General features: G+C 69.4%; 211 protein-coding genes, 1 tRNA gene and 2 pseudogenes (1 of these 214 running past the window's edge). 90 read left to right on the top strand and 124 right to left on the bottom strand.

The features are described from left to right. Positions 1–563, top strand: partial view of an AzlC family ABC transporter permease gene (locus IG75_RS0126585; RefSeq protein ID WP_307687598.1) — the 3' portion only. Its footprint begins 130 nt before the window's first position; the window shows 563 of its 693 coding nt (coding positions 131–693); the start codon falls outside the window, past its left edge; the stop codon is at positions 561–563. Beyond that, positions 560–883, top strand: coding sequence for an AzlD domain-containing protein (locus tag IG75_RS0126580; protein WP_030523682.1), 324 nt, complete (start codon positions 560–562; stop codon positions 881–883). The genes IG75_RS0126585 and IG75_RS0126580 overlap by 4 nt, the downstream gene beginning before the upstream one ends. A gap of 33 nt (positions 884–916) precedes the next feature. On the opposite strand, the gene IG75_RS0126575 is transcribed toward IG75_RS0126580, so the two are convergent. The 7 genes from IG75_RS0126575 to IG75_RS0126545 form a co-directional block, all read right to left on the bottom strand. Continuing rightward, positions 917–1,408 carry a pyridoxamine 5'-phosphate oxidase family protein gene (locus IG75_RS0126575; protein WP_030523683.1) on the bottom strand — a complete coding sequence of 164 codons (492 nt, stop codon included), beginning with the start codon at positions 1,406–1,408 and terminating at the stop codon, positions 917–919. 101 nt (positions 1,409–1,509) lie between these two features. Continuing rightward, positions 1,510–4,311 (bottom strand): phosphoenolpyruvate carboxylase, encoded by a 2,802-nt coding sequence (gene ppc, locus IG75_RS0126570; protein ID WP_030523684.1) that lies wholly within the window; start codon positions 4,309–4,311, stop codon positions 1,510–1,512. 120 nt (positions 4,312–4,431) lie between these two features. Then, the gene (locus IG75_RS0126565) at positions 4,432–4,851 is read right to left on the bottom strand and encodes a VOC family protein (protein WP_030523685.1); all 420 of its coding nucleotides are present in this window, start codon (positions 4,849–4,851) and stop codon (positions 4,432–4,434) included. Positions 4,852–4,972: 121 nt separating this feature from the next. Continuing rightward, the gene (locus tag IG75_RS0126560; protein ID WP_030523686.1) at positions 4,973–5,644 is read right to left on the bottom strand and encodes a hypothetical protein; all 672 of its coding nucleotides are present in this window, start codon (positions 5,642–5,644) and stop codon (positions 4,973–4,975) included. A 180-nt stretch (positions 5,645–5,824) separates the two neighbouring features. Continuing rightward, positions 5,825–6,394, bottom strand: a complete 570-nt coding sequence (locus IG75_RS0126555) for a GNAT family N-acetyltransferase (protein ID WP_051714929.1) — start codon at positions 6,392–6,394, stop codon at positions 5,825–5,827. Positions 6,395–6,593: 199 nt separating this feature from the next. Beyond that, on the bottom strand, positions 6,594–7,754 hold the full coding sequence (locus IG75_RS0126550) for a Cmx/CmrA family chloramphenicol efflux MFS transporter (protein WP_030523688.1): 1,161 nt from the start codon (positions 7,752–7,754) through the stop codon (positions 6,594–6,596). Between the two features lie 264 nt (positions 7,755–8,018). Continuing rightward, positions 8,019–8,375: a PNPOx family protein gene (locus tag IG75_RS0126545; protein ID WP_030523689.1), complete on the bottom strand. Its 357-nt coding sequence runs from the start codon at positions 8,373–8,375 to the stop codon at positions 8,019–8,021. Positions 8,376–8,636: 261 nt separating this feature from the next. On the opposite strand from IG75_RS0126545, the gene mscL reads away from it, so the two are divergent. The 4 genes from mscL (at position 8,637) to IG75_RS0126525 (ending at position 11,754) form a co-directional block, all read left to right on the top strand. Then, entirely contained in the window at positions 8,637–9,071 is a 435-nt protein-coding gene (gene mscL / locus IG75_RS0126540) for a large conductance mechanosensitive channel protein MscL (protein ID WP_030523690.1), read from the top strand. 127 nt (positions 9,072–9,198) lie between these two features. After that, on the top strand, positions 9,199–9,963 hold the full coding sequence (locus tag IG75_RS0126535) for an ABC transporter ATP-binding protein (RefSeq protein ID WP_156059174.1): 765 nt from the start codon (positions 9,199–9,201) through the stop codon (positions 9,961–9,963). A gap of 13 nt (positions 9,964–9,976) precedes the next feature. Then, positions 9,977–10,951, top strand: a complete 975-nt coding sequence (locus tag IG75_RS0126530; RefSeq protein ID WP_030523692.1) for an aliphatic sulfonate ABC transporter substrate-binding protein — start codon at positions 9,977–9,979, stop codon at positions 10,949–10,951. Beyond that, a complete protein-coding gene (locus tag IG75_RS0126525) occupies positions 10,948–11,754 on the top strand; it encodes an ABC transporter permease (protein ID WP_081877108.1) in 807 nt (268 codons plus the stop codon). The genes IG75_RS0126530 and IG75_RS0126525 overlap by 4 nt, the downstream gene beginning before the upstream one ends. Positions 11,755–11,790: 36 nt before the next feature. Here IG75_RS0126525 and IG75_RS0126520 read toward each other — a convergent pair whose 3' ends face one another. From IG75_RS0126520 to pheS, 4 genes are all read right to left on the bottom strand, one after another. Continuing rightward, the gene (locus tag IG75_RS0126520; RefSeq protein WP_030523694.1) at positions 11,791–12,828 is read right to left on the bottom strand and encodes a hypothetical protein; all 1,038 of its coding nucleotides are present in this window, start codon (positions 12,826–12,828) and stop codon (positions 11,791–11,793) included. 100 nt (positions 12,829–12,928) lie between these two features. Then, positions 12,929–13,432, bottom strand: a complete 504-nt coding sequence (locus tag IG75_RS0126515) for a hypothetical protein (protein ID WP_030523695.1) — start codon at positions 13,430–13,432, stop codon at positions 12,929–12,931. A gap of 68 nt (positions 13,433–13,500) precedes the next feature. Further along, entirely contained in the window at positions 13,501–16,002 is a 2,502-nt protein-coding gene (pheT, locus tag IG75_RS0126510) for a phenylalanine--tRNA ligase subunit beta (protein WP_030523696.1), read from the bottom strand. Between the two features lie 30 nt (positions 16,003–16,032). Further along, positions 16,033–17,106 (bottom strand): phenylalanine--tRNA ligase subunit alpha, encoded by a 1,074-nt coding sequence (gene pheS / locus IG75_RS0126505; protein ID WP_030523697.1) that lies wholly within the window; start codon positions 17,104–17,106, stop codon positions 16,033–16,035. A 168-nt stretch (positions 17,107–17,274) separates the two neighbouring features. Here pheS and IG75_RS0126500 point away from each other — a divergent pair, with 168 nt between their 5' ends. Continuing rightward, entirely contained in the window at positions 17,275–18,561 is a 1,287-nt protein-coding gene (locus IG75_RS0126500) for a glycosyltransferase 87 family protein (protein ID WP_051714927.1), read from the top strand. A 76-nt stretch (positions 18,562–18,637) separates the two neighbouring features. Here IG75_RS0126500 and IG75_RS0126495 read toward each other — a convergent pair whose 3' ends face one another. Then, on the bottom strand, positions 18,638–20,089 hold the full coding sequence (locus IG75_RS0126495; RefSeq protein WP_030523699.1) for an MFS transporter: 1,452 nt from the start codon (positions 20,087–20,089) through the stop codon (positions 18,638–18,640). A 98-nt stretch (positions 20,090–20,187) separates the two neighbouring features. On the opposite strand from IG75_RS0126495, the gene IG75_RS0126490 reads away from it, so the two are divergent. After that, positions 20,188–20,757 (top strand): TetR/AcrR family transcriptional regulator, encoded by a 570-nt coding sequence (locus IG75_RS0126490; protein ID WP_030526021.1) that lies wholly within the window; start codon positions 20,188–20,190, stop codon positions 20,755–20,757. Positions 20,758–20,801: 44 nt separating this feature from the next. On the opposite strand, the gene IG75_RS0126485 is transcribed toward IG75_RS0126490, so the two are convergent. Next, positions 20,802–21,629, bottom strand: coding sequence for a TrmH family RNA methyltransferase (locus IG75_RS0126485; protein WP_030523701.1), 828 nt, complete (start codon positions 21,627–21,629; stop codon positions 20,802–20,804). 190 nt (positions 21,630–21,819) lie between these two features. Between IG75_RS0126485 and IG75_RS0126480 the strand changes: the two genes are divergently transcribed. Both IG75_RS0126480 and IG75_RS0126475 read left to right on the top strand, forming a co-directional pair. Next, a complete protein-coding gene (locus IG75_RS0126480; RefSeq protein WP_156059132.1) occupies positions 21,820–22,113 on the top strand; it encodes a hypothetical protein in 294 nt (97 codons plus the stop codon). Positions 22,114–22,124: 11 nt separating this feature from the next. After that, on the top strand, positions 22,125–22,481 hold the full coding sequence (locus tag IG75_RS0126475; protein WP_246872180.1) for a winged helix-turn-helix transcriptional regulator: 357 nt from the start codon (positions 22,125–22,127) through the stop codon (positions 22,479–22,481). Here IG75_RS0126475 and IG75_RS39325 read toward each other — a convergent pair. The 4 genes from IG75_RS39325 to IG75_RS0126455 form a co-directional block, all read right to left on the bottom strand. Next, a complete protein-coding gene (locus IG75_RS39325; protein WP_156059134.1) occupies positions 22,478–22,645 on the bottom strand; it encodes a hypothetical protein in 168 nt (55 codons plus the stop codon). The genes IG75_RS0126475 and IG75_RS39325 overlap by 4 nt on opposite strands. A gap of 199 nt (positions 22,646–22,844) precedes the next feature. Beyond that, positions 22,845–23,471, bottom strand: a complete 627-nt coding sequence (locus tag IG75_RS0126465; RefSeq protein ID WP_030523704.1) for a dihydrofolate reductase family protein — start codon at positions 23,469–23,471, stop codon at positions 22,845–22,847. Continuing rightward, entirely contained in the window at positions 23,468–23,941 is a 474-nt protein-coding gene (locus IG75_RS0126460; RefSeq protein ID WP_030523705.1) for an SRPBCC domain-containing protein, read from the bottom strand. The genes IG75_RS0126465 and IG75_RS0126460 overlap by 4 nt, the downstream gene beginning before the upstream one ends. Further along, positions 23,931–24,275 (bottom strand): ArsR/SmtB family transcription factor, encoded by a 345-nt coding sequence (locus tag IG75_RS0126455; protein WP_030523706.1) that lies wholly within the window; start codon positions 24,273–24,275, stop codon positions 23,931–23,933. The genes IG75_RS0126460 and IG75_RS0126455 overlap by 11 nt, the downstream gene beginning before the upstream one ends. Positions 24,276–24,364: 89 nt before the next feature. Between IG75_RS0126455 and IG75_RS0126450 the strand changes: the two genes are divergently transcribed. Continuing rightward, on the top strand, positions 24,365–24,817 hold the full coding sequence (locus tag IG75_RS0126450; protein ID WP_051714926.1) for a MarR family winged helix-turn-helix transcriptional regulator: 453 nt from the start codon (positions 24,365–24,367) through the stop codon (positions 24,815–24,817). Positions 24,818–24,955: 138 nt separating this feature from the next. Here the strand turns inward: IG75_RS0126450 and rplT are convergent, their stop codons facing one another. From rplT to infC, 3 genes are all read right to left on the bottom strand, one after another. Further along, the gene (rplT, locus tag IG75_RS0126445) at positions 24,956–25,336 is read right to left on the bottom strand and encodes a 50S ribosomal protein L20 (RefSeq protein WP_030523708.1); all 381 of its coding nucleotides are present in this window, start codon (positions 25,334–25,336) and stop codon (positions 24,956–24,958) included. A gap of 113 nt (positions 25,337–25,449) precedes the next feature. Next, entirely contained in the window at positions 25,450–25,644 is a 195-nt protein-coding gene (gene rpmI / locus IG75_RS0126440) for a 50S ribosomal protein L35 (RefSeq protein WP_030523709.1), read from the bottom strand. Positions 25,645–25,787: 143 nt separating this feature from the next. Next, complete coding sequence (gene infC / locus IG75_RS0126435) at positions 25,788–26,432, bottom strand: translation initiation factor IF-3 (RefSeq protein WP_030523710.1); 645 nt, start codon at positions 26,430–26,432, stop codon at positions 25,788–25,790. 337 nt (positions 26,433–26,769) lie between these two features. On the opposite strand from infC, the gene IG75_RS0126430 reads away from it, so the two are divergent. Both IG75_RS0126430 and IG75_RS0126425 read left to right on the top strand, forming a co-directional pair. After that, a complete protein-coding gene (locus IG75_RS0126430) occupies positions 26,770–27,297 on the top strand; it encodes a DinB family protein (protein WP_030523711.1) in 528 nt (175 codons plus the stop codon). A 30-nt stretch (positions 27,298–27,327) separates the two neighbouring features. Then, entirely contained in the window at positions 27,328–27,669 is a 342-nt protein-coding gene (locus IG75_RS0126425; RefSeq protein WP_030523712.1) for a DUF1844 domain-containing protein, read from the top strand. A gap of 475 nt (positions 27,670–28,144) precedes the next feature. On the opposite strand, the gene uvrA is transcribed toward IG75_RS0126425, so the two are convergent. Then, entirely contained in the window at positions 28,145–31,177 is a 3,033-nt protein-coding gene (uvrA, locus tag IG75_RS0126420) for an excinuclease ABC subunit UvrA (protein ID WP_030523713.1), read from the bottom strand. A 381-nt stretch (positions 31,178–31,558) separates the two neighbouring features. After that, a complete protein-coding gene (locus IG75_RS0126415; protein WP_245713199.1) occupies positions 31,559–32,731 on the bottom strand; it encodes a beta-ketoacyl synthase N-terminal-like domain-containing protein in 1,173 nt (390 codons plus the stop codon). 155 nt (positions 32,732–32,886) lie between these two features. Between IG75_RS0126415 and IG75_RS0126410 the strand changes: the two genes are divergently transcribed. Then, entirely contained in the window at positions 32,887–34,218 is a 1,332-nt protein-coding gene (locus tag IG75_RS0126410; protein WP_030523715.1) for a diguanylate cyclase domain-containing protein, read from the top strand. A 174-nt stretch (positions 34,219–34,392) separates the two neighbouring features. Further along, entirely contained in the window at positions 34,393–36,675 is a 2,283-nt protein-coding gene (locus IG75_RS0126405) for a HelD family protein (RefSeq protein WP_030523716.1), read from the top strand. Between the two features lie 71 nt (positions 36,676–36,746). Here the strand turns inward: IG75_RS0126405 and IG75_RS0126400 are convergent, their stop codons facing one another. The 3 genes from IG75_RS0126400 to IG75_RS0126390 all read right to left on the bottom strand — a co-directional run bounded on the left by IG75_RS0126400 (position 36,747) and on the right by IG75_RS0126390 (position 38,879). Then, complete coding sequence (locus tag IG75_RS0126400; RefSeq protein ID WP_030523717.1) at positions 36,747–37,199, bottom strand: universal stress protein; 453 nt, start codon at positions 37,197–37,199, stop codon at positions 36,747–36,749. Between the two features lie 332 nt (positions 37,200–37,531). Continuing rightward, complete coding sequence (locus tag IG75_RS0126395; protein ID WP_030523718.1) at positions 37,532–37,945, bottom strand: DoxX family protein; 414 nt, start codon at positions 37,943–37,945, stop codon at positions 37,532–37,534. 55 nt (positions 37,946–38,000) lie between these two features. Next, on the bottom strand, positions 38,001–38,879 hold the full coding sequence (locus IG75_RS0126390; protein ID WP_245713200.1) for a helix-turn-helix domain-containing protein: 879 nt from the start codon (positions 38,877–38,879) through the stop codon (positions 38,001–38,003). Between the two features lie 406 nt (positions 38,880–39,285). Between IG75_RS0126390 and IG75_RS0126385 the strand changes: the two genes are divergently transcribed. Next, positions 39,286–39,756, top strand: a complete 471-nt coding sequence (locus tag IG75_RS0126385; RefSeq protein ID WP_030523720.1) for a VOC family protein — start codon at positions 39,286–39,288, stop codon at positions 39,754–39,756. A gap of 29 nt (positions 39,757–39,785) precedes the next feature. On the opposite strand, the gene uvrB is transcribed toward IG75_RS0126385, so the two are convergent. Next, the gene (gene uvrB, locus IG75_RS0126380; protein ID WP_276087049.1) at positions 39,786–41,978 is read right to left on the bottom strand and encodes an excinuclease ABC subunit UvrB; all 2,193 of its coding nucleotides are present in this window, start codon (positions 41,976–41,978) and stop codon (positions 39,786–39,788) included. Positions 41,979–42,115: 137 nt separating this feature from the next. On the opposite strand from uvrB, the gene IG75_RS0126375 reads away from it, so the two are divergent. After that, positions 42,116–42,640, top strand: a complete 525-nt coding sequence (locus IG75_RS0126375; RefSeq protein ID WP_030523722.1) for a ribonuclease FAU-1 family protein — start codon at positions 42,116–42,118, stop codon at positions 42,638–42,640. A 72-nt stretch (positions 42,641–42,712) separates the two neighbouring features. Here the strand turns inward: IG75_RS0126375 and coaE are convergent, their stop codons facing one another. Beyond that, positions 42,713–43,915, bottom strand: coding sequence for a dephospho-CoA kinase (gene coaE / locus IG75_RS0126370; RefSeq protein ID WP_030523723.1), 1,203 nt, complete (start codon positions 43,913–43,915; stop codon positions 42,713–42,715). A gap of 182 nt (positions 43,916–44,097) precedes the next feature. Between coaE and IG75_RS38515 the strand changes: the two genes are divergently transcribed. Beyond that, the gene (locus tag IG75_RS38515) at positions 44,098–44,310 is read left to right on the top strand and encodes a hypothetical protein (RefSeq protein ID WP_081877111.1); all 213 of its coding nucleotides are present in this window, start codon (positions 44,098–44,100) and stop codon (positions 44,308–44,310) included. 58 nt (positions 44,311–44,368) lie between these two features. Here IG75_RS38515 and IG75_RS0126365 read toward each other — a convergent pair whose 3' ends face one another. Then, the gene (locus IG75_RS0126365) at positions 44,369–45,070 is read right to left on the bottom strand and encodes a TetR/AcrR family transcriptional regulator (protein ID WP_210436845.1); all 702 of its coding nucleotides are present in this window, start codon (positions 45,068–45,070) and stop codon (positions 44,369–44,371) included. 86 nt (positions 45,071–45,156) lie between these two features. Between IG75_RS0126365 and IG75_RS0126360 the strand changes: the two genes are divergently transcribed. Then, positions 45,157–45,834 (top strand): NAD(P)-dependent oxidoreductase, encoded by a 678-nt coding sequence (locus IG75_RS0126360; RefSeq protein ID WP_030523725.1) that lies wholly within the window; start codon positions 45,157–45,159, stop codon positions 45,832–45,834. 66 nt (positions 45,835–45,900) lie between these two features. On the opposite strand, the gene rpsA is transcribed toward IG75_RS0126360, so the two are convergent. Next, the gene (gene rpsA, locus IG75_RS0126355) at positions 45,901–47,367 is read right to left on the bottom strand and encodes a 30S ribosomal protein S1 (protein ID WP_030523726.1); all 1,467 of its coding nucleotides are present in this window, start codon (positions 47,365–47,367) and stop codon (positions 45,901–45,903) included. Between the two features lie 167 nt (positions 47,368–47,534). Here rpsA and IG75_RS0126350 point away from each other — a divergent pair, with 167 nt between their 5' ends. Further along, positions 47,535–48,401, top strand: a complete 867-nt coding sequence (locus IG75_RS0126350; protein WP_030523727.1) for a class I SAM-dependent methyltransferase — start codon at positions 47,535–47,537, stop codon at positions 48,399–48,401. Between the two features lie 140 nt (positions 48,402–48,541). Here IG75_RS0126350 and IG75_RS39745 read toward each other — a convergent pair whose 3' ends face one another. After that, complete coding sequence (locus IG75_RS39745; RefSeq protein WP_168165643.1) at positions 48,542–48,715, bottom strand: type II toxin-antitoxin system antitoxin; 174 nt, start codon at positions 48,713–48,715, stop codon at positions 48,542–48,544. Continuing rightward, positions 48,715–49,599 carry an SPFH domain-containing protein gene (locus IG75_RS0126340; protein ID WP_030523728.1) on the bottom strand — a complete coding sequence of 295 codons (885 nt, stop codon included), beginning with the start codon at positions 49,597–49,599 and terminating at the stop codon, positions 48,715–48,717. Before IG75_RS0126340 ends, IG75_RS39745 begins: the two co-directional genes overlap by 1 nt. A 131-nt stretch (positions 49,600–49,730) precedes the next feature. On the opposite strand from IG75_RS0126340, the gene IG75_RS0126335 reads away from it, so the two are divergent. Then, positions 49,731–50,816 (top strand): isocitrate/isopropylmalate dehydrogenase family protein, encoded by a 1,086-nt coding sequence (locus IG75_RS0126335; protein WP_030523729.1) that lies wholly within the window; start codon positions 49,731–49,733, stop codon positions 50,814–50,816. A gap of 13 nt (positions 50,817–50,829) precedes the next feature. Here IG75_RS0126335 and IG75_RS0126330 read toward each other — a convergent pair whose 3' ends face one another. The 3 genes from IG75_RS0126330 to IG75_RS0126320 are packed head-to-tail and all read right to left on the bottom strand — an operon-like array spanning position 50,830 to position 53,398. Next, a complete protein-coding gene (locus IG75_RS0126330; RefSeq protein ID WP_168165646.1) occupies positions 50,830–51,582 on the bottom strand; it encodes an amino acid ABC transporter ATP-binding protein in 753 nt (250 codons plus the stop codon). A gap of 14 nt (positions 51,583–51,596) precedes the next feature. Continuing rightward, a complete protein-coding gene (locus tag IG75_RS0126325) occupies positions 51,597–52,529 on the bottom strand; it encodes an amino acid ABC transporter permease (RefSeq protein ID WP_030523731.1) in 933 nt (310 codons plus the stop codon). Beyond that, positions 52,526–53,398 (bottom strand): ABC transporter substrate-binding protein, encoded by an 873-nt coding sequence (locus IG75_RS0126320; RefSeq protein ID WP_081877151.1) that lies wholly within the window; start codon positions 53,396–53,398, stop codon positions 52,526–52,528. Before IG75_RS0126320 ends, IG75_RS0126325 begins: the two co-directional genes overlap by 4 nt. Before the next feature lie 214 nt (positions 53,399–53,612). On the opposite strand from IG75_RS0126320, the gene IG75_RS0126315 reads away from it, so the two are divergent. Continuing rightward, positions 53,613–54,146 carry a 2'-5' RNA ligase family protein gene (locus IG75_RS0126315; RefSeq protein WP_030523733.1) on the top strand — a complete coding sequence of 178 codons (534 nt, stop codon included), beginning with the start codon at positions 53,613–53,615 and terminating at the stop codon, positions 54,144–54,146. A 122-nt stretch (positions 54,147–54,268) separates the two neighbouring features. Next, positions 54,269–54,652 (top strand): thioredoxin, encoded by a 384-nt coding sequence (trxA, locus tag IG75_RS0126310; protein ID WP_030523734.1) that lies wholly within the window; start codon positions 54,269–54,271, stop codon positions 54,650–54,652. A gap of 155 nt (positions 54,653–54,807) precedes the next feature. On the opposite strand, the gene IG75_RS0126305 is transcribed toward trxA, so the two are convergent. The 9 genes from IG75_RS0126305 to IG75_RS0126260 all read right to left on the bottom strand — a co-directional run bounded on the left by IG75_RS0126305 (position 54,808) and on the right by IG75_RS0126260 (position 66,560). Further along, positions 54,808–55,248, bottom strand: a complete 441-nt coding sequence (locus IG75_RS0126305) for a 2-isopropylmalate synthase (protein WP_030526018.1) — start codon at positions 55,246–55,248, stop codon at positions 54,808–54,810. Positions 55,249–55,969: 721 nt separating this feature from the next. Beyond that, positions 55,970–56,761 carry an MspA family porin gene (locus tag IG75_RS0126300; RefSeq protein ID WP_030523736.1) on the bottom strand — a complete coding sequence of 264 codons (792 nt, stop codon included), beginning with the start codon at positions 56,759–56,761 and terminating at the stop codon, positions 55,970–55,972. Positions 56,762–57,164: 403 nt separating this feature from the next. Next, positions 57,165–59,903, bottom strand: coding sequence for a DNA polymerase I (polA, locus tag IG75_RS0126290; protein ID WP_030523737.1), 2,739 nt, complete (start codon positions 59,901–59,903; stop codon positions 57,165–57,167). A gap of 304 nt (positions 59,904–60,207) precedes the next feature. Next, positions 60,208–60,969 (bottom strand): ABC transporter ATP-binding protein, encoded by a 762-nt coding sequence (locus IG75_RS0126285; protein WP_030523738.1) that lies wholly within the window; start codon positions 60,967–60,969, stop codon positions 60,208–60,210. Further along, a complete protein-coding gene (locus IG75_RS0126280) occupies positions 60,966–62,012 on the bottom strand; it encodes an ABC transporter ATP-binding protein (RefSeq protein ID WP_081877112.1) in 1,047 nt (348 codons plus the stop codon). Before IG75_RS0126280 ends, IG75_RS0126285 begins: the two co-directional genes overlap by 4 nt. After that, complete coding sequence (locus IG75_RS0126275; protein WP_030523740.1) at positions 62,009–63,403, bottom strand: branched-chain amino acid ABC transporter permease; 1,395 nt, start codon at positions 63,401–63,403, stop codon at positions 62,009–62,011. Before IG75_RS0126275 ends, IG75_RS0126280 begins: the two co-directional genes overlap by 4 nt. Beyond that, positions 63,400–64,437, bottom strand: coding sequence for a branched-chain amino acid ABC transporter permease (locus IG75_RS0126270; protein ID WP_030523741.1), 1,038 nt, complete (start codon positions 64,435–64,437; stop codon positions 63,400–63,402). The genes IG75_RS0126275 and IG75_RS0126270 overlap by 4 nt, the downstream gene beginning before the upstream one ends. A 93-nt stretch (positions 64,438–64,530) precedes the next feature. Beyond that, positions 64,531–65,721: a branched-chain amino acid ABC transporter substrate-binding protein gene (locus tag IG75_RS0126265; RefSeq protein ID WP_030523742.1), complete on the bottom strand. Its 1,191-nt coding sequence runs from the start codon at positions 65,719–65,721 to the stop codon at positions 64,531–64,533. Positions 65,722–65,963: 242 nt separating this feature from the next. Further along, a complete protein-coding gene (locus IG75_RS0126260; RefSeq protein WP_030523743.1) occupies positions 65,964–66,560 on the bottom strand; it encodes an ANTAR domain-containing response regulator in 597 nt (198 codons plus the stop codon). A gap of 221 nt (positions 66,561–66,781) precedes the next feature. Here IG75_RS0126260 and IG75_RS0126255 point away from each other — a divergent pair. After that, positions 66,782–66,868 (top strand) — tRNA-Leu (locus IG75_RS0126255). A 480-nt stretch (positions 66,869–67,348) separates the two neighbouring features. On the opposite strand, the gene IG75_RS0126245 is transcribed toward IG75_RS0126255, so the two are convergent. Continuing rightward, positions 67,349–68,716, bottom strand: coding sequence for a DUF1214 domain-containing protein (locus IG75_RS0126245; RefSeq protein ID WP_030526016.1), 1,368 nt, complete (start codon positions 68,714–68,716; stop codon positions 67,349–67,351). Between the two features lie 379 nt (positions 68,717–69,095). Here IG75_RS0126245 and IG75_RS0126240 point away from each other — a divergent pair, with 379 nt between their 5' ends. Both IG75_RS0126240 and IG75_RS0126235 read left to right on the top strand, forming a co-directional pair. After that, a complete protein-coding gene (locus IG75_RS0126240; protein WP_030523747.1) occupies positions 69,096–69,725 on the top strand; it encodes an arsenate reductase/protein-tyrosine-phosphatase family protein in 630 nt (209 codons plus the stop codon). Positions 69,726–69,972: 247 nt separating this feature from the next. After that, positions 69,973–70,380, top strand: a complete 408-nt coding sequence (locus IG75_RS0126235; protein WP_030523748.1) for a type 1 periplasmic-binding domain-containing protein — start codon at positions 69,973–69,975, stop codon at positions 70,378–70,380. Between the two features lie 19 nt (positions 70,381–70,399). On the opposite strand, the gene IG75_RS0126230 is transcribed toward IG75_RS0126235, so the two are convergent. The 9 genes and pseudogenes from IG75_RS0126230 to IG75_RS0126190 form a co-directional block, all read right to left on the bottom strand. Continuing rightward, a complete protein-coding gene (locus IG75_RS0126230) occupies positions 70,400–71,293 on the bottom strand; it encodes an acyl-CoA thioesterase (RefSeq protein ID WP_036515158.1) in 894 nt (297 codons plus the stop codon). 25 nt (positions 71,294–71,318) lie between these two features. Continuing rightward, positions 71,319–72,737 carry a pyruvate kinase gene (gene pyk / locus IG75_RS0126225; RefSeq protein WP_030523750.1) on the bottom strand — a complete coding sequence of 473 codons (1,419 nt, stop codon included), beginning with the start codon at positions 72,735–72,737 and terminating at the stop codon, positions 71,319–71,321. A 289-nt stretch (positions 72,738–73,026) separates the two neighbouring features. Then, positions 73,027–73,530: a TM2 domain-containing protein gene (locus IG75_RS0126220; protein ID WP_030523751.1), complete on the bottom strand. Its 504-nt coding sequence runs from the start codon at positions 73,528–73,530 to the stop codon at positions 73,027–73,029. A 343-nt stretch (positions 73,531–73,873) separates the two neighbouring features. Next, positions 73,874–74,917 (bottom strand): annotated as a pseudogene (gene lgt, locus IG75_RS36635) (prolipoprotein diacylglyceryl transferase); the annotation flags it as partial. A 150-nt stretch (positions 74,918–75,067) separates the two neighbouring features. Beyond that, entirely contained in the window at positions 75,068–75,868 is an 801-nt protein-coding gene (trpA, locus tag IG75_RS0126210) for a tryptophan synthase subunit alpha (RefSeq protein ID WP_030523753.1), read from the bottom strand. Further along, the gene (gene trpB, locus IG75_RS0126205; RefSeq protein ID WP_156059136.1) at positions 75,865–77,160 is read right to left on the bottom strand and encodes a tryptophan synthase subunit beta; all 1,296 of its coding nucleotides are present in this window, start codon (positions 77,158–77,160) and stop codon (positions 75,865–75,867) included. Before trpB ends, trpA begins: the two co-directional genes overlap by 4 nt. Then, positions 77,157–77,981, bottom strand: coding sequence for an indole-3-glycerol phosphate synthase TrpC (gene trpC / locus IG75_RS0126200; protein WP_030526014.1), 825 nt, complete (start codon positions 77,979–77,981; stop codon positions 77,157–77,159). Before trpC ends, trpB begins: the two co-directional genes overlap by 4 nt. Positions 77,982–78,124: 143 nt before the next feature. Then, a complete protein-coding gene (locus IG75_RS0126195; RefSeq protein WP_081877114.1) occupies positions 78,125–79,036 on the bottom strand; it encodes a TIGR02234 family membrane protein in 912 nt (303 codons plus the stop codon). Next, complete coding sequence (locus IG75_RS0126190) at positions 79,033–80,631, bottom strand: anthranilate synthase component I (RefSeq protein ID WP_036515160.1); 1,599 nt, start codon at positions 80,629–80,631, stop codon at positions 79,033–79,035. Before IG75_RS0126190 ends, IG75_RS0126195 begins: the two co-directional genes overlap by 4 nt. Before the next feature lie 78 nt (positions 80,632–80,709). Between IG75_RS0126190 and IG75_RS0126185 the strand changes: the two genes are divergently transcribed. Further along, positions 80,710–81,174: a peroxiredoxin gene (locus IG75_RS0126185; protein ID WP_030523758.1), complete on the top strand. Its 465-nt coding sequence runs from the start codon at positions 80,710–80,712 to the stop codon at positions 81,172–81,174. A 143-nt stretch (positions 81,175–81,317) separates the two neighbouring features. Next, complete coding sequence (locus tag IG75_RS0126180; protein WP_030523759.1) at positions 81,318–81,806, top strand: MarR family winged helix-turn-helix transcriptional regulator; 489 nt, start codon at positions 81,318–81,320, stop codon at positions 81,804–81,806. A gap of 9 nt (positions 81,807–81,815) precedes the next feature. Here IG75_RS0126180 and hisI read toward each other — a convergent pair whose 3' ends face one another. From hisI to priA, 4 genes are read right to left on the bottom strand one after another with little or no spacing between them, the layout of a single operon-like run. Continuing rightward, entirely contained in the window at positions 81,816–82,166 is a 351-nt protein-coding gene (gene hisI / locus IG75_RS0126175) for a phosphoribosyl-AMP cyclohydrolase (protein ID WP_030523760.1), read from the bottom strand. Continuing rightward, entirely contained in the window at positions 82,166–82,936 is a 771-nt protein-coding gene (hisF, locus tag IG75_RS0126170) for an imidazole glycerol phosphate synthase subunit HisF (RefSeq protein WP_030523761.1), read from the bottom strand. Before hisF ends, hisI begins: the two co-directional genes overlap by 1 nt. A 7-nt stretch (positions 82,937–82,943) precedes the next feature. Beyond that, on the bottom strand, positions 82,944–83,810 hold the full coding sequence (locus IG75_RS0126165; protein ID WP_051714925.1) for an inositol monophosphatase family protein: 867 nt from the start codon (positions 83,808–83,810) through the stop codon (positions 82,944–82,946). Positions 83,811–83,835: 25 nt separating this feature from the next. Then, complete coding sequence (gene priA, locus IG75_RS0126160) at positions 83,836–84,567, bottom strand: bifunctional 1-(5-phosphoribosyl)-5-((5-phosphoribosylamino)methylideneamino)imidazole-4-carboxamide isomerase/phosphoribosylanthranilate isomerase PriA (protein WP_030523763.1); 732 nt, start codon at positions 84,565–84,567, stop codon at positions 83,836–83,838. Positions 84,568–84,858: 291 nt separating this feature from the next. Between priA and IG75_RS0126155 the strand changes: the two genes are divergently transcribed. From IG75_RS0126155 to hisH, 7 genes are all read left to right on the top strand, one after another. Then, a complete protein-coding gene (locus IG75_RS0126155; RefSeq protein WP_030523764.1) occupies positions 84,859–86,433 on the top strand; it encodes a serine/threonine-protein kinase in 1,575 nt (524 codons plus the stop codon). A gap of 51 nt (positions 86,434–86,484) precedes the next feature. Then, complete coding sequence (locus IG75_RS0126150) at positions 86,485–87,087, top strand: maleylpyruvate isomerase family mycothiol-dependent enzyme (protein ID WP_030523765.1); 603 nt, start codon at positions 86,485–86,487, stop codon at positions 87,085–87,087. Positions 87,088–87,123: 36 nt separating this feature from the next. Continuing rightward, a complete protein-coding gene (locus tag IG75_RS0126145; protein ID WP_030523766.1) occupies positions 87,124–87,555 on the top strand; it encodes a hypothetical protein in 432 nt (143 codons plus the stop codon). 97 nt (positions 87,556–87,652) lie between these two features. Next, complete coding sequence (hisD, locus tag IG75_RS0126140; protein ID WP_030523767.1) at positions 87,653–88,990, top strand: histidinol dehydrogenase; 1,338 nt, start codon at positions 87,653–87,655, stop codon at positions 88,988–88,990. Next, positions 88,987–90,144: a histidinol-phosphate transaminase gene (locus IG75_RS0126135; RefSeq protein WP_036515163.1), complete on the top strand. Its 1,158-nt coding sequence runs from the start codon at positions 88,987–88,989 to the stop codon at positions 90,142–90,144. The genes hisD and IG75_RS0126135 overlap by 4 nt, the downstream gene beginning before the upstream one ends. A 20-nt stretch (positions 90,145–90,164) precedes the next feature. Next, positions 90,165–90,797 carry an imidazoleglycerol-phosphate dehydratase HisB gene (gene hisB, locus IG75_RS0126130; RefSeq protein ID WP_030523769.1) on the top strand — a complete coding sequence of 211 codons (633 nt, stop codon included), beginning with the start codon at positions 90,165–90,167 and terminating at the stop codon, positions 90,795–90,797. Between the two features lie 64 nt (positions 90,798–90,861). Further along, a complete protein-coding gene (hisH, locus tag IG75_RS0126125; RefSeq protein WP_030523770.1) occupies positions 90,862–91,494 on the top strand; it encodes an imidazole glycerol phosphate synthase subunit HisH in 633 nt (210 codons plus the stop codon). A 14-nt stretch (positions 91,495–91,508) separates the two neighbouring features. Here hisH and IG75_RS0126120 read toward each other — a convergent pair whose 3' ends face one another. Continuing rightward, a complete protein-coding gene (locus IG75_RS0126120; RefSeq protein ID WP_245713201.1) occupies positions 91,509–92,483 on the bottom strand; it encodes an alpha/beta hydrolase family protein in 975 nt (324 codons plus the stop codon). 89 nt (positions 92,484–92,572) lie between these two features. Between IG75_RS0126120 and IG75_RS0126115 the strand changes: the two genes are divergently transcribed. After that, positions 92,573–93,751, top strand: a complete 1,179-nt coding sequence (locus tag IG75_RS0126115) for a winged helix DNA-binding domain-containing protein (protein WP_030523772.1) — start codon at positions 92,573–92,575, stop codon at positions 93,749–93,751. 186 nt (positions 93,752–93,937) lie between these two features. Here IG75_RS0126115 and IG75_RS0126110 read toward each other — a convergent pair whose 3' ends face one another. After that, positions 93,938–96,841 (bottom strand): helix-turn-helix transcriptional regulator, encoded by a 2,904-nt coding sequence (locus IG75_RS0126110; protein WP_030523773.1) that lies wholly within the window; start codon positions 96,839–96,841, stop codon positions 93,938–93,940. 314 nt (positions 96,842–97,155) lie between these two features. Here IG75_RS0126110 and IG75_RS0126105 point away from each other — a divergent pair, with 314 nt between their 5' ends. From IG75_RS0126105 to IG75_RS0126095, 3 genes are read left to right on the top strand one after another with little or no spacing between them, the layout of a single operon-like run. Further along, positions 97,156–98,283: a beta-ketoacyl-[acyl-carrier-protein] synthase family protein gene (locus IG75_RS0126105; protein WP_030523774.1), complete on the top strand. Its 1,128-nt coding sequence runs from the start codon at positions 97,156–97,158 to the stop codon at positions 98,281–98,283. Positions 98,284–98,317: 34 nt separating this feature from the next. Beyond that, positions 98,318–99,406 carry an amidohydrolase family protein gene (locus IG75_RS36630; protein WP_051714924.1) on the top strand — a complete coding sequence of 363 codons (1,089 nt, stop codon included), beginning with the start codon at positions 98,318–98,320 and terminating at the stop codon, positions 99,404–99,406. Further along, complete coding sequence (locus tag IG75_RS0126095) at positions 99,403–100,650, top strand: MFS transporter (protein ID WP_030523776.1); 1,248 nt, start codon at positions 99,403–99,405, stop codon at positions 100,648–100,650. The genes IG75_RS36630 and IG75_RS0126095 overlap by 4 nt, the downstream gene beginning before the upstream one ends. Before the next feature lie 53 nt (positions 100,651–100,703). Here the strand turns inward: IG75_RS0126095 and IG75_RS0126090 are convergent, their stop codons facing one another. The 6 genes from IG75_RS0126090 to nadA form a co-directional block, all read right to left on the bottom strand. Further along, positions 100,704–101,174, bottom strand: coding sequence for a MarR family winged helix-turn-helix transcriptional regulator (locus tag IG75_RS0126090; protein WP_030523777.1), 471 nt, complete (start codon positions 101,172–101,174; stop codon positions 100,704–100,706). Positions 101,175–101,256: 82 nt separating this feature from the next. Continuing rightward, positions 101,257–102,120, bottom strand: coding sequence for an arylamine N-acetyltransferase family protein (locus IG75_RS0126085; protein WP_030523778.1), 864 nt, complete (start codon positions 102,118–102,120; stop codon positions 101,257–101,259). 150 nt (positions 102,121–102,270) lie between these two features. After that, complete coding sequence (locus IG75_RS0126080) at positions 102,271–102,645, bottom strand: hypothetical protein (RefSeq protein WP_156059138.1); 375 nt, start codon at positions 102,643–102,645, stop codon at positions 102,271–102,273. A 195-nt stretch (positions 102,646–102,840) separates the two neighbouring features. Further along, positions 102,841–103,701, bottom strand: coding sequence for a carboxylating nicotinate-nucleotide diphosphorylase (nadC, locus tag IG75_RS0126075; RefSeq protein ID WP_030523780.1), 861 nt, complete (start codon positions 103,699–103,701; stop codon positions 102,841–102,843). A 118-nt stretch (positions 103,702–103,819) separates the two neighbouring features. Then, positions 103,820–105,439: an L-aspartate oxidase gene (locus tag IG75_RS0126070; RefSeq protein WP_036515232.1), complete on the bottom strand. Its 1,620-nt coding sequence runs from the start codon at positions 105,437–105,439 to the stop codon at positions 103,820–103,822. 45 nt (positions 105,440–105,484) lie between these two features. Then, positions 105,485–106,540 (bottom strand): quinolinate synthase NadA, encoded by a 1,056-nt coding sequence (nadA, locus tag IG75_RS0126065; protein ID WP_036515165.1) that lies wholly within the window; start codon positions 106,538–106,540, stop codon positions 105,485–105,487. A gap of 64 nt (positions 106,541–106,604) precedes the next feature. On the opposite strand from nadA, the gene IG75_RS0126060 reads away from it, so the two are divergent. Continuing rightward, a complete protein-coding gene (locus tag IG75_RS0126060) occupies positions 106,605–107,363 on the top strand; it encodes an NUDIX hydrolase (protein ID WP_030523783.1) in 759 nt (252 codons plus the stop codon). A gap of 293 nt (positions 107,364–107,656) precedes the next feature. Here the strand turns inward: IG75_RS0126060 and IG75_RS0126055 are convergent, their stop codons facing one another. The 4 genes from IG75_RS0126055 to bioB all read right to left on the bottom strand — a co-directional run bounded on the left by IG75_RS0126055 (position 107,657) and on the right by bioB (position 110,500). Next, positions 107,657–108,187, bottom strand: a complete 531-nt coding sequence (locus tag IG75_RS0126055) for a DUF1353 domain-containing protein (protein ID WP_036515167.1) — start codon at positions 108,185–108,187, stop codon at positions 107,657–107,659. 311 nt (positions 108,188–108,498) lie between these two features. Next, a complete protein-coding gene (locus IG75_RS0126050; protein ID WP_063834191.1) occupies positions 108,499–109,200 on the bottom strand; it encodes a DUF2567 domain-containing protein in 702 nt (233 codons plus the stop codon). 2 nt (positions 109,201–109,202) lie between these two features. Next, on the bottom strand, positions 109,203–109,412 hold the full coding sequence (gene bsaP, locus IG75_RS0126045) for a biotin synthase auxiliary protein BsaP (RefSeq protein ID WP_030523786.1): 210 nt from the start codon (positions 109,410–109,412) through the stop codon (positions 109,203–109,205). 50 nt (positions 109,413–109,462) lie between these two features. Further along, positions 109,463–110,500, bottom strand: coding sequence for a biotin synthase BioB (bioB, locus tag IG75_RS0126040; protein ID WP_030523787.1), 1,038 nt, complete (start codon positions 110,498–110,500; stop codon positions 109,463–109,465). 155 nt (positions 110,501–110,655) lie between these two features. Between bioB and IG75_RS0126035 the strand changes: the two genes are divergently transcribed. The 6 genes from IG75_RS0126035 (at position 110,656) to IG75_RS0126010 (ending at position 117,508) form a co-directional block, all read left to right on the top strand. Next, a complete protein-coding gene (locus tag IG75_RS0126035; protein WP_030523788.1) occupies positions 110,656–111,240 on the top strand; it encodes a TetR/AcrR family transcriptional regulator C-terminal domain-containing protein in 585 nt (194 codons plus the stop codon). A gap of 64 nt (positions 111,241–111,304) precedes the next feature. Beyond that, a complete protein-coding gene (locus IG75_RS0126030) occupies positions 111,305–112,468 on the top strand; it encodes an 8-amino-7-oxononanoate synthase (protein WP_030523789.1) in 1,164 nt (387 codons plus the stop codon). Then, entirely contained in the window at positions 112,465–113,196 is a 732-nt protein-coding gene (gene bioD, locus IG75_RS0126025) for a dethiobiotin synthase (protein WP_051714922.1), read from the top strand. The genes IG75_RS0126030 and bioD overlap by 4 nt, the downstream gene beginning before the upstream one ends. A gap of 168 nt (positions 113,197–113,364) precedes the next feature. Further along, positions 113,365–114,537, top strand: coding sequence for a MacS family sensor histidine kinase (gene macS, locus IG75_RS0126020; RefSeq protein ID WP_030523791.1), 1,173 nt, complete (start codon positions 113,365–113,367; stop codon positions 114,535–114,537). 116 nt (positions 114,538–114,653) lie between these two features. Continuing rightward, the gene (locus IG75_RS0126015; protein ID WP_051714921.1) at positions 114,654–115,289 is read left to right on the top strand and encodes a response regulator; all 636 of its coding nucleotides are present in this window, start codon (positions 114,654–114,656) and stop codon (positions 115,287–115,289) included. Between the two features lie 95 nt (positions 115,290–115,384). Then, positions 115,385–117,508: a DUF2339 domain-containing protein gene (locus tag IG75_RS0126010; RefSeq protein ID WP_030523793.1), complete on the top strand. Its 2,124-nt coding sequence runs from the start codon at positions 115,385–115,387 to the stop codon at positions 117,506–117,508. A 67-nt stretch (positions 117,509–117,575) separates the two neighbouring features. Here IG75_RS0126010 and IG75_RS0126005 read toward each other — a convergent pair whose 3' ends face one another. Both IG75_RS0126005 and IG75_RS0126000 read right to left on the bottom strand, forming a co-directional pair. Beyond that, on the bottom strand, positions 117,576–118,865 hold the full coding sequence (locus IG75_RS0126005; protein ID WP_030523794.1) for an adenosylmethionine--8-amino-7-oxononanoate transaminase: 1,290 nt from the start codon (positions 118,863–118,865) through the stop codon (positions 117,576–117,578). Between the two features lie 250 nt (positions 118,866–119,115). Then, positions 119,116–119,550 carry a MarR family winged helix-turn-helix transcriptional regulator gene (locus tag IG75_RS0126000; protein WP_030523795.1) on the bottom strand — a complete coding sequence of 145 codons (435 nt, stop codon included), beginning with the start codon at positions 119,548–119,550 and terminating at the stop codon, positions 119,116–119,118. Between the two features lie 29 nt (positions 119,551–119,579). Here IG75_RS0126000 and IG75_RS0125995 point away from each other — a divergent pair, with 29 nt between their 5' ends. Together IG75_RS0125995 and treY are read left to right on the top strand one after the other, a co-directional pair. After that, positions 119,580–120,122 carry a cupin domain-containing protein gene (locus IG75_RS0125995; RefSeq protein ID WP_030523796.1) on the top strand — a complete coding sequence of 181 codons (543 nt, stop codon included), beginning with the start codon at positions 119,580–119,582 and terminating at the stop codon, positions 120,120–120,122. 239 nt (positions 120,123–120,361) lie between these two features. After that, positions 120,362–122,764 carry a malto-oligosyltrehalose synthase gene (treY, locus tag IG75_RS0125985; protein ID WP_051714920.1) on the top strand — a complete coding sequence of 801 codons (2,403 nt, stop codon included), beginning with the start codon at positions 120,362–120,364 and terminating at the stop codon, positions 122,762–122,764. 11 nt (positions 122,765–122,775) lie between these two features. On the opposite strand, the gene IG75_RS0125980 is transcribed toward treY, so the two are convergent. Beyond that, positions 122,776–124,188, bottom strand: coding sequence for an amidase (locus tag IG75_RS0125980; protein WP_030523798.1), 1,413 nt, complete (start codon positions 124,186–124,188; stop codon positions 122,776–122,778). Between the two features lie 138 nt (positions 124,189–124,326). Next, a complete protein-coding gene (locus IG75_RS0125975; protein WP_030523799.1) occupies positions 124,327–124,545 on the bottom strand; it encodes a hypothetical protein in 219 nt (72 codons plus the stop codon). A 190-nt stretch (positions 124,546–124,735) separates the two neighbouring features. Here IG75_RS0125975 and IG75_RS0125970 point away from each other — a divergent pair, with 190 nt between their 5' ends. Both IG75_RS0125970 and ilvA read left to right on the top strand, forming a co-directional pair. After that, on the top strand, positions 124,736–125,170 hold the full coding sequence (locus IG75_RS0125970) for a nitroreductase family deazaflavin-dependent oxidoreductase (protein ID WP_030523800.1): 435 nt from the start codon (positions 124,736–124,738) through the stop codon (positions 125,168–125,170). A 109-nt stretch (positions 125,171–125,279) separates the two neighbouring features. Beyond that, positions 125,280–126,635 carry a threonine ammonia-lyase IlvA gene (gene ilvA, locus IG75_RS0125965; protein ID WP_030523801.1) on the top strand — a complete coding sequence of 452 codons (1,356 nt, stop codon included), beginning with the start codon at positions 125,280–125,282 and terminating at the stop codon, positions 126,633–126,635. A gap of 4 nt (positions 126,636–126,639) precedes the next feature. On the opposite strand, the gene IG75_RS0125960 is transcribed toward ilvA, so the two are convergent. After that, the gene (locus IG75_RS0125960) at positions 126,640–127,863 is read right to left on the bottom strand and encodes a serine hydrolase domain-containing protein (RefSeq protein ID WP_051714919.1); all 1,224 of its coding nucleotides are present in this window, start codon (positions 127,861–127,863) and stop codon (positions 126,640–126,642) included. Positions 127,864–128,370: 507 nt separating this feature from the next. Between IG75_RS0125960 and IG75_RS0125950 the strand changes: the two genes are divergently transcribed. After that, positions 128,371–129,231, top strand: coding sequence for a helix-turn-helix domain-containing GNAT family N-acetyltransferase (locus IG75_RS0125950; protein WP_030523804.1), 861 nt, complete (start codon positions 128,371–128,373; stop codon positions 129,229–129,231). Between the two features lie 33 nt (positions 129,232–129,264). Here IG75_RS0125950 and IG75_RS0125945 read toward each other — a convergent pair whose 3' ends face one another. Further along, positions 129,265–129,816: a hypothetical protein gene (locus tag IG75_RS0125945; protein WP_030523805.1), complete on the bottom strand. Its 552-nt coding sequence runs from the start codon at positions 129,814–129,816 to the stop codon at positions 129,265–129,267. Positions 129,817–130,010: 194 nt separating this feature from the next. Here IG75_RS0125945 and IG75_RS0125940 point away from each other — a divergent pair, with 194 nt between their 5' ends. From IG75_RS0125940 to IG75_RS0125900, 9 genes are all read left to right on the top strand, one after another. Continuing rightward, positions 130,011–131,294 (top strand): PucR family transcriptional regulator, encoded by a 1,284-nt coding sequence (locus IG75_RS0125940; RefSeq protein WP_051714918.1) that lies wholly within the window; start codon positions 130,011–130,013, stop codon positions 131,292–131,294. Positions 131,295–131,601: 307 nt separating this feature from the next. Then, a complete protein-coding gene (locus IG75_RS0125935) occupies positions 131,602–132,585 on the top strand; it encodes a phosphotriesterase family protein (protein ID WP_030523807.1) in 984 nt (327 codons plus the stop codon). A 78-nt stretch (positions 132,586–132,663) separates the two neighbouring features. Beyond that, positions 132,664–134,457 (top strand): ABC transporter substrate-binding protein/permease, encoded by a 1,794-nt coding sequence (locus tag IG75_RS0125930; RefSeq protein WP_030523808.1) that lies wholly within the window; start codon positions 132,664–132,666, stop codon positions 134,455–134,457. A gap of 3 nt (positions 134,458–134,460) precedes the next feature. Continuing rightward, positions 134,461–135,186 carry an amino acid ABC transporter ATP-binding protein gene (locus IG75_RS0125925; protein ID WP_030523809.1) on the top strand — a complete coding sequence of 242 codons (726 nt, stop codon included), beginning with the start codon at positions 134,461–134,463 and terminating at the stop codon, positions 135,184–135,186. 18 nt (positions 135,187–135,204) lie between these two features. Beyond that, positions 135,205–135,711, top strand: coding sequence for a PNPOx family protein (locus IG75_RS0125920; protein ID WP_210436846.1), 507 nt, complete (start codon positions 135,205–135,207; stop codon positions 135,709–135,711). A 278-nt stretch (positions 135,712–135,989) separates the two neighbouring features. Next, positions 135,990–136,793, top strand: coding sequence for a hypothetical protein (locus IG75_RS0125915; RefSeq protein ID WP_030523811.1), 804 nt, complete (start codon positions 135,990–135,992; stop codon positions 136,791–136,793). A gap of 3 nt (positions 136,794–136,796) precedes the next feature. Continuing rightward, positions 136,797–137,111 (top strand): type VII secretion target, encoded by a 315-nt coding sequence (locus IG75_RS36625; protein ID WP_081877119.1) that lies wholly within the window; start codon positions 136,797–136,799, stop codon positions 137,109–137,111. 12 nt (positions 137,112–137,123) lie between these two features. After that, a complete protein-coding gene (locus IG75_RS0125905) occupies positions 137,124–137,990 on the top strand; it encodes a hypothetical protein (protein WP_156059142.1) in 867 nt (288 codons plus the stop codon). After that, positions 137,987–138,544 carry a hypothetical protein gene (locus IG75_RS0125900; protein ID WP_156059144.1) on the top strand — a complete coding sequence of 186 codons (558 nt, stop codon included), beginning with the start codon at positions 137,987–137,989 and terminating at the stop codon, positions 138,542–138,544. Before IG75_RS0125905 ends, IG75_RS0125900 begins: the two co-directional genes overlap by 4 nt. 551 nt (positions 138,545–139,095) lie before the next feature. Here the strand turns inward: IG75_RS0125900 and IG75_RS38510 are convergent. Further along, entirely contained in the window at positions 139,096–139,263 is a 168-nt protein-coding gene (locus IG75_RS38510; RefSeq protein ID WP_081877120.1) for a DUF4236 domain-containing protein, read from the bottom strand. Between the two features lie 176 nt (positions 139,264–139,439). Then, positions 139,440–142,991, bottom strand: coding sequence for a DNA polymerase III subunit alpha (dnaE, locus tag IG75_RS0125890; protein WP_030523815.1), 3,552 nt, complete (start codon positions 142,989–142,991; stop codon positions 139,440–139,442). A gap of 252 nt (positions 142,992–143,243) precedes the next feature. On the opposite strand from dnaE, the gene IG75_RS0125885 reads away from it, so the two are divergent. Both IG75_RS0125885 and IG75_RS0125880 read left to right on the top strand, forming a co-directional pair. Then, positions 143,244–143,690, top strand: a complete 447-nt coding sequence (locus IG75_RS0125885) for a hypothetical protein (RefSeq protein ID WP_030523816.1) — start codon at positions 143,244–143,246, stop codon at positions 143,688–143,690. Between the two features lie 470 nt (positions 143,691–144,160). Then, the gene (locus IG75_RS0125880) at positions 144,161–145,330 is read left to right on the top strand and encodes a sensor histidine kinase (protein ID WP_030523817.1); all 1,170 of its coding nucleotides are present in this window, start codon (positions 144,161–144,163) and stop codon (positions 145,328–145,330) included. 105 nt (positions 145,331–145,435) lie between these two features. On the opposite strand, the gene IG75_RS0125875 is transcribed toward IG75_RS0125880, so the two are convergent. The 7 genes from IG75_RS0125875 to IG75_RS0125845 form a co-directional block, all read right to left on the bottom strand. Further along, complete coding sequence (locus tag IG75_RS0125875; RefSeq protein WP_030523818.1) at positions 145,436–147,070, bottom strand: solute symporter family protein; 1,635 nt, start codon at positions 147,068–147,070, stop codon at positions 145,436–145,438. Continuing rightward, on the bottom strand, positions 147,067–147,420 hold the full coding sequence (locus IG75_RS0125870) for a DUF485 domain-containing protein (RefSeq protein ID WP_030523819.1): 354 nt from the start codon (positions 147,418–147,420) through the stop codon (positions 147,067–147,069). The genes IG75_RS0125875 and IG75_RS0125870 overlap by 4 nt, the downstream gene beginning before the upstream one ends. 162 nt (positions 147,421–147,582) lie before the next feature. Further along, positions 147,583–149,340, bottom strand: a complete 1,758-nt coding sequence (locus tag IG75_RS0125865; protein ID WP_030523820.1) for a sodium/solute symporter — start codon at positions 149,338–149,340, stop codon at positions 147,583–147,585. A gap of 45 nt (positions 149,341–149,385) precedes the next feature. Then, positions 149,386–149,754: a hypothetical protein gene (locus IG75_RS0125860; RefSeq protein WP_030523821.1), complete on the bottom strand. Its 369-nt coding sequence runs from the start codon at positions 149,752–149,754 to the stop codon at positions 149,386–149,388. Continuing rightward, positions 149,751–150,503, bottom strand: a complete 753-nt coding sequence (locus IG75_RS0125855) for a LytR/AlgR family response regulator transcription factor (protein WP_030523822.1) — start codon at positions 150,501–150,503, stop codon at positions 149,751–149,753. The genes IG75_RS0125860 and IG75_RS0125855 overlap by 4 nt, the downstream gene beginning before the upstream one ends. A gap of 85 nt (positions 150,504–150,588) precedes the next feature. Continuing rightward, positions 150,589–151,050: a VOC family protein gene (locus IG75_RS0125850; RefSeq protein ID WP_030523823.1), complete on the bottom strand. Its 462-nt coding sequence runs from the start codon at positions 151,048–151,050 to the stop codon at positions 150,589–150,591. 92 nt (positions 151,051–151,142) lie between these two features. Next, on the bottom strand, positions 151,143–152,033 hold the full coding sequence (locus IG75_RS0125845) for a hypothetical protein (RefSeq protein ID WP_051714946.1): 891 nt from the start codon (positions 152,031–152,033) through the stop codon (positions 151,143–151,145). A 215-nt stretch (positions 152,034–152,248) separates the two neighbouring features. Here IG75_RS0125845 and lspA point away from each other — a divergent pair, with 215 nt between their 5' ends. Genes lspA through IG75_RS0125830 form a run of 3 tightly spaced genes read left to right on the top strand, consistent with a single transcriptional unit; the run spans position 152,249 to position 154,623 of the window. Further along, the gene (gene lspA / locus IG75_RS36620) at positions 152,249–152,995 is read left to right on the top strand and encodes a signal peptidase II (protein WP_081877121.1); all 747 of its coding nucleotides are present in this window, start codon (positions 152,249–152,251) and stop codon (positions 152,993–152,995) included. Next, positions 152,992–153,918 carry an RluA family pseudouridine synthase gene (locus IG75_RS0125835; RefSeq protein ID WP_030523826.1) on the top strand — a complete coding sequence of 309 codons (927 nt, stop codon included), beginning with the start codon at positions 152,992–152,994 and terminating at the stop codon, positions 153,916–153,918. The genes lspA and IG75_RS0125835 overlap by 4 nt, the downstream gene beginning before the upstream one ends. Positions 153,919–153,924: 6 nt before the next feature. Beyond that, on the top strand, positions 153,925–154,623 hold the full coding sequence (locus IG75_RS0125830) for a hypothetical protein (RefSeq protein WP_245713202.1): 699 nt from the start codon (positions 153,925–153,927) through the stop codon (positions 154,621–154,623). Here IG75_RS0125830 and IG75_RS0125825 read toward each other — a convergent pair whose 3' ends face one another. The 5 genes from IG75_RS0125825 to IG75_RS0125805 form a co-directional block, all read right to left on the bottom strand. Further along, positions 154,624–155,442 carry a PhzF family phenazine biosynthesis protein gene (locus IG75_RS0125825; RefSeq protein ID WP_030523828.1) on the bottom strand — a complete coding sequence of 273 codons (819 nt, stop codon included), beginning with the start codon at positions 155,440–155,442 and terminating at the stop codon, positions 154,624–154,626. A 325-nt stretch (positions 155,443–155,767) separates the two neighbouring features. Then, a complete protein-coding gene (locus tag IG75_RS0125820) occupies positions 155,768–158,194 on the bottom strand; it encodes an HAD-IC family P-type ATPase (RefSeq protein ID WP_030523829.1) in 2,427 nt (808 codons plus the stop codon). A gap of 34 nt (positions 158,195–158,228) precedes the next feature. Beyond that, the gene (locus IG75_RS0125815; protein WP_030523830.1) at positions 158,229–161,453 is read right to left on the bottom strand and encodes an arabinosyltransferase domain-containing protein; all 3,225 of its coding nucleotides are present in this window, start codon (positions 161,451–161,453) and stop codon (positions 158,229–158,231) included. 122 nt (positions 161,454–161,575) lie between these two features. Beyond that, the gene (locus IG75_RS0125810) at positions 161,576–162,082 is read right to left on the bottom strand and encodes a WKL family lipoprotein (RefSeq protein ID WP_030523831.1); all 507 of its coding nucleotides are present in this window, start codon (positions 162,080–162,082) and stop codon (positions 161,576–161,578) included. A 96-nt stretch (positions 162,083–162,178) separates the two neighbouring features. Further along, positions 162,179–163,642 (bottom strand): DNA polymerase IV, encoded by a 1,464-nt coding sequence (locus IG75_RS0125805; protein WP_063045294.1) that lies wholly within the window; start codon positions 163,640–163,642, stop codon positions 162,179–162,181. Between the two features lie 381 nt (positions 163,643–164,023). Between IG75_RS0125805 and IG75_RS0125800 the strand changes: the two genes are divergently transcribed. Continuing rightward, positions 164,024–164,899, top strand: a complete 876-nt coding sequence (locus IG75_RS0125800; protein WP_030523833.1) for a UTP--glucose-1-phosphate uridylyltransferase — start codon at positions 164,024–164,026, stop codon at positions 164,897–164,899. Positions 164,900–164,932: 33 nt separating this feature from the next. Here IG75_RS0125800 and IG75_RS0125795 read toward each other — a convergent pair whose 3' ends face one another. The 24 genes from IG75_RS0125795 to IG75_RS0125680 all read right to left on the bottom strand — a co-directional run bounded on the left by IG75_RS0125795 (position 164,933) and on the right by IG75_RS0125680 (position 193,302). After that, positions 164,933–165,412: an NlpC/P60 family protein gene (locus tag IG75_RS0125795; protein ID WP_030523834.1), complete on the bottom strand. Its 480-nt coding sequence runs from the start codon at positions 165,410–165,412 to the stop codon at positions 164,933–164,935. Positions 165,413–165,728: 316 nt separating this feature from the next. Further along, positions 165,729–166,670 (bottom strand): hypothetical protein, encoded by a 942-nt coding sequence (locus IG75_RS0125790; RefSeq protein WP_030523835.1) that lies wholly within the window; start codon positions 166,668–166,670, stop codon positions 165,729–165,731. A gap of 111 nt (positions 166,671–166,781) precedes the next feature. After that, the gene (ileS, locus tag IG75_RS0125785) at positions 166,782–169,919 is read right to left on the bottom strand and encodes an isoleucine--tRNA ligase (RefSeq protein ID WP_030523836.1); all 3,138 of its coding nucleotides are present in this window, start codon (positions 169,917–169,919) and stop codon (positions 166,782–166,784) included. 361 nt (positions 169,920–170,280) lie between these two features. Continuing rightward, complete coding sequence (locus IG75_RS0125780) at positions 170,281–170,478, bottom strand: hypothetical protein (protein ID WP_030523837.1); 198 nt, start codon at positions 170,476–170,478, stop codon at positions 170,281–170,283. A gap of 56 nt (positions 170,479–170,534) precedes the next feature. Further along, on the bottom strand, positions 170,535–171,380 hold the full coding sequence (gene wag31, locus IG75_RS0125775; RefSeq protein ID WP_030523838.1) for a DivIVA-like cell division protein Wag31: 846 nt from the start codon (positions 171,378–171,380) through the stop codon (positions 170,535–170,537). A 63-nt stretch (positions 171,381–171,443) separates the two neighbouring features. After that, on the bottom strand, positions 171,444–171,746 hold the full coding sequence (locus tag IG75_RS0125770; RefSeq protein WP_030523839.1) for a YggT family protein: 303 nt from the start codon (positions 171,744–171,746) through the stop codon (positions 171,444–171,446). Positions 171,747–171,836: 90 nt separating this feature from the next. Then, positions 171,837–172,613, bottom strand: coding sequence for a cell division protein SepF (locus IG75_RS0125765; RefSeq protein WP_030523840.1), 777 nt, complete (start codon positions 172,611–172,613; stop codon positions 171,837–171,839). A 268-nt stretch (positions 172,614–172,881) separates the two neighbouring features. Continuing rightward, positions 172,882–173,571 carry a YggS family pyridoxal phosphate-dependent enzyme gene (locus IG75_RS0125760; RefSeq protein ID WP_245713206.1) on the bottom strand — a complete coding sequence of 230 codons (690 nt, stop codon included), beginning with the start codon at positions 173,569–173,571 and terminating at the stop codon, positions 172,882–172,884. Between the two features lie 300 nt (positions 173,572–173,871). Beyond that, a complete protein-coding gene (gene pgeF, locus IG75_RS0125755) occupies positions 173,872–174,603 on the bottom strand; it encodes a peptidoglycan editing factor PgeF (protein WP_030523842.1) in 732 nt (243 codons plus the stop codon). 125 nt (positions 174,604–174,728) lie between these two features. Next, the gene (gene ftsZ / locus IG75_RS0125750) at positions 174,729–176,021 is read right to left on the bottom strand and encodes a cell division protein FtsZ (protein WP_030523843.1); all 1,293 of its coding nucleotides are present in this window, start codon (positions 176,019–176,021) and stop codon (positions 174,729–174,731) included. A 385-nt stretch (positions 176,022–176,406) separates the two neighbouring features. Then, a complete protein-coding gene (locus tag IG75_RS0125745) occupies positions 176,407–177,099 on the bottom strand; it encodes a cell division protein FtsQ/DivIB (protein WP_081877123.1) in 693 nt (230 codons plus the stop codon). 6 nt (positions 177,100–177,105) lie between these two features. Then, positions 177,106–178,602, bottom strand: a complete 1,497-nt coding sequence (murC, locus tag IG75_RS0125740; RefSeq protein WP_030523845.1) for a UDP-N-acetylmuramate--L-alanine ligase — start codon at positions 178,600–178,602, stop codon at positions 177,106–177,108. Positions 178,603–178,613: 11 nt separating this feature from the next. Further along, entirely contained in the window at positions 178,614–179,759 is a 1,146-nt protein-coding gene (murG, locus tag IG75_RS0125735; RefSeq protein WP_036515175.1) for an undecaprenyldiphospho-muramoylpentapeptide beta-N-acetylglucosaminyltransferase, read from the bottom strand. Then, complete coding sequence (gene ftsW / locus IG75_RS0125730; RefSeq protein ID WP_036515177.1) at positions 179,756–181,195, bottom strand: putative lipid II flippase FtsW; 1,440 nt, start codon at positions 181,193–181,195, stop codon at positions 179,756–179,758. The genes murG and ftsW overlap by 4 nt, the downstream gene beginning before the upstream one ends. Next, on the bottom strand, positions 181,192–182,658 hold the full coding sequence (gene murD, locus IG75_RS0125725; RefSeq protein ID WP_030523848.1) for a UDP-N-acetylmuramoyl-L-alanine--D-glutamate ligase: 1,467 nt from the start codon (positions 182,656–182,658) through the stop codon (positions 181,192–181,194). The genes ftsW and murD overlap by 4 nt, the downstream gene beginning before the upstream one ends. 49 nt (positions 182,659–182,707) lie before the next feature. Further along, on the bottom strand, positions 182,708–183,784 hold the full coding sequence (gene mraY / locus IG75_RS0125720; RefSeq protein WP_030523849.1) for a phospho-N-acetylmuramoyl-pentapeptide-transferase: 1,077 nt from the start codon (positions 183,782–183,784) through the stop codon (positions 182,708–182,710). After that, the gene (locus tag IG75_RS0125715) at positions 183,781–185,334 is read right to left on the bottom strand and encodes a UDP-N-acetylmuramoyl-tripeptide--D-alanyl-D-alanine ligase (protein WP_030523850.1); all 1,554 of its coding nucleotides are present in this window, start codon (positions 185,332–185,334) and stop codon (positions 183,781–183,783) included. Before IG75_RS0125715 ends, mraY begins: the two co-directional genes overlap by 4 nt. Continuing rightward, positions 185,331–186,947 carry a UDP-N-acetylmuramoyl-L-alanyl-D-glutamate--2,6-diaminopimelate ligase gene (locus IG75_RS0125710; protein ID WP_030523851.1) on the bottom strand — a complete coding sequence of 539 codons (1,617 nt, stop codon included), beginning with the start codon at positions 186,945–186,947 and terminating at the stop codon, positions 185,331–185,333. The genes IG75_RS0125715 and IG75_RS0125710 overlap by 4 nt, the downstream gene beginning before the upstream one ends. Before the next feature lie 89 nt (positions 186,948–187,036). Next, positions 187,037–189,004 carry a peptidoglycan D,D-transpeptidase FtsI family protein gene (locus tag IG75_RS0125705; RefSeq protein ID WP_081877124.1) on the bottom strand — a complete coding sequence of 656 codons (1,968 nt, stop codon included), beginning with the start codon at positions 189,002–189,004 and terminating at the stop codon, positions 187,037–187,039. Then, on the bottom strand, positions 189,001–189,882 hold the full coding sequence (gene ftsL, locus IG75_RS39935) for a cell division protein FtsL (protein WP_051714917.1): 882 nt from the start codon (positions 189,880–189,882) through the stop codon (positions 189,001–189,003). Before ftsL ends, IG75_RS0125705 begins: the two co-directional genes overlap by 4 nt. Before the next feature lie 229 nt (positions 189,883–190,111). Next, entirely contained in the window at positions 190,112–191,089 is a 978-nt protein-coding gene (gene rsmH, locus IG75_RS0125695) for a 16S rRNA (cytosine(1402)-N(4))-methyltransferase RsmH (RefSeq protein ID WP_030523854.1), read from the bottom strand. A gap of 279 nt (positions 191,090–191,368) precedes the next feature. Beyond that, a complete protein-coding gene (gene mraZ, locus IG75_RS0125690) occupies positions 191,369–191,800 on the bottom strand; it encodes a division/cell wall cluster transcriptional repressor MraZ (RefSeq protein WP_030523855.1) in 432 nt (143 codons plus the stop codon). Positions 191,801–192,283: 483 nt separating this feature from the next. Continuing rightward, entirely contained in the window at positions 192,284–192,715 is a 432-nt protein-coding gene (locus IG75_RS0125685; RefSeq protein WP_030523856.1) for a DUF3040 domain-containing protein, read from the bottom strand. Positions 192,716–192,909: 194 nt separating this feature from the next. Beyond that, positions 192,910–193,302, bottom strand: coding sequence for an SAV_6107 family HEPN domain-containing protein (locus IG75_RS0125680; protein ID WP_030523857.1), 393 nt, complete (start codon positions 193,300–193,302; stop codon positions 192,910–192,912). 235 nt (positions 193,303–193,537) lie between these two features. On the opposite strand from IG75_RS0125680, the gene IG75_RS0125675 reads away from it, so the two are divergent. The 6 genes from IG75_RS0125675 (at position 193,538) to IG75_RS0125650 (ending at position 198,979) form a co-directional block, all read left to right on the top strand. Then, positions 193,538–194,155, top strand: a complete 618-nt coding sequence (locus IG75_RS0125675) for a GNAT family N-acetyltransferase (RefSeq protein ID WP_030523858.1) — start codon at positions 193,538–193,540, stop codon at positions 194,153–194,155. After that, positions 194,152–195,717 carry a phytoene desaturase family protein gene (locus IG75_RS0125670; protein WP_030523859.1) on the top strand — a complete coding sequence of 522 codons (1,566 nt, stop codon included), beginning with the start codon at positions 194,152–194,154 and terminating at the stop codon, positions 195,715–195,717. The genes IG75_RS0125675 and IG75_RS0125670 overlap by 4 nt, the downstream gene beginning before the upstream one ends. Then, positions 195,702–196,544: a carotenoid biosynthesis protein gene (locus IG75_RS0125665; RefSeq protein ID WP_357773247.1), complete on the top strand. Its 843-nt coding sequence runs from the start codon at positions 195,702–195,704 to the stop codon at positions 196,542–196,544. Before IG75_RS0125670 ends, IG75_RS0125665 begins: the two co-directional genes overlap by 16 nt. Positions 196,545–196,560: 16 nt before the next feature. Next, a complete protein-coding gene (locus tag IG75_RS0125660) occupies positions 196,561–197,340 on the top strand; it encodes an LppM family (lipo)protein (RefSeq protein ID WP_030523861.1) in 780 nt (259 codons plus the stop codon). After that, positions 197,337–198,518 carry a glycosyltransferase family 2 protein gene (locus IG75_RS0125655; protein WP_051714916.1) on the top strand — a complete coding sequence of 394 codons (1,182 nt, stop codon included), beginning with the start codon at positions 197,337–197,339 and terminating at the stop codon, positions 198,516–198,518. Before IG75_RS0125660 ends, IG75_RS0125655 begins: the two co-directional genes overlap by 4 nt. A 101-nt stretch (positions 198,519–198,619) precedes the next feature. Further along, complete coding sequence (locus IG75_RS0125650) at positions 198,620–198,979, top strand: hypothetical protein (protein WP_051714915.1); 360 nt, start codon at positions 198,620–198,622, stop codon at positions 198,977–198,979. Positions 198,980–199,007: 28 nt separating this feature from the next. Here IG75_RS0125650 and IG75_RS0125645 read toward each other — a convergent pair whose 3' ends face one another. Beyond that, positions 199,008–200,009 carry a methylenetetrahydrofolate reductase gene (locus tag IG75_RS0125645; protein WP_081877125.1) on the bottom strand — a complete coding sequence of 334 codons (1,002 nt, stop codon included), beginning with the start codon at positions 200,007–200,009 and terminating at the stop codon, positions 199,008–199,010. Between the two features lie 215 nt (positions 200,010–200,224). Between IG75_RS0125645 and IG75_RS0125640 the strand changes: the two genes are divergently transcribed. The 4 genes and pseudogenes from IG75_RS0125640 to IG75_RS0125625 all read left to right on the top strand — a co-directional run bounded on the left by IG75_RS0125640 (position 200,225) and on the right by IG75_RS0125625 (position 205,716). Continuing rightward, positions 200,225–201,331, top strand: coding sequence for a polyprenyl synthetase family protein (locus IG75_RS0125640; protein ID WP_245713211.1), 1,107 nt, complete (start codon positions 200,225–200,227; stop codon positions 201,329–201,331). 34 nt (positions 201,332–201,365) lie between these two features. Next, positions 201,366–202,997, top strand: a pseudogene (gene crtI, locus IG75_RS0125635) (phytoene desaturase family protein); the annotation flags it as partial. A 59-nt stretch (positions 202,998–203,056) separates the two neighbouring features. Next, positions 203,057–204,736, top strand: a complete 1,680-nt coding sequence (locus tag IG75_RS0125630) for an alpha-(1->6)-mannopyranosyltransferase A (protein ID WP_168165642.1) — start codon at positions 203,057–203,059, stop codon at positions 204,734–204,736. Beyond that, the gene (locus IG75_RS0125625; RefSeq protein ID WP_081877126.1) at positions 204,733–205,716 is read left to right on the top strand and encodes a phytoene/squalene synthase family protein; all 984 of its coding nucleotides are present in this window, start codon (positions 204,733–204,735) and stop codon (positions 205,714–205,716) included. Before IG75_RS0125630 ends, IG75_RS0125625 begins: the two co-directional genes overlap by 4 nt. A gap of 15 nt (positions 205,717–205,731) precedes the next feature. On the opposite strand, the gene IG75_RS0125620 is transcribed toward IG75_RS0125625, so the two are convergent. Beyond that, positions 205,732–206,100 (bottom strand): Rv2175c family DNA-binding protein, encoded by a 369-nt coding sequence (locus IG75_RS0125620; protein WP_030523869.1) that lies wholly within the window; start codon positions 206,098–206,100, stop codon positions 205,732–205,734. Between the two features lie 127 nt (positions 206,101–206,227). Between IG75_RS0125620 and pknB the strand changes: the two genes are divergently transcribed. Further along, the gene (pknB, locus tag IG75_RS0125615) at positions 206,228–208,159 is read left to right on the top strand and encodes a Stk1 family PASTA domain-containing Ser/Thr kinase (protein WP_030523870.1); all 1,932 of its coding nucleotides are present in this window, start codon (positions 206,228–206,230) and stop codon (positions 208,157–208,159) included. A 244-nt stretch (positions 208,160–208,403) separates the two neighbouring features. Here pknB and IG75_RS0125610 read toward each other — a convergent pair whose 3' ends face one another. Next, positions 208,404–209,789, bottom strand: coding sequence for a class II 3-deoxy-7-phosphoheptulonate synthase (locus IG75_RS0125610; protein WP_030523871.1), 1,386 nt, complete (start codon positions 209,787–209,789; stop codon positions 208,404–208,406). Positions 209,790–209,966: 177 nt separating this feature from the next. On the opposite strand from IG75_RS0125610, the gene IG75_RS0125605 reads away from it, so the two are divergent. After that, positions 209,967–210,461 carry a polyadenylate-specific 3'-exoribonuclease AS gene (locus IG75_RS0125605; protein ID WP_030523872.1) on the top strand — a complete coding sequence of 165 codons (495 nt, stop codon included), beginning with the start codon at positions 209,967–209,969 and terminating at the stop codon, positions 210,459–210,461. Positions 210,462–210,540: 79 nt separating this feature from the next. On the opposite strand, the gene qcrB is transcribed toward IG75_RS0125605, so the two are convergent. From qcrB to ctaE, 4 genes are all read right to left on the bottom strand, one after another. Continuing rightward, a complete protein-coding gene (gene qcrB, locus IG75_RS0125600) occupies positions 210,541–212,190 on the bottom strand; it encodes a cytochrome bc1 complex cytochrome b subunit (RefSeq protein WP_030523873.1) in 1,650 nt (549 codons plus the stop codon). Then, positions 212,187–213,335: a cytochrome bc1 complex Rieske iron-sulfur subunit gene (gene qcrA, locus IG75_RS0125595; protein ID WP_030523874.1), complete on the bottom strand. Its 1,149-nt coding sequence runs from the start codon at positions 213,333–213,335 to the stop codon at positions 212,187–212,189. Before qcrA ends, qcrB begins: the two co-directional genes overlap by 4 nt. Positions 213,336–213,365: 30 nt before the next feature. Then, positions 213,366–214,229 (bottom strand): cytochrome bc1 complex diheme cytochrome c subunit, encoded by an 864-nt coding sequence (gene qcrC, locus IG75_RS0125590; RefSeq protein ID WP_081877127.1) that lies wholly within the window; start codon positions 214,227–214,229, stop codon positions 213,366–213,368. A 118-nt stretch (positions 214,230–214,347) separates the two neighbouring features. Then, positions 214,348–214,956 carry an aa3-type cytochrome oxidase subunit III gene (gene ctaE / locus IG75_RS0125585; RefSeq protein ID WP_081877128.1) on the bottom strand — a complete coding sequence of 203 codons (609 nt, stop codon included), beginning with the start codon at positions 214,954–214,956 and terminating at the stop codon, positions 214,348–214,350. Between the two features lie 238 nt (positions 214,957–215,194). Between ctaE and trpD the strand changes: the two genes are divergently transcribed. Continuing rightward, positions 215,195–216,253, top strand: coding sequence for an anthranilate phosphoribosyltransferase (trpD, locus tag IG75_RS0125580; protein ID WP_030523877.1), 1,059 nt, complete (start codon positions 215,195–215,197; stop codon positions 216,251–216,253). A gap of 10 nt (positions 216,254–216,263) precedes the next feature. Here trpD and IG75_RS0125575 read toward each other — a convergent pair whose 3' ends face one another. Further along, complete coding sequence (locus IG75_RS0125575) at positions 216,264–216,539, bottom strand: Lrp/AsnC family transcriptional regulator (protein WP_030523878.1); 276 nt, start codon at positions 216,537–216,539, stop codon at positions 216,264–216,266. 29 nt (positions 216,540–216,568) lie between these two features. Further along, a complete protein-coding gene (locus tag IG75_RS0125570) occupies positions 216,569–218,365 on the bottom strand; it encodes a DEDD exonuclease domain-containing protein (RefSeq protein ID WP_081877129.1) in 1,797 nt (598 codons plus the stop codon). A gap of 544 nt (positions 218,366–218,909) precedes the next feature. On the opposite strand from IG75_RS0125570, the gene IG75_RS0125565 reads away from it, so the two are divergent. From IG75_RS0125565 to IG75_RS0125520, 10 genes are all read left to right on the top strand, one after another. After that, positions 218,910–219,485 (top strand): C40 family peptidase, encoded by a 576-nt coding sequence (locus IG75_RS0125565; RefSeq protein WP_030523880.1) that lies wholly within the window; start codon positions 218,910–218,912, stop codon positions 219,483–219,485. Positions 219,486–219,755: 270 nt separating this feature from the next. Then, on the top strand, positions 219,756–220,754 hold the full coding sequence (locus IG75_RS0125560; RefSeq protein ID WP_036515181.1) for an NlpC/P60 family protein: 999 nt from the start codon (positions 219,756–219,758) through the stop codon (positions 220,752–220,754). A gap of 45 nt (positions 220,755–220,799) precedes the next feature. Next, positions 220,800–221,924, top strand: a complete 1,125-nt coding sequence (locus IG75_RS0125555) for a glycosyltransferase family 4 protein (protein ID WP_030523882.1) — start codon at positions 220,800–220,802, stop codon at positions 221,922–221,924. Between the two features lie 78 nt (positions 221,925–222,002). Next, positions 222,003–222,383: a hypothetical protein gene (locus IG75_RS0125550; protein WP_030523883.1), complete on the top strand. Its 381-nt coding sequence runs from the start codon at positions 222,003–222,005 to the stop codon at positions 222,381–222,383. Between the two features lie 42 nt (positions 222,384–222,425). Then, the gene (locus IG75_RS0125545) at positions 222,426–222,863 is read left to right on the top strand and encodes an SRPBCC family protein (protein ID WP_030523884.1); all 438 of its coding nucleotides are present in this window, start codon (positions 222,426–222,428) and stop codon (positions 222,861–222,863) included. Between the two features lie 80 nt (positions 222,864–222,943). Next, a complete protein-coding gene (locus IG75_RS0125540; RefSeq protein ID WP_030523885.1) occupies positions 222,944–224,236 on the top strand; it encodes an ArsA family ATPase in 1,293 nt (430 codons plus the stop codon). Continuing rightward, on the top strand, positions 224,233–224,727 hold the full coding sequence (locus tag IG75_RS40420; RefSeq protein WP_245713208.1) for a hypothetical protein: 495 nt from the start codon (positions 224,233–224,235) through the stop codon (positions 224,725–224,727). Before IG75_RS0125540 ends, IG75_RS40420 begins: the two co-directional genes overlap by 4 nt. Continuing rightward, positions 224,724–225,761, top strand: a complete 1,038-nt coding sequence (locus tag IG75_RS0125530) for an ROK family protein (RefSeq protein ID WP_081877130.1) — start codon at positions 224,724–224,726, stop codon at positions 225,759–225,761. Before IG75_RS40420 ends, IG75_RS0125530 begins: the two co-directional genes overlap by 4 nt. Positions 225,762–225,902: 141 nt before the next feature. Continuing rightward, positions 225,903–226,628, top strand: a complete 726-nt coding sequence (locus IG75_RS0125525) for a lysophospholipid acyltransferase family protein (protein WP_030523888.1) — start codon at positions 225,903–225,905, stop codon at positions 226,626–226,628. Between the two features lie 23 nt (positions 226,629–226,651). Beyond that, positions 226,652–227,377, top strand: a complete 726-nt coding sequence (locus IG75_RS0125520) for a phosphoribosylanthranilate isomerase (RefSeq protein ID WP_051714913.1) — start codon at positions 226,652–226,654, stop codon at positions 227,375–227,377. On the opposite strand, the gene IG75_RS0125515 is transcribed toward IG75_RS0125520, so the two are convergent. Together IG75_RS0125515 and IG75_RS0125510 are read right to left on the bottom strand one after the other, a co-directional pair. Next, positions 227,286–228,170, bottom strand: a complete 885-nt coding sequence (locus IG75_RS0125515; RefSeq protein WP_030523890.1) for a DMT family transporter — start codon at positions 228,168–228,170, stop codon at positions 227,286–227,288. The genes IG75_RS0125520 and IG75_RS0125515 overlap by 92 nt on opposite strands. Continuing rightward, a complete protein-coding gene (locus tag IG75_RS0125510) occupies positions 228,167–229,480 on the bottom strand; it encodes a hypothetical protein (protein WP_156059148.1) in 1,314 nt (437 codons plus the stop codon). Before IG75_RS0125510 ends, IG75_RS0125515 begins: the two co-directional genes overlap by 4 nt. Positions 229,481–229,639: 159 nt before the next feature. Between IG75_RS0125510 and IG75_RS0125505 the strand changes: the two genes are divergently transcribed. Continuing rightward, positions 229,640–230,401, top strand: coding sequence for a sporulation protein (locus IG75_RS0125505; protein WP_030523892.1), 762 nt, complete (start codon positions 229,640–229,642; stop codon positions 230,399–230,401). The last annotated feature ends 285 nt before the right edge of the window (positions 230,402–230,686 follow it).

The raw sequence follows: 230,686 nt of genomic DNA, 5'->3' as shown, positions 1-230,686 counted from the left end.
GTTTCCCCCTGTGGTTCCCGGTCGTGCTCGGTGTGCTCGTCCTGGCCGCCGGATCGGAATTCCTGTTCGTCGGGATCGTCGCCGCCGGCGGCAGCCCGCTCGCCGCCCTGTGCGCCGGCCTGCTGATCAACGCACGCCATATCGGCTACGGCCTCGCGGTCCCCGAGGTCCTCGGCACCGGGTGGCGCGGCCTCCGCGGCGCGCACCTGCTCAACGACGAGACCGTGGCGGTGGCGCTTGCCCAGCGCACCACCGGCCACGGCCGGGCCGCCTACCTGGCCTGCGGCGCCGGCATCCTGGCGGTCTGGCCCGGCGGGACACTGCTGGGCGGCCTGCTCGGCACCGCGGTGCCCGACCCCGGTGTCTTCGGGGTGGATGCCGTGTTCCCGGCGGTATTGCTGGGGCTGATCATGCCCGCGCTACGCGAACCCACGGTCCGGCGCGGTGCCCTCGCCGGGTCCGCCCTCGCCCTGCTCACGACTCCGCTGCTGCCCGCCGGCCTGCCGATTCTGCTCGCCGCCGTGGCCGCCGCCCGCACGATTCCACGGCCGTGGGCGCGATGAACGGCCTCGGATACCTGGTGGGCGCCGCCCTCGCACTGGCGGCCGGAACATTCGCCTTCCGCCTCGCCGGGCCGGTACTGGGGCCCCGGATCACTGTCTCCGCCCGGACCACCGCGCTTCTGGAGAACGCGTCCGTCGTCGTCCTCGCCGCCCTCGTATGCACCACCGCCCTGACCGAGGACGGCACCGCGGCCGGGATCGCGCGCCCGGCCGGAGTCCTGACCGCCGGTGTGCTCTACCGGTTCCGGGCGCCGCTGCCCGCGGCCCTGGTGGCCGCGGCCGCGACCACGGCCGCGCTGCGGCTGGCGGGCGTACCGTGACCTCGCGGCGACCCGGGAACCCGCGCCCCGGGTCTAACGCTTCTCCACCACACGCTCGCCCTCACCCGGTTTCCAGATGGTGACCCGCAACAGATCGTCGCCGACCTCGACCGACGACGCCGAGGTCAGGTCGGCCACGAAGAAGTGCTCGAACGGCTGGTTCCGCAGATCCAGCCCGCTGTCCTCGTACAGGTACTCGGCGAAACGCGCGTGCAACGCGGTATCCGGATCATCGATCACCAGACCGAACAGTTTCGCGTCCCCGTCGGACACCATCGTGTCCTCGGTCGCGGTGTGCAGGCAGAAGCGCGGATCGCGCGCGAGATCCCGGAATTTGGTGGTGCCCGGCATCCCGACGATCACCAATTTCTCCTCGAAGATGAGCGGCTCCACCGGACTGATCCGGGGGAATCCGTCCGAACGCAGAGTGGCGAGCATGCACAGATTGCTGGTCGCGGTGTGGCGACGACGGAAGATCTCGCTGATCCGCGGCGCCTCGGCGGTGAATTCACTCCAGGTCGTCATACAGCCGACGGTACGACGGCCGGCGCCGCCGCGGGTGACACCGAGCCCGATCCGAGACGAACAGCGCCCGCACCGGTACCCGTACCGCCGGCCGGCGCGGGTCAGCCCGAGTTGCGCAGCGCCGTGGCCAAACCGTTCATCGTCAGCAGGATGCCGCGTTTCACCAGTTCGGAATCGTCCCCGGCACGCAACCGGCGCAACAGTTCGACCTGCATCTGGTTCAGCGGTTCCAGATACGGGAACCGGTTGCGGATGGATTCCGCCAGCGACGGATTGTCGGCCAGCAGATGGTCGTTGCCGGTGATGGCGGCATGGACGGCGACGGTCCGGGCGTGCTCGCGCTCGATCATCCCGAAGATGCGTTTGCGCAGATCGATATCGTCGACCAGTTCGGCGTAACGGGCGGCGATATCGAGGTCGCTCTTCGCCATCACCTGCGCGAGATTCGACAGTACGGTCCGGAAGAACGGCCACCGGCGGTACAGATCCGAGAGCCGCGCGAGCCGGTCCGGATCGCCGTCGATCCACTCCTCGAGCGCGGTCCCGGTGCCGTACCAGCCGGGCAGCATCACCCGGGCCTGGCTCCAGGACATCACCCACGGAATGGCCCGCAGATCCGAGACCGAGTTGGTGGGTTTACGAGAGGCGGGACGGCTGCCGATATTGAGGTCGCCCACCTCGGCGACCGGAGTCGACTGCCGGAAGTACTCCACAAAGCCGGGGGTTTCGTGCACCAGCCGCGCATAGGCGGCGCGGGCCCGGTCCGCGAGTTCGTCCATGAGCGCGTAGGAGGGTTCGGCATCGGCGCCCAGCCCCTCGACATCCAGCAGCGTCGATTCGAGGGTGCCCGCGATGAGCGATTCGAGATTGCGGTGCGCGGCGCCGCGTTCGGCGTATTTCGCCGCGATGACCTCACCCTGTTCGGTCAGCCGCAGGGAACCCCGCACGGCGCCGGCGGGCTGCGCGAGGATCGCGTCGTAGCTGCGGCCCCCGCCGCGCCCGACGGTGCCGCCGCGACCGTGGAACAGCCGCAGCCGGATCCCGTATTCGCGCGCCAACTCCACCAGGTCCAGTTCCGCCCGGTACAGCGCCCAGTTCGCGGCCAGGTATCCGCCGTCCTTGTTCGAATCGGAGTAGCCGAGCATCACCTCCTGGCGCATTCCGCGTGCCACCACCAGCTCCCGGTACTCCGGCACCTGCAGTGCCGCGGCCAGCGTCGACGCACCGGCCGCCAGATCCTCGATGGTTTCGAACAGCGGCACGATCCCGGCCGGGCAGGAGGGGCCGCTGTCCGCGTCTCCAGGATCCAGCAGGCCGCCCTCCTTGAGCAGCAGGGCGGCCTCGAGCAGATCACTGACCGAGGTACACATCGAGATGATGTAGTTGGGGACCGCGTCCGGGCCCAGCGCGGCCACCACGGCGGCGCCCGCACGGATGATTCCCAGCTCTTTGGCCGCCTGCTCGCCGATCCGCGCCCGCGGTCCCAGCAGCGGGCGGCGGGTACGCAGTTCCCGGGTGAGCAGGTCCACCCGCTCGGACTCGGGCAGGCTCGGATAATCCGGATGCACGCCCGCCCAGGCCAGCAGTTCGGCCACGACCTGCTCATGGGTTTCGGAATTCTGACGCATATCCAGGCCCTGCAGATGGAACCCGAAAGTCTCCACCGCACAGCGCAACGCCGCGAGGTGGTCGTCGGCGAGCAGTGCGTCTCCGCCGGCGCGCAGCGAGGCATCGACGGCGTCGAGATCGTCGAGCAACTCCTGGGGCGTGCCGTAGGGAGCGCCGGCGGCGCCCTCGCCGGCGGCGGACGATTCGAACTCCCAGGGGCCCGCCGCCTCGGGGTCCAGCGCGGCGACAGCGCGCCGCGCGGTCGCGGTGAGCCGGACCCGGATGCCGTACAGCGCCCGCCGATACGGTTCGTCGGCGTAGGTCTTCGGGTCCGGATAGCCGCCGTCGGCGAGCGCGCGCAGTCCCGCGGTCACCGGGACCAGCCGCGCCGACAGCGCCAGTGTCTTCTCCAACTGCACCAGTTCGCGCAGGTAACGCGCGAACGCCACCCCCGCGGCCTGCGCGGCCGCCGTGCGCACCACCTCCGCCGTCACATACGGGTTACCGTCCCGGTCCCCGCCGATCCACGAACCGGGCCGCAGCATGGGTTTCGACAGCAACCGCTGCTCGGGCCAGCGCGACCCCAGCGCCGTGCGCACGCTCGCGTTGATGGCGGGGATGACATCGAACAAGGTGAGTTCGTAGTACCGCAGCCCGACCGCGATCTCGTCCTGGATACGCAGCCGCGACAACCTGATCAGCGCCGTACGCCAGAGAGTGAGTACCTGCCGCCGGATCTCGAGCTCGAGCTGTTCCCGTTCGGATTCGGGGGCCCGCTGCCGCCGGCGCATCAATTCGGTGACGCGGGTCTGGGTGTCGAACACCGTACGGCGCCGGGTCTCGGTGGGATGTGCGGTGATCACCGGGGACACCAGCGCGTCGGCCAGCAGTTCGGCGACCCGCTCCCCCGGCACCGCGGCCGCGTCCAGTTTCCGGTAGGTGGCGGCCAGGGAGGAGTCCTGCGGGGCTTCGCCCGCTGCCTCGTGCGCGGCGCGGCGGCGGTCACGCTGGATGTCCTCGGCGAGATTGGCCAGCAGGACGAAATAACTGAAGGCCCGGATCAGCGGCAGTGCCACCGCGATTTCCACCCCGGCCAGCATTTCGCCGACCGCGCTGCGCTCCACCTCCTCCCGCCGGACTCGGAACGCCTCCACCCGCACCCGCTCCACGAGGTCGAAGACCTCGGGGCCCTCGTGATCGCGAATGGTGTCGCCGAGCACGCCGCCGAGGAACCGGATGTCCTCGCGCAGCGGCAGGGTCGCGTCGTTTCCTTCAGCGGTCTGCGCATCGCCCATGATCAGAAGTATGGACGGCCACCGTGCCGGTAGCTGTGACGACGCACACGGCCGGGGCCGGCCGGGTGCGCCGGACGCCGCGGAACCCCACTATCGGCACAGGTGACGCCCCTCCTGCCCTCAGCCCAGTGGCTGGGAGAAACGCAGGAAGTTTCCCCAGGGATCGGCGAAACCACAGTCGCGCACGCCATAGGGTTGATCGGCGGGTTCCTGGGTGACCCGGACCCCGGCGTCGCGCAGCCGCGCGAAGGTCTCGTCCACCGCTTCCGTGACGAAGATCAGCGTGCCGTGCGCCCCCGCGGCCAGCCGGCGCCGCGCCTCGGCGCGCTGCTCGGGATCGGGCACCATGGACGGGGTCTCCAGGATGAACTCGATACCGGGCTGTCCGGCCGGCCCCACGGTGACCCAGCGCAGCGGGCCCAGCGGCAGATCCGCGCGGACCTCGAGGCCGATCACATCCCGGTAGAACTCGAGGGCCTCCTGCTGATCGCCGACCAGCACACCGATATGCGACAGTGCGAGGTCTTTGCCGTGGGTCATTCGATTCTCCTTCGCCGCGGGCACGCCCGTACCTGGTCCGGCCGGGTATTCCGCCGGCCGGTATGTACATCACACACGACGTGTCCCGGTCGCGGAATTCATCGCCCGGCCCGAAAATCGGTCAGCGCACCGCGACACCGGCAGCCCGGGACTGCTTCGCCAGCCATATCGCGGTCGCGACGACACCTCCGGTGAACACCAGTTCGGCGCAGTTGGTGAGCAGCATGGGTGGCATGGCCGCCGAGACCACCGTCATGATCACGGTGGTCACGGTCCAGAGCCGGTAACCCCGCGCCCGCCACACCGCCACCGCCGCCACCAGCACGACCACCACCGTCACCACCGGCGGCAGCAGTCCGGCCACCGACGCGTGCGCGGTGGTGTAGCGCACGGTGCCCGCCCACTCCCGCGGTTCCAGCGTGAGCGGGGTCAGCTCGCTGGCCACCCCCACCACGATGACCGCCGCCGTCAGCGCCGCGACCGCGGCCGGTACCCACCGAGTCCGCGCCCACCCGACCCCGGCCCGGGCCGCGGCGGCGCACGCCCACGGCATCAATAGCGGGGTGAGCACGATATGGGCGACGAAACGGGGCGCCGACCAGCTCTCCAGCGTCGCACCGGCACCGATCCAGCGCCCCGCCGCGAGTACCGCGTTGTCGTAGGCCAGGGCCGCGCACACCACGGCGGGTACGAGGAGCAGCCGGTCACCGGTCACCCGGAACCGGAGCGCGCACCGGCCGGCGAGCGCCAGCTGACCGGCGGCGAGCACGGCGAAGAGTACGGACGCGAGCACGAAAATCCTTTCCGGCCGCGGTGGGCCGGGACCGGCCGCCAGGATACTGCCACCGCGGCCACCCGACCGCCCTCGCGACCCGGCCGCGATCCTCCGGAGTCACTGCCGCCGCGGCCACCGGATCGCCCTGCGGCCGGTCCGCGACGCTCCATCGTCGCTGCGTCGCGCCGACTGCCCGGCTCACCCGCGCCGGCGACCCCGGACGCGGATTCGCGCCGCGGCACCCGGCGTTGTCGTGCCGAGCTGCCGCGCTCCGGCACCGAGGGCTTTCGCGAACCGGAAGAGGCGGGCGGCACCAGGACCCACCTCCGCGTATCCGGCCGCCCGATAGAGCGCACGTGCCTCGGGCTGCCGGTCGCCGGCCGTGACAAGGGCCTCCCGGTAGCCCAGCCGGACCATCTCGGCTTCCAGTTCCGCGAGCACCCGGGTCGCGAGTCCGCCACGCCGGTACTCGCGCGCGGTCCAGACACGTTGGACCTCGGCGGTCGTCGGATCGAACCGGCGGAATCCGCCGCCCGCGACCGGGCCGCCGTGGTCCACCAGCACCAGCAGATCACCGTCGGGGGCGGAGTAATCGGCGGCCGGGCAGTCCCGGAGCCGCCGGTGGATCGCACCGGCCGTACCGCCGTAGCGGATGCTGTGGTCGATGGCGAGTTCCGCGAGCAGCGCCACGGCCAGCGGATGATCCTGGTGGACGTGATACAGACGCGGACCGCGGGCCCGCGTATCGATCGCCGACGGTGCACCCACGCTCGACCTCCATCACCCCTGGCCGTTGCGCCACACCACTCGGCCGATCCGGATGGTGAGGGTGAGATTAACGAACGGCAGGGGGTCGGCACACCGATTCCGGTCGCGTGTTGTCGAACTCTGGACACTGTTACGTTCCGTTTACACCACCCGCTGTTCACCGGCCGATAAACCGCGCACGCACAGCGGCTCTGTCGTCCTACCGGGTCGCCGCCCCGGTGAATATCGCGCGGAAGCGCAGTGCCGGCAGCAGCGCCACTCCCACCAGGACACCGCTCACCCACATCGGCCCCCGGTCACCCCAACCGGTCCCCAGGGCCAGCCCCGCCAGCGCGGGCCCCGCCGCGGCACCGACGTTCAACGCCGCCGTCGCATAGGAGCCCGCCATGGTCGGCGCGCCCGCGGCCTCGTAGAGCACGCGTGCGATCAGCGGGCTCCCCACCCCGAACGACAGCGCCCCCAGCACGCACACCAGGACGAGCAGGGCGACGGGACGGTCGGCGGTCAACGCGAGCGCGAACCAGCCGCCGCACAGCAGCGGGCCCCCGACCGCGATCACCACCGCGGCGTACTCGTCGGACAATCGCCCGGCGACTGTCACACCGGCGAAGGAACCCACGCCGAACAGCACCAGCACTACCGGCACCCAGAAGGCGCCGAACCCACCCGTCCCGGTGACCAACGGCGCGAGGAAGGTGAAGCTGCCGAAAGTCGCCGCGTTGACGAGCGCCCCCAGCAGCATGACCACGAGCAACCGCGGACGTCGCAACTGCGCGAGTTCGCGACGGAGGTAGGGGGCGGCGGTCTGCCCCGAGTGGCCGGGCATTCCGGCCACGACGACACCGGCCGCGGCCGGCAGGCACAGCAGCGCGAGCGCCCAGAAGGTGGCCCGCCAGCCGAGCATCGCCCCGAGTAGTGCGCCACCCGGCACCCCCGCCACCGTGGCGAGGGCGGTACCACCCAGCAGGATCGCCAGCGCCCGGCCCTGCCGTCCGGCGGGGACCAGCGCCGCGGCCGCGGTCAGCGCGACCGCGAGGAACCCGGCGTTCGCGACGGCGGCCACCACCCTGGTGGCGACCAGGACGGAGAAACTGCCGGTCACCGCTCCGGCGATATGCGCGGCCAGGAACAACAGCAGAAAACCCAGCAGGCTCGAGCGGATCGGCCAGTTCCGGGCGAGACCCGCCATCAGCGGTGCGCCCACAACCATTCCGATGGCGAACGCCGAGGTCAGCAGGCCGGTGGCGCCGAGGTCCACACCGAGATCGGCCGCGATATCCGGGACGAGACCGGCGAGCATGAATTCCGAGGTGCCCATGGCGAAGACCGCCAGGGCGAGCAGGTAGAGAGTGAAAGGCATGAAGGGCTCCGAGGTGGAAGAGACAGGAATCGTCTCGTCACCCCGGTCAGCGCCCGGGAATCACCGGATGACCGTGCGGCCGGAAGGCGGCACGGTGAACGGGTAGCGAAAGGTCAGGGGCTGACGGGGATGACCGGCAGCCCTGCTCTGGATGCCTCCGGGCTCGACACGGCAGGAAGACTACCGGCTCACCCGGCCTACCGCACAGCTGTTTTCGCGCCCCGCGACAACGACCCGCCCGTACTCTCGATGCCCGCGCCGAACTCAGCCGGGCTCGTCGAACCGGACTCGCACGCCGACACGGCCCTTCTCGTCGCGCCGGGCGGTCGCGTGCCCGCGCCGATCGCCGTCGCGGAAGTGCAGCACGAGGGGCGCGCCCGCGCCGAGGAAATTGCGCCACCAGGTCTTCTTATCGGGCATGGCGACACCGATGAGCAGGCCGCCGTCCTTCTTCAGATAGTTCACCGGGGTCCGGAACGTCCGGCCCGATCGCCGCCCCACGTACTCGATCTCCACGAAACCCTTACCCAGCAGGGGGCCCAGCACCGGTGCGTCGAGCAGGGCGACCACCCCCGTGTTGAAGCCCCGGACCGCCCGGCCCAGCAGTGTCGTCGATGCCACGGTTCCTCCTGATAGCTGTTCCCCCGGCGATGCCTCGACCCTAGCGCGGTGCGGCGCGGGCCGCCGGTCCGGCGACGCCACCCGGGGCGCGCGGATTCCGGCGGGCCGGGCGCGCACCCGATCGCTGCCGGTTTGCGCGGCGCAACCCCGGCTGCCACTATCACCTGCGGTGTAGCGCCGGGACCTCGCTCGCAGCGGTACCGCTCAGCGGCCGAGACCGGGACCGGCGGTGAACAGCAGCGTTCGATACGGAGTGGATTGATGCTCAAAGGTTTCAAAGACTTCCTCATGCGCGGGAACGTCATCGATCTGGCCGTCGCCGTCGTGATGGGCACCGCGTTCACCGCGGTGGTGAGTTCGGTGACCAAGGGCGTGGTGGAGCCGTTGCTGGCCGTCCTCGGCGGCAGCGGCCAGTTCGGTTTCGGTGTCACACTGCTCGCGGGCAAACCCGCGACCTTCATCGCGCTCGGCCCGATCATCAGCGCCGCCATCGATTTCGTCATGGTCGCGGCAGTGCTGTACTTCGCGCTCATCCTGCCGATGAAGACCATGCAGAAACGCTTCTACGCCCGCAACAAGGTGGACGCCGAACCGTCGACCCCGGCCGATATCGCCCTGCTGACCGAGATCCGCGATCTGCTCGCCGAACGTGCCGAACTGGACAAGAAAGACACCGCGCAGGTGCGCTCCTCCTAGACCGCGGACGTTCGCGGCCGGCGGTGACCGGCCGATCGTTCGAATCACGCCTCGTATAAACCTGTTCACCGGCCGGCGAAGCGCATACCTTCCCCCGGTGAGCTCGACCGTCCTGCATCCCGCGACCCTGACGCTGCGCGGGGTCCGCCGCAGTTTCGGACCCACCACCGTGCTGCGCGATATCGAGCTCGATATCGCACCCGGGCAGATCATCGCGCTCGTCGGCGCGTCCGGGTCGGGGAAATCGACCCTGTTGCGGCTCATCGCCGGCCTCGATCGGCCCTCGGCCGGTTCGGTGACCATCGACGATCGGCCCATCACCGGGGTCGACCCGCGCTGCGCGGTCGTCTTCCAGGAGCCGCGCCTGCTGCCGTGGCGGAATGTGGCCGGCAATGTCGCGCTCGGGTTGCCCGCCGGAACGGGCCGCGCCGCCGGCGCCGCCGCCGTGCGGACCTGGCTGGACATCGTGGGGCTCACCGGTTTCGCGGAGTACCGGCCGCGCCGGATCTCCGGCGGGATGGCCCAGCGGGCGGCCCTGGCGCGGGCCCTGGTGCGGCGGCCCGGAGTGCTGCTGCTGGACGAACCCTTCGCCGCCCTGGACGCGCTGAACCGGCTGAAAATGCAGAACCTGCTGCTCGAGGTGCACGGTGAGGTGGCCACCACGGTGGTGCTGGTCACCCACGATATCGACGAAGCGCTGGTACTGGCCGATCGGATCGTGCTGCTGGAACCGGAGCCCGGTCGCGGCTCCGGTATCGGGTCGATCTTCGAGGTGCCCGGTCCGCGGCCCCGGGAACGCACCGACGGCCGGCTCACCGCATTGCGCGCCACCCTGCTCGACCGGCTCGGAGTCCCGAGCCCGGCGCGGCCCCGGCCGCCGAGGTTCTCGTGAAGGAGACCGTCCGATGAAATTCCGTGCCGCCCTGGCGATCCTGACCGCGGCGGTGGCCGCGCTGACCGCCGGCTGTGTCCAGGGTGAGGGGTCCGGTGACGCGGGCGGCGCCGATATCGCACTGGACTACGCCTACTACAACCCGCTCAGCCTGGTCGTGCGGGACCAGAGGCTTTTGGAGAGCGCCGGTTACGACGTGACCTGGGTGCTGTCGGCCGGCAGTAACAAGGCCAACGAGAATCTGCGCGCCGAAGCCATCGATGTGGGATCGACCGCCGGATCGGCGGCGCTGTTGGCGCGGGCCAACAACACTCCGATCAAAGTCGTCTCGCTGTACAGCAAACCGGAATGGACGGCACTGGCCGTGGCGCCCGGCTCCCCGATCGGTACGGTCGCGGACCTGCGCGGCCGCAAGATCGCGGCCACCAAGGGCACCGACCCCTACTTCTTCCTGTTGCAGGCGCTCGCCACCGCCGGGCTCACCGGCAAGGATGTCGATATCGTCAACCTCCAGCACTCGGACGGAAAGGTCGCGCTGGAACGCGGTGCGGTAGCGGCCTGGGCCGCACTGGACCCGTATATGGCGCAGAGCCGTCAGGAGGGCAAATCGCAACTGCTCTACCGGAACCCGGATTTCGCCACCTACGGCACCCTCAACGCCCGGGAGGATTTCCTCGCCGAACATCCGGACCGGGCACAGGCGGTCGTGGACGCGTACCGGACCGCACGTGAGTGGGCGCTCGCGCATCCCGCGGAACTGACCGCGCTGCTGGCGCGGGAGGCGAGCGTCACCCCCGAGGTCGCCGCGGAGGAACTGGACCGGACCGTGCTCGACAACGACCCGGTACCCGGCCCGGAGCTGCGCACTGTGCTGGAGCGGGTGGTGCCCATCATCGTCGGTGACGGCAGCGTGCGATCGGCGGAAGCCGCGACCGGCGCGCTGGAAAGCCTGTTCGCACCGGAATTCGCGGCGCGGGCCGCTGCATGAGCACCACAGCGCAGGTCGCCGATACCGCCGCGGACACTCCGCGGCCCGTCGGCCCACCGCGGTGGGCCCGGGTCGGACTCGGCCTGATCGTGCCGCTCACGCTGCTCGCCCTGTGGCAGCTCGTCACCGTGGCCGGCCTGTATTCGCCGTCCCAGCTGCCGCCGCCGGCCGATGTGCTCTCCGCCGCCATCGACCTGCTCGGTGACGGCGCGCTGTGGCACCACCTCGCCATCAGTGTGCAGCGCGAGCTCATCGGCTACCTGGCCGGCGCGGCGGCCGCGCTGGCCCTGGGCGCGCTGATCGGGCTGTCCGACCTCGCCCGGCGCCTGCTCGCGCCGACGGTCGAGATCCTGCGCACCGTACCGTCCCTGGCCTGGGTGCCGCTGCTGCTGTTGTGGCTGGGGATCGGCGAACAACCCAAGGTGGTGCTGGTCGCCATCGGCGCGTTCTTCCCGATCTACACCACCACCGCTTCGGCGCTGTCCCAGGTGGATCCGCAGCTGATCGAGGTCGGCCGCGCCTACGGCCTGCGCGGCGCGGCCCTGCTCACCCGGATCATGCTGCCCGCCGCGGCGCCCTCGATCCTGAACGGGCTGCGGCTGGGCCTGGTGAACGGCTGGCTGTTCCTGGTCGCCGCCGAACTCATCGCGTCCTCGAAAGGCCTGGGGTTCCTGCTGATCGACAGTCAGAACACCGGCCGCACCGACATCATGCTGCTGGCCATCGTGCTGCTGGCCGGCCTCGGCAAAATCAGTGATATCGCCTTCGGCGCGGTGGAACGGGCGGTCGTGGCCCGGCGGTGAGTGATCCGCCCGATCGACGCTGCGGTGCCGCCTCCACTACTCGGCCGGTGTGAGGATCGCCAAGATCTCGTCGGAGTAGTAGAAGGGTTCCAGTCGTTCCCGGATCAACCGGGCCAGCACCCCGTCCCGCTCGGCGGCCGCCACCACCGCCGGACCGTAGCGCAGGATCTCGGTGACGATGTCCTCGCCGGTGAGGCCCAGCTCCGCGAGCAACTCGGCGAGCGTATGGTCCCGGTACTTCTCGTGGAGAACCTGCACGCATTCGGCCACCAGCAGGCCGAAGTACTCCTTCTCGCGGGTGGTCACCGCGATGCGGTAGCAGAGCCCGACGAGTTCGTGGAGGTCCTGTTTCGTCAGGTACTCCCGCAGGCCGCTGATCGGTTCGTCGGCGTGCAGATCCCAGAACTCCATGGTGGCGTCGTGCACGGGGGCGTCGCGCAGCATTTCGCGGATGGCGTTGTTGGTGCGTTTGAGGGCGTACAGGGCGCCCTTGCCCGCGATATCACCGAGGATGCTGTTGGATTCGGCGGCCTTGCGGGCGCGGTCGGCGGCCGACTGCCCGATCGACATGAGTGTGCCCATACCGGGGATCTTCTCCGCGCGCTGCCGGTTGGCCTCCACGAAGTCGCCGACCAGTTTGTCGACGAACTTGGAGGCGACGGTGGCCACCAGGGGACTGTCGGTCAGTCGTTCCAGAACCCGTTCCTGGGTCCGGTGCATATCCACGATCTTCTGCAGCAGCGCCTCGACCGGTTCGCGTTCGACCAGTTCGCCCAGGGTGTGGTCTTCGTTGGCGGCGATACTGTCGTAGATCGCGTCGGCGAACAGACCGGCGGTATCCGCCAGGACCGCGCTGCCGCCCACCTTGTCGACCAGGGTGGCCACGGTCTGCTCGAGTTGTTCGACCTCGACGACCTCGCCCGCGCGCACCGTGCCCGCGACCTCGAGCGCGGCCGCCACATCCCGGGCGACGACTTCGGCGAACCGGTCCCCGCTCACTTCGTTCAGCAGCCACTGCACCTGGGCGTCGAGCAGCCGGCCGGCGAGTACCCGTGCGGTATCGACCTCGGTCACAGATTCTCCTTCTGAGCGGCTTCATACGGTCGGCGCAGGCCACAGCGAAGGCCGAGGTATCGCCCCCGCCCCCTGTCGCTCCGGCGCGGGCCGGGCGGGATCAGGCCCCTTCGCCCTCGTGCAAGGAGGTGCGAATCTGTGCCAGACGTTCCCGCGCGGCCTGTTCACGCGCTTCCCACTGTTCGTCGGCGCCGCGGCCGGCCGGGCTCTGCCTACCGAGTGCCCGCGCACCGAACGCGGTGCCGAAACGCCGCTCGACCTTATCGCGAACCGAACCGAACGTCGGCACACCGGAAGCGCTGTAACCACCGGCCGCTCCCCCGCTCGGCCCGGCTGCCGCGCCGGCACCCCCACCCACCTGCGACGACGAACCGAGGTCCGAGGCGGCCCCATAGCCGGGGGGCTGCGGGGTGCCGGGAATCACACCGGGCGCCACCGCGCTCTGCCCGGTTTCCGACAGCAGCCGGGTGGCGGCCTCGTACAGCGGGGCCAGCGTGTCGCGGCCCGCCGCGGCCACCACCAGGACGGCCAGCAACTGCTCGTCGGGCAGGGCCGCCAACCGAGCGGCGAGCGCGCCCGGATCGCCTGTGCTGGGTTCAGTCATGCGACCACCCTACGATGTCCGGTCCGCCCGTTCGGACGGACCGACCACGTTGCCGGAGAACGGCTCTCCTAGGACCGGATCACCGCGCCCACCGCGTCCGCCGCGGCGGCCACGGCGGCATCGCGCGCCGCACTGGCCTCGTCCTCGGTGAGAGTGCGGTCGGTGGCCCGGAAACGCAGGGCATAGGTGAGCGATTTACGCCCCTCCCCGGCCTGCGTACCCGCGTACACATCGAACAACGCGATATCCTCGAGCAGTTCCCCGCCACCGGATCGCAGTGCGGTCTCCACCTCCGCCGCGGGAACATCGTGCGCCACACTCACCGAGACGTCCTGCAGCACGGCCGGGAACGGCGAGATGGCCGGCGCGGGCCGGGCCTCGCGCAGCGGCAGTGCGTCCAGATCCAGTTCCAGGGCGCAGGTGCGCGGCGGCAGACCGGAGCGCTCCAGTACTCCGGGATGCAGTTCGCCGGCGTAGCCGATCACGACACCGTCCACCGTCAGCTCGGCGCACCGCCCCGGATGCCACGGCAGCTGCTTGCCGGGCCGGCGTTCGAGTTCGACCCCGGCGGCCTCGGCGACCACATCGGCGAGCGCGAACGCGTCGGCGGCTTCGGCCGCCCGCCCCGGACCCCACGGACCGCGGGGTTCCCGGCGGCCGGTGAGCACCACCGCGACGTGCTGGGGCTGATCGGGCAGCGAGGCCAGCAGTTCGGCGACCTCGGTGTCGGTGGGGCGGCGGTCCACCGGCAGCGGCGCCACCGGCGCGGTGCCCGGGCCGGGCAGGACGACCTGGGCGATCCCGTAGAGCGACAGATCACGGGCGCCACGGGAGATATTGCGGACCGCGATCTCCAGCAGGCCCGGCAGCAGCGTGGTGGCGAGCTCGGCGCGCTCGACGTCCAGCGGGTTCAGTACCCGGGTGGTGGTGCGGCGAGGGTCGTCGGCGTCCAGTCCCCAGGTGTCGAAGACCCCCGCGGGCAGGAACACCGGCGGCGGCACCTCGACACAGCCGGCGAAGGCCAGCGCCCGGCTCACCGCGCGGCGGCGGCGCTGCACCGCGGTGAGGCCGCGCCCGGCGGGCGCCTGCGGCAGCACCAGCGGGATCTGTTCCAGACCCTCGAGCCGCAGCACCTCTTCCACCAGGTCGGCCGGCTGGTCGAGATCCGGCCGCCAGCTCGGCGGCGTCACCACCAGCTGACCGTGGCCGCTGGTCTCGTCGACCGCCACCTCGACATGGCAGCCGATCTGGGTGAGGCGGCGCGCGGACGTGCCGGGAGCGTACTGGACACCGGCCACCCGGTCGGGCAGGTCGATATCCATCCGGATCGGTGCCGGCGGGGTCAGCGGCAGCCGGATATCGGTGAGCGTGGGCTGCACCGTGCCGCCGGCGATCTCCGCGAGCAGGGACGCGGCCCGGTCCAGCGCGGCCAGGTTCAGTTCCGGGTCCACCACCCGCTCGTAGCGTTTACTCGCCTCCGACACCAATTTGTGGCGGCGGGCGGTGCGGTAGATGAACAGCGGATCCCAGGTGGCGGCCTCGAGGACGATATCGGTGGACTCCGCGCTCACCTCGGTGGACGCGCCACCCATCACACCGGCCAGCGAGACCACCCCGGTGTCGTCGGCGATCACCACATCCTCGGCGTCGAGTTCACGTTCGACCTCGTCGAGAGTGCGCAGGGTCTCACCGGGGCGCGCGCGGCGCACCACCAGACCGCCGCCGAGTTTCGCCGCGTCGAAGGCGTGCAGCGGCTGCCCGAGTTCCAGCATCACGTAGTTGGTGACGTCGACCGCCGGGGAGATGGGCCGCACGCCCGCCAGCAGCAACCGGCGCTGCAACCACCACGGGCTCACCGCGTGCGGATCGATCCCGGTGACCCGGCGGACACCGAAGCGGGTGCAGCCCGATTCCGGTACCACGTCCACCGGCCAGGCCTCGGGCCCCTCGGGGAGCGTGCGCACGGCCGGGTCGGCGTATTCGAGATCGAAACCGCAGGCCAGTTCGCGGGCCAGGCCGCGGACCGAGAAGCAGTAGCCCCGGTCGGGGGTGATGTTCAGTTCGATGACGGTATCGCCGAGACCGAGCAGGTCGTTGGCGTCGGTACCGGGTTCTGCGGTGCCGGGTTCCAGCACCAGGATGCCCGAATGGTCCTTGCCGATACCGAGTTCGGCGACCGAGCAGATCATGCCGTGGGATACATGGCCGTAGGTCTTGCGGGAGGAGATGGCGAACCCCCCCGGCAGCACACCGCCGGGCAGCACCACGACGACCAGGTCACCGACCGCGAAGTTACTGGCTCCGCAGACGATCTCCTGCAGGTGTTCCGCGCCGATATCGACCTTGCAGAACCGGATGGGTTTCTTGAACTCGGTGAGCTCGGTGATCTCGGCGACCCGGCCGACCACCAGCGGGTGTTCGATATCCCCGCCCACTCGTTCCAGCTCGTCGACCTCTTCGACTTCGAGCCCGACCCGGACGAATCCGGCGTCGAGTTCCTCCGGCGTCACCTCCCAGTCGGGGACGGTGCGGCGGATCGTTTCGGTCAGCCAGGACTGCGCTACTCGCACTGTGACGTTCGCTCTCTCGCTCGAAAAAGGTCAGGACCGGATACCGAAGGGCAGGGTGAACCGCACATCACCCTCGACGATGTCGCGCATATCGGGAATGCCGTTGCGGAACTGCAGCGTCCGCTCCAGCCCCATACCGAACGCGAAGCCGCTGTACTCGTCGGGATCGATCCCGCTGGCGATCAGCACCTTCGGGTTGACCATGCCGCAACCACCCCATTCGACCCAGCCGGCGCCGCCCTTCTTGTCCGGGAACCAGACGTCGACCTCGGCCGAGGGTTCGGTGAACGGGAAGTAGTTGGGCCGGATCCGGGTGGTGGTCTCGGGACCGAACAGGGCCCGCGCGAACGCGTCCAGCGTGCCGCGCAGATGCGCCATGGTCAGGCCCTTATCGATGGCCAGCCCCTCGACCTGGGAGAACACCGGAGTATGGGTGGCATCGAGCTCGTCGGTGCGGAAGGTGCGCCCCGGGCACACCACATAGATCGGCAGGTCGCGTTCCAGCATGGACCGCACCTGCACCGGGGAGGTGTGGGTGCGCAGCACCTGGCGCGAACCGGCCGGTGCGATATGGAAGGTGTCCTGCATGGTGCGCGCGGGGTGGTCGGGCAGGAAGTTGAGCGCGTCGAAGTTGAAATGCTCGGTCTCCACCTCCGGTCCCTCGGCGATCTCCCAGCCCATTCCGACGAACACATCGGCGACCTGCTCGGAGATGACGGTGATCGGATGCCGGGCACCCACCGGCCCCCGGTCGGCCGGGAGCGTGACATCGATCGCCTCGGCGACCAGCACCGCGGCATCACGTTCGGCGAGCAGCGTCCGCTGCCGTTCCTCGAACGCCTCCGATACCCGCGCCCGCGCCTTGTTCACCCGCTTACCGGCGTCGGCTTTCTCCGCTTTGGGCAGCGATCCCAGCGACCGCTGGGCCAGCGCGATCGGCGACCGGCCGCCCATATGCTCGGTTTTCGCGCTCGCGAGCGCGTCCAGATCGGCAGCGGCCGCGAAGTCCTTCTCGGCCGCCGCGGCCGCGGCGGCCAGGGCTTCTTCGGTGAGGGCGGATTCCTGCCCGCCGGTCGCTGCGCCTGCGTCGGTGTCGTCGGCCACGGTCTACTCGTCTCTCCCCTGGGCATCGGTGAGCGGGCGCGGTCGGCTCCGGCGCCCGTATTGCTGCTGGTGGAATCGTATTCGATGGCCCCCACCGGGCTCACGCCGATATCCCCCGCCGCTCACTGCCCGGTACACCGACACCGTCAACCGGTAAAGTCCCCTCCGATGACGAACGCCTTGACCCGCACCGAGACGCTCGCCGGACGTGCCCGCCGGCAGGCGGTCTGGCTGCTGCCGCTCCTGGCGGTGGTCGTGACGTGGGTGTGTATGTCGCACCCGATCGATCCGTTCCGCGCCATCAGCGGCGAGTACATCGACCTCGAGGTCTATCGGCTCGGGGTCGAGGAGTGGCGGGCCGGCGGCGATCTCTACGGTCATCTCCCGGAGACGGCCGCCGATATCAGCCTTCCGTTCATCTACCCGCCGTTCGCCGCGCTGGCGCTCGGGCTCTACGCGTTGCTGCCGTGGGCCGCCTCGGTGATCGCCTATCTGGTGGTCTCCATCGGCGCGCTGGCGATGACCCTGTTCCTGGTGGCCCGGCAGGTCTGGCCGCGTCAGGACCAGCGCAAACTCGCCCTTGTGGTCACCGCGACCGCGACCCCGCTCGCGCTGCTGCTCGAGCCGGTCTGGTCCACCCTGGATTTCGGCCAGGTCAACCTGATCCTGATGGGTCTGGTCGCCGCCGACTGCCTGACCCGCAATCCGCGCTGGCCGCGCGGGATGCTGCTGGGTATCGCCGCGGCGATCAAACTGACCCCGGCGGCTTTCGTCCTGTATTTCCTCATCCGCAAGGACTACAAGGCCGCCACGACGGCCGCGATCAGCGGTGCGATCGCCACGGCGATCGGTTTCGCGGTGATGCCCGACGAATCGGTGCGGTACTGGTTCGGCGGCTTCGGCAATGTCGGTGGGCTCAGCGGCTCGGAGTTCCAGACCAACCAGTCCATCCAGGCCGTGCTGGCCCGATTCGAGGTCACCGGCACCCTGGCCACCGCGCTGTGGCTGCTCGCCGCCCTCGCGCTCGTGGCGGTGGCGGTGGCGGCCATCCGGCGCACCGGGACACCCCCGATGATCGCGCTGGCGGTCAACGCGGTGGTGGCGTTGCTCGTTTCGCCCATTTCCTGGTCGCACCACTGGGTATGGGTGGCGCCCGCGCTACTGGCGATGATCGGCTACGCGACAATCCGGCCCTGGTCGCAGGCGCGCGGCTGGTATGCCGCGGCGGTGGCGACCGCGGTGGTCTTCGTGCTGGCCAAACACAGCGACCTGCCCGGTAACGACGGCCGGGAGCTGGACTGGTCGGCCTGGGACAAGGTGATCGGCAACGGCTACGTCTGGTTCAGCCTGCTGCTGGTCGTGCTGTACGCGACGGCGAGCCGGCGGCAGCGCACGCCCGGCCCGGCCGTTCCCGCCGGCGCCACGGAATCGCTGGTCTCGGTCCGCGAACGCTGATCGGCGACGCGCCGGTGCGCGCCGCCGATCGATTCGTCCGGTACCGGGTTCCGCCCGCCGGTGCGGACGTTACTCGTCAGCTCACCGGTTCCCGCACGGTCGCCCGGCCCGGGAGCAGTGCGGCGGCCAGCGCCCCCGCCGCGACGATCCCCGCCCCGACCCAGACCGCCGGTACCAGCCCGTCCACATAGCTCTGTGGGTCCGTGTACGCACCGTACGAGGCGAATACGGAGGCCAGGACCGCGATACCCACCGCCACGCCGACCTCGCGCACCGTGTTGTTGGTGCCCGAGGCCACGGAACGGTCCGCCTCCGGTACGGCCCCCATCACCACTGTCGCCAGTGGCGCGAAGGTCAGGCCCATCCCCACTCCCGCGAGCAGCAGCGGCGCCACGAACGTGCCGTAGCCGAGGTCCACCGAGGTGATGGCGGCCATCCAGGCCAGCGCCACCGCGAGCAGCGTCTGCCCGGTGACCAGCAGGACCCGGGCCCCGACGCGGTCGATCACCAGGCCCGCGAGCGGGGCCACCACCATCGGCGCCATGGTCCACGGCATGGTCCGGATACCGGATTCGAACGGGCTGTACCCCTGCACCACCTGGAAGAACTGGGCGAGCAGGAAGATCGACCCGAAAACGCCGATCGAGAAGGCGAAGGCCACCACATTGGCGACGCCGAAGGCCCGGATCCGGAACAGCCGGGGCGCCAGCATGGGGGCCGCGGCCCGGTTCTCCCAGGCGATGAGCGCGCCCAGCAGTACCGCGCCGCCGATCAGCGCGGTGAGCACCCCGCCCGAATTCCAGCCGTCGTCGGCGCCGTGCACGATGCCCCAGACGACCGCCAGCACGCCCGCCGAAGCCAGGACCAGTCCCACCGGGTCCAGGCGGCCGCCGCCGCCCCGCGAGTCACGCAGTGTCCAGACCACCAGCGGCAGCACCAGGACGCCGATGGGCACATTGACCCAGAAGATCCACTGCCAGCTCAATCCGTCGACCACGGCGCCGCCGAGCAGCGGGCCGACGGCCACGCCGAGCCCGGCGATACCGCCCCAGATCCCGATGGCCGCGCTGCGCAGCCGCTCCGGTACCGCGTCGGAGAGCAGGGTCAACGACAGCGGCATCACCGCGGCGCCGCCGAAGCCCTGCACCACCCGCGCGGCGACCAGCATCGCCGGATCGGTGGCGAGCGCGCAGGCCGCCGAGGCGGCGGTGAACACCGCGATACCCACCAGGAACACGCGGCGGCGGCCCAGCCGATCGCCGAGGGCGGAGGCGGTGAGCAACAGGGCGGCGAACGACAGGGTGTAGGCGTTGACGAACCATTGGAGGTCGCCGAGCGAGGCGTTCAGTTCGGCGCGGATCACCGGGAGCGCGTTGGTGACCACCAGATTGTCCAGCGTGACCATGAACATCGGAATACCGACCGCGGCGAGTACGGCGGCGAGCGGCCGCCGGCCGGGGCCGGCCGCCGGTGTGGCCACCGGGGGCGCGAGTGGTGTCGTCGCTGGTGAGGTCAAGGTCTCGGTCATTTCCAGTCCTTGTTGTAATCGACTGATAACTAATCTGGTTACGACGGTATGCATCGACTGATAACATGTCAAGAGCGAACGAAACGACGAGGAGGACCATGCCGGAATCGACGAGCCGGACCAGGATGACCGCCGGCGAACGGGGGGCTCAGGTACTGACCGCGGCGGTCGAGGCCTTCGCGGAATCCGGCTACGCGGCCACCCGGACCGACGAGATCGCCCGCCGGGCCGGCGTCTCTCAGCCGTACGTCATCCGCCTCTTCGGTTCCAAACAGCGTCTGTTCCTCGCTGCCGTCGCCCAGGTCTGCGATCGCATCGAGGAGGTCTTCTCCGAGGCCGCCGCGGGGGCCGGACCGGAAACCGGCTTGGGCGCGCTGTCGGAGGCCTATGAGCAATTCCTCGCCGAGCGCACCTTGCTGCAGGTGCTCCTGCACGCCTTCGCGGCGGCCGGCGATCCCGAGGTCGGCCCGGTCATCCGCGACCGGTACGGCCGCATCTACCGGCTCGTCCGAGAACTCACCGGCGCGCCGGTCGCCGATACCCGGCGATTCCTCTCGACCGGCATGTTGCTCACCGTGATGGCCGCGCTGCGGGTCACCGGCCCGGAGGCCATCGCGGCCGACTGGGCCCAGGACATCCTCACCGATCTGTACGAGCACGGAATGTGAATCGCCGCTCCGCACCGAACCGGCTCACCTCGGCCGACGCCTGATCAGCCGCGTCCGAAGCGGGTACGCGAGTTCGCGTAGAGGCAGATCGCGGCGGCCGTGGCCAGGTTCAGGCTTTCGGCCCGACCCCGGATCGGGATCCGGATACGGTGCCGGGCCCGGCGCGCGACCTCCGGGTCCAGGCCGTGGGCCTCGTTACCGAACAACCAGGCGACCGGCCGGGTGAACAGGTCGCCGGCGTCTTCGAGATCGACTTCGCCGGTGGCGGTGGTCGCCACGGTGGTGATACCCGCGGCCTCGATACGGTCCAGCACCCCGGCGGTATCGCGGGCGCGCACGATCGGGACGTGGAAGAGGCTGCCCGCGCAGGAACGTACGCATTTTCCGTTGTGCGGATCCACACTGTCCCCGGCCAGCACCACGGCGTCCACGCCGACCGCGTCGGCCACCCGGATCAGGGTGCCCGCATTGCCCGGATCGGCGATCGCCACCGGCACCGCCAGTATTCGCGGAACACTCGCTCCGGAATCCGTGGCCAGAATCCGGTCCAGCGGTACATCGACGAGATCACAGACGGCTACCAGACCGGGCGGCGTGACCGTCTCCCCCAGCGCCTGCGCGGCCCGGTCGGAGACCAGCGTGGTGCGCACACCGTCGGCCTCGGCTCCGGCTATCAGCGCATGCTCGCGGGTCGCGCCCTCGGCGGAGTAGAAGAGTTCGCGGACCCGGCCGGCCGCGAGGGCGGCGCCGACCGAATTCGCGCCCTCGGCCAGAAATCTGCCGGCCCGCTTGCGCGCTACGCCACGATGGAGTTTGACGGCGGCGACCACGCGGGGATTCCGCACGTCGATGGGTTCATATCGGTCGGGCACCAGGAGATCGTAGAGGGTGCCGGCGCCCGCAGCGGCGGGCCGCCACCGCCGTGCGCTCGGTGACAAACCCCCCACATGCCTCTATTTTAGAGGCATGCGAACCACTTCACCTGTGCTCACGGCATGGCGGACCGGTAGAACCGACGAGCTGGCGGCGGCCGTCGCCGACGCAGTGGTGTTCTCCAGCCCGGTGACCGACTATCGCGGACGGGACGCGGCGCTGCACATACTCGCAACGATCGGCGAGGTCATCGAAAACCCCGGCCTGATCGAACAGCAGGAGGGCGAAACCACCACGTTCAGCCGCTTCGCCGCATCCATCGGCGGCGACGAGCTCCACGGCCTCCTCCACGAAGAGCGCGATTCGACCGGGCGGCTCGTCCACATCACGCTGTTCCTCCGGCCGTTGGCGGTGCTGCACACGGCGATTACCGCGATGCGAACCCGGCTCGAGCGCTCACCGCTGCCCGTGCGGCCCGAATGAAAGCCGATTCCGTGTCCTCGATCCCCGAACCCGGAAGGCCGGTCCGCGGATCGTCCACCGGCCGGCCGGTCATGGCGCTACTGGATCTGATCGGCCGGCGCTGGGCGCTACGCGTGCTGTGGGAACTGCACTCGGCCGCGCACCCCCTGACCTTCCGCGATCTGCGGGCACGGTGCGACAACATGTCCTCCAGCCTGTTGACCCGCCGACTGCACGAACTCACCGAAACCCGTCTCGTCGAACGAGTCGATGCGGGGTACACGCTCACCGAGCCCGGAGGCCGGCTCCTCGGCCATCTCCGGCCGCTCTCGGCCTGGGCCGACGGCTGGTCCGCGGAACTCGGCGCCGGGCATCCCGGAGCAGACTAGGAGAAGGTCTCCAGGAATTCGCGTACGAAACACAGCGGGCAGATGGGATCGAACGGTGCCGTCGTCGGCTCGATCCGCTCCGCGGGCAGGGCGGGCCGCACCGCGGTCTCCGCTGCGGCAGCCGAGGCCGGTGGCAGGCCGATCGCCAGCGAAACGGCACCCACAGCAACAATATTCAACATCCTACGGTTCATGATCGCTCCTCGGCCTCGTCGTTGCGAGCAGCCACGGTATCAACCCGGTCGCACCCGCGCCCCGGATTCGAGGCCCTGGTGCGAGCGGGCCGGTGACACGTGCGAGTTGTCTCAGGCGAACCGGGAGACACCGTCTTGTTTCAGGCGAACTGGGAGACACCGTCTTGTTTCAGGCGAACTGGGAGACACCGTCGAATTCGGCGAGCGGCGCGGGGCCGGTGACCTCGTATTCGAGCAGGAGCAGGCCGCTGGGCGTGGCCTCGTGGCGGGTCAGGCGCAGACCCGTGGCCGGTCCGGCGCCGGTGAGCAGCCGCCGACCCGTCCGCAGCACGGTGGGCGCGACGGCCAACCGGACGGTATGGACCAGCCCGGCGGCCAGCAGGGCGTCGCCCAGCCGGGAGCTGCCGTGGATCTGCAGTTCGCGTCCCGGCCGCCGTAACAGCTCCCCGACCGTGGCGACCGGGTCCCCCGCCAGCACGGTGGTCGGTTCCCACTCCCCCTCTGTCAGGCTGCTGGAGACCACGTATTTCGGCAGGGTGTTCATCCGCTTCGCGAACGGGTCGGCGGGGTCGGTGATCGCGGGCCAGTCGCGGGCGAAGGCTTCATAGGTGCGGCGGCCGAACAGCAGTCCGTCGGCGGCGTCGAGCCACTCGGAGGTCCGCCGCACGAAGACCTCGTCCAGATGCGGGACCAGCCAGCCGCCACGGTCGAAACCGTCGCTGGTGTCCTCGGCCGGGGAGCCCGGCCCTTGCGCGACTCCGTCGAGGGTGAGGAATTCGGTGAGCACGAGTTTCATGCCCGCACCTCGCTCTCGACGAGCGCGGTGAGCTGATCGGTGACCGTGCCCCACCCGTGCGCGAAACCGAGTTCCTCGTGCCGGGCCCGCGCGGCCGGATCGCCGTGCCGGACCAGGACGTGATAGTCGGTACCGTCCGGGTGGTCACGCAGAGTGATCTCCGCGGTCATCACGATCTCTCCGGTGGCCGGCCGCCAGCCGCTGTCGAGCGCGGTGGTGAAGACCAGGCGTTCCCGTTCGTCGGCCAGGAGGAAGCAGGCATCCAGATGCGGGACGAAATCGCCGCCGTCCGCGCTCATCCTGGTCACGAAGGCGCCGCCCGGGCGGACCTCCAGCCGTTCGACCCGGCAGCGGGCCGGGGCGGGCAGCCACCAGCGGGCGAGGCTGCCGGCGTCGGTCCACGCGTTCCACACACTGCCGCGCGGCGCATGGATCACCCGGTGCAGAGACAGATCGAGATCAGGATTCATCGGTGGGCTCCTCGGTTGTCAGCAGGAATTGTTCGAGTCGGTCCGTGCGGTCTTCCCAGACGCTGCGCTGTTCGGCCAGCCAGCCGTCGATCAGTGCGAACCGGTCGCGATCGAGTTCGCACCGGCGCACCCGCCCGGTTTTGATCGTCCGGATCAGCCCGCTGTTCTCCAGCACCCGCAGGTGCTTCATGAACGACGGCAAGGTGATCGGCAGATCCCGGGCCAGTTCGCCGACGCTGGCCGGACCGGCGCCGAGTCGCTGGACCACCCACCGCCGGGAAGGGTCCGACAGTGCGGCGAACACACCGTCCAGCGACTCCGAATACTTTGCCATTTGGCTAAGTATTGCCCAAGAGGCATCGCAGCACAAGAGGGCCGATCAACTGTCATGACAATTACTGTCTAGACAGCTAATATTGGCGGATGGAGAACTCCACCGCCCTGCGCACCGCTTCCCTGCTGCACGACACGGCGCGGACACTGACGAGGTTGCTCGACCGGCAGCTCGCTCCCCACGACGTGACGGCCCAGCAGGCCGCCCTGATGATCAACCTCGCCGGCGGAGAGACGAGCCCGAACCGGCTGGCCGTGCTACTGGGTACCGATACCGCCGGAACCAGCCGGCTCATCGATCGACTCGCGGTGAAAGGCCTGCTCCGGCGGCACCGCGGAACCACCGACCGGCGGTCGGTGGTCCTCGAACTCACCGATACCGGGCAAAAATTGATTCCCGCTCTCGTTCCCACCTTCGGCCGGGTTGCGACCGACCTGTTCAACGGACTCACCGACGCCGATATCCGGCGCGTGGGTGATGCGCTCGAACGCGCCCTGAAGAACACCGAAGCGCGACATCTCGACGAGCGCGCCAACGCGTGACCGGCAGGTCCGGCCGAAGCCCCGCCGTCGCGGGTGTCGTTCACTACGCCTTGCTCCGGACAGCAGGAAGGCCCCCTCCCGAGGGAGAGGGCCTTCCGCACGTCGGTGCGGATATCGCGTCCGCGGCCGGAATACGACTCAGGCAGCCGGGGCGTTGACATCCTCGGGCAGCGCGGCCTTGGCGACGGCGACCAGACCGGCGAACGCCTCGGCGTCGGAGACGGCCAGCTCGGCGAGGTTCTTACGGTCGACCTCCACACCGGCGGCCTTCAGGCCCTGCACGAAACGGTTGTAGGTGATGTCGTTGGCGCGGGCCGCGGCGTTGATCCGGGCGATCCACAGCTTGCGGAAATCACCCTTGCGGGCCCGGCGGTCCCGGTAGGCGTAGGTGAGCGAGTGCAGCTGCTGTTCCTTGGCCTTGCGGTACAGGCGCGAGCGCTGCCCGCGGTAGCCCTTGGAGGCCTCGAGGATGGAACGGCGCTTCTTCTGAGCGTTGACGGCCCTCTTGACGCGTGCCACTGGTCAGTCCTAATCGATCTTGGGGGTGCCCGGTCGAGCGCACCCGAGTGGGTCGGTTCTTCGTCGTCCGGTCGCGGATGCGGTACCGGACGGTATCGGTCCCGGAAAGGGGATCAGATACCCAGCAGCTTCTTCACACGGCGGACGTCGGACGCGGCGACCGACTCCGTGCCGTCCAGACGACGAGTCCGGCGGGTGGGCTTGTGCTCGAGCAGGTGCCGGCGGTTGGCCTGCTGACGGCGCAGCTTGCCCTTACCGGTCACCTTGAAACGCTTCGAAGCGCCGCTGTGGCTCTTCATCTTCGGCATGGCAACCTCAATCTGTGTCGTGCCCGCGCAGGGGCGGACCAGGTGTACTGATCAGCGTTATTGCGGGCTCGACGCAATACCGCTGCGGCGTTCGCCGCGATATGTGCGGCGGAGCGCCGCAGTGTTCACGGCAGAAGCCGTTGTTATTGCGCGACCGGCCGACCGGCATTCGGCGCCGCGCTGCCGGGCTGCGACCGGACCGAATCCTCGGCGGCCTTGGCCCGCGTCTTCGCGCCCTTGTGCGGGGCGAGGACCATCGTCATGTTGCGACCGTCCTGCTTGGCCGAGGTCTCGACGAAACCCAATTCCGCCACGTCGGAGGCCAGCCGTTGCAACAGCCGGAAACCGAGTTCGGGCCGGGACTGTTCGCGCCCCCGGAACATGATGGTGACCTTGACCTTCGACCCCGCCTCGAGGAAGCGCACCACATTGCGCTTCTTGGTCTCGTAGTCGTGATCGTCGATCTTGGGCCGCAGCTTCTGTTCCTTGATCACGGTCTGGACCTGGTTCTTCCGGGACTCGCGCGCCTTCTGCGCGGTCTCGTACTTGAACTTGCCGTAGTCCATGATCTTGCAGACCGGCGGACGTGCGTCCGGCGCGACCTCTACGAGGTCGAGGTCTGCTTCCAGGGCGACGCGTAGTGCATCTTCAACACGCACGATCCCAACCTGTTCACCGCCGGGTCCGATGAGCCGGACCTCGGGAACACGGATGCGATCGTTGATGCGGGTCTCAGTGCTGATGGGGCCTCCTAGGTCTAGCGGTGTCGTCCGACGACCGCTCGCAATGAACCCCTTGTTCAACACGAAGGCCCCGGTGCGGTATTTCACCGCCACGAGGCCCGATGTCGACCGGTCCACGCAGGTCGTATACGCCTACGCCGCGATCACGCCGGAGCGGGATCGCGAACCCGCCCGGGAAGGGCGGGTGACCGGACCGTTTGACCAGGCGATCACTCGCCGGCAACGGTGGGAGTCGGGCTCCACTTGTCTGCCCCGGACAGGACCGGGGCGGTCGTCGCCGAAAAGTCTAACAGCCGGGGTTCCGATCCGGCGAATCGCGCCCCCGGGGCCCCGCGGTAAACCGCTTGCCCCGCCGGTCGGCAGCGTGCCAGGCTCGACGCCCATGAGCAGCCGACGTGACCTGCTGCGCTGGCAATTCGACCTGGTCTGGTCGCTGTCCCAGCTGCATTTCGAGGCACTGACCGACGACGATACGCACTGGACGCCCGCCGCGGTGAGCTGGACGGTGCACCGCGGTGCCGACGGCCGCTGGCGCCCGGATTTCGCGGAGACCGAACCAGACCCCGTACCGGTGCCGACCATCGGCTGGCTCACCTGGCATATCGACTGGTGGTGGAGTTCGGCCGTCGCGCACGCCGAGGGCAGGCCGGTACCCGAGCGCACCGAGGTGTACTGGGCGGGCGATATCGCCGCGGCCCTCGCCCGGCTGCACACCCTGCGCGAGCAATGGCTCATGGTGCTCGACCGCGCCGGCGAGGCGGAACTCGATGCCGCCACCTCCTACCCCTGGCCGGCGGAGGCCGGACTGACCGTCGGGCATCTGGCCGCATGGGTCGATGCCGAACTGATGAAGAACGTGACCGAGATCGGCCAGCTGCGCATGCTGCGCGCCGCCGGACCGGTGAGCTGACCCCCGCCGGCGGTTCTCTAGCCTGGGATCATGACCGAACAGCCCGAAGGCGATGTGCGCGAACTGGCCGAAATCCCCGCCGTGGAGGTGATCAGCCGTGCCGCCGTGATGCTGATGAGCTCGGCGGCGGAGAAACTCGGGCTCGGCGACGACGATCCGGACAACAGCCCGCGCCGCGATATGGACGAAGCCCGGCGGGTGATCACCGCGCTGGCCGGACTCATCACCGCCTCGGTGGAATACCTCGGGCCGCACGCGGGACCGTTGCGGGAGGGGCTGCAGTCACTGCAGAAGGCATTCCGGGAGAGTTCGGCCGTACCCGACGCGCCCGGCGCCGGCCCGGGTGAGAAGTACACCGGTCCCGTCTACTGACCTCCCCGGGTGTCCGGCCCCGACCGATGAATGGGCGGCGTCCCCACCGGATATCTCCGCTCGCCGGGCCGATTCCTGTCGACCGGCGGTACCGAGTACGGAAGCCTCCCGTTCGCTGCCCGGCGGCCGCCGGCACGACCGAGCGTTACGGTCCCCGCACTCGGGCCCCCGGCCACCGACCCGGTCCGACTCCGGACCGGCAGCGCGTACCTCGAACTCCTCGCAATCCACACCAGCAACCGACCGTTTCCGAGGCGGCGTGGCGTGGGTATCAGCGGGCCCGGACGTCGTCGCCGGCGGGCAGGAGTTCCGTCGAGGCGAGTGCGGCCGGGCTCGCGGAACTCGGCTATCTCCGCCGGTCCCGCCGAATCGGCGCGACCGGCTCCGCGGCGTAGGCAGTCACCGACGCCGAGAATCGAGAGCAGTTGCCTGTCGGGGCCGCCCGGCACCGAGCCGGACGGGCCCGACTCCACCCTCAGCGCAGGGCAGCAGCCTTGCGGGCGAGACGTTTCGCCTTCTGCGGGTCCGGTGCCGCCGCGGTGGCTTCCGCTTGGCCGGCGGTCTTCTTCTTCGCCGGTGCCGCGGTCTTGCGGGCTGCCGGGGCAGCCTTCTTCGCAGCGCCCTTCCCGGGGGCCGCGGGTGCCGGGGCGGCCGGCTCGGCCAGGATTTCCTTCAGGAACTGGCCGGTGTAGCTGCCGGCGTTCGCCGCGATGTCCTCGGGTGTCCCGTCACCGACCACCGTGCCGCCGCCCGAACCGCCTTCGGGACCCATATCGATCACCCAATCCGCGGTCTTGACCACGTCCAGGTTGTGTTCGATGACGATCACCGTGTTGCCCTTGTCCACCAGGCCGTTGATCACCGCGAGCAGTTTGCGGATGTCCTCGAAGTGCAGGCCGGTGGTGGGTTCGTCGAGAATGTAGACCGTCCGCCCGTTGGAGCGTTTCTGCAGTTCGGCGGCCAGTTTCACACGCTGCGCCTCACCACCGGACAGTGTCGTCGCGCTCTGCCCGAGCCGTACATAACCCAGCCCCACATCGACCAGGGTCGACAGGTACCGGTGGATGGAGGTCACCGGTTCGAAGAACTCGGCGGCCTCCTCGATGGGCATATCGAGGACCTCGGCAATGGTTTTGCCCTTGTAGTGCACCTCGAGGGTTTCCCGGTTGTAGCGGGCGCCGTGGCAGACCTCGCACGGCACATACACATCCGGCAGGAAGTTCATCTCGATCTTGAGCGTGCCGTCGCCGGAGCAGGCTTCGCAGCGGCCGCCCTTGACATTGAACGAGAACCGGCCCGGCTGGTACCCGCGCACCTTGGCCTCGGTGGTGGAGGCGAACAGGCTGCGGATCTTGTCGAACACCCCGGTATAGGTGGCCGGATTGGACCGGGGCGTACGCCCGATGGGCGACTGGTCGACCCGCACCAGCTTGTCCAGCTGATCGAGACCGTTGACCCGGGTGTGCCGGCCCGGCACCTGCCGGGCGCCGTTCAGCTTGTTGGCCATCACGGTCGCCAGGATGTCGTTGACGAGCGTGGATTTACCGGACCCGGAAACACCGGTGACCGCGGTGAGCACGCCCAGCGGGAACGCCACATCGATATTCCGCAGATTGTTCTCGGTCGCCCCGACCACGGTGACCCGCCGCTTCTTGTTCACCGGGCGCCGCACCAGCGGGATCTCGATTCGTTCCCGGCCCGAAAGGTAGGCCCCGGTCAGCGAGTTCTCGTCGGTGAGCAGGTCGGCGTAGGTGCCGCTGTGCACCACCCGGCCGCCGTGCTCGCCGGCGAGCGGACCGATATCGACCACCCAGTCCGAGGCCCGGATGGTGTCCTCGTCGTGCTCGACCACGATCAGGGTGTTGCCGAGGTTCTTCAACCGGGTCAGCGTCTCGATGAGTCGGCGGTTGTCGCGCTGATGCAGGCCGATCGACGGCTCGTCCAGCACGTAGAGCACCCCGACCAGACCCGACCCGATCTGGGTCGCCAGCCGGATGCGCTGCGCCTCACCGCCGGAGAGGGTGGCCGCGGCCCGGGACAGCGTCAGATAGTCCAGGCCGACGTCGAGCAGGAAGCCCAGCCGTGCCTGCACCTCCTTGAGCACCTGCCCGGCAATGGCCGCCTGCCGTTCGCCCAGGGTCAGCGCGTTCAGGAACTGTGAGCAGTCGCGGATGGACAGTTCGCTGACCTCGGCGATCGACTTCCGCTCCGCATCCGCCGTGAGGGTGACCGCCAGGATCTCCGGCCGCAATCGCGCCCCATTGCAGACCGGGCACGGCACATCGCGCATATAGCCCTCGTAGTGCTCCTTCATCTGCTCGGACTCGGTGGAGTCCAGCCGCCGCTGCAGGAAAGGCATGACCCCTTCGAAATCGGCATAGTAGGAGCGTTTCCGGCCGTAGCGGTTGGTGTAGACGATGTGCACCTGGTCGGAACTGCCCTCGAGGACCGCCTTGCGCGCCCGCGGCGGCAGGTCCCGCCAGGGGGTGTCCAGGTCGAACCCCTGCGCCGCCGCCAGCCCGGACAGCAGCCGCAGGAAGTATTCGGCGCTCTGCCCGCGCGACCACGGCGCGATGGCCCCGTCGGCCAGGCTCAGCTCCGGATCGGGCACCACCAGTTCCGGATCGACCTCCTTGCGGATACCCAGACCGGTGCAGTCCGGGCAGGCGCCGTAGGGCGAATTGAAGGAGAACGAACGCGGTTCGAGGTCCTCGATATCGAGGGGATGGCCGTTGGGGCAGGCCAGTTTCTCGGAGAAGCGGCGCTCCCGGTCGTGCGCGTGCTCGTCCCGATCCACGAAATCGAGCACCACGATGCCGTCGGCGAGACGCAGCGCCGTTTCGATGGAATCGGTGAGCCGCTGTTTGGCGGTCGGTTTCACGGCGAGGCGGTCCACCACCACCTCGACATCGTGCTTCTCCTGCTTCTTGAGCTTCGGCGGATCGGTGAGCGGATACACCACCCCGTCCACCCGGACCCGGGCGTAGCCCTGCGCGTGCAACTGGTCGAAGAGGTCGACGAACTCGCCCTTGCGGGTGCGCACCACCGGCGCCAGCACCTGGAATCGGACACCCGGTTCCATGGCCAGGACCTGGTCGACGATCTGCTGCGGGGTCTGTTTGGCGATCAGCTCCGAGCACACCGGGCAGTGTGGGACACCGGCGCGGGCGTACAGCAGTCGCAGATAGTCGTGGACCTCGGTGATGGTGCCGACCGTGGATCGGGGGTTGCGGTTGGTCGATTTCTGGTCGATCGAGACGGCCGGTGAGAGCCCCTCGATGAAGTCCACATCGGGTTTGTCCATCTGGCCGAGGAACTGCCGGGCGTAGGCCGACAACGATTCCACGTAGCGGCGCTGCCCCTCCGCGAAGATCGTGTCGAACGCCAGGCTGGACTTACCCGACCCGGACAAACCGGTGAAGACGATGAGACTGTCGCGGGGCAGATCGAGGTCGACCCCCTTGAGATTGTGCTCCCGCGCTCCGCGCACAGTCAGGCGTTCCGCCACCAGGTCGGTCCCTTCTCGTCATCGTTCGTCGTTGCCGGTGCCGCCGCGCCCGTCGCACCGTGTGGGTCACACCGTGTCCGCGACAGCGCGGTGAACGGCCCGATCCGCCCGGCCGGTATCCGCGGCCCGGGCCACAGGGCGGGCCCGCGGTGATGGTAGGACCGGCCACCGACAAGTTTCGCCGGACGGTCCGTTCCGGGCGGTCACGGGGCGTGACCCGACTGCCGCGCCTACCCTCGTCGGGGCGCCCCGGCAGGATTTCGGGGCGGGCGCCGGCAACCGGCGGCACGCGCCAGGCCGGACGGGCTCACCAGTCCAGAGTAGGCCAACCCGGGGTGTCCAGGGGGCGTGGCACCGGCCACTCCCACCCGGTCCGGGCCGTCAGACGGCCGGACCCAGGATCACCGTGGAGTTGTTCCCACCCATCCCGAGCGACAGCTTCGCGGTCAACCCCGGACCCGCCGGGGCCGGCCCGTTCAACAGCCGCGGATGCGCCGGCGCCACCGTCGGCGGCGCCGGGACGATGCCGCGCTCGTATCCCAGCGCCGCCGCCGCGAGCTCCACGGCCCCCGACGCGGACTGGCAATGCCCGGCCAGCGGCTTCATCGAGTACACTGCGGGCCGGTCGCCGAACACGCGGGCAAGCACATCGCGTTCGGCCCGGTCGCACTGGGCGGTCCCCGTACCGTGCGCGTTCAGGTAACCGATATCGGCCGCGCCGACACCGGCGTCGAACAGTGCGCCTTGTACGCAGTCCACGATCCGGTCGTGGCTCGGTTCCACCGAGACCACGTGGTGCGCTTCGCTGTTCATCGCTCCGCCGAGAATCCGGGCGTACGCCCCGCCGGATCCGCGACTCAGGACGAATCCCACCGCCGCCTCCCCCACACTGAATCCCCGGCTGCCCTCCTGGAACGGCCGGCAGCCCTGCAGCGATTCCACATCGACCACCGCGGCGCCGAGTTTCGCGAACTGCCGCACCAGTTCCGGGGTGCCCGACAGGTCCGAGGCCACGCACACCACATCGTCCACCAGGCCGGCGGCCAGCCACAGCCGCGCCTGCAGTATCGCGACATTGGCCGAACTGCACGCGGCCGACACGCCCATCACCGGGCCGGTGAACCCGAACGCCTGGGTCACCACCGAGACCGGGGTGGACGGCAGCAGCCGCAGGAAATCCCGGCCGCGGAACCCGGCGCCGGCGGGACCGGAGAAGTCCCGCTGGTGCCGGACATCGCCGAGCACGGCCGCGTGCACCAGCCCGACTCGCGGGCCGGGTTCCCAGCCGCGGGCCCGGGCATCGGCCACCGCCTCGTCGACCGCCGCGAATACCGCACGCCCGTACCGGGTGCCGTAGGCGGGATCACCGCCCTCCGGGACCAGCGCGGCCCAGCCCCCGGTCGCGGGGTCGATTCCGTAGCCGGGTTCGAATCGGGCCGCGGAGCGCCCGCTCAGGATTCCCTCCCAGAATGTCTCTCGCCCCCATCCGTATCCGGTGACCGCACCGATCCCGATGATCGACATAAGATCGATGCTGAATCCGGTCCCCGCCATGACAATCTCCTCGCCGGTCCCCGCCCTCGGCACCGCCGGGAACACGTCTTGGCGTGATCAATCCAGATCACGTCCACTATGTCCGATTTTATGCGTGTGGATACCGGAGTAGAGCCGTGTTTGAATGTCCGGGTCCGCCGACGATGGGGGTTGGTATGGGAGAGCGCAGGGCGTCCGCCGCCGAGCAACTCGCGCATCGGTACCGCTCCCTGGTCGAGCACTCCCCCGACGGCATCTGTGTGCACGAACGCGGCATCGTCGTCTACGCCAATCCGGCAGCCCTGCGGATCATGGGCGCCAAGAACCTGGCCGAGGTCCTCGGGCAGCACATCGCCCGTTTCGTGCATCCCGATTTCCGCCAGCCCATGTACGAGCGCATTGCCGGTCTCACCGCGACGGGTAACGCGTCCGAACCCACCGAGATGGTGTTACTGGCACTGGACGGGCGCGAGGTTCCGGTGGAGACCGTCTCGGTGCTCACCGCCTGGCACGATCGCCTCGCCTACCAGGTGGTGATCCACGATCTGACGGCCCAGAAAGCCGCTGAACGCGCCCAACGGCGGGCCGAGCAGCACTTCACCACGGTGGTCTCCCAGCTCGAGGAAGGGGTGGCTGTTTTCTATCGGGACGGAACCATCGCCTCGGCCAACCCCGCCGCCCGCCGGATCTTCGGAATCGACGACCGGATACCGCTGGTGGGCTCCAAGATCACCACGCTGCCGCTGGAACTACTGGACTCGAACGGCCAACCCATGCCCCAGGAACGGCACCCGGTGGCGCGCACCCTGGCCACCGGCGAAACCGTCACCGGGTACGTCTTCGCGATCGTCCGCCCCGACGGTCAGCGCCGCTGGCTGGCGGTGTCGAGCCGACTGCTGAACCCGGACGAACCGGGCACGGCCGCGGTGTGCTCGTTCGCCGATATCACCGAATACCTGGCCAGCCGCCGGCAGCTCGAATACCAGGCCACCCATGACCCGCTCACCGGCCTGGCCAACCGGTCGCTGATCCTGTCGCAGCTGTCCGGAGCGCTCGCGGCCAGCGGTACGCACCGGGTGTCCACGGTGATGTTCATCGACCTCGACGGCTTCAAATCGATCAACGACACCATGGGCCACGCCATCGGCGACACGGTGCTACGGATCGTCGCGCACCGACTACAGCGCGCGTTGCGCAGCGAGGATCTGGTGGGCCGGCTCGGCGGGGACGAATTCCTGGTCCTGCTGGCCGGGCGGCCCGGCGACGAGGAGCTCGAACCGCTGGTCCGGCGATTGCGGGCCGCCATGGCCGAACCGATCGTCGCGCGGGGACACCGGATCGCGGTGAACGCGTCCATCGGGGTGACCACCTTGGAACCCGGCGATACGCGCACTCCGGAAGCGGTCCTGCATGATGCCGACGTGGCCATGTACGAGGCCAAATCGCCGAGCCGGCGCGATGGCACGCGCGGGCGCGGATTGCGCGGCGACAACTCGCACGTCTCCTGATCGCGCCGGTGTGACCTGCGCGAACAACATCCGATACGAACCCGCAGTAGACTCGACAACTCTGTGCACGCCATCCCGCCGTGCCCCGCCGAGCCCGTCCCGCCGTGGGTGAGAAGGAGTCAGAACTTGCCCGACAACCGCACCGAGGAACGCCCCACCGAACCGGCTCCCGACGTGGCGCCTCCGGATACGGCGACGCGGGACCTCGACCACGAACAGGCGTACCTGTCGGTGCTGTACGAGCGGCTCGACGGGATGCGCGCCTACGCCGACAATCGGCTGCGCACCGTGCTGCTGGAAACCGGGGGGACCCCGCAGGCCCGTACCGAACGGGAGTCGTTCACGCAGCTCTACACCGAGGACCTGGCCAAATACGACGCCGCCGAGCACGGCCTGTGTTTCGGCCGCATCGATCTCACCGCCGCGGACGAGGATCCGGAACAGCGCTATATCGGCCGGCTGGGCATCCTCGACGAGGACAACGACTACGAACCCCTGCTGCTCGATTGGCGGGCCCCGCTGGCGCGGCCGTTCTACCTGGCCACCACCGCGGCGCCGGACGGAGTGCGGCGGCGTCGCCACATCCGCTCCCGGAACCGACGGGTGACCGCGGTCAACGATGAATACCTCGATCTCGAGGCCGCGCACCGGGCCGGGGTCACGACCTCCGACGGCGGCGTCGGCAGCGAGAGCGCCCTGCTGGCCGCGCTGAACGCCGCCCGCACCGGCCAGATGGCCGACATCGTGGAAACGATCCAGAGCGAACAGGACGCCATCATCCGCGCCGAGCACAAGAGTGTGCTCGTCGTGCAAGGTGGGCCGGGCACCGGTAAGACCGCGGTCGCCCTGCACCGTGCCGCCTATCTCCTGTACACCTATCGCCAGCAGCTGGCCAAGAGCGGCGTACTCATCATCGGCCCCAACGCCACCTTCCTGGACTACATCGGTCAGGTGCTGCCGTCGCTCGGTGAGACCGGGGTCCTGCTGTCCACCATCGGCGATCTGTACCCCGGTGTGAAGGCCACGCTCACCGACTCCCTGCGCGCCGGAGAGCTGAAGGGCTCGACGAGTGTGCTGGAAATCCTGAAGAACGCCGTACGCGACCGCCAGCAGGTGCCGGGCGAACCGATCACCCTGAGCTTCGACGGCTACCCGGTGACCCTGGACCGCAAGATCGTCACCCGGGCCCGCGGCCGGGCCCGCTCCTCACGCCGCCCGCACAACCTGGCGCGGCCCATCTTCGCGTCGATGGTGATCGAGGCGCTCACCGACCAGCTCGCCCAGACCATGGGCGCCGACCCGGCCGGGAACGGCCGCAGCCTGCTCAGCGCGGCGGATCTGTCCGAGATCAGCGACGAGTTGCGCGCCGACCAGAAGGTCCAGCGCGTGCTGGCCGAGTTGTGGCCGATGCTCACGCCACAGCAGGTGCTGGGCGATCTGTTCGCCGACCCGGACCGGCTGGAGCGCGCCGCCGGTAAGGTGCTCGAGCCGGCCGACCGGGCCGAACTGCTGCGCACCGGTACCGGCGAATTCAGTGCCGCCGACGCCCCGCTGCTGGACGAACTCGCCGAACTGCTGGGCACCGACGACGCCGAGGAACGCGAACGCGCCCGGCGGCGCTGGCGCGCCCAGCTCGCCGAGGCGCAGGACGCCCTGGACATCCTGACCGGATCGGCCCCGCAGGACCTCGAGGACGAACTCGACCCGGAGATCCTGATGGCCTACGACCTCATCGACGCGAGCCAGCTGGCCGAGCGCCAGCAGGTGCGCAATCGCCAGACCACCGCCGAACGCGCCGCGGGCGATCGCACCTGGACCTACGGGCATGTGATCGTGGACGAAGCGCAGGAACTGTCGGAGATGGCCTGGCGCATGGTGATGCGCCGGATCCCGAATCGATGGATCACCGTGGTCGGCGATATCGCGCAGACCGGTGATCCGGCGGGCGCGAGTGCCTGGGCGGACATGCTGGAACCGTATGTGGCCACACGGTGGAAACGCACCGAGCTCACCGTCAACTACCGGACCCCGTCGGAGATCATGGCGGTGGCGGCGGACGTACTGGCTGCGATCGACCCCACCGCCGAGGTGCCGCGTTCGGTCCGCGATTCGGGCGTGCCGCCGCGGGCGCATCGGGTCCCGGCGGCGCATCTGTCGGCGAAACTTTCCGGTCTGCTCGCCGAGGAGCAGGGCCCGGGCACCGCCGCGGTACTCACACCGGCCGCCCTGGTGGACGAATTATCCGGGCTGGCAAGCGAATACGTGCGCGTGCTGACGGTGACCGAAGCGAAGGGTCTGGAGTTCGACGGGGTGTACCTGGTGGAGCCCGGTGCGGTGATCGCCGAATCACCGCGCGGCCGCAACGATCTGTACGTCGCGATCACCCGCGCCACCCAACGGCTCACCGTGGTGCACAGCGGCGATCTCCCACCGGAACTGCGCCGCCTGGCCGAGTGAGGCCGCCGGAACGCGGCCGCCCCGCCCGGAAGCCGAGTTCCGGGCGGGGCGGATGGTCCGCGATCGCGATATCAGCGCACGGTGTGCACGATCAGCACATCGGACTTCGATTTACGCGCCACATCGGAGGGCACGGAGCCCAGCAGCCGGCCGGCCAGGGTGTTCAGGCCACGGTTACCGACCACGAGCAGATCGGCCTGGGTTTCCTTGACCAGATCGAGCAGGGATTCGACCGGTTCGCCGACAATGGCCTTCTCGACGATCTCCTTGGCCCCGGCGGCAGTGGCCTTGTCGCGCGCGGTGCGCAGGATCTCGTTGGTGGGCGCCGAACCACGAACCTGGTACGCCTCGTCCTTGAGCATATCGCTCGCGGCGGCGACGTCACGGTCGTCGGTCGGGTAGTAGGCGCAGGCCACGATCAACGTCGAGCCCGCGGCTCCGGCCAGTGAGGCGGCCTTTTCCACGGCGACGTACGACGAGTCCGAGCCGTCGGTACCGACGACAATGGTCCGGTAGGCGGTCATTCTCTCCTCCAACTGTGCGGGGTATAAACGCGGCTGCACCGGTTGCTCGTGGAATGTCGGGCGACGGCGCAGCGACTGCGTAGACCATAGCCGGAACACCGGCCCGAATATCCGGATTCGTTGTACATCACAGACGCGTTCTACGGCGGTGTCGTTTCACATTTCACCCCGGACGAACGACGAATGCCGCGTCTACCTGGCACTTCTCCCGCCGGCGCGGGTAAACCTGTGAGGGGTCACAAGGAATGCGAACACCCTTGGCGCCGTGGGACTTTCCTCACAGTGCCGGTGTACACAGCATCCAGCGGGCACCGGCACCATTTCGGGCGCGATCAGAGGGAGAACAGCGGACCGGTAATCGTCAGGCCCAATTCCTCGGTGTGCGCGAAAAACGCGAACAACATCAGGCAGGCGCCGGCGAGTGCGAGGTCCTTGTTGAACTGGATCGTCTCCGCCTGGGTGGCCTCGGCCTCGGTTTCCTTCCAGAAAGCGTGCATCATGATCATGGTGGGGACCAGCATGATCAGCAGCAGCAGGGCGCCCGCATCGGCCCAGATCCCGAACAGGATGCTGATACTGCCCAGCAGCATGAGCAGCCCGGACCCCCGCACCGCGAGTTCCGGCACCGGTACCCCCTTGGCCCGCGCGTACCCCGCCATGGCCTTGGTCTGGGTGAAATGCCCCAGCGCCGAACTCAGGAACAGAATGACGAACATCACGCGGCCGATCAACACCACGACATCCATGTACAGCTCCTCATCTGTCGCCGACGGTACCGCTTCGCCCGTGAGGCGTCTCCGATTATGAGGCCGGCATGACCTTGGAGGTCACCTCATCGCGCGAGCGTAACGAATTCTTGGCGTATTCCAGGGGAGCCATTCCGACTTCGGCCGTGAACTCACGGGTGAAATGCGCCTGATCGAAATAACCGAGTTCGGCCGCGAGGGCCCCCAGATCCGCGATACGACCGCGGGCCAGTAGATCGGCTCCGTCCTGTAATCGATATCGCCGCAGCACCCATTTCGGTCCCGCACCGATATAGCGGCGGAACAGCCGCTGCAGCGTGCGCACCGGTACTCCGAATCGATCCGTGACCTGATCGACCCGGGTCAGGTCGGGATCGCCGGCCATCGCGGCGGCGATCGTCAGCACGAGCCGGTAGTTGGGGTCGTCCCGGCGCGCGCGGGTGTGGAGATAGTCCTCGACCAGGCGGCGTCGGCCGGGATCGCCCGGTTCGGCGAGTACCCGGTCGACGAGGTCGCCGGTATCGGGCAGCACCTCGTCCAGCGGTACCGCGCGATCCCGGAACACACCGACATCGAGCCCGGTGAACGCCCCGAACCCGCCGGGCCGGAATCGGACGCCGAAGGTCTCCCCCCGGCCGATCAGTTCGCGCACGTACTTCCTGGTGCAGACACCGTTGACGAACCCACCGCGGCGGTCGCCGTCGCGTTCGAAGGTGATGTGTACGCAGGGATACGGCAGGACCTCGGCGTGGTAGGGCGCCCGGCCGCGCACATCCCAGCGCACCGACCAGTACCAGTCGACATAGTCCGATACCGTGCCGCCGGCCGGCAGGCGGTTCAGCGTGCGGTACCGCTCCTGCTCATGCGGATGCAGGATCGCCTTGCGGTCACCGGCCGCGGGCACGTCGGTCGCCGGTATCCGCGCGTCAGCCACGGCCGCAACCTTCCGCGCGCCGGCGGGTCCGTCCCGGCACCGGCCTGCGGCAGCCGGGAGACGTCAACAGTCCGGACGCGAACAGACGCCCATGTCCGGGCCCGACAGTGCCGGCCCGGTGCAGCCGGGGCGAGCAGCGGCCGGAACCCACGGCGATCGGGCACGGAGGTACCGAGCGCGGCGGGCACTCGCACGGGCGCGCGACCGAATGCCGGGCGCCCGGGCGCGGGTTCGCACACGTTTGCCCGACCCAGCGGCGCGACCCGGCACGGGCGGCCGGGGACGGCGGGTGATCGTCACCCACCGGACGCCACAGCCCGGCTGTGCGGGCGGGCCCGAGCCGAACCGCAGTGAGCTGTCGCTTTCTTACAAGAATCCGCGGCCCCGGCGCGGCAGAGTCATGGGCATGAGCGAAACAGTCGATCCCATCCCCGCGGGCTACCACTCCATCACCGTGTTCATCGCGGTCTCCGACGGCAATGCCGCCATCGACTTCTACACCGCGGTGTTCGGCGCCGAAGTGATCTCGCGCAACGATATGCCCGACGGGCAACCCGCCCACGCCGAACTGAAGATCGGCGATTCCACCATCCAGCTGGGGCTCCCGGTACCGGACCAGAATGTGCTGGCGCCCAGCGGCGACTGGGTACACACCTCGCTGGTCCACTACTGCCCCGACGTCGACGCGGTGATCGCCCGTGCCCGCGAGCACGGCGCCCGGGTGGCCGAGGACCCGGCCACCTTCGTCACCGGCGACCGCTACGGCGCCCTGAAGGACCCCTTCGGCCATCGCTGGGTCGTGATGACCCGGGTGGAGGATGTCTCCCGCGAGGAGGCCGAGCGTCGCGTGAACGAATGGATGGCCACGCAGGCCTGAACCCGAGAGCCGGCGCGGTCCGGATCCGGTCACTGCAATCCGGCCGCATCCATACCGCGCAGCTCCTTCTTCAGGTCGGCGATTTCATCGCGCAGCCGGCCCGCGAGCTCGAACTGCAGCTCGCGGGCCGCGTTCATCATCTGATCGGTGAGTTCGGCGACCAGGTCGGCCAGCTCGGCGCGCGGCATGGACTTGATATCGCGCCCCTCGACGATGCCCGCGCTGACCGCCCGGCCGGGTTCGCCCTGGGCCCGCCGGCCGCGGCTGGCGTTACGGCCGGAACCACCGACCTCCACCTCGTCGCCGGCCTCGGAATAGACCTGGTCGAGAATATCGGCGATCTTCTTGCGCAGCGGCTGCGGATCGATGCCCATTTCCGCGTTGTAGGCGAGCTGTTTGGCGCGCCGGCGCTCGGTCTCGTCGATGGCGTCGCGCATCGAATCGGTGATCTTGTCCGCGTACATGTGCACCTCGCCGGACACATTGCGAGCGGCCCGGCCGATGGTCTGGATCAAACTCTTCGTACTGCGCAGGAAGCCTTCCTTGTCGGCGTCCAGGATCGCGACCAGCGATACCTCGGGCAGGTCCAGGCCCTCGCGGAGCAGGTTGATCCCGACCAGCACGTCGTACTCGCCCAGCCGTAGCTGCCGCAGCAACTCGACCCGGCGCAGGGTGTCGATCTCGGAATGCAGATAACGCACCCGAACGCCGAGACCGAGCAGATAGTCGGTCAGGTCCTCGGCCATCTTCTTGGTGAGCGTGGTGACCAGGACCCGCTCGTCGCGCTCGGTCCGCAACCGGATCTCGTGCAGCAGGTCGTCGATCTGCCCCTTGGTGGGTTTCACCTCGACCTTCGGATCGACCAGGCCGGTGGGACGGATGACCTGCTCCACCACCTCACCGCCGGTGCGGCCGAGCTCGTAGTCGCCGGGGGTGGCCGACAGGTACACCGCCTGCCCGATCCGTTCGGCGAATTCCTCCCAGGTGAGCGGGCGATTATCCACCGCCGAAGGCAACCGGAAACCGTACTCGACGAGGTTGCGTTTCCGCGACATATCCCCCTCGTACATCCCGCCGATCTGCGGCACGGTCACATGGGATTCGTCGATCACCAGCAGAAAATCGTCCGGGAAATAGTCCAGCAGGGTGGCCGGCGCCGAACCGGCGGGCCGGCCGTCGATATGACGCGAATAGTTCTCGATACCGGAGCAGAAGCCGACCTGCCGGATCATTTCCAGGTCGTACTGGGTACGCATCCGTAACCGCTGCGCCTCGAGCAGTTTGCCCTTGCGTTCGAGCTCGGCGAGGCGTTCCTCGAGTTCGGCCTCTATAGCGACGACGGCCCGTTCCATCCGCTCGGGTCCCGCCACATAATGGGTGGCCGGGAAGATACGCACCGTATCCACCTTGCGCACGACATCGCCGGTGAGCGGGTGCAGATAATAGAGTTCCTCGATCTCGTCGCCGAAGAATTCGATCCGGACCGCCAGTTCCTCGTAGGACGGAATGATCTCGACGGTATCGCCGCGCACCCGGAACGACCCCCGCGTGAACGACATATCGTTGCGCGTGTACTGGACATCCACCAGCATCCGCAGGAATGCGTCGCGGTCGACCTCGGAGCCGACCTCGAGCAGGACGGAGCGGTCCAGATAGGACTGTGGCGTGCCCAGACCGTAGATACAGGACACCGACGCGACCACCACCACATCCCGGCGCGACAGCAACGCGGAGGTCGCCGAGTGGCGCAGGCGCTCCACATCGTCGTTGATCGAGCTGTCCTTCTCGATATAGGTATCGGTCTGCGCGATATACGCCTCGGGTTGGTAATAGTCGTAATAGGAGACGAAATACTCCACCGCGTTGTGCGGGAACATTTCGCGCAGTTCGTTGGCGAGCTGCGCCGCCAGTGTCTTGTTCGGGGCCATCACCAGCGTCGGCCGCTGCAGCCGTTCGATGAGCCACGCCGTGGTCGCCGATTTACCGGTACCGGTGGCACCGAGCAGCACCACATCGGGCTCACCCGCGGTGATCCGGCGCTCGAGTTCCTCGATCGCGGCGGGCTGATCACCGGCCGGCCGATGCGGGCTGACCACCTCGAACCGCCCACCGGTGCGTTCGATCTCACCGACCGGGCGGAACTCCGATCGGGCCAGCGGAGTCTCTCCGTCGGCCTCGGTCCCGCTGACGCCGGCCGCACGGAGTTCGGTTGCGAATGCCATGCCCCAAGACTAAGCGCGGACACCGACAGAATCCCGCCCGCGACCTGTGCCGGAGCCCACGTCCCGCGGCCGGGCCCGGCGGGACGAAGCGGCGGCCCCTACTCGCCCGGCCCGCCCGGTGGGTAGATTCAGCAGCTGTGACACAGGCACCGAGCGTGGACGTCCACCGGCCGAAGGTGGAGTACTTCGATATCGCGGAACTGACGAACACCGATCCGAAGGGTTTCGTCCGCGATGTGGAGCGCTACCACCTCGAGCCCTGGGGGCTCTACATGGCGCGGACCGCCGATCACCCGCAATTCCACTACATCGAGTCGTGGCTGCTCCCCGAATTGAACCTGCGCGCGACGGTGTTCCATTTCAATCCGGCCCATCGGCGCGATCAGGACTATTACCTCGATATCGGCGAATTCGGCGAGGTCGGGCCGAAGAAATGGCGCTCGGTGGACCATTATCTCGATCTGGTGGTCCGCACGGGAAGAGAGACCGAACTCCTGGACGTCGACGAACTCCTGGCGGCACACACCGTGGGCCTGCTCGATGCCCGTGCCGCGGAGCGAGCGGTGGCCACGGCCACCCGGGCCATCGACGGTATCGCCGCCCACGGCCACGACTTCCTGGCCTGGACGGCCTCGCTGGATATGCCGCTCACCTGGCTGTAACCCGCCGGCGCGCCGGGACCCCGCCCGCCCGCTCCGCGGAGCGGGCGCACCGCCCGGGCACATCCGCTACCGCTACTCCGGATGCGCGGCCCGCCAGGTGAGCACCCGCTGGTACACCGCGTCGAACCAAGGTTCCTCGACCGCCAGGTAGGCGGCGACGGCTTCCTCTCGATCGAGCCCCCCGGCCGCGGCCGCCGCCTTCTGCTTCACCTCGGCGTATTCCGCCCGTGCGGCCGGTTCGGCGCGCAGCCAGTCGCGGAAGGCGAGCGCGAACACCTGCCCGGGCCCACCGGCGACCCGCAGATGGACATAGGCCGGGCGCCCGGGATCGGCGCTGCCGTGCACGCGTTTCTCCCAGCGCCCCGGATCCACCTCGGCTCCGGCACCCGGCTTCGGATTGTCGTGGGTGTGCTGCGGGATCACCGGGAATCCGGCGGCGGCCAGCGCGTCGCGGATACCGTCGGCCGCGGCGAGGTCCGGCACGGTGATCTGCAGGTCGAGGAGGTCTTTCGCGGGTAGGCCGGGCACCGCGGTGGAACCGATATGGTCGATCCGCACAGCGGCGGCGCCGGCGGCCACCCGCAGCCGCGCGATCAGCCGCTGCGCCTGCGCGGCCCATTCCGGATCCGGGTCCACGAGACGGGGCGCCGGCCGCACGGCGTCGCCGGAACGCATATTCGCCTCGAACGGGACCAACCGCTCGTCCCACAGCCGCGCCACAGCGGCTTCGACCTCGCCGGCGGGGCCGTTGTTGTCCAGCAGCACATCGGCGGCGGCCCGGCGCTGCTCGTCGGTCGCCTGCGCCGCGATCCGCGCCCGCGCATCGTCCTCGGCCACCCCCCGGAATTCGACCAGGCGTCGGATCCGGGTCTCGGCGGCGACATCCACCACCAGCACCAGGTTCATGAAGGGTGCCATATGGTTTTCCACCAGCAGCGGAACATCCTGGACCACAACGGCGTCCGGCGCGGCGGCGGCGAAGAGTTCGGCCGTGCGCTGCCCGACCAGCGGATGGGTGATGGAGTTCAGAGTGGTGCGTGATTCGTCGTCACGAAACGCCTTGGCCGCCAACGCGGGACGATCCAGGCTGCCGTCCGCGGCCAGGATATCCGAGCCGAACGCCTCGACCAGGGCGGCGAGCCCCGGCGTTCCGACCGCGACCACTTCCCGTGCGATGACATCGGAGTCGATGAGCACCGCGCCCCGCTCCACGAGCGCTCGCGCGACCGTCGATTTGCCCGCTCCCATACCGCCGGTGAGGCCGATTCGCAACATTCGCCCAGTCTCGCATCCGCCCGTACCGCCGCAGCGACGAGGTTTCGCGCACTACCCGCTCGACACGCCCAGGCGTGGGGGAACGGCGCAAATGTCCTGATTACGCCAGTGACTGCGTTAGTGTTCGGCCTGAGTGCACGCCCCGATTCACCGCTTCTGTTACGGATAGCAAAGGAACGAGCATGCGCATCAGGTACTACCGCACAGGCCGGCACCGGCTGGGGGCGCCGGGGCGCGTGCACTGTCTCACCATTCCGGCCGTGGCGGCGTATCTGGCGAAGAACCGCCGCCCCTGGCTCAGCCTTTTCACCATCGCACCCCGCCACAGTCTCGCCGCTCATCGCCCGCGTCCGTCGATGGTCTGGCCGCGCTGGGTCCCGGTCCCGGCAGGTTAGTTCCCGGCGGACAACGGTGGCCCGGTCCTCGGACCGGGCCACTGTTGTATCCCGGGCGCTAGAGCCCCAATCCATCGATCAGCTCGTCCATCTCGGCTCGGAAGAGTTTGGCCGGGTCGGCTGTCTGCGGCCGCAGATGGCCGTACACCTCGAGCGCGATGAGGCCGTGCATCCGGCCCCACATGCGCAGCGCGAAAGCCAATCCGGCGGGCGGCAGTTCAGGGAACTCCGATCGGACGTGCCCGGTGAGTTCCGGGGCGAAATCGGCCCAATCGACCTGGTCATCAGCCGCCCGGCCGCGACGGTGGGGCCAGACGGCCGCCGCCAGGCCGACCAATCCCGTGCAGGCTCGCAACTCCGCCGCCGCGGCCGGCCCGCCCGGAGGTGGCCGATAACCGGGGACCGGGTCCCCGTAGACGAGCCGGAATTCCGCGGGGCGCTCCACTGCCCAGCCGCGCACCGCCTCGCCCCACGCCACAATCCGGCCGCCGGGATCCGCCACGGGGATCACGTCCCGTGCCGCCTCGAGACGGTCGACCAGGGCCGTGTAGACGTCGGCGATCAAGGTGGAGATCAGATCGTCGCGGGTCGCGTAATAACCGTAGACAGCGCCCGCCGTCATCCCCATTTCCCGGGCGATCGCCCGCAAGGCGATCGCGTCGGGGCCGCCCTCGGCGAGCAGCCGTAATGCGATCGCCTTGATCTCGCGGGTGGTCTCCGCCCGCAACCGCTCCCGGCGGCTCATCACTACTTCGGCCACGCTTGACACTCTACAGAGTTGCTAGTCTCCTATGTACAATTTCTGAACGCCGTGTAGTAAATGCACGGCATGCACTAGGAGTGGGTATGCATATCGGAGTTTTCGGTGCCACCGGCGTGATCGGCTCCCGAGTGGTCGCCGAATGCGTACACCGAGGTCATCGGATACGGGCTTTCACCACCGACGAATCCCGCTTCCCGCGGGAGCGTGGCGATATCGACTGGCAGGTGGCCGACTGGCGCGACGTGGACAGTATCGCCACCGCGATCGCCGGGCTGGATGTGGTGATCAGTGCGGTCAACGCCGGCTATGGAATCGAGGAAACAATCGCGCGCGCAGGCGATTTCGTCACGGGGGCGGAGGCGATGGTGGCGGCCCTGGCACGGCATCCGGCGACCCGGGTACTCGTGGTCGGCGGCGCGGGCAGCCTCGAAGTCGCCCCCGGCCGGCAGCTCGTGGACGAGCCGGACTTCGCGGACAACCTTCCCGCCGCACTCGGCGTACCCCGCGAGTACCGCCGAGTCGTCGCCGCGTTGCGAGACGCACTGAATATCTATCGCACGTCGAATCGTCTCTGGACCTACCTCAGCCCGTCCTCGGGCCGTATCGACCCCGGTGAACGGACCGGCAGATTCCGGATCGGCGGCGACCAACTGCTCGATACCGGCGGCCGCGATATCTCCGCCGAGGATGTCGCGGTGGCGCTCCTGGACGAAGCGCAGCTTCCGCGGCACATCCAGCGCAGGTTCACCGTCGGGCACTGACGCGGAAGACCCCGGTCCACCAGGGACCGGGGTCTTCCGTTCGGCTATCGGCTATCGATGGTCGCCTCAGGCGTTACCGGACAGCTTCTCCCGCAGGGCCGCGAGCTGGGCGTCGCTGGCAAGCGAACCGCCGCCCGACTCCGGCTGGCTGGTGCTGGACTGCGCGCCGCTCTCGGAGGAGTAGTTCGACGAACCGCCACCGCCCGCGGCCTCGGCCGCGGCGTCGGCCGCCATCTTCTCCATCTGCGCGGTGTGCATCTTGTGCCGACGCTCGGCCTCGGCGTAGCGGCCTTCCCACTCTTCGCGCTGCTTGTCGAAGCCCTCGAGCCATTCGTTGGTCTCGGGATCGAAGCCCTCGGGGAAGATGTAGTTGCCCTGCTCGTCGTAGCTGTCGGCCATACCGTACTTCGACGGATCGAACTCGGCGCTGTAGTCCTCGTTGGCCTGCTTGAGGCTCAGCGAGATCCGGCGACGCTCCAGGTCGATGTCGATGACCTTGACCATGGCGTCGTCGCCCACGACCACAACCTGGTCCGGGACCTCGACGTGGCGCTCGGCCAGCTCCGAGATGTGCACCAGGCCCTCGATGCCCTCTTCGACGCGCACGAACGCACCGAACGGCACCAGCTTGGTGACCTTGCCGGGCACGATCTGGCCGATGGCGTGGGTGCGAGCGAACTGCCGCCACGGATCTTCCTGGGTGGCCTTCAGCGACAGCGAGACACGCTCGCGGTCCAGGTCGACGTCGAGAACCTCGACGGTGACCTCGTTGCCCACCTCGACCACCTCGGACGGGTGATCGATGTGCTTCCAGGAGAGCTCGGAGACGTGCACCAGACCGTCGACACCGCCGAGATCGACGAAGGCGCCGAAGTTGACGATAGAGGAGACCACACCCTTGCGGACCTGGCCCTTCTGCAGCTGGTGCAGGAATTCGCTGCGCACCTCGGACTGGGTCTGCTCCAGCCAGGCACGGCGGGACAGGACCACGTTGTTGCGGTTCTTGTCCAGCTCGATGATCTTGGCCTCGATCTCCTTGCCGACGTACGGCTGCAGATCACGGACCCGGCGCATCTCGACCAGCGAGGCGGGCAGGAAGCCGCGCAGACCGATGTCGAGGATCAGACCGCCCTTGACGACCTCGATCACGGTGCCGCGGACGGCCTCGTCCTTCTCCTTGAGCTCCTCGATCGTGCCCCAGGCGCGCTCGTACTGAGCCCGCTTCTTGGACAGGATCAGGCGACCCTCTTTGTCCTCCTTGGTGAGGACAAGAGCCTCCACCTCATCGCCCACGGAAACGACCTCGTTCGGGTCGACATCGTGCTTGATGGAGAGCTCGCGAGACGGAATGACGCCTTCGGTCTTGTAACCGATGTCGAGCAGGACCTCGTCGCGGTCGACTTTGACGATGGTTCCTTCGACGATATCGCCGTCGTTGAAGTACTTGATCGTGGCGTCGATGGCGGCGAGGAAATCCTCGGCGGAGCCGATGTCGTTGACGGCTACCTGCGGCGAGGTGACGGTGGTGGGCATGTGGCGGTTTGCTCCGGACGGATTGTGATCGGTTGCGGACATTGAGACTTTCGGTACGCTGCGATACACCCAGCGGCTCCAGGTGTGATCACTTGCGCGTTCAGCGTACGCGACCCGGAACCGGGCGGGCAAACGACCCCCCGCAGCGAATCTATAGGCTTCGAATCGTGTCCGACGACCTCGTTCAAGATCGCCACGCTCAGGCCACCGAACTACTGGGCACCACGGGTGCGGCACGCCTGCGGATCGGCTCGGCCGAGAGCGAACGCGCGAACCGGCGCTGGTGGGACGCCGACGCCGGCCAGTACCACGATACGCACGGGGATTTCCTCGGTGCCGACAGTGTCGGCGGCGAATTCGTCTGGTGCCCGGAGGGCCTGCACGAAGGCGATATGGGTTTCCTCGGCGAGGTCACCGGCAAACGGATTCTCGAGGTCGGCTGCGGGTCGGCACCCTGCGCCCGCTGGCTGGCCGGCCGGGGAGCCCACCCGGTCGGGCTCGATATCTCGCGGGGAATGCTGTCCCGGGGGCTGGCCGCGATGACGCGGGGCGGACCGCGGGTGCCGCTGGTGCAGGCGGGCGCCGAGGCCCTGCCGTTCGCGGACGAATCCTTCGATCTGGCCTGTTCGGCCTTCGGCGCGGTCCCCTTCGTCGCCGATTCCGCCCTGGTGATGCGCGAGGTCGCCCGGGTGCTGCGGCCGGGCGGGCGCTGGGTGTTCGCGGTGAACCATCCGATGCGGTGGATCTTCCGCGACGATCCCGGCCCGGACGGTCTCGAAGCGGTGATCCCCTATTTCGACCGCACCCCGTACACCGAGATCGACAGCGAAGGCCGGTGCACCTATGCGGAACACCATCGCACCATCGGTGACCGGGTCCGGGAGATAGTCGGGGCCGGATTGGTGCTCGACGATATCGTCGAACCGGAGTGGCCGGAATGGCTGGACCGGGAATGGGGCCAGTGGAGCCCGCTACGCGGTCAACTGTTCCCGGGCACAGCCATCTTCGTGAGCCATAAACCCGACCGACCGTAAGGCTCGGCGGCGAGCGCTCCTCGGCGCCGAAGAGTGGAGTGCGCCGAAGGTGCGACAGCGGTCGCGGGACACGTCGGCGGTGACGGACACAAGAATCTCCCGGCTCGCCCGGAGACGGGCGAGCCGGGAGCCCGGTCCGATCAGGATTCGTCGCCGCGGGTCGGACGCGGAGAACGTCCGGCCTGCTCCAGCGCGCGCCGGAGGGCGAATTCGATCTGCGCGTTGACGCTGCGCAGATCGTCGGCCGCCCATCTGGCGATCGCGTCGTGGACCGCGGGGTCGAGCCGGAGCAGGACCTTCTTGCGTTCGGCCATCAGTTGTACAGCGATCCCGCATTGACCACCGGCTGTGTCGGCCGGTCACCGCACAGCACCACCAGAAGGTTCGAGACCATGGTGGCCTTGCGTTCCTCGTCCAGTTCGACCATGCCCTCGGCGGTGAGCCGGTTCAGCGCCAGCCCGACCATGCCCACCGCGCCCTCGACGATCTGCGTCCGGGCGGCCACCACCTGCGCCGCCTGCTGACGGACCAGCATCGCCTGCGCGATCTCCGGCGCGTACGCGAGGTGGGTGATCCGCGCCTCGATGACCTCGATCCCGGCGGTCTCGGTGCGGTCACGCAATTCCACTGTGAGTTCCTCGGCGACCTCGGCGCCGTCACGCAGGCTGGTGCGGTCGGCGTCGTGGGCGTCGTAGGGGTGGGTGGTGGCCAGGTGCCGGACCGCGGCCTCGGACTGGGTTTCCACGTATTCCTCGTAGTCGTCCACGGCGAAGGCGGCCTTGAAACTGTCGACCACCTTGTAGACGACCACCGCCGCGATTTCCACCGGGTTACCGTCGGCGTCGTTGACTTTCAGTTTCTGTGTCTCGAAGTTCCGGACCCGCAGCGAGATACTGCGGCGATCGGTCAGCGGCAGGACCGAAAAGAATCCGGGTTCGCTCACCGAGCCGATATAGCGGCCGAAGAACTGGACGACCTTGGCCTCGTTGGGGTTCACCACCGTCAGGCCGGTGATGCCGAGCAGCAGGATCACCGCCAGCACGCACGCGACGATCGCCCCCGCCAGGCCCGCGGCGTTCCGGTGCTGTGCGAATGCCGCGAATCCCGCGATCGCCACCGCCGCCAGCGCGATGGTGAGTACCAGCCAGATCAATAGCACGACGAACCCGTTGACCCGCGCGGCGTTCCGGAATGTCATGACATCCTCCCTCTATCAAAGTGATATCACCAAGATAGCATCGTGCGCACTGGACCGGGCGCGCACGATACGAATCACGAGCCGCCCGGCCCCGCGGCCGGTTAGCACCGATTGCCTGCGACCATGTGCGGATGGAACGGACAGCACAGGGTGAGCGGTTACGCCTCGGCGTGATCGAGGGCGACGGGATCGGGCCCGAGGTGGTGGGTTCGGCGCGGCGGGTGGTGGACGAGGCACTGTCCGCCGCCGGCGCGGCCGCGGTCGACTGGGTCCCGCTGCCGATGGGCCGCCGCGCCATCGACGAATTCGGCACCGCCCTCCCGGAAGCCACCCTGACCGGCCTGCTCGACACCGACGGCTGGATCCTCGGCCCGCACGACAATGCCTCCTATCCCCCGGAGCACCGCATCGCGCCGGGCGGTGCGATCCGGCGTCATTTCGGCCTGCACGCCAATATCCGGCCCGTCAAAGCATTTCCCGGTGTCGCGGCGGTCGCACCGGATATCGACCTGGTGGTCGTCCGCGAGAACAGCGAGGGTTTCTACGCCGACCGGAACATGGCGGTCGGGTCCGGGGAGTTCTGTCCCACCCCGGATATCGCCCTGTCGGTCGGCCTGGTGACCCGGGCGGCGTCCGAACGGATCGCGCACGAGGCCTTCCGGCTGGCCACCGCCCGGCGCGGGCGGGTGACCATCGTGCACAAAGCGAATGTGCTGCCACTGACCATGGGATTGTTCCGCGACACCTGCTATGCCGTGGCACGCGAGTACCCCGATGTGACGGTGACGGACGAACACGTCGACGCGGCCGCCGCGCATCTGGTCCGCGCCCCCGGTGATTTCGATGTCCTGGTCACCGAGAACCTGTTCGGTGACATCCTGTCCGATCTGGCCGCACAGCTCGGCGGATCGCTGGGTACGGCCGCCTCCCTGAACTGTTCGGCCGACCGGGCGATGGCACAGGCCGTCCACGGCGCCGCCCCCGAGCTGGCCGGACACAACCGCGCCGATCCGGTGGCCCTGCACCTGTCCGCCGCCATGCTGCTGCGCTGGCTGGCCGACCGGCACGGCCGGCCGGTCCTCGCCGGGGCCGCGAAGCGGATCGAGCACGCGGTCGCGGCGACCTTCGCCGCCGGTATCGCCACGGCCGACCTGGGTGGCCAGGCGTCGACCGGCGAATTCACCGAACAGGTCACCGCACGGGTCCACTTCCGGTAGGCACGGACGGCTACTACAGCAGCCGGGACAGGAACGCTTTGGTGCGGTCGTGCGCCGGATTCGTCAGCAGATCGCCGGGCGGCCCCGCCTCGACCACGACTCCCCCGTCCATGAACACCAGCCGATCGGCCACCTCGCGCGCGAAACCCATCTCATGGGTCACCACGATCATCGTCATACCCGAGGCCGCGAGCTCGCGCATGACCGTGAGAACTTCACCGACCAGCTCCGGGTCCAGCGCGGAGGTGGGCTCGTCGAACAACATGAGTTTCGGGTCCATCGCCAGCGCCCGGGCGATCGCCACCCGCTGCTGCTGGCCGCCGGACAGCTGTGCCGGATAGGCACCTGCCTTGTCGGCCAGCCCGACCCGGTCCAGCAGTTCCTTCGCCCGCGTCACCGCGTCGGCCCGGCGGGTCTTCTTGACCTGGATGGGTGCCTCGATGATGTTGGCGAGCACGGTGCGATGCGGGAACAGGTTGAAATGCTGGAAGACCATGCCGATCTCCCGCCGCTGGCGGGCCGCGTCGCGCGGATGCAGCTCGTAGAGCTTGCCGGCTTGCTCGCGGTAGCCGACCAGTTCCCCGTCCACGTACAAGCGACCCGCGTCGATCTGTTCCAGATGGTTGATACACCGGAGGAAGGTGGATTTTCCCGACCCCGAGGGCCCGATCAGGCACAGCACCTGACCGTGCCGCACGTCCAGCGAGATGCCCTCGAGGACCCGTAGCGCCCCGAAACTCTTGCAGACCCGGTCGGCGCGGACCATCGGTTCCGTCGCGCTCATTTCGCCCGTACCTCTCCGCGCGCGTCGGCCAGCTCCTGGAGCTGTTTCGCGGTCAGTTGCCGGGATATACCCCGCGAATAGTATTTCTCCAGGTAGTACTGGCCGACCATCAGCACGCTGGTGATCGCCAGATACCAGGTGGCCGTGACCAGCAGCAGCGGTATGGGCAGGAAGTTCACCCCGTAGATATCGCGGGCCCGGCCGAACAGATCGGTACTGAGCGGTATGGCGGTGACCAGCGCGGTGGTCTTCAGCATGCTGATGAGTTCGTTACCGGTCGGCGGGATGATCACCCGCATGGCCTGCGGCAGCACCGTCCGCCGCATGGTCTGCGACCAGGACATACCGAGCGCGATGGATGCTTCACGCTGGCCTTCACCGACCGAGTTGATCCCGGCCCGGACGATCTCGGCCATATACGCCGCCTCGTTGAGTCCCAGCCCGATCACGGCGAACGCGAACCCGGCCTGCAAACTCTGCACATCGACCTCGAACAGGCGCGGACCGAAGGGCACACCGAACGCGACGTTCTGGTACAGCGACGGGACCAGCCCCCAGAAGACCAGTTGCACGTACACCGGGGTCCCGCGGAACACCCACAGGTAGACCCAGGCGCTCGCCCGCAGCACCGGGTTCGGCGACAGCCGCATCACCGCCAGCGTGGTACCGAGTACGACGGCGATGACCATCGCCAGCACGGTGAGCTCCAGGGTGACCACCGCGCCCGCCGCGATCCGGGTATCGCGCAGATACTGCCAGTACACATCCCAGCGGTACGCGGGATTGGTGGCCGCGCCGTAGACGAACAATCCGGCCAGCGCCAGGATCAGCGCGGCGGCCGCCCAGCGGCCGGGCCGCCGCAACGGCACCGCGGCGATGGGCTCGGGTTCGGCGGCCGCGGCGGCGGCCCCGGTCGGATCGGCGGTCATCGCGTCGACTCCCTCGCACCGTTGATCACGGAGGTACGCAGCGCGCCCTCCTGGACTCCCCAGTTCTCGGTGATCTGGCGGTACTGCCCGGTATCGATGAGGTGCTGCAGCGCGTCGCGCAGCAGCGGCGCCAGCGGCGACCCTTTTACGATGGCCCACCCGTAGGGCGCGGCGTCGAAGATCGGGCCGGCCGGTTCGATCTTGCCGTCGGTCTGTTCGATCGCGTACGCGGTGACCGGGGAATCCGCGGACATGGCGTCCACCTGACCTAGGACCAGCGCATTGGTCACCGCGCTCTGTTCGTCGAACGCGTCGATGATGATCGGGTCCCGGCCCGCGGCGACACAGGCTTCGCTCTTGGCCGGGACTTCCTCGATGTGCTCCACGGTCGTCGCCTGGACCGCGACGCGCTTACCGCAGGCGTTCGCGGGGTCGACGTGCCGGCCGGTGCGCTGCGCCCACTGCACCCCCGCGCTGAAATAGGTGACGAAATCGACCTGCTTCTCCCGCTCCACCGAATCGGTGATCGAGGACATGCCGATATCGTAGGTACCGGCCTGGACCGCGGGAATGATCTTCTCGAACGCCGATTCGGTGTAGCGGGCGCGCAGACCGAGCACCGCGGTGACCGCGTCCATCAGGTCCACGTCGAAACCGACGATCGCGCCGTGCCGGTCACGGTACTCGTTCGGCTGATACGGCACATTGACCCCGACCACCACCTCCCCGGCGGCGGCGATATCGGCCGGCACCCGCGCGGCCAGCGCGTCCACCGCGCGCACCGCGACCTTGGGCGGGACCGGCCCGGTGTCCTCCACATTGGTCACGCACCCGGTCAGCAGCGCGATACCGGCCAGCCCGCAGACCATGCGCCGCACCCGGGCACCGGATCGATCCACCACCGCCACCACCTGCCGCTCGCGAATAATCGTGGGCCCTCGGCCGCTCGTCGACCTTGTCAGGCACAGTAGGCGACCGCGGCCCGCGGCACACCCCGAGTAACCCAAGATTGATCTCCGGGCGCGGCGCCCGGCACAGCCACCGCCCGTCCTCCGGCGGCCGACCCGCTACCGTCTGCAGATCATGGTGCAGTCGGTGGAATTACTGCTCGACGAGGCGGCCGAACAACGTATCCGGCGGCAGTGGGACCTGCTCGCCGAAGCGGGGCTGCCCGGGCTGGGACAGGGCAGGCGCGACGGAGACACCGAAAGTCACCGGCCGCACATCACCGTGGCGGTGGCCCGGCAGATCTGGCCGCGGATCGAACAGGAGCTCGACCGGTTGCCGTTCCGGCCCTTCCCGGTACGTCTCGGCGGCGTGCTGGTGTTCGGGGCGCGGCGGCCGATCCTGGTGCGGGCGGTGGTCCCGTCCGAACAACTGCTGGCCTGGCATCGCCGCATCCACCAGCTGGTCGAACCGTGTCCTGATATCCCGGCCAATCTGCGCCCCAACCAATGGACACCGCATGTCACGCTGGCGCGGCGGGTCCTGCCGCAGCGGATCGGTGACGCGGTGGCCGCCGTCGCGGCCGACCGGGACACCACCGCGACCGTGGTGGGTATCCGGCGCTGGGACGGCGACCAGCGCCGGGCGTGGTCGGTCGCCGAACACGGCTGACCGGAGCCGGACCGACCGTGGACCCCGCCACGTAGGGTGGGGACCGGTGGCGTACGACACCGCCGCGGAACACCGCGGCCGGGGCCGGCGTTACAGCCTGAAACCGACCACGAGAGGACGTCATGGCCACCCAGACACTGACGCAGCAGAACTTCGATGACGTAGTCACCAGTAACGACGTCGTACTCGTCGATTTCTGGGCTTCCTGGTGCGGACCGTGCCGCAGCTTCGCCCCGACCTACGATGCGTCGTCGGAGAAGCATCCCGATGTCGTGCACGGCAAGGTCGATACCGAGGCCGAACAGGGCCTGGCCGCGGCCGCCAATATCCAGTCCATCCCGACCATCATGGCCTTCCGCGAGGGTGTACTCGTCTTCGCGCAGCCCGGGGCGTTGCCGCCCGCGGCGCTCGAGGACCTGGTCTCCCAGGTGAAGGCACTCGATATGGATGAGGTTCGTCAGCAACTCGCCGAGCAGCAGGCGACCAACGGCGAAGCAGCCGAATAGAATTGACGAACGACGGCGGGCTCCACACTTTCCGGGGATGGTGTGGAGCCCGCCGTCGCGTTGTCGTACGGTGCGGTCGGTAGCCCACTGGTGACACAGCCGGGCACAAGCCCGTCGACAGCCCGCGCACGGCCGGAGCGAACGCGAAGGTACGCCTAGCGCAGCGCTCCCAGGCGGTTCACGCTGGCGATCATGGCCCGCACCGAGGATTCCGCGCCGTCGGCGGCGAGGGCAGCGCCCCAGCCACGGCGACCGTCGGATTCGCATTGCACGAAGGTCGCGGTGCCCGCCGCCGTGCGACGCTGATGGAACCGCAGGATCTCGACGGGGTAGCCGGCTTCGTAGAGTGCCGAGGTCATGGCGGCGATGGGGCTGCCCGCCGCCACGACCGAACGGGACCAGCCCGCGAATTCGAGGGTCGCGGTGAAGGCGCCGCCGCGCGCACCGGTGGACGACCAGCCCGCGAGCCGGATCGGGCCGGCGCATTCGCCGTAACGGTCGTGGAATTGATCGGCCGTCAGTTCCGCGCATTCGGTACGCAGGCTGCGCGGGGCGGCCGTGGTCAGGGCGTCGTTTTCCAGAGTCAGTGTGGTCATGAGCACGTAGGTCTTCCCAGAGATGGTCGGCAGGTTTGGGGGACCAGCAAAAGCAGAAAAAGGGGGCCCGCAGCGAGGGGGCCGGTCCGAATCAGACCCCGCTACGGCGGGTTACTACTACGGCAAGTAGCCGACGAGCCGACTCCGCGGTACGCGAGAGGAGCACCGCACCGTCGCGATCTGCGAACATCGGCGCGGCACACAGGCCGGCGGCAGGAATTTGCACGGGGTCGAGAATAAAGACTCCCCGGGAAGATGGCAACCATATTCGCGCGCCGTTTCTCCTACCGCCGAGTACCGTTCTCCCTGGTCACCGGCAGACAACCCGAAATCGCCGCCGGGTGCCGGTGACCGACCGGACGCCGCGCCGCCGGCTACACAGCTCGAGCGAGCCACGCCGAACGGCACCCCACCCCCGGCGGGCCGGACGCCACCGCGACCCATCGACCGCAAACCGGCTCTTCTCGATGCGGATTGGGACATTCCATGATCGGCCCCCGAATCTTTTGTTCGCCCCGCAGCCCGCCTACCCGGCCCCGCAGTCCCGGACGACAGGCACGGCACACCGTCATCGCTTTACGGCCCGGGCTGCGCGCGTCCGGGCCGCGAGCGACGGCGGCCAGGTGGCGAGTGACCTTCGTCACTCGCCACGCCGCGGACCGCACTTCGAGAGCGGACGGCATCCGAGGGCACCGGCAGTGGGCGCGGTGGCCTGGCCCGCTCAGAATATGAATGAGGTGCCGTAACCCGTCGTCTGCACAGTGCCACCGGGGGTATCGGCACGCACGGTGACGAACGGCATGGCCGAGGCCGGGGACAGACAGCCGTTGACCTGCAACGGGGTATTGCTGTGCGCGAAGGTGTACGGGAAGGTCGATTCCTCGTCGAGTTCCGCCGCGCCGACCACGGCCGTCGTCACCGTGCCGGGCGCCAAGTTGACCGCGAGCTCGCCGGCGAGGCCGGTCTCGACACCGAAGGCCTGCGCCAGAGCAGCACCCACACCGGTACTGACGCCGACCTCGGGCGGTGTCAGCACGTCGAGCCAGGGATCGACCATAGGCTGTCCGTTCCCTTCGGGGTCCGGCTCGGCCATAGGCGGTTCGACCGCTCCGGGGGCGAGATCGACCCCGAAGTCGACACCCACCTCAGGTGCGACCTCGGTGGAGGCACCGACACTCGGTGCGATGGCGACCGAGATTCCGTTGGCAATATCGACGGCGCAGCCGAGCAGATAGCCGGCGACGATCTCACCGCCGCGCAGCGGTGAGCCGCCGTCGGCGGCGACCGAGAAGTCCCCGGATACCTTGACCGTATGCGCGAAGGGCACCCCCATCGCCGTGTCACCGGACGGCTCGGAAGTACTGGAATTCGCGGACGCCACCACGCGCAGCCCACCGGAATCGATTTCCCCCGGCGCTGCCCGCGCCGTGGTATCGACAGTGGAGACAGCGCCGGTGACGACCGATATCACCGCGGCGAGCGTGGCCACAATGGATGAATACTTGTGGTTCATCGTGCTCCAGTCCTCATGTTCGGATCGAAAATTCACACGAACTCGGACACCGCCGACTGTCCCGAAATCCGGATCGCACAGGCGAACCCGATTTCCAGGCGATTACCCCGGAAGCAATATCCGTACCGCATCCGAGATTCGCCGATGAATCGGTAAGCAGTACTCGCGGAGCATCATAAACACCTGTGCCCGGTACCGGGCACAGGCCACGCGCCGAATACTCCACTGATCGGCGCACAATCGCCGTCCATCCCGGTTCCGGAACCGGATCGGCACGAGCAGACGGCACCTCGCGGCAGAAATCGGTCACGACCTCTGTCCGCTGTGGACAGCACGGCACGGTCCGGGCCCACCGACGATCATCCGTCCCGGCGGGCGCTGCGGACCGCTGCCGCCGCGCGGCTCAGTGCGCCGCCGCGTCCCAGCTGCGCCCGACGCCGACCGAAACACTGAGCGGGACAGAGAGTTCGATGGCGGAGGCCATCTGCTCCCGAGCCAGCTCCCGCAACTGTTCCCGCTCACCCGGCGCGACCTCGAAGACGAGTTCGTCGTGGATCTGCAGCAGCATCCGCGACCGCAGCCCGGATTCGGCCAGCGCGCTGTGCACATTGATCATCGCGACCTTGATGATATCGGCGGCGGTGCCCTGGATCGGGGCGTTGAGCGCCATCCGCTCGGCGGCCTCGCGGCGCTGGCGGTTGCTGTGGTCGAGGTCGGGCAGATAGCGGCGCCGGCCGAAGAGGGTCTGCGTGTAGCCCACCTTGCGGGCCTGCTCCACCACGGCGTGCAGATAGTCGCGGATACCGCCGAACCGGGCGAAGTAGATATCCATCTGCTCCTTCGCCTCCTGGGTGCTGATCTTCAGCTGAGCGGACAGACCGTAGGAGCTGAGGCCGTACGCGAGACCGTAGGACATCGCCTTGATCCGGCGGCGCACCTCCGGGGACACCTCGGAGATCGGAATGTCGAACGCCTTGGAGGCGACGAAACTGTGCAGATCCTCGCCGGAGTTGAAGGCTTCGATCAGGCCCTCGTCCCCGGAGAGATGGGCCATGATCCGCATCTCGATCTGGCTGTAGTCGGCGGTCATCAGCGATTCGTAGCCCGGGCCGACCACGAACGTGTCCCGGATCATCCGGCCGGTATCGGTACGGATGGGAATGTTCTGCAGATTGGGCTCGGTGGACGACAGCCGCCCGGTGGCGGCGATGGTCTGGTTGAAGGTGGTGTGGATCCGGCCGTCGTCGGCCACGGATTTCAGCAGGCCGTCCACGGTGACCTTGAGGCGGGTGGCGTCGCGGTGGGCGAGCAGATGCTGCAGGAAGGGATGCTCGGTCTTCTCGTAGAGCGATTCCAGCGCGTCCGCGTCGGTGGTGTAGCCGGTCTTCGTGCGCTTGGTCTTGGGCATATCGAGTTCGTCGAACAGCACCACCTGCAGCTGTTTCGGCGACCCGAGATTGATCTGCTTCCCGATCACGTCGTAGGCGGCGTTCGCGGCCTCGGCGACCTTGTCCGCGAACTGCCGCTGCAATTCGCCGAGCTGATCGGTGTCGACGGCGATACCGGCGTCCTCGAGTTCGGCGAGCACCCCGAGCAGCGGCAGTTCCATCTCGTCGAGCAGCGGCGTGGATTCGATCTTGGCGAGCTCTTCGTCCAGGGCGTCGGCCAGATCGGCGACCGCGCGGGCCCGCAGCATTTCGTTCTGCGCGAGTTCGGCGTCGACCGCGTCCTCGGCGTCCAGCAGGGAGAGCTGCGGCGCGGCCTCGGTCTCGGTGCGCAGTTCCCGGTGCAGGTACCGCAACGACAGATCGTCGAGGTTGAAGCTGCGCTGGCCCGGGCGGACCAGATAGGCGGCCAGCGCGGTATCGCTGCTCAGGCCCCCCAGCGTCCAGCCGCGACCGCGCAGCGCGTGCAGCGCGCCCTTGGCCTCGTGCAGGGCCTTGCTGTGCGAGGTATCGGTGAGCCAGGCACCGAGCGCCGATTCGTCCTCGGCGGTGAGGGCGGTGATATCGATATAGCCGGATTCGCCGTCCGCGGCGGCGATGGCGAGCGCGCGCACGTCACCGGCCGCCGGTGTACTGGTGCCTGACAACGAAATACCGTGCCGGGCACCGGATTTCGCGTGTTCGGCGAGCCAGTCCGCCACGCTGCCGGGCTCGAGTGTGCGCCCGCTGATCTCGAAACCCGATTCGGCCTCCACGGTGGGCGGGGCCAGGGTTTCGAAGAGCCGGTCGCGCAGTACCCGGAATTCCAGATCGTCGAACAGCTGGTGGATCCGCTCCCGGTTCCAGGCCCCCTGCGCCAGCTGATCAGGGGTGTAGGGCAGCGGGACGTCGCGAACCATCTCGGTGAGCTGACGGTTGAGCACCACACTGCTCAGATTGGCGCGCAGCGAATCACCGACCTTGCCGCGGACCTCGTCCACCTTGTCGACGAGTGTGTTCAGATCCCCGTACTCCCGGATCCATTTGGCGGCCGTCTTCTCCCCCACGCCCGGGATACCGGGGAGGTTGTCACTGGGGTCGCCACGCAGCGCCGCGTAATCCGGGTACTGCGCCGGGGTGAGACCGTATTTCTTCTCGACCTCCTCCGGAGTGAACCGGGTGAGATCGGAGACCCCTTTCCGGGGATACAGCACCGTCACGTCGTCACAGACCAGCTGGATCGAGTCACGGTCGCCGGTGACCACCAACACCCGGTATCCCTGCGGGACGGCTTGGCTGGTGAGCGTGGCGATGATGTCGTCGGCCTCGTAACCCTCGATCGCCATCACCCGGATACCGAGCGCGCCCAGCACCTCTTTGGTGAGTTCGACCTGCCCGCGGAATTCGTCGGGAGTCGCCGACCGGTTTGCCTTGTACTCCGGGTAGGCCTCCACCCGGAAGGTCTGCCGGGAGACGTCGAAGGCGGCGGCCACATGGGTCGGTTTCTCGTCACGCAGCAGATTGATGAGCATGGCGGTGAACCCGTACACCGCATTGGTGGTCTGCCCGGTGACCGTCTGGAAATTCTCCGCGGGCAGCGCGAAGAAGGCCCGGTAGGCCAGCGAATGCCCGTCCAGTAGCAGCAGCGTGGGCCGATCTCCCGAGGAACCCGGGGCGGCGGAGGCGGACGTCGGCTGCGCAGTGGTCGGTGAGGTCACACCCCGAGAGTCTAGGGACCCCCACCGACACCCGCCCACACCCGTACCGGGTCGGCCCCGCCCGGCACCATCCCGTATCGGACCGGCCCGCCGACGCCCTGCTACCGGGTCGTCCCCGGCGCGCGCCGCGCCGCCACCGGGTCGACTCGAGCCGACACCATCCCCGTACCGGACCGGCCCGCCGACGCCACTCGGTTCCGGCTCACCGCCACCGACACCATCCCTGCACCGGACCACGTCGGCCGGCCCCGCACACCTCAGATGCCGGTGATCAAATGGTACGCCCGGAAGCCGGTGGCCGGCCTCAGCCGACTCCCAGGTAGGCGGCCTGTACCGCGGGATCGTCGAGCAGCTCGCGGCCGCGCCCGGTCTTGGTGATCTTCCCGGTTTCCACGATGTAGGCGCGATCACTGCGGGCCAGCGCCTGCCGGGCGTTCTGCTCCACCAGCAGCACGGTGGTACCGGTGGCGTTGATCTCGGCGATGATCCGGAAGATCTGCTGGATCACCATCGGTGCCAGGCCCATGGACGGTTCATCCAGCAACAGCAGCCGCGGCCGGGCCATCAGCGCCCGCCCGATGGCGAGCATCTGCTGTTCGCCGCCCGAGAGCGTGCCGCCGGCCTGTTTGCGCCGCTCCAGCAGCCGCGGGAACAGTTCGAAGACCCGGTCCAGAGCCGCCGCGTACTCGACCTTCTTCGCGAAAGGCCGGGCGTAGCAACCCATATCGAGGTTCTCCTGCACGGTCATCCCCGGGAACACACCCCGGCCCTCGGGCGCCTGCACCAGCCCGGCGATCACCCGCTCGTGCGCCTTCAGCCGACTGATATCGCCGCCCTCGAAACGGATCTGCCCGCGGGTCAACGGCAGCAGCCCCGACAGGGCACGCATGGTGGTGGTCTTCCCGGCGCCGTTCGCGCCCAGCAGGGTGACCAGTTCCCCCGGGGCGACCCGCAGCGAAATACCGTGCAGGGCTTGGATCCTGCCGTAGCCGACAACCATATCGGTGACCTCGAGCAGTGGCTCGGTGCCGGTGTCCTTCGCGAACTGGTCCGGTGCCGTGGTCATCCGCGCTCCTCCGATCCGTGCCCGGCGGCATCCGCCGCGTTCTTCTCCGCGCGCAGCGCCGCCGTGGACGCCGCGAGATCCGCCGAGGTCAGCTCTTCGTCCGGGACGCCCAGGTAGGCGGCGATGACCGCCGGGTCGGTGCGGATCTGCTCGGGTAGGCCGTCGGCGATCTTGCGCCCGAACTCCAGCACCACGATCCGGTCGGTGACACCCATCACCAGCCGCATATCGTGCTCGATCAGCAGTACGGTGAACCCGTCGTCGCGGATCTTGCGGATCAGGTCCATGAGCGCGGATTTCTCGCTCGGGTTGAACCCGGCGGCCGGTTCGTCCAGGCACAGCAGCTTCGGTTCGGTCGCCAGCGCCCGCGCGATCTCGAGGCGCCGTTGATCGCCGTAGGAGAGGTTGCGGGCCTTCTCCACCGCGCGCGGCGCGATCCCCACGAACTCCAGCAGTGCCATCCCGCGTTCGATCGCGTCGTGTTCCTCTCGCCGATGCCGCCGCGTCCGCAGAATCGCGCCCGGCACCGAGGTGCGGTGCCGGGCGTCGGTGCCCACCACCACGTTTTCCAGTGCGGTCATCTCACCGAAGAGCCGCACGTTCTGGAACGTCCGGGCGATCCCGAGCCGGGTGATCGCGTTACGTTTGCTCTTGGTGAGCGGTTTCCCGTCGAAGTACACCGCGCCCGCCGCGGGCCGGTACACCCCGGTGATCGCGTTGAAACAGGTCGTCTTCCCGGCGCCGTTGGGGCCGATGAGGCCCAGGATCTCACCGCGCCGGATCTCGAAACTCACCGACTCCAGGGCGGTGAGCCCGCCGAACTCCACGGTGAGGTTCTCGGTCCGCAGCAGTGGCGCACCGACCTCGGTGCGGATCTCCCGGTGCGCGGCCACCACCTCGGCCACCGTCGCCGCGTCGGCCAGCGCCGGATCGACGGCGGCCACATCGACCTCACCGGCCGATTCGATCGGTTGCTCGGCCGCGTATCCGGCGGCCAGGTCCTCGTTGTCGAACAACGCGTCACCCGCGTTCGGCCCGGTCACGAGGTCACCTCCGTGGCGGGCCGGCGGACGGCCCGCGCGATCTGCCGGCCATAGGCGAGCAGTTTCTGCCGGACCGGGAACAGGCCCTGGGGTCGCAGAATCATCATCACCACCAGTGCGATTCCGAAGTACAGATATTTGAGGTCACCGAGACTCTGCGCACCGCCGGAATAGAACATGAGCACACTGCTCAGCAGCAGCACCGCGTACACCGCCGCGAGCACGGACACCGCGAGATATCCCCAGCGCCACGGGCCGGTCAGCTCCCGGGCCCGCAGCCGCCAGCCCACCAGCAGCGCCGCGATCACCACGACCGCGACCGCGAGCTGAACGTATCCGGTGGTCTCGTCATCGGTGATCTCCACCGACATCAACCGGTTCGGCAGGTACACCACCAGGAAGGCCCCGACGATCACGCCGAGTTTGTTGCCCTGGCCGCCGATCACCACCGCGCACAGGAACAGCATCGAGTTGATGATGTTGAACCCGGTCGGGTTGATGAACTGCACCTGCCCGGCGAACAGGGCGCCGGACAGGCCACCGATCCCGGCGCCGATCATGAACGCCCACAGCTTGAATTTGAAGGTGGGCACACCCATGATCTCGGCGGCGTCCTCGTCTTCGCGGATGGCCACCCACGCCCGGCCGACCCGGCTGCGTTCCAGGTTGCCGACCAGCAGCAGCACCGCCACCACGGCGAGCATGCCGACCCAGTACCACCAGGTCCCGGAGTTGGCGCGGTCGATCAGGTCGGAGCTGCCCGGATCGCCGACGTTTCCGGCCGAGAACACACCGTTGGGCCGGGACTCCGATTCGCCGATGTGCGGATAGGCGATGCCGGACAGACCCAGGCTGCCGTTGGTGAGTTCACCCAGGTTGTCGGCGAGCAGGCGGACGATCTCACCGAAGCCGAGGGTCACGATGGCCAGATAGTCCCCGCGCAGCCGCAGCGTCGGCGAACCGAGGATCAGCCCGGAGACCGCGGTCACCAGGATGGCCAGCGGAACACAGGCCAGCCATGCCCAATCGGAGTGCAGCCAACCGCCGTCGGTCTGGTTCCACGGGCTGTTCGGGCTGGTCAGCAGGCCGACGGTATACGCGCCGACCGCGTAGAAGCCGACGTAGCCCAGATCCAGCAGCCCGGCCTGGCCGACCACCACGTTCAGGCCGATGGCGATCAGGGCGTACATGGCGAACTGCGCCATGACCCCGCCGAAGCTGGTCCCCGGGGTGTCCAGCAGCGGCGGCGGGAACAGCGGCAGCAGCGCCAGCACCGCGAGGGCGGGGATACCCACCGCCCATTGCGCCGGGCGGCTCAGCCCGGCCCACCAGGCGCGGATCTCGTCGCCCAGCCCGTGCCCCGCGGTTTTCTCGATCTGCACCGTGTTCATGTGCGGGCCCTCCCGAGACTTTCACCGAGAATGCCGGTGGGCCGGAAGAACAACACCAGCACCAGCACCACGAACGCCACCACATCCCGCCATTCGGTACCGAACAGCATCTGGCCGTAGTTCTCGACCAGGCCGAGCAGCAGTCCACCGAGCAGAGCGCCGCGCAGGTTCCCGATACCGCCGAGCACGGCGGCGCTGAACGCCTTGATGCCGAGCACGAACCCGCCGGAGAAGATGATGGCGTTGGGGATCTTCATCACGTACAGCATTGCGGCGGCACCGGCCAGCAGACCGCCGATGAGGAACGTCAACATGATGACCCGTTCCCGCGATACCCCCATCAACGTGGCGGTATCGGGGTCCTGGGCCACCGCGCGGATACCGCGCCCGAACCGGGTGCGGTTGATGAGCACCTCGGCCAGGACCGCCAGTGTCACCGCCGACACCACGATCACCAGCGTCACATTGGTGACATCGGCGCCGCCGATGGTGAACTGCACCGTCGGTTCGACCAGCATGATCGGCTGCTGCGCATTGGTACCACCCAGGTCCGGCCAGAGCTTCGGCAGCACGAAGTGCACGAACTCCTGGAGTACGAACGACATACCGATCGCGGTGATCAGGAAGGTCAACGGTTTGGCACCGCGGCGGCGCAGCGGCCGATAGGCCGCACGCTCCAATCCCACCGCGGCCGCACCCGACACCGCCATCCCGAAGAGCATCGCCAGGCCCATATAGGTCACCGTGAGTATGACGCCCTGGCTGTAGACATTGCCGCTGGGCGCGAACCCCAGCAGCATCAGACCCACGTACTGCCCGAACATGCCGAGCATGAATACCTCGGAATGCGCGAAATTGATCAACCGGAGTACCCCGTAGACCAGGGTGTACCCCACCGCTACCAGCGCATATATCGCACCGTAGGACAAACCGTCGACCGTGAGCCGCCAGAATTGATCGATAACACCCTGGTAGTTGAAGTCGATCGATCCCTGCGCGAGAACGGCCGCGGCGGCCGGCAAGGATGCTGTCATTCGAAATCCGCCCTCATCGTCATCGGACCCTCACCCGAGCAGCGCGCGGTACGCGCCCCGGCGAATGCCGGAGCGCGTACCGCCCGCCGACCGTTATCCGACCTTGTAGACCCAGATCAGCGCGGAGGACAGTTCACCGTCCGCATTCCACTGGTAGTGCCGGGCCAGACCGTCCCCGCTGTACCCGCGGACGAACTCCAGCAGGTCGGGGCGGGTGAGTTTGCCGGCATCGATACCGGCCGCGAGGATGGTGGTGAGGTCGTAGCCCTCCACCGAGTACACGCCCGGCGCCTGGCCGTTCAGTTCCTCGTAGGCCTGGGAGAACTCGTCCGGCCCGGGGCCGCACGGGCACGACAGCAGCGCACCCTCCGACGAGCCGCCCGCCTGGGAGACGAACTGCGGATCGTTGGTGCCGTCGGCGGAGACGAAGGTCGCGTCCACGCCGCCGGATCGCAACTGCTGCACCAGCGGTGCCGCCTCGGCGTAGTACCCCGAGTAGAAGATCGCGTCCGGCCGGGCGCCGGAGATCTTGGTGACGGTGGCGGAGAAGTCCTTGTCGCCCTTTTTGATACTGGCCGCGCAGGCCGGATCGGCGGCCGCGCCCAGGCCGGCAGTGATGCTCTGGGCCAGGCCCACACCGTAATCGGTGTTGTCCTGGACCACGCACACCTTCTTGTAGCCGGCCGTGCCGACCAGGTACTTCGCCACCGACGGGCCCTGCACATCGTCATTGGCCAGGCCGCGGAAGAAGGTCTTCCAGCCGTTCTTCGTCAGCGTGGCATTGGTGGCCGAGGAGGAGACCGCCACCAGCCCGGCATCGCTGAGGATCTGACCGGTGGCCTTGGTCTCCCCGGAGAACGCGGGACCGACCACACCGAGCACCGACGGATCGTTCACGATCTGCGGGATCACCTGGCTGGCCTTCTGCGGATCGCCCTCGGTGTCGTATTCCTTCAGCTTGATCCGGCAGCCCGGATTCGCCTTGTTGTGCTGGTCCAGCGCCAGTTTCACACCGTTGACGATATTGATGCCCAGCGCCGCGTCGGGGCCGGTCAGCGCGCCGGCCATGGCGATGGTGGTGGTCGGCGGGCAGGTCGCCGCCCCGTTACCGGCCGGATCGGCCGCGGCGCCGGTATCGGCGGCCGGCACTTCCTTACCCGCCGAGTCGATCTGCATCAGCGGCTGGATGGACAGTCCCCCCGCTCCCGCCGTATCCGACTCACCGGCGGTTTTGTCGCCGCAACCGGTCAGGACCAGCGCCGCGGCAGCGCCGATACTCAGTATTGTGCGTACCGTGCGCCCGCGCCGGGGGACACCCGGCAGCCAAGTAGAATCAAGCACGATCTACCCCTATGTTCCTCATCAACCTCGGCCGGCCGAGGAAGCCGAAAACTCCGACTCGTGAGAAACATAGCTCCGGCATGTTGATCCCGTGTCACATTCGGATCATCGGGATGATGTCTTCGCAAATTATTTTCCGGCCGGTGTTTCCGGGCGGTTAAGGCCGGTACGCGCCCGCCGCGGGGCTACTGCGGGGTGAGATTCTCCAGGACGACCTCGGCCACCGCCTTCATCGTGGTACGGCGGTCCATGGCGGTGCGCTGGATCCATTTGAAGGCCTGCGGTTCACTGAGCCCCTGGGTCTGCATGAGCACACCCTTGGCCCGCTCGACGAGTTTACGTGTCTCCAACCGCTCGGACAGGCCCGCGACCTCGCTCTCCAGCGCGGTGATCTCGTGGAAGCGACTGGCCGCCAGTTCGATCGCCGGAACCAGATCGGATTTGGTGAACGGCTTCACCAAATAGGCCATGGCACCGGCGTCGCGCGCCCGCTCCACCAGATCACGCTGACTGAACGCGGTCAGGATGACCACGGGCGCAACACGTTTGGAGGCGATCTCGGCCGCGGCATCGATCCCGTCCCGGCGCGGCATCTTCACATCCATGATCACCAGATCCGGCCGGTGCTCCACCGCGAGGTCCACCGCCTGCTGACCGTCCCCGGCCTCCCCCACCACCTGGTATCCCTCTTCGGTCAGCATCTCGACCAGATCCATCCGGATCAACGCCTCGTCTTCGGCGACGACCACGCGTTTCGCCGCGGCGTCCGCACTAGTGCTCATAAACGACCCCTCTGGTTCCGATGCCTCGTCCCGAGAGCACGGACGACGGATCTCGGCCGAGGTACGGCCGTCGATCCGCCGTCACGCGATCGGGTGGTGTAGAGACTACCTTTCACCGGGATCGGCGGTGCATATACCCTGCGTAACCGGGTTCCGGCACTCTCGCGGCCCCCGCGATTGGGTGTTCCGGGCCGGCAGCGGATACTATGTGCACCCGGTGCGCCGAGTTGGCGGAACTGGCAGACGCGACGGTCTCAAAAACCGTTGTCCGAAAGGACGTGTGGGTTCGAGTCCCACACTCGGCACCAAGGTCGGACGGTATTTCCGAATCCGGCCGATTCCCCTCCGTCTCACGCAGTCCGCGGTGGGTCCGCGGCTGCTCACACGCCGGGGTCCATTTTCTCCCACACCGCGTCCGGATCCTCCGGGATCAGGTCACCGGCCGTCCGCGCTCCCGCGCCTTCTCCGATGAACGACACCGGCGGGTCGATCCGTGCGGTCGTCCGGAGCCGCGATCTCCGGCGTACCGGCGTCGCCGCGGGGCAATATCGCCTGCCGCGGGACACCCGCAGCCGGTCCGATGGCGAGCGCGACTCCCGCCGCCACATATCACCCACGTACTGCGCTATCGGGGTGGTCGCTCCGGGCTCGACGAACATCATCTCGTCGTCGCGCGTACGGGCCTCGTCGATCGCGTGCCGGGTCCTCCTGATCCGCGCGGCGGGCCGTCGGCGGCGAGGCGTTGGGCCGGCACCCGGGCCCGCCGGGCGCGATATCGGGAAGCGGGGTCAGACCCGTGGCCCGACCGCGGGAGGCGCCCAGCTGCCGTCGAGAATGCCGGATTCGGGCCAGTAGGCGCGCAGGACGAGCGAGAATTCGTCATCGGGTGCGGGTAGCCAATTGGCGAGCTGTTTCGGATCGCTGGGACCGGCACCGCCGACGGTGAGGGTGAGCGATCCGTCGTCACCGTAGGTGAGGTCCTGATTCCTGGTCCCCAGCGAATACCGGTCCAGTTCGTTGGAGTGGAAGAGGTGGCGGCTGTTGTAGACCGTCAGCGACCAGAACCCCCGCACCGGCGGCAACTGCCCGGCGGGAAAGTGCACCGTGTAGGTGCGGGCACCGTGCAGGCGGTTGCCGGCGTCGTCGAGATCCTGGTAGTAGCAGGCGGTTTCGTCCGGTATGCCGGCGAAGATGTTCGCTTTCGCCATCGCGGTCCGGGAAAGGTAGTCGGTCCCGAACGCGGCGCCGTTGTGCCCGGTGGTCCAGTGCCGGGCCACCGGGATGCCGATATTGCGGAATTCGAACAACTCCCCCACCGCCCCATCGGTGTCGACCGCGGCCTGCCGCAGCACCTCCGCGATCTCGCGGTCGTGCGCGGCCGCGGCGAGCACTGCGCGCAACCGCGCGTACAGGGCCTGCTCACCCGGCCGCGGCGGCACCTCGTCGAGCACCTCACCGAGTACGCAGAAGAACTGTTCCGGATCCACCCACTGCCGCTCGTACCGGCCGCGGGGCGCGGACCCCCCGCCGAAGGAGGGCACCGACGACCGGTCGGCGATCCGCATACTGCCGTCGAACTCCGACAGCGGATACATGGTGATCCGGTCCACCAGCGGCGCGATCACCGCACGGTCGCGCGCGGTGTCGTCGAGGAAAACCCGGGGGATCACCGCCCCGCAGCGGGTGTCGTAGCGGAAGACGCCGGTGATCCCGGCGGGCACCGTACCCGTCCACAATTCGTGCGCGAGCAGATAGAACCCGGGCGTGGTCCGGTACACGGCACCGAGCCGGGCGAACGAATCGGTGCGCTGATCCACTGCCCGATACACCCAGAACCGGTCACCGAATTCGGGTACCTGCACCACCGAGGGCTCCAGCCGCCCGTCCAGCACCCCGAACCCGTGGACCACGTCCTGATCCGGGCACGCGACGAGACGTTCCTCGGGCCGGAGATAATCGCTCAGCATGCTCAATGTGCCGGGCGGACCGGCCGGCACGGTTCCGGCCAGCAGCCCGGGCTCGGCGAGCTGATTCATCGCGACGCGGCGGTTGTGCATGTTCACCAGCGGCCAGCCCCACAGATACGCCGTCCGCGCCACCGTTCGCGCGTATTCCGGGGTCACCGTCGGTCCCGCGAAACCCACAGAACCGGCCATGAGCAGCCACCTTCCCCTCACTCGACGGGTCCTCCGGGCATACTTCGGCCACCGTACGCCGCGGATCGTTCCGGGCATCCGGGCATCCGGGCATCCGGGCATCCGGGCATCCGGGCATCCGGGCATCCGGGCATCCGGGCATCCGGGCATCCGGGCATCCGGGACGGATCCTCTCGGAATTAGAACTCCGCAGGCGGACCGCACGGCCCCACCGGAGGGAACGGCACGGTCTTCACGGAAACATTTTTCGTACCGCCGGGAAAAATCGGGCCGGATTCGTGTACGGCACGCTACGCGCAGATGAATTGACACCCGGAGCGCTGTGAAATTGCACAGAGACCGGTGCTCAGCGCGGACGGCGCGAATTACCGTTGCCGCTATGCACATCCTGTTCGTCTGCAATGGAAACGTGTGCCGCTCGGTGATCGCCGAACGGCTCACCCGTTCCATCGCAGTCGAATACCGGCTCACCGGCATCACCGCCGAAAGTGCCGGCACCCGGGCCCTGGTGGGCTTTCCGGTGGAACCGCGGGCGGCCGAGGCCATCACCGGGCTCGGTGGGGATCCCGGTGGTTTCCGTGCGCGCAAACTCAGACCCGAGCATATCGATCGCGCGGATGTCGTACTCACCATGACCGAGAACATTCGCGACGAGGTGGGCGACACGGCAGCCGGCTCGAACTCACGGACCTTCACGCTGCTGGAGGCCTACCGGATCGCCCGCGTCACCGGTGCCCGGACCGTGGCCGATCTGCATCGCCACCGGCACAACCTGTCGCGGGTCGGGCGGGAGAACATCGCCGACCCGGTGGGCCTGTCGGCCAAGGCGTACTGCGAGGTCGGTGACCGGATCGCCGACGCGCTGGTACCGCTGCTGGTGGCCCTGGCCCCCACCGCCACGCCCGGGGATCGGCAGTGGGGCCGGCCACCGCTGGTGGTGCAGCCGAATGCCGCCGCCCCCCGGCTCTCACCACTGGTCGCGGCCCAGCACACCGGCTGGTACGCATGAGGCCCCGAGCCCGAACACCGGTCTGACCGGCGCGCGGTCCGCCGCGGGAGCCGACCCGCCGATTCCCCGCCGTGCCGCGGCAGGCCGGGCCCCGCGGACCCGCGTCCGGCCCGCCGGCGCCCCGGACAACCGCGAATACCGGCGTGCAACCTGACTTTCCACGTTCCGGGCACTACACTCGCCATCCGGACCATCGTTCCGAAGAATCCGATCCCGTTGCAGGTTCGACACACGACAGGAATCAGGCATGCCGAAACGCATTTCGGATGTTTCGCTTCATGTTTATGTGACCCCGGAAATCCTGGACGATCTCGTCGACACCGTCCGAGCGGAACTGGACGAGCATCTGGGTGACGGTGATATCTGCGCGTGGCGTTTCACCCTGCCCGTCGCCGAGGACGATTCCCGGCACCGCGAGTTCGACAGCCGCTGGCGCACCGCGAATCCCGGGGCGCAGCCGCAGGGGCACGCGACATTCGAGATCGCGCTGAGCCTGGCCGGCGATCCGGCCGAACTCACCGACGGTTATCTCGCCGCCCTCGAACACCGGCTGCTCCGCGGATTGGACGCACACGGCCCCGGCGCCCCGTTCACCTTCAGCGCCGAACAGCGCACCGATCTCGGCCGGGAACCGCTGTTGCCGGAGCGACTCTGATCCGGCAGTTCGCGTCTGCTCAGCGGCGAGCCGGGAAGTGCCGGATCACGCCTTCCTGCACGGTCGTGGCCAGCAGGTCGCCCGCGCGCGAGTAGAACCGGCCCGTGGCCAGGCCTCGCGATCCCGCGGCGACCGGGGACTCGGTGGAGTACAGCGCCCAGTCGTCGAAACGGAACGGCCGGTGGAACCAGATGGAATGGTTCACCGTGGCGGCCACGATCCGGTCCAGACCCCACGACAGGCCGTGCGTGGTGATGATCGAATCGAGCACGGTGGTGTCGGAGGAATAGCTCAGCGCCGCGACATGGATCAGCGGATCGTCGGGCAGAGTGCCGTCGGCGCGCATCCACACCCGGTTGTGATTGAGCTTCTCTCCGGTCCCCTTGAGAATCCAGGCCGGATCGTTCGTGTACCGCATATCGATCGGATGCGGGGCGTTCACGAACATCTCGAGTTTGTCCTCGAACCCGGCGAAGCTCTCCTGGATCCGCGGCAGGGTCTCCGGGTCCGGCACCTCGGGCCGCTCGTGCGCGTGCTCGAGGCCCTTACCCCACTCCTGGAACGAGGCCAGCATGACGAACAGTTCCTGGCCGTCCTGGGTGGCGGTGACCGTGCGGTTGGCGAATGCCCGGCCGTCACGATGCCGCTCCACGTGGTACTCGATCGGCTTCTTCACATCGCCGCCGCGCACGAAATGAGCGTTCAGCACGTGGATCGGACGATGTCCGGCGGTCCGGCCCGCCGCGATCACCGCCTGGGAGACGAGTTGACCGCCGAAGGTCCGGCTGGACACCTTCTCGGGATGGTGTCCGAGAAATACGTCCTCGGACACCTCGTCGAGGTCCAGCAGTTCCAGCAGGGTGTCGAGATCGGTGTGGTTGTCCGTCTCGGTTTCGTCGACCGGCGCGCTCACCGAGCGGCTCCGCGATCCTCGGTCATCAGTGGTCCTCCTCGCCGATGCGGTGCACATGGATCAGGTTGGTGGAACCGACGGTACCGGGAGGGGAGCCCGCGACGATGACCACGAGGTCGCCCTTGCGGTACCGGTTCATGCTCAGCAGCGCCTGATCGACCTGTTTGATCATGGCATCGGTGCTGTCCACGGTAGGCACGATGAAGGTTTCGGTGCCCCAGGTCAGTGCCAGCTGGCTGCGTACTTCCGGAAGGGGGGTGAACGCCAGCAGCGGCAGCGGCGTGTGCAGCCGGGCCAGCCGGCGGACCGTGTCACCGGACTGGGTGAAGGCCACCAGGGCCTTGGCGTTGAGACGTTCCCCGATATCGCGGGCCGCGTAGGAGATCACACCGCGCTTGGTCCGCGGGGTGTGGGTGAGCGGCGGGACATTGGTGGATTCGGTCTCCACCGCGTGCACGATGCGGGCCATGGTGCGCACGGTCTCGATCGGGTACCGACCGACCGAGGTTTCCCCGGACAGCATGACCGCGTCCGCGCCGTCGAGCACCGCGTTCGCCACATCCGAGGCCTCCGCGCGGGTCGGCCGGGAATTCTCGATCATCGATTCGAGCATCTGGGTGGCCACGATGACCGGCTTGGCGTTCTCCCGCGCCATCTGGATCGCCCGCTTCTGCACGATCGGCACCTGCTCGAGCGGCAGTTCCACACCGAGGTCGCCGCGGGCCACCATGACCGCGTCGAACGCCAGGACCACGGCCTCGAGGTTGTCGATGGCCTCGGGCTTCTCCAATTTGCCGATCACCGGCACCCGGCGACCGACCCGGTCCATCACATCGTGGACGAGTTCGATATCCGAGGGGGAGCGCACGAACGACAGCGCGATGAAGTCCACGCCCAGGTTGAGCGCGAATTCCAGATCCTCGATGTCCTTCTCGGAGAGCGCGGGCACCGAAACGTCCATACCCGGCAGCGAAACGCCTTTGTTATTGCTGACCGGGCCGCCCTCGGTCACCTCGCAGACCACGTCGTTGCCCTCGACGCGGATCACCTCGAGCCCGACCTTGCCGTCGTCGACCAGCAGCCGGTCGCCGGATTTGGCGTCGGCGGCGAGCTGTTTGTAGGTGGTGGAGACGCGGTCGTGGCTGCCGACGATATCGTCGACGGTGATACGCACGGTCTCACCGGTCGCCCAGACCGTCCGGTCCTCGGCGAAGCGACCCAGTCGGATCTTGGGGCCTTGCAGATCGGCGAGTATGCCGACGGCGCGGCCGAGATCGTCGCAGGCCTGCCGCACCTTCTTGTAGTTTTCGGCGTGGTCGGAGTGCTCGCCGTGGCTGAAATTGAGCCGGGCGACATCCATACCACTCTCGACGAGCTCTCGAATACGTTCCTCGGTGGCAGTGGCCGGGCCGAGGGTGCACACAATCTTCGTCCGTCGCATCACGTGTCGAGCCTAATCCTGCCGAGTTGTCCCGTTCCGCCCGCCCCCGGGCGATCCGCCGACCGCAGCATACGGCGGATCAGCGGGTAGACCTGCGAAGCTAACTCTGCCATACGGATTTAACTGCATAGCTACACGACGGTGAACTCCACGCTACGGCACCCGAAGTCGGCGTGCCCGCGGCCGCATCCCCGGGCGTGGACAACGCCCCGCCGCACAGCGACACGCGGACCACCCGGGAAACAGAACAGACCCCCGGGGCGCCGGGGGTCTGCGGAAAGCGTGTCGCGGGTCAGTTCTCGCGCAGGGGCCGTCCCTGCGGGTCCTGCACACTGCCGGTGAGCATCATGATGCCGTCGATGAGCGGCCAGATACCACCGAAGCCACAGGTGAGCCAGGTAACCGCGATCTGGGCGATCGCGATACCGGTATCGCCGATGTAGAACCGTCCCGCACCGAACGCGCCCAGGAAGATCTGCAACAGACCGGCGGTCAGTTTCTGCTTGTCCGAGTACGGCACGCCGTTCATATCCCGGCCGTACGGCGCCTCGGGGTCCATCGGGTTGTATCCGCCGGGGCCCATCGGGGGGCCGTAGCCGGCCGGCGGCTGGCCGTAGCCGGGAGGCGCCCCGTACTGGCCCTGCGGCGGGTACGGCTGCGGCTGGGACGGATAGGACTGGTAGGGCTGCGGTTGCGGCTGCGACGGGTAGCCCGGCGCACCGGGCGATTTGCTCAGGTCCGGCCCGGTTCCGGGTGGGCCGTACTGCGGCCCGCCCTGCTGGTACGGATCGGTCATCGTTCCTCCTTGGTCGGTGCCCCCGGCAGCGGAAGACAACCTGGTGTCGCCTCCCCTCCGACAAGATGCTGCCAGACGCCCGCACCGCCCGCCGAACGGAGTCCTATTTGCCTCGCGGAGCAGCGGATTCGGCGGCTTCGCCGTCCTTCTCGGGCACGGAATCATCGGATGACCCGGTCGCGGTCGCCGCCGATTCCGCCTCGGCCGAGCCGGAACCCGACTTCGCCTCCGTCGCATCCGGGTCCGCGGCGCCCGAATCGGTCTCCCCGGCTTCGCCGAGCGCTTCCTTTCCTGCCGCAGGCTCGGAAGCCGATGCGGCACCGGCGGTTCCGGCGTCCCCGACCTCATCCTTTCCGGCGCCCCCGGCCGCGTCCTTTCCGGGGTCCCCCGCCTCGCCCTTTCCGGCATCCCCGGCCGCGTCACCGGCGGCGTCCTCGACCGTCTCGCCGGTGGCGTCTGTCGCCGTCGCCACCGAACCCGCCGCGCCGGCGGCCCCCGCCGCACGCAATGCGCCCAGCTGCCACGGCCACGGCCGGGGAGCCGCGTCCGGGCTCAGCTGCTCGGGGGTTTCGCGCCCCTTGGTCGCGAACAGGACATAGGCGACCGCGGCGAGGAACACCAGACCGGAGGTGAACGAGTTGATCCGGATACCCGCGATCTGCGTGGCCTCGTCGTCACGCATGAGCTCGACGAAGAACCGGCCGAAGCAGTAACCGGCCACGTACAGGGCGAACAGCCGGCCGTGGCCGATCCGGAAACGCCGGTCGATCAGCACCAGCGCGACCACCACCAGCACGTTCCAGATCAACTCGTAGAGGAATGTGGGGTGCACGATCGAATGCACCTCGCCGGAGGAGACACCGTTCATCATGTCGAGCCGGCCGGAATCGTCGAACCGGAGATAGATCTCCAGGCCCCACGGCAGATCGGTTTCCCGGCCGTAGAGCTCCTGGTTGAAGTAGTTGCCGAGCCGCCCGATGGCCTGCGCCAGCAGAATCGCCGGGGCGACGGCGTCGCCGAGCGCGGGCAGCGGGATCTTGTAGATGCGGCAGGCGACCCAGGCACCGATGGCGCCGAAGAAGACCGCGCCCCAGATACCGAGCCCGCCCTGGTAGATCTTCAGCGCATCCACCGGGTTGCCGTCGGCGCCGAAGTACTTCTGCCAGTCGGTGGCGACGTGGTAGAGGCGTCCGCCGACGAGCCCGAACGGGACGGCGAAGACCGCGACATCCAGCACGGTGCCGGCTTCGCCGCCACGGGCCTGCCAGCGTTTCTCGCCCCACCAGATGGCGACGATGATCCCGAGGATGATGCAGATCGCATACGCCCGCAGCGGGAACGGCCCGATTTCCCAGACGCCCTGCGGCGGACTGGGGAGATAGGCCAGTAGATCGGCGGCGTGCGGGACGGCGCCGCCGGGGGTTCCGGCGGTCGCGACGGTATCCGGTGCGGCGATAACGGTCACGGGGCAACCGTAGTCGAGCCGATTATCCAGGCAAGTACGGGCTCCACCCGTGTGTCACGGGAAGCACGCCGATCAGGAGGTGACAGTCGCCGCGCGGACCCCGTCGGCCAGCTCGCCGGTCAGGGCACGGACCGCGTCCAGGCCCTGTGCGGCGGCCGATACGAGGGCGGACCCGACGATCACACCGTCGGCGTACGCGGCGATCTCGGCGGCCTGCGCGCCGGAGCGCACTCCCAGGCCCACACCGATCGGGATTTCGCTGTGCTCACGGATTCGCGCGCACAGAGCGGGCGCCATGGTCGAGACGGCGTCGCGGGCGCCGGTGACACCCATGGTCGACGCGGCGTAGACGAAACCGGAGCTGGCCTCGAGGGTGGAGGCCAGACGCTCCTCGGTGGAGGACGGGGCGACCAGGAAGATCCGGTCGAGATGATGGGCGTCGGAGGCGGCGAACCAGTCACCCGCTTCCTCCGGGATCAGGTTCGGGGTGATCAGTCCGGCACCACCGGCCGCGGCCAGGTCGCGGGCGAAACGGTCCACACCGTACTTGAGCACCGGGTTCCAGTAGGTCATCACCACGGCCTGCGCACCCGCACTCGTCACGGCCTCGACCACGGAGAACACATCGCGCACCCGGACCCCGCCGCGCAGCGCCTGATCGGCCGCGGCCTGGATGGTGGGTCCGTCCATCACCGGATCGGAATAGGCGACGCCGACTTCGACGATATCGCAACCGGATTCGACCATCGCGCGGACGACCCGGCGCGATCCCTCGAGGTCCGGGTATCCCGCGGGCAGATACCCGATCAGCGCGGCCCGGTTTTCGGCCCGGCAGGCGGCGAAGGTGGGGCCGAGTCGGGAATCGGAACTCACTGACCGTTCTCCTTGCCGGTGTCCGGATCGTCGAAGAGCCCGAACCAGCGGGCGGCGGTATCCATATCCTTGTCACCACGACCGGACAGGTTCACCAGGATGATCGCGCCCTCGCCGAGTTCCCGGCCGAGTTCGATCGCCCCGGCCACCGCGTGCGCCGATTCGATGGCCGGGATGATGCCCTCGGCGCGGCTCAGCAGCAGCAGGGCGTCCATCGCGGCGGTATCGGTGACCGGGAGATACTCGGCGCGGCCGATATCCTTCAGGAAAGCGTGCTCCGGGCCGACGCCGGGATAGTCCAGCCCGGCGGAGATGGAATGCGAGTCGATGGTCTGACCGTCCTCGTCCTGCAGCAGGTACGAGTAGGCGCCCTGGAACGCACCCGGGGAACCGCCGGCGAAAGTGGCCGCGTGCCGTCCGGTCTCCACACCGTCACCGGCCGCCTCGTATCCGATCAGCCGGACGCCGGGGTCGTCGATGAAGGCGTGGAAGATTCCGATGGCGTTGGAGCCGCCGCCCACACAGGCGGTCACCGCGTCGGGCAGGCGCCCGGTCAGGGACTGCACCTGCGCGCGGGCCTCCAGTCCGACGACCCGCTGGAAATCGCGGACCATCACCGGGAAGGGATGGGGTCCGGCGGCGGTGCCGAAGCAGTAGTAGGTGTCGTCGGCATTGGTGACCCAGTCGCGCAGCGCCTCGTTGATCGCGTCCTTGAGTGTCTGCGAGCCCAGGGTCACCGAGACGACCTCGGCGCCGAGCAAGCGCATCCGGGCCACGTTGAGCGCCTGCCGCGCGGTATCCACGGCACCCATGTAGACAATGCATTTCAGGCCCAGCAGCGCGCACGCGGTGGCGGTGGCGACACCGTGCTGCCCGGCGCCCGTTTCGGCGATGATCCGGGTCTTGCCCATCCGCTTGGCGAGCAGCGCCTGGCCCAGCACATTGTTGATCTTGTGCGACCCGGTGTGGTTCAGGTCCTCGCGTTTGAGCAGGATTCGCGCGCCGCCGGCGTGCTCGGCCAGGTTCACGCATTCGAAGACCGGCGACGGCCGGCCGGTGTAATCGCGCTGCAGCCGGTCCAGTTCGGCGAGGAAGTCCGGGTCCAGCCGCGCCTTGTCGTATTCGGCGGTGACCTCCTCGATCACCGCCATCAGCGCCTCGGGTACATGCCGGCCGCCGTAGACGCCGAAATGGCCACCCTCATCGGGTTCGTGCTCGCTGCGCTGGGCCACCCCCCGGCTGGCGGCGGGCAGCGGGGCACTGGTGGACGAGGGGCCGCCCGCGGCCATCATCGCCCCCGCCGGGCCGGTTTGGGGCAGGACGGATGCGTGCCCGCGGTGACCAGTTCGGATACCGCCGCGCGCGGGTCGCCACTGGTGACCAGCCCCTCGCCGACCAGTACCGCGTCCGCGCCGGCACCGGCACCGGCGTAGGCGAGCAGATCGGCGGTGCCGCGGACCCCGGATTCGGCGATCCGGATGACCTCGGTGGGCAGGCCCGGGGCGATCCGGGAGAAGCAGTCCCGATCGACCTCGAGAGTTTTGAGGTTCCGGGCGTTGACCCCGATGACCGTGGCGCCCGCGGTGAGCGCCCGATCGGCCTCTTCCTCGGTGTGCACCTCGACCAGCGCGGTCATCCCGAGCGATTCGGTGCGGTCGATGAGCGAGGCCAGAGTGTCCTGCTCCAGCGCCGCGACGATCAGCAGGATCACATCGGCGCCGTGCGCCCGGGCCTCGTGGATCTGGTAGGGCCCGACGACGAAATCCTTGCGCAGCACCGGAATGTTCACGCTGGCCCGGACCGCGTCCAGATCGTCGAGCGATCCGTGGAACCGGCGGCCCTCGGTCAGCACGCTGATCACGCGCGCCCCACCGTCCTCGTAGGCCTTGGCGAGACTGGCCGGATCGATGATCTCGGCGAGTGCCCCTTTGGAGGGACTGGCCCGCTTCACCTCGGCGATCACGCCGATACCGTCTTCGAGAAGGGCGGCCTTCGCATCGAGCGGCGGGGCCGCGGCGGCGGCCGCTGCCTTCACTGCCGGGAAGTCCAGCACCGCTTCCCGAGCGGCTACATCCGAGCGGACCCCGTCGAGAATCGAGTCGAGTACCGTCATCTGGCTCGAATCCTTTCTGGGGAGACGCGAGTTATTGCCTGCAGGATTCCCCCAGGCGATGTCTCACCGATGCTGAACAAGAGTAAATGGAAGCGCGCGACGCCGTGACGCCGGGGGCGGGTCACACCGCCCCGGCCGACCTGCTAAGGGACGTCACCGGATTCCTTCGAATCCGCTTTTCCGGCCGTACCCGGCCGGTTCTCGCCGTCTCCGGACCCCTCGGGAATGTTTCCCGAGGCCTCGGAATGGGTAGCGCGCGTGTTCGGTGTGTCGCCCGGCGCCGCCGGCTCCGTGTCCGCGGGATCGGTCGGGTCGGCACCGGCATCGAGGGCGTCCCACAGCACCCGTTCCGGCAGCGGGCCGCCCGCCGTACCCTCCTGGACCGCCCGCGTCGCCGCGGCCTTGCGGGTGGCGGGGGCGTCATATTTGCCGGAGAGCTGTTTCGCCCCGGCCGGCATCCGGGCCAGCAGCAGTCCGGCGCCGAACGCCGCCACCGCCCCGGCCAGCGCGAGCACGGCGGCACCCGGTGCCGTCACCAGCTCCTGTACCTGGGCCCGGCCGGGCAGTTCGGCCAGCGCCGCCGCCCGTTGCTCCGTGGCCCCGGACCCGGTGATCAGGGCCAGTGCCGGAACGGCGGTCACCGCGGCGATCAACGCCACCAGAACTCCCACCAGCCGGCGCACCCACCCACGGGTCGCCAGGACCGCCGCGATCGCGGCCAGCAGCACCAGCGCCAGCGGTGTCAGCGCGCCGAACCAGACACCGCCGTTCAGTGCGTCGGTGCGCGGCTCGGTGAGCCCGTCCGCCGACGTGACGGTGACCCAGGTCAGTCGCGAGGACCCCCACAGCGCGGCCGCGGCCACGGCGAGCAACCCGATCGCGGGCACCGGGTACCGGCTGCCCGGGGCGGGCCCGGCCGGCGTGGCGGCGGGCAGTTCCTCGTCGCCCCAGTCGACGGACCGCGGCCGGGTCGCGCCGGAATCGGCACCACCCGGGGCGGCTCCGCGGGTGTCGCCGGACCCGGGGCCGGCGGCCGGATCGCCGGGCGCCGTCATACGCCGCCGCCGGGCACCGAGGCGGCGGATGCGCGATCCCCGTCCCGGCGCGGGTCGGCGTCGGTGCCCTCGTCGAAGGCACGCACCGTTCCGGCGGCGGCGACCGCGCGCAGGACGGCCATCGCCTTGTTACGGGATTCGGTGTCCTCGTACTCGGCCTCGGAGTCGGCCACCACACCGGCGCCGGCCTGCACGTAGGCGATCCCGTCCTTGAGCAGCGCGGTACGGATGGCGATCGCGGTATCGGCGTCGCCGGCGAAATCGAGGTAGCCGACCACCCCGCCGTACACACCGCGCCGGGTGGGCTCGAGTTCTTCGATCAACTGCATCGCGCGGACCTTGGGCGCCCCGGAGAGCGTGCCCGCCGGGAAACACGCGCGCACCGCGTCCAGGGCGATCTTGCCCGGGGCGAGCCGCCCGGTGACCGTGGAGACCAGGTGCATCACATGGCTGTACCGCTCGACGTGCCGGTATTCGGTGACCCGCACCGTCCCGGGGACACACACCCGGCCGAGATCGTTACGGCCGAGATCGACCAGCATGAGATGTTCGGCGTTCTCCTTCTCGTCGGCCAGCAGACCTTTCTCGAGCAGCAGATCGTCCTCCTCGGTGGCGCCGCGCCACCGGGTCCCCGCGATCGGATGCGTGGTCGCGACCCCGTCCTGCACCGCCACCAGCGCCTCCGGGCTGGACCCGACGATGGAGAACGCGGTGTTACCGTCCCCATCCGGAATGTGCAGCAGGAACATGTAGGGGCTCGGGTTGGCCGCGCGCAGCATCCGGTACAGATCGATCGGCGCGCCGCCGTAATCCATCTCGAAGCGCTGCGACAGCACCACCTGGAATGCCTCGCCGGCCTCGATCTCGGAGACCAGGCGACGCACACCGGCACCGAACTCGTTCGGGGTCCGGGCCCGCCGGAACTGCGGTTCGGGCTGATCGAACACCGAGACCGTGGAGGGGGCGGGCGCGCCGAGCGCGGCGGTCATCCGGTCGAGCCGGGCGACGGCGTCGTCGTAGGCCGCGTCGACGTTCTCGGAGGTGCCGTCCCAGTTCACCGCATTGGCGATCAGGGTGATCGCGCCCTCGTGATGATCGAACGCGGCCAGGTCCGTGGCCAGCAGCAGCACCATCTCCGGCAGTCGCAGATCGTCGAGCGCGTGCTCGGGCAGCCGTTCCATCCGGCGTACCGCGTCGTAGCCGAGGTAACCGACCATGCCGCCGGTGAGCGGCGGCAGCCCGGGCAGCCGTTCGGTGCGCAGCAGTTCCAGGGTCTCGTGCAGCGCCGCGAGCGGATCGCCGCCCGAGGGCGCACCCGCCGGAGTGGTGCCGAGCCAGGTGGCGTCGCCGTCCACGACGGTGAGCGCGGACGGGCTGCCCGCGCCGATGAACGACCAGCGCGACCACGATCGGCCGGTCTCCGCGGATTCGAACAGGAAAGTGCCCGCGCGGTCGCCGGCCAGTTTGCGGTAGGCCGACAGCGGAGTCTCCGAATCCGCCAGCACCTTCCGGGTCACGGGAACGACCCGGTGTTCGGCGGCGAGTTCGAGGAATCGTTCGCGGGAGGTAGTCGCGGGAGTGGGCGCGCCGTGCATTTGCCCTATCATTCCAGTTCCGTTCCGAGGCGTCACGACGCACCCCGCGCGACCCGCCGTCACAGGTACTGTCCGGGTATGAAGATCGGCTCGCTCGCGCCCTCGTTCGAACTCCCGGATCAGAGCGGTACGCTCCGCTCCCTGGACTCCCTGCTGGCGGGCGGGCCACTCGTCCTGTTCTTCTACCCCGCCGCGAACACTCCGGTATGCACCGCCGAGGCCTGCCATTTCCGTGATCTCACCGCCGAATTCGCCGCGCTCGGCGCCGGTTGCGCCGGGATCAGTGCCGACGCGGTGGACGTGCAGGCCGGGTTCGCGGGAGCGCAGCGGCTGGAATATCCGCTGCTCTCCGACGCCGACGGCACGGTCGCCGAGGAATACGGAGTCAAGCGCGGCCTGCTGGGCAAGCTGATGCCGGTGAAGCGACATACCTTCGTGATCGGTACCGACCGCCGGATCCTGACCGTGATCAGTAGTGAACTACGCGCGAATGTGCACGCCGACAAGGCGCTGGAGTTCCTCCGCGGCCGCACCGCCGCCTGATCCGCCGCGGGGCCGCGTGGACCCTGTGAATGAACTCACCTTCGTTTCCGAGATGCCACACGACCGAGCGAAGTCGTGGCAAACTCTCCATAGCCGAGCGACCACTGCCGCAATCGTCGCCGGGGTGGAGAGAAGGCGGACAAGTGACGGATTGGCTGAACCCGGTCGAAGGACGCGCCTGGCGCGCGGTGGTGGCACTGTTGAACCGTCTGCCGGGGGCTCTGGACACCGACCTACAGCGGGAATCCGGTGTCACTCATTTCGAGTACTGGGTGCTCACCCTGCTCTCGGAGGCGCCGGACCGGCGGCTGCAGATGAGCGAGCTCGCACAGAGAGCTAACTCATCGCTATCCAGGCTGTCGCATGTGGTGTCCAAGCTCGAGCGCATGGGGTGGGCGACCCGCACGGCGGCCACCGGGCGGCGCGGGGTACTGGCGCTGCTCACCGACGAGGGCCATCAGAAGGTCGTGGAAGCAGCGCCCGGCTATATGGACGTCGTGCACCGGTTGGTGTTCGAGGGCCTGGACGCCGAACAGACCGCGGCCCTGGCCGACCTGGGCGAAACCCTCACCACCCATCTGGGGACGGTACTGGGGTCCGGTCGGCCCACCGCCTCGGATTCGCGGCGCTGACCCGCCGGCCTACTCTCCGGCCAGCAGTACATCGGTGTCGAAGCACGTATGGGTACCGGTATGGCAGGCCGCGCCCTCCTGGTCGACGATCAGCAGCACGGTGTCGCCGTCACAGTCCAGCCGCACCTCGTGTACGTACTGGGTGTGCCCGGAGGTCTCGCCCTTCACCCAGTACTGCTGCCGGGACCGTGAGTAGTAGGTGGCACGGCGGGTGGCCAGGGTGCGCGCCAGCGCCTGGTCGTCCATCCAGGCCATCATCAGCACCTGGCCGGTGCCGCGTTCCTGCGCGACAGCGGCCACCAGCCCGGCCTCGTTGCGCGCGAGTCGGGCGGCGATCGCCGGATCGAGGATCTGGTCCATCACCGCACCACCAGATCCGCGGCCCGCATGGCGTCCTTGACCTGCGGGATGGTCAGATCGCCGAAGTGGAACACGCTCGCGGCGAGCACGGCGTCCGCACCGGCCTGCACGGCCGGGGCGAAATGCTCCACCGCACCGGCGCCACCGGAGGCGATGACCGGGATCGAGACCGCCGCCCGCACCGCGCCGATCATCCGCAGATCGAAACCGGCCTTGGTGCCGTCGGCATCCATCGAATTGAGCAGGATCTCCCCCACCCCGAGTTCGGCGCCGCGAATCGCCCATTCGACCGCGTCGATTCCGGTGCCGCGCCGTCCGCCGTGTGTGGTGACCTCCCAGCCCGAAGGGGTGGCCGGCTCTCCGTCGGGCACGGTCCGGGCGTCCACCGACAGCACGATGCACTGCGACCCGAATCGCTGCGACATCTCGTGCAGCACCTCGGGTCGCGCGATGGCGGCGGTGTTCACCGAGACCTTGTCGGCTCCCGCGCGCAGCAGCCGGTCCACATCCTCGACGGTGCGGACCCCGCCGCCGACGGTGAGCGGAATGAAGATCTGTTCGGCGGTGCGGGTCACCACGTCGAGCATGGTGCCGCGGTCGCCACTGGAGGCGGTGACATCGAGGAAGGTGAGTTCGTCGGCGCCCTGGGCGTCGTAGGCCGCCGCCAGTTCGACCGGGTCACCGGCATCCCGCAGGTTCTGGAAGTTCACCCCCTTGACCACACGCCCGGAATCGACGTCCAGGCAAGGAATCACCCGAGTAGCAAGCATGGATTCCTCATCTCTCCTCCTCGCCGCGCGGACCGGCCGTATCCACCCGGTCGGAGACGGCGGTGTACCCGCTGCCCCGGGTCGCGGCGATCATATCCAGCAGCTCGGCGTGCACACCCGGCGCGGCCGCCAGCACCGAACCGGATTCGATGGTCCAGTCCACGCCCTCGAGATCGGTGACCACACCGCCCGCGCACCGCACCATGAGCGCACCGGCCGCGTTGTCCCACGGGTGGTGCCCGAAGACGATCGCCCCGCCCAGCGTGCCCTCGGCGGTGAAGGCCAGGTCGATACCGGTGGACCCGTGCATCCGCACCCGCGAGGACAGGGCACTCAATGTGCCGAGGACCCGATGCCGGAACAGGCCCGGCACCCGTCCGGTGGATTCGATATTGAAGGCCCCGAACCCGATCATCGCCTCGTCGAGCACGGCGGGGGCCAGCGGCGGCTGCGGTTTACCGTCGAGCAACAGCGGACCGCCCGCGACCGCCGCGTATCGGCGGCCCAGCGGCGGGAACCATGCCAGGCCCAGTACCGGCTCCCCGTCGCGGACCAGCGCCAGCAGCGTGCCGGTGAGCGGGTGCCCGTTCGAATAGTTGAAGGTGCCGTCGATGGGATCCAGCACCCACGCGGTACCGCTGGTGAGCGCGGGCCCGCCGAACTCCTCGCCGTGCACCTCGATCCCGGTCCGGTCGACGAGCCGGGCGGAAATGGTCCGTTCGAGTTCCAGATCGAGTTCGGTCGCGAAATCCCGCGACCCCTTGGCCACCGCACTGGGTGCGCCCCGGCCCTCGAGAAAACGGCCGCTCACCCCGTCGAGGATTTCGGCGGCGGTGGTCAGCAGAGTGGCCAGTTCGCTCTCTGTTCCGGTCATCGTCTCGGCCCCCGGTCGTCGCGGTTCAACGGACGGCGGCCAGCGCCTCGGGGAGGGTGAACCGGCCCGCGTACAGGGCCTTGCCCACGATCGCTCCCTCCACACCCTCGGGCACCAGGTCGGCGATCGCGGTGAGGTCGGCCAGGGCGGACACCCCGCCGGAGGCGATCACCGGCGCGTCGGTGGCCATGCACACCTCGCGCAGCAGGTCCAGGTTCGGTCCGGTGAGAGTGCCGTCCTTGGTGACATCGGTGACGACATACCGGGAGCAACCGTCGCGTTCCAGGCGTTCGAGCACCTCCCACAGGTCGCCGCCGTCGCTGACCCAGCCGCGCCCGCGCAACCGGTACTCCCCGTCGACCTTCTGCACATCCAGCCCGACCGCGACCCGCTCGCCGTACTCCGCGATCGCCCGTGCACACCACTGCGGGTCCTCGAGGGCGGCGGTGCCGAGGTTGACCCGGGCGCAACCGGTGGCCATCGCGGCCTTCAGCGATTCGTCGTCGCGGATTCCGCCGGACAGTTCGACCGCGACATCGAGTTCGCCGACCACCCGGGCGAGCAGTTCACGGTTGGAGCCACGGCCGAACGCGGCGTCCAGATCGACCAGATGGACCCATTCGGCGCCGTCCTCCTGCCACGCCAGAGCCGCATCGCGGGGCGAACCGTAACTGGTTTCGCTGCCCGCCGCGCCCTGTACCAGGCGGACGGCCTCTCCATTGGCGACATCGACAGCGGGCAGCAGCACAAGACTCACTCGGAACAGCCTAGTAGGTACGGCCGGACAGAACCCATCCGCAGTCCACGCGCAACCGGACCGGAGGTGGCGGCGTTACCGGTTAGCCCGGCGTTCGCCGGTCGCCCGGGCGGATGCCCACGCCCACCCTCCGGCCGGCGCGCACCCACCCGCGGCCGCCCGCTAAGGTGACATCACCCACTGGGGCGGTCGAGGTGCCCGCTACACTCGTCCCGAACGCGTGAGTGGTCAAGGACGCGGCATGTCACGATTTCGAGAAGGTTCGGAGTAGGCGCCATCGATACCGGTCAGTTGATCGCGGATCACTACCGCCTGGTCGAGCAGATTGGTAGCGGCGGCACAGGCGTGGTCTGGCGTGCCGTCGACGAGCGTCTGCAACGGTCGGTGGCGATCAAGCAGATCCACATCAAACCCAGTCTGCCGCCCGCGGAGCGCGATGTGCTCCGGCAGCGAGCGACCCGGGAGGCCCGCAACGCGGCCCGGTTCCAGCATCCGAATGCCATCGTGGTCTTCGACATCACCGAGCACGGCGGCGATCCGTGCCTGGTGATGGAGTACATGAAATCCCGCAGCCTGGCGCAGGTGCTGTCGGCGCAGGGACCGCTACCCCTACCGCAAGTCGCCCGGATCGGCGAGCAGGTGGCCTCGGCGCTCATCGCGGCGCACCAGGCCGGCATCGTGCACCGCGATGTGAAACCCGGCAATGTGCTGCTCGACGATCACGGCACCGTGAAGATCACCGATTTCGGTATCTCCCGGGCCACCGGCGATGTCACGCTCACCGAAACCGGCCTGATCTGCGGAACCGCCGCGTATCTCGCGCCGGAGGTGGCGCGCGGCGCCGATCCGACCCCGGCCGCGGACGTTTTCGCACTCGGCGCCACGCTCTTCCACGCGCTGGAGGGTGAGCCGCCGTTCGGGTCCGGTAATCCGCTCAAAGTGCTCTACGCGGCGGCCAACGGCCAGGTGAGTGAACCGCAGAACGCGGGTCCCGCCACCGATTTCGTGCTCGATCTGCTCAGCTCGGATCCACGGGACCGGCCGACCATGCGCGAGGCCCGCGAAGCGCTGTCCCGGTTCGCCGGATTCGAGAACGCGGCAGCCGAGCACGGCGGTTTCGTACCGGCGCGCGAAGCCTTCGACCGCAACGGCCACGGTGGCAACGGCCACGGCGGCGCCGCGGTCAGCACGATGGAATCGCCGGCCCCCGGCCGCTACGGCGGCCCGGCCGAGGAGCCCCGGCCGCGGCGCCGGCCGGAACCACGCTCGGCGGGACGCAACGGGGAGGAGTCACGGCCGCCACGCCGGCCGGCGAACCATCCCCCCACGAGCACCCAGCCGGTCGCGCGGAAATCGGGCGGTAACGGCGGAGTCAAACGCGCGGTGGTCATCGGCGGTATCGCCGGGGCCGCGGTCGTCGGCGGGGTGCTGTTCTTCAACTCCTCCGATTCGGGTGACAGCGGTTCGGCACAGGCGGACACCACGACCAGCGCCACCGTCTCGAACTCCCCCGATACCCCGGCCGCCAGCAGTCCCACGGTCGGTTCCACGGCCAGCACCGGCTCGGTCGAATGGGTGCAGGCCGGACAGTTGATCGAACAGTTCTATCTGGATCCCGCCGGGTCCTGGTCGCTGCTGACCCCCGCCGCCCAGCAGGTGTACGGCAGCCAGCAGGAGTTCCAGCAGTACTGGTCGACCCGCACCGTGCAGAATTTCAGCCGGATCGAGGCGTACAAGGGCAACAACCCCGACGGTTCGGTGGATATGCGGGTGAACAACCTCAGTTACGGCGGCCAGACCCGTACGCCGACCCTGCGGATCATCAGCTCCGGCGGCAGTCTGCTGATCGACAGCGATACCCGCTGACGGCCGGTCGGCTCCGGGGTACCGGAGACCGGCCGGGTTATGGTGTGCGACATGGATATCCGGGGGATGCTCGCCGACGAGCGCGCCGAGATGACCGCCCTGCTGCGGGAGCTGTCCGAGGCGGAGTGGGATGCGCCGACCCTGTGCACCGGCTGGCGGGTGCGGGAACTGGTGGCCCATCTGCGCTACGACAGCATCTCCCTGGCCGAGTACGCCGGGATCACGGTACGCAATCGCTTCTCCATCGACGGTGTCAACAACGCGATGGCCGCCATCGGAACGCAGCGGGCACCGGCGCAGCTACTGGCGGAATTCGCCGCGGCCCCCGGATCGGTATCGCGCTGGTGGCCCCGCCTCGGTCTCGCCGATCTGTTCGTCCACCAGCAGGACATTCGCCGCCCGCTCGGCCGGACCCGGGACATCCCCGCCGACCGGTTGCGCGCCGTGCTCGATTGGCCCGACCCGTTCGCCCGTCCCGGGCGGTATACGAAGGGGTTACAGTTCGCCGCGACAGATTTCGACTGGGTCAAAGGGTCCGGTCCTGCGGTGCGGGGCCGGGGCGAGGCGCTAGCGTTGGCGATGGTTGGCCGTCCGGTGGTCCTCGACGAACTCGAGGGCGAGGGGGTGGCGGAACTGCGTCGCCGCTGTAGCTGAACATCAGAGTTCGCTCCACCGATGGGAGACGCGTAGATGACCGAGTCCGCGCTGTCCGCGATGGGCAGGATGACCGGCGAATGGAAGACGACCACGAGCCTGTATCCCGATATCACCGGGCATACGGCGATCGAGTGGATGCCCGACGCACGGTTCCTGACGGTCCGCTACACGGTCCCGGATCCCGGGGTCAGCTGGACCTGGCTGGTCGGCGCCGACGACCTGTATCAGGAGCGCCTCGTCATCCTGCACTACGACCAGTTCGGTGAGCACCGGATCTACCAGGGTTCCTTCGACGGACCGCTGTGGCGGGTGTGGCGCGATGCGCCCGGCCATTCCCAGCGGTTCACCGGGAACCTGGACGAGACGGGGACCACATTCCGCGCCACCTGGGAGCGCTCGGACTCCGAACTGGATCCGCGCAGCTGGGAGCACTGGCTCGATTTCGTCTACACGCGGATCTCCTGATCACCGACCACACAATTATTCGGTAGTAACGGCCCGTTAGGCTGGAACGGCACCCTGTGCTGATGTAACCAGGCCGAAGACGAGGACCGAAACCACCATGACATCCCGTATCGAGCTCGCCCGCGTGGATCTGCGCGGTCGCACTCCCACGACCGCGCAACTGCGCACCGCGCTACCGCGCGGTGGTGTCGATGTGGACTCGGTACTGCATCAGGTGCGGCCCGTGGTGGAGGCCGTCCGCGACCGCGGCGCGGCGGCGGCGCTGGAATTCGGCGCGAAATTCGACGGTGTCACGCCGGACTCCGTGCGTGTCCCGGCGCAGCGGCTCGCCGCGGCCCTGGACGAGCTGGAACCAGCGGTACGCGCCGCGCTCGAGGTCGCGATCGACCGCACCCGCGCGGTGCACGCGGATCAGCGGCGCACCGACACCACCACCGAGGTGGTGCCGGGCGGGACCGTGACCGAGCGCTGGGTTCCGGTGGAGCGGGTCGGGCTGTACGTGCCCGGCGGTAACGCGGTCTACCCGTCCAGCGTCGTGATGAACGTGGTCCCGGCCCAGGCCGCCGGAGTGGAATCGCTGGTGGTGGCCTCGCCGCCGCAACAGCAGTTCGGCGGGCTCCCGCACCCCACCATCCTGGCCGCCGCCCGGCTGCTGGGCGTCGAGGAGGTATGGGCGGTCGGCGGGGCGCAGGCGGTGGCGCTGCTGTCCTACGGCGGCACCGATACCGACGGCGCCGATCTGCTGCCGGTCGACCTGATCACCGGTCCCGGCAATATCTACGTGACCGCCGCCAAACGGCTCTGCCGCGGCCTGGTCGGGATCGACGCCGAGGCCGGTCCCACCGAGATCGCCGTACTGGCCGACGCCACCGCCGATCCGATCCATGTGGCCGCCGACCTGATCAGCCAGGCCGAACACGATGTGCTCGCCGCCAGTGTGCTGGTCACCGACAGCCCCGAACTGGCCGATGCGGTGGACGCGGCGCTGACCGCGCAGCTGACCGTGGTGAAACACGCCGAGCGGGTCACCACCGCGCTGACCGGGACACAATCGGGCACCGTGCTGGTCGACGATATCGAGCAGGGCCTGCGGGTGGTCAACGCCTACGCCGCCGAACACCTCGAGATCCAGACCACCGACGCCGCGGCCGTGGCCGCCCGGGTACGCAGCGCGGGCGCGATCTTCGTCGGCCCCTACGCCCCGGTCAGTCTGGGCGACTACTGCGCCGGATCGAATCACGTGCTGCCCACGGCCGGTTGCGCCCGGCATTCGTCGGGGCTCAGCGTGCAGACCTTCCTACGCGGAATCCACGTGGTGGAGTACAGCGAGACGGCCCTGAAAGATGTGGCCGGACATGTGGTCGCGCTGGCCGACGCCGAAGACCTGCCCGCCCACGGTCAGGCCGTCCGCGCGCGTTTCGAGACGCTGTCGTGACCGCGCCCGACGCCGCGGCGACGACCGCGACCGCGATTCCCGGATCCGCCATCGGCCTCGACGCGCTCCCGCTGCGGGAGAACCTGCGCGGCAAATCCCCCTACGGCGCACCGCAACTCAGCGTGCCGGTGCAGCTCAACACCAACGAGAATCCGCATCCGCCGAGCCGCGCGCTGATCGACGATGTGGCCGAGGCGGTCCGGGCCGCGGCCGCCGACCTGCACCGCTACCCGGATCGCGACGCGGTGGCCCTGCGCGCCGATCTCGCCGCCTACCTCACCCGGCAGACCGGGGTCGCGGTGGACGCGGCCAATGTGTGGGCGGCCAACGGGTCCAACGAGATCCTGCAGCAGCTGCTGCAGGCGTTCGGCGGGCCCGGCCGGCGGGCACTGGGTTTCGTGCCCTCGTATTCGATGCACCCGATCATCTCCGAGGGCATCGATACCGAATGGGTCGAGGCGAAGCGGGGCGCCGATTTCGCGATCGATATCGACGCCGCCCTCGCCGCCCTCGCCGAACGGCGGCCCGATGTGGTTTTCGTGACCAGCCCGAACAACCCGACCGGGCACAGTATCGCGCCCGCGGATCTGGCCCGGATCCTCGACGCCGCGCCCGGAATCGTGATCGTGGACGAGGCCTACGCGGAATTCTCCGCGGCGCCCAGCGCCGTCGGCCTGATCGACCGATACCCCGCCAAACTGGTGGTCAGCCGGACGATGAGCAAGGCGTTCGCGTTCGCCGGCGGCCGCCTCGGCTATCTGGTCGCCGCGCCCGCGGTCATCGACGCGCTGCTGCTGGTGCGGTTGCCCTATCACCTGTCGGTGGTCACCCAGGCCGCGGCGCGGGCCGCGCTGCGCCATGCCGACGAGACACTGGCGAGCGTTGCCGAACTGGCCGCGCAACGTGACCGGGTCGCCCGGGCGCTGACCGATATGGGATACGAGGTGGTCCCCAGCGACGCCAACTTCCTGCTGTTCGGGAAGTTCGCGGATGCCGCGCGCGCCTGGCAGCACTACCTGGACGAAGGCGTGCTCATCCGCGATGTCGGGATCGGCGGTTATCTGCGCGCCACCATCGGGCTGGCCGCGGAGAACGACGAATTCTTGCGGGTCAGCGCGAAACTGTCCGCCACCGAACCGACAGCGCACAGCTGAGCACCGAGACGGAAGTGAGTATGAACCGAACCGCGCGGGTGGAGCGCACCACCAAGGAATCCGCCATCCTGGTGGAACTGAACCTGGACGGCACCGGCAAGACCGATATCGCCACCGGGGTCCCGTTCTACGACCATATGCTCACCGCGCTCGGCACCCACGCCAGTTTCGATCTGACCGTGCGCGCCGACGGTGATATCGAGATCGAGGCCCACCACACCGTCGAGGACACCGCGATCGTCTTCGGGCAGGCCCTCGGACAGGCGCTCGGCGACAAGAAGGGCATCCGCCGGTTCGGCGACGCCTACATCCCGATGGACGAGACCCTGGCGCACGCCGCCGTGGACGTCTCGGGCCGGCCCTACTGTGTGCACACCGGCGAACCCGACCATCTGCTGCACGCGGTCATCCCCGGCGCACCGGTCCGCGGCCGCAACGACCCCGGGGCACCGTATTCGACGGTGCTCAACCGGCACGTGTTCGAATCGATCGCTCTCAATGCCCGGATCGCGTTGCACGTCCGGGTGCTCTACGGCCGCGACCAACACCATGTGACCGAGGCCGAGTACAAGGCGGTGGCCCGGGCGCTGCGCGCCGCCGTGGAACCCGATCCCCGCGTCCAGGGTGTGCCCTCGACGAAGGGAGCGCTCTGATGCGATCCCTTCGCCTCCGCTCCGGGCTCCGCGGACCGTATGTACTACCTATGAAGGAAGTGCTATGACGTCGGTGGTTTTGTTGGATTATGGGTCCGGGAATCTGCATTCGGCCGAGCGGGCGCTGGTGCGGGCCGGCGCGCGGGTGGAGGTGACCGCCGACCCCGAGGCCGCGCTCGCCGCCGACGGTCTGGTGGTCCCCGGTGTCGGTGCCTTCGCCGCCTGTATGGCCGGTCTGCGCGAGGTGCGCGGGGAACGGATCATCGGGCAGCGCCTGGCCGGTGGGCGGCCGGTGCTGGGCATCTGTGTGGGGATGCAGATCCTGTTCGACCGTGGTGTCGAGTTCGGCGTGGAGACCGAGGGATGCGGGGAATGGCCCGGCACCGTCGACAAATTGGACGCACCGGTGCTGCCGCATATGGGCTGGAATACCGTCAGCGCGCCGGCCGACAGCGTGCTTTTCGCAGGTATGGACCCCACCACCCGCTTCTATTTCGTGCACACCTACGCCGCCCGCAGCTGGGAGCTGCCGCCCAGCGACCACCTCGCCGCTCCCGGACTGACCTGGTGCGAATACGGCACCGGCCGGTTCCTGGCCGCGGTGGAGAACGGCGCGCTCTCGGCGACGCAGTTCCACCCGGAGAAGTCGGGTGACGCCGGGGCGCAGCTACTGTCCAACTGGGTGAAATCGCTCTGAGCCGCGGCCGCCCGCTAGGCGGCGCATTTGGCGTTCGGTGGCGGCGGGGGCGCGGCCACGACGCCGCGGGCGACATCGACCACGTAGTCGCGATTTCCGTCGAGCGGTTCGGTCCCGAGTGCGAGCCGCTCCACCACACAACCCGCCTCGAACAGGGCCGGGCCGACATTGTGGCGGCCCGGTTCGACCGTTCCGTTCAGGGTGCGCCCGCTGACGATCGAGTACAGCGTGCTGGGTTTCCCGGCGAGCATCAGGGCGGCCCGCATCTGGGTACTGGCCGCGAACGGCACCACCTCGTCGGCGGTGCCGTGGATGAGGAAGGCATGCCGGATACCCATCCGGCCGGCCTGTAGCGCCGGCGACCGTTCCGCATAGGCAAGCGGGCAGGTTAGGGGGATACAGCCGCCCGCGTCCCGCTGGATCTGCGCCTGCAGCGCGGGATAATCCGACGCGGGCCCCGCCCAGTGCGTGGCCAGGTCGGACGGGCCGAACGTATCGACCCAGTAGTCGAACAACCCGGCCGGGCCGTAGGCGGCGGCCAGGCCGGAGGTCATCGCGCCCTGGCTCCAGCCCCACAGGATGGTCCGCGCGACGCCGGGATGCGCGCCCTTGTACCACTGGGTCGCGGCGACCAGGTCCCGCCAGCCGGCCCACAGGTTCCACTCCCCCGTAGGCCACGTGGCACTGCCGCGCATATCCATGGACAGGACCGGGGTCCCGGTCCGCGCGGCGATCGCGGTGACGTACTCGGCGTACTGGGCGGACGACCCCTTGTGTCCGTGCGCCGCGACGATCAGCGCATTCCCGACCGCGCAGCCGTGCGGTTCGTAGACCAGGCCGGTGGCCCGCTCACCGTCGACCGGTACCGCGACCGGCCGGGTCTGGACCGAGCACGCCTGGGTGGCGCCGGCGGGCGCGGCGGCCGGCAGCATCGCGGCCGACGCCGCCAACAGCACCCCGGCCAGGAAGCTCATCACGCGTCTGCTCATCCTTCGAATATTCCACGGCGCGGCACACATTCGCAGGAACCGCGCCGGGACCTGCCGGGATGTCGGAGCTCGCCGCTAGCATCCGGGCCATGTATTCGATCAGTACCGCACAGCGCCGGGCCCGGATCGGTGTCCGGCACCGGCTCGCCGGCGCGCACCGCGGCGCCGGCCCGGCCGAGATCGTGCGGTCGCTGGTGGTGCTGCACGCCACCGACCCGGCCACCGTGCACCTGTCCGTGGCGGCACGCGGTCACGACCTCGGCCCCGCGCAGGTGGAGCGGGCACTGTACGAGGACCGGTCGCTGGTACGCATGCTGGCCATGCGGCGCACCATGTTCGTCGCACCGGTCGAGCTGGTGCCCGTGCTGCATGCCTCCTGCGGTACCGATCTGGCGGTCAAACAGCTCCGAACCTATGCGCGGTACCTGGAACAGGCGGGCATCGGCGAGGGTGACGCGGCGGGCTGGCTCGCCGATGTCGCCGATCGCACCCATCGGGCACTCCTGGCCCGGGGCAGCGCGACCGGGGCCCAGCTGAGCAAGGACGTCCCCGAACTGCGTACGCAGATCAATACGGCACCGGAGAAGGCGTATTCACGGCCGACGAGTATCACCAGCTGGGTGCTGGTACTGCTCGGCACCGAGGGCCGGATCGTGCGGACCCGGCCGAACGGCACCTGGTCGAGCAGCCAGTACTCCTGGGCACCGGTCGAGTCGTGGCTGGCCGGACCGCTTGCCGAACCCGGAATCGACGAGGCCCGTACCGATTTGGTCCGGGCCTGGTTGCGCGCGTTCGGCCCGGCGCCGATCGGCGATATCAAATGGTGGACCGGGTGGACGCTGGGGCAGGTACGCAAAGCGTTGGCGGCGCTGGACACCGTGGAGGTCGAGTTGGACGGTGACACCGGCGTACTCCTGGCCGACGACCTCGAACCGGTGGCCGATCCACCGCCGTGGGCCGCGCTGTTGCCCGCCCTGGACCCGACTCCGATGGGCTGGCAGTCGCGCGCCTGGTATCTCGGTGAGCATCAGCCGCGGCTGTTCGACCGCAACGGCAATATCGGGCCGACCATCTGGTACGACGGCCGGATCGTGGGTGGCTGGGCCCAACGCAAGGACGGCGAGATCGTGACGCGGCTCCTGGAGGATATCGGCGCCGACGGGGCGGCCCTGGTGGCGGCCGAGGCCGAGCGTGCCGCCGGCTGGTTCGGTGAGTTGCGCCCGATCCCGCGGTTCCGCACCCCGCTGGAGCGGGAACTCACCGCATGAGACCGGGCATCTGCGGACCGTCGTCGAGAACACCCGGGCGGTGGGTTTCTGCGAGCGGATGGGATTCACTCCCTTCGGCCCCACTCCACTGGTACCCGGTCTGCGGTCCCGGGGCGAGCGAGCGGGTCCATCGGCGCACCATGGTCCGCGACTGCTGATTCCGCGGGGCGCCCCGTTACCCCGGGGTCAGTCGCGGGAAACGGTCGACCAGCTGCCGCCGGCCACGGCGGCCAGCTCGGCCCGGGACGAGACGCCGAGTCTGGTGTACAGGCGAGTGAGGTGGGCCTCGACGGTTTTCTCGCTGACATGGAGTTCTTCGGAGATCTGCTTGTTGGTCCGGCCGAGCACCACACGGGACACGATTTCGGTCTGCCGCTCGGTCAGGTCGCCGAGCCGGTCCGTGGTCGCCGGAAGCCGGTCGCGGCGTCTCGATGACCGGCCTCCGCCCACCCGGTGCAAGCCCAGGAGGGCCCGTTCGGCCAGCCGGTCCGCCCCACAGATCTCCGCGGTGCTCAGCGCGCTGTCGAATGCCCGTTCGGCGGCGGCGGTATCGGAGCCGGACAGCGTGTGCCCGAGCAACAGTCGCGCGCGAGCGACCTCCACGGGAGTTCCGGCTGCCTCGTACGCGGCGACGGACTGCTCGGCGGTGACGCGGGCAATAGCGCTGTCGCCACAGGTCAGCTGGATCCTGGCCCGGCAGTATTTGGCGTCACCGGCGCGCATGGACAACATCGGCATCGCCTCGGCGATGCTCTCGACCAGGCGCGTGGTCTGTTCGGCGGCGTCGACACGCCCCAGTGCGAGTTCACCGTCGACCAGGTAACGGTAGAAGTACGGCATCGTGGTCGGAAACATCGGCCGCTGCTCGTGGCCCCCGGCGACGGCGAGCAGTTCGCGGCGGCCGTGGCGGTAGCGGCCCGCTTCGATCAGCGCGGCGCCGTGCACCAGGGGAGCGTGCCAGGCGAACAGCGCGTTCGGCGCCTGGGCGTTCACCCGGACGGCCAGCGCTCCGGAGGCGAGGGAATCGGTGACCCGCCCCAACAGCATCAGCAGCCAGCAGCGTGTCGCCTCGGTCCATGCCACCATCGGCGAGTTTCCGAGCAGTAGCGCGCTTTCCACGGCGCTCGCGGCGGTCGCGAGCCCGGCCGCCAACCGGCCCTGCATGAGAAAGGCGAGTGCGTGCAGATGCTGCAGTTCCACCAGATGCCTACCGTGCCCGGTATCCCGCGAGAGCCGGATACCGCGCGCCGCGTGCCCGGCCGCGGACGCGAACCGCTCCAGCGATACCTCGGCGTACACCACATTGGTGAGCCCGTCCAGCAGGTCGGGTGCGACCTCGGTGTCGGTGAGCGCATCCAGCGCCGAGGCGGCCTCGTCGAGGTGCGCCGACGCGTGCACGAGCGAGTCCCCGTACTGCAGAGTGCCCATATAGGCACCGGCGGCGGTCGCGGCCAGATACAACCGCCGGTCCGCGCTGTGCTGCGCACTGTGGCGCACCTCCCGGGCCACGCGGGCCGCTTCGTCCCAATGACGCATCATCAGATGGTTCTTCGCCAGCTCGAGCCGGAGCGCGCCCGCCGCGAGACCGCCCGGCGGGGTCAGCGCCAATGCCGCGGTCAGCAGCCGCCCGCCTTCAGTGGCATTGCCGAGTCCCTGCTCGGTCAGCGCGATCCGGGTCAGCACACCGGCGCGGTCGGTGACGGCGTCGGCGGGAATGAGGTCCAGCGCGTGCCGCAACACTTCACTGCATTCGTCGAGACGACCGGTCGCGTTCAGCACGTCGGCGAGCGAAAGGGACAGCGAGAGTCGATGTCCGGCCGGTGCGTCGTCGCTCAGCAGCCGCAGGGCCGCACGGAACCAGCGCGCCGCGGCAACCGGCGCCCGGGGGGCGGCCGCCACGCCCGCCTCGGTGAGCAGGGTGATCACCTGTTCGTCGCCGACCGTGCCACAGAGCTCCCAGTGGTGGGCGCGTATCGACAGGGCCGCACCACGCCGCGCCAGCGCTGTTGCCGCGCGACGATGCGCCTGGGTGCGCCATCCGTAGCCCGCGGCCTCGTAGACGGCGAGGCGGACGATGGGATGCCGGAACACCAGCCGCCCCGGTGTCGCCGACCCGTGCACGATGCCGGTTTCCACCACTTCGTTGGTCGCGCGACGAGCCTGCACTGTGGTCAGTTCACTGATCTCGACGGCGAGATCCCATTCCACGGAGCTACCCGCGACGGCCGCGGCGTGCAACAGCCGGCGGGCGTCGGGAGACAGGGCGCGGACCTCCTGTGCCAAGGCCGCCCGGATGGCGGCGGGAATCTCGGCCGGGCCGGGGCCGGCATCGCCCGCCGCCGCGGTCGCCGATCGCCGCCAGACCCGGGCGAGCTCTTGGAGATAGAAGGGATTACCGCCGCACTGGTCGTGCAATTGCGTCAGTTCGCCGTCGTCGAGATCTTCGTCGTGGACCAGTTCGGCGGTTTCGCCCAGCGACAGTGCCTCCAGTTGCAGCACCGTGAGGGTGCGGTCGTAGGCGGCCCGGTACAGGGCCGCGGACGCGATATCGGGGAGCGACGGGCGGCGATGGGCCAGCAGCAGCATCAGCCGGGGCGACCGGTGCCGCAGCAGGTGCACGACCACTTCGACGGAGGCGTGGTCTGCCCATTGCACGTCGTCGAGCACCAGCAGCACCGGCCGCCGTGCCGCGAGCCGATGCAGTACCGATCGGATGGCGTGATGACAGCGATGGCGCTCGATCTGCAAGGTGGTCGCCAAGGGTGTTGCCCACGCCGCCAGCGAGGGCAGCAGCCGGCCGAGTTCGGCCAGGCTGTCGCGGCCGAGGGCGGTGAGATCGGCACGGCGCAGTGCGCTCAGCGGCTCGTCGAGGGCGTCGATCACGGCGGCGTAGGGGATCGCGTGCTCGAGTTCGGTTCCGCCCCCGTGCATTACTTGGAAACCCAGCGCCGCGGCCCGGTCGGCGGCTTCCCGCAACAGCCGGGTCTTGCCGATACCCGGTTCACCGGTGATCAGGATCGCACCGTCGGCGCCCTGCCGGGTGGCGAGCAACGCCGCCTGAATCGCCTGCAGTTCCACGGTTCTGCCCACCAAGGACAGACCGTCTCGTCCCGGTGAAATCACCGATCCACTACCTCCGGGCCCAGCGGCCCGGTTCGCCGATCTCTCCGGGCCTTGGCCGAGGATGGTAGCCAGCCCGAGTCCTTCTGTCGCGCTGAGTTTCTCGCCCGCGGTGCCCGAATGTAGGGATCTCCCTACTGTCCGCGGGCTCACGATATCGGTGATTCTGGGGATCGGCAGCGGCGCCGGCACGAAATCCGTGGCAGGCGGCGACGCGCCGGAGCAGAGATTGGACGCACGCAGTGAACCCGCCCGCCAGGCATCCCCGAGTATCGGTCCCGGTAGTGACCGTTCCGCCACACGCGATACCGCACACCGAGCTCGTCGACGCGGTACGCGGCCGGTACGAGCGGGTGTTCTCGCCCGGTAGTCCGCGGGCCCGCGCGGTCGAGCGCGCCCTCACGATGGCCGGACGGCTCGCCATCGATGTGCACCCCATGCACCTGCGCATCGAGGAGATCATGACGATGCGCGGGTTCGCGGCCCGTAACGCCGCGGCCTGGGACGCATTCCACGCCTATGCGGTACCCGCCGCGCGGGCAGCGCTGGGTTCGGTGGGTCGCAGCGGCACCGATATCGACCTGGTCGTCCTCGAATCGTCCACGCTGATATCGATGCCCTCCCCGATCAGCGCGCTGACACAGGCCCTGGGACTGCGCCGGGACTGCGCCGCGCTACCCGTCTCGGGGATGGGGTGTCGCGGCGGCGCGCACGCGATCACGATGGCGCACAGCTGGCTGCGGGCCCACCCCGGCGATACGGTCCTGATCGTCACCGCCGATACCGCGTCGCCGCATTTCCATGTCGAAACAGAGCTGGACGAAGCCGGGCTGGTCGGCAGTATCGTCTCCAGCGCGCTGTTCTCCGATGCCGCGGCGGCCGCTGTCGTGTCCACCTCGCTCGAGCAGGGCGTAGAGCTGCTCGATATCACCCGCTCCGAGGTGCCCGGCACCTCGGACGCCATCACCTGGGTCGTCACCGACGAGGGACCGCGGTTCCGGCTCACCACCGACGCGGTGCGTTCCATCCCGGCCGTGGCGCCCGCGTTGCGGGCGCTCCTGGGCCGGCAGGGATGGACCGGTGCGGATCTGGCCGTGTGCGCCCTGCACGCGGGCGGCAACAACATCATCCGGGATGTCCAGCAAGCCCTGGGCCTCGACGCACACCAGGTCGCACCGGCCTGGCAGTCGCTGACCCGCGGAAATCTCATGTCGTCGGCCGTGCTGGACGCGATCGCGCTGATCGCCGCGGATCCTGCGCTGTGTCCGGCGTGGGGCGCGCCGCTCCTGGGCGCCGGGTTCGGACCCGGTTTCGGCACCGACGCGTTCCTCGGCCGGGCCCTGCTGCCCGCGGTCCGGGCCGCGGCGGCGGACCGCACAACAGTGGTACGCGGTGATGTCGCGGTCGGCTGACCGCGCGGACCGCGGATCGAGAGAGAGGAAAGTCATGCCACAGCCCATCGGGCGCCCGGAGCGGATCGTCACCGTCGAGGAGCACGTGCTCCCGGGTTTCCTGAGCGAATACCTGGACGGCGCCCGGAACAACCTGGATGCCGCGTACTGGACCGAGGCCGAACACCGGCTGCGCGACGTCGGCCACGAGCGACTCGCCGCGATGGACGCCCACGGCGTGACCGTGCAGGTACTGTCGCCGACCGCGCCCGGTATCCAGATCGAGCCGGATCCGGCGAAGGCCACCCGCCTCGCGGCCCGCACCAACGACTGGCTGGCCGAGGTGGTGGCCTCGGCACCGGACCGGTTCGCCGGGTTCGCGACGGTCGCGCTGCAGGACCCCGCCGCCGCGGTACGCGAGCTGCGGCGGGCGATCGGCGAGCTGGGCCTGGTCGGAGTGCTGATCAACGGCCACACCTGCGGCTCCTACCTGGACGAGCCGCAGTACCGGGAGTTCCTGGAGGCAGTCGCCGGCCTCGGCGTCCCGCTGTATCTGCATCCGGCGAACGCACCGGACGCCGCGGCCTGGACGGCCGGTCATCCACAGTTGCGCGGGCCGCTGTTCGGCTGGGGCGTCGAAACCGCCGCCCATTTCCTGCGGCTGCTCTGCGCGGGCGTCTTCGACCGCCCGGCGACCAGTGAACTCACCGTGATCCTCGGCCATGCCGGTGAAGGCCTGCTCGCCGCCCCGTCCCGGCTGGACTCCCGCTGGCAGGTGGCCAACGCGCAGCGGCACGGCCTCCGGCTCGACCATCCACCGTCGCACTACCTGCGCACCAACTTGTTCGTCACCACCTCGGGGGTGACCGACCCGTTGGCGTTCTGGGCGGCGGTATCCGGGGCGGGAGCCGGCCGGGTGGCCGTGGCGCTGGACTACCCGATGGAAGAGATGGGTCCGCAGCTGACCGCGCTGCGAGCACGGTGGCGGGTGGACGAGCTGGGCGTCGCTGCCGACGACGACCTGCTGGAACGGGTCGCCTGGCGCAATATCAGCGAACTGCTCGGGCTGACGCCGGCCGCGCCTCGGCCGGCTCCGGCCACGGCGGTCCCGGCCGCGCCCAACGGCGCCCCGGTGCCGAGATGACCGGTGCGCTGGCGCTCGGGAAAGATACCGTTTCCGGTACGTCCGGCCGGGCCTGGTTGCTCGGCGCCGCCGCGCTGGTCCTCGCCGGATTCGCGCTGCGCCCGCCGATCACCGGTTTCGGCGCGGCGCTCGAATTCGTCCCGGCCGCGACCGGCATCGACTCGGCGGTCCTCGGCTGGATCGTCACCATGCCACTGTGGTGCTATGCGGTGGGCGGCCTGCTGACCCCTCGACTGGCGGCGGCATGGGATCCGGCGCACGCCTTCGCGGCCGCGCTGGCGATCATGGCGGCCGGTCAGATCGTGCGTGTTGCCGGCGGTCCCGGACTGCTGATCGCCGGGACGACGGTGACGGCGCTGGCCACCGCGGTGGTGGCGACCCTGCTGCCGGTTCTGGCCGGGCGCTCCGGTCACGGCGCGACCCGGATGACGGCTCTGTACGCGCCCGCGATCGGTATCGGCAGTGCCGCCGGGGCGTTCCTGACCACGCCGGTGAGCGCGGCCGGTTCGTGGCGGTGGGGTCTCGTCCTGTGGGCGCCGGTATGCGCGATCGCCCTGGTCCTGTGGCTGGGCGCACTGCGGCGGGCCCCCGCGCCCGCCGCGAGCGCGGTGCCCCCGCCGTCACTCCGGCGGATACTTCTGCCCCGGGATCGGCTGTCCTGGTCGCTGATCGTGTTGTTCGCCGCGTGGGCGACCACCGCGTTCGGCGTCATGAATCTGCTGCCGTCGTTCTACCGCGAGGCCGGCACCGACCCCACCACCGCAGGACTGTTGCTCGGTATCGCGGCCGCCGCCGGCCTTCCGGCCGCGGCGCTGTTCCCCGGGTGGGTACGCCGCGCACCGGCCGGCCCCCGCCGCGCCCTGCCGCTCGTCGTCGCCACCCTGACCCCCGCGGTGGGCCTACTGGGTCTGTATCGGTATCCGCAGGCGGTGCCGTGGCTGTGGGCCGCGATGATCGGGATCGGACTGGGCACTCTGTCGCTCATCCTGAGCCTGGTCTCGGTGCGCGCGCCCGACCAGGGTGCGGTGACGGTGTTGTCGGCGACGACCCACGGAATCGGCTACGCGCTGGCGGGTGCAGGGGTCGCGACGCAGAGCGCCCTGCACATGTGGAGCGGCTCCTGGGGGCCGGTCCTCTGGCTGCTGGCCGGTCTGTGCCTGGTTCAGCTCCTGGCGGGTACGGCCGTGCCGCAGCCGCCGCACCGGCCGGACCCCGGTGCGCACGCGGCTGTCAGCGGACCCTGATGCGCGACCGGCGGACCGGGCGTGACCGGAACCGTCCCGGGGCCCGGCTCCGGTCACGCCCGGTCGCGGGCCGCGGACTCCGTATGCGCGTCGAGGATCCGGGTGAGCAGACCGACGAGTGTGCGTCGCTCGGCCGCCGAGAGGGCGCCGAGCAGTTCGTCCTGCGCCCGGTCCAGCCGGCGGTCCAGGTCGTCCAGGTGTGCGCTGCCCGCCTCGGTGAGGGTGACGATATTGCGCCGGCGGTCCTCCGGATCGGCGTCCCGTTCCGCGAAACCGCGGCCGACCAGGTCGTTGAGGACCGCCACCATATCGCTGCGGTCGATACCGGTGCGACGCCCGAGTTCGGCCTGACTGGCGGCACCGGACTCCCGCAGGGTGGTGAGCACGGCGTAGTGGTATCGCCGCGACCCGGTATCGGCCATCGCCTGTTCGGTGGCGCGGGCGGCGAGCAGCGCGGTCTGGTTGATCAGTCGGGTCGGCAGGGAACGCAGCCTGCCGGGGACGTCCGCGTGCGCGATCTTCATCACCGGAATCTATCAAGTAATTGTTGGCGACTCCCACAAACCGGCCGCCGACGCGGACCGCGCACCGCCCCGGCCGGGCCGGTCAGCGTGTCGCCCACGGCGCGGCGATCAGTGCCTCGGCGTCCCCGTCCGAGATATCGATATCGAATACCTCGCCGAGCACCTTCGCCAGCTCCGCGAGTTCCAGCTCCCGGGAATCACTCGTCCCGTCCGGATATTCGGTGGTCAGTGTGCGGCCGTCGAGCGTGTGATGGACGCCCGGAAGGAACCGCTGCACGAACGGCCGCTGGGTGAACGGCGAACGCGGCGAGGTGGAGACGAAATGGTTACCGACCTCGTAGTCGATCCGGTACTGCGGTGCCGGCGTGAAGGTGTAGCGGTCCACCCAGCCGGCCGACGCGAACTGGTACAACACCCACTCGTCACCACCCAGCTCACCCCGGGTGCGTTCGAGCCGGAACCGCCAGCCGCCCAAAGTGAACTCGTCCGGATGATCGACCAGCGGATAGGGTTCGGACGGCCCGGCCCCGAACCCCACATCGGCCAGCCACACCCGGTCGTCGTCGGAGACGGTGATTCGCAACAGCGCGTGGGTGGCCGGGCGCAGCCCACCCGACCCCATGGTGACGCGGCCGGACAGGCCGGTGACACCGAACCCGAAACGCTCCAGCGCCGCCGCGAACACCGTGACGTTCTCGTAGCAGTAGCCACCGCGCCGCTGCCGGATCAGTTTGTCCTGCAAGGTGTCCAGATCCAGCGGCACCGGCCGCCCCAGCACCGCCTCCAGGTTCTCGAACGGCACCGCCGTGGTGTGTGCGGCCACCAGGTCCCGCAGCACGGCCAGTGTCGGAGTGCGCGGGCCGGTGTATCCGATCCGCGCCAGATACGCGTCCAGATCCAGTGCTGCGCCGTTCCAGTGATAGGCGGCGTCGGCCGGTTTCGCCATGTCATCCCTTTCGCCCGGGTACGGAACGAGCAACCGCGCGCACGCGCCGGATGTTCCACTTCTTCACGAAGCCGGCACCCGGGGCCGGCCGGCCCGAGTCGGATGCGCCCGGTGAACATCCGATAACCCGGGTGGGTCCGGGGGCAGCGCTCACGACATCGTCGAATTGCCGGCGATCCGGGCGTACGCCTCGTCGAAGAGCGCCCAGCCGTCGCGGTGGCCGACCGTAGCTGCTTCTGTCATCCAGCCACGCCGAACGGCCCCGTCGACGAATGCCCGGACCACGCGGGGCGTGTTCAGGTTGAGCAAACGGTCACCGATCCAGATGACACCGGCCGCGGACACACCTCCATCGGGGATGTGGCGCTCACCGCCGGGGCGGAAGACCAGTGTCAGGCCGGCGACCGACCCGCGCCGCCGGAGCCGCAGGACTTCCTCGCACCCGGGAACATGCCGGTGCGCGGTCCTCCAGAAATATTGCTGCTCCCCCACTGTGAGCACGCGGTGGCGGCCGGTCTTTCTCATCGCGCGATGGTAGGCGCAAGTCCCCGGTCGCTGCCATCGGATCGTCGGCCTCGACCGAACAGGTCGAGGCCGCCTACCGCTGGGCAATCGGCCCCGGTCCACGCGCAGGCCGCGGTGAGGCCCAGAGTGCGGCCGCGGCAGAATCACGGCGCCGTCTCCGGCGCGACGGTATTGCGCGGCGCTCCGTCGATACCGCTACATATCGAGGCCCAGGTCCAGCACCCGGACCGAATGGGTCAGGGCGCCGACCGCCAGGAAATCGACGCCGGTCCGCGCGTAGTCCGCGGCCATATCGAGGGTGAGGCCGCCGGAGGATTCCAGCTTCGTCTCCGGTGCGAGGGCATTACGGCGCTGCACCGCGGCCTGGGTCTGCCAGAGCGGGAAATTGTCGAGCAGGACCAGTTCCACCTGCTCGCCGAGTACGGCGTCGAGCTGGTCGAGATCGTCGACCTCGACCTCGCAGTCGATCTCCGGCGCGGCGGCACGGACCGCCCGCAGCGCCTCGACCACCGAACCCGCGGCGACGACGTGATTGTCCTTGATCAGCGCGGCGTCGCCCAGACCCATGCGATGGTTCACGCCACCGCCGGCGCGCACCGCGTACTTCTGCAGAGCGCGCAGACCGGGCAGCGTCTTACGGCTGTCCCGGATCCGGCACCCGGTGCCTTCGACGGCGTCCACCCAGTCGGCGGTGGCGCTGGCGATACCCGAGAGATGACACATCAGGTTGAGCATGGTGCGTTCGGCGGTGAGCAGGCCGCGGGTCGGGGCCACCAGCGCCAGTACCGTCTGCCCGGGCGCGATCCGGGTACCGTCGGGCACCCGCTCGGTGACTTCGTAGCCGTCGGCGCCGATCACCTCGTCGAGTACCAGTAGTCCGATATCGATTCCGGCGACGGTGCCCGGCTGCCGGGCCACCACCGCGGCCTTCACCGCCGCGTCCGCGGGGACGGTGGCCGTGGTGGTGATATCGGGCCCGTAGCGCAGATCCTCGTCCAGCGCGGTACGGATGAGAGCGCGGACTTCCGCGAGATCCAGACCGGGATCCAATGTCATCGTCTTCTCCTCGTTCTCGATCCGAGCGACCGGACGCACGGGATCGCTTCGTCGGCGGACGCCGGACCGGCCGGCGCCGGTAGCGGACAGGTCGCGACCGACGAGTCCAGTCGACCGCTCACGACGGTGCCGCCAGCGGCGTCGGTTCGGTGACCACTCGCGGCGCCCCGCCCTCGTCGAGGCGCACCATGATCGGCTGTGCCGGGCCCGGTGCCGTCCGCGGATGATCGGAGCGGGTATGGCAGCCGCGGCTCTCGGTACGCACCCGCGCCGCCAGCAGCAGCGCCCGCGCTGTCACGGTGAGCGCGGCGTCCTCGACCCGGGCCACGACATCCGCGGGCGTCCCGGATCGGGGCGCCGGTACGGCGGTCGCCGACGCGGCCGGCTCGTCACCGCGCGCGGTGTCGACCAGCCGGGCCGCCCGGGCCAGCCCGGCACCGTCGCGCACGACCGAGGCGTGCTCGGTCATCGTCTGCTGGAGTACCGGCCGCGGCAGCACCGGCCGGACCTTCCCGGATCCGCCCGTGGCGCCGGCCGGTTCGCCCAGCCGCTCCAGCGCCGCCAGCCCGGCCCGCTCGCCCATCACCAGCCCCTCGAGCAGGCTGTTGGAGGCCAGCCGGTTGGCACCGTGCAACCCGGTGCGCGCGACCTCTCCGGCCGCGTAGAGCCCGGGCACGCCGGTACGCCCGTGCAGATCGGTGACCACACCGCCGCACTGATAGTGCGCCGCGGGCGCCACCGGGATCAGATCGCGGCGCGGATCGATACCCGCGGCGCGGCAGGACATGGTGATCGTCGGAAAACGCCGGGTGAACTCGGTGATCTCCCGGGCGTCGAGGTACACATGGTCGGTGCCGAGCGACCGCATACGCGCCGCGATGGCCCGTGACACCACATCCCGTGGCGCCAGATCACCGCGCGGATGGACACCGGCGGTCACCGAATCGCCCAGCGCGTCCACCAGGCGGGCGCCCTCACCGCGCACCGCCTCGCTGATCAGCGGCTGCCGTCCGAAACCGTCGGGCGTGTACAGGACGGTGGGATGGAACTGCACGAATTCCAGATCCGCCACCGCCGCGCCCGCCCAGAGTGCCAGGGCGACACCGTCGGCCGTCGCGCCGGCCGGGTTGGTGCTCAACGCGTACAGCTGCCCGAGACCGCCGGTCGCCAGCAGCACCGCGGGCGCGTGCACGCGGCCGAGGCCGCGCTCGGAGACGGCGAGCACCCCCTGGACGCCGGTCGCGCCGGTGACGACCTCGAGCACCGTGGTCCCGAACAGCACCGGTAATCCGGCCGCCGACAGAGCCCGCTGCACTTCCGCGCCGGTGGCGTCGCCGCCGGCGTGGATGATGCGGCGGGTACTGTGCCCGCCCTCCCGGGTCCGCGACACCTGCCCGTCCCGGCCGAGGTCGAAGACCGCGCCGAGATCGGTGAGGGCCGCCACCGCGTCCGGGCCGCCGGCGACGATGGAGCGCACCGCGTCGGGATCGCACAGCCCGCCGCCGGCGGCGAGGGTGTCGGCGACATGGGAGTCCACCGAATCCCCGTGCGGCGCGACGACGGCGATACCACCCTGCGCGTACTGCGTGGCGGTATCGGCCGGGCCGCCCTTGCTCAGGATCAGCACCCGCGCCCCCGCCCGGGCGACCGCGCGGGCGGCGGTGAGCCCGGCGACCCCGCCGCCGATCACGACGAGGTCGGCCCGGGCCTCCCACGCGCGATCGAGTTGATCGGTCATCACGTACTCCACGTCCGTGGGGGCGTCGTCACGCCCGGCCCGGCGTCATTCCCCGCCGCCCGGAGTGCCGATCTCGATCATCCGCTGTACCGAATTCCGGGCCAGCGCCGCGGTCTCCGGATCGACGTGCACCTCGTCGCGGTTCTCCTCCAGGCAGCGCAGCAGCGCGGCCGGGGTGATCATTTTCATGTACTTGCAGGCGGCGCGGTCGTTCACGGCCCGGAAATCGATACCCGGGGCGGCCTTGCGCAACTGATGCAGCATGCCCACCTCGGTCGCGACCAGCACCTGGTTCGATTTCGCGGCGCGGGCGGCGTCGATCATGCCGCCGGTCGACAGGATATGCACCCGGTCGGCGGGAAATTCGCCCTCACCGGCCAGGTACAGCGCCGAGGTCGCGCAGCCGCATTCGGGGTGCACGAAGAGTTCGGCGTCGGGATGCGCCCGGGCCTGGTCGTTGAGTTCGTCGCCGTTGATCCCGGCGTGCACATGGCATTCGCCCATCCAGATGTGCATGTTCTCGCGACCGGTTTCGCGCTTGACGTGCGCGCCCAGGAACTGATCGGGCAGGAAGAGCACCTCGCGGCCGGGATCGATCGAGGCGACCACGTCGACCGCGTTGGACGAGGTGCAGCAGATATCGGTGAGCCCTTTCACCGCCGCGGTGGTGTTCACGTACGACACCACCACCGCGCCCGGGTGTTCGGCCTTCCAGTCGCGCAGTTCGTCGGCGGTGATCGAATCCGCGAGCGAGCATCCGGCGCGCTCGTCGGGGATCAGCACGGTCTTCTCCGGGCTCAGGATCTTCGCGGTCTCGGCCATGAAGTGCACACCGCAGAAGACGATCGTCTCCTCGGGCGCCTCGGCCGCGATCCGGGACAGCGCCAGCGAGTCACCCACGTGATCGGCCACGTCCTGGATCTCGGGCAGCTGATAGTTGTGCGCGAGAATGGTGGCGTTGCGCTGCCGGGCCAGGCGTTTCACCTCGGCCGCCCATTCCGGCGTCCCCTCGACCCCGGTGTAGCCCGACGGCCCGTCGCTGATCCGCTCCCGCAGGGCGGTACCCGGCGCCGGGGCCAATTCTGCTCCCATCGTCGCCATGGTCGCTCCTTCCTCCGCGCGATCGGCCCCTCTGCCGATTCGCACTCAACCAGGTTTTCGACTTATGATCGAAAACGTGGACCAGTTTAGCACCATCCATGAATCGCTCACCGCGGTGTTCCAGGTTCGCCGCTTCCCCGCCGATAACTCCGCAGGTCACGGCGGCGCAGCGGCCGGGGACCGCCGTCCGCCTCGCCAGCAGCGGGAACTCGCGGTCCTGCTGTGGCAACGCGCACTGGACCCGCAGCGCGGCACCTGGTCGCTCCCCGGCGGCCGGCTGCGCAGCGACGAGGATCTGGACACCTCGGCGCGCCGGCAGCTGGCCGAGAAGGTGGACGTGCGCGAGGTGGACCACCTCGAGCAACTGTCGGTGTTCAGCGCCCCCGACCGCGTCCCCGGCCCGCGCCGGATCGCCTCGGCCTACCTGGGCCTGGTCCCCCTCACCGCCGACCCCCACCTGCCGGACGACACCTCCTGGCACCGGGTGGCCGCGCTACCGGAGATGTCGTTCGATCACGGCACCGTGGTCGAACACGCCCGGGCGCGGCTGGCCGCGAAACTGTCCTACACCAATATCTCCTTCGCCCTGGCGCCGGATCGGTTCACCATGTCCACACTGCGGGAGATCTATTGCGCCGCACTGGGTTACGACGTCGATACGACGAACCTGCAGCGGGTCCTGACGCGGCGCAAGGTGATCACCCCCACCGGGGACACCGCCGCACCGGGACGGGCCGGCGGCCGCCCTGCCTCGGTCTACCGGTTCAGCGATTCCGGACTGCGCGTCACCGACGAATTCGCCGCCCTCCGGCCGCGCGCCTGACGCCGCCCGCGGCCGCCCCCGGCGCGGCGACCCGGGAACACCCACGCACCGCGAGCCGGGACCGAGCCGCGCACCGCACAGCCGGCGCGGGGGCGAGTACAGCGGCCGGCCGCGGGCTCACCGGAACGGACAGCGGAGCCGGAGCGGCCGCGGATACAGCAGCCGACCGGGACTCGAATGAGGGGGCAGTAAAGCCGGAGCGGAACAGGTACACGGGCGATCGCGGGCTCGTCAGAGGGGGCAGTGGACCCGCCCGCGCGCATCGGAGATCCGCTCGTGCGCAGCGGTCGGGATCAGGTCCGCAGCTCCGGCCGCGGTACCGGCTGCTTCTCCGGGCGCCGGGCCCCGCGGTCCAGCGGCCAGACGATCACCTCGATCATCCAGAACAGCAGCAGGAACAGCGTCACCACCGCTGTCGGGATCACCAGGAACAGGATCGAGAGCACCGCGATCACGGTGAACACCGCCAGGGCCGCCGGGGAGACGCCCTGCAACCGGCTGCCGAACCGCACCGCCGCCCACATCATCCAGCGGCGCGGCAGCGATACCGCGCATTCGCGCAGCGCCCGCCGGAACAGCCCGTCGGCGTCGACCTTGCTCACCGACTCCGAGCGGAGCAGATAGTCGTGCAGGATGGCCGCCCGCGTGTACACGCCGTAGCGCGGTATCAGCCACACCACCGGCCGCGGCACCGAAGCGAAATCGGTCCGGAATCCGACGGGTACTTCGAAATGTTCGTCCGCGCCCGCGTAACCCAGCGGTTCCCGGACCTTCCAGAACGTCCCATCGATCTCCTCGACCACGAGCGCACTGGTGAACCCCACGAAGCAATCTCCCTGTCTCCACATCGGATTCGCTCAGCCTACGACCGTTGGCGACAACCCCGGTAACCGGCCGCACGGTCGTCCCGCCCACAGGGGATACAGGAACACCTCGTACCGGCCGGCCGCGCTGTCGCGACCCATCGGCCGGGTACGCAACGCGCATCCGTCGTATGCCGGCCGGCGCATTCCGGCGGGCTGCCGGTGGATCACACTGTGCCGCAACTTCGTCGGACCCCGCGTGTGTCTCCGCGCGCGACAGCGGTCCGATTGCTCGGCGTGACCGTGGTGGCCTCGACTCCGCGCCCGTCAGCTCAGCTCTGCGGGCTCGGCGGAGCAGCGGGCGGCTCGCCGCCGGCCTCTCCGCCGAAACCGGTCCGCGCACCGGCCCGGGCCGGATCGGCGAATGGCGCGGCGCCGGGCGGGCCGGGGCGATACGCCACGTCATCGAACTCCGGATCGGCGTAGGGCTGGGGCCGGGAATCGCCGAAAGCACTGGCGAAGCCGGTCCCGAGATCCTCGGCCGGGCTCAGTCCGGCCAGCAGCAGGATCACCAGTCCGGCCAGCAGCGGCTGCACCACCAGCGCGAGCTGAGTGCCCAACTCCACGGGCAATGCGACGATCTGACCGACCGGTGGATCCTCGGGCCGCGAATTGTCCCAGGTGACAACCATGTTCCCGAACCATGCCATGGCCCAGGCGCCGGCCACCGAGCCCAGCAGCAGCCCGGCGCACTGGAGGGGACCGCGCATCCGGCGCCACCGCCATGCCGCCACCGCCGACAGGAAACCGGTGACCGCCCCGGCGCCGACGAACAACGCCGTCGCGTCGAACCGGTGCAGGCTCTCCCCGACCAGCGCGGCGCCGCGACCCGGCTCGACCACCAGCACCCGTTCGGTCGGCGCCAACAGCCCCCACAGGGCCCCCACCAGCACGCTCACCACTATCACCGCGAGCAGCAGGACGAGGGCGGCGCGCACTTCACGCCGCGTCCCGGCCCGGTTCCACCCGGCCATCGCTACCGCCTTTCCAGGCGGGTGGAATCGATCCGGCCGTGCCGGGAGCAGGTCGCCCACCAGCCGTCGGGGTCGATCTGCACCACCATGCGGCGACCGCAGTGCGCACAGAACCGTGGCGGTTCCAGCCCCATTTCCACCGCCCGGGCGATCGGTTCGTCGAGTCCGGGCACGATCGGCCGGCCCGTGAACGGGTTGTAGCGCGCGTCCATATCGCCGACAGTACTCACGACCTCGGTCCTTCCCCGGACGACATCGCCGATCAGAAGGTTTCGTTGAGTGCTTTGATCGGCATCTCGAGCTCACCGAGCAGGTCCAGGTCCTGTTCGGCGGGACGGCCGAGGGTGGTGAGGTAGTTGCCCACGATGACCGCGTTGATACCGCCGAGGATGCCCTGACGGGCGCCGAGATCGCCGAGGGTGATCTCCCGACCGCCCGCGAACCGCAGCAGGGTCCGCGGCAGGGCGAGCCGGAACGCCGCGACGGCACGCAACGCGTCGGCGGCCGGGAGGACCTCGAGGTCACCGAAGGGCGTGCCCGGCCGCGGGTTGAGGAAGTTCAGCGGGACCTCGTCGGGTTCGAGTGCGGCCAGGTCGGCGGCGAATTCGGCGCGCTGTTCCAGGCTTTCGCCCATCCCGAGGATGCCGCCGCAGCAGACCTCCATCCCGGCCGCACGCACCATCCGCAGCGTGTTCCAGCGTTCTTCCCAGCTGTGCGTGGTGACCACGTTCGGGAAGTAGGAGCGCGCGGTTTCCAGGTTGTGGTTGTAGCGGTGCACACCCATCGCGGCCAGCCGGTCGACCTGGTCCTGGGTGAGCATGCCGAGCGAACAGGCGACCTGGATGTCGACCTCGTTGCGGATGGCTTCGACTCCGGCGGCCACCTGGGCCATCAGCCGTTCGTCGGGTCCGCGCACCGCGGCGACGATGCAGAATTCGGTGGCGCCGGTCTTGGCGGTCTGTTTGGCCGCCTCCACCAGGCTCGGTATATCCAGCCAGGCCGCGCGCACGGGTGACTGGAAGAGGCCCGACTGGGAGCAGAAATGGCAATCCTCCGGGCAGCCGCCGGTCTTGAGGCTGATGATGCCCTCGACCTCCACCTCGGGGCCGCACCACTTCATCCGTACCTCATGGGCGAGTTCGAGCAGGGGTTCGAGACGGTCGTCGCCGAGGCGCAGGACGTCGAGGGTCTGCTCGCGGGTCAGCCCGATTCCGCGCTCCAGGACCTGGTCCCGCGCCAGGGTCAGCACGTCCTCGGTGGTCGCGGCGGTATCGGGTGTCCCGGCGGGTGCCTGTGTCACGGGCGGTTCCCTTCGTCCGAAAGGTTTTTCCTGGTTCCGGCCGGTGCCGAACCCAGAACTTGAACAGTGTTCAGGACAGGGTAGCGCCAAAGATTGAACAGTGTTCAGGCTGGGGTAGCGTCAGGAGGAGTCAGCGATATCGGGAGGTCCGCACCGTGCAGTTACACCGGGACGACGTCGTGGACGGCGCCCTCGCCATCCTCGACCAGTACGGCCTGGCCGACCTCACCATGCGTCGGCTCGCCGGCGCCCTGCGGGTCCAGCCCGGCGCGCTGTACTGGCATTTCCCGAACAAGCAGGCACTACTCGGCGCCGTGGCCGACCGGATCCTCGCCCCGATGGAGCATCCGGTGCGCGCCGGCGACTGGTCGGGGGCACTCGCCGAACTCGCCCATCGGCTGCGCGACTGCCTGCTCACCTACCGGGACGGCGCGGAACTGGTCTCGGCGACCTACGCCTCCCGCCTGACCACCAGCAAGGGCCGGGAACGACTCGCCGCCGCGGTCATCCGCGCCGGGATCCCGCGCGCGGAGGCCGAACTCGCCGCGTACACATTGTTGTACTACGTGCTCGGACACACCGTCGACGAACAGTCCCGGCTGCAGATGGATTCCGTCGGCGCCTTGGCCGCGGAGACCGGCACCCTCGCCGCCGCCGAGGATCCCACGGCCCGCTTCGATTTCGGCCTGCAACTGTTCACCGCCGGTATCCGGCATCGCCTCGGCGCCGAGATCCGCTGACACAGCGGGGGCGCGCGACCCTCGACCGAGGGGCACTCGACACAACCTTGAACACCGTTCAAGTATGGTTCCCCCCGTGACCCCCGATCCACTGGCCTGGCTCGACGACAACGCCGCCGCGCGCACCACCGCCGGACTACGACGGCGCCTACGACCGCGCCCGGCCGTCGCGACCGGCCTGGATCTGGCTTCCAACGACTACCTCGGGCTCGCCCGGCACCCCGAGGTGATCGCGGGAGCCGTCGCGGCCGTGCACCGGTGGGGCGCGGGGTCCACCGGTTCACGGCTGGTCACCGGTACGACCACCGACCACGAACTTCTCGAAACCGAACTGGCGGAGTTCACCGGATTCGCGGCGGGCCTGGTGTTCGCCTCCGGCTACGCCGCCAACCTCGGCGCCGTCACCGCCCTGGCCGGGCGGGGTTCGCTGATCGTCTCCGATTCGGGCTGCCACGCCTCCCTGGTGGACGCCTGCCGTCTGTCCCGCGCTCGGGTGGAGATCGCCCCGCATCGCGATATCGGCGCGGTACGCCGGCTGCTGGCCACTCGCAGCGAGGAACGCGCCCTGGTACTCACCGATTCGGTGTTCAGTGCCGACGGCGACCTCGCACCGCTGGCCGAACTCCACCGGGTGACCCGCGCACACGGCGCGGTACTGCTGGTCGACGAGGCGCACGGGCTGGGTGTGCGCGGTGCCGGTGGACGCGGACTCGTCCACGAGACCGGTCTGGCCGGCGAACCCGACGTGGTGGTGACCGCGACCCTGTCCAAAGCCCTCGCCGCCCAGGGCGGCGTGGTCCTCGGCGCCGAGCGGGTCCGGGCACATCTGATCGATACGGCCCGCACCATGATCTTCGACACCGGCCTGGCGCCGGCGGCTGTCGGTGCCGCCCGCGCCGCACTGCGGATCCTGCGCCGGGACCCCGGGCTGCCCCGGCGCGTGCTGGACCGGGCGGCCGAGATAGCCCGGATCGCCGGTGTGCCCACCCCTGATTCGGCGGTCGTCCCGGTGGTGCTGGGCGACCCCCGGGTCGCCTACGAGGCGGCGGTGGCCTGTCGCGAACAAGGCCTGGAGGTCGGCTGTTTCCGGCCCCCGTCGGTCCCGGAAGGCACCTCCCGGCTGCGGATCACCGCCCGCGCCGACCTGTCGGCCGCCGATCTCGCCACCATCGCCGTCGTCCTGACCCCGGTCCTCGTCCGGGCCCGCGGCGGGGTGGTGGCGATATGACTCTGCTTTTCGTCACCGGCACCTCGACCGAGGTCGGCAAAACCGTCACCACCGCCGCGCTGGCCGCGGTCGCGGTCGCGGCCGGTCGCGAGGTCGCCGTCTGCAAACCCGCCCAGACCGGTATCGCCCCCGGCGAACCCGGTGATCTCGCCGTCGTCACCGCCCTCGCCGGCGTGACCCGGACCGTCGAACCGGCCCGGTACCCCGAACCGCTGGCCCCCGCCACGGCCGCCCGCCGCTGCGGCGCACCGCTGCTCACCCTGGCCGAAACCGCCACCGCCATCGCCGCTCTCGGATCCGCCGACCTGGTACTGGTGGAAGGCGCGGGCGGACTGCTGGTGCGACTGGGCGAATTCACCCTGCTCGAGCTCGCCCGGGAGCTGGCGGCCCCGGTGCTGGTGGTCGCCGCTTCCGGTCTCGGCACCCTCAATCACAGCGAACTCACCACCTGGGCGCTGCGGCAGGCCGGGGTGGAATGCGCGGGTCTGGTGGTGGGTTCGTGGCCCGAACGTCCCGACCTCGCGACCCGGACCAACCGGGCGGACCTGCCGCGGGTCACCGGCGTCGAACTCATCGGTGCCGTACCGGCGGGTGCGGGATCGTGGTCCCCGGAGCGTTTCCGGGCGGCGGCCCCGGGCTGGTTCGACCGGCACTGGGCCGAGCGGTATCTCGGACCGGCCGCCGCCGAACCGGGGATTCGTCCACCGGTCGCCGCGGCGACTCCTTAAGGTTCGGGTACGGCCACCACCCGAATCCGGTGTGAGAGGCGGCGGCGCGTGCCGCGGTCCACCCGGCGCCGGGCACGCTCGCCGCGCTCACGGAGGGCCGGGCGATTCCCGGCCCAGCGGCACCGGCCGGCCGCTTCCCTGCCGGAAGTCGTACGAGGAAGGCACCGTATGCGCTCGCACCGGACCGGCGAACCCGATCCCGCCGACGCCGCGACCGCGCCGCTGTGGCGGGCGGTACAGGCCTTCCGGCTGGTCACCCTGCTGTACGCGGTGGGTCAGCAGATCGCCTCCGTGCGGTACTACGAGAACCAGCGGTTGAGCTGGGTTTTCATTGCGCTCATGGTGCTCTGGTCGGGAGTTTCGGCACTATTGCTCGCCCAGTGGCACACCCCCGATACCGCACGCACCCGCACGCTGGTGGTGGTCGGCGACCATCTCGTGGTCCTCGGCCTGATCGCGGCGACACCGCTGGTCGCCGACTACGACTGGTATCACGGACATCAGCCCCTGCCCACCACCATGTGGTCGGCGAACGCGGTGATCTCGGCCGCCATTCTGCGCGGCCCCGTCGCGGGAGTCGTCTCGGGCCTGGTCGTCGCGGCCACCATCATCACCATGCGACAGCAATGGGGCCAGGACGTCTGGGCCGATGCCACCGCCCCGGTGCTGGTTTCGGTGGGCCTGGCGCTGGGTCTGGCCGCGAATACGGCGCGACGCGCCCAGGAGCAGCTTCAGCGGGCGGTGCGGCTCACCGCGGCCGCCGAGGAGCGGGAACGGCTGGCGCGGCAGGTGCACGACGGTGTCCTGCAGATCCTCTCCTACATCACCCGGCGCGGCACCGCGATCGGCGGCCCGGCCACCGAACTGGCCCAGCGCGCCGGGGAACAGGAAATCGCGCTGCGACGGCTCATCTCCGAACAGGGCGCCGCGTCCGGCGGCGACGCGACGACCGTCGACCTGCGCCCCCTGCTCACCGCGCACGCCGCGCCGGACGTGGTGGTCTCGACCCCCGGCGATCCGGTGCGGCTCGGCCGCTGGACCGCCGACGAGATCGCCGCCGCCGTCGCGGCCGCCCTCGCCAATGTGGAGTTGCACGCGGGCCCCGCGGCCCGGGCGTTCGTGCTGCTGGAGGACACCGGCACGGAGCTGATCGTGAGTGTGCGCGACGACGGGGTCGGTATCGCTCCCGGCCGGCTCACCGAGGCCGAGCACGAGGGCCGGATGGGCGTGTCGCGATCGATCACCGGCCGGATCGCGGCGCTGGGCGGCACCGCCGAACTGCTCACCGCGGCCACTGTCGGCGAGGGCACCGAATGGGAGTTCCGTATTCCCCGCGGTTGAACCCGTTCCGCGTGTTCGGCGCCCCGGCGAGCCCCGTGGCTCTGGCAGGATGGGGACGGCGCGAACGCGGAAGGAGCGGCGGCGTGAGCGGACAGGCGGCGGAGACGATTTCGGTGATGGTGGTCGACGACCACCCGATCTGGCGCGAGGGTGTGTCCCGCGATCTCACCGAGGCCGGTTTCCGGGTGGCCGCCACCGCCGAGGACGCCGCGGCCGCCACTCGCCGGGCCGCCGCGACCCGGCCCCAGGTGGTGCTGATGGATATGCAGCTGCCCGACGGCAACGGGGCGCTGGCCACCGCCGAGGTGCTGCGGGTGTCCCCGGAGAGCCGGGTCCTGGTGCTCTCGGCGTCGGGCGAACGCGACGATGTGCTGGATGCGGTGAAGGCCGGGGCCTCCGGCTATCTGGTGAAGAGCGCGTCGGCGGCGGAACTGGTCGCCGCGGTCCGCGCGACGGCCGCCGGGCAGGCGGTGTTCACCCCCGGGCTGGCCGGCCTGGTGCTCGGTGAGTACCGCCGGATGGCCACCGCCCCGGCCGATCCCGGCGCCCCGCACCGGCCCGCGCTGACCGACCGGGAGACCGAAGTGCTGCGGCTGGTCGCCAAGGGCCTGTCCGCGAAACAGATCGCGACCCGGTTGGATCTGAGCCATCGCACGGTCGAGAACCATGTGCAGGCCACCCTGCGCAAACTACAGCTCGCCAACCGGGTCGAGCTCACCCGCTACGTGATCGAGCAGGGTCTCGACGAGTGATGCCGCGGTAGCTTCGCGTGATTCGGGTAGATCCCGGCGCCGGCCCGAGTAGTCCTACTCATCCGCGCGGCCGGGGGGCCGCCGACCATCGAGGTATGACGACTTCGATCGATCCGGCGCTGGTCGCCCGCCTGTCCGGCGAGTTCACCTCGATCGCCGGCGGTTTCACCACACTCGGTGGTCAGCTGAGTACCCTCGGCCGCGATCTGGAGGCGCTGCACCGGCAGGTACGTGCGGCGACACCGCAGCAGTCGGAGCCCGGTACCGCCGGTGCGTCCGCGCCGACGGCCGAACAGGGACCGGGCACCGCGAAACCCGCCGCGCCGCAGTCCCCTTCGCCCGCCGCCACACCGGACGCGGCGGGGACGCCCGGTGCGCAGGCCGGCGGGGCCGCGCCGGCACCGGCCGGCGGCCCGGTGCCGGCGCCTCCCGGCCCCGCGCCCTGGGGTGTCCCCGCGGCCACCGCACCGCAGCCGCCCTGGCCGGTCCCACCCCCGCACCCGCACAGTAGATATGCCGGCGCGTACCCGATTTACCGGAACCGGCCACCGGTACCCCCCGGCCGCGGCCCGGCCGGACCGGCCGCGCCGCGTACGCCGTGGTGGCAGCGCGAAGGCGTGATCAGCCGGCTGCTCGCGGTCGCGGGGGTGGCGGTGACCCTCATCGGTGTCGTGATGCTGCTGGTGCTGGCCGCCCAGGCCGGTATCTTCGGTCCGGTCCCCCGCGTCGTCGCCGGGGCGGCGTTCTCGGCGACCCTGGTCGGGGCCGGTATGCGGGTGTACCGGCGCACCGGCGGCCGGGTCGGCGGGGTCGCGCTGGCCGCCACCGGTTTTGCCGGCGCCTACCTGGATGTGATCGCGACGACGACGATCTACGACTGGCTGCACCCGGTACCGGGCTTCGCCGTCGCACTCGGTGTCGCCGCGGCCGGGGTGGGCCTGGCGGTGCAGTGGCGTTCCCAGGCCCTGGCGGTTCTCGTCGTCGCGGGCGCCGCGGTGCTGGCCCCGTTCGTCAGCACCGAGCTGTCGTTGCTCGCCTTCCTGATCGTGCTGCAACTGGCCTGTGTGCCGGTGCAGTACCGGTACGACTGGCCGTTCCTGCATCTGGTGCGCACGGTTCCGGCCGTACTCGCCACCCAGGTCGCCGTCGTCGCCGTGGCGATCGGTACCGACGATCCCGGCCGGAAGGTGCTGGTGCTCGTGGCCGCTGTCGCGGTCGCCGCGGTGGGCCTGGCGGGCACCGTCGTCGTGGTGCGGCACCGCGCCGGCGATATCGTGGCCACCCTGACCTGCGCGCTGGCCACCACCCCGTTGCTCGCCGCGTCCGCCCTGTTCGACCGGCCCGCCGCCACGGCGATCTCGTCGGGCTACGCCGTCGTCCTGCTGTCGCTCGCCGCGACCGCGCTGCTGCCGAAGGTGCGCGACATCGCCCGCGTACCCGGTCATACCGCCACCGTCGCGGCCGTCGCCGGTTCGTTCGCCCTGCTGGAAACCCTCTGGGGTGTGACCACCGAAGCGACGCTGGCCCTGGGCCTGTTCCTCGTCGCCGCCTGCTACCTGGGGATCGCGGGCCGCACCCGCAACCGGGTCGCGGCGGCGCTCGGCGCCGGGTACGCCGCCCTCGGCGGGCTCGCCTTCCTGGTGGTCGCCGGTCCGGGCACCCTGTCCACCGAATGGGTCGCCGTGCGCGAACTCTCGGCCGGGACCGCGGCCTCGGCGATCGCCGGGCTCGCGGTGGTCGCGGTGGCGCTGTGGGGTTCGGGCCGGTTCACCGCATCGCGGCGTCCCGGCGAATCCACCGACTCCCGCAGCACCCTGCTGTGGGTCGGCGGTAGCGTCGCGGCCCTCTACCTGGTGACCGCGACGACCGTCTCGCTCGGGGTGGTCTCCGGTACCGCCGACGGATTCGTCGTCGGCCACAGTATCGCCACCATCGTCTGGATGGCCGGTGCGCTGGCCGCCCTGCTGTACGGGCTGCGCCGGCTGAGCGGCGGGACGCCGACGGCCGCCAAGGTCGCACTCGGCTCCGGGCTGCTGGTCACGGCCGCCGCGCTGGCGAAATTGTTCCTGTTCGATCTGGCCACCCTCGACGGACTCATCCGGGTGACCGCGTTCCTGGTGGTCGGGGTGCTGTTGCTCATCGCCGGCACCCGCTACGCCCGGGCATTCGCCGAGAGCGGTGCCCGCCGGGACGATTCCGGGTCCGCCGCACCACACTGATCCCCGGAACGGGGTTCCGCCGCGGCCCCGGCCCCGGTGGCATGCGGCCACCGGGGCCGGGGCCGGTTCACGAACCCGCGCGGGCCGCCGCGACCATGGCGGCGGTGACGGTCGCGATATCGGCGCCGTCGCTGATATAGGGCGGCATCGCGTAGATCAGGTTGCGGAACGGCCGGATCCAGGCGCCCGCGGCGACGGCGGCCGCGGTGGCCGCCCGCATATCCACCGGCCGATCCAGCTCGATCACTCCGATACCGCCCAGCACCCGCACCTCGGTCACCCCGGGCAGCTCCCGCGCCGGAGCCAGACCCGCGCGCAGGCCGGCACCGAGCCTGGCCACCTCCGCCTGCCAGTCGCGCGCCAGCAGCAGTTCCACCGAGGCGACCGCGACAGCACAGGCCAGCGGATTGCCCATGAACGTCGGGCCGTGCATGAGTCCCCCGTGCGCGGCGCTGACGGACTCGGCGATCTCGCTCGTGCACAGCGCGGCGGCGAGGGTCAGATATCCGCCGGTGAGTGCTTTGCCCACACACATCACATCCGGTGCGACCCGCGCCTGCTCGGCGGCGAAGAACGTGCCGGTCCGCCCGAACCCGGTGGCGATCTCGTCGAACACCAGCAGGACCCCCTGCTCGTCACACAGCCGGCGCAGGTCGGCCAGGTAGCGGGGATCGTGCCAGCGCATCCCGCCCGCCCCCTGGACCACCGGTTCCACCACGATCGCGGCCAGCTCGGACGCGTGCCGGGCGACGGCGTGTTCCAGCTCCCGCACGTAATCGTCGCGGTAGTCCCGGGGTGGCGCGGAGACGAAGAGCTGTTCGGCCAGGACATCGGTCCACAGCGCGTGCATCCCACCCTCCGGATCGCACACGCTCATGGGCGTGAAGGTGTCGCCGTGATATCCGCCGCGCCAGGTCAGCAGCCGGCGCTTTTCCGGGCGCCCCACCGACCGCCAGTACTGCAGGCACATCTTCACCGCGACCTCCACCGCGACCGAACCGGAATCGCAGAGGAACACACGGTCCAGGCCCGTGGGGGTATGCCGCACCAGCAGTTCGCACAATCGGGCCGCCGGTTCGTGGGTGAGCCCGCCGAACATCACATGGCTCATCCGGCGCGACTGCGCCACCAGCGCTTCGTCGAGGACCGGGTGCCGGTAGCCGTGGACTGCGGCCCACCACGAACTCATCCCGTCCACCAGTTCGCGGCCGTCGGCCAGCGTCAGCCGGGTGCCCGCGGCCCCGGTGACGACCAGCGGTTCGGTGCTGGGCGGAAAGCCGCCGTAGGGGTGCCACACATAGCGCGCGTCGAGGTCGGAGATCTGCGCGGCGGTGAGTTCTGCGGGGGCGGCGAGCACGGCGATCCTCCACTCGTAGCGCGACCGCGGCCGGCCGCACGAAACCTTGAACGCCGTTCAAGTTACCAACCCGGACAGGCCGGGCCGCACACCAGGGACACGCCCGGCGCGCAGCGACCCGTTGCCGCCGGAAGCGGCCTCCCCACCGATCGCTCGACGTGGCCGCCGCGAAGGCGGTCGAACAGCACCTGCGGCATCGGCGCTGCGAACCGCTCCGCACCACGGCACATCCGCCGGCACCCCGGTCGCGTCAGCCGGCCCCGTCCAGCACCGCCACCACCCGGCTCAGCAGCCGCCGCAACTCCACCGCCCCATCCGCCCCCACCTCCGCCCGTATCCGATCCTCGATTCGCGCGATGCGCTCCCCCGCCAGTTCGAGCGCCACGAGTCCGGCCTCGGTACACACCACCCGCCGGGCCCGCCGGTCCTGTGGATCGACCTGCCGGCGCACCAGCCCCGCCCGCTCCAGCTGACCCACCAGTTCCCCCATCGATTGCTGGGTCATCCCGGCGGCCGCCGCCAATTCCCCCACTCGCGAGCCCGCCGGATCCAGATACCGGAACACCGCGTAGTGCGCGGGACGCAATTCCGCGGCCAGCCGCGTACGCAGTTCGTCGTTCAGTTCCGCTTCGACGGCCCGGGTGGCCAGCGTGAGCAGTTTCAGCAGCGACGGGGTCGTTGACATATTAAGAAGGTAACCTTTCTAATAGGGGGATGCCAGATCGGGTCTACTCCTTCCGCAACGGTCACCGCATCACCGTGGTCGACGAGGGCACCGACGCGCACGGCCCCTATCTGCGGCTGCGCCACGAACTACCCACCCCCGGCCGACAGGCGGGTCCGCACTGGCACCCGGTGATCGGCGAGAGCTGGACGGTACGGCGCGGCGCGCTCGGGTTCCGCGTCGACGGCCGCGACATCACGGCCGGCCCCGGCGAGACGGTGCGCGCGGCGGCCCGCACCGTCCACGAATTCCATAGCGTCACACCCGATACGGTGCTCGACCACGAGATCCGCCCACCGCTGCGGCATCTGGAGATGTTCGCGCTGTGGAGCGCCCTTGACCGGGCGGGGGCGACCACTCGCTCCGGCGTACCACGCAATCCGCTGGCACTCGCCCTGTTGTGGGAACTACAGGACGGCTACCTCGCCGGAATCCCGGCCTGGCTGCAGCGCGCGATCCTGGGAAGCCTCGCCGCAATCGCCCGGCGAACCGGTTACGCACGCCGCTGGACGGGCCCGGCCGACCGGACCTGAGCAATCGGCCAGTGACCCCCGGCATCCGCGCGCCGAAATGGCGCTAGTGTCATGTCCATGGACGCGTCCGACTCGCTGATCGAGGAAGTGACACCGCCCGTGGTGTATCCGCGTGGCACCCGGCCATCGGGCGACGCCGAGCATCCACGCTGATTCCGGCCAGTCCCAGCATCCCCGCGCCGGCCGGCTCCGGCGCCTTTCCACCCGCCGCGCTCCTCAGGACCCCGACCGAGAACTGTATGCCCGCAGACCCGCCGAGCTTCCGCCGCAACCCGCGCGCCACTCCGGTCCGCAGCACCTACCGGCTTCAGCTGCGCCCGGACGGACTCACCTTCACCCAGGCCGCCGCCATCGCGGAATACCTCCAGCAACTGGGTGTCTCGCATATCTACCTCTCCCCGGTGATGACGGCCGCGCGCGGCTCCACCCACGGCTACGATGTCACCGACCCCACCACCGTCTCCGCCCCGCTGGGCGGCCCGCTCGGACTCAAGGCACTCGCCGACGAGGTACACAACCGCGGGATGGGCCTGATCATGGACCTGGTGCCCAACCATGTGGGGGTCGCCGATCCGCAGCAGAACCTGTGGTGGTGGCATGTGCTGCAATACGGTCGTAAATCCCAGTTCGCGTCGTTCTTCGATATCGACTGGAGTCCGGGCAACGGTGTGGGCGGCCGGCTGGCGCTACCGGTCCTGCGCGGCGCGAACGATCCAGCCGCCCTCACCGTCGACCGGTCCGGCCCCGAACCGCTGCTCGCGCTGCACGAACTCCGTTTCCCCATCGCGCCCGGCACCGACGGCGACAACGCACTGCGGATCCACGACAAACAGCACTACCGGTTGGTGAGCTGGAAATCCGGGATCTGCGGATATCGCCGGTTCCTCTCGATCAGCGGGCTGGCGGCGCTGCGCCAGGAGGATCCGGCGGTGTTCGAGGCCACCCATCGCGAACTCGCGGCCTGGTGTGAACACGATCTGATCGACGGTGTCCGGGTCGATCATCTCGACGGCCTCGCCAACCCGGCCGGATACCTCCAGCGCCTACGGCAGCTGATCGGGCCCACCCGACTGCTGCTGGTGGAGAAGACCCTCGCCAACCGGGAACCCCTCGACCCCACCCTGCCGATCGACGGGACCACCGGCTACGACGGCATCGCCGATTTCGGCGGGGTACTGCTCGAACCGGCCGGGGAACAGATCCTCACCGAGTTGTCCCGCCACATCACCGGGCACGGCAGCGATCGGGTGTGGGTCGGCGAGAAGGAGCACCGCATCAAGCGCGCGGTCGCGGAGAGCATCCTGGCGCCCGAGATGCGCCGCCTGGTCGCCGCGATCAAAGCCGACGCGGGCGCCGACGATTTCGACACCATGGCGCTCACCAATGCCACCATCGAGGTGCTGTCCTTCCTGCCCGTCGCCCGGGCCGACTACACCCCGCTGTACGGGATGATCAGCGCGGTGATCGCCGAGGTGGAGAAACGCAACGCTGAACTACGGGCGCCGCTGGCGGTCCTGGTGAGCGCGCTGATCGCCGGCGGTACCGCGTTCACCCGGTTCCATCAGGTGAGCACCGCGATCGGCGCGAAAGCCGTGGAGGACATTCTCTTCTACCGTGCGGTACGGCTGGTGGCACTACAGGAGATCGGCGGCAATCCGGCGCGTTTCGGCCGCAGCGTCAATGAATTCCATCTCGCCAACGCCTCGCGCGCCCGCCGCTGGCCCACGTCGATGACCACCCTGTCCACCCACGACACCAAACGCGGCGAAGATGTGCGGGCCCGGATCGGGGTGCTCTCCCAGGTCCCCCGCATGTGGGCCCGTGCGGTCACCCTGTGGCTCGAGAAGCTCCCCCCGCCCGACGGCGCCACCGCACTGTTCCTGCTACAGAACATGTTCGGTATGTGGCCGGCCGACGGGCGTCCGGCACCCTCGGTACCGGGTCTGCGCGACCGGGTACACCGATTCGCCGAGAAGGCGATGCGCGAGTCCGGGGAGCACACCTCCTGGGAGGAACCCGATACCGAGTTCGAGAACGCGGTGCACGCCTGGCTCGACCAGGTGATCGACGGGCCGGTCGGCCGCCAGCTCACCGATCTCGCCCACGATCTGGCCCCGCACGCATGGTCGGATTCACTGGCCCAGAAATTGCTGCAGCTGTGCGCGCCGGGGATCCCCGACATCTACCAGGGGTGTGAGGTCTGGGAGGACTCGCTGGTCGACCCCGACAATCGCCGCCCGGTCGATTTCGGGTCCCGGGGCGGAATGCTGCACACCCTCACCACGACGCCGCCGCTGGACATCACGGGCGCCGCCAAGATGTGGCTGGTCGCCTACGCGCTGTGGTTGCGGCGGGAACGCCCGGAATGTTTCGTCGGCGGTACCTACACCCCGGTGTTCGGGCACGGTGAGCACGCCGACAAACTCGTCGCCTACGCCCGGGGCCGGGTCGGCGCCGACCCGGAGATCATCGTGGCCGTCACCCGGCACAGTGTCGCGATCGGGGAGACCGGCTGGGGCGATACCTATCTCGAACTCTCGGGCGGGTCCTGGACCGACCGTCTCACCGGACATACATTCCAGAACCGCGCCCGCACGGAAAAACTGTTCGCCCGCCTTCCGGTCGCACTGCTGGTCCGCTGAGCGCGCCGCCGTCAGGATCCGGTCGCCGCGGCGGCGATCCGCGGGAACGGCGCCTGCGCTTCCAGCAGGAAACCCAGTTCCAGCAGCGTGCGTTCGCCACCGTAGGGACCGCTGAGCATGACCCCGACCGGCAGTCCGGCCGCGGTGAGACCGGCCGGAACGGCAAGGGACGGCGACCCGGTGACATTGTTGATCGGTGTATAGCCGACGAAGTTCGTGACCCGCTCGATCGATTCGGCGAACGGCACTCCCGGATTCAGGTATCCGATCTCGGGCGTGGTGTGGGTGAGTACCGGCGAGAGGACGGCGTCGTAGCGGGTGAGTACCGCGTCGTAGTCGGCGCGGGCCCGGTTCAGCCGGTACAGCGCACCCGGGGTGGCGAACAGCCGCCGGCGGAAGGCGGCGGCCAGCCCCTTGGTGAAGGTCTCCAGCCGGGCGGAATCGAAGGAGCGGCCGTGACTCAGTTTCCCGGTGACGCCCGACATCTGTGCGAGGAATCCCCAGTACTGCAGGAAATCGGCGACGAGCTCCGCCGAGACCGGTGAGGGTATCGGCTCGATAGTGTGTCCCGCGCTCTCCAGGATCCGGGCGGTCTCGGTCACGGCGGCCAGGGTCTCGGCGTCGGGTTCCAGACCGTTGCACGCCGTGGTCAGCAGACCGATCCGCAGTTTCCGCGTGGCGGGTCCCTCGACGGTGCCTATGGGCGGCAGTTTCGGATTGCGCCAATAGGCTTCGGCGGCCGCGTGGTAGGCGGCCTGATCACGGACCGACCGGGACAGCACACCCTCGGAGACGAGTTTGATCGGCAACTGCCGCGCCTGGGCGTTGTCCAGGTGCCGGAACCGGCTGGGTTTCAGCGAGACCAGACCCGCGCAGGCCGCCGGGATGCGCAGCGATCCGCCCCCGTCGTTACCGTGCGCCACCGGCACCACACCCGCCGCCACCAGGGCGGCCGATCCGCCCGAGGAACCGCCGACGGTGTACCCGGTGTCCCACGGGTTGCGGGTCGGGTCGCCGTGCTCGAACTCGGTGGTGGAGGTGAAACCGAATTCGGGCATGGTGGTCTTGCCCAGGACTGTCACCCCGGTGCTCAGTAGTTGTGCGGTGAACCGGCCGTGCCTACCGGCGGGATGCGCCGTGATCGCCGCGCTGCCGTAACAGCTCGGCAGCCCGGCCACATCCGCATTGTCCTTCACGAAGGCCGGAACCCCGTACCACACACCGTCTCCGGCCGTGGCCGGTCGCGGCTCCGGGCATCGATAGGCGATCGCGTTCAACCGCGGATTCACCGCTTCGGCCCGGGCCGAAGCCGCGCGGGCCAGTTCCTCCGGACTCGTCGCACCGGCGCGGACCAGGGCGGCGAGCGCCACCGCATCGTGTTCGCCCAGCGCGTCGTCGGTGAAGGCATGTACTCGATCGGTCATGAATCGGCTCGCGTGTACCTCGGGGATCCGGATATCCGACCCGGAGCCAAGTGGACGTGTGTTCAACTCGGCCCAGACTAGTACGGAGCGGAACCGCGCGGGGCTCGTCGCCCCCGGCGTGGCGCACGGAAGCGGCGGCTAACGGCGCGCCGAGCGCCACCACCCGGCGGACCACAGCAGCACGCCCACGGCCGCCCCCAGCAACACCCCGGTCTGAACCGACCCCAGGACAACCGCTGCCACCAGGAACACCAGCAGTCCCAAGACCAGCGCCTCCAGCTTGTACACCGGCCAGCGCGACCCCGCGATATCGACAGCCGCCGGACCGCGGACGGCGGTGAGCGGGGATGCGGTCATATGTTCAGGCTACCCGTGGAGCTGGTGTTCGGTCCATCGAACTTTTGTTTTCCCGCCCACATACTCCGCCGTCCGGCGCGAAACCTCGCGCGGCCGCCGGCTCGGTGGGCCGGGCCACTGCGCAAGCCCTGTCCGGCCAGGTCGGACCGCCCCGGGAACAAGCGGCCCCGTCCGGGACGTTTCCCGGGATATGCCATTGACTGGAGAATACGCACCGTCCACATCCGACTGGGCCCGCGAGCAGGCCGAGAAGATCGAGAACTCCGGCGGTACCGAGGGCACCACCATGCAGGGCATGCCGGTGGTGGTGCTGACGACCGTCGGCAACAAGAGCGGCAAACTGCGCAAGACCGCGCTCATGCGGGTCGAACACGGCGGCGAATACGCGATCGTCGCCTCGCTGGGCGGCGCGCCGAAGCATCCGGTCTGGTACCACAATGTGGTCGCCGAACCCCATGTCGAGCTGCAGGACGGCACCGTCACCAAGGACTACACCGCCCGCGAGGTGTTCGGCGAGGAGAAGGCACTCTGGTGGACGCGGGCCGTCGCCGCGTACCCGCCCTACGCCGACTATCAGCTCAAGACCGATCGCCAGATCCCGGTCTTCGTGCTCACCCCGCGCTGACGACACCGGTCCGGGCGTTATTCCGGCAGTCCGGGACCACGCTGCCCAGATGAACGAAAGTGCAGGACACGGCCACCCGCCGCGCGCTACGGCCGCGGTGGGTGGCAGCATGGACCGGGTGTCCGATGTGCTCACTCACCTGCCAGAAGCCCGTCCCGCGTTGACCGCGGACGAGATCGACGCCGCAGCCAAACGCATCGCCGACATTATCGAGCCCACTCCCCTACAACTATGCCCGCGCCTGTCGCAGCTCACCGGCGCCCAGGTGTACCTCAAACGCGAGGATCTCACCGTCGTGCGCTCCTACAAGCTGCGCGGCGCATACAACCTGGTGGTCCAGCTCAGCGACACCGAGCGCGCGGCGGGTGTGGTCGCGGCGAGCGCCGGTAACCACGCCCAGGGTGTGGCGTTCGCCTGCCGGGCCATGGGCATCACCGGCCGCATCTACGTCCCCACCACCACGCCCAGACAGAAGCGCGACCGGATCCGGGTCCACGGCGGCGAATTCGTCGAACTGATCGCCGTCGGCGAAACCTTCGACGCCGCGGCCGCCGCGGCCGCCGACGATGTCCGGCGCACCGGCGCCACCATGGTGCCGCCGTTCGACGACACCCGGACCGCCGCCGGTCAGGGCACCATCGCCGCCGAAATCCTCGATCAGCTCGGGACCGCGCCGGATCTGGTGGTGGTCCCCGTCGGTGGCGGCGGGTGCCTCGCCGGTATCGGCACCTATCTGCGGGAACGAGCCCCGCAGACGGCGATCCTCGCGGTCGAGCCCGCCGGGGCCGCCTCGATGACCGCGGCGCTGGTCGCGGGCGGGCCGGTCACCCTGCCCGAGGTCGACCCGTTCGTCGACGGCGCCGCGGTCCGCCGGATCGGCCGGGTGCCCTACGACGCGGTGGCCGGTTTCGGCGGGCGGGTGGTCTCGCACGGCTCCCTGCCCTTGCTCATCTCGACCGAACCCCCCGGCGGCGCCGGCTCCTTCCGGTTGCTGCGGGTGGACGAGGGAGCCGTCTGCACCGCCATGCTGGACCTGTACCAGAGCGAGGGGATCATCGCCGAGCCCGCGGGTGCGCTGGCGATCACCGGGCTGCTGGAATCACCCCCGGAGCCCGGGTCCACCGTGGTCTGTGTGGTCTCGGGCGGGAACAACGATGTATCCCGATACGGCGAGGTCATCGAACGTTCCCTGGTCCACCAGGGGCTCAAGCACTATTTCCTGGTGGACTTCCCGCAGGAACCCGGAGCGCTGCGCCGGTTCCTCGACGAAGTACTGGGTCCCGACGACGACATCACCCTGTTCGAATACGTCAAACGCAACAACCGGGAAACCGGGGCCGCGCTGGTCGGTGTCGAACTGGGCGAACGCACCGGCCTGCAACCGCTGCTGGACCGGATCGCCCATTCCCCGATCCAGTGTGAGCGGCTCGAACCGGGTTCCCCGGCCTACCGCTATCTGACCTGAGTGATCAGGCCGCGGCCTCCCGGGGTGCGCCGCGGCCGATCCGGGCGGCCGAGCGGGCCCCGGACATGACCAGGGGCAGCAGCCAGGCGAACGCGGACTGGTCCACGGCCAGCGTTTCCATCGCCAGCCGGTTGTGCACGAAACCGAGCGAGATACCGCTGTCCGGATCCGCCCAGCCGAACGAGCCGCCCAGGCCGATATGGCCGAACCCGCGGGGTGCGCCGAGGGTGGGCATGGCGTGGTACCCGAGATGCCACAGCGGTCCCATATAGAGGAACAACCCGGTATCGGGCCGGAACCGTTCGATCCGGCGGATGGCCTGCACGGTGGCGCCGGACAGGTACCGCCGGCCACCGGCGAGCCCGTTGCAGGCCAGCGGTTCGTACACCGCGGCCAGGCCGTTGGCGCTGCACACACCGTTGGCGGCCGGCATCTCGCTGTCCAGCACCGGCGGGTTCGGGCCGGACAGGATGGCCTCGGCGCCGGGGATGAACAGGGAGCGGCTGCTGACGCCGAGCGCGCCGGGAATGCTCTGCAGCAGGGTGACCAGCCGGGAACCGCGCGGCGTGCCGGCGAAGGAGAAGCCCGCGCCGAAGCTCTCGGCCGCCACGGTGACCGAACCCGCGGCCGGGCGGCCCAGATGCACACCGTCGGTGCCCAGTGGGAGCGCGACCTCGCGCTGGAACAGTTCCTTCATACTGACGCCGGTGACCTCCCGAGCCAGTCCGGCGAGCAGCCAGCCGAAGGTCATCGCGTGGTAGGCGGGCACGCCGAGCAGCCGGTCCGGGGTGGCGGCGGCCAGGCGTTCGGCCATGAGTTCGTGGTCGAGCAGTTCGGCGCCCTGCGCCGCCAGCGCGCCGACACCGGACAGACCGGCCGAATGGGTGAGCACCTGCCGGACGGTGATCTTGTCCTTGTTGTTACAACCGAACGCGGGCCAGTACTCACAGACCGGGGCGTCGTAGTCGATGAGACCGCGATCGGCGAGCCGATGCACAACCGTGGCCGAGATGCCCTTGGTCGCCGAGAACACCACCGCACCGGTGTCGCGGGTCCAGGGCCGTCCCGGCGCGGACTCCCCTGTCCAGATATCGAGAACCGGTTCCCCGTGCCGATACACCGCCAGCGCCGCACCTACGCCCTTCCTGCCACCGTAGACCCGGGTGAATGCGGACGTCAGCCGCCGAAATTCTGCTCCGGCGGTGCCGGAATAAGCGACGCTGCTCATCCTTACACAGTAAGGTCATCCGAGGTTTCCGGCAATGTCCGTCCGGGACGGTATACGGCCGGGTATGCTGCCGGACCCGCCGAGATCGGCCACCGGAAGCGCCCGACACCCAGGTGTCGCGCGGACACCCGAATGTAATCTTCCGGGACAGCTACTGCCCGGAAAATTCGATGCGGACACTTTCCCGGACCCGGCGTCAATTCCATCCACAACAGGAAACAGATCGGTAAAGAATTCATGCTCGCGCTCCGGCGTGGAATACGCGCCGCATCCGTCCACCCGCGCTCTGCTCTCACGCCGGGCCGTACCGGTGGCGGAAACACTTTCGCGCGGAATCCCCCGGTCGACAGTATCTTTCGATATCCGCACGCCGGTCACCGGCAATCGCGCCCGAAAGGAATCGCGGTTACCGGCGATACCGGCCCCCGGAAATATCGACGACACTGGATAAACGGTGGAAAGTCGACTTTCTCGGGTGGAATATCTTCCGTCGATATAGTGGCCCCCATGACCTCCTTGGCACCGCCGGTCGTGCGGGACCAGGTGCGCGGTGACGCGCTCCCGGTCGCCGACGCGGCCATCTACGCAGGCTGGTTTTCCTGCCTGGCCGACCCGACCCGGGTCCGGTTACTGCACCAGGTCGCCACGAGCCCCGCCGGCATCCACATCGGCGAAATCGCCGAAGCACTCGGTATCGGACAGCCGACCGTCTCCCACCATGTCCGCAAGCTCACCGACGCCGGGTTCGTGACAGTACACAAAGAGGGCACTGCCACCCTCGTCACCGTCGATCCACACCGCTGCACCGAACTGCCACATACCGCCGACGCGGTGATGGGCCTGCTCACCCCCCGGCCATCCTGCCCGGACGAGCCGCCGGGCGATATCACCGTCCGGGCGTTGACCGACGCGGACTGGGAAGCCGTGCGCGCCATCCACGCCGCCCGGGGGGCGGCCTATCCCGCTGTCGGCGCCGCCGACGCACCCGACCGGGAGGCCCTGGACCGCCAGTGGCTGCCCGGGCACCGCTGGGTCGCCGAAGCCGACGGCCGGATCGCCGGGTGGGCGGCCCTCACCCCGGTCTCGGGCCACGCGTTCTATCGGGACGTCGCCGACAGTTGCGTCATGGTCGCCGACGAACTCGAGGGTCGCGGTGTCGGCACCGCCCTGCTCCGCCGCCAGGTCACGGCCGCCGAGGACGCGGGCCTGCGCGCCCTGCAGACCACCGCGTTCCCGGAGGACCGGGCCGGGATCTCGCTGTATCACGCGGCGGGCTTCCGCACCGTCGGTATCCGGGAGCGTAGCGGCCGCTCCGAAGGCCGCTGGCGCGACGCGGTACTGCTGGAGCGACGCAGTCCGCTGAACTGAGCATCCGGCCGGGCGTCGCGGCGATCCGCACCGTTACGGCCCGGTCCGGACCGGTCGCAGGATCACCTTCAGCCACAGGGTCGACAGACCGCACAGCACACACAGCACCGCCACGCCGGCGCTCGCCCAATCGGCGGCCGACAGCCCCCGCAGGCCCGTCTCGCCGTATAGCGCGAGCGGATACACCCCGACCACGAGCATCGCGACGGTCCCCAGCAGCGAGACCAGCGAGGTGGGCAGCCAGCGCACCCAGCGGAACGGGCGCACCACCTCGTCCGGCGCCACCCCGGAGAACACGCGCTCCACCCGCCCCCAGGCCACACTGTTGACCACCAGGACCGCGAGATCGAGCAGGAGTGCGCCGATCGCGAACGACAGCGCCCCGGGCGGGGCGGCGGGTTCCGGCCCGGGCAGCGGCAGCAGCCCGGCCGCCGCCGGATAGCAGGCGAGGACGACACCGGTCGCGGCCGCCGCCGACCACAGCACCGACCACTTCCGGCGGGTGGCGGCCAGCGCGACCGTGGCGGCGCGTTCCGCCGGAGAGCACGCGTCGTACCATCCGGGCGCACCGGCGGAAATCTTCATAACAGCTGCCCCGCACCCCGTCGGTCCTGCCCAACACTGCCGCGGGCGGTCCGGGACACCGGCCGTCCGCCTGTCCGCCGACTCTAACCGTCCGCGCCGGTCGGGACACCGGTTCGGCGCCGGCCGGGCCGACGCGGCCGGGGACGACCGCCCGCCCGGTCACCCGGCCGGTGGGCCGCGCGATCATTACCACTGTGGAGCAACGACAGGCGGCGCACAGCACCGAAGAGGTGGTCGGTCTGGTGGCGCAGACATTCCTCCGGGACCGCGACCAATTCGTCGACGAGTTGTCGCAGATGATGCGCGCGCAGGTGCCGGCGCTTGATCAGGACCCCCGGCTGCGTGAACTGATGGAGGACGGGACGACCGACAACTTGATGGAAGTCCTGCAGTTCCTGCAGAACGAGGCCGCCGAAGACGATGTCCGAGCGCCGGAGCGGGCCCTGGTGTACGCCCGGATCCTCGCCCAGCGCGATGTGCCGGCGTCGGCGTTGATCCGGGCGTACCGGATCGGTCAGGCCGGCTTCCTGGACACCGGGATGCGCTACGCGATCGAATTCGGCGGCGGCGGCCCGGTGACCACGTCGGCGATCGTCCATATCGTCAACCGCACCTCGGTGTACATCGATCGGGTGTGCGAGCAGGTCGGTGTCGCCTACGAACGGGAACGTGATCGGTGGGTCGGAAACCGGGGCGGGCTACGGCAGCAGTGGGTGACCCGGCTGCTCAACGGCACCACCACCGATACCGAGGCCGCGGAGCAGGTACTGCACTATCCGCTCACCCGCGGGCACCTCGCGATCGACGCCTGGACCGACCCGCATATCGACCCCGCCACCGCCGTGGAGGTTTTCGACCACCTCCGCACGGCACTGACCACCGTGTTCGATCGGGCGCACGGCAACCTGCTTGTGCCGGTGGACGAACACGAGGCCCGGATGTGGTTCGCCCTCCCGCCCGAGACACCCGTCGACAGTGCCGCGATCGAACAGTTGCTCTCCGACCGGGCCCTGCCGGTGCGGGTGGCCTTCGGCGGTTACGGCAGCGGGGTCACCGGCTTCCGGCGCACCGCGGGTCAGGCCGACCGGGTACGCCGGCTCGCGCTGCTGGGTGGAGAGCACGGCGCCCGCGTCCTGTCCTATCCCGACGTGTCGGCGGTCGCGCTGCTGGCGAGCGATATCGATACGCTGCGCGAATTCGTCGCCGACGAACTCGGCGAACTGGCGGTGGACAACGAACGCAATCTCTGGCTGCGGGAGACATTGCGCGTATTCCTCGCCGTGAACCGCAGTTACGCGGCGGCCGCCACCCGACTGGCCGTCCATCGCAATACGGTCCAGTACCGCGTCCGGCAGGCGCTGAACCTCATCGGCGTGAGCACCGACGCACCCGGCGCGGACCTGTACCCGCGGCTGGCCCTGCAGGCCACCCACCTACTCGGCGCCGCGGTATTGCGACCGGAGCCGGGACAGAACTGACCCACGGCACCGATTCCGGCCGGCACCCGGCGGACGCAATGCGCCGCGCACGACGGACATTTCGCCGAGCGCGCCGCGGGCATGTGCTGAGCGCACAAATGCCGGCCGAGCTTTCATGCGGCCGGAATATGGTCCACCCCACAGCCTCGCCGTAAGGTTCAGTTATCCCCGGAAACCGGCGTCCACCTGAGTAGTTGGCTCGCCGGCAACCGGTTGGCCGCGCCCGCCCCGGGGGGTGTCGCGGACCCCATCCCATCCGTCGCGCCGGCGTCGTCGCGCTGCGCGCTGCCCTTTTCCAGGAGTCTCCGTGCCCTCGATCCAAACCGTCCGCGGTGCCGTGGACACCGCCGATCTCGGTGTCACCCTCATGCACGAGCACGTCTTCGTGCTCAGCTCCGATGTGCAGCAGAATTATTCGCAGGAGTGGGGTTCGGAGGACGAGCGGGTCGAGGACGCGGTCCGGCAGCTGACCATCGCCTACGACGCCGGGGTACGCACGATCGTGGACCCGACGGTGGTGGGCCTGGGCCGCTACATTCCGCGGATCGCGCAGATCGCGCAGCGGGTCCCGCTGCAGTTGATCGTGGCCACCGGCCTCTACACCTACAACGATGTGCCGTTCTTCTTCCACTACCGCGGACCGGCGCTCGATCCGCTGGTCGGCACCCATGTTCCCGATCCGATGGTCGATATGTTCGTCGGCGATATCCGGGACGGTATCGCCGGGACCGGCGTCCGGGCGGGCATGCTCAAATGCGCGATCGACGCGGAGGGACTGACGCCCGGTGTCGAACGGGTGATGCGGGCGGTGGCCCGGGCCCACCACGAGACCGGGGTGCCGATCACCGTGCACACCCACCCCGAATCGGGGTCCGGTTTCGAGGTCAAGCGCGTCATGTGCGCCGAGGAAGGCGTCGATCCGACCCGGATCGTCCTGGGCCACAGCGGTGACACCACGGATCTGGACTATCTGACCGCACTCGCGGACTCCGGATTCGTCCTGGGCATGGACCGATTCGGGATCAATCTCGAGACCACCTTCGAGGCGCGCGCGGATACCCTCATCGAGATGGTGCGCCGCGGCTACGCCGAACGCATGGTGCTCTCGCAGGACGCCAGCTGCTATATCGACTGGATGGAACCGGCCATGCGGGCGGCGGTCCTGCCGCAGTGGCACTACACCCACCTGTTCGACGACGTCTTCCCCTATGTGCTCGATCGCGGGATCGAGGAGCGGCAGCTGCAGACGATGCTCGTCGAGGTACCCCGCCGGTTCTTCGCGGCCGGGTGAACCGGTGGCCGCGGTGCCGCGGCCACACCCGACCCGGGTGCCCGGACCGGGTCGGGGCGGACGCTAGGGTGGTCGATCATGCCTGGTCTGCCCGTTCCGCGCGCCCGCGCGCTGCTCGCCGTTCTGCTGGTCGCCGTCGCCCTGCTGGCGACCGCGTGCGGCAGCGGCGGCGGTGACGGCGCCGCCCGCGACCTGTGCGCGCCGCCCGGACCGGAGGCGGCTACCGCGGCCCCGGCGAACCTCACCGCACCGGGTGCGGGCAAAGAGGATCGTTTCACCACCGAATCGACCGAACCGCCGGCCGCGGTGGACGTCTCCCGGCTGGGTCTGATCCGGCCAGGTGTGCTAAGCGTCGGTACCCTCTCCGACGCGCCGCCCAGTATCTGTGTGAACTCCGCCGGCGCGTTCACCGGTTTCGACAACGAACTGCTGCGGGCAGTGGCCGCGAAGATCGGGCTGCGGGTCGAGTTCTCCGGCACCGAGTTCGCCGGCCTGCTGGCCCAGGTCGCGGGCAAGCGGTTCGATGTCGGGTCGTCCAACATCACCACCACCGACGCCCGGCGTGAGATGGTCGGTTTCACCAACGGCTACGACTTCGGCTACTTCTCGCTGGTGGTCAAGGATGGCAGCGCGGTGCACGGGTTCGCCGATCTCGGGCCCGGTTCCCGCGTCGCGGTGGTGCAGGGCACGGTCCAGGACGAATACGTCGTCAACGAACTCGGCCTGGACCCGGTGAAATTCCCCGACTACAACACCGCGTACGCGAATGTGAAAACCGGCCAGGTGGACGCGTGGGTCGCCCCCTCGGCGCAGGCCCAGGGCGCGATCGCGCCGGGTGATGCGACCTCGGTCGTGGACAACTCGTTCAGTCTGGACAATTTCGTCGCCTGGGCGGTCGCCAAGGAGAACAAGCCACTGATCGACGCGCTCAACTCCGGGTTGGACGCGGTGATCGCCGACGGCACCTACGCCCGGCTCTACAGCGACTGGGTGCCGCGGGAGCTACCCCCCGGCTGGAAACCCGGCTCGAAGGCCGCACCGGCCCCGCAACTGCCCGATTTCGCCGCCCTCGTCGCCGAACAGGGCCCGCAGCAGCAGACCGCGCAGGCGCCGAAATCGACGCTGGAACAGCTCCGCGACACCTTCTTCGACTGGTCGCTCTACCGGCAGGCTCTCCCGGACCTGTTCAAGACCGGCCTGCCCAACACGCTGATCCTCGCGCTGGTCTCCGGCGTGCTGGGCACCCTGATCGGCATGCTGCTCGCGGTGGCCGGAATCTCGCGGACCCGCTGGTTGCGCTGGCCGGCCCGGGTGTACACCGATATCTTCCGCGGCCTGCCCGCGGTGGTCATCATCCTGCTCATCGGACTGGGGGTCGGGCCGGTGGTCAGCGGCCTCACCGGCAACAATCCCTACTGGCTCGGCGCGGTGGCGCTGGCCCTGCTCGCCTCGGCCTATATCGGCGAGATCTTCCGCTCCGGTATCCAATCGGTGGAGCCGGGGCAGCTCGAGGCCGCCCGGGCGATCGGCTTCGGCTACCGGCAGGCGATGACGCTGGTGGTGATCCCCCAGGGGGTCCGCCGAGTGCTGCCCGCGCTGATGAACCAGTTCATCGCGTTGATCAAGGATTCGTCGCTGATCTACTTCCTGGGGCTGCTGGCCACCCAGCGTGAACTGTTCGCGGTCGGCCGTGACCTCAACGCCCAGACCGGCAACCTGTCACCGCTGGTGGCCGCCGGCCTGGTCTATCTGCTGCTGACCATCCCACTCACCCATCTGGTGAACTACATCGACCGGCGGATGCGCACCGGCCGGCCCGATCAGCCGATCGACCCGGTCGAGCAGTCCGCCATCACCGAAGGCCGGGGGTAACCGATGAGCGCCTCACTGACCGGCACCGGACTCCACCTACGGCTGGGCGGTAATCAGATTCTGCGCGGGGTGGACATCCACGTCGACGCGGGGAAGACCACCACGGTGATCGGGCCGTCCGGTTCCGGGAAATCCACCCTGCTGCGCGTCCTCAATCGCCTGCACGAACCCGAGGCCGGGGACATCCTGATCGACGGCGAGTCGGTGCTCACCGAGAACCCCGACCGCCTGCGGCAGCGCATCGGAATGGTCTTCCAGCAGTTCAATCTCTTCCCGCACCGGACGGTGGCCGACAATATCGCGCTGGGACCGCGCAAGCTGCGCGGCCTGTCCAAGGACGAGGCCCGCACCCTGGCGCTGGAACAGCTCGAGGTCGTGGGGCTCACCGGCAAGGCCGACTCCCGGCCCGCCAACCTCTCCGGTGGTCAGCAACAGCGGGTGGCGATCGCCCGGGCGCTGGCCATGAAACCGGACATCATGTTCTTCGACGAGGCCACCTCCGCGCTGGACCCGGAACTGGTCAAGGGTGTGCTCGCGCTGATGTCGGAGCTGGCCGCGGGCGGTATGTCGATGGTCGTGGTGACGCACGAGATGGGGTTCGCCCGCAGCGTCTCCGACCATGTGGTGTTCATGGACGGCGGTGTGGTGGTGGAGTCGGGCAGCCCGGACCAACTTTTCGACAATGCCGGAACACCGCGACTGCGCAGGTTTCTCGACCAGGTGCTGTGACGCGACAATACTGAACCCATGAGCGAGGATCCCCCGGCGGCGAACCCCTACGGCACCCCGACCACCAGCGGACCGCGGCCCATCGGCCGGGCCCAGGGCCTGACCAACCGAGTGGTCCGCACACTGCTACGGCTACCAGGACTGTCCGGCGTGGTCGGCAAACGGCTGGCGACGCTGCATGTGGTAGGCCGGAAATCCGGTCGCGCCTACGATATCCCGGTCGCCTACACCGCCCACGGACAGACACTCCTGATCGGCACATCCCGGCGACCATGGGTGCGGAACCTGGCGACCGGCACCCCCCTCACCCTCACCCGCGGCGGCCGGCCCGAACAGTTCGACCCGGTCGTGCACACCACGGCCGAGGACGTGCTGCGACTGTTCGAGATCATCGCCCGGGACAACCGGACCAATGCCGGCTACAACGGCATCGGTTTCGATGCCGAGGGCAATCCCAACAAGGCCGACATCTACCAGACCTGGCAGCAGGGTGGTGTCGTCATCGAACTGCGGCCGGTGCGATGACACGGAACCGGCCGCGTATCGGGCGACCGCACCTGGCGTGAACGCCCGGTCGGCCGAGCCATCATCACGGGCCCCCGGTGCTCTGCGGTGCCCGACGATGCCACGGCTGGGTGAGTACGTACGCAGGGTTGACAAACGTGCGGGCGCCGGAGAAGCTGATCTGCGGAACAGCGGGGAGTTGCTTCGTATCGAAAAAAGGGGGACGTCAGTGCTTTTGCGTAGCCGATAACCGTAGTCGCATTCGAAGAGTAAAGCACGCAGAGGCAGGACTCGGCAGTATGTCACCACCGGGCTATAACGGCGGATTTTTCAATCACTACGACGACCCGGACGAGTTCTGGGACGAGGATCCACTGACCCCGATGCAAGGGGATGCAAACAGCTCGCACCCGACACCGATCACACATCCCGTTCCCCAACCCGCTGAATATCCCACCCCCGGAACGGGACCGGATCGCGAATCCTCGGCTCCTACCTGGACGCATTCGGATTCGTTCACTGCGGAAGATACGCAAGCCGCGCCGGGCTATTCGTTCGCGACAGTCGAAGTCGATCGAGGTCTGCTACCGATACAGTTGCGACTCAGCTCGCAGTGGCACCGCCACGTGGACCCCGGCGATACAGGCGACGAGTTGATGCGCGCATACAAGAAGTCGGTCGAAGCCTGTCTGGGCAAACTGGTGACCGGCGAATTCCGCCACGCTTGCCCGGTTCCCGACCGTCGCACGGTTCTGATGCTCCTCCTCGACACATCGAGCTGGTCGGAATATCGCGAAGCCCAGCGGCGCATACTCACGCGAGGCATCTTCGATGTGCACGGTCGAGCGCTGATCGACGGCGCACCTGCCATCTCGATCGCAGCGGACTGTTTTCAGCTGAAATCGATATACGTACGGCCGGAATGGGCACAAAAAGCCCATCCGATGGACCTGGTCGACGAATTCCTGTCTCTCGCGGATCGGGTTCGCGAGCTCCGGCCGAGTTTTCCGGTTCGTGGCGATTACTCGAGATATTCGGACGAGGATCTCGAATTTCATCATTCTCGCCATCGCGACAGTCTCATAGAAGGTTTGAGGGTCTAGATCATGGCCACACCGTCACAGCAAGCCATTACCGTTGCCGTAGGCGCAGTCCGCACCGCTGCCAACAATTGGGGCGAGGCCGCTGCTGCCTTGGAAACAGCGCGAGTCGCCACCGCGGGCGCAAAATTCGAACAGCTCGAAGCGGGCGTATTCGTTCTGGCATACGAAAAATACAAGGACGTTCCCGATTTCTTCGCCGAACGAATGAAAGAGGGAATTTCAGTGTGCAATGAAATTGCTACGACACTCCGCCAGGTGGCAGATACCTACGAAGCCGAGGATGCGCAGAACGCGCATGCACTCAGTAATCTCTACTAGGGGGGAGACAGCATGGCGGAAGATACGAATCCACAGACCAGAACAGACCTGACCACCAATATCGAACAAATTAGAACGAAGGCGGAAGAGCTCAAAGACCAGCCGGATAGAGTCAATGACGCATTCGGGAATATCGTTCTGGCCGTTCGCGTCACCGGTTGGGGATTTTTCGGGCTCGTGGGAGGCGGGGGCGCCGAAGCCGTCGTCGACCGACTCTGGGACGAGCGGGACAAGGTACTGAAATATATCGAGGACGCCGGCACCGAACTGGCGGAACTGATCAAGGGTATAGCGGTACCCATCACGTTCATAAATTACGCCAATGCATGGCGGGATGTCGCGAGCGCGATCACCAACGCCGGTACTCAGATCGATGAGACCAAACTCAATGCCCATTGGACCGGAATTGCCGCCGAGGCATACGAAAATTCTCGTATTCGGCAGGCGAAACCGTGTGGACAGCAGGCGCTTCCGGCCTCGTGCGAAACGATTGCAACCTCCCTGGAGGATGTCGCGGTAAAAACACTGGAACTCTATCGGGAAATAGTCGAAGCGATTCTCTCGTTGATCTCCAGCATCGGCGAGATAGTTGCGGCCGCGGCGACCGGCCCGGTCGCCGCGGCCCAAACCGGTGATATCGTCGCAGCAATCGGAAACGCCTACAATGCAATCGCCCAGGCGGTAGGAAGTATCGCCTCGTCGGCACAGAACAGCATCATCAATGGGAACAAGATCGCGCAGGCCAGTTCGGATATCGACGGACTACCCGATAATAAATGGCCGCCGATGGCCGTCGATGATAATTCCAAGTTCGATGACGCAACCGTATTGGACGGCACGAACAAATGGTCGGTCAAGACAGATAGGGTGACACAATGAGTGGGGTCGCGTGGCGCTCGAATGTCGCGGCTGCAGCAATCGTCTCCATTGCGTTCGTTCCTGCCTGCGGAGCGGACAGCAGCCATAACACTGCACCGACCGAATCCAGCCATACAATTCGAGACCAGTGCGACAGAACGCTCACCTTCTTCGAAAACGACCTCGGAATAGACGATTTGGCTATCGAATACGGATCCGACGATCCCGATGCCGAAATCGGCCGGGGAGCGACGTGTACGCTGACAAAGGCCTCCGTGGTGGGCGTGGGTGAAACGCGGCTTCGGGCAACGCTACCGAACGAGTCGGAACCCGCGTTGGTCAAGGGCGACCCGAACTACATTGCTCAAAATGGGTACGACGAGAAGGTGTGGGTGAACCAGTCCGATGGTTCGGTTCGGATCGTCACCACAGCGGACGGCTGGCAGGGAACGCTGAACCTCAATTCGGACCAGGTCAATAATGTCGGCGAAGAACCGAAACTCGATCTTTCCGACCATGATGTTCGTGCGGCATCGGAGTTCCTGATCGACTTGACCAGGGAATTGACGTCATAGAACTGAACTCGAGCTTTTACGGGGAGCGTGCCGACCTGATTTGTTCGGGTGGCCCGTGCAGCGGGTTCGCTACCGAGTTTCCCGGGCTCCGTAGTGGTCGTTCTGGCAACTGGTCAGGCGACTTGCAGCCTGCCCGGGCGGTGAGTGCGACAGTGGTGGCCAAGGCCGGCTGGACAGTCGTGACCGGGACCCGGCGAGCGATCCGGCCGGTGTCGAGACCAGGTCAGGCGCAGTGTTTTCGGTCCCAGCGACGGCTCGGCTGTCGCGCTGGGAGAAGTATTTATGGCCCCCTATCAGGTCGAGGACGAGTACGACGATCGCGAGGCACATCCGATCGACGGCCAAGCCGCGGAAGGGATTCTGCGCGCGCCGGTGTCGTTCATGGTGTGGTTGCGGTCTTCACACCGGACCAACGGCGGCGACACGGCATCGGTTTCCATGCCGAGGGCAATCCGAACAAGGCCACTATCTACCAGGCCTGGCAGCGGGGCGGTGTGGTGATCGAACCGGGTCCGCGCTCCGGTGACCGGAATCCGGCCGCACCGGTGTGCTCAGCGCTGACGCCAGCTCAGCGGCCCCGGTAGATCGACGCTGTTCTTCTTCGTGCGGGAGTTCCACGACCACGGGCCGATCTTGATACTCCACGAGGACAGCCCCGACTGGGTGTAATTCAACTTCAACGGTCCGAAGGACTGGCGTTTACGGAACCTGATGGGCATGAGCGAAACCTCCCTAGCTCTGCCCCAGGATAGCGGATCGGGCCGAGCCGCCGAGGTTTTCACCGGTCAGCCGACGACGCTTCGTCGAGCACGTCCGGTGTGCCGGGGACCCGACACCACAACAACGCCACCGGCGTCGAGCAGGCGGCACAATAACCACCTACCCGCCCGGACGCTCAGCTCGCCAGGCAGCCCGGCCCGAGCAGGGCCTTCAGATCACCCATGAGTGCCGAAGACGGCTCCACCCGCAAACTGTCGTCCAGTTTCAGCAGGGTCGTCTTCTCGCGCGCACCCACATGCCGGACATGCACATCCGAGGTCCCCGGATGCCGGGACAGCACTCGCTTGAGCTCGCCGATCTTATCCGGGGTGCACATCCGGGTGGAGATGGTGACGGCCAGCGGTTTCGCCACCCCGATCGCCGACAGATCCGGTACGGCGAGATCGTTGGCGATGAGCGAGATCCGGTCGTCCCGCATGGAGACGCGGGCTTTCACCAGGACCACCGCGTCCTCCACCACATCCATGCCGTACACGGAATAGGCCTGCGGGAAGAACAGTACTTCGATACCGCCGGTGAGATCCTCGAGCTGGCAGGATGCCCATGCCAGACCGTTCTTGTTGATCCGGCGATTCACCGAGGCGAGGATGCCGCCGACGGTGACCTGGGTACCGTCCTTGATATCGCCCTCGAGAATGGTCGGGATCTGGGTATCGGCCTGGGCGGCGAGCACGTGGTCGACGCCGTTGAGCGGGTGACCGGATACGTAGAGTCCGAGCATCTCCCGCTCCAGCGCGAGGCGATGTTTGCTCTCCCACTCCTCGTCGGGCACCTTCACATCGAAGACCGACGCCACCGATTCGCCGCTGTCGTCGTCCATTCCGCCGAACAGGTCGAACTGGCCGATGGCCTCGGCCTTCTTGGTCGACATGACCGCGTCGATGGCGTCCGAGTGCACCAGCATGAGCCCCTTGCGGGGATGGTTCAGCGAATCGAAGGCCCCCGCCTTGATGAGCGATTCGGTGACCTTCTTGGTGCAGGCCACCGTATCGATCTTGTTCAGATAATCGGAGAAATCGGTGAACTTCGATTTCTCGGTGCGGGCGTTGATGATCGAGTTCACGACGTTCTGACCGACATTGCGCACCGCGCCGAGCCCGAACCGGATATCCGCGCCGACCGAGGCGAAGTTGGTCTCCGATTCGTTCACATCCGGCGGCAGCACGGTGATACCGAGTTTGCGGCAGTCCGACAGATAGATCGCGGCCTTGTCCTTGTCGTCACCGACCGAGGTGAGCAGCCCCGCCATGTATTCGGCCTTGTAGTTGGCCTTGAGGTAGGCGGTCCAGAAGGAGACCAGCCCGTAGCCCGCGGCATGCGATTTGTTGAACGCGTATCCGGCGAACGGGAGAATCGTGTCCCACAGTGCTTTGATCGCCGGTTTGGAAAAGCCGTTGGACTGCATACCGGCCTCGAAGCCCTCGAATTCGGCCTCGAGTACTTCGGCTTTCTTCTTACCCATCGCGCGGCGCAGGATATCGGCTCGGCCGAGCGAATACCCGGCGACCTTCTGCGCGATCTGCATGATCTGTTCCTGATAGACGATCAGGCCGAAGGTGTCGGCGAGGATCTCCTTCAGGGGTTCTTCCAGTTCCGGGTGGATCGGCTTGACCTGTTGCCGGCCGTTCTTGCGATCGGCGTAGTCGTTGTGCGCGTTCATGCCCATCGGACCGGGGCGGTACAGCGCGAGCACCGCGACGATGTCCTCGAAGCCGGTGGGTTGCATCCGGCGCAGCAGATCGCGCATGGCGCTGCCGTCGAGCTGGAAGACGCCGAGAGTGTCACCGCGCGAGAGCAGTTCGTAGGTGGCCGGATCGTCGAGCGGCAGATTGTCCATATCGAGGTCGATACCGCGATTAAATTTGATGTTGTCCAGCGCGTCACCGATGACGGTGAGGTTGCGCAGGCCCAGGAAGTCCATCTTCAACAGGCCGATGGCCTCACACGACGGATAGTCCCAGCCGGTGATGATGGCGCCGTCCTGCGCCCGCTTCCACAGCGGGATCGCCTCCATCAGCGGTTCGGAGGACATGATGACCGCACAGGCGTGCACGCCCGCGTTACGGATCAGGCCCTCGAGGCCACGGGCGGTCTCGTAGATCTTGGCGACATCGGGGTTGCTGCCGATGAGTTCGCGGACCTCGGCGGCCTCCTTGTACCGCTCGTGCTGGGGGTCCATGATCCCCGACAGCGGGATGTCCTTGGCCATGATCGGCGGCGGCAGCGCCTTGGAGATCTGATCGGCGATGGCGAACCCGGGCTGGCCGAACTGGACGCGCGCCGAATCCTTGATGGCGGCCTTGGTTTTAATGGTGCCGAAGGTGATGACCTGGGCCACCCGGTCGCTGCCCCAGCGGTCGGTGGCGTAGCGCACCATCTCACCGCGGCGGCGATCGTCGAAGTCGATATCGATATCGGGCATCGAGACGCGTTCGGGATTGAGGAAGCGCTCGAACAGCAGCCCGTGCGGGATCGGGTCGATATTGGTGATGCCCATGGCGTAGGCGACCAGCGATCCGGCCGCCGAACCACGGCCCGGGCCGACGCGGATACCGACCTCACGGGCATGGTTGATCAGGTCGCCGACCACCAGGAAGTAGGCCGGGAAACCCATTTCGATGATTACGTCGAGTTCGAATTCCGCACGTTCGACGTACTCGCGCGGCACCCCGTCCGGGAAACGCCGTTCCAGGCCGCGGTGTACCTCCTTGCGCAGCCAGCCGGACTGGTCCTCGCCCTCGGGCACCGGGAAGACCGGCATCCGGTCGCGGTGCTCCCACACCTCGGCGTAGGACTGGACCCGCTCCCCGATCCAGACGGTGTTGTCGCAGGCGCCGGGCACTTCGGCATCCCACAGCGCACGCATCTCGGCCGCGGATTTCAGGAAGTATCCGTCCCCGTCGAATTTGAACCGGGTGGGGTCCGACAGGGTCTTACCGGTCTGGACGCAGAGCAGCGCCTCGTGGTTGCTCGACTGCTCCTTGGTGACGTAGTGGCAGTCGTTGGTGGCCAGCGGTGGGATGTCGAGGGCCCGGCCGACCTCGAGCAGGCCCTGGCGGACCCGCTTCTCGATGGACAGACCGTGGTCCATCACCTCGAGGAAGAAATTGTCGCGGCCGAAGATCTCCTGCCATTTGGCGGCGGCCTCCAGCGCTTCGCGCTCGTGCCCCAGCCGCAGCCGGGTCTGCACCTCACCGGACGGGCAGCCGGTGGTGGCGATGATGCCCTCGGCGTGGGCGGCGATGAGCTCCTCGTCCATCCGGGCCCATTTACCGAGCTGGCCCTCGATACTTGCCAGCGAGGACAGTTTGAACAGGTTCCGCAGCCCGGTCGCGTTCTCGGCGACCATGGTCATATGGGTGTAGGCGCCGGAACCGGAGACATCGTCGCTCTTCTGGCCGGGATCGCCCCACTGGATACGCTTGGTGTCGAACCGGGAGCCGGGAGCGATATAGGCCTCGATCCCGATGATCGGCTTGATCCCGGCCTTCTTCGCCGAGTGGAAGAACTCGGCCGCGCCGTACATGTTGCCGTGGTCGGTCATCCCCACCGCGGTCATACCGAGGCGGTCGGCCTCGGCGAACAACGGTGAGATCTTGGCGGCACCGTCGAGCATCGAGTACTCGGTGTGGTTGTGCAGATGAACGAATCCGGACGAGGCGGCCAAGATCTGTCCTTCCTCCCAATGGCTCGGCGGGGGTTGGTGTAGCGAGTTTATGCGCACCGTCCGACCGGTTCGGCGCCGGATGGGCGTGCCCGCGGGGCCCGGGCGTGTCGGCGCAGGTGTCCCGGCGCGGGAAACCGATTCGGCCCCCGGCACGCTCGGTCACTGGTAGGGTCGTGCCGCGTCACATCCGGCGGATCTCCGCCCGGCCCCCGATCGACCCCGCACGCGCACGACCGACCAGCGAGGTGAACGATGACAGCACGCAGGACCACGCTCGCGCTGCCCGCCGCAGCCGCACTCGCGCTGGGGACGCTGGCGGCCACCGCCGCTCCCGCCGCGGCCGACGGCGGCTCGTTCCAGACGATCTACTCCCTCACCGACGGCCCGTGCGTCGCCCAGGTCGACACCTCGGTCAACGGTCCCGGCTACCCGGAGCACGCGTCGTTCACCGTCTCGACCATCATGTTCGGCATCGGGTCGTGCACCCTGCCGATCACCCTGAACTGGCGCAATCTCGACACCGGCGAGACCGGGTCGGCCACCCAGAACGCGACCGGCCCGGGATACTGGATGAACGACGGCCGCTCGGCCCTGTTCCGTCCCGGGATCGGGCGTTTCACCGCGACCGTCAGCGTCGGCGCGGCCCACACCCCCGAATCGGGGTCCGTGGAATTCGTCGTCCAGAAGTACCAGGGGTGATCACCGGCCCCCGCAGACAGCCTCCGGCCCGTTCGGCGTAATCGGTTCCGGGCGGCCCCGAGCGGCCCTCCCCCGACCTCCTTCCACCCGGCGCGCTCGCGACGCCGGGCCTCCGAATTCGGCTCGCCGACGCGGGCCGGTCATCGCTTCCGGAGAAGGTTTCCCGCGGCAATGGCGGTTGCTGCGGGAAGCGTGAGACGATGACCGGCCCCCGTCGGCGAGCCGGACCGGCAACGATCGGCCGGCGGCCCGGGTCACGACAGTGTCCGGCGTGACGGGTAGGGCCGAGCCGCGGTGCGTACCGGCGATCCGGGCCGGGCGAGCCGCCGGCGGACACCGGCGATCCGGGCCGCGTGAGCCGCTGGTGCGCCTGCTCGTAGCATGTGCCCGGGTCGGTCGCCGGCGAGGCCGCGCGGCGGATCGGCGGATCGGTACAGCGGCGCGACGGCCGGGACGGGACAGGGAGTGCGATGACCGCGACCTTGCTCACCGTGTCCGGCGCGGCGGTACTGATCGCCGCGGCACTGCTCGTCTGGGCGCGGCCGCGGCGGATGGTCACCACCCCCGCCGAACGCGCGGTGCACACGGCGCTGCACACCGCCTCCCTGGCGGCCCGGCCGCTGCGCCGGGGCCTCACCCGGGAGTCCGCGCAGGAGGCCGCCCCGCATCTGCGGGCCCTGGTCGGGGCCGAGGGGCTCGGGGTGAGCGATTCCGAGGGGGCGCTCCTCGCCTGGGACGGCGTGCACGAGCCGCTGGCGGCCGAGTTCACCGGGACGGCCCGGCGAGCCGTCGCGGCGCAGCGGCCCGTACTGGCGCATCTGCCCGAGACCGATCATCCGGGGCGCACCCTGGTCACCCAGCCGTTGCTCAGTGACAACGGCACCGTCGTGGGGGCGCTGGGCATGGTCACCGGCAGCCGGCCGGGTCCCGGCGCGCTCGGTGCGCTGGCCGAAGTCGCCCGGTATGCGTGCGGCCAACTGGAACTCGCCGAACTCGACGCCTCCCGGGCCCGGCTCGACCGTGCCGAGGTCCGCGCGCTGCGGGCCCAGATCAGCCCGCATTTCATCTACAACGCCCTGAACACCATCGCCTCGTTCGTCCGCACCGACCCGGACCGGGCCCGGGAACTCATCCTGGATTTCGCGGACTTCACCCGGTATTCGTTCCGCGACGCCGGGGAGTACACGGTGCTGGCCGACGAACTCAGCAATATCGAGCGCTATCTCGAACTCGAACGCGCCCGGTTCGGGCCGGCGCTGCAGGTGCGGTTGCGGATCGCCCCCGAGGTGCTCGGCGTCACCCTGCCCTTCCTCGCCCTGCAACCGCTGGTGGAGAATGCCGTCCGTCACGGGCTGGCGGCCACGCCGGGTGGTGGCACGGTCACCATCGAAGCCCTCGACGCCGGGACCGACTGTGTACTCAGTGTGGAGGACGACGGCGCCGGTATGGATCCCGATCTGCTGCGGTCCGGAACACTGGACACGGCCGCGGAGGGAGCGCATATCGGCCTGGCCAATGTGGACGACCGATTGCGGGCCGCCTTCGGCAACGACTACGGGCTGGTGGTGGATACCGCGCCCGGCGCCGGGACCAGAGTGAGTATGCGGGTGCCCAAGTTCCGCCCCGGAATCCGGCCGTGACGCGAAACGGCCGAGCCCCGCTCACCCTCACAGAGCGGGGTCCGGCCGGCCTGCGCCGAGCAGTACGGGGCCCGGATACCGCCGACACGGCATCCGGGCCCGCGCTCAGTGCGCGACCGCTTTTTCGGCGCCCACGCCGGTCAGTGCCCGGACCTCCATTTCCGCGGCCTTGGCCGGATCTTCGGTGTCCTTGCCGCCGAGGTAGGTGCCGATCACGCCGAGCACGAACGCCAGGGGAATGGACACGATGCCCGGGTTGGACAGGGGGAACCAGTCGAAATCCAGATCCGGCAGCATCGCGGTCGGCGATCCGGAGACCGCCGGGGAGAACACGATCAGCACGACCGTGGAGATCAGTCCGCCGTACATGCTGAACAGCGCGCCGGTGGTGTTGAACCGCCGCCAGAACAGCGAGTACAGAATGGTCGGCAGGTTCGCCGAGGCGGCAACCGCGAACGCCAGTGCCACCAGGAAGGCGATGTTCTGGCCGTTGGCCAGGATGCCCAGGGCGATGGCCAGCAGGCCGATCACCACCGCGGTGATCCGGGAGACCCGGACCTGGGCGGCGTCGTCGGCTTTACCGCGCCGGATGACATTGGCGTAGATATCGTGGGCGAACGAGGCCGATGCCGTGATGGTGAGTCCGGCGACCACCGCGAGGATGGTCGCGAACGCCACCGCCGAGATGATGCCCAGCAGGATCACGCCACCGAGTTCGAAGGCCAGCAGCGGTGCCGCGGCGTTCTGTCCGCCGGCCGCGCCGAGTATCCGGTCCGGGCCGACGATCGCCGCCGCGCCGTAGCCGAGCACCAGGGTGAACAGGTAGAAGGCGCCGATCAACGCGATCGCCCAGACCACCGAGCGGCGGGCCTCCTTGGCGGTCGGCACGGTGTAGAAGCGCATCAGCACATGCGGCAGACCCGCGGTGCCCAGTACGAGCGCCAGGCCGAGTGAGACGAAGTTCAGTTTCGACATCTCGCTGCCGCCGTACTGCGCGCCGGGGGCGAGGACATCCCGCGCGGCCACCTTCGCGTTCTCGGACCCGCCGATCGCGCTCTGCGCACCGGAAAGGATGCCGGAGGGATCGAACCCGAACTTCGCCAGCACCATCACCGTCATCACCGCGGCGCCCGCGATGAGCAGGACCGCCTTGATGATCTGCACCCAGGTGGTGCCCTTCATTCCGCCCACCAGCACGTACACGATCATCAGCACACCGACCACGGCGATCACCACGGCCTGCCCGGTCTTACTGGAGACATCCAGCAGCAGGGCCACCAGACCACCGGCGCCGGCCATCTGGGCGAGCAGGTAGAACAGCGAGACGGCCAGGGTGCTGATCGCGGCCGCGGTGCGCACGGGCCGCTGCTTCAGCCGGAAGCTCAGCACATCGGCCATGGTGAACTTGCCGGTGTTCCGGAGCATTTCGGCCACCAGCAGCAGCGCCACCAGCCAGGCGACGAGGAAGCCGATCGAATAGAGGAAGCCGTCGTAGCCGTAGACCGCGATGGCGCCGGCGATCCCGAGGAAGCTCGCCGCGGACAGATAGTCCCCGGCGATGGCGATCCCGTTCTGCGGCCCGGTGAAACCGCGGCCACCGGTGAAATAGTCGGTGGCGCCGGAGGTGTTGCGGCCCGCCCAGAACACCACAACCATGGTGACCGCGACGAACAGCGCGAAGATGGCGATATTGGCGACCGGATTGCCGACCGTGGCGTCGGCGGCGTACAGCGTGTTCACGACCGGTTTCCTTCCAGTTCGGCGCGGAGCGCGGCGGCCCGCGGGTCCAGTTCCCGGTTGGCGAAGCGGACGTAGAGGCCGGTGATCAGGAAGGTCGAGACGAACTGGCCCAGCCCCAGCAGCAGTCCTATATTGATCTCACCGAACACCGGAGTGGCCATGAAATCGTGCGCGTAGGCGCCGAGCAGCACATAACCGAGGTACCAGAGCAGGAACAGGGCGGCCATGGGAAAAATGAAGCGGCGCAGCCGGTTACGGAGCTCCTGGAACTCCGGGCTCGCCTGCGCGGCGACGAAATCGGGCGGCGGGTCGGCCCGCTCCCCGCTTTTGTCGAGATCGATATCGGTCATGCCGGGTCCCTCATCATGTGACGTGTATTACCTGAGCAGAAGGTAGCGGCCCGAAGGGGATTCGAGACCCTTGTGACGGGAGTCACTCGGTGGAGACGGGGAAGTGTGCGGTGAGCGGTCGCTGGGCCGCGACGAGCGGTCGGGCCCGGTCGCTGCCGCCGATCAGTCCGGCCGGTGCCCGGGCACGCGGTCGGCGCCCATGCCCAGCCGCTCCGGGGCGTGCATCCGGACGAACGCCCGGCCCACTCCCGGCGGTCGCGGGGTCCAGCGGCTGACCAGCACCATGGTCGCGAAGGCCAGCGGGACCGCCACGGCCGCGGGATATCCGAGCAGCGCCGCGGCCCAGCCGTCCGCCAGGTGGCCGGAGACGCCGCCCAGCACGGAGACCAGGGTCGCCGCGCCCGCCACGGTGCCACCGGTCACCAGACCGGCGGCCGCGCCCACCGCGGTGAGGCCGCGCCACCAGATCCCGAGCACCAGCAGTGGGCACAGGGTCGCGGCCGCGAGCGAGAACGCCAGCCCCACTGTGCGGGACAGGTCCAGCGAGACCACGCCCAGCGACAGTGTCAGCGGTACCGCGCCGGCGACCAGCGCCGCGACCCGGAAGTCCCGGATCCGCCCGCGCAGCACATCCGTACTCAGCACGCCGGCGATACTCACCACCAGCCCCGAGGATGTGGACAGGAAAGCGGCCATGGCGCCCGCCGCGACCAGCGCCGCCAGCAGCTGCCCGGGCAGCCCCGCCAGCGCCGACGAGGGCAGCAGCAGGACCGCGGCGTCGGAGGTCCCGGTGATCAGCAGTTGCGGCACATAGAGCCGGGCGAAGACACCCAGCAGCACCGGGAACAGATAGAAGGTGCCGACCAGCGCGATCACGGCGAGCGCGGTGGAGCGGGCGGCCCGGCCGTCGCGGTTGGTGTAGAAGCGGACGAGGACATGCGGTAATCCCATGGTGCCCAGGAATGTGGCGATCATCAGCGAGTACACCTGATACCGCGGATGCGGTCCGGCGAAACCGCCACCGGGCAACAGCCAGTGCGCGCCGTCGGCCGGAGCGCCCGCCACCACCGGCACCGCCGCGCCCGGGTCGAGCACCAGCCGGGTGTCCCGGGCCAATTCGTGAATACCCGCCGCCAGCAGGACCGGACCGTCCACCGTGCGGTCGTCCAAGACCCCGTGCACCGAGACCCACTGCGGTGCGGCCAATTGCACGAGTACCGGAGTGGTCACCTCCACCGTGGTCTGTTCGCTCACCGTCGGCGGGGCGGGCGCGCCGAGTTCGCGATCGCCGCCGGGCCGGTCGGCGGCGAAGAAATGCACCAGCAGAACGAGCGCGGGCAGCGCCACCGCGGTCAGTTTCAGCCAGTACTGGAAGGCCTGGACCAGGGTTATCGACCGCATTCCCCCGGAAACGACATTGGCCACCACGATCACCGCCACCGCGACCGCCCCCACCCAGCCCGGTACGCCCAGCAGAATGCGCAACGTCAGCCCGGCGCCCTGGAACTGCGGGATCACGTACACCGCGCACACCAGCACCACCACCACGGCGGCGAGGCGGCGCAACCGCGGCGACCCCCACCGGAACTCGGCGAAATCCGGCACGGTGTAGGCCCCCGACCGCCGCAGCGGCGCCGCCACGAAAAGCAGCAGCGCCAGATACCCGGCGGTGAAACCCACCGGGTACCACAGGGCGTCGGCGCCGTATTTGGCGATCAGCCCGGCGACCCCGAGGAACGATGCGGCGGACAGATACTCACCGGAGACCGCGGCGGCGTTCCAGCGTGGGCCGACACTGCGGGAGGCCACCAGGAAATCCGAGGTCGTGCGCGCCCAACGCACCCCGTACACACCGAGGACGACGGTCGCCAGCGCCGCCGCGAGCAGCGCCGCCACCGTGAGGCCGGATGCGGTCACCATCCCGGCCTGCCCCTCGACCCGGTCCGTGCCCCCGGCGCGGGCCGCTCAATCACCGGTGAGCTCGAGGAAATCGTTCTCGTTGCGCTCGGCCAGCCGCAGGTACACCCGCCCGGTGAGCCACAGCAGCGGATAGGCGGCGCCGCCGAGCACCAGCCACGGCAGCCGGATACCCAGCATCACCGTCTCGGCGATCGCGGTGACGCCGAACAGCAGCGGGAGCGCGGCGAGGAGCAGCGCGATCACCAGACCACAGCTCAGGGCCAGCCCCAGTTGCGCCCGGATGAGCCCGCCGATCAGCGCCTCGCCGATCTCGGTCTGTTCGGCGACCTCCACCCGGGTCCGGACGCGGCGCGCGCCCCGGCGTTCGGCGAGCACCACCCGCCGGCGGGGCGGCCGCGGGGCGGGACCGATCATCGCCGGTCCGGCGCCGGATGCGGTCCGTGCACCAGTCGCTGTTTGAGTTCGCGCACCTGGCGACGGCTCACCGGAAGCTCCACCCGCTGCGCCCCGCGCAGACACACCAGCGTGCCCGAACCCACCGTCCGCAGCCCGGTCACCCGCCCGAGCGCCACCAGATACGAGCGGTGCACCCGCAGGAAATCTTCGCGCCAGCGGTCCTGCAACGCCGAAAGTGGGATGCGCACCAGATGGGAACCGGTATCGGTGTGCAGCCGGGCGTAGTCTCCTTCGGCTTCCACCCAGTTCACCTGGGACCGATGCACCAGCGTGGTGACCCCGCCCAGCTCGACCGGAATGACTTCGTGGCCCCCGGCCGCCCCCGGCTCCGGTTCCGGCTCGGCGCGGGTGCGGCGGTCGGCGATCCGCCGCACCGCGGCCCCCAGCCGCTGTCGGCGCACCGGTTTGAGCAGGTAGTCCACCGCGCCCAGATCGAACGCGGCCACCGCGTGGTCCTCGTGCGCGGTGACGAAGACGATCGCCGGCGGGTGCACGAATTCGGCGAGCACCCCGGCCAGTTCCATACCGTCCAGGCCCGGCATATTGATATCCAGGAAGACCGCGTCGATCGCGTGCGCCCGCAGAATCCGCAGCGCGCCGGTCGCGTCGGCGGCGCCGTGCAGTTCGGTCACCGCGGGTTCGGCGCGCAGCAGATAGAGCAGCTCGTCCAGCGCCGGCTGCTCGTCGTCCACGGCCAGCACCCGCATCCGCCAGACCCTTCCTGCTCCTTCGACTCGCCCATCGTAGTCATCGGGGTCCGGCCGCGGGTCCGGTACGGGGGTTCGGGGCCGATCAGGATCCGAGCTGGTCCATTCGCCGTTGCATCTCCTCGGGCTCGATATCCTCCACATGGGTGGCGACGGTCCACTGATGCCCCCACGGGTCCACGAACGAACCGGTCCGGTCACCGTAGAACTGGGTCTGCGGGGCGCTGATCTCGGTGGCGCCGGCGGCGAGCGCCGCGGCGTGGGCCGCGTCCATATCCGGTACGTACACATAGAGGTTGACCGGGGTGCCGCCGATCGAATGCGGGTCCCGGAACGCCATATCGGGGGCCGGGTCGCCGAGCATCAGCACCGAATTGCCGATCAGGAGCTCACAGTGCATCACGGTGTCGCCGGGACCCGGGATCCGCATCCGTTCGGTGGCCCCCAGCACCCGTTTGTAGAACTCCACCGCGTCCGCTGCCCCGGCGATCGCCAGACCGGGGGAAATAGTGGGATAACCGTCGGGAACAGGGGGAACATCGGACATCACGGGACCTCCGGTCTCGGAGAGTTGTGTCGGACACCTGTGAGCCTATGCCCGGTTCCCGCCGATGGCCGCGGACGAACACGGCCGCCGGATCAGCCGCCCCAGCTGACGTTCGTCTCGATGACCTGACGCAGCACCGTCGAGGTGCGCGGGTCGCGGTAGAACTGGTGGCCGCCGATCGAGATCGACCCGGCCACCGGCAGCGGCAGGCCGAGGTCCACGGTGATATCTCCGCTGCCCTGCATCGCGTAGTCCTCGATATCGAGCATGCCGGCCTCGTTCGGCAGATCCCAGATACTCGATTTCGGCGTCTGGGTGACGTCGAGCCGGATGGACAACCGTCCACCGTCGCGGGCGACCAGGGTGGCGGTGGTGACCTGGTCGAGGTCGACGCCGCCGCCCACGGTCTGCTGTACCCGCCATACCGCGCCCACCCCGACCGGTTCGTCGGGGAAGGTGATGGATCGGTAGACCGCCTGGTAGAAAGCCTGTTCCAGGGCAGCTCGCGCGGAATTCGAGGTATCGGGAGCGGGCGCCAGACGCAGCGCGGTGATCCCGCCGAGTTCGCTCATCTCGAACCCGGCGTGCGTCCCGTCGGCGGCGGTCAGCGCCTCCGACAACGCCGGATCGGACGTCGTCACCGAACCGAGGGCGAGTTCCACCCCGTCGGCATCGGTGGTGGCCGTCATCGGGATGGTCAGCGCCGGACTGGAGAAATCGCGGACCTGCTGGGAATCGATCTGCTGCTGGATACGGTGATCGGTGCGCAACGTCACCGCCTGGATCGTGCCGTCGTAGTAGGACGGCCGCAACATCGAACGGGGCTCCTCGCCGTGGTCCACCGTGGTGACCACGGCCGCCGCGATCGGCACGGTGACCTCGCCTATTCCGAGCGGTTCGGTGCCGTCGGCCTCCGCTCCGGAGTCGCCGCCGTCGCCGCAGCCGGAACCGAAAGCGGTGAGACCCACCGCGAGAACCACCATCAGCACTCTGGACCTTGCCAGGCGGGGCGTGGGAAACGAACACAACACCGTCACGCCCGACAGCCTACGAGGCGTACCTGAGCGTGGGCTGGGACATCGCGCCGACTTCCGGAAGCACCGCCCGGCACCGGCGCCGGCACCGCGACACACCGGGGCGGCGGCCCGTCACCGGTGCGCGCGGGTGCCCACGGTACTGGGCCGTCCCTCCTCGAGAGATGATGGTCGGCGTGAGTGAGGACCGGCCTACGCCAGAGCAGGACCCCGACGACCGCCCCGGCGGGACCGGCGCGCAGCCGCGGCAGCGGCTGCGGCTACTGCTGGCGGTCGCCGCGACGCTGTTCGCGCTCGACCTGGTCACCAAGATCATCGTGGTCGCCCGGATACGCCCCGGCGAACCGGTGTCGATCATCGGTGACTTCGTGGAACTGGTGCTGGTGCGCAATCCGGGCGCCGCGTTCTCCATGGCCACCGGCATGACCTGGTTGCTGACCCTGATCGCGACCGCGGTGGTGATCGGGGTGCTGCGCATCGGCCGCACCCTGCGCTCGACCCTGTGGGCGATCGGACTCGGCGGGGTCCTCGGCGGCGCACTCGGCAACCTGATGGACCGGCTGTTCCGCGCGCCGGGCCCGCTACAGGGTCATGTGGTGGATTTCGTCTCGGTCGGCTGGTGGCCGGTGTTCAATGTGGCCGATTCCTCGATCGTGTGTGGAGCGATCCTGCTGGTGACGCTCACCGTCTTCGGTTTCGAACCCGACGGCACCCGCTACAAGGACAAGGAGAAGGCTGCGTCCACCACGGATTCCGCCCCGGCCCCGCCCGACGAGCCCGGCCCCGGCCGGGACCGCTCCGCCGGTGACGCCGCACCCGAGGACTCCGCGGCCGGCGCCGCTCCGGAGTCCACCGCCGGCAAGGGGTCCGGAACATCCGCCACCGCCGACGGCAAGGAGACCGCCGCATGAGAGAGACCAGGACGATGCCCGTCCCCGACGGACTCGACGGGATGCGGGTGGACGCCGGCCTCGCGCGGCTGCTCGGACTGTCCCGGACCGCGGTCGCGGCCCTGGCCGAAGAAGGGTCGGTGCAGCTCGACGGAGTGGCCGCCGGCAAATCCGACCGGCTCACCGCGGGCGCCTGGCTCGAAGTGGTGTTCCCCGAACCGCGCCGGGAGCTGAATATCGAAGCCGAACCGGTAGAGGGTATGAAGATCCTCTACGCCGACGACGATATCGTCGCCGTGGACAAACCGGTCGGCGTCGCCGCGCACACCGGAGTCGGATGGAGCGGGCCCACCGTGGTCGGTGGACTGGCCGCGGCCGGCTACCGGATCTCCACCTCCGGGGCGCACGAACGGCAGGGCATCGTGCACCGCCTCGATGTCGGCACCTCCGGGGTGATGGTGGTGGCCCAGTCCGAACACGCCTACACCGTGCTCAAGCGCGCGTTCAAACAGCGCACCGTGGACAAGCGCTACCACGCCCTGGTCCAGGGCCATCCCGACCCCAGCAGCGGCACCATCGACGCCCCCATCGGCCGGGCCCGCGGTAACGACTGGAAATTCGCGGTCACCTCCGACGGCCGGCCCAGCGTCACCCACTACGACACCGTGGAAGCGTTCCAGGCGGCGAGCCTGCTCGATATCCATCTGGAAACCGGCCGCACCCATCAGATCCGGGTGCACTTCTCCGCCATCCGGCACCCCTGCTGCGGTGATCTCACCTACGGCGCCGATCCCCGGCTCGCCGAACGGCTCGGACTGCAACGCCAGTGGCTGCACGCCCGATCGCTGGGCTTCCAGCACCCCGCCGACGGCCGCTATCTGGAGATCACCAGCGAATACCCCGACGACCTCACCCACGCGTTGCGCGTGCTACGCGACGCCTGACCGCCTATGCCCGAGAGACCCGCAGCCCCGCCGCGTCGGCCCCGCAATATCCGCCGGGGGCTCGGCTACGGCGCGGCCGCGGCCGCCTGCGGTGTCTTCGTCCTCGCACTCGGCTACCTGATCCCTCCGGCCGAGGAGATCGTCTCCACCGACCGCCTCGGACCCGACCAGGGCGAGTCCATCGCCGAATACCTCGACCGGGCCCGGGAATCGCTCACCGGGACAGACAGTGCGGACCGGTGGGCGCTGGTGTCGTTCACCGAGTACCGGCCCGCTACGGAGTTACGCGGCCAGGTCGGGGAGCTGCGCATCGGCCAGGCGCTGTACCGGGTCCCGCTCCCCCGGGTCGCGACCCCGCTGGTCGCGGTCCAGACCCCCGCCGGTGACATCGCCCTGCGGCGCTCCGGCGCCGACGCCGCCTGGCAACTGACCGACCAACGCCGCTACATCGGCGACGACCGCACCGCCCGCACCCTGGACGTGGTCATCGCGCGCCTGCGCGCGGACTGCGCCTGCTCCCCCGGGGTCGTCGTCCGGGCCCCGCTGCCCCGGCTCCGCGAACTCGCCGGGCAGCCCGGAATCCGCGCGGTGCACGCGCTACCGGCCGACGCCGTCGCCGGACGGTTCGCCGTCGGCCCCTTGCTCCCCGACAGCCCCGACCCCGTGGGCCCGCCACCGGACGACGGGCCCGTCCCACCGGCCTGATCAGAAATCCAGTGTCACCACACCGTCCAGATAACGGCGGCAGCGACCGGTCAGCAACACCCGGTCCGCGACCAGCTCGACCCCGAGCGAGCCACCCCGCCGGGACAGCTGACGCGCGGTCAACCTGCTGCGCCCGAGCTCGGCACTCCACAGCGGCGCCAGCTGGGCATGCGCCGAACCGGTCACCGGATCCTCCGGCACCCCCACCCCCGGCGCGAAGAACCGAGAGACGAAATCCACCTCGTCCCCCCGGGCGGTGACCACCACACCCCGCTGCACCTTCGGAAAGGCACTCAAGGCCGGTGCCAGCTCCCGGACCTGCCGCTCACTGTCCACCACCACGACCACATCCGCGCCCGAGTACACCCGCACCGGCTCCACCCCCAGCGCCGCCACCAGTGCCGCATCCGGTTCGGCCGGTACGGAGGCCACCGCGGGCAGATCCAGCACGTACTCGTCGTCATCGGTGCGATCCACCCGCAACCAGCCACTATGGGTGAAGAAACCGACCCGGTCCTCGCCCGGCTGGATATCGCAGAGAATATGCGCCGCCGCCGCCAATGTGGCGTGCCCGCACATCACCACCTCGGTCGTCGGCGTGAACCAGCGCAGATGGTAGGCGGGCCGGCTCCCCGGCGGCACCCCTGCCTCCGTGGGTAACCGGGAGGTATAGAAGGCCGTCTCGGCGAGATTGTTCTCCTCGGCCAACTGTTGCAGCACGGTATCGGGCAACCAGGTGGGCAACGGCATCACCGCTGCCGGGTTCCCGGAGAACGGTGCGTCGGCGAACGCGTCGATCTGGTGCAGCAGAACCTCCATGCCACGAGTCTATTGGCGCTGTGTTTTCGGCGCGCTGGCGCGCGCGGGGTTGAGGCCCCCTCGGTCCCGCCGTTCAGCGCCCGAGACTCGCGGCTTCGCCGCATGCACTTCGGGCGCTGAACGGCGGGACGGGCCTCAACCCTTTCAGGGCCTCGTAAGACTCGGCACCGAGATAGCACACCCGTTCGTGAAAGGCGACCAGAACCCCGCCCGCCCAAGCGGTCGAGTCGGCATCCGATCCGACCATCGAATGCCGACGCAACCCCATGCGTCGAGTGTTGCGAGACACCTCAAAGGGTTGAGGCCCGTCTCGCCGGCTCTTACCTCAAGATTCCCCCGGCGCCGCGGGGATCAGTTTGTGCGACTCCCCCCGCACACTCGCCTGGACCCACCAGGCGACCTCCACCAGCACGATCCCCACCGCGCCGCAGGCGAACGCGGCCGTGGTCAGGCGCACGTTGGACGGGTCGAGCGCGAAGAATTCACGGGTGAAGGGGACCGTGAACAGCACCAGGTAGGCCGCCACCGAGACCGCGATCAGTACGACCTTCCACCAGGTGTAGGGGCGGGCGACGATCGCCAGCACCCAGACCGCGATCATGATGAGGGTGATGAGCGCGGTGGTGCCGGCCTGCATCTTCTGCTGTTCGCTGGCCTCCGGGCCGGCGTAGGCGATGAGGTAGGCGACAAAGGTCGCGGTACCGATGACCACGCCCGAGGGGATCGCCAGCCGCATCACCCGGCCGACGAAACCGGTGCGGGCCCGTTCGTTGTTCGGGGCCAGCGACAGGATGAAGGCGGGGATACCGATGGTGAACCAGGCCGCGATCGTCACGTGCCGGGGCAGGAACGGGTAGCCGATGGGTTCATAGCCGAAGATCTGCGAGCCCACACCGGCGACGCCGATCAGAAAGGCCAGCAGCACCGAGTAGACGGTTTTGGTCAGGAACAGGTTGGAGACCCGTTCGATATTGCCGATCACCCGGCGGCCCTCGCCCACCACATACGGCAGGGTGGCGAATCTGTTGTCCAGCAGCACGATCTGCGCGACCGCCCGGGTGGCCGGGCTACCCGCGCCCATGGCCACACCGATATCGGCGTCCTTGAGTGCCAGCACGTCGTTGACCCCGTCGCCGGTCATGGCCACGGTGTGCCCGCGGGACTGCAGCGCGCCGACCATGGCCCGCTTCTGGTCGGGGCGGACCCGCCCGAAGGTGGTCCGCTCCTCCAGTACGCCGGCGAGTTCGGCGCGGTCCTCGGGCAGGGTCCGCGCGTCGACGGCGTGGTCGCCGCCGGGCAGGTCCAGGGAGGAGGCGACCGCGCCCACCGAGACGGCGTTGTCCCCGGAGATCACCTTGATCGACACGTCCTGGCTCGCGAAGTAGTCCAGGGTGTCGCGGGCGTCGGGCCGTACTTTCTGTTCGAGGACCACCAGGGCGACCGGGGTGATGGTCCCGGGGGCGCCGGTCGCGTCCACCGCGCGGTCGCCGCGGGCGAGCAGGAGCACACGCAGACCGGTGGCGCCGAGTTCCTCGGCGGCGCGGGCATCGGCCGATCCGGAGTCGAGCAGCACGTCGGGTGCGCCCAGCAGCCAGTCCCCGTGCTCTCCGTAGGAGAAACCGCTCCACTTCTTGGCCGAGGAGAACGGTGCCACGGCCGTGTACTCCCAATCGGGTGCCCCCGGGAGTGCTTCGGCGATGGCCTGGACGCTGGCATTGGGCCGGGGATCGTCGGCGGCCATGGCGGCCAGCGCCTGCCGTGCCCGGTCCTCGGCGTCCGGACCGGTGTCGATCATCCGGAGTTCGGCCAGGCGCATACCGTTCTCGGTGAGGGTGCCGGTCTTGTCCGCGCACACCACATCCACTCGGGCCAGTCCCTCGATGGCGGGCAGCTCCTGGACCAGGCATTTGCGCTGCCCCAGCCGCACCACACCGACCGCGAACGCGATCGAGGTCATCAGCACCAGGCCCTCGGGCACCATCGGCACCAGCGCGGCCACCATCCCGGTGACGGCCGGCCGCCAGGACTCTCCGCTGGACACCAGCTGGTTGTAGATGCTCAGGGCGCCGGCGGGGATGAGCAGATAGGTGATGACCTTGAGGATGGTGTCGATACCGTTGCGCAGTTCCGAGTTCACCAGGGTGAACTTGCTGGCCTCGTCGGCCAGTTTCGCGGCGTAGGCGTCCTTGCCGACCTTGGTCGCCCGATAGGCGCCCGAACCGGACACCACATAGCTGCCCGAGAGCACCTGCGCGCCGGATTCTTTGGCGACATCGTCGGATTCGCCGGTGAGCAGAGATTCGTCGATCTCGAGCAGTTCGGCTTCGACCACCTCGCCGTCGACCACGATCTGGTCACCGGGTCCGAGTTCGATGAGATCGTCGAGGACCACCTCATTGGGCGCGACCTGTTCGGACTTACCGTCCCGGCGCACAGTCGGTTTCGCCTGCCCGACGATCGCCAACCGGTCCAGGGTGCGTTTGGCCCGGATCTCCTGCACGATGCCGACCGCGCTGTTGGCCACGATCAGCAGCCCGAACATTCCGTCGATCACCGATCCGGTGGCCATCACCAGGACGAACAGCACGCCCAGGATGGCATTGATCCGGGTGAACACATTCGCCCGGACGATATCGCGCACCGAACGGCTGGCCCGGTCCGGCACATCGTTGGTGAGCCCGTCGCGCCGGCGCTGCGCCACCTCCGCGGCGGTGAGACCGGGCATCCCGACGGACTGCACAGTTGTCGACATGGCTGTCAGAGTAGCCACCGCCGCGGTGCGCGGCTCACCAGGCGACGTTGATCGGGCCGGGCGTCCAGGTCCCGGAGTGATCCTCCTGCGTGGTGCGCGGACGGGCCGGGACCGCGTCGGGATCGATGGGGAGGAACTGCTGTAGTTGCCCCCAATCGCGATCCCAGTCCTGATCGAGATAGGTCGGCAGGGTGCGGGCGTGCAACAGCAGACCGGTCCAGCCCAACGGGCCGCCACCGTCGTGGTTCTGCCACAGGTTGGTGTCGTTCGCGCCGATCCGGTCCGGCAGGATGCGGTATTTCGGCACCTCGGCGATCCCGATGCGGTGGTCGAACGGCCGCTGGCACGGGAACTGCAGGCCCACCGCCCAATCCAGCAGCACCGGATCGTCGGATCCGACCACTGTGTTCAGGTCCTGGGTCTGCGGCATCCGCGGCGGGGTGAAGGCCAGCCACTGGCGCGGATCGCGATCGCGGTCGGCGGCCACGATGCGCACGGTGTCGGCATCGGCGTAGGGCGCCAGCGGGACCCGCAGGTTGCGCCACGACGGCGCCGGGCCGATATCGATCGGATTCACCCGGCGCAGCGGCACCGGGGCCGCGGCCGAACCGCCCGGCGCGGTGGTGGAGCCGAATTCCAGTTCCAGGGACTGGCCGTGGGTCACCACACCGTCGGTGTCCTGCGACCAGATTCGGCCCGCGGCGCTGAGGGCGAGAATATCCGCGCGGTCGGCGACCGGAGGCAGCCGATACCAGCCGGAGGTCAGTTGGGCCGGGCCGTCGGCGTGATCGCTGCCCAGGACCGGAGTCCCCGGATCAAGGCCGAACGGCAATGCGGGACTGTCGGTTTCGGTCGCGACACCGGTGCCCGCGGTCGCCGCGCCCACCGAATCGGCGATGGCGGCGTCGGCGCCTTCCTCGGCATCGGCGCTCAGGTCCGCCGCGACTCCGGTGGGGCTGAAGCCCGTTCCGGTGCCGGCCAGGGCCGCGGCGGGATCACCGGAGAGCGGGGTGAGCATGCCGCGGTTGGGGTCGGTCTCCACCAGCACGTGCGGGGCCAGGCCGCAGGTGTTCCCGGCGAGCGCGCTCAGGTTCGAACTCGCCAGCGAGAAGGCCGGGTACTGGGAGACGGCGCCCTTCGCGAACGACGCCACCTCGAACAGCACCATGAACGCGGCGGCCACCGTCAGGGCCGGCACCTTGGCGAACCGCCAGCCCCAGCGCGAGATCCGGTGCTGCCCGTCGTCGGGTGCCCGCACATGCCACCACGCCGCCAGCGCCAGCAGCACCACCGCGCCGAGCAGGAAGACCTTGTTGAAGGCGATACCGGCCACCGAGGGCTGTTTGTCCCACCACGGGACGCTGTAGGAGGAGACGTACCACCAGCCGTTGGGACCGGCGAATACGAGAGCCAGCAGGAACGACACCGCGGCGGCGAACAGTGCCCGGTTGCGCGGCGCGCGCATGACCCGCGGCCCGATCGCGACGGCCGTCAACACCGCCACCGCGCCGGCCAGCCCGGCGAAGACACCGAGGTGGTGGGTCCATTTGGTCGGGGTGGTCATCATCAGCGCCATGGCGCCGACGGTGACTCCGAGGATGCGCCGCGAGGGCCCCACCGCGGCGGTGGGGATCCGGCCGCCCTTACGCAGCAGGGTGAGCAGGCAGACCGCCAATCCGGCGATCATCACGAAGATCCCGAAGCGGCGGGCCACCGAGCCGTCGACCGTACCCATGAACAGGTACTGGTAGCGCAGGTATTCGTCGAACCAGAGCACATGCGGGCCGGCCAGTTCGTGCACCCGGCGCATTTCCATCATGGCGCTGAACGGCTGGTCGGCGAAGGCCACCACCAGCACGAGGACACCCGCGGCGGCCAGCGGCAGCACTTGCGCGAGCCAGCCGATCCGCGGCGCGCGGGTGGCGAGGATCTTGATCAGCGGCCGCAGTCCGGCCAGCAGCGCGGCCACGCAGATGATGCCGTGCGGCCCGGCGGTGCAGCTGAAGGCGGCGATCAGCAGCGCGACCGCGAACGGCAGCAGCCGCCGGGTGGCGATACCGCGCTCGACCGAACACCAGGTGAGCAGCACCCCGAGCGCGACGATGGGCTCGGGCCGCAGCCCGTTGTTGTAGGGCAGCCAGACGGCCAGGAACACCAGCGCGCCGGTCCACGGGACGAATTTGGTGCGATGCAGCGCGGCCCCGAACCGGGGCACCACTTCGCGACTGATCACCAGCCAGGCCAGGATGCCGGCCAGCAGACTGGGCAACCGCACCCAGGGGCTGGCGGTGGTGAGATCGGCCATCAGGCCGATGAGGTCGTAGTACGGGGTGCCGACCGGGTTCTCCGGGACCCCGAAGTAGCGGAAGTAGTTCGCCATATAACCAGCGGCCTGCGAAGTGCGGCCCATGCCGAACTGGTAGCCGTCGTCGGAGGTGGTGGCGCCGATGAAATGCCAGAGCACCAGTGTGCCCAGCACCACCACATCGACCGGACGGAAGGCCCACCAGCGGGCCGGCAGGAACCGGCGGGCGCGGCGCCCGTCGAGGCTGTCCAGCCGGTGCAGCGCGAACAGGGAGATCAGTGTCGCGGCGACCGCCACCCAGATCGCGATCTGTTTCAGCGGAGTCGGGCTGGAGGTGAACCGGCTGTCGACCTCGGCGGTGACCCGGGTGCCCGCGGGATCGGTCAGATCGCTGAACACACCGACCAACTGGGGGCGGAAATCTCCGCTCAGCACCACCGGCTCGGATCCGGTGAGCGAGGCGACGGATTCGGTCATCCCGGCGCGCACGTCGAGTGCGCAGTTCGGGGGTAGTTCCGCGACCGGGACGCTGAACAGTGCTTGGTTGCGCAGGACGACGTCGAGCTGGGCCCCGGCCTCCGGTGTCGCGGGCCGGACCCGGGCCAGGAAGCCGTAGCGTTCAAGATCGGGTGCGCCGTAGGGCGCGGTGGCGGTGAGCACCCCGCCGCCGGGCCCGAGTTGCTGGATCGCCGCGCACGGCACCGAGGCCGTGTAATCCAACGGCGCGTACGCGACCAGCGGGGCTTCGATCGAGGCCGCGGAATCGTCCTGCGGCCAGGACAGTGTGGCGGTGTCGACCCGGACCGGCAGCAGGGGTACCGCTATCGCCAGCAGTGCTCCGATGAGCGCCGACACCAGCGCGACCGGCCGCGCCCAGCCACCCCGCGATCGGGATCGGGGACCGTCGGAGAGATCTGTCGGCTCGGGCGCCGCCACCACCATCGTGTCAGCCACGGGGCGCAATCCTAGCGGGGGCCGCGCACACCGCTGCGGCTGCGCTCACCGATCCCCTCGAAGCCATAGAACGAAACCGGCCGGTCCGCTATAGCGGACCGGCCGGTTTGCGGGCTGCGGGATCAGGCCGCGCAGGCCGGGGACTGCACCTGAGCCTGGGCGAGCATATTGCAGGTCCAGGTCTTCTCGACCTTCCACACACCGTCCTCGGCGACGAACGGGACATCGACCACGTTCTGGGTGTCGCCCAGCTTGAAGTTGGCCTTGGCGTTGATGGTGTCGGCGAAATCGTTGACCTCGGTGACCTCGATGGTGGCGCCCGAATCCGTGTAGAACTGGGCCAATTTGCCCGGCAGTTCCGGATCGGCCTCGGCGCCCTGCATCATGCCCAGCTTCTCCTCGTTGGGCACGGCCGGGTCGAGGGCGCGCTGGAGTTGAGCGTTCAGGTCGGCCACGGTGGGCACCGGCGGCAGATCGGACGCCTCTTCCGAGGCGGCCGCCGACGCGGACGTGGTGCTCGCGGCCTTGCTGTCCGAGTCGGAATCATCGCTACCACACGCCGTCAGGGTCAGCGCGGCCACGGCGGCCACGCCGGCGATCGCGATACGTCCGGTCTTGCGAAGCTTCAACTGCTCGTCCTTTGCGTTCGAGGGTTCGGGGTCGTGCACTACGACAGAGCCACCGGAACCGGCGACGCTGCCCGGACCAACCTACCCGGCGGGCCCTCAGGACAAGCTGGCGAGCGGATCCGCTGAGCACAACTCCGTATTGTCGGCAGCGAAAGTACGCGCGATCCCCGGTCCTGTCGAGCGGGTCTCGAACCGGACGGTCACTCGTCCGTGGCCCGCCCCCTGCACCCAGCCGAATCCGAATTCCGGATGCCGCACGTCCGAGCCCGGTCGCCAAAGCATACTGCTACCAGCGGAAACACCGGAATCCCGCGGACCTGGAGAGTTTTCGGCGCTACTGCCGGGCGGCGGGGCCGAAGCGGCCGTCGTGTCCACCGAACTCGCCGGTTCCGCCGGATGTCTTACCGAATCCACAGAGCTCTCTTCGACCGTCGTCAGAGAATCGGGGGCGTCACCCGACTCCTCCGCAACCCCGCCGGACGATGCGGCGGGCTCACCACCCTGCCGGTCCAGTTCCGGGAACAGCGATTCCTGCCGGATGCTGGACAGCCCGGCGTAGCCGACCCCGACCAACCGGATCGGGCCCAGCTCCCGCGGGTCGATCGCGGCCCGCTGCGCGGCGGCGGTCAGCGTGGGCAGATCCTCGGTCGCGTAGGGCAGGGTGGTGGAACGCGTGGTGATGCTCATATCGGCGCGCCGGAGCTTCAGCACCACGGTCCGGGCGGCGCGGCCGTCGCGGCCGAGCCGGCGGTGCGCGGCGGCGGCCATCTCGGTGATCGCCGGGCGCAGCCGCTCCAGGGTGACGATGTCGTGTTCGTAGGTGGTCTCGGCGCTGATCTGTTTGGCCTCGGCGCGTTCGGTGACCGGCCGGTCGTCGATACCGCGGGCGAGGCGGTGCAGCGCCGCGCCGATACTGCCGCCCAGGATCGATACCGCCTCGGCCTCCGGCAGCGCGGCGAAGGCACCCACGGATTCGATCCCGAGGGTGCGCAGCCGGCCCTCGGCCACCGGGCCGATACCCCAGAGCTTGCGCACCGGCAGCGCGGCCAGCAGCGCCTGCTGCTCACCCGGCGCGATCACCCGGATCCCATCGGGTTTGGCCATGCCGGAAGCGATCTTGGCCAGCTGTTTCCCGCTGCCGGCACCCACCGAGGCGACCAGGCCCGTACGCTCCCGCACCGCTGCCCGCAAGTCGGCGCAGAAGGCCTCCACCTCCGCCGCGCTCGCCCCGGCAAGTTCGGCGGGCTCGGCGAACGCCTCGTCGAACGACAGGGTCTCCAGTACCGGGACCCGGGCCCGCAAGGTATCGAAGACCCGGCCGCTCAGCACGCTGTACAGCGCACCGCGCGGCGGGACCACCACCGCCGACACCCCGACCAGCCGCCGCGCCTGCTGCATCGGCATGGCCGAACGCGCCCCGAACACCCGCGCCTCGTAACTCGCCCCGGCCACCACCCCGCGCGCACCGGTCCCGCCGACCAGCACCGGGCGGCCGCGCAGGGTGGGGCGGGTGAGCTGTTCACAGGAGGCGAAGAAGGCATCCATATCGATATGGAGCACCCAGCGCCGGGAAGTCTCGCCGATCGGTGGCGGGGCCGGTCCGGCGCCGGCCCCGGGATGCCGGCCGCTCACCACGGAGTGGCTCGCGGTGCACCGGCCGGCCACCGCGGCGGCACCCGGCGACGGCCGCTCCCGCCGCGGCCGCTGTCCCTGACCGTGGAGTCCATGAGCGCAGAATGTACGCGGCCGTACCGACAGGAGAAGGGATGCGGACCGATCCCGCCCGGTTGCCGGGAGTTCTCTGCGCCCGCCGACCTGTCACGGGGCCTTGCCGCCGGGCGGCCCGCCCGCCCCGATCGACCCGGCCACCCGGCGTTTCCGGGATCGCGGGACCGGGCCGGGATACCGCGCCCCGGCTGACGGGTATGTGATGATCGGACGATGAAGATCCGTAAGGCCGTCATTCCCGCTGCCGGTATCGGTTCCCGCCTGCTACCGCTGACCAAGGCGATCCCCAAGGAGATGCTGCCGGTCGGCGACAAGCCGGTGATCGAGCACACGGTACGTGAGCTGGTGGCCTCTGGGATCACCGATATCACCATTGTGGTCAGCGGCGGAAAATCACTGATCCAGGATCATTTCCGGCCCAATCCCGCACTCGTGGCCCAACTGCGTGCCGACGGCAAGACCGCCTACGCGGACGCGGTGGAAGAGGTCGGCGAACTGTCCCGGCTGGGTCACATCACGTACCTCGATCAGCACGGCCCTTACGGGAACGGGACCCCGGTACTCAACGCGGCCCGTACCGCCGCCGACGAACCGATGCTGGTGTTGTGGCCCGACGACGTCTTCGTCGCCGAGGAACCACGAGCGCAGCAGCTGATCCGCGCCTACGAATCGACGGGCTGCCCGGTACTGGCGCTGATGCCGATGAATCCGAACGAATCGCAGCGCTACGGTGTCCCGGTGGTCCGGGAGGACCTGGACGACGGCCTGCTGCGCATATCGGGCCTGGTGGAGAAACCCAAACCCGAGGATGCCCCCTCGGCCTTCGCCGCGATCGGCGGCTACGTGGTGACGCCGGGGATCATCGACGAACTGCGGGCGCAGACGGAAGACTGGTACACCCACCGCACCGGCGAGGTCTACCTGACCGATTCCATCAACGCCTATGCCGCCAACCATGCGGTCTACGGGCAGGTCATCCAGGGCCGCTGGTACGACACAGGAAACCCCGGCGACTATCTCATCGCGCAGTTCGCCTCGGCGCTGGCCCACCCCGACTATGGGCCACTGCTGCGCCGGCAGGTCGACTGACCACGGTTCGGCGGCGACGCTGCCGCCGCGGCCTCAGAAACGGCGGATGCTGTAGATGTAGAACTGGTCGAGCGGGCTGAGCCCGACCGGTACGCCGGCGCCGTAGGCATTGAGCACCTGGCCGAACCCGGCGTAGATCCCGACATGGGAGGCGTCGGAGTTGATGATGATCACATCACCCGGCGAGAGCGCGTACCGCGGCACCGAGGCACCCACTTCGGCCTGCTCCCAGGTGGTGCGCGGCAGCATCACACCCACCTGCCGGAAAGCCCACTGGACGAGACCGGAGCAGTCCCAGGTATCCGGGCCGGTGGCGCCCCATTCGTACATCTTCCCGGTCTGCGAGGTCGCGGCGGCCAGCGCGCCGAGCCCGTTGCTGCTGGAGACCGGTAACGCGGCCGAGCCACTGGCGCTGAGCGATCCGGATCCGGAGGCCGATCCACTGGCCCCGCTTCCGGTCTGCGCCCACCCGGGGGCGGCGGCGACGGCGCCGACGGCCGTCGCGAAAAGCATGCCGGCGATACCCCGGCGCAGTGCAATTCCGATCACTTGCCCACCCTTCTGCCCGTCGGTACCCGGGACACCGTGCGGCGTCCCGGTTTTCTCGCGGCATCCGCCACCGAGGTGGGGACACCGCCAACCACAGGGGTTACGCCGGGTGAATCGGCTCCGGCGCAACTTCACTCAGGTAGAACCGAACGAAATGATCACCGTTCCCGGTGGTCCGGAGGACCGGACTCAGCGGTATCGAGGATGATTTTGCCCGGCCCGCAGAAGGGCGACAAGCTTCTGGCAAACTTCCAGCATGTGATGAACATCACAAAAATGTTTATTGCGTTTGGGTGGCCACATCGTTCAGCGTCTTGAGAACCACATCCTTGGTATCCGACGGCGACTCCACGTAGACCCCCACCTGCCAGACCGGGTCACCACCCGGTTCCGCCGCGAAGAAGCGGCTGAAATCCACCGTGAACTTGCCTTCGTCATTGGCCGCGGTCTCCACGTAGGAGGTCCGGTCGTCGAACTTCCGCGCCCGGTCCGGCGCATCGAACCAGTCGGCCTCGAAACGCGCCCGCGTGGCGGCATCACATGTCGCTGGACATTTGCGGAGGATGAGGTTGACCTTCTGTCCCGCAGCGGAATTGCTCTCGTCCACACACCCCCACGCCTGGGCGTCCGGAATCTTGTCGATCGACCCCTTCATACATCCCCAGGAACCGGGCGCCCGAAAAGCAAAGGGCCAGTCCTTGAATGCCATCGTGTAGGTGCTCTCACCGGCCTGCCAGGTCGGGCCGAGCACGGCGACCGGCGCCAGTCCCTCGCGCAGCACCGGCTCGCCCGCGGAGGGCAGGGCGCTGGTGGTCGCGGTGGTGGAGGTCGCGGGCGCCGAACTCGATGACTGCACGGAACCTGTTATCTCCGCGGACGTTCCGGCCGCGGTGTTCTCCGCCGAACCCCGCGACTGCAGCGCCACCAGCCCGACGACACCGATCAGGACCAGCACCACCACGGCGACCAGCACCGCGATCAAGGGGCCGTTGTTCTTCGGCGGCGGCCCGCCGTATCCTCCGCTCCCCAGCGGCGGCACCTCCCATGCGCCCTGCTGCGGAGTGGGATGCGGGCCGTGGCCCGCGGTCTGCCCCCACTGCACGCCCGGATCCTGGTGCCCGCCCTGGGCCGGATACCCCTGCTGCCACTGACCCGACGGGGCACTCTTCTGTTGTCCCTCAGGGGAATGCTGCCACCACTCGTCGGGATTGTCCGAAGCCATAAGACTTCACCCTAGTGCGCGCCACCGGCTGGGTCATGGGCACGGACGCCGTCTCGCCGCTGCCGAACGCCCGCTGCCGGCCGGACCGGTGATCCGACCGGCAGCGCCGGCTCAGCCCGCCTTGACGATCCGAGCCCGCACCCCGCCGGTGAGCTCCGCGGCGTCCGGACCGGCCGGCCCGAACTCCAGCTCGACCGCCAGGATCTCCCCCGCGATCAACTCACGATGCGTGCGCGCCCAGTCCTGCCGGTCGGCCGGCACCTCGAGGACCGCGGTGATGCGATCGGAGACATCGAGGCCGAGCGATTTCCGGGTCTCCTGCAGATCCCGGATGACATCGCGGGCCCAGCCCTCTGCCTCCAGTTCCTCGGTGACCACCGAATCCAGCACCACCAGACCCGCGTTACCGGGCAGTGCGGCGGTCGATTCCGGTTCGGCCGCCACCAGCCGCTGGGTGTACTCCTCGGGCAGCAGTTCGATCCCGGCCGCGGAGACCACCCCGTCGGCGCTCTCCGACCAGTCACCCGCCTTGACCGCCTTGATCACCTTCTGCACATCCTTGCCCAGGCGAGGTCCGGCGGCACGTGCGTTGACCGCCAGCTCGAATCGGCCGTGCGCGGCGACATCGGTCGTCAGGTCGACCTTCTTGACGTTCACCTCGTCGGCGATGATATCGGCGTAGGGGGCCAGCCGCTCCGCGTCGGAAGCGGCGATCGTCACCTCCGCCAACGGCAGCCGCACCCGCAGTTTCTGCGCCTTGCGCAGGCTCAGCACGGTCGAACACACACTCCGCGCCTCATCCATCGCGGCGACCAGCTCCGGATCGTGCGGGAGGGTATCGGCGGCCGGCCAGTCCGTCAGGTGCACCGAGCGCTCACCGGTCAGACCCCGCCAGATGACCTCGGTGATCAGCGGCAGCAGCGGAGCCGCCAACCGCGTCACCACCTCGAGCACCGTATGCAGGGTGTCGACCCCGTCGCGGTCCTCGGCCCAGAACCGGGCACGCGACCGGCGCACATACCAGTTCGTCAGCGCGTCGGCGAAGGTACGCAGTTCCTCGCAGGCACCGGCGATATCGAACTCCTCCAGCGCCGCGGTCATCACATCGCGGGTCTGCGCCAGCTTCGCCAGGATGTACCGATCCAGCGGGTTGGTGGAATCCGTCCGCCACACCCCGGGTTCGGCGGCGTACAACTGCAGGAAAGTCCAGGCGTTCCACAGCGGCCGCAGCGCATGGCTCACGCCTTCGCGGATACCGCGCTCGGTGACGATGAGGTTGCCGCCCCGCAGGATCGGCGAACTCATCAGGAACCAGCGCATGGCGTCGGAGCCGTCCCGGTCGAACACCTCGTTCACATCCGGGTAGTTGCGCTTGGACTTGCTCATCTTGAGCCCGTCGTCGCCGAGCACGATGCCGTGCGCGACCACGTTTTTGAACGCGGGGCTGTCGAACAATGCCGTGGACAGGACGTGCAGGTTGTAGAACCAGCCGCGGGTCTGACCGTTGTATTCGACGATGAAATCGCCGGGGAAGTGCGAGTCGAACCACTCCTTGTTCTCGAACGGGAAGTGGACCTGCGCGTACGGCATGGACCCCGATTCGAACCAGCAGTCCAATACCTCCGGCACCCGGCGCATGGTGGACTGCCCGGTCGGGTCGTCCGGGTTGGGCCGGGTCAGCTCGTCGATCGCGGGACGGTGCAGATCCGTGGGCCGCACGCCGAAGTCGCGTTCGAGTTCGTCGAGCGAACCGTAGACATCGATCCGCGGATACGCGGGATCGTCGGACATCCACACCGGGATCGGGCTGCCCCAGTACCGGTTCCGGCTGATGTTCCAGTCGCGCGCGTTCTCGAGCCATTTGCCGAACTGCCCGTCGCGGATGTGCTCGGGCACCCAGCCGATCTGTTTGTTCAGCTCCACCATGCGCTCGCGGAACTGCGTCACCGCCACGAACCAGGAGGGCACGGCCATATAGATCAGCGGCTGCCCGGAACGCCAGCTGTGCGGATAGGAGTGGTCGACGGTCTCCTGCCGCAGCAGTTTCCCGGCGGCCTTGAGGTCTTTGATGATCACCGGATTGGCGTCGAACACCATGAGGCCCTCGTACGGCGGCACCATGGAGGTGAACTTGCCGCCCGGATCGAGCGGCTGCACCAGCTCGATACCGTTCGCGCTGCAAACGTCCATATCCTCTTCACCGAAGGCGGGCGCCATGTGCACGATGCCGGTACCGGAATCGGTGGTGACATAGTCGGCGGAGAGCACCCGGTGCGCATTCGGATGCCCGGCGAAGAAGTCGAACGGCGGCGTATAGCGCAGATCGACCAGTGCGGCCCCGTCGTACTCCCCGATCACCTCGGGCTGCTCACCGAGTTCCCGCGCATAGTGGGTGACCCGCTCGGCCGCGAGGACATAGCGTTTGCCGTCCGCGCCGCGCACCTGGACGTACCGGAGGTCCGGATGTACCGCGACGGCGAGGTTGGACGGCAGCGTCCACGGGGTGGTGGTCCAGATCAGCGCATTGGCGCCGTCCAGGTCACGCAGCGGATGGTCCTCGGGAACCGTGAGCACCATATCCACCGTCACCGCCGGGTCCTGGCGCATCCGGTAGGCGTCGTCGAGCTTGGCCTCCTGGTTCGACAGGGGTGTCTGCTCGTACCAGCTGTAGGGCAGCACCCGGAAGCCCTGATAGATCAGGCCCTTGTCGTAGAGCGACTTGAACGCCCACATCACCGACTCCATGAAGTCGAGATCGAGGGTCTTGTAGTCGTTGTCGAAGTCGACCCAGCGGGCCTGCCGGGTCACATAATCGCGCCATTCACCGGTATAGCGGAGCACCGACGACTTGCACGCGGCATTGAATTCCGCGAGCCCCATCGAGTCGATCTGTGATTTGTCCGTGATACCGAGCTGCTTTTCCGCTTCGATTTCCGCCGGCAGCCCGTGGGTGTCCCACCCGAAACGTCGCTCGACCCGCTTTCCGCGCATGGTCTGGAAACGGGGGATGACATCTTTGACATAGCCGGTCAGCAAATGACCGTAATGTGGCAGACCGTTGGCAAACGGCGGTCCGTCGTAGAAGACGAACTCCTCGGCGCCGGCCCGGTTGTCGATACTGGCGCGGAAGGTTCCGTCGGCGGCCCAGGTGTCCAGCACGGCCTGTTCCAGCTCGGGGAAGGACACACCGGATCCGCCGCCGAGATCGACGCGCGGATATGCGCTGCTACTGGATTTCTCGTCCGCCATCGCGGATACACATCTCCTCGTGCCCGGCGCGCCCTGAGGCGCGGTATCTCGGCACGGGGACGATCGCGGCGCAACGGGTGCGCCGGAACCGCGGTACCACCCCGCTTGTCCGGCCCCGGCGAACCGGGTGGACCTCTCGTTACGAGCTGTGACGGGCTCACCCGTTCGGTTCTACTGAGCGTGCGCGGCATACCGAGCGCCGCGCGGCGCCGTTCTTCCGAAAGCTCCCCGGTGATGGCCGGATCGTCGCCGACTTACAGGTTTGATTCTAACCAGGACGGTCAACCACTTATACAACCGCCCGCGGAGCCGCAGCACCCGCAACCCGGAAGGACGTTTTGGTTCTCGCCCGTTTTTCTCGTCAGCGCTTCGCGTGCTGATCCCGCGGCGGCAGTTCCTCATCGGGTGCGCGCATCGACAGCGCGCTCGCCAGCAACACCACAGCGCCGGCAACGCATACGGCGATGCAGCCCCATGCCCAGATCACCGAGCCGGTGGCCAGGGACAGGATCAGCAGGGCCAGGCCGATCGTGGCCAGCGCCAGTGTCAGGACAAGCATGATGACCCCCAGAACAGCAGGCCGGGCGCCCGTTCGCTCCCAGCGGTATCGGGCGTTTACTCGCCTTTGCCGAATGAGGCGGGAGCGAGCTGGTTGGCCCCGGTATCGAAGGAGTCACCCTCATCGACAGGCACGGCCGAACCACGGTTTTCCAGCTCTTCGAGCTGCGATTCCAGATACGACTTGAGCCGCACCCGGTACTCGCGTTCGAAGGTTTTCAGGGTCTGGATCCGGCTCTCCAGCACATTGCGCTGCTGGGTGATGGTGCCCATGATCTCGGTGTGCTTGCGCTCCGCGTCGGCCTGCAGCGCGTCGGCCTTCTCCTTGGCCTGGCGCAGCTGGCTGTCCGAGCGGGTCTGGGCGTCGCTGAGCATGGAGTCGGACTTGTGCCGCGCGTCGGCGATCATCTCGTCCGACCGCACCCGCGCGTCGTTGACCATCCGTTCGGAATTGGCCCGCGCGTTCGCCAGCAAATTCTCGGCTTCACTCTTGGCATCACTGGTAAGCCGATCGGCCATCTCCTGCGCCAGGCTCAGGACCTTGGCGGCCTGCATATTCGCGTCGGCCGCGGCGTCGGCGGCCGATGGGGCGGCCGGGACCACCGGGATCGGTGCCGACGGTGGTGCCTGGACCGGGGGTTTGATCGGTTCCGGAGGCGGGGCCTGCTGGACCGGTTTGCCCAGGCCCGGGCCGCCCGGGCCCCGGCCGGACTTGGCATCGGCCAATTCGGCATCGAGCTCGGCAACCCGCTGGCGAAGGTCGGCGTTCTCCTCGATCAACCGGGAAAGTTCCTGCTCCACCAGATCCAGGAAGGCATCGACTTCGTCCTCGTTGTAGCCGCGTTTCCCGATAGGCGGTTTGCTGAACGCGACGTTGTGCACATCGGCTGGGGTCAGCGGCATGGAAGGATCCCTTCGCGCGTTGGCAGATCTAGCGGCTCTGGCAAGTCTTCACGGCCCATTCTGTCACACCGGCGCTACCGGCTGTCCGAGCCGGCTCACGACCGACATCAGGATGAAGACCAGGAACAACAGAACCATAATCGACAAATCGAGCCGGATTCCGCCCAGGGAAACCGGTGGGATCAGCCGCCGCAGCAGCTTCACGGGGGGATCGGTGATGGTGAAGATCACCTCGAGGATCACGACGACCACCCCGGTGGGACGCCAGTCGCGGGCGAAGCTCCGGATGAACTCGACGATCACCCGGCTGATGAGCAACAGCCAGAAGATGAACAGTACGAAGTACAGCACCGCGAACAAGGCCACGACCTCACTCTGCCGCAAAATCGGCGCGGTGCAAAATGCCCGCGCCGATCCTGCCCGTACCACGCGGCGCCCGGCCGGGCGAGCCGCTCGCTATTTCTGGTTGTAGAACCCGGTTTCCGCGATCCGGCGACGCTCCTCGGCCGATACGTCCACATCGGCCGGGGAGAGCAGGAACACCTTGGTCGCCACCTTGTCGAACGAGCCGCGCAGGGCGAAGGCCAGCCCGGCGGCGAAGTCGACGAGGCGTTTGGCATCGGCATTGCTGAGGTCGACCAGATCCATGATCACCGGGTTGCCCTCGCGAAACCGCTCCCCGATGATCGCGGCTTCGCTGTAATCACGCGGACGCAGCGTGGTGATCTTGGACAAGGGACCTCCGTCCTCGAAGATCGCGGGACGGCGGGCGGCAACCGGTTCGGGACGGACCCGCTCGGCCAGCCGCCGCTCCTCGGCATCGGGATCGACTGCCAGCGCTCCCCTGGTCGCGCCGCGCAGCGAGGCACCGCCGCCCGGACGATACCGGCCGGAGGCGGCGGCGTCGATCCGGGTGGGGCGGCGTGGTCCCTCGTAATCGTCGTCGTAGGCGTCTCCCGGGTAGTCGTCCCGGCGCGGCGCGGGGTAGCTGGGCTGGTAGGACGACTTGTAGGGCACGTCACGGTAGTCGGGACCGTCGTAGCGGTCCTCGGGGTACCGGTCGTAGTCCGGACGATCGTCGTAGTCGCGGGGGGCGCGGTCGGAGTAGTCGCGGGGCCGGCGCCCGCCACGGTCCTCGACCCCGCGCGGGGTGCGATCGTCGACGTAGTCGTCCTCGTAATCCTCGAGCGGAACCATGCCGAAGTACGCCTTGAACTTGTGCAGCGTGCTCATGACCGTGCCTCGCTGTCGCTCGGCCCCGTCACGAGCACGCTCGTGGCTGCGCCCATAACTCGCTCGCTGCGCTCACTCGATGACCGCGCCTCGCTGTCGCTCGGCCCCGTCACGAGCACGCTCGTGGCTGCGTCGAGTACTCGCTCGCTGCGCTCGCTCATTCTGGTCGACCTTCCTTCGGCCCCGGTGGCGGCCGGGTGTTGAAGTCTTGCTCAGCCCTCGTCGTGTCCCAGCATATGTGTCGAATGTGACTGATGAGGTTTGTTTGCTACGCCGAGGTTATCGGCCGGGCACCCATGAGAGCGGTACCGACACGCACACACGTGGATCCATGGGCAATAGCTCTTTCAAGATCATCGGACATTCCGGCGGACAACTCCGTCGCCCCTGGATGTCCGGCGCGCAGCCGGGCATGTAATTCGGCCAGGCGGGCGAACTCGGCGTCCGGATCGGCGGCCCGCGGCGGAATGGCCATAATCCCAGCCAGACGCAGTTCCGCGGTGTCCGCGATCCGATCGGCCAGCGCCGGCAGCGCAGTCGGCTCCACCCCGCCCCGCGCCGGGTCGGCGTCCAGGCTCACCTGGATCAGCACCTCCAGCGGAGTGTCCCGCTCGCCGGCATCCAGGGCGGCCGCCGTGGCCGTGGCGAGCGCGGTCGCCAGGCGTTCGCTGTCCACCGAATGCACCGCGTGGGCCCAGCGCACCACCTGGCGTGCTTTGTTCCGCTGCAGCCGGCCGATGAGATGCCAGCGAATCCCGGGATCGTCCAACTCCGCGGCCTTGGCACCGGCCTCCTGCGGACGGTTCTCCCCGAAGTCGCGGCGGCCCAGACGATACAGCGCGGCGATATCGGAGGCCGGAAAATATTTCGTCACCGGCAGCAGCCGGACCTCTCCCGGATCCCGGCCCGCAGCGACGCACGCTGCATCGATACGGGCGAGCAGACGCGCGAGATTCACGGCCAGTTCCGCGGTACGGGAGTCGTTTCCGGCCGCGGCGTCCCGGCTGTCCGGGACAGACGGTTCCGGCCGAACGGCGGAAGCCGCCACTGTGCGGGCGGTTTCGGGTCCGCCGCGACCCCCGGCGCGAGCGCCGCTCATCTCCGCGTGCCGATCCGCCACGGTCTCTGCGCCGTCATCGGTCTCCCATCTCCCAGTGACCGAGCATCGGCCGTACGTCGAACATTATGCGCGAGTTCATATTTCGCGCCGACCGCCCGGCCGCGGCCACAGAATGCAGCGCGCGGACCACTCGGCCTTTCACGCTGTACCCGATTCCATCCAGATGACACTGCCCAATCGTCCGGTCGGAGCGCCGCGGCGGTGGCTGAACAATGCGGTGTCCTCGATGGTGCAGCGCGGGTCCTCGGCAACTGCCGTAACACCGGCGGCGGTGAGCTGCCGCCGGATGCCCGCGCGCAGATCCAGGCCGGGGGTGCCGCGCACCGTGGTGGTGGCGCTACCGGGCAGATGCGCTTCGACATCGGCCCGCATCGCGGCGGGCACCTCGTACTGCCGGCCGCTGGCGGCAGGGCCGAGCAGCGCACCGATCCGATCGGGCCGGGCGCCGGCGGCGACCATCGCCTCCAGCACCCGCGGCACGATACCGATACGCGCGCCCACCCGCCCGGCGTGTACGGCGGCCACGACCCCCGCCTCGTCGTCGGACAGCAGCAAGGGCACACAATCGGCGGACAGCACCACCAGCGCCAACCCCGGCCGGGTGGTGATCAGGGCGTCGGTGCCGGGAAACGGTTCGGTGCGGGGCCCGTCCACCGTCGCGATCGTGCGGCCGTGGATCTGTTCCATCCAGATCACATGATCGGCGGGCAACCCGAGCGTATCGGCGAGCCGGGCGCGGTTGCGCCGCACCGCCTCCGGATCGTCGCCGACATGATCGCCGAGGTTGAACGAATCGTAGGGCGGCGCGGAGAAACCTCCGGCGCGCGTGGTGACGACCCGTCGAACGGTGAGTACCGGTGCCGCTGTCATGCCACCGAGCCTAGTGGCAGTTCGGAGCAGCCCCGCCTCGTCCGGCGGCGGCACGCGCACCCGCGACAGCGGACCGCCCGCGCACTCGGCGCGGGCGGATCAGCACCGATGACACGGCACCGGGTTCAGCGGCGCATGAAATCCGGGACGTCCACATCGTCGTCGTCATCGTCGGGCAGGTCCGGCGGCGGCTGGATATGGGACCGGCTGTTGTGGGACAGCGTCGGATCCACCGGCGGACGGGTGCGTTCGGTATCGCGGTAGCTCGGGGCCGGGCCGCGCGCGATCGCCGACCCGGAGTCCGACGAGCGGGTCGAGGCCGAACCGTCCGATTGGCCGCGAGCCGACCCCAGTTCGGCGGTGCGCGACTGGCCGAGTTCCGCGGTCCGCGATTGCGCCGAGATCTCCGAGGTGCGCCCGGATCCGAGCGATCCCCGTGTGGTCGCCGGATCGAATGTCCGGCGCGCGGGACCACCGCCGTCGAATCCCGCGGCGATCACGGTGACCCGCACCTCGTCGCCGAGCGAATCGTCGATGACCGTACCGAAGATGATGTTGGCCTCGATATGCGCGGCCTCCTGCACCAGCGAGGCGGCCTCGTTGATCTCGAACAGGCCCAGATCCGAACCACCGGCGATCGAGAGCAGCACTCCGTGCGCACCGTCCATGGAGGCTTCCAGCAACGGGGAATTGATCGCCGACTCGGCCGCTTTGACCGACCTGCCCTCCCCTCGGGACGAACCGATTCCCATGAGTGCGCTACCGGCGCCCGACATCACGCTCTTCACGTCGGCGAAGTCGACATTGATCAGACCCGGGGTGGTGATCAGGTCGGTGATGCCCTGCACACCGTTGAGGAGTACCTCGTCGGCCGAGCGGAAGGCGTCCATCAGGCTGACCGCCGCATCGCCCAGTTGCAGCAGCCGGTCGTTGGGAATGACGATCAGGGTGTCGCAGGATTCGCGCAGCAGGTTGATACCGACCTCGGCCTGGTTGCCGCGCCGCTTTCCCTCGAAGGAGAACGGACGGGTGACCACACCGATGGTCAGCGCACCCAGTTTGCGCGCGATACTCGCCACGACGGGCGCGCCGCCGGTACCCGTACCGCCGCCCTCGCCCGCGGTCACGAAGACCATATCGGCGCCCTTGAGCACCTCTTCGATCTCGTCCTTGTGATCCTCGGCGGCCTTACGACCTACCTCGGGGTCGGCACCGGCGCCGAGCCCCCGGGTGAGCTCCCGCCCGACATCGAGCTTCACGTCGGCATCGCTCATCAGCAAGGCCTGGGCGTCGGTGTTCACCGCGATGAACTCGACACCCTTGAGACCCTGCTCGATCATTCGGTTGACGGCGTTCACGCCGCCGCCGCCGATACCGACGACCTTGATCACGGCAAGGTAGTTGTGCGGGGGCGTCATGAGCTCTCGCCTTCCTTCGATCCAAAGTCTGTCGTTTTCGGATGCTCGATATCGTTCCGCGCGACCACGATCCGCGGACCACGATCCGAGCAAACCCTGAACCTCAACCATAGGGTTGGAGTTATGTCAAGTATCCGACTGGTGCGGAACGCTATTCGCCGCCGTCGCGATCCGCTCGCAGGCGCGCCGAGACGATAACCAGTTTCTTCGGCGAACTTGCTTCTACCAGGGCGGTACGCGACGTATCGTAAACGGTTGCCCAGCCGCCCGCGCCCACATCGTGGGACGCCCCCGGCTCCCGCCATATGTGGTCTCCGGGTGCTCGTCCCGGGCCGAGGCGGAGCTGCGAACCGAACAGGGTCGAACCGAACAAGATTGCTGGGAATCATTTTACCGTGACCAGACTGGGACTCGAGACGTCGAACACGGTTCCCGGCTGAGTGAGCAGCGGCAGTACCACCGCCGATTTGCGTTCGCCGTCCTCGCTGCTGCCCCACAGTACCGTGCGACCGTCGCGCAATGTCAGGGAAATCTCCGACGGGCCCACGGCACGGATGGTTTCCACCTGCACCTCCAGCGCCGGCGGCAGTACCCGGGCCACGACGACCGCGGCCCGGGTGAGCTCGTCGGCACCACCCGGCCGGGCGGTGACCAACTGCGGCACTCCGATCGGCGCGGGCTCGATCGCGTACTCGATACCGTCGGCGTCCAGCAGATGCGCGCCCTCGGGGGAGTCGTAGTACAGCACCGGGGTTCGCGGCTCGATCCGCACCCGCACGGTCGACGGCAGCACCCGCTGGACCCGGGCACTGCGGACCTTCGGGATGGTCGCCACCCGGGCGGCCATCGCCGCGGTATCGATCCGCAGGATCGAACCGGTCTCCGGAACCCGGAGCAGTTCGCGGATCTGTTCCTCCGGGATCTCGCCCGCCCCATCGATCCGTACCTCGCGGACCGACAGCAGCGGCGAGAACCAGGCGAGCGCGGCCAGCGTGATGGCCAGGGCGAGCGCGGGTAGCGCCCACAGCCGGAAACGCCGCAATCCGCCCACCCCGAATCGTGGCGTCCCGGCCCGCACTCCGCCTCACCGCCCGTACTGCGGACGCGCGCGTAGTCCGTCCAGGATCTGGCTGCCGAGCATGGTGACATCGCCGGCGCCCATGGTGATCACGACATCACCAGGCTGGGCGAGACCCGCCACCTGGCGGCCCACCCGGGACATATCGGGTTGGTAGTGCACGGGTTTGTGCACCGACTGGGCGACCAGCGCGCCGTTGACCCCGGGCAGCGGCTCTTCGCGTGCCCCGTAGACATCGAGCACCACCACTTCGTCGGCCAGGTCGAGGGCCGCGCCGAATTCGGCGGCGAAGGTCGCGGTCCGGCTGTAGAGATGCGGCTGGAAGACCACGATCACCCGGCCCCGGCGCGACAGCGCACCGTCGCGCGCCTCCTGGTCCACCAGTTCGGCGGCGGCCCCGAGCACCGCCCGGACCTCGGTGGGATGGTGAGCGTAGTCGTCGAAAACCCGCACCCGGTTCTCCCGGCCCACGAACTGGAAGCGGCGGTGCACCCCGCCGAAACCCTCCAGCCCCTGGATGATCTCGTCCACGTCGGCGCCGGCGGCCCGCGCGGTCAGCAGCGCGGCCAGCGCGTTGAGCGCCATATGCCGGCCGGGCACGGAAAGACGCAGGGTGCGCGGGGCGGGTTCGTCGGCGAGCTGGAAGTGAGCGATACCGCCGACATCCCGCGGTTCCCAGCTGTGCAGGCGCACCCCGACCGGAACCGGCGCATCGGGCAGTTCCCCGGTGCCGTACCCGAGTACCCGCACGCCGCGGTCGGCCAGCCGTTGCCCGGTGCGCTCGGCGAGGGCCCGGGCGCCGGGGTCGTCCAGGCACACCACCAGCAGCCCGCCGTCGGCGAGGCGATCGGTGAAATCGTCGAACACCTGCACATAGGCGTCGTCGGAACCGAAGAAATCCAGATGATCGGATTCGATATTGGTGACCACCGCGACATCCGGGTCGTATTGCAGCAGGGACCCGTCGCTCTCGTCGGCTTCGGCGACGAAGATATCGCCGCTGCCATGGTGGGCGTTGGTTCCCGCCTCGTTGAGTTCACCGCCCACCGCGAACGACGGGTCCAGTCCGCAGTGCTGCAGGGAGACGATGAGCATCGAGGTGGTGGAAGTCTTCCCGTGCGTCCCCGAGACGAGCAGCGTGCGATGCCCGCTCATCAGGGCCGCCAGCACGGTCGGCCGCAGCAGCACCGGGATCTCGCGGCGGTGCGCCTCCACCAGTTCCGGGTTCGTCTTGGGGATGGCCGCGTAGGTCGTCACCACCACCGTCGGCCCGCCGGGCAGCAGATCCAGCGCACCGGCATCGTGACCGATCCGCACCTGGGCGCCCCGGGCCCGCAGGGCGAGGACACCGCGGCTCTCCTTGGCATCGGACCCGGAGACCTCGCCCCCGCGCGACAGCAGGATACGGGCGATACCCGACATCCCGGCGCCGCCGATACCGACCATATGCACCCGGGCCAGCTCCGGCGGCAGGGCGCCGGGGCCGGTTTCCGATGCGGTCATCTGCTCCCCGCTCACCGGCCCGCCGCCCGCAGCACGATCCGGGCGACCTCGTCGGCGGCATCGCGATGGCCGGCGCCGGCGGCGGCACGACCCATCTCGGCTATGCGTGCTGGATCCGTGAGCAGCGGTATCACCTCGTCGATCACATATTTCGGGGACAGTTCGGGGTCGGCAACGATTCTGCCACCACCGGCCGCGACAACGGGCCGGGCGTTGAGTTCCTGTTCACCGTTTCCGTGCGGCAGCGGTACGTAGACCGCGGGCAACCCGACCGCCGACACCTCGGCGACGGTCATCGCCCCGGACCGGCAGACCACCACGTCGGCGGCGGCGTAGGCGAGATCCATTCGGGACAGGTAGGGCACCGCCACATAGGGCGTAGCGGGATCGGTCGAGGAGACGTCCAGCGTGTTCTTGGGGCCGTGGGCATGCAACACGGAGATACCGGCCGCGGCCAGTTGCGGGGCCGCACCCGAGATCGCGTCGTTGAGCGACCGCGCCCCCTGGGAACCGCCGAACACCAGGAGCACCGGGCCGGTCGCGGGCAGCCCGAAATGCTCCCGCGCCTGCGCGCGCAGCCCGGCCCGGTCGAGGGAGGTGATCGCGTCCCGCACCGGGATACCGACGACCTCGGCATCGAGCCCGGAATCCGGTACCGCGGCCAGTACCCGGGTCGCGCGCCGCGCGCCGACCTTATTGGCGATACCCGCCTTCGCATTGGCCTCGTGCACCACCACCGGCACCGCGCGCCGGCGCCGCAGGGCCCCGCGGCCCGCGGCGAGGTAGGCGGGCAGCGCCACATAACCGCCGAACCCGACGATCACATCCGCCTCCACGGCGTCGATGATCTCGCGGGTACGCCGCACCGAGGCCCGGACCCGGCCCGGCAGCCGCAGCAGATCCGCACTGGGCTTGCGCGGCAACGGCACCGGCGGGATCAGTTCGAGCGGGTACCCCCGTTCGGGCACCAGGGTCGTTTCCAGTCCGCGTTCGGTGCCGAGCGCGGTCACCCGGATCCCGGGATCGAGTCGCCGCAACGCGTCGGCGACGGCCAGGGCCGGTTCGATATGCCCGGCCGTACCGCCACCCGCGACGATCACCGATATCGCGTCCGCGCCCGGCGCCGTGTGCTCGCCTGCGGACCGTGGTGCGCTCACCTGTTTCTTCCCCGTTCTCGTGCGTGTGTCACCGAATAGCTGGGTTCCCAGGCCCGGGTGGCCCGCAGGGTGTCGGTACCCCGGCTGTTGGCGCGCGGCCGGGCCCGCGCGGGCTCGTCCCGGGGCTCACTGCGGGCCGGGCGGCGCGCCGGACCCCGGTCGCGATCGGCCGCGGCGCCGCGGGCCCGCACGGGATGGTAGACCTCCGGTTTCGGCAGTCGCAGCAGGCGACTGACCCGCCCGTCCTGTCCGGCGTGCAGGGCCGCCACCGCCTCGGGTTCGTGCCGGGCCGCGTTGGCGATGATGCCGAACATGAACAGTGTCAGTGCCAGCGACGAACCGCCCGCCGACACCAGCGGCAACTGCAATCCGGTAACCGGCAGCAGGCCCACCACATAGCCGATGTTGATCAGTGCCTGCCCGGTGATCCAGGTGGTGGCGGTGGCGGTGAGCAGGCGCAGGAACGGGTCCACCGAGCGGGCGGCGATCCGCAGGCCGGCGTAGACGAACAGCGCGAACAGACCCAGCACCAGCGCGCAGCCCAGGAACCCGAGTTCCTCGCCGATGATGGCGAAGATGAAGTCGTTGTGGGAGTTGGGCAGATAACTCCATTTGGCCCGGCTCTGCCCGAGCCCGCGACCCCACAGACCGCCGTCGGCCAGCGAGTACATCGCCTGCCGGGCCTGATAGTTGATGCCCTGAGGGTCGTCGGCGGGATTGAAGAAGGCGCGCATCCGGTCGGAGCGGTAGCCGGCCGAAAGCGCGAGAGCGAGGGCGGCGATGGCGCCCGAGGCGAGGATGGCCACGAACAACCGCACCGGCAGGCCACCGAACCACAGCAGCGCCAGCAGGACGATGCCGAGGGCGATGGTGGTGGACAGGTTCGGCTGCAACACGATCAACAGGCACACCAGCAGGCCGGCCGGAACCAGCGGCACCAACAGGTTCTTCAACCCACCCGGATCGTTCGCCGCCCGCCCCGCGGCACGCCGCGAGATCAGCAGGTGGGCGCCCCACACCACGAACGTCACCTTCACCAGTTCCGACGGCTGGATCGAGAACAGCCCCAGATCGATCCAGCGGCGGGCGCCGTTGACCGTACTGCCGACCCCCGGGATCAGCACGAGAACCAGCAGCAGTACCGATACCGCGAATACCGGAAAGGACAGCTGACGCAACCGCCGGAACGGTATCCGCAGTGCGAGATAGAACAGCACCGCGCCGACCGTCGCGTACATCATCTGCTGGACGAACAGCGAATACGCCGACCCACCGTCGGCGTAGGACTCCACGCTGGAGGCCGACAACACCATCACCAGCCCCAGCAGGGTGAGCAGGGTGGCGATGGTGACGACGAGATGGAACGAGGCCAGCGGCCGCGCCAGCCAGGCGCCGAATCGGCCCACCTGCACCTGTCGCGTGCCGCGCGGTCTCATAACCGCCGCCCGAGGTCCTCGTCCTTCAGATCCTCGACCGCGCCGGCGAAGCTGCGGCCCCGGTGGGTGTAGTCGGTGAACATATCCAGCGAGGCCGCCGCCGGCGCGAGCAATACGGTATCGCCCGGTCCGGCGAACGCCGCCGCTTCCCGCACCGCACGTTCCATCACCGCGTCGGCGATTTCGGTGGTGCGGGTCCCGGTGATCGCCTCGTCCATGACTGCCTGCCCCATACCGGCATGATCCCGCGTATCCAACTCGACCACGGGGACTTCCGGCGCGTGTCGCGCCAGCGCGGCCGCGATCACCGGGGCGTCGGCACCGAACAACACGACGGCGACCAGCCGCTCGGCGACCTCCTCCACGAGGTCCTCGACGCCGGCACCCTTGAGCTGGCCGCCGGCGATCCAGACGACATGCTGATGGCCCAGGATCGACGACCGCGCGGCGTGCGGGTTGGTGGCCTTGGAGTCGTCGATGAACTCGACGCCGCCCAGTTCGCGCACCAGCGCCGACCGGTGCGGGCCGACCTTGTGCTCGATCAGGCCCTCACGGACGAACTGCGGCGCCACATCGATGGCCCGGGTCAGCGCGGCGGCGGCCAGGGCGTCGGCGATACCGGCGGGGCCGGGTGGGCTGATCTCCTTCGACTCGGCCAGGATCGCCGCCTTGGTGAAGGCCCGGTCCAGCAGTTTGCCGTCGACGACGCCGAGTTCACCGTCGGCCGGGACCCCGATCCGGAACCCGATCGTGCGGCGTGCCTTCGAGCGGCGGGCCAGGCGGGCGGCCACCGGGTCGTCGAGTCCGACCACCCCGACCCGCCCCAGCAGAGCCCGCGATTTGGCGGCGGCGTAGGCGTCGAGCCCACCGTGCCAGTCCAGATGGTCCTCGGCCACGTTCAGCACGACACCGGCCTCCGGCCGTACCGACGGCGCCCAGTGCAGCTGGAACGACGACAGTTCCACCGCCAGCACCTGCGGCCCGGGATTGCGGCGCAGGGCGTCCAGGATCGGCAGCCCGATATTGCCGCAGGCGACGCTGGGGATACCGGCGGCCCGCAGAATGGAATGGGTCATCTGCGTGGTCGTGGTCTTCCCGTTGGTGCCGGTGACCACGAGCCATTTGCGGACCGGACCGTAGATCCGCGCCTGATCCACCCACCACGCGAATTCGACATCGCCCCAGACCGGGATACCCTCGGACACCGCCGAGGCCAGGACCGGGGAGTCCGGCCGCCAGCCGGGACTGGTGATCACCAGCGCGAACCGCGACCAGTCGGTGTTCTCCACTTCGGCCGCGGGCACGACGTCCAGCCCCAGTCCGGCGGCTTCGGCCAGCGCCGCGGCACCGCTGTCGGTCACCACCGGCCGGGCCCCGATATCGCGCAGCGGCGTGATCAGCGAACGACCCGAGACACCCCATCCGGCGACCAGCACATCGCGGCCGCGCAGGAATTCCAGCATCGGGCCCGGCGAACGCAGGGCCCGGGGCGTATGTTCCTCCATCGTCAACTCACCCGACCGCGGAGAGATATTCGCTGTAGAACAGGGAGAGCCCGGCGGCCGAGGCCATCGCGGCCAGCAACCAGAACCTGATGATCACCGTGGTCTCCGCCCATTTGCTCAATTCGAAATGGTGGTGGAACGGCGCCATCTTGAACAGCCGATTGCGGGTGGTCCGGAACACCGCCACCTGCAGCACCACCGACGCCGCCTCGGCGACGAACAGCGCGCCGATGACCACCATCAGCAGTTCGGTGCGGGTGGTGATGGACAGCCCGGCGAGCAGCCCGCCCAGCGCCAGCGACCCGGTATCACCCATGAAGATCTTGGCGGGTGCGGCGTTCCACCACAGGAACCCGATACACGCCGCGGTGCCGGCCGCGCAGACCAGCGCCAGATCGAGTGGATCGCGCACGTTGTAGCAGCCGGTCTCGGGTTTGGTCTCGCACGAGTGGTAGTACTGCCAGAACGTGATGACGACGTAACCGCCGAGCACCAGACTCATCGAACCCGCGGCCAGACCGTCCAGACCGTCGGTGAGATTGACCGCGTTCGACCAGGCCACCACGATGAGGCAGACGAAGGCCAGGAACACGACCACGCTCATCGAGACGGTGTTGATATCGCGCACGTACGACAGCTGCCGGCTCGCCGGGGACAGGCCGCTGCCACCCGGGAACTGCAGCGCCAGCACTCCGAACACCACCGCGGCGGTGATCTGGCCCAGGTATTTGCCCGCGGCCGTGAGCCCGAGATTGCGGCCCTTGCGGATCTTGATGAAATCGTCGATGAACCCGACCACGCCCAGCGCGGTGGCCAGGCCCAGAACCAGCAGCGCGGAGGCGGTGGGGCCTTCGGCCTCGTAACCGATTCCGATCAGGTGGGAGCCGAGATACCCGGCCCACATGCCGATGATGATCGCCACGCCGCCCATGGTGGGCGTACCGCGCTTGGACTGATGGCTGGCCGGTCCATCGACCCGGATCTCCTGCCCGAAACCCTGCCGGGCGAATATCCGGATCAAGAGCGGCGTCAACAGGATCGACACCGTCAGTGCGATCGCCGCCGCGAACAAGATCTGTCTCATCGCACTGCCTCCGTGCTCACCCCGTCGGCGGCGCCGGCGCCGCCGGGCGCCGGTGTGCCGGCACCCGCGTTCTTCTCACCCTCGGCCAGCAGCCGTTCGGCCACCGCCCACATGCCGACCGATTGCGATGCCTTCACCAGCACCACGTCACCCGCGCCGACTTCGGCGGCGAGCAACTCCACGGCTGCTTCGATATCCGGGACGAGCACCGATTCCTCACCCCATGAGCCTTCCATGACCGCTCCCTGGTGCATGCCCCGGGAGGGTCGTCCGGTCCCGACCACGATGAGCCGGTCCACATCCAAGCGGACCGCGAGGCGGCCGATCCCGTCGTGTTCCACCACCGATTCCGGACCGAGTTCGGCCATTTCACCGAGGACGGCCCAGCTGCGCCGCGGGGCGTCGCCCGACCGGGCCATGGTGACCAGCGCTTTGAGCGCGGCCCGCATGGAATCCGGGTTGGCATTGTAGGAATCGTTGATCACCGTGACCCCGGCGGCACTCGTGCGTACGTCCATCCGCCGCGCCGACGCCGCCCGGGCGCCGCCGAGCGCGGTGACGAGGGTGTCGAGATCGGCGCCGCACTCCAGGGCCACCGCGGCGGCCGACAGCGCGTTACCGACCTGGTGTTCCCCGTGCACGGCCAGGGTGACCTGCCGGTCGCCGAGCGGTGTGTGCAGGGTGAACGAGGCACGGGCCTGTTCGTCGAGAGTGGTTGCGCCGGCGCGGATCTGCGCGCCCGCGGAATGACCGACCGTCACCACCCGGGCCGTCGTCCGCGAGGCCATCGCGCCGACCTTCGGATCGTCGGCGTTCAGCACGGCCAGACCGGTTTCGGGCAGCGCCTCCACGAGTTCGCCCTTGGTCTGCGCGATCGCCTCGCGGCTGCCGAATTCGCCGAGATGCGCGGTACCCACATTGAGCACCACCCCGATACTCGGGGGCGCCACCCGGGCCAGCGCGGCGATATGCCCGGGCCCGCGCGCCGACATCTCCAGCACCAGGAACCGGGTGTCCGGACCGGCGCGCAGGGCGGTCCAGGGATGCCCGAGTTCGTTGTTGAAGGAGCCGGGCGGGGCCACCACCGGGCCCAGCGGGGCGAGCACCGCCGCCAGCAGATCCTTGGTGGACGTCTTACCCGAGGACCCGGTGACGCCGACCACGGTCAGTCCTCCGGCCGCGACCAGCCTCGACACGCTCTCCCGGGCCAGCGCGGCCAGCGCGGTCAGCACCGCGGCGCCCGCACCGGTCGAATCATGGCTCAGCGCAAGCGCGCTCGACGGCACCGACCCCGGTGCGGGGGGCACGACGATGGCCGGCACTCCGACCGGCCGGGCGGCCAGTACGGCGACCGCGCCGGCCTCGATCGCGGCGGCCGCGTAGTCGTGGCCGTCGACGCGCTCGCCCGGCAGCGCCAGGAAGATGTCGCCGGGACCGATTCGGCGCGAATCGAATTCGACCGAACCGGTCACCCTCGCCTCCGGGTCACCGACGTCGTGCAGCGTTGCGCCCACGACCTCGGCGATATCCCGCAGTGTCATTTCGATCATGAAACTGTCAAGTCCTCCGCGCCCGTCGACCACGAACCGTTGTCCGCGCCCCCGGAACTGTGCCGCAGTGTCGAATCGATCGCCGCGGCGAGTACCTCGCGGTCGTCGAACGGATATTTCACCCCGTTGATCTCCTGCCCTGCTTCGTGGCCCTTGCCGGCCACCAGCACCACATCGCCGGGGTGCGCCCAGTCGACGGCCGCCGCGATGGCCGCGGTCCGGTCGCCGATATCGCGGACCTCGCCGCGCTGCTCGTCGGCGACGCTCTGCGCGCCCGCGACCAGCGACGCGCGAATCGCGGCCGGATCCTCGGTCCGTGGATTGTCGTCGGTGACGATGAGTAGATCCGCGCCGCGGGCCGCGGCCGCGCCCATCGGGCCGCGTTTACCGGTGTCCCGGTCCCCGCCGGCGCCGACCACCACCGCCAACCGGCCCCGGCTCCCCGCCGTGGCCAGGTGGGTGCGCAGCGTGGCGATCACCGATTCCACCGCGGCGGGTTTGTGGGCGTAGTCCACCAGGGCCAGGAACTCCTGCCCGCGCTCCACCCGCTGCATCCGGCCGGGTACGTCCACCGTGGCCAGTGCGGGCGCGGCGGTCCCCGGCGCCACTCCGGCGGCCGCGCACACCGCGACCGCGAGCAGCCCGTTGGCGACGTTGTAGTCACCGGGCAGCCGCAACCGCACCGGCGTCTCGCTGTCCGGACCGGCCGCGGTGAACTCCTGTTCACCGCCGTGCGCGCGGGCGGGACCGGCCAGCGACCAGTCCGCCGGTCCGGTGGTCGCCACCCGGATCGGCGCGGCGAGACCGTCGGCGAGACGGCGGCCCCAGGCGTCGTCCACGCACACCACGGCGGTGCGGGCGGCGACCGGGGACTCCGGTTCGAACAGCCGGCGCTTGGCGGCGAAGTAGTCCTCGAAATCGGCGTGGAAATCCAGATGGTCCTGCGACAGGTTGGTGAACGCGCCGACGGCGAACCGCACCCCGTCGACCCGGCCCAGCGTCAGGGCGTGGCTGGACACCTCCATCACCACCGCGTCCACGCCCTGCTCCACCATCAGCGCGAACATGGCGTGCAGTTGCGGCGCTTCGGGCGTGGTGAGCGCGCTCGGGACCCGGCGGCCCCCGATTCTGGTCTCGATGGTGCCGATCAGGGCGGTGGACAGACCACCCGCGGCCAGCCCGGCCTCCACCAGATACGACGAAGTGGTCTTACCGGAGGTGCCGGTGATCCCGATGATCCGCAACCGCTCGGACGGATGACCGTAGATCGCCGCGGACAACTCGCCGAGGACGGCACGCGGATTCTCCCGCACCAGGACCGGTACCGGCAGGTCACCGGCCAGTTCCGCCCCGGCGGCGTCGGTGAGTACGGCGACCGCGCCGCGGGCCACCGCGTCCGCGGCGAACCGGGCGCCGTGCGCCCGGGAGCCGGGTAACGCCGTGAACAGATCACCGGGCAGAACCGCGTCGGAGCGCTGTTCTATCCCGGTGACGAATAGGTCGGTGGCGACCGGTGGCCGAAGTTCGGCGTCGATCAGATCCAGCAGGTCGGGCAGCGGTGTCGACAGCGGCCGGGCCGGCCGCAGCGAGGGCTGGCTGGACTGCGCGGGCACAGGATTCCTCTCTGCATGATGAAGCGCGGATACGACGACGAGTCAGGTTACCGACGCCGGGTCACGGTCGGGTAAGCCGGTTCGCCGAATCACGACGCCTGCAGGACGAACTGCCGTTCCGGCTCGCTCGACGGCGGAATCCGATCCCGCTGCAATGCCCAGGAGGCGATGTCGTGGAACAGCGGTGCGGCCGACTGCCCGCCGCTGCCGTCGGAGCTGCGCACCGGCGCGTCGAGCATCAGTCCGATGACATAGCGCGGATTGTCCGCGGGCGCGATACCGGCGAAGGTGATCCAGTACGACGAGCTCGAATAGCAACCGCAGTTCGGGTCGACCTGCTGCGCCGTCCCGGTCTTCCCGGCGATCCGGTATCCGTCGACCGCGGCGGCGGCACCGGTCCCCATCTGCACTCCGGTCGGATCGTTCTGCACCACCGACTGGAACATGGTGCGCAGTGTGCGCGCGGTCTCGGGGCTCACCACGCGCACCCCGTCGGGCGCCGGCTCCTCGGTGCGGGTCCCGTCGGGCGCGACGGTGGCGCGCACGATACGCGGCGGCATCCGGAGCCCGTCGTTGGCGATGGCCTGATACATACCGGTCATCTGCAAGGTGGTCATCGAAAGCCCCTGCCCGATCGGCAGATTGGCGAAAGTACCGCCGGACCACTGGTCCCGGGCGGGCAGCAGACCGGAACTCTCCCCGGGGAGTCCGACCTCGGTGCGCCGGCCCAGACCGAAGCGTTCGAGCATATCGGCGAACCGGTCCTCGCCGACCCGCTGCGCCAGCATCAGGGTGCCCACATTGGAGGACTTACCGAAGATCCCGGTCGTGGTGTAGGGGGCCACGCCGTGCTCCCAGGCGTCCCCGACGGTCACCCCGGACATATCGATGCGGCCCGGAACCTGATGCACCTCGTCCGGCGTGGTGAGACCGTATTCGACGGCCGCGGCCGCGGTGACCACCTTGTTGACCGAACCGGGTTCGAAGGGCTGGGTCACCGACGGGTTGTCCAGCCCGGCCGGATCCCAGTGCTGCGGACCGAGCGCCGGATTGAATGTGTTGTCGTTGGCCATGGCCAGCACCTGACCGGTTTTGGCGTCCAGCACCACCGCGGAGGCCGATCTCGCGCCCGAGCGATCCTTGGCCTGCTGCACCTGCTGCTGCACATGGTTCTGCAGATAGGAGTCCAGGGTGAGTTCGACATTGTTGCCGTCGACGGCGGGTTGGCGGTCGCGGAGACTGCCGGGGATGACCGCCCCGTCGGAGCCGCGGTCGTAGGTGTAGGAGCCGTCGGTGCCGGCGAGCGCCGAATCCAGCGAGGCCTCCAGCCCGACCCGGCCGTGGCCATCCCAGCCGGTGGCCCCGACGATATTGGCCGCCAGCGAACCGCCCGGGTATTCGCGCAGGTCCTGGCGTTCGGTACCGACCTCGGGGAACTTCGCGGTGATCTCGTCGGCTTTCCGCGGGTCGACATTGCGGGCCAGGTACACGAAGGTCTGGTCGCTGCGCAGTTTCTCCAGCAGCTCGGCTTCCTTCGGCCCCTCGTCACCCAGGATCCGGTGAACGGTCCGGGCGATATCTTCGAGCCGCCGATCCGGATCGGGCGCCGAATCGTCCTTCGCCCGGGCGTCGGCGAGATCCTTGCGCACCCGGACGGGCTGGAAATTCAGCGACTGGGCGGTGATGGTGAAGGCCAGGGATTTGCCGTGGCGGTCGGTGACGGTGCCGCGGGTGGCGGGGAGATCCTGGTAGGCCGTGCGCTGTCCGGCCGCCTGCGCCGACAGCGTGGGTGCGGCGATGGTCTGGATCCACAACAGTTGCAGGGCGACCACGGTCAACGCCACCAGCATGATCAACCGGCCCACGCCGAGCCGGATCCGCACCGGTCCGTTCGGCGTGGACCGCCCACCCGGACGTGACCGCCGGGGTGACTGCCGGGATCGGCCGGGCGCGGACCGCGCGACCTCGGCGGATCGCTTCTTCGTTTTTCCGCGATCGGTCGCGGCCCGGGATCTCGGCGCGGAATCGCGCCCGCGTCCCGACCCGCGCCGGTTCATCGCATCTCCTCACCCGCCGTAACGGGCGGCAGCGGCGCGACCGAAGTGGGTTCGACATCGCCCGGCGTCTCCGCGGGCGCCGGGGCCGCGTCCCCGGCCGGGGCGGGCGCTTCGACCGGGGCATCACCCTCGACCGGAGCGGACGCGCCGGCCGGAGCAGTTCCGTCGGCCGGTGCCGGCGCCTCGGCCGGAACGGCGCCGTCGGCCGGAGCGGTACCCGCCGGGGCGGGGACGCCCTCGCCCGGCTGCGGCGCGGGCGTCGGATCGGTCCCCGGGGCCGCGAGTACACCACCCGGGCTCGGCGCGGCCGAATCCGACCGCGGCAGCGCCGGGACCGGCACGATCCGCTCGCCCGGGTCCGCACCGGAGCCCGGAGCTCCGCCGCGGGGTCCGTTCAGCGGCGGGGCCGGCGGGCCCTGGGCGGGCTTCGGTTCACCGACCACGGTGACCGTTCCGTCCGCGGCGACGACCAGTCGCGCCGGATCCGTCGCCGGGATCATGCCCAGTTCCCGGGCGCGAGTGGCGAGTTCGGGCGGGGAATCGGCGGCGGCGACCTCCCGCTGCAATGCCGCGCGTTCGTCGGAGAGCACCCGGTTGGCCTCGCGCGCGTCGCTGAGCTGATAGCTGTCCTCGGCGGCGCGGGTGGTCAGGACCAGGGTGAGCGCGAGACCACAGCCGAACATGGCCAGGATGGCCGCGACGAACGGTCCGCGACCCGCCAGCTCCGACCGCGGCGCGGCCGGCGCCGGGCCGGACGGCCCGCCGGTGCGCTGCCGGCGCCGGGCGTAGGCCCGCTGCGCGGCACCGGATTTCACCCGCTCCGCGTCGTGTACCCGCCGAGCCGGTCGCCCGGTCTCGGTACGTGTGCTCACGCTCATACCTGACACCCCCGTATCGGTGTGATGGCCCGCGGTTTCGGCCCGCGTACGCCTGTGCTGTGGTCCGTAATGCCCAGCCGGTGCTCCCCTGACACCACCATTTCGCGAACACCGATGTGATGTCCGCATCCGGCACCAGCACCGTGGTACCGCAATCGCGCCACGCGGACAAGCGAATTCGCTGCTCCGCGGGCCACCGCTGCGGCGTGGCCGGTGCCGGTGCCCGGCTTCATCCCGCCTCCTGCACGATCTTCTCGGCGGCGCGCATCCGGACCGGCGCGGCCCGGGGATTCTCCTCGATCTCGGCGGGCCCGGCCTGTTCGGCGCCCCGGGTCAGCATGCGGAACTCCGGTCCCATACCCGGGAGTTCGACCGGAAGTCCCACCGGTGTACGCGATTTCGCGCGTTCGGCCAGCTCGTGTTTGACCACCCGGTCTTCGAGCGACTGGTAGGACATGACCACGATGCGGCCGCCCGGCCGCAGTGCCGCCAGCGCGGCCGGGAGGGCCGCGCGCAGCGAATCCAGTTCCCCGTTCACCTCCACCCGCAGCGCCTGGAAGGTGCGCTTGGCCGGATGCCCGCCGGTCCGGCGGGCCGGCGCGGGGATGGTGTCGTAGAGCAGACTCACCAGTTCGGCACTGGTACGCAACGGCTGCCGGGCGCGGCGCCGCACGATCTCGGCGGCGATCCGGTTCGCGAACCGTTCCTCGCCGTAGACCTTCAGCACCCGGGCGATCTCGCCCTGGCTGTAGCTGTTGAGCACATCGGCGGCGGTCGGGCCGGTGGTCGCGTCCATCCGCATGTCCAGCGGGGCGTCCACGGAGTAGGCGAAGCCCCGCTCCGCCTCGTCCAACTGCATGGACGAGACCCCGAGATCCATCAGGATGCCGCTGACCGAACCGGTGGCCGGCAGACCGGCCTCCGCGAGCGCGGCGGCGATTCCGTCGTATCGGGTGTGCACCAGGGTGATCCGGTCGGCGTAGGGCCGGAGCCGGTCGGTGGTGAGCGCGAGCGCTCGGGTATCGCGGTCGAGGCCTACGAGCCGGAGATCGGCGTGGGTGCGCAGGAAATATTCGGCATGGCCGCCGAGCCCCAGCGTGGCATCCAGATAGACGGCGGCCGGGCCGTCGAGCACCGGGTCGAGCAATTCGGCGGCGCGGGTGAGCAGAACAGGAACGTGTCGCGTGCCGTGCTGCTCACGGTTCAAATCGACCTCCCGGATTCATGCCTCGCTCCGTGACGACCCGATTCGGGTCGCATCCGCACCCCAGGTGGATGCGGATCACCGGCGCCGAAGCGGGCGAACAATTGATTGCGCGAGATGCGGCCACGCCGCCGATCGATCCGGCGCGTCCACGGGGTGAGCGACAGAAGGAAATCGGTGACGTAACGAATGCCGCGGGGTCTCTGACCGAAGCGGCACCTGGCGTCGGGGAAGTACGTCAGGGTCCGCATCCGGGCAGAGGCCGCGTGGCACTCGCGCGGGCTAGAAGATTCCGCCCAGTGCCTCGTCTCTCGCTTGTGCGTAGTCCTCCTCGTGCTCGGCGAGGTAGGTCTCCCACGCCTGCTTGTCCCATATCTCCAGGAAGTCGACCGAACCGATGACCGTACAGTCGCGGGTGAGGTTGGCGTACCGGCGATGTTCGGCCGACAACACGATCCGGCCCTGCGTGTCCAGCCGCTGTTCGTCCGTGCCCGCGGCCAGCGCCCGGATGAAGGCCCGCGCCTGCGGGTTGCTCCGGGATGCCGACGCGGCGCGCCGGGCGAGCGCACTGAACTCGTCCTTCGGATAGACGGCAAGGCTGTGGTCCTGTCCTTTGGTGACCATCAACCCTCCCGCCAGATCGTCTCGAAACTTTGCGGGCAACGTGAGTCGCCCTTTGTCGTCCAGACGAGGTGTGTAAGTACCGAGAAACAACCCGATACCTCCTACCGGACCACCTCGAATGGTGTTGACCGGCTACGCCGGTCGAGTGCCTCGCGGCCTCTCCTGTAGTGCGCGCTCCACATTACCCCACTTTCCCCCACTTTCAATCGAAACACGGGGTGATGTGCCTCCCCGGCCATCCGATTTCGCAGGTCACCCCAGCTATCACCGGCGGGGGTGACTTTTCGCGAGCTCTGCCTCCCTGCGCGCGCCTACGGCCCCCGACTCCGGCGGGTCCCGTCAACTTCCAGCAAACCCCCTGTTCACGCTCTCACGGCCGGGGCGGTGGGGCGTGGTGGGGGAACCCGGTGGGGCGGGGTGGAAGAAGGTGGTCCGGAGCACGTTCCAGCGGTCCGGCCGGTCACGCGCGCATCCCGCGAACGAACGGGTACGGCACAGATGCGAACAGCGGTGCCGCCCCGGAACGGGTGCGGCACCGCTGTCGGCCGTAGCGCCGGCGCGAACGCCGGGCGGCTACTCCTCGAACCTTCGGCGGAAGCGATCCTCCATGCGCTCGGTGAACCCACCGGAGCGGCGCGGACGCCCACGCCCACCGGCTGCTCGTTCCGATGATCCGGAACCGGCGGAATCGCTCGGTGCACCACTGCCGCGGCCGGGCGTGGCGCCCTTGGCGCCGCCGAGCAGGAGCAGTACTCCGGCGCCGAACATCACGATGAACCCGATCAGACTGATGATCGGAAAGCCGCCGGGTCGCACCGGAAGGGCGACACCCGCGACGAGTAGGACAAGGCCGAGTACGAACAAGGCCGCGGCCTGGAGTCGACGTCGACTCGAGGTCGTACGAAGACGTCCACCGCGGACGGACGACGCGAACTTCGGGTCCTCAGCATAGAGCGCGCTCTCGATCTGTTCGAGCATGCGCTGCTCGTGCTCGGAGAGTGGCACGGTACCTCCCCCGGCACTAGGTCGTGGCTGTCGCCTCCGGGTAGGCGACAGATAACCCCTTGGCGGCTATCTGTCATCAATGATACGAGTTCGCCAAGAGCGGTACCACCATATGGGTGCAGCCGAACGAAGTTCGTCGCCGGATCGAATCCCGCGCGGGCCGAATCCGGAGGTCCGGGGGCCGGGGGCGGTTCCTACCGGAGCGCGTCGTCTCCGTCACCGGCGGCGCGCAGCCGGGCGGCCGGCGCGATGAGATCTTCGACGTCGTGCAGGAACGCGGCCACCCGCGAGGAGAACTCGTCGGCCGCCGCCTCGTCGATTTCCCGGGGCAGCCCGGCCTCCAGCGCCGCCCGGGTCGCGGAATGGCCACTGAAATAGTCCGCCCACATCACGAATTCGGGCGCGGCGCGCTGCAACATCACCCACGCGTTACGGGAGCGGGCCCGCGGCGCGGTGTCGGCGCCGGTGAGCGCCAGCACCGCGCCCGCACCGCGCAGGGCCGCCAGATAGGCCACGCGGAAACGTTCCCGCGGATCCTGCTCCCCCGCCGCTTCCATGAGCAGCCCGTCGGCGCGCCGCAACAGCATCCCCGCCCGCCCCGGTTGTACCGGGTGCACGCTTCGATCCGACATAGCCGTCCCTCCGTATCTCGCCTGTCACCCCCCGCGGCGGTCCACCGGTATGGCAGGCTGAGCGTGCACCGTGGGGGCGAACAAGTTTTCGAACGTTTGGCTCGAGCTTGAATATAGAGACGACCACCGACATGTTCGTGTGCCGTAACCCGCCGCCCTGCCGACCGCGAAAGAGCCCACCGATATCGCAATGACAGCCGTCAAGTCGAATAATCTCCCCGTCCCGGTCGTCGTCGACCTCTCGGAAGCCGCGCTGCGCGCCCGGTTGCACGACGCCTTGGCGGTCTACGTCGCCGCCATGGACTATCCACACGGCACCGAGCACCATCGGGCACCGATGTGGACCGAGCACACCCACCGCGCGGGCTGGCACGCGGTCGCCGCGGTGGTGCCCGAGGACAACGGCGAGTTCGACCTGCGCCATTCCCCGATCGTCGCCATCGCCTACGGCTATCGGGGCGGCCCCCATCAGTGGTGGCAGCAGCAGGTGCACGCGGGGATGCGCCGCTCCGGGTGGCCGGAGCCGGCCATCGGGCAGTTGCTCGGCGACTATTTCGAACTCACCGAGCTCCATGTGCACCCGAGCGCGCAGGGCCGCGGTATCGGCGCGACCCTGCTCCAGCGGTTGCTGCGGGACCGCCCCGAGCGGGCCGTGCTGCTGTCCACCCCGGAGGTCGGCCGAGAGGACAACCGGGCCTGGCGCCTGTACCGGCGGATGGGTTTCCGCGACGTGCTGCGGGATTTCGTGTTCGCCGGCGACAACCGCCGCTTCGGGATCCTCGGCCGGTCACTGCCACTGCTGCCATGAGTGTGCTGATCATCGGTTCCGGCCACAACGCGCTGGTGGCGGCCTGTTACCTGGCGCGGGAGGGTCGCCGGGTCCATGTTCTGGAGAGCGATACGGTCCTCGGCGGGGCCGTATCCACGGTGGAGCGTTTCCCCGGCCACCGGGTCGACCGGGGCTCCTCGGCCCATCTGATGGTCCGGCACACCGGGATCATCGAAGAGCTCGAACTGGAACGCTTCGGCCTGCGGTACCTCGACTGCGACCCCTGGGCCTTCGCCCCGGCCTGCCCGGAGACCGGGGCGCCGCCGATCGTGTTCCACCGCGATCTCGAGCGGACCTGCGCGTCGGTGGCCGCCGCCTGCGGCGACCGCGACGCCGCGGCCTACCGGCGTTTCGTGGACGTCTGGGCGCCCCGGGCGCGACGGGTGATGCGCTCGTTCGGCGGCGCGCCCACCGGGGGCCGGCTGTTGCGCTCGTTCTGGGGGCTGGACGCCCGCGACGGCGGCAGCGCGCTGTCCCGGGAATTCCTGCAGTCCGGCGACGCGCTGCTGGACACCTGGTTCGACGACGAGCGGCTGAAGGCGGCACTGGCATGGTTCGGGGCGCAGTCGGGGCCGCCCATGTCCGAACCGGGCACGGCGCCGATGGTGGCGTTCGCGGCACTCATGCACACCCTGCCGCCCGGCCGGGCGGTGGGCGGCAGCGGTGCCCTCACCGAGGCGCTGGTCGCCCGGCTGCGCGGGGACGGCGGCGAGGTCACGGCCGGCGACGCGGTCACCGCGCTGACCCGCCGGGTCGACGGCTGGCGGATCCGCACCGCGGCCGGGCGCGAATACAACGCCGACACGGTGATCGCGGGCACCCATATCCTCACCACGCTGGAACTGTTGCGCGCGGGCGGCTTCGATCCGGAACCGCTGCGACGGTGGCAGCGGCAGATCCGGGTGGGCCCCGGAATCGGCATGGTGGTGCGGGCCGCGACCAGCGCTCTCCCGCGATACCCGGGCGCGACCCCCGCCGAATCGGCGACCGGACTGCAACTGCTGGTCTCGGACCGGCGCCGGTTGGCGCTGGCGCACGGCAGTGCGCTGGGCGGGCGGTTACCACCCCGGCCCGTCGTGCTCGCCATGAGTTTCAGCGCCCTGGACCCGAGTATCGCGCCCGCCGGGCAACATCAGCTCTCGCTGTGGTCGCAGTGGCACCCCTACCGGCTCGCCGACAGCGGTGGCTGGGCCCGGCACGCCGAAACCGAAGCGGACCGGATCATCGGCGAACTGGATCGGTACGCGCCCGGGTTCGCGGACTCGGTGCTGGACCGGCACGTCCAGACACCGGTGGATCTGGAACGCGAGATGGGACTGCTCGGCGGCAATGTGATGCACGTGGAGATGAGCCTGGACCAGATGATGCTGTGGCGGCCGCTGCCGGAACTGGCCGGGCAGCGGGTGCCCGGCGCGCCCGGGCTCTACTTGACCGGCGCGTCGACCCATCCCGGGGGCGGCGTGTCCGGAGCCAGCGGGCGTACCGCCGCACGCCTGGTACTGCGAGACAGCCGCGGGGTCCGCCGGTGGCTACGCCGCTAGCGGGCCCGGCGCCCGGGCGGCGGCGGGACCTGCTGCCAGCGGGTCTGCTCGTCGTGCTGGTCGGCACGCAGATCGCCTACCCGCTGACCACCGGGCCGGCCCGCGACGCGGTGACGGTGGCCGTGGTACTGCTGACAGCCGGTACGGCCCTGCTGCACGCGGCGGTGACGCGCGGGATCGGCTACGCGGCCGGGTTCCTGGTGATCGTCTCCGGCATCGGCCTGGTGGCCGAGGCGGTGGGCACGGCGACCGGGATTCCGTTCGGGTCCTACGACTACGCGGACGGACGGATCGGACCACAACTGTTCGACGTTCCACTGGTGGTCCCGCTCGCGTGGACCGGCGGGCTGTATCCGATCTGGGTGGTCGCGGGCCTGCTGTGCCCGCGGCCGGCGGCGCGGATCGGCGCGACCGCGGTGGGCGCGGTGGGCTGGGACCTGTTCCTGGATCCCCAGATGGTGGCCGACGGGCAGTGGCAGTGGCAGCACACCGATGCGGGACTCCCCGGTCTGGCGGCCATCCCATACACCAACTACCTCGGCTGGCTGGCGGTGGCGGCGGTGATGGCCGCGGCGCTCACCGCATGGGAGCGAACCGCGCGCGGACCCGAGCGGCCCGCGATCCCGGTTCTGATGTTCCTGTGGACCTGGCTCGGCTCCGCGCTGGCGCACGCGGTGTTTCTCGGCCTGCCGTATTCGGCCGGCTACGGGAGCATCGTCCTCGGGGTTCTCGGGGTTCCGCTGCTGGTCCGGCTGGTTCGCGACGCCACCGGACGCAGGGCCGGGCACGATCGGAGAAGCGTCGGGCCCGTCGCATGGCGTCGGTGAGTTCCGGCCTGGCACCATGTCATCCGTGCCTCCGAGTCCCGTTACCGCGAAACCCGGCTCCCCGGTCCCCGCTCCGCGCTCGCGCCGCCCCCTGCGGGCGCGGATAGCCGCCGCCCTCGTCCTGGCCGCCCTGCTCACCCCGGCGCTGGCCGGCTGCCTGCGCGTCCAGGCCTCGATGGGCCTGTCGTCCAACGACCGGGTGTCGGGCCGGATCGTGGCCGCGGTCGTCCCGGAGAACAGTGAGGACAAGGGCCCGCAGCTCACCGCCCCCGAAACCCTGGCGGCCAAAGTGCGTATCGAGCCGTACAACCAGGACGGGTACATCGGCAGCGAGGTGTACTTCGACGATCTCAACTTCGGCGAAGTGGAACAGCTGTCGCAACTCTCGGAGCAGGCGCAGGGCCTGTTCGACCTGCAGTTCCAGCGCAACGGCGACCTGGTCAGCCTCAACGGCCGAGTGGACCTGGAGACCTTGGCCCCGCACGGGTCCGATGTACAGCTGAGTGTGGCGTTCCCGGCCCGGGTCGCCAAGACCAACGGCAACCGCGAGGGCGATTCGGTGGTCTCCTGGAAACTGCCCGCCGGCGAGGTCAGCACCGTCCGCGCCGAGGTCGGTTACGCCGATCCGAACACGCGGTCCTTCGCGGGCTGGGCCGGAATCGTCGGCGGTATCACCCTCGCCGTCGCGGCGGTGGTCATCGCCCTCGCCTATATGGACCGCAATCCGCCCCGGCCGGGCGCACCGGCCGGTTTCTCGTTGCGACGCTGGTGGGACGAGGTCAAATCCAACGCGTGAGACCGTGGCTCCGGCGCGCGGTGACCGGCGGGACCGGTATCGCCGTGGCCGGTGCCGCGCTCACCGCATGGAACCGGCGCACCGTACCGCAACTGTCCCCCGCGCCCGCCCCGGTCACCGAGAACGTCACGGTCTGCGTGCCCGCGCGTGACGAAGCCGCCCTGCTGCCCGGTCTGATCACCGATCTGCGCGCCCAGACCGGGGTGGCGCGGTTGCGCATCCTGGTCCTCGACGATGCCTCCGGCGACGACACCGCCGAGCGCGCACGGCATGCGATGGCGGGCGACCCGCGCTGCGAGCTGCTGCGCGGTACCACCGGCCCGCCGCCGGGCTGGACCGGCAAGGCCGCCGCCTGCGCCGTCCTCGCCGAGCATGCCCGGCGGGCCGGCGGCGAAACCGGGGTGCTCGTCTTCCTCGACGCCGATGTCCGGCTCGCACCGACCGCGATCGCCGCGGCGGTGGCGTGTCTGCGAGAGCGCGGCGTCGCCTTGCTGGCGCCCTGGCCGCGGCAGCGAGCCGAGACCGTGGCCGAACGCCTGGTGCAGCCGCTGCTGTGCTGGTCGTGGGCGTCCACTCTGCCCGTCGCGTGGACCGATCGCGGCACCCGGGGTTCGACTGTCGTGTCCTGTGGCCAGTTCCTGGTGTTCGACGCGGCGCGGTATCACGCGCGCGGCGGTCACGCGGCGGTCGCCGGCAGTGTCACCGAGGATCTCGATATCGCCCGGGTCCTGCGCCGCGCCGGGGACCGGACCGCGGTGGCGGCCGCGGGGGGACTGGCGCGCACCCGGATGTACCGCGATGCGCACGAACTGGTGAACGGCTACGACCGCTGGCTCTGGTCGGCCTACGGCGGTTCGGTCGCGGGCGGGGTCGCGGTCGGCGCTGTCGCCGCGTGGGCGTACTGGCTGCCCCCGGTGGCGGCCGTGCTGGGCCGCGGCCGGCTGCGCCGGATCGGCCTGCTCGGGTACACCGCGGCGGTCACGGGCCGGTTGCTGGCCCGCGCCCTGGAGTCGGGCCGCGAGCCGGACCGCGGCGACCTCACCGACGCTCTCGCCCACCCGGCCTCGGTCGCCACCTACCTGCTGCTGTGGCAACACTCACACCGCGCTCGCCGTCGCAACGCGCTGACCTGGCGGGGACGCCCTCTGCTACCCGGCCAAGGGCTGGATTCTCGATGATTCTTGGTCTTGTGCCCGCCGGGCACCCGGCCGGATGATGAACCCGCCCGGCACGACCGGCGGGCAGGGCCTCGCGGCCCGGGTTTCGAGGAGGCTGCACCATGACCATCGTCGGCCACACCAGCGTCGATACCACGTGGACGCAATGGCTCGAGCGATGCTCGGTCCGGCTGCGCAGCCCGCGCGGCATCAGCGAACCGGTCGCCCGCCACCAGCTCAGCGAATCACCGGAACTGCTGCCGGGCCTGCCCGGCACCTGGTGGGTCATCGACGGCCGGGTGTTCATCGCGGCCAAGCCCGGCGACCGCCTGGACCACGCCGGTGAGCGGATCGCGGGGATCGAGATCCTCGACCCGGTCGACGGCGCCCCCGGACTCATCCTGCGCCACGACGACCAGGCGCTCGAAGTGATCCGCCGGGACGACCGGATCACCGTCCACGTCTACGCCCCGGCCGACTGATCTCCCCACCCCGGCCGGCCGGCGTCGCTCAGGCGCTGATCGGGGCGGTGGTAACGCCGTAACCCAGATTGGTCAGCACCTCACCGGTCGCCTTGGCGAAGTTGAGGGTGATGAAGTGCAGGCACGGTGCGCCCTCGGCGATCAACCGTTCCCCCATCTCGGTGGCGATCTCGATACCCGCGGCCCGGACCGCGGCACGATCCTCTTCCGGCCCGGAACCGGCGGCCCGGTGCAGCCGTTCGATCACCTTTTCCGGCAGCGGGCGGCCGCACAACTGCTCCGCACGCTCGACCGTGCGCAGCGAGGTGATCGGCATCAGTTCCGGAATGATCGGTTTGGCGCCCTCCACCGGGTCCAGCGCGGCGACCCGATCGCGCAGCCGGAGGTAGTCGTCGACGTCGAAGAACATCTGGGTGATCGAATACTCCGCGCCCGCACGCAGTTTCGCCGCCAGATGGGCGGTGTCGTGGTCGAGATCGAGCGAACGGTGGTGGCCCTGCGGGAACGAGGCGACCCCCACATGGAAATCGCCCAGATCGCGCACGATGCGCACCAGTTCCTCGGCGTACTCCACCCCCTCGGGGTGTTTGTACCATTCGCCCAGCGGATCGCCCGGTGGATCACCGCGCAGCACGAGGATATTGCTGATCCCGGAATCGGCGTAGGCCCCGACGATCGACCGCAGCTCGGCGACGCTGTGCCCGACCGCCGTGAGATGGCCGACCGGCAACAGGGTGGTCTGCAGGGCGAGTTCACCGGTGACCCGTACCGTGCGCTCCCGGGTGCTCCCACCGGCACCGTAGGTCATCGAGACGAACGCCGGATGCATCCGCTCGAATGTGCGCACCGCCCGCCACAACCGCTGCTCGCCCGCCTCGTCGCGGGGCGGAGAGAACTCCACGGAGAACGGCACCGCGCCACCGGCGTGCCGGCGCAGGCTCTGCACGACCGAAGGCGTCGCGGAGACGTCCGGTGACGTGGGGGACGGCCGGCCAGGGGTCGGGAGTCCCCGCGCGTTGTCGAAAGTCACCGGCTCAGTCTAGAGCCGCCCGGTATTCTCCCCGATGCTCTCCCACCGCCGCCACCGGATCCGCGTCATGGGCGCGCGCGTATTCTGCGATCAGGTCCCGCCGCCGCGGCGGGCGCACGTGGGTGGCTCCCGCGGCTACCGGCGCCCCCGGTTCCGGTAGCCGCTTGCCCACGCAATCGACGATCTGGGAGGTCACCCTGTCTGCCGGAACCGGTATCCCGACGCGGTCGGGTCCCCTCGCGGCCGTTCCCGGGACGGCGGCGTTCGCCACGGCCGTGGAGCAGGCGCTGACCGAATTCTTCGCCGGTCGCCGCGACGCGGTCGCCGAGCTGGGCCCGGTATTCGCCGACAGTGTCGAGGCCCTGGAATCGTTCACCCTGCGCGGCGGTAAGCGCACCCGGCCGGGTTTCGCCTGGATGGGCTGGCTGGGCGCCGGCGGCGATCCCGCGAGTGCCGCGGCGGCGGCCGTGCTCCGCGCCTGTTCGGCCCTGGAACTCGTCCAGGCCTGCGCGTTGATCCACGACGACATCATCGACTGCTCCCGCACCCGCCGCCGCTTCCCGACCGTGCATGTGGACTTCGAACAACGGCATCGGCAGGCGGGCTGGGCCGGGGATTCCGCCCACTACGGCGAATCGGTGGCCGTTCTGCTCGGCGATCTGGCGCTGGCCTGGGCCGACGATATGGTGCACGACGCCGGCCTGGACGCGGTGGCGCTGGCGCGCTTCGCCCCCGTGTGGGCGCGGATGCGCACCGAGGTCCTGGGCGGGCAACTGCTCGATGTGCACGGCGAGGCCAGCGGCGACGAATCGGTGGCCGCGGCGCTGCGGATCAATCGCTACAAAACCGCGGCCTACACCGTGGAACGCCCGCTGCATCTCGGCGGAGCGCTCGCCGACGCCGACCCCGGGCTCATCACGGCCTACCGCACCTACGGGACCGATATCGGGATCGCCTTCCAGCTCCGTGACGATCTGCTGGGCGTTTTCGGTGATCCGGCCGTGACCGGTAAACCGTCCGGTGACGATCTGCGCGAAGGTAAACGCACCGTGCTGGTCGCGGAGGCGCTGCAGCGCGCCGCGGAGACGGACCCGGCCGCCGGCGATACCCTGCGTGGCGCGATCGGCACCGACCTGTCGGACGCGCAGGTCGGCGAATTGCGCGCGCTCCTCATCGAACTCGGCGCGGTCGACGCGGTGGAGACCAGGATCAGCGCACTCACCGAGCAGGCCCTGGGCGCGATCGACGCCAGCTCCGCCACGCCGGAGGCGAAGACCCGGCTCCGCGAGATGGCCTTGGCCGCCACCCGGCGCGCGGCATGACCGGCGGCAGCAGGCCGGACACCGCCCCGGCCGCACACCGGTACGAGCGGAGGGGCCTGTCGTGAAGTCGGTCCCGGGGCCGGTGGAGCACGTGGTCGTGGTCGGTGCGGGGCTGTCCGGGTTGTCGGCTGCACTGTATCTGACCGGCGCCGGATGTGCGGTGACCCTGGTGGAACGTGCCGACCATGTCGGCGGCCGGGTCGGGCGGTACGGGTTCGCCGACTACGAGATCGATTCCGGCGCGACCGTGCTCACCCTCCCCGGGCTCGTCGACGACGCATTGGCCGCCGTGGGTACGGATGCCTCGAGTGCGGTGCCGCCGCTGCGGATCCGGCCGCTGACCCCGGCCTACCACGCCCGTTTCGCGGACGGGTCCGACCTGCGGGTCTTCTCCGATCCGGAACGGATGAGCGCCGAGGTGGCGCGCGCCTGCGGACCGGAGGAAGCCGTCCGGTACCGGCGGTTGCGGGACTGGCTGGGTCGCGTGTTCCGGGCCGAATACGACGAGTTCCTGGCGACGAACTTCGATTCCCCGCTGGATATGGTGCGGTATCCGGAGAAGCGGGCGGCCCTGCTCCGGCTGACCGGGCTCGGCGGCTTCGGCCGGTTGGGCACCCGGGTCACCCGGACCCTGCGCGATCCGCGACTGTCCCGGCTGTTCACCTTCCAGGCGCTGTACGCGGGGATGGCACCCGAACAGGCACTCGGCGTGTACGGCGCGATCCCTTATATGGACACCGCCCTCGGCGTCTACTTCCCCGACGGCGGAATGCGCGCGGTCGCCGAAACCCTGGCCGGCGCGTTCACCGCGGCCGGCGGCCGGCTCGAACTCGGCACCGAGGTCACCGGACTCGACTATCGCCGCAGCCGCAGCCGCGGCCCGGCCCGGGCCCGGCGGGTCCTGCTCGCCGACGGCCGCGCCCTGCCCTGCGACGCGGTGGTCCTCACCGCCGATCTCGGTGCGCTGGATCGTTTCGGCGTGCGCCCCCGCCGCGGATTGCGGGCCTCGCCGTCGGCGGTCGTCGCGCACGGCACGGTACCCGCCGGTATTGCCGGGAATTGGCCGGTGCAGGCCCATCACACCATCGACTTCGGCGCCGCCTGGGCCCAGACCTTCGCCGAGATCACGCCGCGGCGCGGCGGCCGGCTCATGAGCGATCCGTCACTGTTGCTCACCCGGCCCGCACTGAGCGATCCCGGGCTGTACCTCACCCGCGGCACGACCCGGTACGAACCGTTCTCGCTACTCGCCCCCTGCCCCAACCTGGATTCCGCGCCGCTGGACTGGTCCCGCCTGGGTCCCTCCTATCTGCGGGAACTGCTCGGGGTACTGGAGCGGCGCGGATATCACGGGATCGCCGAGCACTTCACCGTCGACCGGCTCGACACGCCCGCCACATGGCGCGATCAGGGCATGCTCGCCGGAACTCCGTTCTCGGCCGCGCATCTGTTCCGCCAGACCGGCCCCTTCCGTACCCGTAACCTCGTGCCCGGCAAGGAGAACGTGGTCCTGGCCGGATGCGGTACGACGCCCGGGGTCGGTGTGCCGACCGCGCTGCTGTCGGGAAAACTCGCGGCACAGCGCGTTGTGGGCGAGAATCGCGGGGTCCGGACGCGCGCCCCGGCCACCGTCCGGCCGCCTTCCGTGACGGAAGCCGTAAACTGAGCGCCGACCTATTCGCCCGCGGTTGCGACCGCCGACCATCCAGGGGGGAACGACACCAGATGCCAGCCCCCCATATGCACACCACGACCAGCACCGTTCCGGTCGCCGACACCGATCCGGCCGCCTCCGGGCCGTCGCCCGCGCGCACGACCGCGGGTACCGGTCTCGCGCCCGGCTTCTGGAGCCGGGTGCGTATCTGCGGCGATTTCCTGCGCAGCCCGGAAGGCCATGCGGCCCTGCTCGGGTTCGCCGGCGCCCTGATGATCACCTTCGGCGGATTCGGCGCCGGCGGCGTCCGTAAACGGGATCCGCTGCTCGAGGCGGTTCACCTGTCCTGGTTGCGGTTCGGCCACGGCTACGCGCTGTCGATGATCTGCGTCTGGGCGGGCGTGCTGATGATGGTGGCGGCCTGGGTCCGGCTGGGCCGGATCACGCTGGGCTACGGCGGCCACTCCGGTGAGGTGCGGCTCAACGAGCTGCGCGCCATCGTCGGTATCTGGATCGCGCCCCTCATGTTCGCGGTACCCATGTTCAGCCGCGACGCCTACTCCTACCTGGCCCAGGGTGCCCTGCTGCGCGACGGTTTCGACCCGTACCAGGTGGGTCCGGTCGCCAATCCGGGGATCCTGCTCGACAACGTGAGCACGGTCTGGACCACCACCACCGCCCCCTACGGTCCGGCGTTCCTGCTGCTGGGCCGCGCGATCACCGCGGTCACCGGCGACAGCGTGGTCGGCGGCACGATCGCCCTGCGGTTCGTGATGCTGCCCGGCCTGGCCCTGATGATGTGGGCGGTGCCGTACCTGACCAAGCACCTGGGCGGGAGGCCGACCGTCGCCCTGTGGCTGGCGGTGCTCAACCCGCTGGTGCTCATCCACCTCATCGGCGGCGTGCACAACGAGATGCTGATGGTCGGCCTGATGTGCGCCGGGATCGCGCTGGTGCTGGAACGCCATCATGTGGCCGGCATCGTGGTGGTGGCGATCGGGGTCGCGATCAAGGCGACCGCGGGCGTCGCCCTGCCCTTCCTGGTGTGGATCTGGATGCTGCACGAACGCGAGCGCCGCGCCGAGGACGGCCAGCGCGCCGCACTGGCCACCAGCAGCCGTGAGTTCCTGGCCCATCACTGGAAGATGTTCGCCAAGATCGCGGGTCTCGGTCTCGCGGTGTTCGCGGCGGTGTTCGTGGCGGCCTCGGCAATCGCCGGGGTCGGGATCGGCTGGCTCACCGCGCTGTCGGGGTCGCGCAAGATCATCAACTGGTTGTCGCTGCCCACCGTCATGGCACACGCCGTCACCTGGGTCACCCCCTTCGGGCTGGATTCGACCCTCGAGGTGACCCGCATGCTGTGCATGCTGGCCCTGGGGGTCCTCCTGGTGTGGACCTGGTGGCGGTTCAAACTCAGCGAACGCGACGCCGTCCTGGGCATCCTGATCGCCTTCGTCGCCATCGTGATCCTGTCACCGGCCGCGCTGCCCTGGTACTACTCGTGGCCGTTGGCACTGGCCGCCGGTTTCGCGCTGTCCACCACCACACTCATGACCCTGGTCGGTGTCTGTACCTGGCTGATGCTGGTGTTCCAGCCCGATGGTTCGATCGGTCTGTACAACTTCTGGCATGTCGCGGCCGCGACCTTCGCCTCCGTGGTCGCCGCGCTCTCGCTGCGCACCGTCGACCCGCTGCGGTTACGCGGTACACCCCGGGCGGTTCCCACGCCCGCTGTGTCCCGCGGTCTGTGACCGGCCGCGGTGGTGTGCGGCCCGGCGCGACGGCGCCGCCGGCCGACGCCGCCGCACTGCGGGACGCCTACCGGCACTGCCGTCGAGTGGCCGCGGCGCACGGGCGTTCCTATTATCTGGCGACCCGGCTGCTGTCGGCCGACCGCCGCCCGGCGGTCCACGCGCTGTACGGTTTCGCACGCACGGTCGACGATATCGTCGACGATCCGCACGCCGCCGGCGAGCCACGGCGGGCCGTGACCGCACTCGACGCGGTCGAGCGTCACCTCCGCGCCGCTTGGTCCCAGTCCATCGGCAGCCCGGTGGCGCCGCGCACCGATCCGGCGCTACCCGCGGCCTTCGATCGGGTCGTTCCCGCGCTCACCGACACCGTCGGCCGGTTCGCCATCGATCCGCGTCACTTCTGGACCTTCCTGGATTCCATGCGGATGGACATTCCCGGCTCACCGCTGTTCCGCAACCGCTACCCCACCATGGCGGCACTGCACGAGTACATGCGTGGCTCGGCCGCCGCCATCGGCCTGCAGCTGCTGCCCGTCCTGGGCACCGTCTGCCCGGCGGCCGAGGCCGAACCCGCGGCCGCCGCACTGGGCGATGCCTTCCAGCTCACCAATTTCCTCCGCGATATCGGCGAGGACCTCGACCGGGACCGGATCTATCTCCCGGCCGCCGAGCTCGCCGCCTTCGGCGTGGACGAGGCGCTGCTGGTCGATGGCCGGCGCACCGGCCGTACCGATCGCCGCCTGCGCCGGGCGCTGGCACATCTGATCGCCGTCAACCGTGATCTGTACCGCTGCGCCGGGCCGGGCATCGAGTTGCTGACCCCCCGGGTGCGGCCCGGTATCCGGACCGCCGCGGCCCTCTACGCGGCCATCCTCGACCGCATCGAGGACAGCGGCTACGCCGTCTTCGCGCAGCGCGCCGTCGTACCGCAGCGCCGGAGATTGCGGCTCGCCGCGCACGCGGCCCTCGGTACCTGAGGGCCGCGTAAACGGTCAGAAGGGTTCGGCGGCGGCACGGCGCAGCACCTCACGCGCCAGTGGCCCGTGCAGTGCCTCCACCGGTTTACCCGGTAGCGTGTCGTCCTCGGTGAAGATCCACTCCAGAATCTCCTCGTCGGTGTACTTCGCGTCGCGCATCACCGTGATCAGACCGGGCAGGAATCTCAGGATCGCGCCCGTATCGTCGAAGAAGATCTCGGGGACACCGACCACGCCGTCCCGCCGGACGGCCAGCAACTGGTTGTCGCGCAGCATCTGATGCACCCTGGTCACCACGACGCCCAGTTTCTTCGCGACTTCGGGCAGCGCGAGCAGGGGTACCGAGGCGGGCAGGACATCGGTACTACAGGGAAAGGCACTCACGGAAGACAACGGTAGACGCTGCCCGCCTCCCTGCCGTGAGACACCCGCGACGGCGCGGCCGATACCATCGACAGCAGCCGCGCGGGGCGGCCACCGTGGAGGACACGGTTCGAAGGTGGAGAGGTTCGTGACAGCCGGAGGAGAATTGATCGGCGCCGTACTGGATCGGCGCTACCGGATCGACGCGCCGATCGCCCGCGGTGGGATGTCGATGGTGTTCCGCGGGGTCGATACCCGGCTGGGCCGCCGGGTCGCCATCAAGGTGATGGATCCCAAGTTCTCCGGCGACCCCCAGTTCCTGAGCCGCTTCGAATTCGAGGCCCGGGCCGTCGCCGGCCTCAAACATCCCTCCCTGGTCGAGGTCTACGACCAGGGCATGGACGGCGAGTACCCGTTCCTGGTCATGGAGCTGGTTCAGGGCGGCACCCTGCGCGAACTGCTGCGCGAGCGCGGCCCGATGCCGCCGCACGCGGTCCGCGCCGTCGCCGAACCGGTACTGGCCGCGATCGGCGTCGCGCACGCCGCGGGGCTGGTGCATCGCGATGTGAAACCGGAGAACGTGCTGATCTCCGATTCCGGCGATGTCAAGATCGCCGATTTCGGGCTGGTACGCGCGGTGGCCGCGGCCAACACCACCTCGGCCAGCGTCATCCTGGGCACCGCGGCCTATCTCTCGCCGGAACAGGTCACCTCCGGCAGCGCCGACGCCCGCAGCGATGTGTACGCGTTCGGCATCCTGATCTTCGAACTGCTCACCGGCCGGGTGCCCTTCACCGGCGACAATTCCCTGTCGGTGGCCTACCAGCGGGTGGAGAACGACGTACCGAGCCCCAGCGAGTTCATTGCCGGGGTCCCGCCCGAATTCGATCGGTTGGTCGCCCGGGCGACCGCCCGCGAGCCCGGGCACCGATTCGCCGACGCGGGTGAGATGGTCGCCGAACTGCGGGCAATCGCCGCCCGCCTGGAGCTGCCCGCCTACCGGGTCCCCGCGCCCCAGGACTCGGCCGAACACACCAGTGCCCGCCATCCGGTCACCCCGCCCGCACCCGAACCCGCCGCGGTCGCCGGGCCGCACGCCACGCGGATGGTGACCACGGCCCGCCCCCGGACCGAACCGCCCCCGCCCGCCTATATCCCCCCGCAACAGCCCACCCAGTACAGCGCCTATCAGGAGAGCCGGGCCAACCATCGGCGCAACGGCATGATCTGGGCCGCCGTGGTGGTCGTGCTGACCCTGCTGGTCGGCATCGGGGGCTGGTGGCTCGGCATGGGCCGCTACGCCACCGTCCCGTCCGTCGCCGGTATGACAGTGCAGAACGCCACCAGCGAACTACAGGACGCCGGATTCGAGACCGGCACCCGGGACAAGGCCTCCGATACCGTCCCCGTCGGCGGCGTCGTCGGCACCGATCCGGGTCCGGGCGCCCGCGAGACCAAGGGTTCCACGGTCGACATCCTGATCTCCAGCGGCAAACCCCAGGTCCCCGCGGTGTCCCCCGGCGCGGACTGGGACGAGGTCCAGCAGCTGATCCGCGACCAGGGCCTACAGCCGGTCGACGGCGGCGAAGTCGCCAGTACCGCGCCCGAGGGAACACTGGCCCGTATCGACCCCGGGCCCGGCACCGTCCTGCCCGCAGGCGCCCATGTGCAGGTCTGGAAGAGCAACGGATCCAAACCCGTCCAACTACCCGACCTGCGCGCCGACACCCCCGATCAGGCCAGGCAGACGCTCACCGACCTCGGACTGACGGTCGGCGGCGAACGCCCCGTCTACGACAAACTCGTCGAAGCCGGCCGGGTCATCGGCACCGACCCCGCGGTCGGCACCACCGTCGACGCGGGCTCCTCGGTCACCCTGCTGATCTGCGAAGCCGTCACCATGCCCTCGGTCACGGGGAAAAAGGTCTCCGAAGCCCGGCACACGCTGGAATCCCTCGGCCTGACGGTCCAGGTACGTCAGCTGGCCCCACTGGATTCCTCGGCCGTGGTTTCCCAGAACCCCCCGGCCAACGCCAACGTGGAGCCCGGCGCAACCGTCACCATCGTGGCCTTCCCCTGACAGACCACTCCCAGTAGGACAGCCGGCAACCCCGACACCGGTGCGCGCGAGCCCACATCACATCTCCACGAGCGCACCGTGACCCAGGTGCGAGACGGGGCTCGCCCGTGAAGATGTGACCGGGGTCGGCTCACGATGCGCGGGGTGGGCCGGGCGCACCTCATACCGATGCTTCACGGACGAACCGGTATCGCGGCAGTCCCGCCACCCGCCCTGTTCCGGCTCGAGACCGTCCGAGAGCTACCTACCGCAGCATCTCCGCGACCAGGAAAGACAGCTCCAGCGACTGCTGGGTGTTCAACCGCGGATCGCAGGCCGTCTCGTATCGACCGGACAGGTCGAGGTCGGAGATGTCCTGGGCCCCGCCCAGGCATTCCGTCACGTCTTCGCCGGTCAGTTCGATGTGCAGGCCACCGGGGTGGGTGCCGAGTGCGTGGTGGACCTCGAAGAAACCCTGTACCTCGTCGACGATGCGGTCGAAGTGCCGGGTCTTGAAACCGGTCGAGGATTCGTGGGTGTTGCCGTGCATCGGGTCGCACTGCCAGATCACCTGGTGGCCGGTCGACTGGACCTTCTGCACGATCGCCGGGAGGATCTCGCGGACCTTCGTATTGCCCATCCGGGAGACCAGGGTCAGCCGGCCGGGCTCATTGTTCGGGTCGAGCCGTTCCACATATTCCACCGCTTGCTCCGGGGTGGTGCTCGGCCCGATCTTCACGCCGATCGGGTTGGACAGCAGCTCGGCGAAGGCGATATGGGCACCGTCCAATTGGCGGGTGCGCTCCCCGATCCACAGGAAATGCGCGGAGAGGTCGTAGAGGGCCGGGTCGCCGGCCGAGTTGTGCGCGAGCCGCAGCATGGCGCGCTCGTAGTCCAGGACCAGGGCTTCGTGGGAGGCATAGATCCGGGCCGACTGCAGACTGGGGTCGGTGACGCGGCAGGCGGTCATGAATCGCAGACCGCGATCGATCTCCCCCGCGAGCGCCTCGTAGCGCGCACCGGCCGGGGACTGTGCGACGAAATCCCGGTTCCAGTCGTGCACCTTGTGCAGATCGGCCATGCCGGCGTTGGTCAACGCCCGGACCAGGTTCATCGCGGCACTGGCGTTCGCATAGGCGCGCACGAGGCGGGAAGGGTCGTGCTCCCGGACGGCCGCATCGGCGACCAGGGAGTTGACCATATCGCCGCGGTAGGACTTCAAACCGAGGGCGTCGGTATCGGAGGATCGGGGTTTGGCGTACTGCCCCGCGATCCGCGCGACCTTGACCACCGGCAGGCTGGCCCCGTACGTGAGCACCACCGCCATCTGCAGCAGGGTGCGGATATTGCCGCGGATATGCGGCTCGGTGTTGTCGGCGAACGTTTCCGCGCAGTCGCCGCCCTGCATGAGAAATGCCTCACCGCGCGCTACCTCGGCGAGCCCTTTCCGCAGCTCGTCGACCTCCGCGGGGATGCAGATCGGCGGCACGCTCTCCAGCACCGTGCGCATGTCCGCCGCCTGCTCCGGGTCCCAGGACGGCTGCTGCAACGCGGGGCGCGAGAGCGCGTCGTCGAGCTGTTTTCGCAGGTCACTGGGCAACGGCGGAAGCTCGGGCAAACGGTCGATGGGAACGTCGACGGTCCAGTTCACTCTTCCAGGATACGTTGCCGGGTTTATCGCCCCGCCTCCGGCAGGCCTGGTCGCGGCCCTGACGACCGGCCGGCGGCGACCGGCCGTCCGGAGCGGGCGGAGGCTGCGCGGGACAGGCCCTCCGACCGGCCTGGGTAGGCTCACATCACTTGTTCGCAGCCGATGGGAACCCACCTTTTGAGATATTTCTACGATGCGGAGTTCATCGAAGACGGCCATGTGATCGATCTGGTGTCGATCGCGTTCGTCTGTGAGGACGGGCGTGAGTTCTACGCGGTGTCCTCGGAGTTCGACGCAGGCCGCGCGGGTCCCTGGGTCAGCAGATATGTGCTGCCGAAGCTGCCGCCGCGGACTTCTCCGCTGTGGCGGACCAGAGAGCAGATCCGCGAGGATCTGTACCGCTTCCTGATTCCGCGTCCGACCGTGGCGCCGGAGTTGTGGGCGTGGGTCGGCGCCTACGACCATGTGGTGCTGTGCCAGTTGTGGGGGTCGATGGTGGATCTGCCCTCGGCGCTGCCCCGCTACACCAACGAGTTGCGCCAGCACTGGGAGGCGCACGGCCGGCCGGAACTGCCGCCGCCGCCGCGGGACGCCCACGACGCGCTGGCCGACGCCCGGCACAATCTCGCCAAATTCGAGGCCATCGAGGCAGCTCGCCGGCTCGCACGGTAGTGCCCGGCCGGGCCGGCCCGGCTCCGGAAACAACACAGGCCCCCTGTTTCCAGGGGGCCTGTGTGCGGTGCGGTACGGGTCAGTGCCCGTGCTGCCCGTTGCTGCCGTTGGAGCGGGCCTCCTCCTGTACTCGTTTGAGTACGGAGATCTGCTTGTGCTCTTCTTCCAGCTCGTTCGCGAAATGCTGTTCGCTCTCCCCGCGCGGGTCGGGCCGCAGGAAGCTGCCGGTACCCGGCTGGCCGGCCGAACCCAGCTGGTTCATCTTCTTGGGCACCACGGCGCCCTGATACTCCAGCGGGAGCGGGTGGCCGTGCGAGTCCACCGGGCCCAGCGGCTGGTGCACCTCGATGTACTCACCGTGCGGCAGGCGCTTGATCACGCCGGTCTCGATACCGTGCTCGAGGACCGCGCGGTCGCTGCGCTGCAGGCCGATGCAGAACCGGTAGGCGATGAAGTACGCCACCGGCGGCGCGACGAGCAGGCCGATCCGACCGATCCAGGTGGTCGCGTTCAACGAGATATCGAACTTGAGCGCCAGGATGTCGTTGACGCAGGACAGCGTGAGCACCACGTAGAAGGCGATGGCCATCGCACCGATGGCGGTGCGGACCGGGACGTCCCGTGGACGCTGCAGCAGATTGTGCCGCGCCGTATCGCCGGTCAGCCTCTTCTCGATCCACGGGTAGGCGATCAGCACCACGAACACCAGGCCCATGATCAACGCGACCCAGAACACCGCGGGCACGGTGTAGCGGCCCAGGTACAGCTCCCACGGCGGCATCAGACGGGCCAGACCGTCGGTCCACATCATGTAGAAGTCGGGCTGGGAACCGGCCGAGACCTGCGACGGGTTGTACGGGCCCAGGTTCCAGATCGGGTTGATCTGCAGCACACCGCCCATGATCGCCACGAAGCCGAGGGTGAACGCGAAGAACGCGCCCTGGTCGGCGGCGAACACCGGGACGATACGGGCACCGACCACGTTGTTCTCGGTACGGCCCGGCCCCGGGAACTGGGTGTGCTTCTGGTACCAGACGATGGCCACGTGCGCCGCGATGAGCGCCAGCATGATGCCCGGGAACAGCAGCACGTGCGCGATGTAGAGGCGCGGGATGATGATCTCGCCGGGGAAGTCGCCGCCGAACATCAGCCAGTGCAGCCAGGTGCCGACCACCGGGACACCGATGGTGATACCGGAGAACGCGGCCCGCAGACCGGTGCCCGACAGCAGGTCGTCGGGCAGCGAGTAGCCGAAGAAGCCCTCGAACATCGCCAGGATCAACAGCAGCGAGCCGATCACCCAGTTCGCCTCACGCGGTTTGCGGAACGCGCCGGTGAAGAAGATGCGGAACAGGTGGATGATGATCGAGGCCGCGAACAGCAGCGCCGCCCAGTGATGCACCTGCCGGACGAACAGACCGCCGCGCACCTCGAAGGAGATATTGAGGGCGGTCTCGTAGGCCCGCGACATACCGACACCGCGCAGCGGCTGGTAGGCGCCGTCATAGGTGACGTGCGCCATCGACGGGTCGAAGTACAGCGTCAGGTACACACCCGACAGCAGCAGGATGATGAACGCGTACAGCGCGATCTCACCCAGCAGGAACGACCAATGGGTGGGGAACACCTTGTTGATCGATCGCTTCATGAAGGCGGCGGCGCGGTAGCGCTCGTCCACTTCGTTGGCTTGTGCCGCAAGTTTGCGGCCGACAGCCTCTCCAGCACTCATGATCGACGCTCCCAGAAGGCCGGGCCGAGGGGTTCGATGAAGTCACCGTTGGCGACCAGGTACCCCTCTGAGTTTACGGTGATCGGCAACTGCGGCAGCGCTCGGGCAGCAGGACCGAAGATCGGCTTGCCCCATTCGGTCGCGGAGAACTGCGACTGATGGCACGGGCACAGGATCCGGTTGGTCTGCTGTTCGAACAGCGAGGTCGGGCAGCCGAGGTGGGTGCAGATCTTCGAGTAGGCGAAGTAGTCGCCGAAGTTGAAGCTCTCCTGACCCTTACGTTTGATCGCGTTCTTCGCGTCCTCGGTGCGCAGCCGGATGAGCATCACGGCATTGCGGATGCCGCGCAGCGACTGCAGGGTGGCGTGCTCGTCGCCGCGCCAGGATTCCTTCCACGGGAAGACCGTCTCCATGGCGCCCGCGTCCAGATCCTCGGGACGCACCAGCACGATGTCCTGCGGACGGCCGGTATCGCGACGGATGTAGACGGTTTCGCCCGGGTAGTCCGGGGTCCACCCCGACACCCACAGCGGCGACTTCTCGCGCTGGGCCCACGGGTTCTTCACCATGCCGCCCACGAACACCAGCAGCGCGCCGATGCCGAGGATGCCGACGCCCGCGCCGGCGGTCCGGGTGATGAGCTTGCGGCGGCCCAGCGTGGAGGTGTCGAGGGCGTCGCTCAGTTCGGCCGCCAGCGTCCGCCGGTCGACCTCGCTGGACTTGCCGTCGTGCCGGTCCTGGACCGACAGTTCCGCGGGAATGAACTTCTTCCGGATCAGCACCACGGCGATACCGATGGCCAGGATCGAGATGCCGAAGGTCAGGCCGTAGAGCGGAGTGGTGAGCGAGTACAGGCCGTGCCCGTCGTCTTCCTTGCCCTTGTAGTGCCAGGGCCAGAACAAGAAGACACCCACCAGGGCGGCCGCGGCCAGACCGGAGATCGCGAACCACAGCGCGACCTGCCGTTCGGCACGTTTCTCGGCCCGGGTGCCCGGCACCGGCCAGCGTTCCCGGCGGTAGGCGACCTCCACGCCGTCGCGGGCGGTGCCGAGGGCTACCAGCTCTTCCCGCGACATCGCGTCCAGTTCGGCCTCGGTCGGTTCCGCCGGGGTCGCGGCCGCGGAATCTTTGTCCAGGCGACCCATCTCGTTTCGCTCCTGTTCTTCACTCATGGCTTAGGTCCTCGATCCGATCCAGATCGCCGCACCGACCACGGCCACGATACCGAGGGTCCACATGGCCAGCGCTTCGGTGGCGGGACCGAAACCGCCCAGGCCCCAGCCGCCCGGCGGCTTCGCCTCGGCCGAGTCCTTGACGTAGGCGATGATGTCGCGCTTCTCCTCCGGTGACAGCTGCCGGTCGGAGAATTTCGGCATGTTCTGGGGGCCGGTGACCATGGCGGTCCAGAGCTGCGACTCGGTGGCCGGCTCCAGCGGCGGGGCGAACTTGCCCGAGGACAGCGCGCCACCACGGCCGGTGAAGTTGTGGCAGGACGCGCAGTTCATGCGGAACAGCTCGCTACCGCGGCCGATATCACTGCCGCGTAGCGATTCCTGTGCGATCTCACCGTTGGCGTCGCGCGGCACTGTCGGGCCGCCGCCGTTGGCCGCCACATAGGCGCCCAGGGCGTCGGTCTGGTGCGCGTCGAACTTCGCGGGTTTGCGCTCGGCCTGCGCTTCGTTGCGAGTCATCGGCATACGCCCGGTGGACACCTGGAAGTACACGGCCGCCTCGCCGACACCGATCAGGCTGGGACCGCGGTCGGCCACACCCTGCAGGTTGGCGCCGTGGCAGGTGACGCAGGAGGTCTCGTACAGCTGCTGACCCTCACGGATCAGCGCCACCGAATCCTCGTTCGCCGTGGCCACCTGCGGCTCGGGGGTGAGCGCCGAGGCGAGGAAACCGGCTCCGACGAGACCCACCATGAGCGCGAGGCCACCCGCTATCCGTCGGCGGACGCGGCGCTGCCTGCGCTTTTTGCTGGCCTCGCCGTGCCCACCGCTGGCGGGCGCTGGCGCTGTCGGGGGCGATGAACTCATCTGTGTCCCTTTGGAGTAGACGGAACCTGGTGGGCTGTTGACGTGTGCACCCGCGCTACGCCTGCGTGGTCACGCTGCGCTACCTCCTCCGGCGCTGAGGCTCGGGTGCAGGTCGGCGTCACCGGACGAAGTAGATCGTGGCGAAGAGCCCGATCCACACGATGTCGACGAAGTGCCAGTAGTACGAGACGACGATCGCGGCGGTGGCCTGAGCCGGTGTGAACTTGCTCATCGCGGTGCGCGCGAGCAGGAACAGGAACGCGATCAGACCGCCGATGACGTGCAGGCCGTGGAACCCGGTGGTGATGTAGAACACCGATCCGTAGGAGCTGCCGGAGATCGAGGTGCCCTCCGCCACCAGGTGGTAGTACTCGTAGCCCTGACCGCATACGAAGAACGCGCCCATGAGGAACGTGACGACATACCAGCGGCGCAGCCCGAACACATCACCGCGTTCGGCCGCGAACACGCCCATCTGGCAGGTGAACGAGGAGGCGATCAGCACGGCGGTGACCGGGATGGCCAGCGTCATGTTCAGTTCGGTCGGCGGCATCGGCCACTCGGGCGCCTGACTTCGCGCGACGAAGTACATCGCGAAGAGGCCGGCGAAGAACATCAGCTCGCTGGACAGCCAGATGATGGTACCGACGCTGACCATGTTGGGCCGGTTCAGCGAATGCACACGCTGGGTTATGGCCGATCCTGAGGTACCTACTGCGGTCGTCACGGGGGTAAGTATGACTCTTCGTAGTACGACAGTCGAAGTCGGGTTCCAAACTCGATCATCCGTGTCGTGATCGACCGGCCCCGTGTGTCTCTCGGGGCAGTTCGGCGTGTCGGCCGCTCCCCCGTCGTGCAGGCCCCGCCAGCAGCGCCGATGACGTCGTGCGGTGCGCCCGGCGGTAGGCGGTTTAGGGTGTGCACAACCGTTCGGTCACAGATATCGGTGCGACGAGGAGATTGAGATGAGCGTGCGCAGCTGGCCCCAGATGCTCGGGGCGCTCGCCGACGGACAGGACCTCACCGCGGACGATACGACCTGGGTGATCGACGAGATCTTCACCGACAACTCCACCGCGGCGCAGATCGCCGCGTTCGGGGTGGCGATGAAGATCAAGGGCCCGACCCCCGCCGAGCTGGCCGGTATGGCCCGCGGCATGCTCGAGCACGCGCGGCTGGTGAAGATCGACGGTGACGCGGTGGACATCGTCGGTACCGGTGGCGACCGCTCCGGCTCGGCGAACATCTCGACCATGTCCTCGATCGTGGTCGCGGCGGCCGGGGTGCCGGTCGTCAAGCACGGTAACCGGGCCGCGTCCTCCAAGAGCGGCGGCGCCGATGTGCTCGAGGCCCTCGGGGTGAGGCTGACCCTGGGACCCGAGTCGGTGGCACGCTGTGTACGCGAGGTCGGTATCGGATTCTGTTTCGCGCCGCTGTTCCACTCCGGCCTGCGGTTCGCCGGCCCGGCCCGGAAACAGATCGGGATCCCGACCGTCTTCAATGTGCTGGGCCCGCTCACCAATCCCGCCCAACCGCGCGCCGGCCTGGTGGGATGCGCGTTCCCGGACCTCCTGGCGACCATCGCCGGGGTGTTCGCCGAGCGGGGCGCCGGTGCGCTGGTGGTGCGCGGCCGGGACGGCCTGGACGAGATCACCACCTCCGAAGTCACCGATGTCTTCGTGGTCGCCGACGGGGTGGTCCGGGAAACCGTGATCGACCCGGCCCGGCTCGGGATCCCCCGGGTCCACCTCGACGAGCTGCGCGGCGGCGACGCCGAGGTGAACGCGGGGGTGGCCCGCGATGTGCTGGCGGGCAATCCCGGTGCGGTACGCGACGCGGTCCTGGTGAACTCCGCCGCCGCCATCACCGCCTACGATCTGTCCCGCGGTGCGGACACCGGCGCCGAACTCGACGATCAGCTGATGGCCGGGATCGAACGCGCGGCCACCGCGATCGACAGCGGTGCGGCCGCCGCCCTGCTGGACCGCTGGGCGGCGCTCACCCGGACCCTCGGCGACGACTGAGCCGCCCGGCTCACTCGCCGATCGAGAAACCGGCCTCGATATCGGCGCGCGAATACGATTTGAACGCGATATGCGTGACCGTGCGCTGGACGCCGGCGACCTTGTCGATCCGCGCGGTGACCACCTCGGCCACCTCCTCGTGGTCGCGGACCCGCACCAGCGCGATCAGATCGACGTCGCCGGCACACGAGTACACCTCGGTCACGCCCTCGGTATCGGCCACCGCCTGCGCGGTCTCCGGTATGCGCCCGTTGTCGGCCTGGATCAGAACGATGGCGGTAATCATGGGAACAGCCTAAGCATGGCGGCGACCGGTCAGCCGCGCTGTTCGTCGTAGGACTCGGCGGCGCGGGCCGCGCCCGCGGCGGCGTCGGCGGCCTCGGCCCAGCCGATCCAGCGGCCCGCGCCGCGGGCGGGTTCGGCGTAACCGTCGGTGGTGCGCACAATCCGCACGCCGGGGCGCTCGAGCCAGCGCGCGATCACCGCGACCTCGTCCGGGGACGCGCCCAGCAGGGGTGGTAGCCGGAGATCGGCGCCGGTGAGGGGCAATTCGTCCGTGGCCGCCTCCCCGGGCTCCGGCCCGGCGGGGCGCACGGTCTGCGCGGCGGCGACGATCTGCTCGACCACCGGCATCGGCGGGACGCCGCGCGCGGCCGTGCCCGCCCCGGCGAGGCGGCCGTGCCGGACGACGGCGAATTCCCAGCCGCCGGCACCGTCGGGATGCGCGGCGATCAGTTCGGCCGGCCGGGCCACCGCGGCCAGCCGCTGGGTGCGGCGCAGCGCGCGGATGAGGGCCGCGGTCCGGTCCCGCAGCCGGGCCGCGGATTCGTACTGCTCGTTCGCCGCGTAGTCCTCGATCCGGGCCAGCAGGGCATGGACCGCGGCATCGTCGGCTCCGGTGAACAGGGCGCGCGCGGCCGCGGGAGCGGCCGCGTAGGCCGCCGCGGCCCGCGGCTCGGGCGCCGCGGCCGGACAACCGCCGACGGCCTCCGGCGCACAGGTGTGCAGAGCCGTCCGGGACAGGCGGGTGGTGCAGGTGCGCAGGCCGCAGTACTCGGCGAGCGTGGCGGCGATCTCGACGGCCGCGGCGCGGGCATGGAACGGCCCCACCGCCGGACCGCCGGGGTCACGCACCAGGGTCAGCCGCGGGAAGGCTTCGACGGTGAGCGCGATCCACCAGGCGCGCTTCGGGAATTTGGACCGCCGGTTGTAGGGCGGGGCATGGGCGGCGAGCAGCCGCAGCTCCCGGACACCGGCTTCCAGCCCGTGCGCGCACACCACATGGTCGACCCGGGTGGCCAGCCGCACCATCTCCCGGATCCGGCCGCGGGTCTCCGAGCCGGTGAAATAGCTGCGTACCCGCCGGCGCAGATTCACCGCCGTGCCTATATAGAGGACTTCGTCCGACGGTCCGCGGAACAGGTAGACACCGGGCGCGGCGGGCAGGTCGACGGCGAGGGCACGTTTGGCCCGCTGCCCGGCGGTGACCTCGGGTAGATAGTCGATCAGTTCGGTGAGGCTGTGTACCCCCTGGTTCCCCACCCGGCCGATCAGCGCGTGCAGTACATCCACGGTGGCGCGGGCGTCGTCGAGCGCGCGATGGGTCGGGGTGGTGCTCGCACCGAGCACTCGGGCCAGCACCCCGAGCCGGACCGACGGCGCCTCGTCGCGGCCCAGCACCCGCCGCGCGAGCCGGACCGTGCACACCACCTGGGCGCGCGGCCACGGGGTGTCGCAGCGTGCGGCGGCGGCTTTGAGGAAGCCCATATCGAAGCGGGCGTTGTGCGCGACGAGGACCGCTCCGGCGGCGAACTCGAGGAATCCGGGCAGGACCGCGTCGATAGGTGGCGCGGCCCGCACCATCGCGGTGGTGATGCCGGTGACCTGCACGACTGCCGGAGGTATGGAACGGCCGGGATCGACCAGGGTCGCGAATTCACCGAGGACTTCGCCTCCGCGTACTTTGACCGCGCCGATCTCGGTGATCGCGTCGTCGGCCGGACTGGTGCCGGTGGTTTCCAGGTCTACCACCACGAAGGTCGTGTCGTAGAGCGGAGTGTCGAGCTGGTCGAACGCCAGTTGCCGGGCAGGCAGCGGGGCGGGTTCGGACACGGCGGCAGGCTACCGGGCGGCTACGACAGGTTCGGTATATCGGATCGTTGTCGGTGATCTTCAGCGGGCATCGAATCTGTCCGTATTCCCCCTCGGCGCACCGCTCACCACGTAAATGTGCGCCAGTTCACATTCAATGTTCGTTTGCTATGCAATTGCCCTATTCGGTACAAAATGGTCGAGGAATCCAAAACGGAGGGATCGTCGCGGAGCAAACCGGAACGGGCGTCCCGGCGCGGCCACTGTCCCAGCGCAGACATCCGCCCGCTCGAACTGGGAAAAATGATCGATCGCGCCGCCGGCGCCCGCTCAACGAGAGACGTCCACACACCCCTGTCTCATCCCCACGTAACCCCGGCGCAATTCGCTGGGGCTCTGTGATTTCGCTCGCACAATTTGCCGAGGGAAAGCTGCGGGACGCACGTTTATCGAGCCCAGGGGCTTTACAAATCACCGTGATCTGTTCGTAATCTTTTCGAGACCTCGCGGAGTTCGGCGCACCACCGGCGGTGCGACCGGGCGGGGAAATCGGAAGGACCGCATCATGGCGTTCAACACCGTCAAGCGACAGGCACGGCGCGTAGCCGTAACCGGAGCCGTCGGCGCTGCCACCCTGGGCGCATTCCTGCTCCCCGCCGCACCGGCCGCCGCCCAGCCGGTGACCATCGACGGCTTCGGCACCTTCGAGGTGCCCAACGAGATCCCGCTCCCGGCGGGTATCCCCGGCGTGCAGGTGCCCGGCGCCGCCGTCGCACCGCCCTTCGTCACCCCCACCAAGACCGCGGGCCGGCTGGCGCTCGACGCCGCGCTCTCGAAGGTCGGCGCCCCCTACGTCTACGGTGCGGCCGGCCCGAACGCCTTCGACTGCTCCGGTCTCGTGCAGTGGTCCTACAGACAGGCCGGGCGCGAGCTACCGCGTACCAGCGACGCGCAGCTCGCCTCGGGCTCACCGGTCTCCATGAACGACCTGCAGCCCGGCGACGTGGTGTCGTTCTACGGCGGCGGCCATTCCGGCCTGTACGCGGGCGACGGCAATGTCGTGCACGCCTCCACCGCCGGCTCCCCGGTCGCGGTCGCGCCCCTCTCGTCCATGCCGGTCGCCGGCGCGCGGCGCTACTGAGCGGCCGCCGCGGGGTCTCCGGCGCGACCTTCCCGGTTCCGGCCGCCGGCCGGACGACCGTGCCGGGTCGTACTGGACACCCCGCGGACCCGTCCGTAATCTAATCGAGACCTTTACGGGCGACTTCGCACAGAGCGTCATACGGAGAGCGGGGCACGGCAGGCTGTGGCAGGACACGAACAGCGGCAACGACGTCGGCGGGATCGGCGTCGCGGGCCCGGCCACAGGCGAGACCGGCATCCGGCACGTACCGCGCTGGCGGCCGGCCTCTTGGCGGCAGCCCTCTATGGTGGCGGTCCGGCCGGAGCCGACCCGGCCCCCGCGCCGACCTCCGCGAGCGAAGCCGTCCAGCAGATGATCGACCTGTCCCGGCAGGCCGAACAGCTCAATCAGCAGGCCCTCACCGCCCAGGCGGACCTCGACGCGAAACTGGCCGTCCAGCGCGATGCCGACGCCAAGGTCGCCGCGGCCGGCGCCGCGGTCGACGCCGCGCGCAACGAGGTGGCCCGCTACCGGCCGATGATCGACCGCACCGCCATCGCGGCCTACCAGGGCGCGCGTACCAACCGGTTGTTCTCGGTGCTGGTCAGCGACTCTCCGCAGCAGTTGCTGGATCAGATGTCCACGCTGGACGTGGTCGCCACCCAGACCTCCGACCAGTTGAAGCAGTACAAACGCGCCACCGACGCCGCGACCGCCGCCCAATCCGCGGCCCGCGCCGCCGCCGATACCGCCCGCGCCGCCACCGATCAGGCGAACACCGTGCGTGACGATGTCGGGCGCAAACAGACCGATCTGCAGAACGCGGTGGCACGGGTCATCGAAGTCTGGGGCGGTTTGTCGACCGCGGACCGGACCGCGCTGGCCGGTTCCCCCTTCCCACCCGGATTCGACCGCGACAGCCTGCTGCGCGATCTGGTACCCGGCAGCGGCACCAGCGCCCTGGCCGCCGGACTCACCCGCGTCGGCGACCCCTATGTCTGGGGCGCCACCGGACCCGACCAGTTCGACTGCTCCGGCCTGGTGCAGTGGGCGTTCCGGCAGGTCGGCAAGGAGGTGCCGCGCACCAGTTCGGCGCAGGCCGCCTACGGCACCCCCGTCGGCCGCGACGAACTCCAACCCGGCGACGTCGTCTTCTTCTACGACGACATCTCCCACGTCGGCATCTATGCGGGAAACGGCCTCATGCTGCACGCGTCGACGTTCGGCGTCCCGGTGGCCGTGGCCCCGATGGATTCCACGCCCTATCACTCCGCCCGGCGCTACTGACACCCGGAGCGAACCGACCGACAGCGCGCCAATACTGTGGGTCGTATGGCTCGAACTCTGCTGGTTACCAATGATTTCCCGCCACGGCCGGGAGGTATCCAGTCGTATCTGCAGGCGCTGGCCGGGCAGCTGCCTCCGGACGATCTGGTCGTCTACGCACCTCGGTGGCGCGGGGACAGCCACACCCGATTCGACGCGAACCAGCCCTTCCAGGTCGTCCGCCACCCCACCACCCTCATGCTGCCCACCCCCGCGGTGCTGCGCCGCGCCCGGAAGGTACTGCGCGCCGAGGGCTGCGAATCCGTATGGTTCGGTGCGGCCGCGCCACTGGCCCTGCTCGCCGCGCCGCTGCGGCGCGCCGGCGCCCACCGCATTCTGGCGAGCACCCACGGCCATGAGGTCGGCTGGTCGATGCTGCCGGCCGCCCGGCAGGCGCTCCGGATCATCGGGGACCACACCGATATCGTCACCTATGTCAGCAAATACACGCGCCGCCGGTTCGCCGCCGCGTTCGGACCCGACGCCGCCCTCGAATACCTGCCGCCCGGTGTGGACACCGAAACCTTCCGTCCCGATCCGGCCGCCCGCGCCGAACTGCGGAAACGCTACGGTCTCGGCGACCGGCCCACGGTGCTCTGCCTGTCCCGGCTGGTCCCGCGCAAAGGCCAGGACGTACTGCTGGTCGCCATGCACCGGATCAAAGAACGCATCCCGGGTGCCGTCCTGGTGATAGCCGGCAGCGGACCCTACGAAGACCGGTTGCGCGGTTTCGCCGACGCCCTCGGCCTGGCCGACGACGTGGTGTTCACCGGCCGGGTACCCGCGGCCGAACTGGCCGCCCACCACACCCTCGCCGACGTATTCGCGATGCCCGCCCGCACCCGCGGCGCCGGGCTCGATGTGGAAGGTCTCGGCATCGTCTACCTGGAGGCTTCCGCCACCGGCGTCCCCGTGGTGGCCGGAACCTCGGGCGGTGCCCCGGAAACAGTGCTGGACGGGAAAACCGGGCGCGTGGTGGACGGCCGCCGCGCCGACCACGTCGCCGACGCGATCGCCGATATCCTCGCCGACCGCGACGCGGCCGCCGAAATGGGCGCTGCCGGAAGGGCTTTCGTCGAACGCCAATGGCGCTGGGACACTCTCGGCGCCCGCCTCCGGCAGCTCTTGTGAGTTGGCGCCGCCCCAGGCGGCACCATTAACACAGCGCGCCGATGAGCACCTTCTCCGCTATCTATTACGCTCACCCGGGTGAGCAGTATCCAGGTCGCGGACCAAACCTTCCTCGCCGCTCCCGGCGCCGCGGTGGCGGCTGCGCTGGCGGGGCCGGGGCACTGGCGGCGCTGGTGGCCCGATCTCGAACTGGACGTCCGGGAAGATCGCGGCGACAAGGGAATTCGCTGGTCGGTGTCGGGCGCGCTGTCCGGCACCATGGAGGTGTGGCTGGAACCGTCGCTGGACGGCGTGATCCTGCACTACTTTCTGCACGCCGAGCCGCCGCAGCCGCTGCCGCCGCGCAAACTGGCCGCCGCCAACCGGGCTCGCCGGGTGGCGGGCAAGGTGATGTCGTTCGAGATCAAGGACCGTCTCGAGGACGAGCGCCCGGCCGGAGTCGCTCCTCACGACAACTGACCGATTTCGTACCGCACCGCCGAAAGGAACCCCTGAGACCCAATGGCCGACCGGACCCAGAGATCGATCGTCATCGCGGCACCCGCCCGGCAGGTGATGTCAGTTATCGCCGATCTGGCGTCCTACCCCGAGTGGGTATCGGCGGCCAAATCGGTGGAAGTCCTGGAGACGGGGCCCGACGGCCGGGCGCGTACCGCGCGCTTCGTGCTGGACGCGGGCGTGGTCAAGGACACCTACGTGCTGGCCTACACCTGGCAGCCGGACGATCTGGCCGTGAGCTGGACGCTGGTGAGCGGTGAACTGCAGAAGGTCCAGGAGGGCCGCTACGAGCTCGTCGAGCAGCCCGGCGGCGGCACCGAGGTGCGATACGAACTGACCGTGGATCTGACGATCCCGATGATCGGCATGTTCAAGCGCAAGGCGGAGAAGGTGATCACCGATACCGCGCTCAAGGAACTGAAGAAACGGGTCGAAGGCTGACCGGGCCGCAGCGCTCGGGAGATGATGCCCGCGGCGGCGGCCGGCCCGCTCGCGGCGCCCGGTCGCGCACGCGGGTCGAATTGTTCGTCGGTAAGGGCGGTGTCGGCAAGACGACACTGGCGTGTGCGCGCGCCATGAGTTGCGCCCGGGCGGGTCAGCGGATTCTGGTGGCTTCGCTCGACCAGGCGCATTCACTCGGTGACGCGCTGGGCTTCCGGTTCGCGCACGATCCGGGCGCCGTCCCGGGGATCACCCAGGTCGTCCCGGGCCTCGAGGTGATCGAACTCGATTCCCTGGCGCTGCTGGAGGAGCGTTTCAGCGCGCTCACCGAACTGCTGCGGACCGATCCGGGTCACGATCACGGTTTCGATCTTGCGGCCCTGGAGCCGGCCGAACTCACCGGTCTGCCGGGGGTGCAGGAGCTGCTGATGCTGGTGGAGATCGCCCAGTACGTGGCCGACGACGAATGGGACGCGATCGTTCTGGACTGTCCGCCGACGGCCGATATGCTGCGCATCGTCACCATGCCCGAGACGGTGCTCGGGTATCTGGACCGGGTCTGGCCGCCGCATCATCGCATGATGAGCTCGATCGGTACCGATATCCGCCGGGCCGTCCTGGCGGCGACCGTACAGCGGGTCGTCACCGCGGTCGGCGAGGTCCGGGATCTGCTCGCCGACTCCGACCGCACCAGTGCCCGGCTGGTCACCCTGGCCGAACGGGTCGCGGTCGCGGAATCGGCCCGGGTGCGTTCGGCCACGGCACTGCTCGGGTTGCGGCTGGACGCGGTGGTGGTGAACAAGGTGCTCGCCTCGGTGCCACCACCGGGGCCGGAGCCCCAGCATCCCGCCGTGCGCTGGTATCTGAATCGTTGCGCCGAACAGTGGGATGTGATCTCCGGATTGCAGCGGTCGATGCCGGAGGTCCCGGTACTCGTCGCGGGACATACCGGCGCCGAACCGGTGGGCCTGGGCCCGCTGGCGGCGCTGTCGTGCGTGGTCGCGGAGTCGGATGTGCTGCCCGGGAGCGGATACGACGGTGTCCGGCTCGACAGCGGGGGCGCGGTACGCGACGATCCGGGTTCGGCACCGATACCGGGAGCCGGCATCGCGCACACAGCGCCCGCGGTGCACCTGGAATCCGGGGCGGGGTTGCAGTCGGTGTACGCGATGCGTATCCATCTGCCGGTCGCCGATCCGGCGACACTGCGCCTGGGACGAGTGGAGGACGATTTGATCGTGGGAGCGGACGGCGTGCGCCGCCGGCTACGCCTGGCGCCCGTCCTACGCCGCTGCACCGTCAGCACCGCCGAGCTGGACAACGGATACCTCGTGATCCGTTTCCGCCCCGACCCGCAGGAGTGGCCGAAGTGACCGGAACCCGCTACCGCCAGCCCGAGGGCGTCGCCGAATTCGCCGACGAACTGCGGCTGCTCGCCGAAGCCGTGCTGGAACGCGTCGAACCGGTCCTGCGCGAGGCCGCGGCCGAGGGGCAGCCCGAGTGGAACAACTGCACCTGGTGCCCGCTCTGCGCCGCGGCCGCGCTGGTCCGCGGCGAACATCACGAGGTGCTGGCCACGGTGGCCGCGCACGGCACCGCGATCGTCACGGTCCTGCGTGAGGCCTTGGCCGGTGTACCGGTGGATCCGGTGGTGGCGCATCGGCACGGGCCGGAAAGCGGCACCGCGCACGAAGATTCCCGATCCACTGCGACCGGAGCCGACGGGGCGCCCGGCGAGGCCGACGGCGCCGATGATCCCGGCGCGGTGGCCGGCGGCCCCGATGCCGAGACTCTGCCCGGCGAACGCGCCGCGGATGCCGGAAAAGCGCGTTATGTCGGTATACCCGTGAACATCAAGCAGTGACCGGCTCCCGCCCCGGTACCCCGCTGACCGTCGGTATCGATATCGGCGGCACCAATATCCGCGCGTCGGTGGTCGACGCCGCGGGCGAGGTCCTGGACACGGTGCAGTACCCGACCCCGCATTCGGCGGTCGCGCTGGAGGCCGCGCTCGACCGCGCGGTCCGCGAACTCGCCGACCGGCATACGCTCGACGCCGTCGGACTTGCGGTCGCCGGTTTCATCTCCCAGGACCGCACCACCGTGCGCTTCGCCCCGCATCTGCCGTGGCGGGACGCGCCCGTGGCGAAACGGCTCACCGACCGCCTCGGCCTGCCCGTCCTGCTCGAACACGATGCCAACGCGGCGATGTGGGCCGAATACCGGTTCGGCGCCGCCGCCGGCGGGCACAATGTGGTGCTGGTGGCGATCGGTACCGGAATCGGCGCCGCGCTACTACTCGACGGCACCCTGTATCGGGGCACCTACGGCGTGGCCCCCGAACTCGGGCATCTCCAGGTGGTCCCCGGGGGGCGCGACTGTGGATGCGGGAAACGGGGCTGCTGGGAGCGGTACTGCAGCGGGACCGCCCTCGCCGAGACCGCTATCGAACTGCTGGCCACCGAAACCGCGCCCTCGGCGCTGGCCCGGGAGCTCGTCGCCGACCCCGGCGCGGTCACCGGCCGCCGTATCGCCGACGCGGCCCACGACGACGATCCGCTCGCCGTCCGGGTGATGGCCGATTTCGCCCGGTGGCTCGGGCTCGGCCTGGCCTTTGTCGGCGATATCTTCGACCCCGACCTGGTCGTCATCGCCGGTGGGGTGAGCAGTTCGGCGCCGCTGTTCCTCGACGAGGCCCGCGAAGAATACGCCGCGGCGGTCACCGGCCACGGCCATCGGCCGCTGGCCCGGATCCGGACCACCCAGCTGGGCGAGGCCGCGGGCATGATCGGCGCCGCCGAACTCGCCCGCTCCGCGCTCCTCGCCGGGGCACGGGGCGGGGGTACCGGCTCGGAACATCCGGTTTGCCCGGAAAAGGGTCTCGGCACGTTCACGTAACCGAAACGCACCGGTGAAATCTCGGCAGCGAGTGTGAGTGACATTGTTCGCGGGGCTTGGATGTGATCTGCGACCGGCGGTAGAGTCGGCTGGCAGAGGCATTCCCCCAAATTCCATCCCGGTTCTCGGAGTAAGGACGTCATGTTCTACTGGCTGCTTAAGTTTGTGCTGCTGGGTCCGTTCATCCACCTCTACAACCGACCCGAGGTGGAGGGCGTGGAAAACATCCCGGCCGAGGGCGCGGCCATCATGGCGGGGAACCATCTCTCGTTCGCGGATTGGCTTTTCGCCCCGCTGTCGAGTCCGCGCCGGATCAGCTACCTGGCGAAGGCCGAATACTTCAACACCCCTGGCCTCAAGGGGCGGTTCCAGAAGTTCTTCTTCAGCGCCTCCGGCCAGTACCCGATCGACCGCAGTGGTGCCGATGCCGCCGAGGACGCGCTCATCGCGGCACGCACACTGCTCGACCAGGGCCGTCTGGTCGGCCTCTACCCGGAGGGCACCCGCTCCCCCGACGGCCGGTTGTACAAGGGCAAGACAGGGATGGCCCGGCTGGCCCTGGAGACCGGAGTCCCGGTGATCCCGGTGGCGGTGACCGGCACCGACGAGGTGAGCCCGCCCGGACCGTTCCGGTGGAAACGGCGCAAGGTCACGGTGAAGTTCGGTAAGCCGATCGATTTCTCCCGCTACGAGGGTATGGGCGGTAACCGGTTCGTCGAGCGCGCGGTCACCGACGAGGTCATGTATGAGCTGATGCGGATGTCGGGCCAGGAATACGTGGACGTCTACGCCTCCAGCTTGAAGAAGAACGTCCCCTCGGGCCCTTCCTCCCACCTCCCGCGCATTCCGGAGTCCGCCGCGAGCTGAACGCGACGCGTACCATTGGTCGGATGACGGTTCGCGCCAAAATCTGCGGTATCCGGTCCCGATCGGACCTGGAAACGGTGGTGACCGCCGGCGCGGATGCCATCGGATTCATCTGCGGGACAACCCATTACAGTGAAGACGCATTGACGGCCGAGGTGGCCGCGGAATTGTCCGCGGCCACTCCGTCGTTCGTGAACCGCGTCCTGGTCACCCATCTCGAGGAGGCCGGCGCCATCCTCGACCTGGCCGACCGGGTCGGCGTGGACACCATCCAGGTGCACGGTCTGGTCGATCGCGCGACGCTGCGGGCCGTGCATGCCGCGGCGCACGGGCGCACCATCGTGCGCGCGGTCCACGTGACCGGCGCGGACGCGGTGGCCCGGGCTCGGGAGATCGCGGCGGACTCCGACGCGGTGCTGCTCGATTCCCGGACCGCCGACCGGCTGGGCGGGACCGGCCGCACCCACGACTGGTCGGTCAGCGCCCGGATCGTCCACGAACTCGCCCGGATGGGGCGGCCGGTGATCCTGGCCGGAGGCTTGAGCGCCGACAATGTGGAGCAGGCGATCGCCGCGGTGCACCCGTTCGGGGTGGATGTGAACAGCGGGGTCGAAACCGAGACCGGCGACAAAGATTTCACGGCCTGCCAGGCCTTCGTCAAGACGGCACACGAAAGCGATCGGGACCGGCCAGTTCCAGTCCCACCGCGCCGAGTACCAGAGCTCCAGCGAGCAGGGTCGCGGCGGTAACAGCCGAGCCCACAACCGCCGCCCCGATCATCGTCGCCACCACCGCCTCGTTGAGTCCCACCAATCCCGCGACCACTTCGTCCAGGTCGCGCAGCGCCAGCCAGTAGCAGGCGAATCCCGGGCCCAGGAGCACCGCGCCGATCCCGGCGAGGGCGAGTGCCTCCCCCGGCGTCGGTCCCGCTCCGGTGAGTGCGGCGAAGCCGAGCAGCGGAGCACCCAGCACCGACGCCGTGAGCAACTGCAATCCGGCCGCGGCACCGCTGGGCCGGCCCGCCGATTCCCGCGCCACCAGCGTGATCAGTCCCGCCACACAGGCCGCGCTGGCGACCGCCAGGACACAGCCGGCCAGCGCCGATCCCCAGGCGGTCTCCGCCGGTCGATGGGCGGCCACCAGCCAGATCGCCGCGCCCACGGCCATCAGTTCCGCCGCGACGGCGACCGTGATCGCCCGCCCACCCCGCACGATCTGCGTGATGATCATCAGCACCGGCGCGGTGAGATGCAGCGCCACCACCACGGGCAGCGGCCCGATGTGCAGCGCGGCGACATAGCACACGAGATTCAGCACCTCGAGGATGCCGAGCCGCAGGAACAGGCCGGGTGAGTCGCGTAGATCCCGCCACGGATCGGTGCCGCGCACCGTCGCGAAGGCCAGCAGGGCCACCGCGCCGCCGGCCGCGACCGGCGCCGCCGCGAAGCCCTCGGCGCCCACCCCCGCGATTCCCGCGCTGGAGGCGCCCCACAGACTGGTTGCCACGACCAGCAGGATCAGGCCACGTCCGGTGCTCGTCATGACAACAGGAAGGTCACCACGGGCAGGATCACCGCGGTGAACGCCGCGAACACCGCCGCCGCGGTCCGTACCTTGGGTACCGACGGCAGCCGGGTCGCGATCCCGGTATAGGTACCCAGTGCCACGAACATCGTTCCCCACACGACCAGCGACCGGCTCACCACGACACCGAGTTCGTCGGCGAACAGCACGGCCAGCACCGCGATGGTGACGCCGGCGGGCAGCGCCGCGGCGAGGGTCATCGCCCCGGCGTAGCTGTTCATCAGCACGACGTTTCCCTGGTACCCCACCACCTCCTGCGCGTCCCGGGGATGCACACCCTGCTCTCGGCAGATCATGTCGAATACCGTGGCGGGATTGACCCGCTCGTTGACCATGCGGCGCACCGCGGTCATCGCCTCCAGTCCCTGCACCGTCGCGTAGGAGGTCACGAAACCTTCGGTGGAGGTGCGGAAACCGCCACGGGCCGCCGCCAGGTCCTGGGTCTCCTGTAGTTCCAGCAGTTCCACCAGGCCGCGGCGCACCCCGGGGTCGAAAACCGTCCGCTCGTCGGCGGTCACCACCGCACAGACCGCGAGATGCAGGCTCAGATGCCGCCAGGTGTCGGCGACCTCGCCGCGACGGAACGGTTCCTCCTCCACGCGTGCCTCGCCCCGCCGCAGTCCGTCCAGCATCCGCTCCACGGTCAGCGCCCGGACCCGGTCGACCCGTTTCCCGCCCACCACAGCGATTTCCGGCCGGGACAGCAGCAGCGCCGCGTGCGCGCAGGCGTACATCGGCTGAATGCGGGGATCGTCCTCCAGCAGTAGCGAAACCACGAGGGAGGTGCCGTGCAGCAATGCCTCGGCGACCGATTCGTCGGTGGTGGCCAGATCCGCGAGCGCGTGCAGCGCGGCAGTGGTGGCGGTGAGCGATACCGGACCCACCGGGCCGGACAATCGCCAGCCCCGGGTCTGCGGGTCACGTTCGGACTGCAGTGCGCGCAGACATCCCACCACCGCCGGATCGGCGGGTGCGACACCCAGGCACGTCAGCGCCCTTAGACGCCACGACAGATCGATCGGGGACCGGAATTCCCAGGCCCCGCTCTCGGTGTCCACCACATCGCGTCGTACCAGGGCGCGCACCTCGTCGGCTCGCGGCACCGGACGGCCCGCGGCGGTGAGAGCGACCACGGCCTCGGCGGTGTTCTGCGGATTCGGCGGAACATCGGAGACCCACCCCCAGCCGGCGCCGCCGTGCCGGTCACCGAGCTGGCCCCGATGCAACCAGTCCACGGCCCACCCGATCCGCTGATCGATATTGGACACGCCGACCTCCCTCCCATCCATCGAGCCGTATTCCACAGGCGCTCAAGGACTTCGACCACCCTACCGCCCGGGCAGCGCGCGGACGGACGTTTACGTCTACGCTGTGGACCCAGGCACGGCGGCGGGAGACGTGCGGGCGGGGCCGGAGGGAGAATGTCGATGTTCAGGACTTTGCTGGGCGCACTGGGCGCGCATACCGCCGAGGTGGAGACCGAGTTGTCCACCCCCGGTGTGCAGCCGGGCCAGGCGATGCACGGGATCATCCGGATGCGCTGTCACGATCGGCCGATCCGGGTGAAAGGCGTCGCGGTGGAGTTGATCACCCGGGCCGAACGCGAGTACGACGACGGCGAGGCCCTGGTGGATATGGCCTTCGCCCGGCAGCCGGTGTTCGGCCCGTTCGAACTGCTGCCCGGGTACCCGCTGGAGGGCCGGTTCGAACTGCTCGCGCCGTGGGAGACACCCCTCACCTTCTACAACGGCCGGCATCTGCACGGGACCGCCGTCGCCGTCCGTACCCGGGTGGACGTGGACGGCGGCTTCGACGCCACCGATACCGATCCCATCGGCGTGGGTGCGCTGCCGCCCCAGCACGTCGTGCTGGCGGCGGTGGAAGCCTGGGGGTTCGGCCTGCGGCACGCCGATGTGGAGGCCGGCCGGGTGGACCGGATCCCGCATTCGCTGCCGTTCTTCCAGGAGATCGAATTCGGCCCGTCACCGCGCTTCCCGCGCCTGAACCAGCTCGAGGTGACCTTCCTGGCCGACCCGCACGGTATGTACGTGGTCATCGAAGCCGACAAACGCGCCGCGCTCTTCGCCCCCGGCCGCGATGTCATGGACACGATCCGAGTCGATTTCGCCACATTCGAACAGGTCGACTGGGTCGAAGTAATCGGCCGGCGACTCCACGCCATGGCTTGAGCCCCACCCGCCGAACAGCGGCACCGGACCCGCCCAACACCGGCGTCCACGCCGCACCGGCGCCGAGTTCAGCGAGGCCCACCAAGGGTCGAGGCCCGTCCGGCCCTTGACCGAAGGTGCTCAATGGTCGCACTCTATGGACGGCCCACCGCACATCGCATGCGCCGCAGGCGCGAGTCTCGAGGCCTGAACGGCGGGACCGAGGGGGCCTCGACCCCGCGGCGCCGAAGGCGCCGCCGATAAGCACAGCAAAACCCAGTATCGCCACGGCAGCCCAGCTGTGGT

Origin of the sequence: Nocardia rhamnosiphila NBRC 108938 (assembly GCF_000720425.1) — a bacterium.
Lineage (GTDB): Bacteria > Actinomycetota > Actinomycetes > Mycobacteriales > Mycobacteriaceae > Nocardia > Nocardia rhamnosiphila.
This window is presented reverse-complemented; position numbering and strand designations above follow the sequence as displayed.

What these genes read in the sequence shown, in the direction of transcription:
- IG75_RS0126550 (WP_030523688.1), bottom strand. Translation starts at nt 7,754, where the DNA reads ATGCCTTTCACTCTCTACCTGCTCGCCCTGGCGGTCTTCGCCATGGGC.
- IG75_RS0126285 (WP_030523738.1), bottom strand. Translation starts at nt 60,969, where the DNA reads ATGACCACGGCACCGGACCAGTTCGCGAAGGACACCGGCACCGAGCCA.
- IG75_RS0126565 (WP_030523685.1), bottom strand. Translation starts at nt 4,851, where the DNA reads ATGACCCACGGCAAAGACCTCGCACTGTCGCATATCGGTGTGCTGGTC.
- IG75_RS0126315 (WP_030523733.1), top strand. Translation starts at nt 53,613, where the DNA reads ATGGTGCAGTCGGTGGAATTACTGCTCGACGAGGCGGCCGAACAACGT.
- hisD (WP_030523767.1), top strand. Translation starts at nt 87,653, where the DNA reads ATGACATCCCGTATCGAGCTCGCCCGCGTGGATCTGCGCGGTCGCACT.
- IG75_RS0126530 (WP_030523692.1), top strand. Translation starts at nt 9,977, where the DNA reads ATGAAATTCCGTGCCGCCCTGGCGATCCTGACCGCGGCGGTGGCCGCG.
- ftsW (WP_036515177.1), bottom strand. Translation starts at nt 181,195, where the DNA reads ATGAGACCGCGCGGCACGCGACAGGTGCAGGTGGGCCGATTCGGCGCC.
- nadA (WP_036515165.1), bottom strand. Translation starts at nt 106,540, where the DNA reads ATGGCGACGATGGGAGCAGAATTGGCCCCGGCGCCGGGTACCGCCCTG.
- IG75_RS0125705 (WP_081877124.1), bottom strand. Translation starts at nt 189,004, where the DNA reads ATGAACCGGCGCGGGTCGGGACGCGGGCGCGATTCCGCGCCGAGATCC.
- murD (WP_030523848.1), bottom strand. Translation starts at nt 182,658, where the DNA reads ATGCTGGAATTCCTGCGCGGCCGCGATGTGCTGGTCGCCGGATGGGGT.
- IG75_RS0125880 (WP_030523817.1), top strand. Translation starts at nt 144,161, where the DNA reads ATGACCGCGACCTTGCTCACCGTGTCCGGCGCGGCGGTACTGATCGCC.
- IG75_RS0126360 (WP_030523725.1), top strand. Translation starts at nt 45,157, where the DNA reads ATGCATATCGGAGTTTTCGGTGCCACCGGCGTGATCGGCTCCCGAGTG.
- IG75_RS0125670 (WP_030523859.1), top strand. Translation starts at nt 194,152, where the DNA reads ATGAGTGTGCTGATCATCGGTTCCGGCCACAACGCGCTGGTGGCGGCC.
- rpmI (WP_030523709.1), bottom strand. Translation starts at nt 25,644, where the DNA reads ATGCCGAAGATGAAGAGCCACAGCGGCGCTTCGAAGCGTTTCAAGGTG.
- ftsZ (WP_030523843.1), bottom strand. Translation starts at nt 176,021, where the DNA reads ATGACGCCCCCGCACAACTACCTTGCCGTGATCAAGGTCGTCGGTATC.
- IG75_RS0126240 (WP_030523747.1), top strand. Translation starts at nt 69,096, where the DNA reads ATGCACATCCTGTTCGTCTGCAATGGAAACGTGTGCCGCTCGGTGATC.
- IG75_RS0125800 (WP_030523833.1), top strand. Translation starts at nt 164,024, where the DNA reads ATGAAGATCCGTAAGGCCGTCATTCCCGCTGCCGGTATCGGTTCCCGC.
- IG75_RS0125515 (WP_030523890.1), bottom strand. Translation starts at nt 228,170, where the DNA reads ATGACGAGCACCGGACGTGGCCTGATCCTGCTGGTCGTGGCAACCAGT.
- IG75_RS0126325 (WP_030523731.1), bottom strand. Translation starts at nt 52,529, where the DNA reads ATGACCGCCGATCCGACCGGGGCCGCCGCCGCGGCCGCCGAACCCGAG.
- hisI (WP_030523760.1), bottom strand. Translation starts at nt 82,166, where the DNA reads ATGGACCAGATCCTCGATCCGGCGATCGCCGCCCGACTCGCGCGCAAC.
- ppc (WP_030523684.1), bottom strand. Translation starts at nt 4,311, where the DNA reads ATGGGCGATGCGCAGACCGCTGAAGGAAACGACGCGACCCTGCCGCTG.
- lspA (WP_081877121.1), top strand. Translation starts at nt 152,249, where the DNA reads ATGATGGTCGGCGTGAGTGAGGACCGGCCTACGCCAGAGCAGGACCCC.
- IG75_RS0125905 (WP_156059142.1), top strand. Translation starts at nt 137,124, where the DNA reads ATGGCGGAAGATACGAATCCACAGACCAGAACAGACCTGACCACCAAT.
- IG75_RS0126080 (WP_156059138.1), bottom strand. Translation starts at nt 102,645, where the DNA reads ATGAGAAAGACCGGCCGCCACCGCGTGCTCACAGTGGGGGAGCAGCAA.
- IG75_RS0125825 (WP_030523828.1), bottom strand. Translation starts at nt 155,442, where the DNA reads ATGGAGGTTCTGCTGCACCAGATCGACGCGTTCGCCGACGCACCGTTC.
- IG75_RS0126580 (WP_030523682.1), top strand. Translation starts at nt 560, where the DNA reads ATGAACGGCCTCGGATACCTGGTGGGCGCCGCCCTCGCACTGGCGGCC.
- IG75_RS0126465 (WP_030523704.1), bottom strand. Translation starts at nt 23,471, where the DNA reads ATGAAACTCGTGCTCACCGAATTCCTCACCCTCGACGGAGTCGCGCAA.
- IG75_RS0125865 (WP_030523820.1), bottom strand. Translation starts at nt 149,340, where the DNA reads ATGGTGACCGCATCCGGCCTCACGGTGGCGGCGCTGCTCGCGGCGGCG.
- bioD (WP_051714922.1), top strand. Translation starts at nt 112,465, where the DNA reads ATGACTCTGCTTTTCGTCACCGGCACCTCGACCGAGGTCGGCAAAACC.
- IG75_RS0126395 (WP_030523718.1), bottom strand. Translation starts at nt 37,945, where the DNA reads ATGGATGTCGTGGTGTTGATCGGCCGCGTGATGTTCGTCATTCTGTTC.
- IG75_RS36625 (WP_081877119.1), top strand. Translation starts at nt 136,797, where the DNA reads ATGGCCACACCGTCACAGCAAGCCATTACCGTTGCCGTAGGCGCAGTC.
- IG75_RS0126490 (WP_030526021.1), top strand. Translation starts at nt 20,188, where the DNA reads ATGCCGGAATCGACGAGCCGGACCAGGATGACCGCCGGCGAACGGGGG.
- IG75_RS0125995 (WP_030523796.1), top strand. Translation starts at nt 119,580, where the DNA reads ATGCCAGATCGGGTCTACTCCTTCCGCAACGGTCACCGCATCACCGTG.
- bsaP (WP_030523786.1), bottom strand. Translation starts at nt 109,412, where the DNA reads ATGGACGCGCGCTACAACCCGTTCACGGGCCGGCCGATCGTGCCCGGA.
- IG75_RS0126495 (WP_030523699.1), bottom strand. Translation starts at nt 20,089, where the DNA reads ATGACCGAGACCTTGACCTCACCAGCGACGACACCACTCGCGCCCCCG.
- qcrB (WP_030523873.1), bottom strand. Translation starts at nt 212,190, where the DNA reads ATGAGTGCTGGAGAGGCTGTCGGCCGCAAACTTGCGGCACAAGCCAAC.
- IG75_RS0126260 (WP_030523743.1), bottom strand. Translation starts at nt 66,560, where the DNA reads ATGAGCACTAGTGCGGACGCCGCGGCGAAACGCGTGGTCGTCGCCGAA.
- IG75_RS0125520 (WP_051714913.1), top strand. Translation starts at nt 226,652, where the DNA reads ATGACGGTTCGCGCCAAAATCTGCGGTATCCGGTCCCGATCGGACCTG.
- IG75_RS0125830 (WP_245713202.1), top strand. Translation starts at nt 153,925, where the DNA reads ATGCCCGAGAGACCCGCAGCCCCGCCGCGTCGGCCCCGCAATATCCGC.
- murC (WP_030523845.1), bottom strand. Translation starts at nt 178,602, where the DNA reads ATGACCGCATCGGAAACCGGCCCCGGCGCCCTGCCGCCGGAGCTGGCC.
- IG75_RS0125630 (WP_168165642.1), top strand. Translation starts at nt 203,057, where the DNA reads ATGCCAGCCCCCCATATGCACACCACGACCAGCACCGTTCCGGTCGCC.
- IG75_RS0126010 (WP_030523793.1), top strand. Translation starts at nt 115,385, where the DNA reads ATGACGACTTCGATCGATCCGGCGCTGGTCGCCCGCCTGTCCGGCGAG.
- IG75_RS0125780 (WP_030523837.1), bottom strand. Translation starts at nt 170,478, where the DNA reads ATGCTTGTCCTGACACTGGCGCTGGCCACGATCGGCCTGGCCCTGCTG.
- IG75_RS0125920 (WP_210436846.1), top strand. Translation starts at nt 135,205, where the DNA reads ATGAGCGAGGATCCCCCGGCGGCGAACCCCTACGGCACCCCGACCACC.
- IG75_RS0126090 (WP_030523777.1), bottom strand. Translation starts at nt 101,174, where the DNA reads ATGAAGATCGCGCACGCGGACGTCCCCGGCAGGCTGCGTTCCCTGCCG.
- IG75_RS0125930 (WP_030523808.1), top strand. Translation starts at nt 132,664, where the DNA reads ATGCCTGGTCTGCCCGTTCCGCGCGCCCGCGCGCTGCTCGCCGTTCTG.
- trpB (WP_156059136.1), bottom strand. Translation starts at nt 77,160, where the DNA reads ATGATGGCCGCGGGCGGCCCCTCGTCCACCAGTGCCCCGCTGCCCGCC.
- IG75_RS0126330 (WP_168165646.1), bottom strand. Translation starts at nt 51,582, where the DNA reads ATGGTCCGCGCCGACCGGGTCTGCAAGAGTTTCGGGGCGCTACGGGTC.
- ilvA (WP_030523801.1), top strand. Translation starts at nt 125,280, where the DNA reads ATGGACCGGGTGTCCGATGTGCTCACTCACCTGCCAGAAGCCCGTCCC.
- IG75_RS0125680 (WP_030523857.1), bottom strand. Translation starts at nt 193,302, where the DNA reads ATGCTGTTGCGGCGCGCCGACGGGCTGCTCATGGAAGCGGCGGGGGAG.
- IG75_RS0125715 (WP_030523850.1), bottom strand. Translation starts at nt 185,334, where the DNA reads ATGATCGAAATGACACTGCGGGATATCGCCGAGGTCGTGGGCGCAACG.
- IG75_RS0125575 (WP_030523878.1), bottom strand. Translation starts at nt 216,539, where the DNA reads ATGATTACCGCCATCGTTCTGATCCAGGCCGACAACGGGCGCATACCG.
- IG75_RS0126410 (WP_030523715.1), top strand. Translation starts at nt 32,887, where the DNA reads ATGGGAGAGCGCAGGGCGTCCGCCGCCGAGCAACTCGCGCATCGGTAC.
- IG75_RS0126515 (WP_030523695.1), bottom strand. Translation starts at nt 13,432, where the DNA reads ATGACTGAACCCAGCACAGGCGATCCGGGCGCGCTCGCCGCTCGGTTG.
- IG75_RS0125835 (WP_030523826.1), top strand. Translation starts at nt 152,992, where the DNA reads ATGAGAGAGACCAGGACGATGCCCGTCCCCGACGGACTCGACGGGATG.
- hisF (WP_030523761.1), bottom strand. Translation starts at nt 82,936, where the DNA reads ATGCTTGCTACTCGGGTGATTCCTTGCCTGGACGTCGATTCCGGGCGT.
- IG75_RS0126340 (WP_030523728.1), bottom strand. Translation starts at nt 49,599, where the DNA reads ATGACATTCCGGAACGCCGCGCGGGTCAACGGGTTCGTCGTGCTATTG.
- IG75_RS39745 (WP_168165643.1), bottom strand. Translation starts at nt 48,715, where the DNA reads ATGGCCGAACGCAAGAAGGTCCTGCTCCGGCTCGACCCCGCGGTCCAC.
- IG75_RS0125860 (WP_030523821.1), bottom strand. Translation starts at nt 149,754, where the DNA reads ATGATCGGTCCCGCCCCGCGGCCGCCCCGCCGGCGGGTGGTGCTCGCC.
- ileS (WP_030523836.1), bottom strand. Translation starts at nt 169,919, where the DNA reads ATGGCGGACGAGAAATCCAGTAGCAGCGCATATCCGCGCGTCGATCTC.
- IG75_RS0126305 (WP_030526018.1), bottom strand. Translation starts at nt 55,248, where the DNA reads ATGACCACACTGACTCTGGAAAACGACGCCCTGACCACGGCCGCCCCG.
- macS (WP_030523791.1), top strand. Translation starts at nt 113,365, where the DNA reads ATGCGCTCGCACCGGACCGGCGAACCCGATCCCGCCGACGCCGCGACC.
- IG75_RS0125675 (WP_030523858.1), top strand. Translation starts at nt 193,538, where the DNA reads ATGACAGCCGTCAAGTCGAATAATCTCCCCGTCCCGGTCGTCGTCGAC.
- mraY (WP_030523849.1), bottom strand. Translation starts at nt 183,784, where the DNA reads ATGAGACAGATCTTGTTCGCGGCGGCGATCGCACTGACGGTGTCGATC.
- rpsA (WP_030523726.1), bottom strand. Translation starts at nt 47,367, where the DNA reads ATGCCCACCACCGTCACCTCGCCGCAGGTAGCCGTCAACGACATCGGC.
- IG75_RS0125505 (WP_030523892.1), top strand. Translation starts at nt 229,640, where the DNA reads ATGTTCAGGACTTTGCTGGGCGCACTGGGCGCGCATACCGCCGAGGTG.
- qcrC (WP_081877127.1), bottom strand. Translation starts at nt 214,229, where the DNA reads ATGAGTTCATCGCCCCCGACAGCGCCAGCGCCCGCCAGCGGTGGGCAC.
- IG75_RS0126575 (WP_030523683.1), bottom strand. Translation starts at nt 1,408, where the DNA reads ATGACGACCTGGAGTGAATTCACCGCCGAGGCGCCGCGGATCAGCGAG.
- IG75_RS0126015 (WP_051714921.1), top strand. Translation starts at nt 114,654, where the DNA reads ATGGTGGTCGACGACCACCCGATCTGGCGCGAGGGTGTGTCCCGCGAT.
- IG75_RS0125980 (WP_030523798.1), bottom strand. Translation starts at nt 124,188, where the DNA reads ATGACCGATCGAGTACATGCCTTCACCGACGACGCGCTGGGCGAACAC.
- treY (WP_051714920.1), top strand. Translation starts at nt 120,362, where the DNA reads ATGCCCGCAGACCCGCCGAGCTTCCGCCGCAACCCGCGCGCCACTCCG.
- IG75_RS0126245 (WP_030526016.1), bottom strand. Translation starts at nt 68,716, where the DNA reads ATGGCCGGTTCTGTGGGTTTCGCGGGACCGACGGTGACCCCGGAATAC.
- IG75_RS0126525 (WP_081877108.1), top strand. Translation starts at nt 10,948, where the DNA reads ATGAGCACCACAGCGCAGGTCGCCGATACCGCCGCGGACACTCCGCGG.
- IG75_RS0126320 (WP_081877151.1), bottom strand. Translation starts at nt 53,398, where the DNA reads ATGGTCTGCGGGCTGGCCGGTATCGCGCTGCTGACCGGGTGCGTGACC.
- IG75_RS0126060 (WP_030523783.1), top strand. Translation starts at nt 106,605, where the DNA reads ATGATCGAAAACGTGGACCAGTTTAGCACCATCCATGAATCGCTCACC.
- hisH (WP_030523770.1), top strand. Translation starts at nt 90,862, where the DNA reads ATGACGTCGGTGGTTTTGTTGGATTATGGGTCCGGGAATCTGCATTCG.
- IG75_RS0126000 (WP_030523795.1), bottom strand. Translation starts at nt 119,550, where the DNA reads ATGTCAACGACCCCGTCGCTGCTGAAACTGCTCACGCTGGCCACCCGG.
- IG75_RS0126115 (WP_030523772.1), top strand. Translation starts at nt 92,573, where the DNA reads ATGTATTCGATCAGTACCGCACAGCGCCGGGCCCGGATCGGTGTCCGG.
- IG75_RS0125850 (WP_030523823.1), bottom strand. Translation starts at nt 151,050, where the DNA reads ATGTCCGATGTTCCCCCTGTTCCCGACGGTTATCCCACTATTTCCCCC.
- trxA (WP_030523734.1), top strand. Translation starts at nt 54,269, where the DNA reads ATGGCCACCCAGACACTGACGCAGCAGAACTTCGATGACGTAGTCACC.
- IG75_RS0126415 (WP_245713199.1), bottom strand. Translation starts at nt 32,731, where the DNA reads ATGGCGGGGACCGGATTCAGCATCGATCTTATGTCGATCATCGGGATC.
- IG75_RS0126195 (WP_081877114.1), bottom strand. Translation starts at nt 79,036, where the DNA reads ATGACGGCGCCCGGCGATCCGGCCGCCGGCCCCGGGTCCGGCGACACC.
- IG75_RS0126425 (WP_030523712.1), top strand. Translation starts at nt 27,328, where the DNA reads ATGACCGAACAGCCCGAAGGCGATGTGCGCGAACTGGCCGAAATCCCC.
- IG75_RS0126270 (WP_030523741.1), bottom strand. Translation starts at nt 64,437, where the DNA reads ATGACAGCATCCTTGCCGGCCGCCGCGGCCGTTCTCGCGCAGGGATCG.
- IG75_RS0125870 (WP_030523819.1), bottom strand. Translation starts at nt 147,420, where the DNA reads ATGACCGATATCGATCTCGACAAAAGCGGGGAGCGGGCCGACCCGCCG.
- uvrB (WP_276087049.1), bottom strand. Translation starts at nt 41,978, where the DNA reads ATGGCATTCGCAACCGAACTCCGTGCGGCCGGCGTCAGCGGGACCGAG.
- IG75_RS0126050 (WP_063834191.1), bottom strand. Translation starts at nt 109,200, where the DNA reads ATGGCCGGGTGGAACCGGGCCGGGACGCGGCGTGAAGTGCGCGCCGCC.
- IG75_RS0126385 (WP_030523720.1), top strand. Translation starts at nt 39,286, where the DNA reads ATGAGCGAAACAGTCGATCCCATCCCCGCGGGCTACCACTCCATCACC.
- trpC (WP_030526014.1), bottom strand. Translation starts at nt 77,981, where the DNA reads ATGACGGTACTCGACTCGATTCTCGACGGGGTCCGCTCGGATGTAGCC.
- ftsL (WP_051714917.1), bottom strand. Translation starts at nt 189,882, where the DNA reads ATGAGCGTGAGCACACGTACCGAGACCGGGCGACCGGCTCGGCGGGTA.
- IG75_RS0126300 (WP_030523736.1), bottom strand. Translation starts at nt 56,761, where the DNA reads ATGAACCACAAGTATTCATCCATTGTGGCCACGCTCGCCGCGGTGATA.
- IG75_RS0125660 (WP_030523861.1), top strand. Translation starts at nt 196,561, where the DNA reads ATGTCATCCGTGCCTCCGAGTCCCGTTACCGCGAAACCCGGCTCCCCG.
- IG75_RS0126165 (WP_051714925.1), bottom strand. Translation starts at nt 83,810, where the DNA reads ATGACCGGAACAGAGAGCGAACTGGCCACTCTGCTGACCACCGCCGCC.
- IG75_RS0126070 (WP_036515232.1), bottom strand. Translation starts at nt 105,439, where the DNA reads ATGACCGATCAACTCGATCGCGCGTGGGAGGCCCGGGCCGACCTCGTC.
- IG75_RS0126085 (WP_030523778.1), bottom strand. Translation starts at nt 102,120, where the DNA reads ATGGCGAAACCGGCCGACGCCGCCTATCACTGGAACGGCGCAGCACTG.
- IG75_RS0126500 (WP_051714927.1), top strand. Translation starts at nt 17,275, where the DNA reads ATGACGAACGCCTTGACCCGCACCGAGACGCTCGCCGGACGTGCCCGC.
- IG75_RS0125545 (WP_030523884.1), top strand. Translation starts at nt 222,426, where the DNA reads ATGGCCGACCGGACCCAGAGATCGATCGTCATCGCGGCACCCGCCCGG.
- IG75_RS0125950 (WP_030523804.1), top strand. Translation starts at nt 128,371, where the DNA reads ATGACCTCCTTGGCACCGCCGGTCGTGCGGGACCAGGTGCGCGGTGAC.
- IG75_RS0125900 (WP_156059144.1), top strand. Translation starts at nt 137,987, where the DNA reads ATGAGTGGGGTCGCGTGGCGCTCGAATGTCGCGGCTGCAGCAATCGTC.
- IG75_RS0125855 (WP_030523822.1), bottom strand. Translation starts at nt 150,503, where the DNA reads ATGCGGGTGCTGGCCGTGGACGACGAGCAGCCGGCGCTGGACGAGCTG.
- IG75_RS0126120 (WP_245713201.1), bottom strand. Translation starts at nt 92,483, where the DNA reads ATGAGCAGACGCGTGATGAGCTTCCTGGCCGGGGTGCTGTTGGCGGCG.
- IG75_RS0125975 (WP_030523799.1), bottom strand. Translation starts at nt 124,545, where the DNA reads ATGACCGCATCCCCGCTCACCGCCGTCCGCGGTCCGGCGGCTGTCGAT.
- IG75_RS38510 (WP_081877120.1), bottom strand. Translation starts at nt 139,263, where the DNA reads ATGCCCATCAGGTTCCGTAAACGCCAGTCCTTCGGACCGTTGAAGTTG.
- IG75_RS0126150 (WP_030523765.1), top strand. Translation starts at nt 86,485, where the DNA reads ATGGATATCCGGGGGATGCTCGCCGACGAGCGCGCCGAGATGACCGCC.
- IG75_RS0125945 (WP_030523805.1), bottom strand. Translation starts at nt 129,816, where the DNA reads ATGAAGATTTCCGCCGGTGCGCCCGGATGGTACGACGCGTGCTCTCCG.
- pgeF (WP_030523842.1), bottom strand. Translation starts at nt 174,603, where the DNA reads ATGACAGCGGCACCGGTACTCACCGTTCGACGGGTCGTCACCACGCGC.
- wag31 (WP_030523838.1), bottom strand. Translation starts at nt 171,380, where the DNA reads ATGCCGCTGACCCCAGCCGATGTGCACAACGTCGCGTTCAGCAAACCG.
- IG75_RS0126400 (WP_030523717.1), bottom strand. Translation starts at nt 37,199, where the DNA reads ATGACCGCCTACCGGACCATTGTCGTCGGTACCGACGGCTCGGACTCG.
- IG75_RS0125845 (WP_051714946.1), bottom strand. Translation starts at nt 152,033, where the DNA reads ATGGTGGTTCTCGCGGTGGGTCTCACCGCTTTCGGTTCCGGCTGCGGC.
- IG75_RS0126335 (WP_030523729.1), top strand. Translation starts at nt 49,731, where the DNA reads ATGGAACGGACAGCACAGGGTGAGCGGTTACGCCTCGGCGTGATCGAG.
- IG75_RS0125765 (WP_030523840.1), bottom strand. Translation starts at nt 172,613, where the DNA reads ATGAGCACGCTGCACAAGTTCAAGGCGTACTTCGGCATGGTTCCGCTC.
- IG75_RS0125565 (WP_030523880.1), top strand. Translation starts at nt 218,910, where the DNA reads ATGGCGTTCAACACCGTCAAGCGACAGGCACGGCGCGTAGCCGTAACC.
- IG75_RS0125970 (WP_030523800.1), top strand. Translation starts at nt 124,736, where the DNA reads ATGCCATTGACTGGAGAATACGCACCGTCCACATCCGACTGGGCCCGC.
- IG75_RS0125555 (WP_030523882.1), top strand. Translation starts at nt 220,800, where the DNA reads ATGGCTCGAACTCTGCTGGTTACCAATGATTTCCCGCCACGGCCGGGA.
- IG75_RS0126430 (WP_030523711.1), top strand. Translation starts at nt 26,770, where the DNA reads ATGAGCAGCCGACGTGACCTGCTGCGCTGGCAATTCGACCTGGTCTGG.
- qcrA (WP_030523874.1), bottom strand. Translation starts at nt 213,335, where the DNA reads ATGGGTCGCCTGGACAAAGATTCCGCGGCCGCGACCCCGGCGGAACCG.
- IG75_RS0125650 (WP_051714915.1), top strand. Translation starts at nt 198,620, where the DNA reads ATGACCATCGTCGGCCACACCAGCGTCGATACCACGTGGACGCAATGG.
- IG75_RS0126235 (WP_030523748.1), top strand. Translation starts at nt 69,973, where the DNA reads ATGCCGAAACGCATTTCGGATGTTTCGCTTCATGTTTATGTGACCCCG.
- IG75_RS36630 (WP_051714924.1), top strand. Translation starts at nt 98,318, where the DNA reads ATGCCACAGCCCATCGGGCGCCCGGAGCGGATCGTCACCGTCGAGGAG.
- nadC (WP_030523780.1), bottom strand. Translation starts at nt 103,701, where the DNA reads ATGACATTGGATCCCGGTCTGGATCTCGCGGAAGTCCGCGCTCTCATC.
- IG75_RS0125925 (WP_030523809.1), top strand. Translation starts at nt 134,461, where the DNA reads ATGAGCGCCTCACTGACCGGCACCGGACTCCACCTACGGCTGGGCGGT.
- IG75_RS38515 (WP_081877111.1), top strand. Translation starts at nt 44,098, where the DNA reads ATGCGCATCAGGTACTACCGCACAGGCCGGCACCGGCTGGGGGCGCCG.
- IG75_RS0126220 (WP_030523751.1), bottom strand. Translation starts at nt 73,530, where the DNA reads ATGACCGATCCGTACCAGCAGGGCGGGCCGCAGTACGGCCCACCCGGA.
- trpD (WP_030523877.1), top strand. Translation starts at nt 215,195, where the DNA reads ATGAGCGTGCGCAGCTGGCCCCAGATGCTCGGGGCGCTCGCCGACGGA.
- IG75_RS0125960 (WP_051714919.1), bottom strand. Translation starts at nt 127,863, where the DNA reads ATGAGCAGCGTCGCTTATTCCGGCACCGCCGGAGCAGAATTTCGGCGG.
- IG75_RS0126460 (WP_030523705.1), bottom strand. Translation starts at nt 23,941, where the DNA reads ATGAATCCTGATCTCGATCTGTCTCTGCACCGGGTGATCCATGCGCCG.
- IG75_RS0125795 (WP_030523834.1), bottom strand. Translation starts at nt 165,412, where the DNA reads ATGCTTTTCGCGACGGCCGTCGGCGCCGTCGCCGCCGCCCCCGGGTGG.
- IG75_RS0125885 (WP_030523816.1), top strand. Translation starts at nt 143,244, where the DNA reads ATGACAGCACGCAGGACCACGCTCGCGCTGCCCGCCGCAGCCGCACTC.
- IG75_RS0126455 (WP_030523706.1), bottom strand. Translation starts at nt 24,275, where the DNA reads ATGGCAAAGTATTCGGAGTCGCTGGACGGTGTGTTCGCCGCACTGTCG.
- IG75_RS0126030 (WP_030523789.1), top strand. Translation starts at nt 111,305, where the DNA reads ATGGTTCCCCCCGTGACCCCCGATCCACTGGCCTGGCTCGACGACAAC.
- IG75_RS0125915 (WP_030523811.1), top strand. Translation starts at nt 135,990, where the DNA reads ATGTCACCACCGGGCTATAACGGCGGATTTTTCAATCACTACGACGAC.
- mscL (WP_030523690.1), top strand. Translation starts at nt 8,637, where the DNA reads ATGCTCAAAGGTTTCAAAGACTTCCTCATGCGCGGGAACGTCATCGAT.
- IG75_RS0126145 (WP_030523766.1), top strand. Translation starts at nt 87,124, where the DNA reads ATGACCGAGTCCGCGCTGTCCGCGATGGGCAGGATGACCGGCGAATGG.
- IG75_RS0126190 (WP_036515160.1), bottom strand. Translation starts at nt 80,631, where the DNA reads ATGCACGGCGCGCCCACTCCCGCGACTACCTCCCGCGAACGATTCCTC.
- IG75_RS0125820 (WP_030523829.1), bottom strand. Translation starts at nt 158,194, where the DNA reads ATGTCGACAACTGTGCAGTCCGTCGGGATGCCCGGTCTCACCGCCGCG.
- IG75_RS0126095 (WP_030523776.1), top strand. Translation starts at nt 99,403, where the DNA reads ATGACCGGTGCGCTGGCGCTCGGGAAAGATACCGTTTCCGGTACGTCC.
- coaE (WP_030523723.1), bottom strand. Translation starts at nt 43,915, where the DNA reads ATGTTGCGAATCGGCCTCACCGGCGGTATGGGAGCGGGCAAATCGACG.
- hisB (WP_030523769.1), top strand. Translation starts at nt 90,165, where the DNA reads ATGAACCGAACCGCGCGGGTGGAGCGCACCACCAAGGAATCCGCCATC.
- IG75_RS0125790 (WP_030523835.1), bottom strand. Translation starts at nt 166,670, where the DNA reads ATGGCTTCGGACAATCCCGACGAGTGGTGGCAGCATTCCCCTGAGGGA.
- IG75_RS0126185 (WP_030523758.1), top strand. Translation starts at nt 80,710, where the DNA reads ATGAAGATCGGCTCGCTCGCGCCCTCGTTCGAACTCCCGGATCAGAGC.
- IG75_RS0126275 (WP_030523740.1), bottom strand. Translation starts at nt 63,403, where the DNA reads ATGAACACGGTGCAGATCGAGAAAACCGCGGGGCACGGGCTGGGCGAC.
- IG75_RS0126450 (WP_051714926.1), top strand. Translation starts at nt 24,365, where the DNA reads ATGGAGAACTCCACCGCCCTGCGCACCGCTTCCCTGCTGCACGACACG.
- IG75_RS0125525 (WP_030523888.1), top strand. Translation starts at nt 225,903, where the DNA reads ATGTTCTACTGGCTGCTTAAGTTTGTGCTGCTGGGTCCGTTCATCCAC.